We start from the raw sequence: 229,827 nt of genomic DNA, 5'->3' as shown, positions 1-229,827 counted from the left end.
CCCCCGGCTCATACCTGGCGGTGACGGGAACTTCGCGGGCCGTTTGTCCGCTGCCTAGAGTGGCAGGTCTCAGCACAAAACAACGAGTACGCGACCGGAAGGACAGCTTGCCCATGGGTCACACGGCCACGCCGGAGGCAGAATCCGGCGGCCTCACCGCGACCGAGCACCGCCTGGCCAACGGCCTGCGCGTCGTGCTCTCCGAGGACCACCTCACCCCGGTCGCCGCGGTCTGCCTCTGGTACGACGTCGGTTCCCGCCACGAGGTGAAGGGCCGTACCGGACTCGCCCACCTCTTCGAGCACTTGATGTTCCAGGGCTCCGCGAACGTCACGGGCAACGGCCACTTCGAACTGGTCCAGTCCGCCGGCGGCTCCCTCAACGGCACCACCAGCTTCGAGCGCACCAACTACTTCGAGACCATGCCGGCCCACCAGTTGGAGCTCGCGCTCTGGCTGGAGGCCGACCGCATGGGCAGTCTGCTGTCCGCACTGGACCTGCAGAGCCTGGACAACCAGCGCGACGTGGTCAAGAACGAGCGCCGCCAGCGGTACGACAACGTTCCCTACGGCACCGCCTTCGAGCGCCTGACGGCGATGGCGTACCCGGACGGCCACCCATACCACCACACCCCCATCGGCTCGATGGCGGACCTGGACGCCGCCTCCCTGGAGGACGCCCGGGCCTTCTTCCGGACGTACTACGCGCCGAACAACGCCGTCCTCGCGGTCGTCGGCGACATCGACCCGGAACAGACCCTGGCCTGGATCGAGAAGTACTTCGGCACCATCCCGGCCCACGACGGCAAGCCGGCGCCCCGTGACGGTTCACTCCCCGGGGTGATGGGCGGGCAGCTCCGCGAGGTCGTCGAGGAGGACGTCCCCTCACGCGCGCTGATGGCCGCCTACCGGCTGCCGCACGACGGCACCCGCGAGGCCGACGCCGCGGACCTGGCGCTGACCGTGCTCGGCGGCGGGGAGTCCTCGCGGCTGCACAACCGCCTGGTGCGCCGGGACCGCAGCGCCGTCGCGGCCGGTTTCGGCCTGCTGCGGCTGGCCGGGGCGCCGTCGCTCGGCTGGCTCGACGTGAAGACGTCCAGCGGCGTCGAGGTGCCCGCCGTCGAGGCGGCCGTCGACGAGGAACTGGCCCGCTTCGCCGAGGAGGGCCCGACCCCGGAGGAGATGGAGCGGGCCCAGGCCCAGCTCGAGCGCGAGTGGCTGGACCGGCTCGCCACCGTCGGCGGCCGCGCCGACGAACTGTGCCGGTACGCCGTGCTGTTCGGCGACCCGCAGCTGGCCCTGACCGCCGTCAAGCGCATCTTGGACATCACCGCCGACGAGGTGCGGGCCGTCGCGGCGGCCACCCTGCGGCCGGACAACCGCGCCGCGCTGGTCTACGAGCCCACCGGCTCCGCGGCCGGCGAGGACTCCGACGAGGACGAGGAGGGCGCGGACCAGTGACCGACGTCCACACCACCATGACGTTCCACCCGCAGCCCCGGCCGGGTCAGCCCAGGCCCTGGGCCTTCCCGGCCCCCGAGCGCTCCACGCTGCCCAACGGACTGACGGTGCTGAGCAGCCGGCGGCCCGGGCAGAAGGTCGTCGCCGTCGAGGTGCTGCTCGCGGCGCCGCTCGACGCCGAGCCCGAGGGCCTGGACGGCGTCGCCACGATCATGGCGCGGGCCCTGTCCGAGGGCACCGACAAGCACAGCGCCGAGGAGTTCGCCGCCGAGCTGGAGCGCTGCGGGGCCACCCTCGACGCCCACGCCGACCACCCCGGGGTCCGGGTCTCCCTGGAGGTCCCCGTCTCCCGGCTCGACAAGGGCCTCGGTCTGCTCGCCGACGCGCTGCGCGCCCCGGCGTTCCCGGACGGCGAGGTCGAGCGGCTGGTGCGCAACCGCCTCGACGAGATCCCGCACGAGCTGGCCAACCCCGCGCGACGTGCCGCCATGGTGCTGTCCAAGGAGCTCTTCGCCGCCGACCTGCGCTGCTCCCGGCCGCGCCAGGGCACCGAGGAGACGGTGGCGCGCATCGACGCGGCAGCGGTCCGCGCCTTCTACGACACGTACGTACGGCCGTTCACCTCGACGGTCGTCGTGGTCGGGGACCTCGCGGGGATCGACCTGGAGGCGCTGCTGGAGAGCACGCTGGGGGAGTGGAGCGGCAAGCCCGCCGAGCGCCGCCCGCTGCCCGCGATCACCGCGGACGACACCGGACGCGTCGTGATCGTCGACCGGCCCGGGTCCGTCCAGACCCAGGTGCTCATCGGCCGTGCCGGCGCCGACCGCCACGACCCCGTCTGGGCCGCCCAGGTGCTCGGCACGTACTGCCTCGGCGGCACGCTGACCTCGCGCCTGGACCGCGTTTTGCGTGAGGAGAAGGGCTACACCTACGGCGTGCGGGCCTTCGGGCAGGTGCTGCTCTCCACTCCGGAGGGCACCGGCGTCTCCCTGCTCGGCATCAGCGGTTCCGTGGCGACCGACGTCACCGCGCCCGCGCTGGCCGACACCTGGCAGGTGCTGCGCACCCTGGCGGCGGAGGGGCTCACCGACGACGAGCGCGACGCCGCCGTGCAGAACCTCGTGGGCGTCGCCCCGCTGCGCTACGAGACGGCCTCGGCGGTGGCAGGGACCTTCGCCGACCAGGTCGAGCAGTCCCTGCCGGATGACTTCCAGGCCCGGCTCTACGAGCGGCTGGCCGTCACCGGCACGGTCGAGGCGACGGCCGCCGCCGTCAACGCCTTCCCCCTGGACCGGCTCGTGGTCGTCCTCGTCGGCGACGCCTCCGTCATCGCGGACCCGATCCGCGAGCTGGGCATCGGCCCGGTCGAGGTCGTCAGCGGCTGACCGGTACCGCCCACCGCGGCCCCGGGCGCCCTCGCGGCGCCCGGGGCCGCGGTGCGTCCGCGCCCGTTCGGCCGCCGGGGCGGGGCCGTGCCAGGGGGCTCCGCAGGCCGTACGGAAGCCGTCCGCGGGCCGCGCCGGGGCCCTTCCGCGGGGGCACGCACCGCCGGTGAGCTGCGGTGTCGCGCTCTTGCACACGGTTGGGACCGGTTGGCGGCGGGTGTGGCATCCCGCACATATCGCCGGATTTTTTTGGAGCCGGGAGCAACGCGCGGTTAGCGTCCTCGGGTTGCCCGGCGGAATCAGCCGCCACCCGCGGCACCGGAGCAACGATCGCCGAGTCCCCGTCGGGCGTGAGCCTGGGGAGCCGGGGACCCACCTGAGATGTCCCTGGGGTGAATCGGGCGGCGTGCCGCCGCCCGTAGGAGACCTTCCTGCTCCGAACCCGTCAGCTAACCCGGTAGGCGAGAAGGAAGGAAAGGATTTCCGCCTGCCCATGGCGTCGTTCTCGATACGCTCCACCCTGGCCGGGGCCGCCGCGCTGACCACCGTCACCACCGGCGCGTTCGTCGTGCCCGCCGCGGCCGCCGACGCCCGGACCGAGGGTTCCGCCTTCGCCCGCTGCGCCGCCGTCGCCGTGGACCTGGCCACCCACCTCGCCGACCAGGCGTCCGCGCAGCACCGGGCCGCCGTCATCGCCCGCAAGCACCACGCCGCCCGCGTCGCCCGGGCCGAGCGCGCCGCCCGTGAGCGCGCCGCCGAGGTGGCCGCGGCCAAGGCCGCCAAGGCCAAGGCGGCCCGGGAGAGCGGTACCGCGCACGCGTCGCGCAGCGCCGCGGCCGGCCGCGGCGCGATCGGCGGCTGGGTGCTGCCCGTCGCCGGCTCCATCGGCACGCCGTACCACGCGACCAGCAGCCTGTGGTCCTCCGGCTACCACACTGGTGTGGACTTCGTGGCCTCCGTGGGCACCCCGGTGCACGCCGCGGGCGCCGGCACCGTCGTCGAGGCGGGCTGGGGCGGCTCGTACGGCAACAACATCGTGATCCGCCACGCGGACGGCATGTACACCCAGTACGGCCACCTGTCGTCGCTGGGCGTGTCCGTCGGTCAGACCGTCTCCGCGGGCCGGCAGATCGGCCTGTCGGGCGCCACCGGCAACGTGACCGGCCCGCACCTGCACTTCGAGGCCCGTACGGCCCCGTCCTACGGCAGCGACGTGGACCCGCTGGGGTACCTGCGCTCCAAGGGCGTCCGCATCTGAGCCGCATCCGAGCCATTTCCCTCCCCCCACACGAAGGCCCCGGTTCCCCCGCCGGGGCCTTCGGCATGCCGCGCATACCGGCCGTCGGTGTGTCCAAAAACGCTCCATGAATTCAGGGCGGCCGTCGGAATCGGCGCCGTACTGGAATAGAGTCGCGCCAGAAACGCCGACTCTCCGTTACGCGGGGATGAAAGGGCGGACGTCGGCGCGCACCGAAAGGAATCTGCGATATGGGGTCGGACGTGAACGGGGCCGGCGGCGTCGGCCGGCGGATTTCGGCCCGGGCGGTGTGCGCGGCGATCCGCGACGACATCGTCAGCGGGTTCTTCGCGCCGGGGAGCCGGCTGACCGAGGAGCAACTCGCCAAGCGCTACGGGGTGTCGAGGGTTCCGGTGCGCGAGGCGCTGCGCACCCTGGAGTCCGAGGGGTTCGTGCAGACCCGCCGGCACGCCGGGGCGTCCGTCGCCGAGCCCACCGAGCAGGAGGCCGCCGACCTGCTGGACATCCGGGCCCTGCTGGAGCCGCTGGGCGCCGCGCGGGCGGCGCAGCGGCGCACCGAGGCGCACGTGAAGGTGCTGCGCGGGCTTGTCCGGCTGGGCCAGGAGCGTTCCCTGCGGCGCCAGTTGTCGGACCTGCCCGCGCTGGACGGCTGGTTCCACGAGACGCTGGCCCAGGCCTCGGGCAGCCCGACCCTGGTGGCGCAGCTGACCCAGCTGCGGCACAAGATCGCCTGGGTGTACGCGGTGGACACCCCGGGGCGCGCGGTGGAGTCCTGGGAGGAGCACGGCGCGGTCGTCGACGCCGTGGCGCGCGGAGACGCGGAGCGGGCCCGGCAGTTGATGGCGGCCCATGTGGAGCGGGCGACGGCGGTGCACCGGCTGCGCCGTCCGGAGAGCACGGGGCGCCGCGCCGCGGCGCGGTGAGGAAACGGAAACACGCCGTACATAATTCGGGCGGCCGGGCGCAACAAAAGGGCCGTATACAAAGTGGGTAATCGTGCGCGGAGATATTTCCGTGCCGCATCGCGCTGCGCGCTGCCCGAAAATCGTGCGGAAATGGGGAAAGGGGCGGTCCCCCGCGAAATCCGGCCGGATTTCGTTCCGGGGCCCGCCCCTTTTGCCGTACGGCGGCCGCGCGCGGCGTCAGACGGTCTCGGGGAGCTCGTCCAGCCCCTCGGAGACGAGCTTGGCCAGGCTGTCCAGAGCGGCGTCCGCACCGTCGGCGTCCGAAGCGAGCACGACCTCCTCACCGCCGGCCACGCCCAGGCTCAGCACGGCGAGCATCGAGGCGGCGTTGACGGGGGCACCGTCCGCCTTGGCGATGGTGACGGGGACGCCCAAGGCGGTGGCGGCGCGGACGAAGATCGAAGCGGGACGTGCGTGCAGGCCCTCGGCCCAGCCGATGGTGACGCGGCGCTCAGCCATGGTGTTGCCCTTCGGGTCGTTCCTAAAGAGGTCTAGACCAGTCTGCCATGCCTCGGACACCGGTCCGTCCCCACATCGTCGCACCGGTTCCACGGCGGCCGGGTGCCCGTACGCTTGGGCCATGACGACGCCGTCCGACGCAGAGCGCGACTACCCGGTCCACTGGGAGGCGGACGTGGTCCTGCGCGACGGGGGCATCGCGCACGTCCGGCCGATCGCGCCGGACGACGCGGGACGGCTGGTGAGCTTCTACGAGAAGGTCTCCGACGAGTCCAAGTACTACCGCTTCTTCGCGCCCTACCCCCGGCTCTCCGACCGGGACGTGCACCGCTTCACCCACCACGACTACCGCGACCGCGTCGGCCTGGCGGCCCTGGTCGGCGGCGAGTTCATCGCGACCGTGCGCTACGACCGCACCGACGACGGCGAGGCCGAGGTCGCCTTCCTCGTCCAGGACGCGCACCAGGGCCGCGGCGTGGCCTCCGCCCTGATGGAACACATCGCCGCCGTGGCACAGGAGCGGGGCATCCGCCGCTTCATCGCCGAGGTGCTGCCCGCCAACCGCAAGATGATCAAGGTCTTCACCGACGCCGGCTACACCCAGCAGCGCAGCTTCACCGACGGCGTCGTCCGGCTCGAGTTCGACCTGGAGCCCACCGAGCGGTCCCTCGCCGTCATGCGCGCCCGCGAACAGCGCGCCGAGGCCCGCTCCGTGCAGCGGCTGCTCGCGCCCGCCTCGGTGGCCGTCATCGGCGCCGGCCGCCGGCCGGGCGGCGTCGGCCGCGGGGTGCTCCGGAACATCGTCGCGGGCGGCTACACCGGCCGCGTCCACGCCGTGAACCGCTCCTTCCCCGCCGACCTGCACACCCTCGAACCCGAAGGCGTCCCCGCCCACCGCTCCGTCGCCGAGATCCCCGACAGCGTCGACCTCGCCGTGATCGCCGTGCCTGCCGACGACGTCGCCGAGGCCGTCGACGCATGCGGCCGGCACGGCGTCCTCGGCCTGCTGGTGATCTCCTCAGGCTACGCCGAGTCCGGCGCCGAGGGCCGCCGCAGGCAGCGCGCCCTGGTCCGGCAGGCCCTCACGTACGGCATGCGCGTCATCGGCCCCAACGCGTTCGGCATCCTCAACTCCGCGGACGACGTCCGGCTCAACGCCTCCCTGTCGCCCGAGACCCCGGACGCCGGACGGCTCGGGCTGTTCACCCAGTCCGGAGCCATCGGCATCGCCCTGCTGTCGGGACTGCGGCGGCGCGGCGCCGGGCTGTCGTCCTTCGTCTCCGCGGGCAACCGGGCGGACGTCTCGGGCAACGACATCCTGCAGTTCTGGTACGACGACCCGGCCACCGACGTCGCCCTGCTCTATCTCGAAACCCTCGGCAACCCGCGGAAGTTCTACCGCCTGGCCCGGCGCACCGCCGCCGTCAAACCGGTCGTCGCGGTCAAGGGCGCCCGGCACTCGGCGGCCGCCCCGCCCGGACACGCCGTACCCCCCGCCCGCATCCCCGACAGCACCGTCTCCGCCCTGCTGCAGCAGGCCGGCGTCATCCGCACCGACACCGTCACCGAGCTCCTCGACACCGGACTGCTGCTGTCGTGCCGCCCGCTGCCCGCGGGACCGCGCGTCGCGATCCTCGGCAACTCAGAGTCCCTCGGGCTGATCACCTACGACGCCTGCCTGACCGCGGGGCTGGAACCCGGCCTCCCGCTCGACCTCACCACCGCCGCCGGCCCGGCGGACTTCGGGGCGGCCCTCAGCGCGGCCCTCGCCGACCCGGCCCACGACGCCGTCGTCGTCACGGCCATCCCGCGCGTCGGCACGGAACTCGCCGAGGCCCCCGCGAGCAGCGACGACCCCGCGCTGGCCGAGGCGCTCCACGCCGCCGCGGACGAGGGCGGATCCGGCAAGCCCGTCGTGGTCGTCCACACCGCCCTGGAGGCCATGGCCACCCGCCTCGCGGCCGTCCGCATCCCCGCCTACGGCGCCGCCGACCGCGCCGTGAAGGCACTGGCCCGCGCCGCCGCCTACGCCCGGTGGCGAAGGGACGCCCAGGTGCCGGGCAAGGTGCCGGAATTCGAGGATGTCGACGAGGCGGGTGCCTGCCAGGACGTCACCCGGCTGCTCGACGAGGCGGGCGAGCCCGCCGTCGTCACCCACGGCGTCACCCTCGACGACCCGGCGGCCGCCCACCTGCTGGCCCGCTACGGCATCACGGTGCGGCCCGCGCTGCCCGCCCCCGGGATCGACGCGGCCCTGGAGGCCGCCCGGCGGCTCGGCTACCCGGTCGCCCTCAAGACCACCGCACCGCACCTGCGCCACCGCGCCGACCTCGGCGGCGTACGCCTGGACATCGCCGACCCCGACGACCTCAGCCGCGCCTTCGCTGAGCTGACCGCCAGACTGGGCAAGCCCGAGGAGCTGCACCTGGTCGTGCAGGCCATGGCGCCGCGCGGGGTCGACACGGTCGTACGCGCCACCGTCGACCCGGCCGCGGGCGCCGTGCTCTCCTTCGGCATCGCCGGCGCCCCCTCCGAACTGCTCGACGACATGGCTCACCGGCTGGTCCCGGCCACCGACCGGGACGTCGCCCAGCTGGTGCGCTCCATCAAGGCGGCCCCGCTGCTGTTCGGCTGGCGCGGCGCGGAGCCGGTGGACACCGGCGCCCTGGAGGAGCTGCTGCTGCGGGTGTCGCTGCTGGTCGACGCCCTGCCCGAGGTGGTCTGCGTCGACCTCGAACCGGTGGTGGTGGCCCCCGCCGGCCTCACCGTGCTCGGCGCCTCCGTACGCCTCGCGCGCCCCCCGGCCCGCACGGACCTCGGGCCTCGGGCACTGTCGTCCTTCTGAACACATGCTCCGCACTAGGATGGTCGCCATGGCGAAGACCGGTACGACGACCCAGGGGCTGCGCGCGGCGATCGAGCGCAGCGGCTACTACCCCGCCCTCGTGGCCGAGGCCGTGGAGGCCTCCGTCGGTGGGGAGCCGGTCGCGTCGTACCTGGTCCACCAGGAGACCACCTTCGACGCCAACGAGGTCCGCCGGCACGTCACCGTCCTGGTCCTGACCAGCACCCGCTTCATCGTCAGCCACACCGACGAGCAGAGCGCCGACGACACCTCCCCGAGCCCCTACGCCACCACCTCGACCGAGTCCGTCAAGCTCGAGCGGATCTCTTCGGTCGTGATGAGCCGGGTCGTCGCCAACCCCGAGTCGTACACCCCGGGCACCCTGCCCCGCGAGGTCGTGCTGACCATCGGCTGGGGCGCGGTCAGCCGCATCGACCTGGAGCCCGCCGCGTGCGGCGACCCCAACTGCGACGCCGACCACGGCTACACCGGCTCCTCCAGCGCCGACGACCTCAGCCTGCGGGTCAGCGAGGCCGGCGACGGCCCCGAGACCGTCCGCCAGGCCCTCGCCTTCGCGCAGGCGCTCTCCGAGGCGACCGCGGGCGCGGCCTCCTGATGGTCCATCCCGCCCCGTCCTACGAACCGCTCGACCCGTACGCCGCGCCCGCCCCCCGCTACGGCACCGGCGCGCTGAGCGACCTGCTGCCCGCGGTCGCCGCGGGGCTCGGCATCCCCGGCGTCGCACGGACCGCGCTCGACCTCGCGCCGGCCGACCGGGTGTGCGTGTTCCTCGTCGACGGCATGGGCTGGGAGCTGATCCGCCGGCACCCCGACGAGGCGCCGTTCCTCACCTCCCTGATGGCCGGCTCGGCCACCGGCAGCGGCCGTCCGATCACCGCGGGCTTCCCCTCCACCACCGCGACCTCGCTCGCCTCGGTGGGCACCGGGCTGCCGCCCGGCGCGCACGGCCTGGCCGGCTACACCGTGCTGAACCCGGACACCGGCGAGCTGATGAACCAGCTGCGCTGGCAGCCGTGGACCTCCCCGACCGAGTGGCAGCCGTATCCCACCGTCTTCCGGCTCGCCCAGGAGGCCGGGATCGAGACCTGCCAGGTCACCTCGCCCACCTTCCAGCACACCCCGCTGACCAAGATCGCCCTCAGCGGCGGCACCTTCCTCGGACGGCTCACCGGCGAGGAGCGCATGGACCTCACCGCCGAGCGGCTCGCCGCGTCCGACCGCGCGCTGGTCTACACGTACTACAGCGAGCTGGACTCCATGGGCCACCGGCACGGCGTCGACTCCGACGCCTGGCGCGGCCAGCTGATGATGGCCGACCGGCTCGCCCAGCGGCTGGCCGAACAGCTGCCGCCGCGCAGCGCGCTCTACGTCACCGCCGACCACGGCATGATCGACATCCCCTTCGACCCGGAGTCCCGGATCGACTTCGACGAGGACTGGGAGCTGCGCGCCGGCGTCGCCGTCCTCGGCGGCGAGGCCCGGGCCCGCCACGTCTACGCCGTGCCGGGCGCCGCAGCCGACGTCCACGCGGTGTGGAGCGAGGTGCTCGGTGAGCAGATGTGGGTGGCCTCCCGCGAAGAGGCGATCGCCGCGGGCTGGTTCGGCCCGGTCGTGGAGGACCGGGTGCGCGGCCGCATCGGCGACGTCGTCGCCGTCGCCCGGGACGACATCGCGATCGTCGCCACGCGCACCGAGCCGGGGGAGTCCACCATGGTCGGCCTGCACGGCTCGATGACCCCCGTGGAGCAGCTGGTGCCGCTGCTCGACGTACGCACCTGACGCACCGCGCCCACCGCACCGCCCTCCGCCCCGCCCCCCGAAAGGCCGCCGCCTCCTCATGCCTGAGCTCGTGTTCTTCTCCGGAACGATGGACTGCGGGAAGAGCACCCTCGCCCTGCAGATCGAGCACAACCGCTCGGCACGCGGCCTGGAGGGCCTGATCTTCACCCGCAACGACCGGGCCGGCGAGGGCGTCCTGTCGTCCCGGCTCGGCTTGGAGACCAAGGCCGTCGAGGCCGCCGACGACTTCGACTTCTACGGCTACCTCGTCACACACCTGTCGGGCGGCGCCCGCGCCGACTACGTCATCGTCGACGAGGCGCAGTTCTTCACGCCCGACCAGATCGACCAGCTCGCGCGCATCGTCGACGACCTGCGGCTGGACGTCTTCGCCTTCGGGATCACCACCGACTTCCGCACCAGGCTCTTCCCCGGCTCCCGGCGTCTGGTGGAGATGGCCGACCGGATAGAGGTGCTCCAGGTCGAGGCCCTGTGCTGGTGCGGTGCCCGGGCCACCCACAACGCCCGTACGGTGGACGGGAAGATGGTCGTCGAGGGCGAGCAGGTCGTCGTCGGCGACGTCAACCGCCCCGGCACGGCGATCGGCTACGAGGTGCTCTGCCGCCGCCACCACATCCGGCGGATGACCGCGGCCGCGGCCCGTGCGGCGGCGATCTCGCCGGACGTCCTGCCGGTCGACTAGCCGGCGCTACTGCGTGCCGCCGACCGGCTGCGGCCGGGAGTGGATCACGGTGAAGACGGCGCCCTCGGGGTCCGCCACGGTCGCCAGCCGGCCGTACTCGGACTCGCGCGGTGTGCGGATGACGCTGCCGCCCAGCTCCAGCACCTGGCGGGCGGCGGCGTCGGTGTCGGAGACCTCGAAGTACGTCATCCAGTGCGCCCCGCGGTCGCGCGGCAGGGCCCGGCCGACGCCGTGGACGCCGCCGACCGGGCGGCCGGCGAGGTTGAGCGTGACGTAGTCGATGTCGGTGGAGACGACCGCGTCGGCCTCCAGCCCGAAGACCACCGAGTAGAAGGTGCCGACCAGCGAGGTGTCGCGGGTGATCAGCTCGTTCCACACCGGCGTGCCCGGTTCGCCGCGGACCTCGGTCCCGCGGTGGTGCCGTGCCTGCCACACCCCGAACACCGCGCCCATCGGGTCCGAGGCGACGGCCAGCCGTCCCGCGTCGTCCGCGTCCAGCGGGCCGACGCCCACCGTGCCGCCGCAGATCCGGATCAGCTCGGCGGTCTTGTCGGCGTCGTCGGCGGCGAAGTAGGTCGTCCAGGCGATCGGCAGGCGCCGGTCCCCGGGCAGCTCGCCGATGCCCGCCACGCTCTTCCCGCCCAGCGTGGCGCGTACGTACGGGCCCAGCGAATGCGGACCGGGGCGGAACTCCCAGCCGAACAGCCGGCTGTAGAACTCCTGCGTGGCCTCGACGCTGTGGGCCAGCAGGCTGACCCAGCACGGGCTGCCGTGCCGGTGGCGGTTCCCTACCTCGGTCATCGATTCTCTCCTGGGGAGCAGCGCTCGGGCTTGCAGGGGAAGTGCCACAGCGATGCTCGCACCACCTGGTGTGCCGTGGACCGGGGGCCGCGCCGCAGGTTTTCCGTGCCGGTGACCACAATGGGCTTATGCATCCTGTCATTACCGTAACCGAATTGGCCGCATTGCCGAAGGGCGTCCCCGCAGGCGCCGCACTTCTGGACGTGCGGTGGCAACTGGGCGGTCCGCCCGGCCGTCCCGCGTACGAGGCCGGCCACCTGCCCGGCGCACACTACGTCGACCTGGACACCGAACTCGCCGGGCCGCCCGGTGCGCAGGGGCGTCATCCCCTCCCGGATCTCGCGGTGTTCACGGCCGCCATGCGCCGCGCGGGCGTCGGTCCGGACCGCGAGGTCGTGGTCTACGACGGCGGCCTCGGCTGGGGCGCGGCGCGCGCGTGGTGGCTGCTGCGGTGGGCCGGGCACGAGCGGGTGCGCGTCCTGGACGGTGGGCTGGCCGCGTGGACGGCGGCGGGGCTGCCCCTCGTCACGGACGTCCCCGCCGACGAGGAGGGCGAGTTCACCGCCGCTCCGGGCGCGCTCGGCGTGCTCACCGCCGACGAGGCGGCGGCGCTGGCCCGCCGCGGTGTCCTCCTGGACGCCCGGGCCGCGGAGCGCTACCGGGGCGACACCGAGCCCATCGACCCGGTCGCCGGTCACATCCCCGGCGCGGTCAACGCCCCGACCACGGAGAACGTCGTCCCGGGGACCGGGGTCCTCCTCGCCGCCGACGAACTGGCGGAGCGCTTCGCCAAGGCGGGGGCCACGCCCGGGAGCGAAGTCGGCGTCTACTGCGGCTCCGGCGTCTCAGGCGCCCACGAGGTGCTGGCGCTGGCGGTCGCCGGCATCCCCGCGGCGCTCTACGTCGGCTCCTGGAGTGAGTGGTCCGCGGCGGGCCGCGACGTGGCGACCGGGCCGCAGCCGGGCTGACGCGGCGCCGGCTCCCGGAGCCCGGCCCACGCGGAGGAGGACACCGGGGCACCCCCGAGGGGCCGTGCCCCGGTCAGTCCTGCTTCTTGCGCCGGCTCCCGAAGACGATCTCGTCCCAGCTCGGCACCGTCGCCCGCCGCCCCGGGCGGACCCCGTCGGCCTCGGCCTGGCGGTCGGTGGACCCGACCAGCCGGTCGCGGTGGGCGCCGACCGAACGCGGCATCAGGACGTCGGCGTACGCGGATCCCGCGCCGGCGCTCGCGGCGGGGGCGGGCGGTGCCTCCTCCTCGGCCACGGGCACTTCGGGGCCGTCCTCGGTGACCGCCGCCGCGGCAGGCGTGTCGGACGTGGTGGAGGGCGGCCCCGCCTGGGCCGGCACCACCATGTCGCCGCGGAAGCTGGGGACCGCCTCCAGGAGGCTGGTCAGGGAGTCGCGCTCCTCCTCCGCCCGCTCCTCGGCCGTGCGTTCCGCCCGCTCGGCGCGGTCGGGCCGCTCCAGCGCGCGGTCGCGCGGGAGCCGGGCGATCCGGGGCACGAAGGGGTAGCTCGGCTCCTGCGCCGCCTCCTGGGTCGTCTCCCCGATGAGCGCGCGCGCCTCGTCGTCCACGGCCTGGACCAGGCGGCGCGGCGGGTCGTACGTCCAGCTCGCCGAATGCGGCTCGCCGGCCACGCGGTAGACGAGCAGGACCTCCCAGGTGCCGTCGTCGCGGCGCCAGGAGTCCCACAGGACGCTGTCCTTCTCGGCGCCGCGCAGCAGCAGGCGCTCGGCGACCGCCTCACCGAGCTGCGGACCGGTGCTCTCGCCCTGGCGCCGCACCGCGGTCTTGCGGGCCCTCTCGGCCATGAAGGCGCGCTCGGCCAGCACGGGGCCCTCGAAACGCCGGACGCGCTCCACCGGGATCCCGGCGAGCTGGGCGACCTCCTCCGCCGTGGCACCGGCTCGTATCCGCGCCTGGATGTCGCGCGGGCGCAGATGGCTCTCGACCTCGATCTCGATCTGGCCCAGCCGCGCGCGGTCGTTGCGGATGGCGGCGCGAAGGCGCTCGTCGATCGGAAGCGTGTACTCGGTGCTGTCGGCAGCCTTGAGAACCAGTCGTGTGCCGTCGTTGCTGACAGCCACGACACGCAGTTCGGGCACGGTTACCTCCCGGGTGGTGCCTGCCGACGTCACGTGCGTCGCTGCTCCCGATGGACGAGTGTGACCTGCCCGGGTGCAGCCTGCCACAACCTTGCTGAGTTTCCCGGCGTGTCGGGCATGTGCCGTGACACGCCGTTATGGCACGGTTACCTATTCGCAACGCTGAGTGACCAAACGCGCCACTCGACGTCAAGTGTCTCCGGTTCGATCGACGGCACCCCGGGACGAGTGCGCCGCCTCCCCCCGGAGCCAGGATTTGTCACAGTACTCCATTTGGGCCACGTCGGTGGGGCGCCGCGCCGTCGAACTTCGCACGCGCCAAGGGAGTTGGGGCAGGATCTTCACAAAAACCCCACAAGTGGAACTATTCCCCGAGCACCCGCCGCAGGTAGTCGTTCCGGAACAGCCGGTCCGGGTCGAGCCGGTCGCGCAGGGCGGTGAACTCCGCGAAGCGGGGGTAGACCTTGGCGAGGTGGTCCGCATCCCGGGTGTGGATCTTGCCCCAGTGGGGGCGGCCCTGATGGGCGGTCATGATCTGCTCCACCGCGGTGAAGTACTCCTGGTACCGGCTGCCCCGGTACATGTGCACCGCGACGTAGGCGGTGTCCCGGCCCGAGGCCGTCGACAGGGCGATGTCGTCCGCCGGGGCGGTCCGCACCTCCACGGGGAAACTGATCCTGAACTCCGACGACTCGACCATGGACTTCAGTTCGCGCAGCACCTCCACCGCTGCCTCGCGCGGCACCGCGTACTCCATCTCCACGAAACGCACACGGCGCGGGTGGGTGAACACCCGGTACGGGATGTCGGTGTAGGTGCGGGCCGACAGCGCCCGGCTGGAGACCTGGGCGATGCCCGGGATGAGGGAGGGCGCCGCCCGGCCCACCGAGCAGGCCGCCTGGAAGACCCCGTTGGACAGGAACTCGTCGTCGATCCATCCGCGCACCCCCGGGACCGGGGCGGCGGGACCCTGGCTGCGGTTGTTCCGCTTGGTGTTGCAGCCGTCGGTGTGCGGGAACCAGTAGAACTCGAAGTGCTCGTTCTCCTCGACCAGTTGGTCGAACTCCGCGACCACCCGGTCGAAGCGCATGGGCTCTTCGCGCGCGGTGAGCAGGAAGAGCGGCTCCACCGCGAAGGTGATCGAGCCGACCACGCCGAGCGCGCCGAGCCCGATCCTGGCGGCGGCGAAGACCTCGGCGTTCTCCTGCGCCGAGCAGGTGAGCACCGACCCGTCGGCGAGCACCAGTTCCAGCGCCTTGATCTGGGCGGCTATGGAGCCCGAGTCCCGGCCCGTGCCGTGGGTGCCGGTGCTGGTCGCACCCGCCACCGTCTGCTCCATGATGTCGCCCATGTTCGTGAGCGACAGGCCCTCGGCGGCGAGCAGCGCGTTGAGGTGCTTGAGCTGGACGCCCGCCTCCACCGTGACCGTGCCGGCCTCGCGGTCGATGCCCCGCACCGCGGTCATCCGCTCGGGCCGGATCAGGACGCCCGAGGTGGCCGCCGCCGAGGTGAAGGAGTGCCCGGTGCCCACGGCCTTGGCCGGCAGGCCGTCCTTCGCGGCCTTGCGGATCACGGCCGCCAGTTCGTCCGTCGAGGCGGGCGACTCCGTCCGCGCGGGCAGGGCCCGTACGTTGCCCGCCCAGTTACGCCATGTGGCCTTCCCGGCGGTCCTGCTCGTCGTAGCCATGCGCTCGCGTCCCCTCCAAGTCCGGCGCCGGCTCCAGCCGGCGGTACCCCAGGAACGCCGCCACCACGGCGAGCGCCGCGGCGGAGGCGGGCACCGCGAACGCGGCCCGGGCCCCCGCCGCGTCGATGACCCACCCGGCCAGAGAGGCGCCGAGCGCCACGCCGACCGCGAGACCCGTGCTCGTCCACGTCATGCCCTCGGTCAGCTTCGCGCGCGGTACCAACTGCTCGACGAGCGCCATGGTGGTGACCATCGTCGGTGCGATGGACAGGCCCGCGACGAACAGCGCCACGGCCAGGAACGGCAAGTTCCCGACCAGTAGTGGCGGGATCATACTCACGCCCATGGCCGCCACGCCCAGCAGGAAGCGGCGGGAGGCCGTACCCCTCGGCCTCATCAGGCCGAAAAGCACCCCCGCGAGGCAGGATCCCGCCGCGTACACCGCCAGCACCACGCTCGCCGCGGCCTTGTGGCCCTGCTCCTCGGCGAAGGCCACGGTGGTCACGTCCACGGCTCCGAAGATCGCCCCGGTCGCGACGAAGGTCAGCACCAGCACCTGCAGCCCGCGGGAGCGCAGCGCGGAACCCGGGGTGTGCTGCTCGCGCGGGTGCGGTGGCGGCTCGGTGGCGCGCTGCGCGGTCAGCAGCACCACCCCGGCCGCCAGGAAGAGCACCGCCAGCAGCGGCCCCGCCTCCGGGAACCAGATCGTGCAGAGCCCGATCGACAGGATCGGGCCCACGATGAAGCAGACCTCGTCGACGACGGACTCGAAGGAGTAGGCGGTGTGCAGCAGCGCGGGCGACCCCCGGTGGATCATGGTCCAGCGCGCCCGCACCATGGCGCCCAGGCTCGGGGTCGTCCCCGCCAGCGCGACGCACGCGAAGAGCGTCCAGTCCGGGGCCCCGGTCCGCACGCAGACCAGCAGGCCCGCGACCGCCAGCACCGTGATCCCGGCGGCCGGGCGCAGCACCCTGCGCTGTCCGTACCGGTCGACCAGGCGCGACACCTGCGGGCCGAGGACCGCCGCGGCCAGCGCCAGGGTGGCCGCGAGCCCGCCGGCGATCCCGTAGCGGCCGGTGACCTGGGACATCATCGTCACGATGCCGATGCCGAGCATGGACAGCGGCATCCGGCCGATGAAACCCGCCGCCGAGAAACCCCTGGTCCCCGGAGTGGAGAAGATCGCGCGATAGGGACTGGACACGGGCGCTCCACGGCTTCGTCGCCGACGTCTCAAGGGGCTGAAGTAAGGAATGTGACTGCGTCACACAGCTTACAAAGGGAGCGCAAGCGATTTTCGCCGGTTGCTCGGCCGTCACCGCCGGGTGGCAGGATCGGAACATGTCCGATCACACCGAGGCCGGCACCGCCGCTCCGTACGACGCACTGCTCCTGCTGTCCTTCGGGGGGCCCGAGGGGCCCGACGACGTCGTCCCCTTCCTGGAGAACGTCACGCGCGGCCGCGGCATCCCCCGTGAGCGCCTGAAGGAGGTGGGGCAGCACTACTTCCTGTTCGGCGGGGTCAGCCCCATCAACGCGCAGAACCGCGAACTGCTGGAGGCGCTGCGCAAGGACTTCGCCGGGCACGGCCTCGACCTGCCCGTCTACTGGGGCAACCGCAACTGGGCGCCCTACCTGACGGACACCCTGCGCGAGCTGACCGAGGACGGCCACCGCCGCGTGCTGGTCCTGGCCACCAGCGCGTACGCCTCCTACTCCGGCTGCCGGCAGTACCGGGAGAACCTCGCCGACTCCCTGGCCGCCCTGGAGGCCGAGGGCCGCACCGTCCCCCGCGTGGACAAGCTGCGGCACTACTTCAACCACCCCGGCTTCGTCCGGCCCATGGTCGACGCGGTGCTCACCGCCCTCGCCACGCTGCCCGAGGACGTCCGCGACGGGGCGCACCTGGCGTTCACCACCCACTCGATCCCCACGGCGGCCGCCGACACCTCCGGCAGGCCCGAGGACCACACCGAGGACGGAGCCGGCGGGGCCTACGTCGCCGAGCACCTGGACACCGCCCGGCTGATCGCCGACGCGGTGCGCGAGGCCACCGGCACCGACCGCCCGTGGAAGCTCGTCTACCAGTCCCGCAGCGGCGCCCCCCACATCCCGTGGCTGGAGCCCGACATCTGCGACCACCTGGAGGAGCTGCACGACTCCGGGGTTCCCGCCGCCGTCATGGTGCCGATCGGCTTCGTCTCCGACCACATGGAGGTCAAGTACGACCTCGACACCGAGGCGACCGCCAAGGCCGCCGAACTCGGCCTGCCCGTCGCCCGCGCCGCCACCGTGGGCGCGGACCCGCGCTTCGCCGCCGCCGTCCGCGAGCTGGTGCTGGAGCGCGCCGCCACCGAGCGGGGCCTGGCCCCCGAGCGGTGCGCGCTGGGCGCGCTCGGGCCCAGCCACGACGTGTGCCCCGTGGGCTGCTGCCCGGCACGCAGCCCCCGCCCGGCCGCCGCGGGCGCCCAGTGACCGAGACACCGAAACGCACGAGGAGTGCCATGACCGACCACCTCAAGGACGAACTCCTGGCCGTGGCCCTCGAGGCCGCCCGCAGGGCGGGCGAGCTGCTGCGAAACGGCCGCCCGGCCGACCTCGGAGTGGCCGCCACCAAGAGCAGCCCGATCGACGTCGTCACCGAGATGGACATCGCCGCCGAGAAGCTGATCGCCTCCTTCATCACCGAGCACCGCCCCGACGACGGGCTCCTGGGCGAGGAGGGCGCCAGCATCCCGGGCAGCAGCGGGGTCCGGTGGGTGATCGACCCGCTGGACGGCACCGTGAACTATCTCTACGGCCTGCCGTCGTGGGCCGTGAGCATCGCGGCCGAGCTGGACGGCGAGACGCTCGTCGGGGTCGTCGAGGCCCCGATGCGCGGCGAGAGCTACCGCGCGGTGCTGGGCCGGGGTGCCTGGGTCAACGAGCGCGAGGCGGCCGTGCGCCCTGCGCCGCCGCTGGACCAGGCGCTGATCGGCACCGGCTTCGGCTACCTGAAGGAGCGCCGCGAGGGGCAGGCGAGGGTGCTGCGCGAGCTGGTGCCGCAGGTGCGGGACATACGCCGCGGGGGATCCGCCGCCATCGACCTGTGCGACGTGGGCTGCGGCCGCCTGAACGCCTACTACGAGCGCGGCCTCAACCCGTGGGACTACACGGCGGGCGCCCTGTTCGCCCGGGAGGCCGGCGCCCTGACCGGGGGCCGGCCGGGAGAGCCGGAGTCCACGGGGCTCACCGTCGCGGCACCGCAGGGGCTGTTCGAGCCCCTGCAGCGGCTGCTCGACGAGCTCGGCGCCTGGCACGACTGAGGCCGCCGGCGCCACCGCCGCCGCCCGACGCGAAGGCCCGCCGCCCGGTGCGGAACCGGCGGCGGGCACGCGAACGCCCCGGCACCTATCCAGGTGTCCGGGGCGCGGCGTTCGGCTGTGCCGCCCTGGGCGATCTCAGGCGATCTTGGGCAGCACCTGGACGCCGTGCTCTGCGGCGAGGCGGCGAAGATCGGCCAGTTCGGCCTCCTCGACCTCGGCCAGGAACTCGTCCCCGTCCTCGCGGGCGCGCAGAAGGTCGGATTCGGTGCTGTGTATGCGCTGCAGGATTCCAGTGGTGAATGCGTCCATCAGGTGGCGCCCCCTCGTCGTCGTGGGTTGACACAGGGATATTCGTCTTCGTGCGATGTGCGGGGTCGATCACAGGTCTTGTCGGGGGACCCCTCGGACCGCACAGCGGCTACTGCCACGGGAGTTGCGGACGCCCTGCGGGCGTGATCGGGGGTGTGCAGTCGTCCTCCCCAGGCCCACCGGAGGGGAAACCTCCGGGACGCGAGGAATTCGGCGCCGAGTCCTCTTACCCCTGTTTTACGGCCGCCCGGTGCAGGATGGAGGAGCGTTCGGCCTGCACAGGCGGGCTGGGCGCGGCTCTTTGAGAAGTGCCTAGGGAAGGAACAGCGCCTTGCGCGTACTGGTCGTCGAGGACGAGCAACTGCTCGCCGATGCGGTAGCCACCGGACTGCGCCGTGAGGCCATGGCGGTCGACGTCGTCTACGACGGCGGCGCCGCCCTGGAGCGGATCGGGGTGAACGACTACGACGTCGTCGTCCTCGACCGCGACCTGCCGGTCGTCCACGGGGACGACGTGTGCCGCAAACTGGTGGAACTGGGCCTGCCGACCCGCGTGCTGATGCTGACCGCAGCCGGCGACGTCAGCGACCGCGTCGAGGGCCTGGAGCTGGGCGCCGACGACTACCTCCCCAAGCCCTTCGCCTTCACCGAACTCACCGCGCGCGTACGGGCCCTCGGCCGCCGTACGACCGCGCCGCTGCCGCCCGTGCTGGAGCGTGCCGGGATCAAGCTCGACCCCAACCGCCGCGAGGTGACCAGGGAGGGCCGGCAGGTCCAGCTGGCCCCCAAGGAGTTCGCGGTGCTGGAGGTGCTGCTGCGCAGCGAGGGCGCTGTGGTGTCCGCGGAGCAGCTGCTGGAGAAGGCCTGGGACGAGAACACCGATCCCTTCACCAACGTCGTGCGGGTCACCGTCATGACCCTGCGCCGCAAGCTCGGGGAGCCCGCGGTGATCGTCACCGTCCCCGGCTCCGGATACCGGATCTGATCCGCCGTGCCCGCGCCCTCGTCCTCGCCGACGACTCCGCCCGCGTCGCAGGCCATCCCGCCCAAGCCCACCTGGGACCCCAAGCCCGCCGCGCGGCCGATGCCGCTGCTGCGCCCCACGATCCGGATAAGGCTCACCCTGCTCTACGGTGGCATGTTCCTGATCGCCGGGGTGATACTGCTGTGGATCATCTACATGCTGGCGGCCCAGGCCATCCGCCAGGGCACCGAGGCGCAGTTCCACGTCGAGGCGGGCCGGCTCTCGCTCACCGGGCTGTGCCCCGAGCTGCCCACCGGCCCGACCAACCCGGACGCCTTCAACAAGGCCTACGTCCACTGCCTGGCCGTGCAGCGCGAGACCGCCCTCAACGTCCTGCTCAAGCGCTCGCTCTTCGCGCTCGTCGGCCTCGCCGTGCTCGCCTTCGCCTTCGGCTACCTGCTGGCCGGCCGTGTGCTGGCGCCGCTCGGCCGGATCACCCGCACCGCGCGCGGCGTGGCGAGCTCCGACCTCACCCAGCGGATCCACCTGACCGGCCCGGACGACGAGCTCAAGGAGCTGGCCGACACCTTCGACGACATGCTGGAGCGCCTGGAGCGGTCCTTCGACGCCCAGCGCCGCTTCGTCTCCAACGCATCCCACGAGCTGAGAACGCCGCTGGCGATCACCCGCACGCTGCTGGAGGTCCAGCTCGCCGATCCGAACGCCTCCCCGGACATGCAGCAGCTGGGCAAGAACCTGCTCGTCACCAACACGCGCAGCGAGCAGCTGGTGGAGGGCCTGCTGCTGCTCGCCCGCAGCGACAACGAGATCGTCGACCGCAAGCCGGTGGACCTCGCGGAGGCGGCCACGCAGGCGCTGGAGCAGACCCGCAACGAGGCCGACGCCAAGGGCGTGGAGCTGCGTGCCGCGCTCGGCGAGGCCGTCGTGCAGGGCAACGGGGTGCTGCTGGAGCGCATCGCGCTGAACCTGGTGCAGAACGCCGTCCGGTACAACGTCGCGGAGGCGGGCTGGGTCGAGGTCACCACGGCCCTGGAGCCGGGGTCCGCGGTCCTGACGGTCACCAACACGGGGCCCGTCGTCCCCGCGTACGAGATCGACAACCTGTTCGAACCCTTCCGCCGGCTGGGCACCGAGCGCACGGGCAGCGACAAGGGAGCGGGTCTCGGCCTCTCCATCGCCAAGTCCGTCGCCCGGGCCCACGGCGGCACGATCTCCGCGGTCCCCCGAGAGGGAGGTGGCCTGGTCATGCGGGTTGTCATCCCCGTGTGACCCGTCCCACGACACCCCCGGGGGCGTGTTCGCTTTGCGCTGAATTTTGCGGTCTGCGCGCCTCACGGGCATGCTGTGAGCGATCACACACGCGATCCCGGCACCGGGTACTCTCCGTGATTGCGGCCTCCGGGAAAAGAGCGGAAAAATCCATGTTTCCGCAGGTCATGATCACGGGAAGTACACGTGGAGGCGCGAGCAAGGTGCGACAAGTGGTCCGTTTCCGGTCATCACCGGCAGCGGGTGCGATCACCTCTTCGGGGGTGCGGTTGGGTGTCGATTGAGTAACGGCACTTGATGTAAGGCAAAATCTCCGCTTCGGGCCGGGCACAAGACCGGCCTCCCATGCGTTACGTGCGCTGGAGACACCGCAGACACCCAGAGGGGGAGAGCGATACATGGCTACTGATTACGACACCCCACGCAAGACAGACGATGACGTCAACGAGGACAGCATCGAAGAACTGAAGGCCAGGCGGAACGACAAGTCGACTTCTACGGTCGACGTGGACGAGTTCGACCAGGCCGAGTCCCTCGAGCTGCCCGGAGCCGACCTCTCCAACGAGGAGCTGTCGGTCCGGGTCCTGCCCCGGCAGGCGGACGAGTTCACCTGCATGAGCTGCTTCCTCGTGCACCACCGCAGCCAGCTGGCGACGGAGAAGAACGGCAACCCGATCTGCCGCGACTGCGCGGCCTGACGGACAGCCGGACCGTGGCGAGCGACGACGAGCGAGGCCACGAGGCCTCGCTCGCGGGCGCGACGGAGGGGCCGGCGGGCGAGCTCGTCCCGTCCCGTCCCCCCGGCCGTGCCTCACGGGCACGGGCACGCGCCAAGGCGGCGCTGAACACCTTCGTCGACGGGCTCGTCGAGACGGCCCCGAGGGTCCCCGTCAGGGACCTGGAGACGCTTCGCCGCCAGTTCCCCGGGCTCGGGCCCGAGGAGCTGGCCGACAAGCTGGTGAGCGCCGCCACGATGGGCACCGCGACGGTCGGCGCCGGCATCGGCGCCGCCGCCATGCTGCCCACCCCGCCGGCCATGCCGGCGGAGCTGGCCTCGGAGACCCTCGGGGTCGCCCTGGTCGAGTACAAGCTGATCGCCGAGCTGCACGAGGTCTACGGGCTGCGCGCCCCGGGCACGCTGCGGCAGCGGTCCGCGATGTACCTCGCCGAGTGGACGGAGCGGCGCGGCATCGACTTCTCCAAGCCGTCCACGCTGAACATCGCCCTCGGCGGCAGGATGAAGCGCGAGCTGCGCCAGCAGCTGATGAAGCGCACCATGCGCAACCTGCCGACGCTGACCCCGTTCATGGTCGGCGCGGCCGTCGGCGCCGTGATGAACCGGCGGGACACCAAGAAGCTCGCGGAGCAGATCCGCAAGGACCTGCGCGCCCGCCAGGTGCCCTGGGGGCTGCTGTCCGCCGAGGAGGAGCCCCCGCCCGCACTCGGGCCCGGCAGGTGACCGGCCAGGCCCCCGGGCGCCCCGTGGCGGGGCGCCGGCCCGCTCAGACGCGTACGTCCCGCAGGGCCGCGGCGAGGCGCTCGGGCGAGCGCGTCGACAGGTACAGGTACGGTGTCGGGTCCTCCGGGTCGGTGACCTCGATCTTGAGCGCGGTCGGCACATAGGCCCGCAGCAGCATGAAGGCGCGCGGATCGGCCTTGTACGACCGCCAGGCCAGGGCCTCGTCCCGGTCCAGCACCGTGGCCTCGCCGAGCGCCGCGACCGGGATCTTCGCGTCCCCGGCCACCAGCGAGCCGGCGACCACCCGCAGCCGCGGCGAACCGTACGCACTGACCACGGCCGCACCGGCGGCCGTGCCGCCCACCAGCCCCGCGAGCAGGGCCAGGGGCCCGAGGGGCAGCAGGATCAGCGCCAGTGAGACGCCCGCGCCGACGGCGAGGCCCCACCAGGAACGCGGCGCGGTCAGCCGCTCCTCATAGCTCATGACGGTCATGACACCAAGCTTGTCATGCGGCACCGTCAGCGCCCGCCCCGGGACCGCAGCCTGCTCAGCGCGTGAGCGGCCCGAGGGGGGCGCCGCAGCCCCGTGGCGACCTGCTTGGCCCAGTCGGTCGCGGCGGTCGGCAGGGCGGCGTCCAGGACCGCGGAGGAGCGCGCGTCGGTGCCCACCAGGTAGCGGGGGAGCGGCCGTGGCGCCGTGAGCGCCTTCAGGACGGTGCGCGCCACCGGCCGCGGCGAGGGCAGCTCCCGCTTGATCATCTCCTCCGCGGCCTCGTACTGGTGCCGGTAGGCCGAGTTGCGGCGCTGCGGCAGCCTGCTCGCGCCGCGCTGCCAGATGTCCGTGCCGTACGAGCCGGGCTCCACCAGCACGACCTTGACCCCGAACGGGGCCGCCTCCATCCGCAGCGCGTCCGTCACCGCCTCCAGGCCCTGCTTGCTGGCGCAGTACCAGCCGAGCAGCGGCATCGACACCCGCCCCGAGATCGACGAGATGTTGACGATCCGCCCCGCCCGCCGGGTGCGCATCGTCGGCAGCACCAGGCGGGCGATGCGCGCCGGGGCCACCAGGTTGGTCTCCAGCTGCTGCCGCACCTGCTCGTCGTCGACGTCCTCGATCGCGCCCGGCTGGGCGATCCCCGCGTTGTTCACCACCGCCCAGGGGCCGCCGTCCGTCATCGTGGCGATCTCGGTGAACGCCCGGACGGAGGAGGTGGCGTCCGTGACGTCCAGGAGCACGGTGCGCACCGACGCGCCCGTGCGGTCCACCGCCTCCCGCAGCGCCTGCGCCTTCTCCTCGCTCCGTACCGTCCCGATGACGTCGAAGCCGGCGTGGGCCAGTTCGAGGGTGGTGGCGAGGCCGATCCCGCACCCGGCTCCTGTGACGACGACGGACCTGGGGGTCATGTGGTGCTCCAAGGGAAGGTGCTTCGGTCATGGGCGGGCCGCGGGGCCGGAAGGACAACGGCCGGGCGGCGGGAATCGATCCCGCAGGAGGGTAGGGTCTCCCGCGTGAGTGGAGCTACGACCGACGCCGGCCCGGACCGCCCGGGCCTGACACCGCCGCGCGACGCCGTCGCGCCGGAGCGGCACCCCGACGCCCCCGCACCCGGTGAACCGCTGGGCGCGCACTACGACCACTGCTTCGGCTGTGGCGGGGCGCAGCCGCACGGGCTGCACCTGGAGGCCACCGCGGGTGAGGGCGTCAGCGTGACCGCCGAGTTCACGGTCCAGCCCGCTCACCAGGGCGCCCCGGGCCTGGCGCACGGCGGTGTGCTGGCCACGGCGCTCGACGAGACGCTCGGCTCCCTCGCCTGGCTGCTGCGCACCATCGCCGTGACCGGCCGCCTGGAGACCGACTTCGTGCAGCCCGTACCGGTCGGCGCCACCCTCCACCTGGAGGCCCGCTGCACCGCCGTGGCCGGGCGCAAGATCTACTCCACCGCGGTGGGCCGGATCGGCGGCCCGGACGGCCCGGTCGCGGTCCGCGCGGACGCGCTGTTCATCGAGGTCAAGCTGGAGCACTTCACCGACAACGGCCGCCCCGAGGAGATCCGCGCCGCGATGTCCGACCCCGACCAGGTCAAGGTCGCGCGCGCCTTCGAGGTGAACCCGTGACCGGCGGTGCTCGCCCCCCGGTCGACGTCCTCATCCACCGTATGCACGAGGACGTCCCGATTCCTTCGTACGGGCACCCGGGCGACGCCGGAGCCGACCTCGTCACCACCGAGACGGCCGAACTGGCCCCCGGTGAGCGCGCCGTACTGCCCACGGGGGTGTCGATCGCGCTGCCGGAGGGCTACGCGGCCTTCGTGCACCCGCGCTCGGGCCTCGCCGCGAGGTGCGGAGTGGCCCTCGTGAATGCCCCGGGAACGGTTGATGCCGGGTACCGTGGGGAGATCAAGGTGATCGTGGTCAACCTGGACCCGCGCGAGAGCGTACGGTTCGCAGCAGGTGACCGGATCGCCCAACTGGTCGTCCAGCAGGTCGAGCGGGTCCGCTTCCACGAGGTGGCGGAACTGCCCGGTTCGGTACGGGCGGCAGGGGGCTTCGGCTCCACGGGGGGTCATGCCGCGGTGGATGGCTCGCCGGTCGGTCCGTCCGGCAATGGATACGCATCGGTCATCGCTGACCGGGAAGGACAGTGACGTGTTCCGTCGTCGTCGCAAGGAGCGCGGAGACGCCCTCGACGAGCTCGCGGCCCAAGGCCCTGACGAGCTGGCCGAAGACGCCGAGGAGTCGGACGACTCCATGGAGTCCCGTCGGTACAACCTTCCGCCCGCCCCGAGGCCGGACGGCCCGTGGGACGTGAGTGAGGTCAGGGACCCGGCCGAGGGCAGGGTCGACCTGGGCGGCATCTTCGTACCCGGTGTACAGGGCATGGAACTGCGTGTCGAGGTGGCCGGGGAGTCCATCGTCGCCGCGACCGTGGTGCTCCGGGAGAGCGCCGTCCAGCTGCAGGGCTTCGCCGCCCCCAAGTCGGAGGGCATCTGGGGCGAGGTCCGCGACGAGATCGCCTCCGGCATCACCAAGCAGGGCGGCATCGTCGACGAGGTCGAGGGTCCGCTGGGCTGGGAGCTGCGCGCCCAGGTGCCGGTGCAGCTGCCCAACGGCGCCAACGGCGTCCAGGTCGTGCGCTTCGTCGGCTGCGACGGCCCGCGCTGGTTCCTGCGGGGCGTCATCTCCGGGCAGGGCGCCGTCCAGCCCGAGACCGCCGGCCTGCTGGAGCAGATCTTCCGCGACACCGTCGTCGTCCGCGGCGAGTCGCCGATGGCGCCGCGCGACCCGATCGTGCTGAAGCTGCCCAACGACGCCCAGATGGTGCCCGAGGGCATCGCCCAGGACGAGAGCGGCCGCTTCTCCGACGGCATCGACCCGATGCGCCGCGGACCGGAGATCACCGAGGTCCACTGAAGCCGGGGCCCAGCGCCCCGGCCACGCCCGACGCCCGTGGGCCGACCTGTGAGAACAGGTCGGCCCACGGGCGTTTTCGCAGCTCACGCCGGTGAACGTCAAAGGACCGTCAAGGCGCAGCCGGGGCCCGTACGGAAACCGTCAACGGGGTCCGCACACGGCCGGAACGGAGTTTCCCTGGCCTGGTCGACGTGTCGTCCAGAGCTGGGAGCACACGATGACCGACCTCGTCTTCGTCGTCACCACGATCGCGGTCTTCGCACTGGTCGCCCTGATCGCCAAGGCGGTGGCCAGGCTGTGAGCGCCGAGAACATCGCCGGCCTCGTCGTCGCCGCGGCCCTGCTGGTCTACCTGATCGTGGCGCTCGTCCGGCCCGAGCGGTTCTGAGGTCCGGACATGGGCCCCGTCACCGCTGACGTGCTCCAGGTCACCGCGCTCGTCGTGGCGCTGGCCCTGGTGTACCGCCCCTTCGGCGACTACATGGCCGCCGTCTACAGCTCCGACCGGCACCTGCGGGTCGAGCGGTGGGTCTACCGCTGCCTCGGGGCCGACCCGGACGCCCGGATGCGCTGGCCGGCCTACCTCAGGGCGGTGCTGGCCTTCTCCCTCGTGGGCGTGCTGTTCCTGTACCTGTTCCTGCGGGTCCAGAACCACCTCCCGCTCTCCCTGGGCTTCGCCGCGATCCCGCCCGGCCAGGCGTTCAACACGGCGGCCTCGTTCGTGACCAACACGAACTGGCAGTCCTACATGGGCGAGAACGCCATGGGCCACGCCGCCCAGACCGCCGGCCTCGCCGTGCAGAACTTCGTCTCGGCGGCGGTCGGCATGGCCGTGGCCATCGCGCTCGTCCGCGGCTTCGTCCGCTCCCGCACCGGCGAGCTCGGCAACTTCTGGGCCGACATGGTCCGCGGCACCATTCGCATCCTGCTGCCCGTGGCCTTCGTCGCCGCGATCGTCCTGGTGGGCTTCGGGGCGATCCAGAACTTCGCCGGGTGGCACGAGATCACCACCCTCGCGGGCGGCCACCAGACGCTGACCGGCGGCGCCGTGGCGTCCCAGGAGGCCATCAAGGAGCTCGGCACCAACGGAGGCGGTTTCTACAACGCCAACTCCGCCCATCCCTTCGAGAACCCGGACGCGTTCACCAACCTCTTCGAGGTCTTCCTGCTCCTGGTCGTCCCGTTCTCGCTCACCCGCACCTTCGGGAGGATGGCCGGCAACCTCAAGCAGGGCTACGCGATCCTCTCCGCGATGGGCCTGATCTGGATCGGCTTCGTGACGCTGATGACCTGGGTCGAGACCGCGCACCCCGGATCGGCGAACCAGATCGCGGGCGCCGCCCTGGAGGGGAAGGAGCAGCGTTTCGGCGTCGGCGCGTCGTCGTTGTTCGCGGTGAGCACCACCCTGACGTCGACCGGCGCGGTGGACTCCTTCCACTCCTCCTTCACCGGCCTCGGCGGAGGCATCGCCCTGCTGGGCATGATGCTGGGCGAGATCGCCCCCGGCGGCGTCGGCTCCGGTCTCTACGGCATCCTGATCATGGCGGTCATCGCGGTGTTCATCGCCGGCCTGATGGTCGGGCGCACACCGGAGTACCTGGGCAAGAAGATCGGCACCCGCGAGATCAAGCTCGCCGCCCTGTACATCCTGGTCACCCCGGCCGTCGTGCTGGTCTTCACCGCCCTGGCCATGGCGCTGCCGACCCCGCCGCACTCCATGCTCAACAGCGGGCCGCACGGCTTCTCCGAGGTCCTGTACGCCTACACCTCGGCGGGCAACAACAACGGCTCCGCCTTCGCCGGCCTGAACGCGGACACGCAGTGGTACAACACCACGCTCGGCCTCGCGATGCTCCTCGGCCGCTTCGTCCCGATGGTCTTCGTCCTGGCCCTGGCCGGCTCGCTCGCCCGGCAGACGCCGGTGCCCGCCACCACGGGCACTCTGCGCACCGAGAAACCCCTCTTCGCCGGTCTGCTCGTCGGCGCGATCCTGATCATCACCGCCCTGACCTACTTCCCGGCGCTCGCCCTCGGCCCGCTCGCGGAGGGCCTGTCATGAGCCGCACGACCACCCCCACCCCCGCGGAGGGAACCATGTCCACCGACACGCCGGTGCGCGCCAGCGAGGGAGGACCGGCACCGCACACCCCCGACGCGGGCCACGGCGCCCGCATCTCGGGCGGGCTCGTCGACCCGGGCCAGCTGCTGCGGTCCCTCCCGGACGCGCTGCGCAAGCTCGACCCCCGGGTGATGGTCAGGACGCCCGTCATGTTCGTCGTCCTGATCGGCTCGGTGCTCACGACCGCGCTGGCGGTGCTCTCCCCGGCCGACTGGTTCGGCTGGGCGATCACCGCGTGGCTCTGGCTCACCGTGGTCTTCGCCAACCTGGCGGAGGCCGTCGCCGAGGGCCGCGGCAAGGCGCAGGCCGAGACCCTGCGCCGGGCCAAGACGGACACCGTCGCCCGCCGGCTCGTGGACGGCGCCGAGGAGCGCGTTCCCGGCACCGGACTGCGCGTCGGCGACCTCGTGGTCTGCGAGGCGGGCGATGTCATCCCGGGTGACGGCGATGTCGTGGAGGGCGTCGCGTCGGTCGACGAGTCGGCGATCACGGGGGAGTCGGCTCCGGTCATCCGGGAGTCCGGTGGCGACCGTTCGGCGGTGACGGGCGGCACGAAGGTGCTGTCGGACCGGATCGTCGTGCGCATCACGACCAGGCCGGGTGAGACGTTCATCGACCGCATGATCGCGCTGGTGGAGGGCGCGGCCCGGCAGAAGACGCCCAACGAGATCGCGCTGAACATCCTGCTGGCGTCGCTGACCATCGTCTTCCTGCTGGCGGTCGTCACCCTGCAGCCGTTCGCGATCTACGCGGGCGCCGAGCAGTCGATGATCGTCCTGGTGGCGCTGCTGGTCTGCCTCATCCCGACGACGATCGGTGCCCTGCTGTCGGCGATCGGCATCGCCGGCATGGACCGCCTGGTGCAGCGCAATGTGCTCGCCATGTCCGGCCGGGCCGTCGAGGCCGCCGGCGACGTCAACACCTTGCTGCTCGACAAGACCGGCACCATCACCCTCGGCAACCGCCAGGCGTCGGAGTTCCTGCCGGTCAAGGGAACGACCGCCGCCGAGCTGGCCAATGCCGCGCAGTTGTCGTCGCTTGCCGACGAGACGCCCGAGGGGCGTTCCGTGGTCGTCCTGGCGAAGGAGAGGTACGGGCTGCGCGAGCGGCACGAGGGCGAGCTCGGCCACGCCGAGTTCGTGCCCTTCACCGCGCAGACCCGGATGTCCGGCGTCGACGTCGACGGCCGCCAGGTCCGCAAGGGCGCCGCGTCCGCGGTGACCGCGTGGGTCGCCGGCAACGGCGGCACCGTCACCCCCGACGCACAGCGCACCGTCGACGCCGTCTCCGCCTCCGGCGGGACCCCGCTGCTCGTCGCGGTCAAGGACGCGGAGGGCGCCCGGGTGCTGGGCGTGATCCACCTCAAGGACGTCGTCAAGCACGGCATGCGGGAGCGGTTCGACGAGCTGCGGCGGATGGGCATCCGCACGGTCATGATCACCGGTGACAACCCGCTGACGGCCAAGGCGATCGCCGACGAGGCGGGCGTGGACGACTTCCTCGCGGAGGCCACGCCCGAGGACAAGATGGCGCTGATCAAGCGCGAGCAGGCGGGCGGCAAGCTCGTCGCCATGACCGGCGACGGCACCAACGACGCCCCGGCGCTGGCCCAGGCCGACGTGGGCGTGGCCATGAACACCGGCACCTCGGCCGCCAAGGAGGCCGGGAACATGGTGGACCTGGACTCCGACCCCACCAAGCTCATCGAGATCGTCGAGATCGGCAAGCAGCTGCTCATCACCCGCGGCGCGCTGACCACCTTCTCCATCGCCAACGACGTCGCGAAGTACTTCGCGATCATCCCCGCGATGTTCGCGGTCGCCTACCCGGGCCTGGCCAGGCTCAACATCATGCAGCTGTCCTCGCCGCAGTCCGCGATCCTCTCGGCGGTCGTCTTCAACGCGCTGATCATCATCGCCCTGGTGCCGCTCGCCCTGCGCGGCGTGCGCTACCGGCCGACCGGCGCCGACCGGATGCTCCGCCGCAACCTCGGGATCTACGGTCTCGGCGGCCTGGTCGCCCCGTTCGCCGGCATCAAGGTGATCGACATGCTCATCTCCCTGATCCCCGGAATCCACTGACGGGAGGCGTGCACCCGGTCATGAACACTTCCGTACGCAACTCCGCCCGGCTGGTCTGGAGCGCCCTGCGCGCTCTGCTGGTGCTGACCGTCGTGCTCGGCGTCGTCTATCCGCTCGCCGTGTGGGGGGTGGCCCAGACGGCCTTCCGCGACCAGGCGAACGGCTCCGAGGTGAGGGCCGGCGGCAGGGTCGTCGGCTCCGCGCTGATCGGCCAGAACTTCACCACCGGCAAGGACTTCGCCCCGGACCCCAAATGGTTCCAGCCTCGCCCCTCGGCGGCCGACGCCGGCGCCGGAGCGGGGCCGTACGACCCCACCCACACCGGCGCCTCCAACCTGGCGGTGACCGGCAAGCCCCTCACCGACCTGGTCAAGGAGCGCAAGAAGGAGGTCGCGGCCTTCAACCACGTCCCGGAGTCCGAGGTCCCCGCCGACGCGGTCCAGGCGTCCGGCTCCGGCCTGGACCCGGACATCTCCCCGGCGTACGCGGACATCCAGACCGCACGCGTCGCCAAGGCCAACGGGCTGAGCACCGCTCAGGTCGCCCGGCTGGTCGTGGAGCACACGGACGGGCGGCAGTTCGGCATCCTCGGCGAGCCGACCGTCAACGTCCTGGAACTCAACATCGCGCTGAGGCAACTGGCCGGCTGACCCCCCGGGACGAGCCCCGGGGACAGGCCACGTCAGAAAGGCGTCAAGCACGGGGGGCCCGCCGTCAGGAGACCGCCAAAGGAGGGCTCGGGACGCGGCCGGCGGGGTGAGAGTGGAGGTGCGGAGGGAGGCCTGCGCAGGCCGCTCGGCGGTGCGGAGGGGGCGGCGGAATGGCGCACACCGTCACCGCCGGGCAGCGGCGGCAGGTGCCACCCCGGTCCGGATCCGGACGGCGGTGGGGATTCCGGGTCAGGGAGACGGCACCGCGTTTCCGCGAGGGCCTCCCTTCCGCGGGGGGATCGCCGGGCCGGCCGCGCGTCGCACGTTGGCGGCGTCGCTGCGCGGCCGCCCGGCGCCTCGCGCCCGTCGACCCGTCGCTCCGCGTCCGGCCCGAGGCGTCCCTCGGCTGCCGCCCGTGAAGTCGCGGGCCTCACGGGCCCGGGCGGACGACGCGACGACCGGACCCCGGGACGCCCTCGCAGAGCCCCCGCCGGGCCCTCGACGCCTGCCGCGCCGTTCCCGAGGCCCCGCGCCCCACCGGCTTCCCCGACGCGGGGCAGGAGGCGGCCGCCCTCGCCGGCGCGGCCGGCGAGGGGGCGTCAAGGACGCGTCAACGTGTTCCCCCAAGGAACATCACGCCCGTTTTGTCCACTGCTGGGACCATAGGATTCTTGGTGTCGGACGCGCCCGGAAGGGGCACGCCACGAGGCGGAACGTGGAGCCATGGCACGCGGGACTTTGCGGATGTACCTGGGGGCGGCCCCGGGAGTGGGCAAGACCTACGCGATGCTCTCCGAAGCCCACCGGCGCATGGAGCGCGGGACCGACGTCGTCGTCGCCTTCGTCGAGCACCACGACCGCGCCCGCACCGAGGTCATGCTGCACGGCCTGGAGGCCGTGCGGCGCAAGGAGATCGAGTACCGGGACACCGTCTTCACCGAGATGGACGTCGACGCGGTGCTCGCGCGCCGGCCCGAGGTCGCCCTCGTCGACGAGCTGGCCCACACCAACATCCCCGGAAGCCGCAACGAGAAGCGCTGGCAGGACATCGAGGAACTGCTCCAGGCCGGCATCAACGTCATATCGACGGTGAACATCCAGCACCTGGAGTCGCTCGGCGACGTCGTCGAGTCGATCACCGGCGTGCGCCAGCGCGAGACCGTGCCCGACGAGGTGGTCCGGCGGGCCGACCAGATCGAACTGGTCGACATGTCGCCGCAGGCGCTGCGCCGCCGCATGGCGCACGGCAACATCTACGCCTCCGACAAGGTCGACGCGGCCCTGTCCAACTACTTCCGGCCCGGCAACCTCACCGCGCTGCGCGAACTCGCCCTGCTGTGGGTGGCCGACCGGGCCGACGAATACCTGCGGCAGTACCGCGCCGACCACCGGATCTCCGCCACCTGGCAGGCCCGTGAGCGCATCGTGGTCGGCCTCACCGGCGGCCCCGAGGGGCGGACGCTGATACGGCGCGCCGCGCGGATGGCCGCCAAGGGCGCGGGCGGGGAGATCCTCGCCGTCCACATCGCGCGCAGCGACGGCCTGACGGCCGGCTCGCCGAAGGAACTCGCCGTCCAGCGGACCCTCGTCGAGGACCTCGGTGGCTCCTTCCACCACGTCGTCGGCGACGACGTCCCCGGCGCCCTGCTGGACTTCGCCCGCGGCGTCAACGCCACCCAGGTCGTGCTCGGCACCAGCCGCCGGCCCGCCTGGCAGTACGTCTTCGGGCCGGGCGTCGGCGCGACCGTGGCCCGCGAGTCCGGGCCCGACCTCGACGTGCACATCGTCACCCACGAACACGCCGCCAAGGGCCGCGGACTGCCCGTGGCGCGCGGCGCCCGGCTCGGCCGCTCACGGGTGATCGCGGGCTGGCTGACCGGGGTGCTCGGCCCCGCGCTGCTCTGCCTGGTCCTCACCCAGCTGCACCCCGCCCTGGGCATCGCCACCGACATGCTGCTGTTCATGACCCTGACGGTCGCGGCGGCCCTCGCGGGCGGCCTCTACCCGGCACTGGTCTCGGCGGTCGGCGGCTCGCTGTTGCTGAACTACTTCTTCGCCCCGCCCCTGCACACCTTCACCATCGCCAAGCCCGAGAACCTGATCGCCATCGTGATCTTCGTGGTGGTCGGCGTCGCGGTGGCCTCCGTGGTGGACCTGGCGGCGCGGCGCACCCACCAGGCCGCCAGACTCCAGTCCGAGGCCGAGATCCTGTCGTACCTGGCCGGCAGCGTGCTGCGCGGAGAGCACTCCCTGGGCGCCCTGCTGGAGCGGGTCCGGGAGACCTTCGGCATGGAGGCCGTGTCACTGCTGGAGCGGGCCGGCGAGTACGACGCGTGGACCTGCGCCGCCGGCGTCGGGAGCCGGCAGTGCCTGCGCCCCGAGGACGCGGACGTGGAGGTGCCGGTCAGCGACAACCTCTCCCTGGCCCTCGTCGGCCGGGTGCTGCCCGCCTCCGACCGCCGGGTGCTCTCCGCCTTCGCGGCCCAGGCCGCCGGCGTGCTGGACCGGCAGCGGCTGGAGGACGAGGCGGCCAGGGCCCACAAGCTCGCCGAGGGCAACCGCATCCGCACCGCCCTGCTCGCCGCCGTCTCGCACGACCTGCGCACCCCCCTCGCCGCCATCAAGGCGGCGGTCAGTTCGCTGCGCTCCGACGACGTCGCCTGGTCCGAGGACGACGAGGCCGAGCTGCTGGAGGGCATCGAGGAGGGCGCGGACCGGCTCGACAACCTGGTCGGCAACCTCCTCGACATGTCGCGCCTGCAGACCGGAACCGTCACCCCGCTGATCCGCGAGGTGGACCTCGACGAGGTCGTCCCCAAGGCCCTGCGCGGCGTCCCCGACGGCAGCGTCGCCCTGGACGTCCCCGAGACCCTCCCCATGGTCTCCGTCGACCCCGGCCTCCTGGAGCGCAGCGTCGCCAACATCGTCGAGAACGCCGTCAAGTACAGCCCGGCAGGCGCCCAGGTGCTGGTCGCCGCCAGCGCCCTGGGCGGCCACGTCGACCTGCGCGTCGTCGACCGCGGGCCCGGCGTCCCCGACGCGGCCAAGGAACGGATCTTCGAGCCGTTCCAGCGGTACGGCGACGCCCCCCGCGGCAACGGCGTGGGCCTCGGCCTCGCGGTGGCCCGCGGCTTCGCCGACGCCATGGGTGCCACCCTGCAGCCCGAGGACACCCCCGGAGGCGGCCTGACGATGGTGCTCACCCTCCCCGCCGCGCCCGGCAGCATCCCCGTCGCGCCGGACCTCCCGGCCGAGGCGACGACCTGACCGTGCCCGCACCGCACCCCCGCTCCACCCCCCTCACCGTGAAGGAAAGGCAGGCTCCATGAACCGGGTGCTCGTGGTCGACGACGAGCCGCAGATCGTGCGCGCTCTCGTGATCAACCTGCGGGCCCGCAAGTACGAGGTCGACGCCGCCCACGACGGCGCGACCGCGCTGCAGCTCGCCGCCGCCCGCCACCCCGACGTCATCGTGCTCGACCTCGGCCTGCCCGACATGGACGGCGTCGAGGTGATCCGGGGACTGCGCGGCTGGACCCGCGTGCCGATCATCGTGCTCTCCGCCCGCCAGGCCTCCGACGAGAAGGTCGAGGCCCTCGACGCGGGCGCCGACGACTACGTCACCAAGCCCTTCGGCATGGACGAGCTGCTGGCGCGGCTGCGCGCCGCCGTGCGGCGCGCCACGCCCGGCGGACCCGAGGACGGCGCCGCGACCGTGGAGACGGAGTCCTTCACCGTCGACCTGGCGGCCAAGAAGGTCGACCGCGACGGCGCCGACGTCCGGCTCACCCCCACGGAGTGGCACCTGCTGGAGGTCCTGGTCCGCAACACCGGGCGCCTGGTCAGCCAGAAGCAGCTGCTCCAGGAGGTCTGGGGCCCGTCCTACGGCACCGAGAGCAACTACCTGCGGGTCTACATGGCCCAGTTGCGGCGCAAGCTCGAGACGGACCCCGCGCACCCGCGGCACTTCATCACCGAGCCGGGTATGGGCTACCGCTTCGAGACGTGATCAGTGAACCGTTCACGCGGGCCCGGTACCCTTCGAAGTATGAGTGGTACCACCCGTTCGGACCGGCCGGCCGGCCGCTTCCGCAGGATGCTCGACCGACTGTCCAGTTCCCAGGAGGAACTGCACTCCGACGAGCTGCGGCAGGACACCGCGGACGTCGGGTGCACCCGGATCTGCGACTGCGCCGACCGTGACATAGTGACCGTGACCGGTACACTACGCGCTGTCACTCTGCGGCCGCGGGCCGGCGTGCCCGCCCTGGAGGCCGAGCTGTTCGACGGTTCCGCACCGCTGGACGTGGTGTGGCTGGGCCGGCGCAGCATCGTCGGCATCGAGCCGGGCCGCAGGATCATCGCGTCGGGGCGGATCTCCATGAACCGCGGCCGTCCGGTGCTGTTCAATCCCAAGTACGAGTTGCGTCCGGTCGGACAGGAGTAGTTGGTGGCGTCGATCGACAAGCGGACCGGGGCACAGCCCACGACCGGGCCCGAGCAGGGTCCGGAGCACGACGCGGCCGCCTCGAAGGCGGCCGCCGACCACGCCCTCCTGGAGGCCTTCGGCGGCGTCTGGGGCATGATCGACACGACGGTGCCCGGGCTCGTGTTCGTCCTGATCTACACGATCAACCGGGACATCCACATCGCGGCCATCGCCGCGCTCGGTCTCTCGCTGGTGCTGGCGCTGGCCCGCCTGGTGCGCAGGCAGACGCTCAAGCACGCCTTCAGCGGTGTCTTCGGCGTGGCCTTCGGCGCGGTGTTCGCGATGATGTCCGGCGACGCGAAGAACTTCTACCTGCCGGGCATGCTCTACACCCTCGGGCTCGCGGTCGCCTACGTGATCTCCGCGCTGGCGAAGTACCCGCTGATCGGGCTGCTGCTCGGCCCGATCCTCAAGGAGAACCTGTCCTGGCGGACGCGGAACCCGGGCCGGCTCGTCGCGTACACCAAGGCCACCTGGGCCTGGGGCATCATCCTGCTCGTCAAGTCGGCGATCCTCTTCCCGCTCTACTTCTGGGGCAACGCCACCCAGCTCGGCTGGGTCAAGGTCGCCCTCGGCATCCCGCCGTTCCTGCTCTGCGTCTACCTGACCTGGATCTTCCTGGCGAAGGCGCCGCCGCCGATCGACGTGATCGCGGAGATGGAGGAGGCCGAGCGCGCGGAGAAGGCCGAGCGCGCCGCCAGGGAGGCCGCCAACAACTGACCCGGCGCCCCGCGCCGGCGGCGAACGCACGAGGGGCGGCCGGAACCCGTGGGTTCCGGCCGCCCCTCGTCGTACGTCCCGCGGAGTGCTACGCCCCGGCCTCGCCGCTGCGTACCGAGAGCAGGTCCTCCAACTGCTCCTCGCGGTGCGGGGCCGCGACGAACAGCAGCTCGTCGCCCGCCTCGAGCGCGTCGTCCTTGGACGGGGTCAGCACACGGTGGCCGCGGATGATCGTGACCAGCGAGGTGTCCTCGGGCCAGGTGACCTCGCCGACCCGGGTGCCCACCAGCGCGGCCTCCTCCGGGAGGGTCAGCTCGACCAGGTTCGCGTCGCCCTGGCTGAAGCGCATCAGCCGGACGAGGTCGCCCACGCTCACCGCCTCCTCGACCAGGGCCGACATCAGGCGCGGGGTGGAGACGGCCACGTCCACGCCCCACGCCTCGTTGAACAGCCACTCGTTCTTGGGGTTGTTCACCCGGGCGACGACCCGCGGAACGCCGTACTCCGTCTTGGCGAGCAGCGAGACGACCAGATTGACCTTGTCGTCACCCGTGGCCGCGATCACCACGTTGCAGCGCTGCAGCGCCGCCTCGTCGAGGGACGTGATCTCGCAGGCGTCGGCCAGCAGCCACTCCGCCTGGGGGACCCGCTCCACCGAGATCGAGGTCGGGTTCTTGTCGATCAGCAGGACCTCGTGGCCGTTCTCCAGCAGCTCGCCCGCGATGGAGCGGCCGACCGCCCCGGCCCCGGCAATGGCGACCCTCATCGGTGCGCCTCCTCAGGGCCCTTTGCGAACGCGGCCTCGACCTGTTCGACCTCGCCCGTGCGCATCATCACGTGCACCAGGTCGCCTTCCTGCAGGACCGTCTCCGAGGTGGGGAGCATGGCCTCGCCCAGCCGGGTGAGGAACGCCACGCGCACCCCTGTCTCCTCCTGGAGCCTGCTGATCTTGTGCCCCACCCAGGCGGTGTCCGTGTGCACCTCGGCGAGCTGCACACCCCCGCTCGGGTCGCGCCACAGCGGCTCCGCGCCGGACGGCAGCAGACGGCGCAGCATCTGGTCGGCCGTCCAGCGGACGGTCGCGACGGTGGGGATGCCCAGACGCTGGTACACCTCCGCACGCCGGGGGTCGTAGATCCGGGCGGCGACGTTCTCGATCCCGAACATCTCCCGGGCGACCCGGGCCGCGATGATGTTGGAATTGTCACCACTGCTGACGGCCGCGAACGCGCCCGCCTCCTCGATGCCGGCCTCGCGCAGCGTGTCCTGGTCGAACCCGACCCCGGTCACGCGGCGTCCGCTGAACCCGGAGCCCAGGCGGCGGAACGCCGTCGGGTCCTGGTCGATCACGGCCACTGTATGACCTTGCTGCTCAAGGGAGTGCGCGAGAGTGGAACCCACTCGCCCACACCCCATAATCACGACGTGCACGACCGTCCTTCCGGCTGCCAACAATTCCGGCCGATCCCTCTCAGGGTCTCAGACCGCGCCCAAAGCTACACACGCACGTAACCCCTCGACAGGTGGGCGGGGGATCGGAAATCTTGACGATCCTCTAACATCGCGGGGTGTCCAAACTGACCGACCTTCCGAAACGGATCCTGATCGGGCGGGCGCTCCGCAGCGACAGGCTCGGAGAGACGCTCCTCCCCAAGAGGCTGGCGCTCCCCGTCTTCGCCTCCGACCCGCTGTCCTCCGTGGCGTACGCGCCCGGAGAGGTGCTTCTCGTCCTGTCGATTGCGGGAGTCTCGGCCTACCACTTCAGCCCCTGGATCGCGGTCGCGGTCGTCGTGCTGATGTTCACCGTCGTCGCCTCGTACCGGCAGAACGTGCACGCCTACCCCTCCGGCGGAGGCGACTACGAGGTCGCGACGACCAACCTCGGCCCGCGCGCCGGGCTCACCGTGGCCAGCGCCCTGCTGGTCGACTACGTCCTCACCGTGGCCGTGTCGGTCGCCTCCGGCGTGGAGAACCTGGGCTCGGCCGTGCCGTTCTTCGTCGAGCACAAGGTGCTGGGCGCCATCGGCATGATCGTCCTGCTGATGCTGATGAACCTGCGCGGCGTGCGCGAGTCGGGCACGATCTTCGCCATCCCCACCTATGCCTTCGTCTTCGGCGTCTTCTGCATGCTGGCCTGGGGGATCTTCCGGATCGCGATGGGCGACGAGATGCACGCGCCGACCGCGGGCTACACCATCAAGGCCGAGCACACCGGACTCGCGAGCTTCGCGCTCGTCTTCCTGCTGCTGCGGGCCTTCTCCTCCGGCTGTGCCGCGCTCACCGGCGTCGAGGCGATCAGCAACGGTGTGCCCGCCTTCCGCAAGCCGAAGTCCAAGAACGCGGCGACGACCCTGGCGCTGATGGGCGTCCTGGCCGTGACCATGTTCTGCGGCATCATCGCGCTCGCCCTCAACACCAATGTGCGCATGGCCGAGAACCCGGCCGCCGACCTGCTGGTGAACGGCAAGCCGGTCGGCGCCGGCTACACCCAGGACCCGGTGATCGCCCAGGTCGCCTCCGCCGTCTTCGGCGACGGGTCGATCCCCTTCATCTTCCTGGCCGGTGCGACCGCGCTCGTGCTGTTCCTGGCCGCCAACACCGCGTACAACGGCTTCCCGGTGCTCGGCTCGATCCTCGCCCAGGACCGCTACCTGCCGCGCCAGCTGCACACCCGGGGCGACCGGCTCGCCTTCAGCAACGGCATCGTGTTGCTCGCCGCCTTCGCCTGCGTGCTGGTCTACATCTACGGCGCCGACTCGACCCGGCTGATCCAGCTGTACATCGTCGGCGTCTTCGTCTCCTTCACCCTCAGCCAGATCGGCATGGTCCGGCACTGGAACCGGCACCTGGCCACCGAGACCGACCCCGCCGCGCGCCGCCGCATGAACCGCGCCCGGGCGATCAACACCTTCGGCGCCTTCTTCACCGGGCTGGTGCTCGTCGTCGTCCTGCTCACCAAGTTCACGCACGGCGCCTGGGTCGCCGTCCTGGGCATGGTTGTTTTCTACGGCGTGATGACGGCGATCCGGCGCCACTACGACCGCGTCTCCAGCGAGCTCGCGGCCGCCGAGGAGCACAGCGAGGAGGAGGTCAAGCCCTCCCGCGTGCACTCCATCGTCCTGGTCTCCAAGGTGCACAAGCCCACGCTGCGGGCCCTGTCGTACGCCAAGCTCTTCCGGTCGGACACGCTGGAGGCGCTCAGCATCAACGTGGACCCGGCCGACACCAAGGCCCTGCAGGCCGAGTGGCACCGGCGCGGCATCGACGTGCCGCTGAAGGTGCTGGACTCGCCGTACCGCGAGATCACCCGGCCGATCATCGACTACGTCAAGAGCCTGCGCCGCAGCAGCCCGCGCGACGTCGTCTCGATCTTCATCCCGGAGTACGTGGTCGGGCACTGGTACGAGCACCTGCTGCACAACCAGAGCGCGCTGCGGCTCAAGGGCCGACTGCTGTTCACCCCCGGCGTCATGGTCACCTCCGTGCCCTGGCAGCTGGAGTCCTCGGAGCGTGCCAAGCTGCGGGCCCGCAAGGGCGCCGAGTGGAACGCGCCGGGCTCCGTGCGGCGCGGCGAGGTGGCGGCCAGGCGGCGCCGGGAGCCCAGCGGACGGGTGTGAACCGGGTACGGCGCCGGGCCGTAGACTTGTCAGCTGCTCGTTCTTCGCCGTCCCCGTTCCCCACGTGAACCAGGAGCCCGTCCCGCCATGCAGCACCGTTCGAAGGCCCCCGAGGCCGACGCCCTCGTCGGCGAGCGCTACGAGGTCGAGGTCGGCCCGGTCGCGCACGGCGGCCACTGCATCGCGCGGACGGTCCTGCCGGGCCACGACCGCCCTCAGGTGATCTTCGTCCGGCACGCACTGCCCGGCGAGCGGGTCGTCGCCCAGATCACCGAGGGCGGCCCGGACTCGCGCTTCCTGCGCGCCGACGCCGTGGAGGTCCTGGAGGCCTCCCCGGACCGCGTCGAGGCACCCTGCCCGTTCTCCGGCCCCGGCAGGTGCGGCGGCTGCGACTGGCAGCACGCCGCCCCCGGCGCGCAGCGGCGGCTCAAGGTGCAGGTGATCACCGAGCAGCTGGAGCGCCTCGCCCACCTCACCCCCGAGGAGGCCGGCTGGGACGGCACCGTCGAGCCCGCCCCCGGCGACAAGGTCGCCAAGGGCGAGGTCCCGGCCTGGCGCACCCGCGTCCAGTACGCCGTCGACGCCGAGGGCCACGCGGGCCTGCGCCGCCACCGTTCGCACGAGGTCGAGCGCGTCGACCGCTGCCTGATCGCCGCCCCGGGCGTCTCCGAGCTGGGCGTCGAGTCCCGTGACTGGTCCGGCATCGCCTCGGTCGAGGCCATCGCCGCCACCGGCTCCTCCGACCGCCAGGTGATCCTCACCCCCCGCCCCGGTGCCCGGCTGCCCATCGTCGAGCTCGACCGGCCCGTCTCCGTGCTGCGCGTGGACGAGCAGGGCGGCATCCACCGCGTGCACGGCCGCGGCTTTGTGCGCGAGCGGGCGATCGACCGCACCTGGCGCGTCGGTTCCGGTGGCTTCTGGCAGGTCCACCCCATGGCCGCCGGGCTCCTCGTCGAGGCCGTCATGCAGGGCCTCATGCCGCGCAAGGGCGAGACCGCACTCGACCTCTACTGCGGCGTCGGCCTGTTCGCCGGCGCCTTGGCCGAGCGGGTCGGCGAGACGGGCGCCGTCCTCGGCATCGAGTCCGGCAAGCGCGCCGTGGAGGACGCCCGGCACAACCTGGGCGACTTCGACCGCGTCCGCATCGAGCAGGGCAAGGTCGAGTCCGCACTGCCCCGCACCGGGATCACCGAGGCCGACCTCGTCGTCCTCGACCCGCCCCGCACCGGCGCCGGCCGCGCCACCGTGGAGCACGTCGCCTCCCTCGGTCCCCGCCGCATCGCCTACGTCGCCTGCGACCCCGCCGCCCTCGCCCGCGACCTCGGCTACTTCGCCGAGGCCGGGTACGCCCCGCGGCGGTTGCGCGCCTTCGACCTCTTCCCGATGACGCACCATGTGGAGTGCGTGGCGATCCTGGAGCCGGCGACGAAGGACGCGTGACCGAGGTCAAGTGCCTTGCGCGGCGCTGGAGATACGCCGTGACCACCACGACCGAGACGAGCGCGCCGGCGGCGGAGCGGCCGAGCCACACCGGCCACGTCCCGTCGCCACCCGTGCAGAACCACAGTGAGTGGATCACTTCAGAGCGTAATCACCGCCTGTGACAGTGGCCTTGGGGGTCCTGGGGGTCACATCAGGTGGGACGTACGCACGCCGGCGGCGCGGTAGGATCCCGCATGGCGTGATGGAAGTCAGCGCCTGTGCAGCACCGTGCGAACCGGGTCTGCGTGCCCTCGCCGCCGGTTCGGCCGCGCGTGCGAGCACTGCCCCGCCGGGTGCGCCCGCTCTCGGGATCTCCAGAGTGCGTTCTTCCGGCAGTGCGCCTCCGGCCGGCGTCGACCCGCACTGCCCGCACGAGCCCCGCCGGTCCGTCGCTGACCGGTACGCAGGCTCCTCTTCTGGAGACGACGTGAAGATCCTCCCCGAGATTTCCCGCACGCTCAGCGAGTACCTCCTCATCCCGGGCCTGACCACGGAAGACTGCACTCCGGACAACGTGGACCTCGGGGCGCCCCTGGTACGTCACCGGGTCGGCGAGGAGCCGGGGATCCGGATCGCCACCCCCATGGTGAGCGCCATCATGCAGGCGGTGTCGTCACCGGGGCTGGCGGTGGCGCTGGCACAGGTCGGCGGACTGTCGTTCATCCACCAGAACCAGCAGATCGAGGACCAGGCCGCGGACGTGCTGGCCGTGAAGCGGCACAAGGCCGGCTTCCGGACCGGCGACGTCACGGTCGCGCCGCAGACGCCCCTCGGAGAGGTCGCCCGGCTGCTGGCGGACACCGAGCAGGGCGTCGCCGTGGTGACGGAGAACGGGGAGGCGGACGGCGAGTTCGCGGGGATCATCGGCCTCGACGACTTCCACCTGGAGCGTCACGGAGCCTTCGAGCCCGCGGGCAACCGGATGCGGGGCCGGAACGGACTGGTGACCGCGCCTGCCTCGGTCTCGCTGTCCGAGGCGAACGAGCTGATCTGGCAGCACCACCTGGACGTCCTGCCGGTGGTCGACGGCGGCCGGGTCGTCTCCCTGGTCCTCAAGAGCGACTACCAGGCCCACAAGACCTACCACCGCGCGAGCGTGGACGCCGAAAAGCGTCTGCGGGTGGGCGCCGGCATCAACTCCCGTGATTTCAAGGACCGCATTCCCGCCCTGGTGGAAGCCGGTGCGGACGTGCTGTGCCTGGACTCCTCCGACGGCTATTCCGTGTACCAGGCGAAGACCCTGGAATTCGCCCGGGAGGCGTACGGCGAGGAGGTCTCCGTCGGTGCGGGGAACGTCGTCGACGGCCGCGCCTTCCGCTACCTGGCCGACGCGGGCGCGGCGTTCGTGAAGGTCGGGATCGGCGGCGGGGCCATCTGCACCACCCGGGAGCAGAAGGGCATCGGCCGCGGGCAGGCCTCGGCGCTGCTCGACGTCGTCCAGGCACGCGACGCCTACGCCCTGGAGACCGGGGTGTACGTGCCGCTGTGCTGCGACGGAGGCCTGCTGAGCGACTCGCACATGGCGATGGCGCTGGCGATGGGCGCCGACTTCATCATGCTCGGCCGCTACTTCGCCCGGCTCGACGAGAGCCCCTCGCGGAAGCTCCAGATCGGCGGCCAGTGGTACAAGGAGTACTGGGGCGAGGGCTCCCGACGCGCGCAGAACGAGGCCCGGTACGGCCAGCGCGGCCGGATGGTCTTCGAAGAGGGCGTCGACGGCTATGTGCCCTACGCCGGCAGCCTGTACGACAACGTGGAGCGCACCCGGGCCAAGATCACGTCGACGATGATCAGCTGCGGCTCGACGAACCTCCGGGACTTCCACCGCGACGCGGTGCTCGTTCCGGTGTCCGCCGAGTCCTTCAAGCAGACCGGCGCCGAGGTGCAGCTTCGCCGCCCCGCCGTCGACTCCGGGGAGTGATCCGGCCGGAGCGGGCCGCGGCCCGCTCCGGCACCGCCCGCCGGTGGTCCGGGAGTCTGTCCCGGCGGCGTTCGCGGCACTGGCATGAAGGTCTGAACGGTGCTTCACTTGTTGCCGTGGCCTACCGGAAGACGCCCGCGGTGCAGGACCGCCTCGCCGCCGCCAGGGAGCAACTGGTGGCGGCCGCCACGGCCGTCGTCGCCGAGGTGGGCTGGGCGAACGCGTCCGTCACCGCGGTGGCGGCCGCGGCCGGCATGTCCGTGGGCACGGTGTACCAGCACTTCCCCTCCAAGGGCGCGCTCGCGGTCGAGGTGTTTCGGCGGGCCTCGGGACGGGAGGTCGAGGTGCTCGGCGAGGTGCTGCGTGCCGGCAGCGGCGACCCGGTGCGGCGGCTGACCCAGGGGGTCACCGTCTTCGCCCGCCGCGCCATGGAGAACCGGGGGCTGGCCCACGCCCTGCTCGCGGCGCCCGCGGAACCGGCCGTGGGCGCGGAGCGGCTGGAATTCCGGCGCCGCTACCGCGCCGTGTTCGCCGAGGTGGTCCGCGAGGGGATCGCTGCCGGGCTGCTGCCCGCCCAGGACCCCGAGGTCACCGCGGCGGCGCTGACCGGGGCCATCGGCGAGGTCCTGGTGGACCCGCTGTCCGTCCCCGCCGGGGGCACGGCCGCCGAGCACCTCGTCTCCGAACTGGTGGCGATGTCCCTGCGCTGCGCGGGAGCCGCGCCAGCCGTCTGACTCCCCACGACCACGAAGGGCCCGACTGCCATGACCGCGATCGCAGATGCCGCGCCGCGCAGCAACCCCGCCGCGCGCACGCACGAGGTGACCAACCAGGCCCCGCCGCTGGTCGGCCACGACGTCGCCGACGACGTCGTGCTGCTGGAGGGCGTGCGCCGCGAGGGGGCCGGGTGGTACGCCGACGACCTGCACCGCCTCGGCCGGCTCGCCGGATCGGAACAGGTGCAGCGCTGGGCCGAGGAGGCCAACCGGTACGAGCCGGTGCTGCGCACCCACGACCGGTACGGCAACCGCGTGGACGAGGTGGACTTCCACCCCTCCTACCACGCGCTCATGGATGTCGCCCTCGCCGAGGGCCTCGCCGGAGCGCCCTGGGCCGACGAGCGGCCCGGTGCGCACGTGGCGCGAGCGGCCGGCTTCATGGTCTGGAGCACCGCCGAGGCCGGCCACGGCTGCCCGGTGTCCATGACCTATGCCGTCGTGCCGGCGCTGCGCGCCGCACCCGACCTGGCGGCGGTGTACGAGCCGCTGCTCACCAGCCGCGTCTACGACCCCGGACTGCGCGCCCCCGCAGGCAAGCGCGGTCTCCTGGCCGGCATGGGGATGACCGAGAAGCAGGGCGGCACCGATGTACGGGCCAACACCACCACCGCCACCGGGCAGCCGGACGGCACCTGGCGGCTGCGCGGGCACAAGTGGTTCACCAGCGCGCCCATGAACGACCTGTTCCTCGTGCTGGCACAGGCGCCCGCGGGGCTGTCCTGCTTCCTGGTGCCCCGGGTGCTGCCGGACGGCAGCCGCAACACCTTCCGCATCCAGCGGCTGAAGGACAAGCTCGGCAATCGCAGCAACGCCAGCAGCGAGCCGGAGTTCGACGACACCGTGGCCTGGCTGGTCGGTCCCGAGGGCCAGGGCGTACGGACCATCATCGAGATGGTCACCATGACCCGGCTGGACTGCATCCTCGGCTCCGCCTCCGGCACCCGTGCCGCGCTCGCCCAGGCCGCCCACCACGTACGGCACCGCTCGGTGTTCGGGGCGCGGCTGATCGACCAGCCCCTGATGCGCAACGTCATCGCCGACCTCGGCCTGGAGTCCGAGGCCGCCACCACCCTCGCGCTGCGCGTCGCCGGGGCCGTCGACCGGGCCCGGCGCGGGGACGCGCAGGAGCAGGCGTTCCTGCGGCTGGCCACCGCGGTCGGCAAGTACTGGGTGTGCAAGCGGCAGCCCGCGGCGGTCGCGGAGGCGCTGGAGTGCCTGGGCGGCAACGGCTACGACGAGGCGTCCGGCATGCCCCGGCTCTACCGCGAGGCGCCGCTGAACGGCATCTGGGAGGGCTCCGGCAACGTCAACGCCCTGGACGTGCTGCGTGCCCTCACCCGTGAGCCGGACTCCCTGGAGGCCTTCCGTGCCGAGGTCGAGGCCGCCGCGGGCGGCGACGCCCGCCTCGACGGGGCCTGGCGCCGGGTGCGCCGCGAACTGGTGCTCACCGAGGACGCCCCGCTGCGGGCGCGCCGACTGGTCGAGCGCCTGGCGCTGGTGCTGCAGGGCTCGCTGCTCGTGCGCCACGCGCCGGCGCCGGTCGCGGACGCCTTCTGCGCCTCCCGTCTGGCCGGCGACCGGGGCCTGGCCTTCGGCACCCTGCCCGCCGGGACGGACCTGGCCGCGGTCATCGGGCGCGTGCCCGGCGCCACGGGCTGAACGGGCCGGGGTCCGCGGCCGCCCACGGCAGCCGCGGACCCCCTCGGGTCACGCCGTGCCGCTGACGCTCTCGGCCTCGATCACGAACAGCACACGCACCTGGTCGCGGCCGCCGTACCAGGGGTACGGCCCGCCGGTGTACTTGTGCGAGAGCTTCTCGATGTGGTCCTCCGCGCCCTCCGTCGTCACCTCGCGGACGCGCCCGCGCACCTGGAAGTAGCGGGACGGGTCGTCCGGATCGGAGACGGCGACGGCCACCCGCGGATCCCGCGCGATGTTCCGGGTCTTCACATGGCCGCGCACGCTGTTGACGAGCACGTGCTCGCCGTCGGTGTCGACCCACGTCTGGGTCAGCTGCGGCGAGCCGTCCGGCATGGTGGTCGCCAGGAAGCACAAGCTCGGGCGGTGCAGGAGGTCGAGCAGGTCGGCGGGCAGTCTCATGATCGTCCCTCGGTCGGCTGGGCGCAGCCTACGCCCCATGCCGGGCGGCCCGGCGACCGGTGCTCGGCGCGAGAAAAGACGGCACCGGGGTCACGATGGGTGGGAAGGGCGCTACGCGCCGCAATCCCACACACAGCGGACGGGCAATGAACTCCATGCGGGTGGCCCAGGTCACCGAACCGGGCGGACCATTCGAAATCGTCGAGCGCGAGCTCCCGGAGCCCGGGCCCGGCCACGTCCGGATCGCGGTCGAGGCGTCGGGCGTCTGCCACAGCGACGCCGGCTTCGTGCACAACGCCTTCCCCCACCTCACCTTCCCCCTGGTCGCCGGTCACGAGGTCGCCGGGCGCATCGACGCGCTGGGTGAGGGCGTGCGGTACTGGACGGTGGGCGACCGCGTGGAGGTCGGCTGGTTCGGCGGTCACTGCGGGCACTGCACGCCCTGCCGAGAGGGCCACTTCATCGACTGCCGGAACCTGCGGGTGCCCGGCTGGGCGTACGAGGGCGGCTACGCCACCCACATGGTCGCCCCGGTCAACGCGCTGGCGCGGATCCCCGACACGCTCGACGCGGTCGACGCCGCGCCGCTCGGCTGCGCCGGCGTGACCACGTACAACGCCTTCAAGAAGAGCTCCGCACGGCCCGGGGACCTCGTCGCCGTGATCGGCGTCGGCGGTCTCGGGCACCTGGCCGTGCAGTACGCCGCCAAGTTCGGCTTCGAGACGGTCGCCGTCGCGCGCGGCGAGGACAAGCGGGCCCTGGCCATGGAACTGGGCGCGCACCACTACATCGACAGCTCCGCCGGTGACCCCGCCAAGGAACTGCAGGCCCTCGGCGGGGCCACCGCCGTGCTCGCCACCGCCGCCAACTCGAAGGCCATGGCGGCCGGTGTCGACGGTCTGCGGCCCGGCGGGGAGCTGATCGTCATCGGCATCGACCCGGAGCCGCTGCCGATCACCCCGGCGCAGCTCATCCTGTCCTCGCGGTCGGTCGTCGGCCATCCGTCCGGCACCTCGCGCGACATCGAGCACACGATGGAGTTCAGCGCGCTCGCGGGGATCCGCCCGATGACCGAGACGGTGGCGCTGGAGGAGGTCAACGAGGCGTTCGCCCGCATGATGTCCGGCGCCGCGCGCTTCCGCATGGTCCTCGTCCCCTGAACCGCGAGGGTGCCTCCGGCCGGGGACGATCCGGTCGCCCCCGGCCGGCCGGAGCACGCGTCAGGCCCCGCCGGGAGGGCCGCGGCGAGCCGCCGGCGCTGCCCGGGGTACCGGTGCGCCCGAGCGGTCCGGGGCACCACGCGCGGCGTCCGCGTTGTGGTGCCCCGGGCCATGTCGCGGGCGTCGTACCGCTCCTACCGTCCGGCGCATGACCTTACTCAGAGCCGCACTGCACAGGGGCCGCCCGCGCGCCGCCCTGCTCGCCGTCCTCGTCGCCCTCCTCGCCGCGCTCGTCCCCGTCCGGCCCGCCCACGCCGCCGGGGCGATCGAGGAGGTGACCGGCTTCGGCAGCAACCCTGGCGCGCTGCGGATGTACCGCTACGTCCCCACCGGGCTGCCCCAGGGCCGGCCGGTCGTCGTCGCCCTCCACGGTTGCACCCAGAACGCCCAGGGATACGGCGCCCAGAGCGGCTGGACCGCGCTGGCGGACCGCTGGGGCTTCTCCGTGGTGCTGCCCGGGCAGACCTCGGCCAACAACCTCAGCCAGTGCTTCAACTGGTTCCAGACCGGCGACATCGCGCGGGGCCAGGGCGAAGCCGCCTCCATCCGGCAGATGACCGCCCGCCAGATCGCCGACAGCGGTGCCGATCCCTCACGGGTGTACGTCACCGGGCTCTCCGCGGGCGGCGCCATGACGGCGGTGATGATGGCGGCCTACCCCGACGTGTACGCCGCCGGCGGCGTGGTCGCCGGGCTGCCGTACGGCTGCGCGCAGGCGGCGGGTTCACCGTACGTGTGCATGTACGTCGGCGCGACGCAGACGCCCGCGCAGTGGGGCGACCGGGTCCGCGCCGCCTTCCCCGGGCACACGGGCCCGTGGCCCCGGCTGACGGTCTTCCAGGGCACCGCCGACTACACGGTCAAGCCCGTCAACATGGACGACCTCGTACGGCAGTGGACGGCCGTCCACGGCACCGACCAGACCGCCGACGCCTCCGACACGGTCGCGGGTTTCCCGCACCGGACGTACAAGGACGCCTCCGGCGGCGCGGTCGTCGAGACCTACAGCCTCACGGGCATGGGCCACGGCCAGCCCGTCGACCCGGGCAGCGGGGCGGCCCAGTGCGGCACGGCCGCCGCGTACATGCTCGACGTCAACCTCTGCGCGGCGTACCGGCTCGGGACGGGCTGGGGCCTGGGCTGAGCGGGAGGGGGCGACGCCGGGCGGCACGGGGGGCGCCCGGGGCAGGGGTGACGGGGCGCGCGCCGGCCCCGCCCCGTCACTCCGCGGCCATCGCCGCCAGGCGGCTCACGGTGTTCCAGTTGCGGGCCGTGGCCGTCAGTCCCAGGCGCTTCTCCCACAGCGCGTGGGAGAGCCGGGTCTTCTGCACCCCGTTCGGGCAGTGCACGTAGATCTCGCGCTCGCCGGGGCGGAACTCGTCGGGCGCGAAGCCGGCCGGGTCCAGCCCGGCGAGCCGGTCCGGTTCGACGGGCCCCGACAGGAAGGTGACCAGGAAGCGCGCGGGGTCGACGCCCGTCATGTCGAACGGGTTGCGTTCGACGACCCCGGCCAGCCCGGCGGCCTCGCGGACGACGCACGGCACCCTCCGCCCGTCGAACGCGGCGGCGACGGCCGCCTCCAGCGCGTCCGCCAGCTCTGCAGGGTCGGCCCGCTCGTGCTCGAACAGGGCGTTGCCGCTCTGCAGATGGGTGCGCACGGACGTGCCGCCGATCTCCTCCAGCAGTCGTCGCAGGTCCTGCATCGGAAGCCTGGTCGTCGGCCCGACGTTGATCCCGCGCAAGAGGGCCACGTATCCGGTCACCCCGCCACATTAACCGCCGCCTCGCCGGGGTTACCCACTTTCGGAGGACCGGCGGCCCGGCGGAACGGTTCGCCACCGGGTGCCGCCGCTACGTTCGCGTCCATGAGCACGAAGCGTGACCGTCCGGTCGTCACCGAACTGCGGCTCTCCGCCTTCAAGTCGCATCGCGGCGCGAGTTTCCCGCTCGGGCCGCTCACCGTGCTGGCGGGGGCGAGCGGCACCGGCAAGTCCAGTGTCCTGGAGGGGCTCGGCCTGCTCGGGCGGCTCGCCGCCGGCGAGGAGTTGGCCATGGCGTTCGACGGCGTGCGCGGGGGAGTGGCGGCCTGTGTGCCCCACGCGGCCAAGCCGGACGCCGAGGGCCGGCGCGGCTTCCGCATCGGGTGCACGGTGGACGGCGCGGTCGGCCCCGTCGCACTCGACGTCGCCGTGCAGACCGAACCCGAACTGCGCATCGTCGGCGAGCGGTTGACCGGGGCGGGTGAGACCCTGCTCGCCACCGCGCTGCGCGATCCGGGGCGGCGTACGGTCCAGGCGGCCTGGCACACCGCGGGGCTGGTCCCGGTGACCCGGGCCCCGCTGCCCGACGACCGGCTGGCCACCTCCCTGCTGCCGCTGCGCGTCGCGGGCACGACCGAGGGGCAGCGGCTGGTGCTCGCCGCCGCGGAGCAGACGGTGCTCGCGCTGCGCGGGGTGTTCCCCGTCGACCCCCGGCCGCACATGATGCGCGAGCCCGCGCGGGTGGCCGACGGCCTGCTCCGCGGCGGCTGCGACAACCTCTCGGCGGTGCTGCGCCGCACCCAGGGCGAGTGCCGTACGCGGCACGCCGCGCTGGTCGGCGCGCTGCGGGCGGTGTGCAGCCCGCCCGTCGAGGGGCTGACGGTGGTCCCCGCCGGGGAACCGGGCACGGGGGCGTACGCGGAGTCGGTGGTGGCGGCGGTCGACCGGGGACCCCTGGGGCTCGTGCCGGTGGACCGGCTCGGTGACGGGGAGTTGCGCTTCCTCGCGCTGGCGCTGGTGCTGCTGACCGGGCCGGGCGTGCTGGAGGTGGACACCAGCGGCGAGGTGCCGGACGCCGTGCAGGTCCTCACCGTGCTGGCGGACGGCCTGGACGCCGGTCTGGACCGGGCGCAGTCGCGGCAGTTGCTGGCGCTGGCCGCGCAGGTCGCCGAACGCGGTCACATCAGGCTGCTCGGCACGGTGCACGCCCCCTCCGTGGCCGAGGGGGCGGAGGGGACGACCCTGCTGCGCCTCGGGGGCGCGCCGGCGGACCGGGAGCGGGTGCCGGTGCAGGGGGCGGCCCCGGAGGCGCCGGCCGGGCAGGCCACGCCGCAGCACGCCGCGGCGGCGATGGGGTAGACCTGCGGGTGTGACCGAGGATCTGCACGCGCTGCAGCGCAGGCTGGCCGCATTCGCGGCCGCCCGGCGCTGGGAGCCGTACCACACGCCGAAGAACCTGGCCGTGGCCCTGAGCGTCGAGGCCTCCGAGCTTCTGGAGATCTTCCAGTGGCTCACGCCCGAGCAGGCGGCGGGGGTCATGGAGGACCCCGACAGCGCGCACCGGGTACGGGACGAGGTGGCGGACGTGCTCGCGTATCTGCTGCAGTTCTGCGAGGTGCTCGGAGTGGACGTGCTGGAGGCGCTGTCCGCCAAGATCGACCGCAACGAGCTGCGCTTCCCGCTGCCGGGGGCCGGGGACTGAGGCCCGGCGGGGCGGCGGCGCGCCGGCCGGTGGGCCGCGCTCCGCGGGCCGGTCGCGCCGGGGTTCGCGCGTGCCGCTCACTCGGGCGGGGGAGCGGGTTGTCCACAGGCGGGAACCGGCCACTTCCCCATCGCGTCATGATCCGTCACTCTGAGTGAGGAACGGGATCGACGGGGCGGAGACGGGGGAGGTGCGTCGTGATGGACGCGGTACGGCTGATCAGGGCCACGCGGGAGGCGCTGAGGAGCGGGGGGACCGAGCGTGAGCTGATGGCGGAGGCCTGGCAGGTCCAGGCGCTGACGGAGGCCATCGGCAGCCACCTCGCGCTCCACGGGGCCCCCGAGCTGCGCACTCCCGGATTCTCCGTCTGTGAGGCGGGCGGCCGGGCGTGCGGTGCCACGGGGCCGCCCGGGGTGGCGGCCCTCGCGTTGCGCGCGTCCCTGCTCACCGATGTGCGCGAACCCGCCGGGACCTTGCGCGAGCTGCGAGAACTGCTGTCGGAGCTGGGTATGGCCCTGGTCGCGGTGGCCTGCACCGCCGAGAGCGAGACGGAGTACTGGCAGTGCATCGAGGCGGTCGACGCCGCCGACGAGTCCAAGGACCGGGTGGGTGTGCTCCTGCGCGCGGTCGAGGCACGGCAGCGGGAGGGCGCATGAGCATCAAGTCGGCATATCAGAAGCCAAGTTGGCGGACTGCAGTCTTCTCCGGTCCGGGTGGGTGCCACACACGACAGGTCGCCGATCGATTCCGGGCGAAGAGGTGCAGGATGGAGTCATGGATCTTCGAATCTTCACCGAGCCCCAGCAAGGGGCCTCGTACGACACCCTGCTCTCCGTCGCCAAGGCGACCGAGGAGCTCGGGTTCGACGCCTTCTTCCGCTCCGACCACTACCTCAGGATGGGCGACGCGGACGGTCTGCCGGGGCCGAGCGACGCGTGGATCACCCTGGCCGGCCTCGCCCGTGAGACCAAGCGGATCCGGCTCGGCACCCTGATGACCGCCGCCACCTTCCGGCTCCCCGGTGTGCTCGCCATCCAGGTCGCGCAGGTGGACCAGATGTCGGGCGGCCGCGTCGAGCTGGGCCTGGGCGCGGGATGGTACGCGGACGAGCACGCCGCGTACGGCATCCCGTTCCCGAAGGAGAAGTTCGCCAGGCTGGAGGAGCAGCTCGCCATCGTCACCGGCCTCTGGGAGACCCCGCTCGGCGAGACCTTCGACTTCAAGGGCACGCACTACACGGTGGAGAACTCCCCCGCTCTGCCCAAGCCCGCCCAGGCGAAGGTCCCCGTCCTCATCGGCGGACACGGTGCCCGGCGCACCCCGCGGCTCGCCGCCCGCTACGCGGACGAGTTCAACCTGCCGTTCGGCTCGCTGGAGGACACCGCCTCGCAGTTCGCCCGCGTGCGGGAGGCCGCCGAGGAGCACGGCCGGGGCAAGGACGAGATCGTCTACTCCAACGCCCTCGTCGTGTGCGTCGGAAAGGACGACGCCGAGGTCGCCCGCAGGGCCGCAGCCATCGGCCGTGAGGTCGACGAGCTCAAGGCCAACGGCCTCGCCGGTTCCCCCGCCGAGGTCGTCGACACGATCGGCCGCTACGCCGAGCTCGGCGCCACCCGCTTCTACCTGCAGATCCTGGACCTGAGCGACCTCGGGCACCTGGAACTGATCGCCTCCGGGGTCCAGTCGCAGCTCGGCTGAGCCCCGCGCACCACGTGAGGAGCACCCGCGATGTCCGCACCGACCCGGCCCCTGGCGCAGGCCCTCGCCGAGGGCGCCGTCGTCCTCGACGGCGGGCTGTCCAACCAGCTCGCCGACCAGGGCTGCGACCTGGACGGCGCGCTGTGGTCCGCCCGCCTGCTCGCCGACGCGCCGGAGCAGATCGAGGCGGCGCACACGGCCTATGTGCGGGCGGGCGCGCGGGTGCTCATCACCTCGGGTTACCAGGCCACCTACGAGGGCTTCGCCGCACGCGGCATCGGGCGGGAGGAGGCGGGTGCCCTGCTGCGGCGCAGCGTCGCCCTCGCCCGCGCCGCCGCCCGCGACCGCGACGACGTGTGGGTGGCGGCCTCCGTGGGACCGTACGGCGCGATGCTCGCGGACGGCAGCGAGTACCGGGGCCGCTACGGGCTGAGCGTCGCGGAACTGGAGCGTTTCCACCGGCCCAGGATGGAGACGCTGGCCGAAGCCGGCCCGGACGTCCTGGCGCTGGAGACCGTGCCGGACACCGACGAGGCGGAGGCGCTGCTGAGGATCGCCGAGGGCCTCGGCCTGCCGGTCTGGCTCAGCTACACCGTCGCGGGCGGGGCGACCCGGGCCGGGCAGCCCCTGGAGGAGGCCTTCCGGATCGCAGCGGACACGGACGCGGTGATCGCCGTCGGCGTCAACTGCTGCGACCCCGCGGACGCCACCCGCGCTGTGGAGACGGCGGCGGCGACCGTGGACCGGCCCGTGGTCGTCTACCCCAACAGCGGTGAGAACTGGGACGGACGGGCCCGCGACTGGAGCGGGGCCCGGGCCTTCGACCCGGCCCTTGCCGCCGCCTGGCAGCGGGCCGGTGCCCGGCTCATCGGCGGATGCTGCCGGGTCGGGCCCGCACAGATATCCGCCCTCGCCCGCGCGCTCGCCGTCCAGCCGGGGAAAACCGCTGTTGAGGATGGGGGTGGACAGGCGATACTCAGGCGGTGTTCCTGACGATAACGACCACCGGCAGCGGCGGCATGCCCGCCACGGACCTCGGCTTCCTGCTGCACAAGCATCCGGAGAAGGCCCAGGTCTTCTCGACCTCCTACGGCGACGCCCACGTCTTCTACCCCGTGGCGTCCGAGCAACGGTGCACCGCCGCGCTGCTGCTGGAGGTCGATCCGGTGGCGCTGGTCCGGCGCGGCAAGGGCAAGGGCCGGGGCGGGGCCCCGGACTCCGCGCTCGGCCAGTACGTCAACGACCGGCCCTACGCCGCCTCGTCGCTGCTCGCGGTCGCCCTCCGCACGGTGTTCGCCAGCGCCCTGAGGGGCGTCTGCGACGCCCGCCCCGAGCGGGCCGCGCAGCCCCTGCCGCTGCGGATCGAGATCCCCGCCGTGCCCGCGCGCGGCGGCGCCGTCCTGGTGCGCCGGCTCTTCGAGCCGCTGGGCTGGACCGTCGAGGCCGAACCGGTCGCGCTGGACGAGATGTTCCCCGCGTGGGGCGAGTCGCGCTACGTGCGGCTGGTACTGGAGGGCGAGATGCGGCTGTCCACGGCCCTCAGGCACCTGTATGTGCTGCTCCCGGTCCTGGACGACGCCAAGCACTACTGGGTGTCGCCCGACGAGGTCGACAAACTGCTGCGCATGGGCAACGGATGGCTCGCCGCCCACCCGGAGCAGCGGCTGATCACCAGCCGTTACCTTTCCCGCCGCTGGTCCCTGACCCGGCAGGCCATGGAGCGGCTGGAACTGGCCCGGCTCGCCGAGGCGGACGACAGCGAGGCCGAGGAGCTGGACAACGCCGTCGACGAGGAGGTGGACACCGAGGACAAGCCGCTGCCGCTGGCGGTGCAGCGCCGCGAGGCGATCCTGGCGGAGCTGCGCGACGCCGGAGCGAACCGCGTACTCGACCTCGGCTGCGGCCAGGGCCAGCTGGTCGGCGCGCTGCTGAAGGACGTCCGCTTCACCGAGGTCCTCGGCGTCGACGTGTCGTCCCGGGCCCTGGGCGAGGCCGCGCGGCGGCTGCGGCTCGACCGCATGGGCGAGCGGCAGTCCTCCCGGGTCCGGCTGGTGCAGGGCTCCCTGACGTACACCGACGCCCGGCTCAAGGGCTACGACGCCGCGGTGCTCAGCGAGGTCGTCGAGCACCTCGACCTGCCCCGGCTGCCCGCCCTGGAGTACGCCGTCTTCGGTTCGGCACGCCCCGCGACGGTGCTCGTGACCACGCCGAACGTCGAGTACAACGTGCGCTGGGAGACGCTGCCCGCCGGGCACGTCCGGCACGCGGACCACCGCTTCGAGTGGACCCGCGAGGAGTTCCGCTCGTGGGCGGAGCAGGTCGCCGGCCGGCACGGCTACGGCGTGCGCTTCGTCCCCGTCGGCCCCGACGACCTCGAGGTCGGCCCGCCCACCCAGATGGCCGTCTTCACCCTGACCCCCACGACCAGCACGACCAGCACGACCACCACGACCGCGAAGGAGGTCACCCCCGTATGACCGGCAAGCGCACCCTCCCGGTGACCGATCTGTCCCTCGTGGTCCTGATCGGCACCACCGGCTCCGGCAAGTCGACGTTCGCCCGGCGCCACTTCAAGCCCACCGAGGTGATCTCCTCGGACTTCTGCCGCGGCCTGGTCAGCGACGACGAGAACGACCAGGGCGCCAGCGGCGACGCCTTCGACGTGCTGCACTACATCGCGGCCAAGCGGCTGGCCGCCGGCCGGCTCACCGTCATCGACGCCACCAGCGTCCAGCAGGAGAGCCGCCGCCAACTCGTCCGGCTCGCCCGCGAGCACGACGTGCTGCCCATCGCGATCGTCCTCGACGTTCCCGAGCAGGTCTGCGTCGAGCGGAACGCCTCCCGTCCCGACCGCGCCCACCTGCCCCGGCACGTCGTGCAGCGCCAGCAGCGCGAGCTGCGCCGCTCCCTGCGGCAGCTGGAGCGCGAGGGCTTCCGCAAGGTGCACATCCTGCGCGGCACCGAGGAGGTCGAGGCGGCCGAGGTCGTGCTGGAGCGCCGCTACAACGACAAGCGCGAGCTCACCGGACCGTTCGACATCATCGGCGACATCCACGGCTGCAGCTCCGAGCTGGAGACCCTGCTCGGCAAGCTGGGCTACGTCGACGGCGTCCACCCGGAGGGCCGCACGGCGGTCTTCGTCGGAGACCTCGTCGACCGCGGCCCCGACAGCCCCGGCGTGCTGCGCCGCGTCATGGGCATGGTCGCCGCGGGCGACGCCCTGTGCGTTCCCGGCAACCACGAGAACAAGCTGGGCCGCTGGCTGAGGGGCAAGCAGGTCCAGCACACCCACGGCCTCGCCGAGACCATCGAGCAGCTGGAGAAGGAGGACCAGCGGGACCCCGCCTTCCGGGAGCAGGTGCGCGAGTTCATCGACGGACTCGTCAGCCACTACGTACTCGACGGCGGCAAGCTGGTCGTCTGCCACGCCGGCCTGCCCGAGAAGTACCACGGCCGCACGTCCGGCCGGGTCCGCTCGCACGCCCTGTACGGCGACACCACGGGCGAGACCGACGAGTTCGGCCTGCCCGTGCGCTACCCGTGGGCCGAGGACTACCGCGGCCGCGCCGCCGTCGTCTACGGCCACACACCCGTGCCGAGCACGTCGTGGATCAACAACACGATCTGCCTGGACACCGGCGCAGTCTTCGGCGGGCGGATGACGGCCCTGCGCTGGCCCGAGCGCGAGATCGTCGACGTCCCCGCCGAGCGGGTCTGGTACGAGCCGGCGAAGCCCCTGGCGAGCGAGGCGCCCGGCGGGCAGGACGGGCGGCCGCTGGACCTCGCCGACGTCACCGGCCGCCGTGTCGTGGAGACAGCGCACCACGGCCGGGTGGCCGTCCGCGAGGAGAACGCGGCCGCCGCGCTGGAGGTCATGAGCCGCTTCGCGGTCGACCCGCGGCTGCTGATGTACCTGCCGCCGACGATGTCGCCGTGCGCGACGTCGCAGCTGGAGGGCTATTTGGAGCACCCGCACGAGGCGTTCGCCGCCTACCGGGCGGACGGCGTCGGCCAGGTGCTCTGCGAGGAGAAGCACATGGGTTCCCGTGCCGTGGCGCTGGTGTGCCGCGACGCGGAGACGGCCGGCGAGCGCTTCGGTGTGACCGGCGGCGTGACGGGCGCCCTGCACACCCGCACGGGCCGTCCGTTCTTCGACGACCCGGCCGTCACCGAGCAGGTCCTGGACCGGCTGCGGGCCTCCGTCAGCGCCGCCGGGCTCTGGGACGAGCTCGGCACGGACTGGCTGCTGCTCGACGCCGAGCTGATGCCCTGGTCCCTGAAGGCCTCCGGTCTGCTGCGCAAGCAGTACGCCGCCGTGGGCGCCGCCTCCGGCGCGGTCTTCCCGGGCGCGCTCGCCGCCCTGGAGTCCGCCGCCGCGCGGGGCACCGACGTGGCGGGCCTGCTGGAGCGGCAGCGCGGCCGGTCCGCCGACGCGGCCGCCTTCACCGAGGCGTACCGGCGCTACTGCTGGACGACCGAGGGCCTGGACGGGGTGCGGCTGGCGCCCTTCCAGATCCTGGCCGTCCAGGGCCGCAGTCTCGCCGCGCTCCCGCACGACGGCCAGCTGGCGCTCATCGACCGCCTGGTCGCGAACGACCCGACGGGGCTCCTGCAGGAGACCCGCAGGCTGCTGGTCGACACCGGCGACGAGGAGTCGGTGGCCGCCGGTACGCGGTGGTGGCTGGAGCTGACCGAGGCCGGCGGCGAGGGCATGGTCGTCAAGCCGCTCCAGGCCCTGGTGCGCACCGAGGACGGCAACCGCCTGGTCCAGCCCGGCGTCAAGTGCCGCGGCCGGGAGTACCTGCGGATCATCTACGGTCCGGAGTACACCCGGCCCGACCAGCTGGTCAGGCTCCGCTCCCGGGCCCTGGGCCACAAGCGCTCCCTCGCGCTGCGCGAGTACGCGCTGGGCCTGGAGGCGCTGGACCGGCAGGCCGCGGGCGAGCCCCTGTGGCGTGTGCACGAGGCGGTCTTCGCCCTCCTGGCCCTGGAGTCCGAGCCGGTGGACCCCCGGCTGTGACGGACGGGGGGCGGGCACCCGGGTGCCCGCCCCTCCCTGGCGGTAAACCCTTGCCAAGTGGGAATGTCTAGCTCCATGGCATTCCATGTGGACTCCGAGGCAGGGCGGCTGCACCGTGTCATCCTCCACCGCCCCGACCTGGAGCTGAAAAGGCTCACGCCGTCGAACAAGGACGCCCTGCTCTTCGACGACGTCCTGTGGGTGCGCCGGGCCCGCGCCGAGCACGACGGCTTCGCCGACGTGCTGCGCGACCGGGGCGTGGCCGTGCACCTCTTCGGTGACCTGCTGCGGGAGACGCTGAACCTGCCCCAGGCCCGGAGCATGGTGCTGGACCGGGTCTTCGACGAGAAGGAGTACGGCCCGGTGGTCACCGACCACCTGCGCGCCGCCTTCGACGAGCTGTCCGCGGCCGAGCTGACCGAGGCCCTGGTCGGCGGTATGACCAAGCGGGAGTTCCTGGCCCGCTTCGCCGAGCCGACCTCGGTCCGCTTCCATGTGATGGACCTGGACGACTTCCTGCTCGACCCGCTGCCCAACCACATCTTCACCCGGGACACCTCGGCCTGGGTCTACGACGGGGTCAGCATCAACGCGATGCGCTGGCCGGCCCGCTGGCACGAGACGATCCACTACGAGGCGATCTACCGCCACCACCCGCTCTTCGCGGGCGGCTCCTTCCACGTGTGGTCGGAGGGCCAGGCGGCCTACCCGTCCACGATCGAGGGCGGCGACGTCCTGGTGATCGGCAACGGCGCGGTCCTCATCGGCATGAGCGAGCGCACCACCTCGCAGGCCGTGGAGATGCTGGCCCAGCGGCTGTTCAACGCGGGGTCGGCCACCACGATCGTGGCCCTGGACATGCCCAAGCGCCGCGCCTTCATGCACCTGGACACCGTGATGACCATGGTCGACGGCGACACCTTCACCAAGTACGCGGGCCTGGGCATGCTGCGCTCGTACACCATCGAGCCCGGCGCCGGGGAGCGCGACCTCAAGGTCACCGACCACCCGCCGGAGCACATGCACCGGGCGATCGCGGCGGCCCTGGGCCTGGACGACATCCGGGTGCTCACCGCGACCCAGGACGTCCACTCCGCCGAGCGCGAGCAGTGGGACGACGGGTGCAACGTGCTCGCACTGGAGCCGGGCGTCGTCCTGGCGTACGAGCGCAACGTCACCACCAACACCTTCCTGCGCAAGCGCGGCATCGAGGTCATAGAGATCCCCGGGAGCGAACTCGGTCGCGGCCGCGGCGGTCCGCGCTGCATGAGCTGCCCCATCGAGCGGGACCCGGTCTGACGGGGGCGATCCGTGGCCGGGGCCGCTGGGGCTGTATAAGGATGCGAGTATTCGTATAGACTTCCACGGTCCCGGCGCACTCATGTTCGGCACCCGGCCGACCCCGACCTAGGAGCCCCCATGGCCATCGACCTCACGGGCCGCCACTTCCTCAAGGAACTGGACTTCGCCCCCGAGGAGTTCCGCGGGCTGGTCGAGCTGGCCGCCGAGCTGAAGAAGGCCAAGAAGGCGGGCGCCGAGGTCCGGCGGCTCACGGGCCGGAACATCGCCCTGATCTTCGCCAAGACCTCCACCCGCACCCGCTGCGCCTTCGAGGTCGCCGCGGCCGACCAGGGCGCCTCCACGACCTACCTGGACCCGGCCGGCTCCCAGCTCGGCCACAAGGAGTCGGTGAAGGACACCGCCCGGGTGCTCGGCCGGATGTTCGACGGCATCGAGTACCGCGGCACGGGCCAGGAGGTCATCGAGGAACTGGCCGCCCACGCCGGGGTGCCGGTGTGGAACGGCCTCACCGACCAGTGGCACCCGACCCAGATGCTCGCCGACGTGCTCACCATGGCGGAGCACTCCCGTTCCCCGCTGGCGGAGACCGCCTACGCCTACCTCGGCGACGCCCGCTCCAACATGGGCAACTCGCTGCTGGTCACCGGCGCCCTCCTCGGCATGGACGTACGCATCGTCGCCCCGGAGCGGCTGTGGCCGGACGAGTCGGTCGTCGCCGAGGCCCGGCGCCTCGCGGAGGCCACGGGCGCCCGGGTCACCCTGACCGCCGACGTCGCCGAGGGCGTCGCCGGCGCGGAGTTCGTCCACACCGACGTCTGGGTGTCGATGGGCGAGCCCGCCGAGGTCTGGGACGAGCGCATCGCGCTGCTGAAGCCGTACGCCGTGACCATGGACGTGCTGCGGGCCACCGGCCGTCCCGACGCGAAGTTCATGCACTGTCTGCCCGCGTTCCACGACCTCGGCACCGCCCTGGCCCGGGAGATCCACGCGAGGCACGGGCTGACCTCTCTGGAGGTCACCGACGAGGTCTTCGAGTCGGCGCACTCCATCGTCTTCGACCAGGCCGAGAACCGGATGCACACCATCAAGGCCGTCCTCGTCGCCACGCTGGGAGGCGCGTGAGGCGCCGCATCTATCGCGCACTCGTGACGGCGGTCACGAAGGGGTGATAACTTCGCGGTGGTGGCAAGCCTGCCTCCCCCGTGAAGGAGGACGTCCCCATGAGCCCCTACCGAGGCTCCGCAGGCCGTACCGAGGAGTGGCGGCACCTGCGGGTCGAGCGCGCCGACGGTGTCGTCACCGTCACCCTCGACCGCCCCGACAAGCTCAACGCGCTCACCTTCGGCGCCTACGCCGACCTGCGCGACCTGCTCACCGAACTGCCGCACCACGGCGACACCCGTGTGCTGGTCCTCGCCGGGGCCGGCCGGGGCTTCTGCTCCGGCGGGGACGTCGACGAGATCATCGGCGCCACCCTCGCCATGGGCGCCGGACAACTGCTCGACTTCACCCGCATGACCGGACAGGTCGTCCGCGCCATCCGCGAGGCCCCCTTCCCCGTCGTCGCGGCCGTCCACGGCGTCGCGGCCGGAGCCGGCTCGGTCATCGCCCTCGCCAGCGACTTCCGGATCGTCGAGCGCTCCGCCCGCTTCGCCTTCCTCTTCACCAAGGTCGGCCTCGCGGGCGCCGACATGGGCGCCGCCTACCTGCTGCCGCGCATCGTCGGACTCGGCCACGCCACCCGGCTGCTGATGCTCGGCGACACCCTGCCCGCCGCGGAGGCCGACCGCATCGGCCTCGTCAGCGAACTCGTCGACGACGGCCAGGCGGACGCCAGCGCCGCCGCCCTCGCCAAACGCCTGGCCACAGGCCCGGCGCTGGCGTACGCGCAGACCAAGGCGCTGCTCACCGCGGAACTCGACATGCCGCTCGCCGCCGCGGTGGAGATGGACGCCGCGACCCAGGCGCTCCTGATGACCAGCGAGGACTACGCCGAGTTCCACGCCGCGTTCACCGGCAGGCGCACCCCCAACTGGAAGGGCCGGTAACCGTGCGGGTGGCCATCATCGGCGGCGGCCCCGGCGGACTCTACGCGGCCGCACTGCTCAAACGCCTCGACCCCGAACGCGACATCACCGTCTGGGAGCGCGGCGCGCCCGAGGACACCTTCGGCTTCGGCGTCGTGCTCTCCGACGAGACGCTCGGCGGCATCGAGCACGCCGACCCGGTCGTCTTCCGCGCCCTGCAAAGGGAGTTCACCCGCTGGGACGACATCGACGTGCACCACCGCGGGCGCGCCGTCACCTCCGGCGGCCACGGCTTCGCGGCGGTGGACCGGCGCACGCTGCTGGCGATCCTCCACGACCGCTGCCGCGACCTCGGCGTGACCGTCCGCACCCGCGAAGCCGCCCCGGCCGCCGAGCGGCTGGCCCGCGACCACGACCTCGTCGTCGCCGCCGACGGCGCGGGCAGCGCCACCCGCGCCGCCCACGCCGCCGTCTTCCGGCCCACCCTCACCGGACACCGCTGCCGCTACATCTGGCTCGCCACCGACCTCGCCCTGGACGCCTTCCGCTTCGAGATCGCCGAGACCGAGCACGGCGTGATGCAGGCCCACGGCTACCCGTACCGGCCCGGCGTCAGCACCTTCATCGTGGAGATGCACGAGGACGTCTGGCGGCGCGCCGGACTGGACCGGCTGGACGAGGCCGAGTCGATCGCCCGCTGCGAGAAGATCTTCGCCGACGCCCTGCACGGCCACAGCCTGCGCGGCAACCGCTCCCGCTGGATCGCCTTCACCACCGTCGTCAACGAACGCTGGCGGCACAAGAACATCGTGCTGCTCGGCGACGCCGCCCACACCGCGCACTTCTCCATCGGCTCGGGCACCAAGCTCGCCATGGAGGACGCCCTCGCCCTCGCCGCCTGCCTGCACGAGCAGCCCGGCGTCCCCGAGGCGCTCGCCGCCTACGAGGCCGAGCGCAAGCCGGTGGTCGCCAGCACGCAGCGCGCCGCGCGGGCCAGCCTGGAGTGGTTCGAGCACCTGGAGCAGTACGCCGCCCAGCCGCCCCGGCAGTTCGCCTTCAACCTGCTCACCCGCAGCCGCCGGGTCACCCACGACAACCTGCGGCTGCGCGACGCGGACTTCACCGCCTCGGTGGAGCGGGAGTTCGGCACCGGGCCGGACACCCCGCCGATGTTCACCCCCTTCACCTTGCGAGGGCTGACCCTGCGCAACCGGGTCGTCGTCTCGCCGATGGACATGTACTCCGCCACCGACGGCACCCCCGGCGACTTCCACCTCGTCCACCTCGGCGCCCGCGCCCTCGGCGGCGCGGGCCTGGTCATGACCGAGATGGTCTGCGTCAGCCCCGAGGGCCGGATCACACCCGGCTGCGCGGGCCTGTGGAACGACGGGCAGGAGGCCGCCTGGCGCCGCGTCACCGACTTCGTGCACGCCCGGCCCGGCTCCGCGATCGGCCTCCAGCTCGGCCACAGCGGTCGCAAGGGCTCCACCCGGCTGATGTGGGAGGGCATCGACCAGCCGCTCCCCGAGGGCAACTGGCCGCTCGCGGCCCCCTCCCCGCTGCCGTACCACCCGCACGTCAGCCAGGTCCCGCACGCTCTGGACGACGCCGGACTGGCCGCGATCCGCGAGCAGTTCGCCGCCTCCGCCGTACGCGGCGCCCGCGCCGGGTTCGACCTGCTGGAGCTGCACTGCGCCCACGGCTACCTGCTGTCGTCCTTCCTCTCGCCGCTCACCAACCGGCGCACCGACGCCTACGGCCGCGACCTGGCCGGACGGCTGCGCTTCCCGCTGGAGGTCTTCGACGCCGTCCGCGAGGTGTGGCCCGACGACCGCCCGATGACCGTCCGCATCTCCGCCACCGACTGGGCCGAGGGCGGTACGACCGCCGACGACGCGCTGGAGATCGCCCGGGCCTTCGCCGCGCACGGCGCCGACGCCATCGACGTCTCCACCGGCCAGGTCGTCCCCGACGAGGCCCCCGACTACGGCCGCTCCTACCAGACCCCCTACGCCGACCGGATCCGCAACGAACTCGGCCTGCCCGTCATCGCGGTCGGCGCCATCTCCTCCTGGGACGACGTCAACTCCCTGATCCTCGCCGGCCGCGCCGACCTGTGCGCGCTCGCCCGACCCCACCTCTACGACCCCAACTGGACGCTCCACGCCGCCGCCGAACAGGGCTACTCCGGCCCCGGCGCCCCCTGGCCCCTCCCGTACCAGGCCGGCAGCCGCCGTCCGCCCACGGGGCGCACGGACGCCCCCCGCCCCCGGCTCACGCTGGACGTGTGAGGGGCGGCCGCCTCAGCGGAAGGCGGAGGTGTCGAGGGCGAACGAGAACGGCTCGGGGAGGTCGAGCTCCTTGCCGAACAGCACCCGGACGTCCTGCCGGTAGTCCTCGGCGTCCGGCTCGCCGTACAGAGTGACGGTGCCTTCGGTGCGGTCCACCAGCAGGTAGAAGGGGATGCCGGCGGCCGCGTAGCCGCGTCGCTTCGGGCCGCGGTCCTTGTCAGGGCGGCTCGACGTCACCTCGACAGTCATGACCACCCCGTCCGGGACGAACCACGAGTCCTTGCCCGCGAACACGCCTTCCGGGCCCACCGTCAGGTCCGGGATGAAGCGGCCGGCCGGAGTGATGAGCCCCTTGGCGCCGGACGTGTAGAACTCGGCGGGGGACTTGCGGATCATCTGGCGGACGAAGCGGCCGAGAATGTCCTCGTGGTCTCCGTCGGGCGGCGGGGTCACGACGATCTCCCCCTCGATCAGCTCGGCGCGGTACCCCTCGGGCACCGTGAGGTCGAGGAAGGCGGCGAGCACGGCGTCGCCGCCGGGGCCCGAGCGTTCGGTCGCGGGCAGTGCCATCTCGCGTACCTCCTCGATCGTCATGGTTCCGCTCCGATGTGGTCAGGTTATGCCCCGCCGGGTGGCGCGGGCGTACATCCTGCCGACGATCACCGGAGCAGGGCGGTCACGCCGTGGGGCCGGCGGACCGCGCGAACTCCGCCCCCGCGTCGTGCAGGCGCGCGTGCAGGCCCTCGAAGACGGCGGCGGCGCGGCCGCCGGGCCAGTCGGGCGGGAGGAGGGCGGGCGTCAGGCCCGGGTCGGCGTAGGGGAGGCGGCGCCAGGAGTCGAGGGCGCGCAGGTAGTCCGCGAAGGCCTCCTGCGGCGGGGTCGCCTCCCGGGCGGCCCAGGCGCGCAGCACGGGTTCGTGGGCGTCGAGGAAGGCGTGGTGGCGCTTGGCGACGGCGTCGAGGTCCCACCAGCGGCGCACGGCCGCGGCCGTCGGCTCGAAGCCGAGGTGGGTGCCGGTGAAGAGGTCGACGTAGGTGTCCAGGCCGAGCCGGCGCAGGGTGTGCAGGGCCTCCTCGTGGAGGCGGGCGGGCGCGATCCACACGCCCGGGGCGGCGGTGCCGAAGCCCAGCCGGGCCAGGCGGGAGCGGAGCAGGTGCCGCTTGTGCCGCTCGCTCTCCGGCACGGAGAAGACCGCGAGCACCCACTCCTGGTCGCCGGCTCCGCCGGCCGGGTGACCGTAGATGCGGCGGTCGCCGTCGGCGAGCAGCTGCCGGGCGTCCTCGGACAGGGCGTAGCCCGCGGCGCCGGCGACGCGGTCCGGCTCCAGCAGGCCGCGGCGCTTGAGCCGGGAGACCGCCGAGCGTACCGACTGCGGGTCCACGTCCACGGCGCCCATCAGCCGGATCAGCCCGGCGACGGGTATCCGCCCGTCCCAGGCCTCGGCCCGGCCGTAGGCGCCGAAGAAGGTCACGATCAGCGAACTGGGGGTGTGCTCGGTCACGCGATCACTGTAGGTGGCGCAGCCGGAAGCGCTGCAGTTTCCCGGTGGGCGTGCGGGGCAGGGCGTCGATGAAGACGATCTCGCGCGGGCACTTGTAGCTCGCGATCTCCTCACGGGTGAAGGAGCGCAGCGCCTCGACCGTGTGCTCGTCGCGCGGCGGCCCGTCCCGCAGCACGACGAAGGCCCGGACGATCTGGCCGCGCTGGTCGTCCGGTACGCCGATGACCGCGACCTCCCGCACGTCGGGGTGGCGCAGCAGCGCCTCCTCGACCTCGGGGCCCGCGATGTTGTAGCCCGAGGAGATGATCATGTCGTCGGCGCGGGCCACGTAGCGGTAGTAGCCGTCCGCCTCACGCACATAGGTGTCGCCGGTGATGTTCCAGCCGCCCCGCACGTACTCACGCTGCCGTTCGTCCGCCAGGTAGCGGCAGCCCGTGGGGCCGCGCACCGCCAGCAGCCCCGGCTCGCCGTCCGGCAGGGGGGACAGCGTCACGGGATCGACGACCCGGGCCTGGAAGCCCGGCACCGGCAGGCCCGTGGTGCCCGGGCGGATCACGTCGTCGGCGGCGGAGATGAAGATGTGCAGCAGCTCCGTGGCCCCTATGCCGTTGATGATCCGCAGGCCCGTCGACTCGTACCAGGCGTGCCAGGTCGCCTCGGGCAGGTTCTCGCCCGCGGACACGCAGCGACGCAGCGAGGACAGGTCCCGGGAGCCGTGCGAGGCGAGTATGGCCCGGTAGGCGGTGGGCGCGGTGAACAGCACGGTCACCCCGTGCTCGGCGACGGCGCGGGCGAGCTGCTCGGGGCCGGCCTGCTCCAGCAGCAGTGCCGACGCCCCCACGCGCAGCGGGAAGACGACCAGGCCGCCCAGCCCGAAGGTGAAGCCCAGCGGCGGGCTGCCGGCGAACACGTCCGCGGAGGTGGGTCGCAGTATGTGCGCCGAGAAGGTGTCGGCGATCGCCAGCACGTCCCGGTGGAAGTGCATGCAGCCCTTGGGCCTTCCGGTCGTGCCGGAGGTGAAGGCGATCAGCGCGACGTCGTCGGACGAGGTCTCCACCGCGGCGAAGGAGTCCGGCCGGCCGGCGGCGAGCCGCAGCAGGTCGTCCGGTGCCTCGCCGCCGTACGTGGCGATGCGCAGCCCGGGCGCCTCGCACTTGGCGAGGTCGTCGACCGCGCGGATGTCGCACAGCGCGTGCCGGACGGAGGCGATCTCGCAGATCGTCGCCAGCTCGTGCGGGCGGTGCGCCGCGAGCACGGTCACCGCGACCGCGCCCGCCTTCATGACGGCGAACCAGCACGCCACCAGCCACGGCGTGGTGGGGCCGCGCAGCAGCACGCGGTTGCCGGGCACCACCCCGAGGTCGTCGGTCAGCACGTGCGCGATGCGGTCGGAGGCGGCGCGCAGATCCGCGTACGACCAGACCTCCCCGTCCGGCATCCGCAGGCAGGGCGCCTCGGGCAGTCCGGCCGCGAGGAGTTCGGTACCGCAGTTGAGCCGGCCCGGATAGGCCAGCTCGGGGAGGTCTTGGGTCAGGACGGGCCACTGGTCACGCGGCGGGAGGTGATCCCGCGGGAAAGTGTCCACGTGAGCTGATGGCAGCAGGTCCATGGCGGGTTCGCCCCTCGTTGGCCCCTGGTTGCGGACGGATTCAGCGTAACGTGTTTGTGACGGCAGTCAACGGTACGCGATACGGGAGGTGCCGCGTGGCATCGTTCGCGCTCGACCCGGAACAGCTCAAGTGGTGTGCACAGGTCCGTGATTGGGCCGCCGAACGGCTGCGGCCGCTGGCGGAGGCCGGTGAACCCGGGCGGGTCAACCGCCCGCTGCTCGCCGCCCTCGGCGAACTCGGCCTGCTCGCGCGCCTCTTCCCCGGCACCGCCCTGGAGCTGTGCCTGCTCCGGGAGTCCCTGGCCCGCGAGTGCACCGAGGCCGAGACGGCGCTCGCCCTGCAGGGCCTGGGCGCCCACCCCCTGCTGGAGTCCCCGGAGCTGGCCGCCCGCTGGATCCCGCGTGTCGTCTCCGGCGAGGCCGTCGCGGCCTTCGCGCTCACCGAGCCGGGCGCCGGTTCCGACGCGGCCGCCCTCGAACTGGCCGCGGAGCCCGCGCCCGGCGGCTGGCGGCTCACCGGCGAGAAGTGCTGGATCTCCAACGCCCCCGAGGCCGACGTCTACACGGTCTTCGCCCGGACCACACCCGGCGCCGGGGCCCGTGGGGTCACCGCGTTCGCCGTCCCCGCCGACCGCCCCGGCCTCGGCGGCGAACGCCTCGACATGCTCTCCCCGCACCCCATCGGGCGGCTGCGCTTCGACGCGGTACCGGTCGGGGAGCAGGACGTGATCGGGGAGGTCGACCGGGGCTTCAGGGTCGCCATGACCACCCTCAACCGCTTCCGCCCCAGCGTCGGCGCCTTCGCGGTCGGCATGGCGCAGGCCGCCCTGGACGCGGCCGCCGCCCACGCCGCCTCCCGCACCGCCTTCGGCGCGCCCCTGAAGGAGCTTCAGGCCGTCTCACACACCCTGGCCGAGATGGCCACCCGCACCGAGGCCGCCCGCCTGCTGGTCTACGCCGCCGCCGAGGCCTACGACTCCGGCGCCGCCTGGACCGCCCGCAGCTCCGCCATGGCCAAGCTCTTCGCCACCGAGACGGCCCAGTACGCCGTCGACGCCGCGGTCCAGATCCACGGGGCCCGCGCCCTGGAGCGCGGCCACCTTCTGGAGCACCTCTACCGCGAGGTCCGCGCACCGCGTATCTACGAAGGCGCCACCGAAGTCCAGCGGTCGATCATCGCCAAGGAGCTCTTCGCATGACCCTCAACCGGATCAACCCGCCCGAGCTGTCCCCGCCCACCGGTTTCAGCCACGCCGTCACCGCCACCGGGAGCACCCTCGTCCTCCTCGCGGGCCAGACCGCGCTGGACTCCGGGGGCAAGATCGTCGGGGAGACGCTCCCCGCCCAGTTCGAGCACGCGCTGATCAACCTGCTCACCGCGCTCCAGGCCGCCGGCGGCACCCCCGCCGACCTCGCCCGGCTCACCGTCCACACCACCGACGTCGCCGCCTACCGCGACCACGCGCCCGAACTCGGCCGCATCTGGCGCGCCCTGGCCGGCCGCGACTACCCGGCGATGGCGGTCATCGGCATCACCCGCCTGTGGGACGAGGAGGCCATGGTCGAACTCGACGGCCTCGCCGTGCTGTCCTGACCGGTCCGGTCCGGTGGACCGGGCGCCAGGGGCGTCAACGGCCCCTGGCGCCCTGCCCGGTGCGACCACGCAGGGCCCGGACGCCGCATGCCCCCGCACCGCGCAGGTCAGCCCCGGCCGCGCGAGGACACCTCGTCGCCGACCCGGGAGAGGATCGCGGCCGCCTGGTCGAGCCCCGCCTCCCGGCAGCGGGTGATCGCGGCGCGGAGCCGTGCCAGGGCGGCGTCCGGCCGGCCGAGGCCGTTCGCCTCGACCAGCGCGGCGACCCGGACGGCCTCGGCGCGCGGCGCCTCGCCCTGCGCCCCGCCCTCCTCGTGGGCGGCGATCGCCCGCTCCAGCTCGGCGAGCGCCTCGGGGAAGCGCTCGGCGCCGGCGTAGGCCCGGCCGCGCTGGTAGTGCGTGGCGCCGGTCTGGTACCAGCGGGCGACGTCCTCGTCGTCCCCGGACAGTGCCGCCAGGACCTCGTCCGCCCTGCGCAGGTGCCCCAGGGCGTCCTCCAGGCCGTCGGCGCCCTTGGCCGACACGGCGTACGCGGCGAAGTCCCGCATCATCTCCGCGACCGCGTGCGGGTTCGGCCCCTTGGCGTGCGAGGCGACGGCGCGGTCGTACGCGGAGCGCGCCGCGTCCTCACGGCCGGCCGCGAGCAGGGCGACGGCGGCCTCCGAGGCGACGAGCGTGTGCGTGAACTGCTCCTCCCACGGCTCGACGGCGTCGGCCAGCAGCAGGAACTGCTCGGCGCTCGCGCGGTGCTCCTCCAGCTCCCGCAGTCCCCGCGCCAGCAGGAGCCGGGCCTGGGCCAGGGCACGTTCGTCCATGCCGGCCGCGGCCTCGTCCGCGACCAGCGACTCCAGCACGGCGACGGCGTCCGCCTGGCGGTCGGCGCGGGCGAGCACGTCCGCCAGCTCCACCCGCAACTCGGCGGCGCCCGCCGCGTCGCCCTCGCGGTCCAGCCGTGACGCGCCGTCGGACAGGTGGCGCACGGCCGCGCCCTGGTCGCCCGCGTGGTCGGCGGCGTGGCCGAGCAGCGCGTGGGTGCGCGCCACCGGGAACGCTGTGTCGCCGTGCGCGGCGGCCGAGGCGAGCGCGCCGTGGAACTGCTCCATGGCCTCCTCGGGGCGGTGCTGCTGCAGCAGCACCTGGCCGAGCAGCCCTCGCGGGCGCGTGCCGCGCCAGGGTGTCCCGGCCGCCTCCACGACCCGCAGCACGCTCCGCAGTTCCCGCTCGGCCCGCTCCGGATCACCGGAGCGCGCCGCGAGATCCGCCGCGTACACCCGGGTGTTGACCGTGCGCTCCGGGGCGCCGAGCCGTTCCGACTCGGCCACGGCCTCGGCCACGGCGGCCTCGAAGCGCTCGCGCAGCTCCGCCGGGACGTCGGGAAGCGCGGCCATCGCCTCGGTGTGCGCGAGGAACGCGCGGCACTGCAGCACGACGAAGTAGGCGCGCCGGACCGCGGTGGCCGTGTCCTCGTCCGCCAGCGCGCGGGCCTCGGCCAGGACGGTGTCCAGCTCCGCCCGGCCCGCGTCGGCCTCCGGGCCGGGCTCCACGCCCACCGAGGCCAGCCGCGCTCGGGCGGTCAGCACGCGCTCGGGCATGCCGGCCAGGGCGAACAGCTCGCGTGCCTCGGCGAGGGCGGCCTTGACCGCCGCCTTGTCCTCGTCCTCCATCGCCGCGAAGGCGCGGTGCTCGGCCAGTTCGCCCCGCAGCCGTTCCTCCGGCCCCAGCCGGGGATCGTGGACATGGCCGTCGGCTCCGACGCGCTCGGCGATCCGGCGCCACAGCTCCTCGTCGCCGGGACGGCCCGCGTCGGCCAACTCACGTGCCTTCTGGACCAGTTCCACGAAGTCCTCGGGCACCTCCCGTGCGGAGGCGGCCACCGGCGGGGCCGTCGCCGCCGGCTCGCCCTCCGGCGACGGCACGGCCGCGGTGCGCAGCCCGAGCGCCAGCGGCTCGGCGAGCGGCGGCCGCCGGGCGAGCCGCGCCCGGCGGCGCTCGCCGACGGCGCCGGTGCCGTTGCGCCGGTCGAACGCCGCGGCCAGGGCGTCGCCCTGCTCGCTCACGTGGTCCAGCAGTTCCCGCGCCGTCCAGGTGCGTCCCACCGGCCCGGCGACGGGAGTCGTGTCGTACCCCTCGTCGACCAGGCGCCGGGTGAGGACCTGGACACCGGTGAGGAAGCCGAGCAGCGAGAGCGGGGCTCCGGTGGTGTCGAACAGGGCGCGGTTCTCGGCGAGGATCTCCAGCGCCCGGCCCTCGTTGCCGGACAGCGCGCAGAACTCCACGTGCAGACCGGTCTCCTCGGCCATGCCGACGCGGCCCCGGGCGTGCCGGTAGCCGGTCAGGTGGTACGAGCGGGCCTCGTCGGTGCGGCCGAGGCGCAGCAGCGGCAGCAGGGCGTGGGCCTGGGTGACCCAGGGCTCCTCCTCGCAGCTCTGGACGCCGCCGAGGACCGGTTCCCAGGTGCGCAGGGCCTGTTCGTCGTCGCCCGCGTGGAGGTGGTGCAGCCCCTGGTGCCGGGTCTCGCAGGCCAGGCAGTCGCTGAGCCGCTCCCGGGGCCGCGTGACCCACAGGTCCCAGGCCGTCTCGCGGTCCGCGCCGGTGTGGGCGGCGATCCGGTGCCGCATCGCCGCCACCGGCTGCAGGCCCTCACCGGCGGCGCGGTAGCGGTCACGCATCCGGCCGACCCACCCGTCGACCGTGGCCAGCGGGACGTCCGGCACCTGGAGCAGCGAGGTCGTCACCCACTTGTGGCGCCACAGCACCTGGCGGGCCTCCCACTCGCTGAAGGAGCCGGGCACCTCCTCCCACAGCGTGAGGATCCGGGCGAAGACGACCGGGGACTTGCGGTGCTCGGCGGCGTACTCGTACGCCGACATGAGTTCGAGAAGCGCCGTCACCAGGACGTCCTTCTCCTCGAACTGCTCGGCCGCCTCGACCAGTTCCTCGGCGGTCACGGTGCGGGGCGTTCCGTAGGGGCGCTCGTTGTTCTCGCGGAGCGCCTCGAACACGGCCTCGGGGGTGTCCAGCATCAGTGCTCCTTGGCGTCCGGCCCGGACGCGGGGGCGTCCTGGTCGTGCATGGCGTGGGTGAGCAGGCCGATGAACGCCCGGTTGAGCAGCGCGCTCTCGGAGGACTTCAGCGGCCGCCGGGTGAGCAGCAGCGCCTGCCCGTACAGGGCCTCGGCGGTGGTGAGGGCCAGCCCCCGCTCGGTGACGGTGGCGGCCCTGCGCACCAGCGGGTTGAGGTGGTTGAGGACCAGCTGGGCCCGCGGGGCCTCCGTGCGCAGCGAGCCGAGGATGTCCGCCCACAGGCCGTCGCTGCTCTGCGCGAGACCGGCCCGGGTGCGCTCGTGGCGTGCCTCGCGGTCGTCCAGGAGCAGCGCGGGCGCCGTGACCGGCTGGAAGGCCCGCAGGACGACGTCGCAGTCGTACTGGCCGACGACCTCGCGGGCGACCGCGAGGAATGCGGCGGCGGCGAGTTCGGCGGCCGAGTCGACGGGGTCGAGGTGCGCGGTCACGGTGGCCGGGTCCAGGTCGGTGACCGTGGTGCCCGGACGGATCTCGGGCAGCCGGTGCACCAGGTCCCGGTCGTAGGTGTAGCCGCCGTTGACGACGCCGAGGCCCGCGGCCGCCGCGATCGGCGCGACCTGCCGGAACTCGTCGACGCTGCGGGTGACCAGCACCGTGGGGTGGGCGCGGGCGAACTCCTCCAGCGTGACGTTGCCGTCCGTCGTCTCGAAGGGCAGCCACGGCAGCAGCATCCGCAGCAGCGCGTCGTCGTAGCGGGCCAGCGCCTTGACGGCGAGGTGGTGGCTGTCGATGAAGCGCCGCAGCAGTACCGGGTCGCTGGCGGCGAGCCCGGTCAGCCAGTCCCGGATGCGGGCGCCGAGGGCGTCGCGGACGGCGGCCAGCGTCTCGTCCTCGTACAGCGCCTCGCGTGAGGCGGTCGGGCGCAGGCTGGTGACATCCACGACGCAGCGGACGAAGAAGGCCCATTCCGGCAGGAGTTCGGCGGCCCGGTCCGAGAGCAGCATGCCCTTGAGGTGCACCCGGTGCCCGGCCCGCTCCGACGGGTTGACGGCGGTCGGCAGCACATAGGCCACGCCCCGCAGCCCGGCGACGGGCAGATCGAGGTCGATGGTGTCGAGCGGTGTGAAGCCGAACGTCGCGCGGCAGTGCTCGGCGAGCGCCTCGGCGCGGGCCAGCGGGGAGCCGTGGCGGCGCTCCCACGGCGGCGTCTCGTTGACCGCGGTGCTCTCGCCGCGCGGGTCGACGACGGTGACCTCGTGCCGCAGCAGGCTGCCGTAGTGCCGGGCCAGCGAGGCCACCCGCTCGGGCTCCGTCCACTCGCGGGCGTCGGCGCGCGGGGTCAGCGTCACGCGGGTGCCCGGCTCGGGCAGCGCGTCGGCGGGGAGGGTGCGGATCGTGTAGCTGCCGTCGGAGCGTCCGCGCCATTCCACGGCCGGGGCGCCGGGCGCGGTCGCCGGACGGCTGACGACCGTGATCTCGTCGGCGACCACGAAGCAGGCCAGCAGACCGATGCCGAACTGGCCGATGAAGTCGCCGCGGGCGGCCTCGATCTCCCCGTCGGCGGCGCGCTTGGAGCTGCGCCCGATCGTCGCGAGGAAGGTGTGGACGTCGGCCTCGCTCAGCCCGACTCCGGTGTCGGTGACGCTGAGCGTGTCACCGGTCCGCACGGTGATCCTGGCCGGTGCGCCCGGCTGGACCGCCTGCCGGGCGGTGATCGCGTCGACGGCGTTCTGCAGCAGCTCCCGCAGGTAGACGCGGGGGCTGGAGTAGAGGTGGTGGGAGAGCAGGTCGACCAGGCCGCGCAGGTCGACCTGGAACGTGTGCGCTGACGGGGACTGGGACACCGAAGGGCCTTCCGGGCGGTGCGCGGACGGGGAACGGGGCGTGTGACGGTCAGGGACGTCCGGCGCGGAACCGCATGGTGCGGTAGGGCGACACCGGGACGCTGCCGTCGAGGTACTGCCACGGGAACTCCGTGACGAGCCCGCCGGTGGCGGTGAAGGCGGCCGCGGCCGCCTTCTTCTCGCCGGCCAGGACGAAGGCCAGGGCGAAGGTGTTGAGGGTGCCGAGCCGGCTGACCGGCTCTCCGTACGCGGCGTGGCGGTACGAGCGGTCGGCGGCCTCGTGGAGCTCCGCGACGACGTGGGCCGTCCGCATGTAGGGGCTGTCGGTGGCGCCGCGATCGAGGTCGAGCCAGTGCTCCAGGTGCGCGACCGCGACCAGCACGCCGAGCGCGCTGCCCTCGGGGGCGTTCAGCACGGACGCGCGCGCGAACGCGTGCATCTCGTCGTGGGAGCCGCCCCACTTCGCGCAGACCTGCTGCAGTTGCTGCTGGTGCGCGCCCAGGTGCTCCGGGACCCGCCGGGCGGCGGCCTCGAAGCGCAGGCGGGAGATGTCCTGGCCCATCTGCAGCCCCCGGGCGGACATCTGCAGGAAGTACCAGGGGGACGCCCAGCCGGGCTCGAGCTCGGCGGCCCGGTAGAGCAGGTCCTCGGCGACCTCGAGGCGCTCGTGGAAGATCTGGAACTGCTCACGCGAGACGTGCTTCGCCCGCAGTCCGGTCCTCGCCTCCCAGGCCCAGGCGACCTGGCGGGCACCGGCCACGAGCAGCGCCAGACCCGACTCGGGTTCGTCCGCGACGGCATTGGGCATCCACTGCTCGTAGCCCGCGACCTCGGTGGCGTTGGCGATCAGCCAGCCGCGCTCCCCGTCGTCGGAGACCGCCGACAGCTCGTCGCGCATCGCCGGCCAGTCGGCCGCCTCGGCCGCCGCCAGCAGTCGTGCGAGGCGCGGGTTCCCCATCGCGGGGCTCATCCGTGCCACGGGACGCGGTGCCCACCGCCTCAGCGAGAGCCCCGATCCGCCTCTCGTACCGCCGTCCGCCGTCCCGCCCGCGGGACCACGTCGGACCGCCACCATGAAGACCCCCTCCTGGCCTGGCCGTTTCCCCCCATGGGCCATGATCCGCGGCCCGGAGCATGATTATCACGGCCACCTTGCGGGGGAGTAGCCGGTTTCCCGGCCAGGAGGGGCGGGACGGGTCAGATGTCGCGGAACGTCTCGATCTGGGCCCCGATGGAGTTCAGCCGCTCGGCCAGCTCCTCGTAACCGCGGTTGATGACGTACACGTTCCGCAGTACCGAGGTGCCCTCGGCGGCGAGCATCGCCAGCAGCGTCACGACGGCGGGCCGCAGGGCCGGCGGGCACATCATCTCGGCGGTGCGCCAGCGGGTCGGGCCCTCGACCAGCACCCGGTGAGGGTCCAGCAGCTTGACGTTGGCGCCGAGCCGGGTCAGCTCGGTGAGGTAGATGGCGCGGTTGTCGTAGACCCAGTCGTGGATGAGGGTCGAGCCCTGTGCCGTGGCGGCGATCGCCGCGAAGAAGGGCACATTGTCGATGTTGAGGCCCGGGAAGGGCATGGGGTGGATCTTGTCGATGGGGGAGCGCAGCTTGGAGGGGCGCACGGTGAGGTCGATCAGCCGGGTGCGGCCGTTGTCGGCGGGGTACTCGGCCGAGCGCTCGTGGTCCAGGCCCATCTCCTCCAGGACCGCCAGTTCGATCTCCAGGAACTCCACCGGCACCCGGCGGATGGTCAGCTCGGACTCGGTGACCACGGCCGCGGCCAGCAGGCTCATGGCCTCCACCGGGTCCTCCGAGGGCGCGTAGTCCACGTCCCGGTCGATCTCGGCGACGCCGTGCACGGTCAGCGTGGTGGTGCCGATGCCGTCCACCCGAACCCCCAGCTCCTCCAGGAAGAAGCACAGGTCCTGGACCATGTAGTTGGAGCTGGCGTTGCGGATGACGGTCACCCCTTCGTGCCGGGCGGCCGCCAGGAGGGCGTTCTCGGTCACGGTGTCGCCGCGCTCGGTCAGCACGATGGGCCGCCGCGGGGCCACGGAGGGGGCGACCCGGGCGTGGTACATCCCGCTGGTGGCGGTCACGTCCAGCCCGAAGTGCCGCAGCGCGGTCATGTGCGGCTGGACGGTACGGGTGCCGAGGTCGCAGCCGCCCGCGTACGGGATGCGGAAGCGGTCGGTGCGGTGCATCAGCGGGCCGAGGAACATGATCACGCTGCGGGTGCGCCGGGCGGCGTCGGTGTCCATGGCGTCCAGCTCCAGCCGCGCGGGCGGGACGATCTCCAGGTCGTTGCCGTCGTTGATCCAGCGGGTGCGCACGCCGATGCTGTTCAGCACCTCCAGGATGCGGTAGACCTCCTCGATCCGCGCGACGCGGCGCAGGGTGGTCCGCCCGGAGTTCAGCAGCGTGGCGCACAGCAGCGCCACGCACGCGTTCTTGCTGGTCTTGACGTCGATGGCGCCGGACAGCCGGCGCCCGCCGACGACGCGCAGGTGCATGGGGCCCGCGTAGCCGAGGGAGACGATCTCGCTGTCGAGCGCTTCACCGATTCGGGCGATCATCTCAAGGCTGATGTTCTGGTTCCCGCGTTCAATACGGTTCACCGCGCTTTGGCTGGTCCCAAGCGCCTCCGCAAGTTGCGACTGGGTCCAGCCCCGGTGCTGTCGGGCGTCACGGATGAGCTTGCCGATGCGTGCGAGGTAGTCGTCTCCCATGGGGAGAGACTATCTCACATATGAGATGTCAACCCGAGCTCCAGGTCCAGGAGGAACCGCTTGCGCTCCAGACCGCCTCCGTATCCGGTGAGACCGCCGGAGGCGCCGACCACCCGGTGGCAGGGCACGATGATGCCGACCGGGTTCCGTCCGTTGGCGAGCCCGACGGCGCGCGACGCGCCGGGGCTGCCGAGCTTGTCCGCCAGCTGACCGTACGTCATCACCGTGCCGTACGGGATGGCCCGCAGACCCGCCCAGACGCGCTGCTGGAAGGGGGTGCCGCGCAGGTCCAGCGGCAGGTCGAAGGCGGTCAACCCGCCCTCGAAGTACGCCCCCAGCTGTTCGGCGGCGGGCGCGAACGGGGACTCGTCCGGGGCGCGGCGCGCGCCGAAGGACTCCTCCGGCGGCCGGTGGCGCTGCGCGGTCATGTAGAGACCGGACAGGACACCGCCGGTCGCGACCAGGGTCAGCGGCCCGACCGGGCTGTCGATGAGGGCGTGTGTGCGAAGGGACATGAACATTCCTCAGGCTCGGTCGGAGGGCAGGACGTTGACGGGGTGCTCGCCGGTGGCCCACAGGTGCTGGACGGCGTACGCGCGCCACGGCCGCCAGGCCGCGGCCCGCCGGACGAGGGCCGCGGGGGTCGTCGGGAGGCCCAGTTTTTCCGCGGCCGCCCGTACGCCCAAATCGGTGGCGGGGAAGGCGTCCGGGTCGCCGAGCGCCCGCATCGCGACCACCTCGACCGACCAGGGGCCGAAGCCCGGCAGCGCGGCGAGCTGCCGCCGGGCCTTCTCCCAGTCGCTGCCGACGTCCAGGTCCAGGCCCCCCTCGGTGAGCGCGGCGACCAGGGAGGTCAGCGTGGCCCGCCGGGTGCCCGGCATGGCCAGGGACCCCGGGTCCAGGGCCGTCAGCGCCCACGGCGAGGGGAACAGGTGGGTCAGCCCGCCCCCGGGGTCGGCGACGGGCTCGCCGTGCGCCCTCACCAGCCGGCCGGCCAGCGTGCGCGCCGCCGCGGTCGACACCTGCTGCCCGAGCACCACGCGGACCGCGAACTCGGGCCCGTCCACCGTGCGCGGCACCCGGCGCCCGGGGTTCGCGTCCACGTACGGGGCGAGCAGCGGGTCCTGCCGGAGCAGCCCGTCGACGGCGACCGGGTCGGCGTCCAGGTCGAGCAGCCACCGGCAGCGGCTGATGGCGTGCGACAGGTCCCGCCAGTCGGTGAGGGAGAGCCGGCAGGCGACGTGGTCGGGCTCGGGCCGCAGGGCCACGATCCCGTGGCCGTGGGGCAGCCGCAGTGTGCGGCGGTACGCACCCTCCCGCCACTCCTCCACACCCGGCACGCCGGTCGCGGCCAGGTGCCCGAAGAGGTTGCCGGGGCACAGCGGCGCCCGGAAGGGCAGCCGCAGCGTCAGCGAGCCCGACACGTCGGCGGCGGGGACGGAGTGCCGCGACCGGGCCGCCCGTGTCCGCAGCTCGCTCGGGGTGAGCGCGAAGACCTCGCGCACGGTGTCGTTGAAGGTGCGGATGCTGCTGAACCCTGCGGCGAAGGCGACGTCGGCCATCGGCAGCGCCGAGGTCTCGATCAGCAGCCGGGCCGTCTGCGCCCGCTGCGCCCGGGCGAGGGCGAGCGGCCCGGCCCCGAGCTCGGCCCGCAGCTGCCGCTCGACCTGCCGGGTGCTGTAGCCGAGACGCGCCGCGAGCCCGGGCACGCCGTCCCGGTCGACGACCCCGTCGGCGATCAGGCGCATGGCTCGGGCCACCAGGTCCGCCCGCTCGTTCCACCGGGGGGAACCGGGGGCGGCGTCGGGGCGGCAGCGCTTGCAGGCGCGGAAGCCGGCCTGCTGGGCGGCGGCCGCGCTCGGATGGAAACTCATGTTCTCCGGCTTGGGCGGCACCGCGGGGCAGCCGGGCCGGCAGTAGATGCGGGTGGTCAGCACCGCGGTGAAGAACCACCCGTCGAAACGGGAGTCCTTCGACTGCACGGCGCGCACACAGCGCTCGAAGTCCTCATGCACATCCCCCAGCATCCGTGGCCCGCGCGGGCCGGGGCTAGCGAGAATCCGACGTGGACGTACGGGGAGGCGGCGCGGGACGTACGTGTCGGAAATCCGCCGGACCCGGGCGCCGGCCGGTGATGGACTGCGGTCCGTGATCAGCGAACTCAAGGCCAAGGCCGAACTCTTCCGCTCCCTCCACGTCCCGGGGCGCCCGTTGCTCCTGGCCAACGCCTGGGACGCGGCGAGCGCCCGCGTTGCCGAGCGCGCCGGGGCAGCCGCCGTCGCCACCACCAGTTCCGGGGTCTCCTGGACCCTGGGCACCGCGGACGGCGACCACGTCGACCGCGGCCTCGCGCTGGAACTGACCGCGCGGGTCGCCGCGGCCGTCTCCGTCCCGGTCAGCGCCGACGTCGAGGGCGGCTACGCGGCCGACCCCGAGGGCGTCGCGGAGACGGTGCGGGCGGTGCTGGCCGCTGGCGCGGTCGGCATCAACATCGAGGACTCCCACGACGGCGGCCCGGCCGCCCTGCGCGCCGTGGACGACCAGGCCGCCCGCATCGCGGCCGCCCGCCGCGCCGCCGACGAGGCCGGGGTGCCGTTGTTCGTCCACGCCCGCACCGACACCTTCCTGCGGGGCGCGGGCGACCTGGGGGAGACCCTGGAGCGTGCCGCCGGCTACCTCGCGGCGGGCGCCGACGGCATCTTCGTGCCCGGCGTGAGCGACCCGGCCGTCGTCGCCGCCCTGGCCGAGGGCATCGACGCCCCCGTCGGCATCCTCGCCGGGCCCGGCGCGCCACCGGTGTCCGTGCTGGCCTCCGCGGGCGCGGCGCGCGTCAGCCTCGGCAGCGCGGTCGCCGAGGCCGCCTACACGCTGGTCGACCGGGCCACGCGCGAACTGCTCGCCACCGGCACCTATGCGGCCGTCGCGGGCGGCATCCCCTGGGGCGAGCTCAACGCCCTGATGCTCCCGGAGGGGTGACGGCAAAGCCTCACCCGAGGTGGGTGCCGTCCGGCCTTCGTGGACGGCGCCCTCGGCGCGGGGCGGGGGAGGAGCGGGAGGGGCACCCCCGGGCGCCCGGGCACAGCGGAAGGAGCGTGACGCCGCACACAGACGGCCCGGCGCATGACCCGGCAGCGGTGATGTATTAGAGTTATCTCGACATCGAGATATCTGCCAAGGCGCACCGCTGCCGCCAGGGGTAAGGCTCCCCTTAGTTAGCCTTACCTTAGCGGATCGGCCAGGGGTCGAAGCGGCAGCATTGCGGTGGTACGCGCAAAGTTACGAAGGAGACTGTCGTGTCGGCGAACAGCTTCGACGCCCGCAGCACCCTGCAGGTGGGCGACGAGTCGTACGAGATCTTCCGGCTGGACAAGGTCGAGGGCTCCGCGCGCCTCCCTTACAGCCTGAAGGTGCTGCTGGAGAACCTGCTCCGCACCGAGGACGGCGCCAACATCACGGCCGACCACATCCGTGCGCTCGGCGGCTGGGACTCCCAGGCCCAGCCGAGCCAGGAGATCCAGTTCACGCCGGCCCGCGTGATCATGCAGGACTTCACCGGCGTGCCCTGCGTGGTGGACCTCGCCACCATGCGCGAGGCCGTCAAGGAGCTGGGCGGCGACCCGTCCCGCATCAACCCGCTGGCCCCGGCCGAGCTGGTCATCGACCACTCGGTCATCGCCGACAAGTTCGGCACCCCGGACTCCTTCGCGCAGAACGTGGAGCTGGAGTACGGCCGCAACAAGGAGCGCTACCAGTTCCTGCGCTGGGGCCAGACCGCGTTCGACGAGTTCAAGGTCGTCCCGCCGGGCACCGGCATCGTCCACCAGGTGAACATCGAGCACCTGGCCCGCACCGTCATGGTCCGGAACGGCCAGGCCTACCCCGACACCCTCGTCGGCACCGACTCGCACACCACCATGGTCAACGGCCTCGGCGTGCTGGGCTGGGGCGTCGGCGGCATCGAGGCCGAGGCCGCCATGCTCGGCCAGCCGGTCTCCATGCTGATCCCGCGCGTCGTCGGCTTCAAGCTGACCGGCGAGCTCCCCACCGGCACCACCGCGACCGACCTCGTGCTGACCATCACCGAGATGCTGCGCAAGCACGGTGTCGTCGGCAAGTTCGTCGAGTTCTACGGCGAGGGCGTCTCCGCCACCTCGCTCGCCAACCGCGCCACCATCGGCAACATGTCGCCGGAGTTCGGCTCCACCGCGGCGATCTTCCCGATCGATGCGGAGACCATTAACTACCTGAAGCTGACCGGCCGTTCTGAGCAGCAGCTCGCGCTCGTCGAGGCGTACGCCAAGGAGCAGGGCCTGTGGCTGGACCCGGCCGCCGAGCCGGACTTCTCCGAGAAGCTGGAGCTGGACCTCTCCACGGTCGTACCCTCCATCGCCGGCCCCAAGCGCCCGCAGGACCGCATCGTCCTCGCAAACGCCGCCGAGCAGTTCAAGAGCGACGTGCGCAACTACGTCGACACCGCGGACGAGTCCGGGAAGGAGTCCTTCCCGGCCTCCGACTCCCCGGCCGCCACCAACGGCGTCCCGACCCGCCCGACCCTGGTGACGGCTCCCGACGGGTCCACGTACGAGATCGACCACGGCGCCGTCACCGTCGCCGCGATCACCTCCTGCACCAACACCTCGAACCCGTACGTCATGGTCGCCGCCGCCCTGGTGGCCAAGAAGGCGGTCGAGAAGGGCCTGACCCGCAAGCCGTGGGTGAAGACCACGCTCGCCCCGGGCTCCAAGGTCGTCATGGACTACTACGACCGGGCCGGACTCACCCCGTACCTGGACAAGATGGGCTTCAACCTGGTCGGCTACGGCTGCACCACCTGCATCGGCAACTCCGGCCCGCTGCCGGACGAGGTCTCCAAGGCCGTCAACGAGCACGACCTGGCCGTGACCTCGGTGCTGTCGGGCAACCGCAACTTCGAGGGCCGGATCAACCCGGACGTGAAGATGAACTACCTGGCGTCCCCGCCGCTGGTCGTGGCGTACGCCATCGCCGGCTCCATGAAGGTGGACGTCACCAAGGACGCCATCGGCACGGACACCGAGGGCAAGCCGGTCTTCCTGCAGGACATCTGGCCCTCCGAGCAGGAGGTCAACGAGGTCGTCGCCTCCGCGATCGGCCAGGACATGTTCAGCACCTCCTACCAGGACGTCTTCGCCGGCGACGCCCAGTGGCAGTCGCTGCCGATCCCGACCGGCAACACCTTCGAGTGGGACCCGCAGTCGACCTACGTCCGCAAGCCCCCGTACTTCGAGGGCATGGCCATGGAGCCGGCCCCGGTCACCGACATCGCCGGTGCCCGTGTGCTGGCGAAGCTGGGCGACTCGGTCACCACCGACCACATCTCCCCGGCCGGTGCGATCAAGGCCGACACCCCGGCCGGCACGTACCTCACCGAGCACGGTGTGGAGCGCCGCGACTTCAACTCCTACGGCTCCCGCCGCGGCAACCACGAGGTCATGATCCGCGGCACGTTCGCCAACATCCGCCTGCGCAACCAGATCGCGCCGGGCACCGAGGGCGGCTACACCCGCGACTTCACGCAGGAGGGCGGCCCGGTCGCCTTCATCTACGACGCGTCGCAGAACTACCAGGCCGCCGGCACCCCGCTGGTCGTCCTGGCGGGCAAGGAGTACGGCTCCGGCTCCTCCCGCGACTGGGCCGCCAAGGGCACCGCGCTGCTGGGCGTCAAGGCCGTCATCGCCGAGTCGTACGAGCGCATCCACCGCTCCAACCTGATCGGCATGGGCGTGCTGCCCCTGCAGTTCCCCGAGGGCGCCACGGCGGCCTCGCTGGGCCTGACCGGTGAGGAGACCTTCGCGTTCTCCGGCATCACCGAACTCAACGACGGCACCACCCCGCGCACCGTCAAGGTGACGACCGACACCGGCGTCGAGTTCGACGCCGTGGTCCGCATCGACACCCCCGGTGAGGCGGACTACTACCGCAACGGCGGCATCATGCAGTACGTCCTGCGCTCCCTGATCCGCAAGTAAGGATCACCGCGTCCGGACCCGTCGAACGGGCCCGCATCCCCGCCGGGGGTGCGGGCCCGTCCGCGTTACCGGCAGGTCTCAACTAGGGAAAGCTGTCTGTCAAAAGCGCGCATGACCTTGCCCACCTCGCGGGAAGTGGACTATACCTGTCGGCGTCCAGGAGGCCCGCTGAACGCGGGCTTGCGCGGGGGGAACAACGGGTGCGTGGCCCGTGCACAGATTCAACTCCGCACCGCATGGGTCCTGGAGAAGGTGAGGACTTGAGCATGAGATCCGACGTCAACCGGCGTGATCTGATCAAGCGGGCCGCAGCGGTGGGCCTGTTGGCCGCTCCCGCCGCGGGTCTGCTGAGTGCCTGTGCGTCCAGCGGCAGTGGCAACGACAAGGGCACCGAGAAGGGCGAGAAGTCCAAGGAGAACCCCTTCGGCGTGGCCAACGACGCCCCTCTGGACGTCGTGATCTTCAAGGGCGGCTACGGGGACGCGTACGCCGTCGAGTTCGAGAAGATCTACAAGAAGAAGTTCGCCGGGTCGAAGGTCAGCCACCTGGGCACCCAGGAGATCACCGGCAAGCTCCAGCCCCGCTTCAACGCCGGCAACCCGCCGGACGTCGTCGACGACTCCGGCGCCCAGCAGATCAAGCTGGACGTGCTCTACAAGAGCGGCCAGCTCACCGACCTCACGCCGCTGCTCGACGCGCCCTACATCGACGACCCGAGCAAGAAGATCAGGGACGTCCTGCAGCCCGGCACCATCGAGACGGGCAGCTTCGACGACGGCAAGATGTACCAGCTCTCCTACATCTACACCGTCTGGGGCCTGTGGTACTCCGGCAAGCTCTTCAAGGAGAAGGGCTGGACCGCGCCGAAGACCTGGGCCGACTTCATGTCGCTGTGCGAGGAGATCAAGAAGTCCGGCATCGCGCCCTTCTGCCACCAGGGCAAGTACCCGTACTACATCAACATCGTGGTCATGGACCTCATCGCCAAGCACGGCGGTCCCGACCTGGTGAAGCGCATCGACGACATGGACGCGACCGTCTGGGACGAGCCCGCCGCCAAGGCGGCCGTCGAGGCCGTCTACCAGATCGCCGACAAGGGCTACCTGCTCCCCGGCACCAACGGCATGACCCACATCGAGTCCCAGACCGCCTGGAACGAGGGCAAGGCCGCCTTCATCCCCTGCGGTTCGTGGCTGGAGAACGAGCAGCTGAAGGCCACCCCCTCGGACTTCGAGATGACCTTCCTGCCGATCCCCTCGCTGGACGGCGACAAGCTGCCCTTCGAGGCGATCCGGGCCGGCGCCGGTGAGCCCTTCATCGTCCCGAAGAAGGCCAAGAACCAGGCGGGCGGCCTGGAGTTCCTGCGGATCATGCTCACCAAGGAAGCCTCGAGCAAGTTCGCCCAGACGGCCAACTCGCTGACCGTGCTCAAGGACGGCGTCGGTTCCGACGTCCAGCTGCGCCCGGGCACCGCGTCCACCGTCACCGCGCTCACCGCGGCCGGGAGCAACGTCTTCAACTACAACTACATCAACACGCAGAGTGCCTTCGACACCGACGTGCAGAACGCCAGCGCCGAGCTGATGGCCAAGCGCATCAAGCCCGCCGACTGGCTCAAGCGGGTCAAGGCGGCGGCCGAGAAGGCCAAGAAGGGCTCTTAGTTCGCCCGGCCCTTGCGCACCGGGGCCCCGGTGCCCCCTGATGGTCCGGGGGGCGTTCGGGGCCCCGGTGCGACGGTCTACCCGATGGCAGGAGCAGCGCCATGCGTTACCGCAAGTACCCGTTCATCGCGGGATTCCTCGTCATTCCGGTCGTGCTCTACGTCGTCTTCGTGATCTGGCCGTACCTCCAGACGTTCGGGTATTCCCTGACGGACTGGTCCGGGCAGTCCCAGGAGATGCACTTCGTCGGCCTGGAGAATTACACCAAGCTCTTCGGGGACCACGTCTTCCTGCAGGCGCTCCAGCACAATGTGCTGCTGCTGGTCTTCCTGCCGGTGATCACGATCCTGCTGGCGCTCTTCTTCGCCTTCATGCTCAACGTGGGTGGCCGCGGCGGTACCACGGGCGTGCGCGGAGTGCGCGGATCCGCCCTCTACAAGGTGGTCTTCTTCTTTCCCCAGGTGCTTTCCGTCGCCATTCTCGTCGTGCTGTTCCAGGCGGTCTACCGCAGTGACGGAAGCGGCCTCCTGAACGGCATCCTCATCAAACTGCACCTGCAGGACCCGAGTGCCCCGGTCGAATGGCTGAACAGCCCCGACCTGGTGATGTGGTGCCTGCTCGGCGTGCAGATCTGGGCCGGTGTCGGTTTCTACCTGGTGCTGTTCTCGGCGGCCATGCAGTCCGTTCCCAAGGACATCTACGAGGCCGCGCTGCTGGACGGCGCCGGCCGCCTGCAGACCTTCTTCAAGGTGACGCTCCCGCTGCTCTGGGACAGCGTGCAGACGGCCTGGGTGTACCTCGCCATCGCCGCGATGGACTTCTTCGTGCTGGCCTCGGTCCTCACTCCGGGATCGAGTTTCGGCGGCGGCCCGGACTACCACGGTGAGGTCATGGCGACCTACCTGATGCGCAACTTCCTCACCTTCGGAAAGAGCGGCTACGCCTGTGCCATGGGCGTCGTCATCCTCTTCCTCACCCTGATCCTTTCCGCCATCGCGCTGCGGGTCTCCCGCCGCGATCGCATCGAGTACTGAGCGGGGAGCGCATCCCATGGCCACTCCCATCAAGCAGCCCACTCCGGTACCGGTCTTCAAGGGGCAGCCCACCACGATCGGCAGCAAGAAGACCGACCGGGAACGTTTCGCCGACGGCGGCACGACGCTCAACGTCTTCTCGCACGGCTTCCTGGTCCTGTGGGGCGTGATGATCCTTCTGCCGCTGGCATGGATCGTCCTCGGCTCCTTCAAGAACAACACGGAGATCGGCGCGAGCGCCTGGTCCTGGCCCTCGCACTGGTCCTTCGACGCATTCTCCCGGGCCTGGGAGAAGGGCATCGGCGAGTTCTTCGTGAACACGGTGATCGTGCTGGTGTTCTCGGTCCCGCTGACCATGCTGCTGGGGTCGATGACCGCGTACGTGCTGGCGCGCTACGAATTCCCCGGCAACCGGATCATCTTCTACCTGTTTGTCGGCGGCGCGATGTTCCCGGTGTACCTCGCCCTCGTGCCGTTGTTCTTCATGGTCAGCAACCTGGGCATGCTCAACACCTACCAGGGCCTGATCCTGGTCTACGTCGCCTACTCGCTGCCCTTCACCGTCTTCTTCATGCACTCCTTCTTCAGGACCCTGCCCACGGCGGTCCACGAAGCGGCGATGATCGACGGCTGTTCGCACACCCGCGCCTTCTTCCAGGTAATGCTGCCGATGGCGAAGCCGGGCCTGATCAGCGTGGGAATCTTCAACGTGCTGGGCCAGTGGAACCAGTACATCCTGCCGATGACCCTCATGCAGCAGCAGTCCAGCAGCGACCCGGACCGCTCGATGCTGGCCCAGGGCCTGGTGAACCTGGCGCAGCAGCAGGGGTACTCCGGTGACTACCCGGCGCTCTTCGCGGGCATGACCATCGCGATGCTCCCGGTGCTCGTGGTCTACCTCTCCTTCCAGCGGCAGGTGCAGGCGGGTCTGACGGCCGGCACCCTGAAGTAACCGGAAGGTCACTCCACGTGGCCGTCGCCCGGTCGTCCGGGCGGCGGAGCGGAAGCGGTCCCGCCGTATGCGGGGCCGCTTCTGGATTTTTCGGGCATTAGGTCGGCGGTCTGGTTCTGCCCCTTGACGGGAAGCGAGCCTAAAGGCTTGCTTAGAGTTCACATGTTGTAGACGACGGGGTCTCATCGGCGTGGCTCCCGTCCGGTTCGGCAGGAGTGGAATGGTCGTGGAGACTCCGGGATCCCAGTCGTCGCTGCATCGGGCCAACCTCGAGCGGGTGGTCCGGGCCGTACGCCTGGCGGGTTCGCTGACGCAGGCGGAGATCGCCCGTACGACGGGGTTGTCCGCCGCGACGGTCTCCAACATCGTCCGCGAACTGCGGGACAACGGGACCGTGCAGGTCACCCCCACCTCCTCGGGCGGGCGCCGGGCCCGCGCCGTGGCGCTGTCCGGTGACGCGGGCGTCGTCGTCGGCGTCGACTTCGGGCACTCCCACCTGCGGGTGGCGGTCGGCAACCTGGCCCACCAGGTGCTCGCCGAGCAGTCCGAGCCGATCGACGTGGACGCCTCGGCCTCCGAGGGCTTCGACCGGGCCGAGCACCTGGTCGCGCGGCTGATCGAGTCCAGCGGCATCGACGCCCGCAAGGTGATCGGCGTGGGGCTCGGCGTGCCGGGCCCGATCGACGTGGAGACCGGCGCGCTGGGGTCCACCGCCATCCTCCCGGGGTGGGGCGGCATCAACCCGCGCCAGGAACTCGCCGAGCGGCTGCGCATGCCCGTCCAGGTGGACAACGACGCCAACCTCGGCGCCCTCGGCGAACTGGTCTGGGGCGGCGGCCGGGGGGTGAAGGACCTGGCGTACATCAAGGTGGCCAGCGGCGTGGGCGCCGGGCTGGTGATCGACGGCCGCATCTACCGCGGGCCCGGCGGCACCGCGGGCGAGATCGGTCACATCACGCTGGACGAGTCCGGCCCGGTGTGCCGCTGCGGCAACCGCGGCTGCCTGGAGACCTTCACCGCCGCCCGCTACGTACTGGACCTGCTGCGCGGCAGCCACGGCCCCGGTCTCACCCTGGCGCGCATGGTGCAGCTGGGCCGCGAGGGCGACCCGGGCTGCCGCCGGGTCATCGCGGACGTCGGCCGGCACATCGGCATGGGCGTCGCCAGCCTCGCCAACCTCTTGAACCCGAGCCGGGTGGTGCTCGGCGGCGATCTCGCCGAGGCCGGGGAACTGGTCCTCGCGCCCCTCAGGGAGTCCGTGGCGCGGTACGCGATCCCCAGTGCGGCGCGGCGCCTGTCCGTTGTCTCCGGGGGCCTGGGGGCTCGCGCGGAGGTGCTGGGCGCCCTGGCGCTGGCCCTCAGCGAGGTGGGGGATTCGACCCTTTTGGATGCGGATGTCCCTGCAGCGGTCGCTGTGTCGTAGAGATCACTCTGCGTTCATCTAGATAACGAAACGCACCGTTGCCATCTCGTTAAGTATTTACTTCTTGACGTCAAGGCTGTTGCCGAGTTGACTCACGCTCACCTCGGCCGCAGTCTTTTGCGGCCCTGTCAGGGAGGCAACCCCACATGAACGCAATGATGCGTCGCGTCGTGATCGGCACCGCGGCCGTCTCCATGGCCCTTTCCGTTGCGGCGTGCGGCAAGGCCGGCGACGACAAGGCGGACGGCGGCAGCAGCAGCACCGGCAGCAAGAGCAAGACCATCGGTCTGCTGCTTCCCGACAGCGTCACCGCGCGGTACGACAAGTTCGACAAGCCGCTGTTCGAGGCCAAGGTCAAGGAGCTGTGCGCCGACTGCGACGTACAGTACGCGAACGCCGCGGGCGACTCGGGCAAGCAGGCCCAGCAGGTCTCGACCATGATCACCAAGGGTGTCAAGGTGATCGTGATCAGCGCCCAGGACGCCGCTGCCATCAAGACCTCCGTCCAGGCCGCCGTCGACAAGGGCATCAAGGTCATCGCCTACGACCGCCTCGCCCAGGGCCCGGTCTCCGCGTACGTCTCCTTCGACAACGAGAAGGTCGGCGAGCTGCAGGGCCAGGCGCTGCTCGACGCGCTCGGCGACAAGGCGAAGCCGTCGGCGAACGTCGTCATGATCAACGGTGACGACGCCGACCCGAACGCCGCGATGTTCAAGGCGGGTGCCCACAAGGTGCTCGACGGCAAGGTCAAGATCGCCTACGAGCAGAGCGGTCTGTGGAAGGACACCGTCGCCAACCAGAAGATGACGGCGGCCATCACCCAGCTCAAGGCCAAGAACATCGCGGGCGTCTACGCCGCCAATGACGGCATGGCCGGCGGCATCGCCACCGCCCTCAAGGGCGCCGGCATCAGCGGCATCCCGCTGACCGGTCAGGACGCCGAACTCGCGGGCATCCAGCGGATCATCGCGGGCAGCCAGTCGAGCACCGTCTACAAGGCGTTCAAGCCCGAGGCCGACGCCGCCGCCCAGCTCGCGGTCAACCTGATCGAGGGCAAGGACATCGCCTCCCTGGCCACCACCTCGCTGACCAGCGGCTCCGGTGACAAGGTTCCGTCCCAGCTGCTGACCCCGGTCTCGGTGACCAAGGCCAACGTCAAGGACACGGTCATCGCGGACAAGCTGTACTCCGTCGCGGAGATCTGCACGGCCGAGTTCGCCAAGGCCTGCAAGGCCGCCGGCATCCAGTAACACGGCAGGTCCTCCCTCCGGAGGCCGCCACGCGAACCTGTCCGGTGCCCGCCCCGTCCAACAGACCCCGCTGACGGGGCGGGCGCCGGACAGACAGTTCGCTTCCGTTCATGTAAAGCTGTGCAGTTTGCACAAAACTCCGCGCCCCTGCAAGCGCGGCATCCCCGCCGGTCAGGCGGCGAAGGAGATGGTTCACGTGTCCGCTACGCCCGTGCTGGCGTTGCGCGGAGTCTCCAAGCGATTCGGTGCGGTCCAGGCACTCACCGATGTCGATCTGGAGGTCCACGCCGGTGAGGTCGTCGCGCTCGTCGGCGACAACGGCGCAGGTAAGTCGACCCTGGTCAAGACGATCGCGGGTGTCCACCCCATCGATGAAGGCGTCATCGAGTGGGAGGGCAAGCCGGTCAGCATCAACAAGCCGCACGACGCCCAGGGCTTCGGAATCGCGACGGTCTACCAGGACCTCGCGCTCTGCGACAACCTCGACGTCGTCGCCAACCTCTACCTCGGCCGCGAGATCAAGCGCGCCAGCGTGATCGACGAGGTCACCATGGAGGCGCGGTCCAGGGAGCTGCTGAGCACCCTGTCGATCCGCATCCCCAGCGTCCGCATCCCGATCGCGAGCCTGTCGGGTGGTCAGCGTCAGGTCGTCGCGATCGCGCGCGCCCTGATCGGCGACCCCAAGCTGGTCATCCTCGACGAGCCGACCGCCGCCCTCGGTGTGGAGCAGACGGCCCAGGTGCTCGACCTGGTGGAGCGGCTGCGCCAGCGCGGCCTCGCCGTCATCCTCATCAGCCACAACATGGTGGACGTCAAGGCCGTCGCCGACAAGGTGGCGGTACTGCGGCTCGGTCGCAACAACGGTGTGTTCGACGTCAAGAGCACGTCCCAGGAAGAAATCATCTCCGCGATCACGGGCGCCACGGACAACGCCGTGACCCGCCGTCAGGCGCGGCGCACGGAGGATGCAAAGTGAGCGACACGTCGAAGACCGTAAAGCAGGACGCGGTGGCAGCGGTCGAGGACGCGTCCTCGGCTGCGGTGCCCGTGGTCGACCCGCGTCTGCTCGTCCGTGAAGAGGGCTTCAAGGGCTACATCACGGAGTTCAAGCGCAAGGTGCGCGGCGGTGAGCTCGGCTCGCTGCCGGTCATCATCGGCCTGATCATCATCTGGACCGTCTTCCAGACCCAGTCCAGCAACTTCCTGACCGCCGGCAACCTGGCCAACATCGGCTTCTTCCTGGCGGCCACCGGCATGCTCGCCATCGGCCTGGTCTTCGTGCTGCTGCTCGGCGAGATCGACCTGTCGGTGGGCTCGGTCAGCGGTCTGGCGTCCTCGCTCTTCGCGATCCTGGCGACCACCCACGGGATGAACCCGTGGCTCGCCCTGATCCTGACGATCCTGACCGGCATCCTCATCGGTGTCCTGCACGGCTGGTTCTTCGCCAAGATCGGCGTCCCCGCGTTCGTCGTCACCCTCGCCGGCTTCCTCGGCTGGAACGGCTTGATGCTGCAGCTGCTCGGCGACAGCGGAAGCCTCTCCATCCAGGACACCGGCCCGCTGCACATCCTGGGTCAGCAGTCCTTCTTCCTCGACCAGGACATCGCCGGCGCCTACCTGCTGGCGGGCCTCGGCACGGTGGCCATGCTCGCCGGTTCGCTCATCGAGCAGCGCCGCCGTCGTGCCGCCGGCGTCCCCTTCCGGCCCACCAGCGAGATCGCGCTCCGTGTCGGCGCCCTCGCGGTGGTCTCCTTCGTCGTCGCCTACGTGCTGAACCAGGCGAGCGGTGTCCCCAACGCGCTGGTGATCTTCCTGGCGGCCCTGGTCATCACCGACTTCGTGCTCCGCCGCACCTCCTACGGCCGCAAGATCTTCGCGGTCGGTGGCGGCATCGAAGCGGCCCGCCGGGCCGGCATCAACGTCGCCATGATCCGTATCTCCGTGTTCGCCATCTCCGGTGCGTTCGCGGCGATCGGCGGTCTGTTCTTCGCCGCCCAGACCTACACCGCCTCGCTCGGCGCGGGCGGCGGCAACTACCTGATGCTGGCCATCGCGGCCGCGGTCATCGGCGGCACCAGCCTCTTCGGCGGCCGCGGCACCGTCTGGTCCGCCCTGCTCGGCATGCTGGTCATCCAGTCCATCCAGACCGGCCTGGACCTGCTCAACATGAACACCGCGCTGCAGTACATGATCACCGCCGCGGTGCTCCTCGCCGCCGTGGTCATCGACTCGGTGTCCCGCAAGAGCCAGAAGGCCGCCGGCCGCGGCTGACGGTTCTCACCGCACCAGTGGCGTGACGTGCCCGGCGCAGGGAAGATCATCCCAGCGCCGGGCACAGGTGTGTGCGGAGCTGAAAACGCGAACACATACACTCGGGTGACCGGCAAGCGACAACAAGGAGGCACGGGTGGCGCTGCTGACCCGTATCAAGGGACCGCGCGACCTCGACCGGCTCAGCCCGGAGCAGCTGGTCGAGCTGGCAGGCGAGATCCGTACCTTCCTGGTCGACGAGGTCTCCAAGACGGGCGGGCACCTGGGGCCGAACCTCGGTGTCGTCGAACTCACCATCGCCCTGCACCGGGTCTTCGACTCGCCGAAGGACAAGGTGCTGTGGGACACCGGGCACCAGTCCTACGTCCACAAGCTGCTCACCGGCCGTCAGGACTTCTCCAAGCTCAAGGGCAAGGGGGGCCTGTCCGGTTACCCCTCGCGCGCCGAGTCCGAGCACGACGTCATCGAGAACAGCCACGCCTCCACGGTGCTCGGCTGGGCCGACGGCCTGGCCAAGGCCAACGAGCAGCTCGGCAAGCGCGACCACACCGTCGCCGTCATCGGTGACGGCGCGCTGACCGGTGGCATGGCCTGGGAGGCGCTGAACAACATCGCCGCCGCCAAGGACCGCCCGCTGGTCATCGTCGTCAACGACAACGAGCGCTCCTACGCGCCCACCATCGGCGGCCTCGCCAACCACCTCGCCACGCTGCGCACCACGGACGGCTACGAGCGCTTCCTCACCCGCACCAAGGAGCTGCTGGAGCGCACCCCCGTCATCGGCCAGCCGCTGTACGAGACGCTGCACGGCGCCAAGAAGGGCTTCAAGGACTTCATCGCCCCGCAGGGCATGTTCGAGGACCTGGGCCTGAAGTACGTCGGCCCGATCGACGGCCACGACCTCGCCGCCCTGGAGTCCGCGCTGCAGCGCGCCAAGCGCTTCGGCGGCCCGGTCATCGTCCACTGCCTGACGGAGAAGGGCCGCGGCTACACGCCGGCCCTGCAGGACGAGGCCGACCGCTTCCACGCCGTCGGCAAGATCCACCCCGACACCGGGCTGCCCATCGCCGCCTCGGGTGCGGACTGGACCTCGGTCTTCGCCGAGGAGATGGTCAAGCTCGGCAAGGAGCGCAAGGACATCGTCGCCATCACCGCGGCGATGCTGCAGCCCGTCGGCCTGGACAAGTTCGCCAAGGCCTTCCCCGAGCGCGTCTACGACGTCGGCATCGCCGAGCAGCACGCCGCGGTGTCCGCGGCGGGTCTGGCGACCGGCGGCCTGCACCCGGTGGTCGCGGTCTACGCGACCTTCCTCAACCGCGCCTTCGACCAGGTGCTGATGGACGTCGCGCTCCACAAGTGCGGTGTGACCTTCGTCCTGGACCGCGCCGGCATCACCGGCACCGACGGCGCCTCGCACAACGGCATGTGGGACATGTCGATCCTGCAGGTCGTCCCCGGCCTGCGGATCGCCGCCCCGCGCGACGCCGACCAGGTGCGCGCCCAGCTCCGCGAGGCCGTGGCGGTCGAGGACGCCCCGACCGTGGTCCGCTACTCCAAGGGCGCGGTCGGCCCGGCGGTCAAGGCCGTCGGCAAGGTCGGCGGCATGGACGTGCTGCGCGCGGCCGAGCCCCAGGGCGACGGCGCCAAGCCGGACGTCCTGCTGGTCTCCGTCGGCGCGCTCGCCCCGATGTGCCTGGAGATCGCCGGCCTGCTCGACGCCCAGGGCATCACCACCACCGTCGTCGACCCGCGCTGGGTCAAGCCCGTCGACGCGGCCCTGCCCGGTCTCGCGGCCGGCCACCGGGTCGTCGTCACGGTCGAGGACAACGGGCGCGTCGGGGGTGTCGGCTCCGCCGTCGCCCAGGCGCTGCGCGACGCGAACGTGGACGTGCCGCTGCGCGACTTCGGCATCCCGCAGGAGTTCCTCGACCACGCCGGCCGCAAGGAGGTCATGGCCGAGATCGGCCTGACAGCCCCGGACATCGCGCGCCAGGTGACCGGTCTCGTCAGCCGGCTCGGGGACCGCTACGCCGACGAGCCCGCACCGCAGGTCGCGGGCGACTGACGCCCGCTTCCCGCCCTCGGCACCACCGGGCCGGGCGACACCCTTACGGGTGATCGCCCGGCCCTTCTGCCGATGTGTAGGCGCGCCAGATCCGGTCACAAGCCTCTGCGGGTGCTGTGATGCAGGAACAACTGTGGAGGTGCGCCGGTGGACGTGGGCGGTAACACGGCGAAGGGTCGGAGCGGTTTCTTCCGTACCAAATCGGTCGAGGAGTCCCTGCGGGACACACAGGAGCCGGAGCACGCGCTCAAGAAGTCACTGTCCGCCCTCGACCTCACGGTCTTCGGCGTCGGAGTGATCATCGGCACCGGCATCTTCGTCCTCACGGGCAAGGTGGCGAAGGAGAACGCGGGCCCCGCCGTCGCCCTGTCCTTCGTCGCCGCCGGCGTCGTCTGCGCGCTCGCCGCCCTGTGCTACGCGGAGTTCGCCTCCACCGTGCCGGTGGCCGGGTCCGCCTACACCTTCTCCTTCGCGACCCTCGGCGAACTGCCCGCCTGGATCATCGGCTGGGACCTCGTCCTCGAACTGGCCCTGGGCTCCGCCGTGGTCGCGGTCGGATGGTCGGGGTACGTGCGCTCGATCATGGACAACTGGGGCTGGCACCTGCCCTCGGTGCTGTCCGGCGGCCAGCAGAGCGGCTTCCACTTCGACCTGCTGGCCTTCCTGCTGGTGGCGGTGCTGACCGCCATCCTGGTCGCCGGGATGAAGCTCTCGGCCCGGGTCACCTCCGTGGTGGTCGCCATCAAGCTGACCGTGGTGCTCATCGTGATCGTCGTGGGCGCGTTCTTCATCAAAGGCCAGAACTACACGCCGTTCGTCCCGCCGGCCGTGCGGTCCGAGGGCGCGGAGGCCGGCATCAAGGCCCCGCTGATCCAGCTGATCTCGGGCTTCGAACCGTCCCAGTTCGGCGTCATGGGCATCTTCACCGCGGCGGCCGTGGTCTTCTTCGCCTACATCGGGTTCGACATCGTCGCCACCGCCGCCGAGGAGACCAGGAACCCGCAGCGCGACGTGCCGCGCGGCATCCTCGGCTCGCTGATCATCTGCACCGTGCTGTACGTCGCCGTGTCCGTCGTCGTCACCGGCATGCAGCACTACAGCCAACTGACGGTTGACGCGCCGCTGGCCGACGCCTTCAAGGCCGTGGGCCACCCCTTCTGGGCCGGGCTGATCGCCTTCGGCGCCGTGGTGGGCCTGACGACGGTCTGCATGATCCTGCTGCTCGGGCAGAGCCGGGTCTTCTTCGCGATGAGCCGCGACGGACTGCTGCCGCGCTTCTTCTCCCAGGTGCACCCCACGCGGGGCACGCCCTACCGCTCGACGATCCTGCTCGGCGGCATCGTGGCGATCGTCGCGGGCTTCACCACCATCGAGGAACTGGCCGAGCTGGTGAACATCGGCACCCTGTTCGCCTTCGTCGTCGTCGCCGTCGGCGTCGTGGTGCTGCGCCGCACCCGTCCCGACCTGCCTCGCGCCTTCCGCACCCCGTTCGTGCCGTGGCTGCCCGCGGTGTCGGTGCTCGCCACCCTGTGGCTGATGCTCAACCTGCCGGCCGAGACCTGGCTGCGGTTCGCCGTCTGGATGGTCATCGGCTGCGTCGTCTACTTCCTCTACGGCTACCGGCACAGCCGGGTGCGCAAGTCGGCCCGCCAGGGGTGAGCTGACGCGGCGGGAGGGCGCCCGGTACGTTGGGCGCGTGCCGACCCGTCCCGAGACCGCCCGCGCCGCCGCGCCCGCGCCTCCGGAACGAGGGACGGGCGCGGCCCCGTACCGGGCGCCCTCGGCGTTCACCCGGCTCTCGTGGCCCGTGCTGCTCCCGCTGCTGACGTTCGTGGCGGCGCTGGTCCACCTGCCCTCCTTCGTACGCCCGGTCTGGAACCCCGACGAGGGGTTCCTCGCGACCCAGGCGCGTGTGCTCGCCTCCGGCGGTGTCCTCTACGACACCGTGGTGGACCGCAAACCCCCGTTCCTGCCGTGGCTCTACCAGGGCGCGTTCGCGCTCTTCGGGGACGGCTCGCTGTGGCCCCTGCGGGTGGCTGCGGTCCTCGCCCACGTGGCGACCGCGGCGCTGCTCGTCGTCCTCGCCCGGCGCCGCTGGGGCGACCGGTGGGGCGCGGCCGCCGGGTTCGGCTACCTGCTGCTGTCCGTGGGCCTGGCGCCCGAGGACACACAGGCGGCCACCTTCGAGGTCTTCACCCTCCCGTGGACGGCGGCCGCCGTGCTCTGCGCCGACCGCCGGCGCTGGGGCGCGGCGGGGATGGCGGTGGCGGGGGCGGCGCTGACCAAGCAGACCGGCGCGGTGGTGCTCCTCCCGGTGGTCTGGATGCTGTGGCGGGCAGGACGGGAGAGCGGGGCCGCGCCCGCGGGCGCCTGGGTCCGGCTGACGGCGGGGTGCGCGCTGCCCGTCGCGGCAGTGGCCCTGGTGACCGGTGCGGGGCGCTTCGTCTTCTGGACCGTCACCGGGTCCGGCACCTACATGTCTCCCGAGGGCGCCTGGCTGCTCGCCGCCGGGCGGGGGCTCGGCAACGCCGCGATCCTCGCGGCCGCCGGGGCGGGGCTCCTACTGCCGGCCGTCCGGCTCGCCGCGCGCCGGCGGGCGGGGGCCGGGGCCGAGCTGTGGATCTGGCTCGGCGCGTCCGCCGTCGCCGTCGTGGTGGGCTTCCAGTTCTACGGCCACTACTACCTGCAACTGCTGCCCCCGCTCACGCTCGTCGGGGTGGCCGCGCTGCGCCGGCTGCCCGCCCGCGGGCCCGCCCTGAGGGCCGCCGCCGTCTGGACGATGCTGGCGGCGACCGTCTTCACCGGCTGGGGCTTCGCGGCCCCGCGCGCCGAACTCGACCACGCCCGGGCCGTCGCCGCCGCGATCCGCGCCCGCACCGACGCGGACGGCACCGTCCTGGTCTGGGGCATGCACCCGGAGCAGTACTGGCTGTCCGGACGCGCACCGGCCGGCCGCTTCCTCACCGCGGGATTCCTCACCAACTTCAGCGGCGGCCGCGGCGGGGCCCGGGTCGGGGAGCGGTACGCCGTGCCGGGTGCCTGGGCGGACTTCCGCAGGGAGTTCGCCGCCGCGCCCCCCGACGTCGTCGTCGACGACTCGCGGGGAGCCCCCTACGACGCGGCGCACGTCCCCGGCCTGCGCCGCCTGCTCGACCGGGGCGGCTACGAGCGCGCCGGCACCGCCGACGGCGCGGTGCTGTACGTCCGGCCGCCGCGCGGCTAGTCAGCCGCGCACCGCCCGCGGGCCGGCGACCTCCGCGCCATGGGCGGTCACCCGCCGGCGCAGCTCTCGGTCGGCCGTCACGACCAGGCACGGCCGCTCCGGCGCCCGCGCCGCGACGAGTTCGGTGACGAGGTCGTCCCCGCTGCCCGACGCCGCCTCGACCCGTACCCCCGGCACGGGCGCCACGCCCCGGGCCGCGCCCTCCACGACGAGCACGATGTCGAGCGGCGCCCGGCGGGCCCACTGGGGCACGTCCGCCCGCTCGGGCAGGCCGGTCCGCGCCAGCCCGGCGAGGGCGTCCCGTACCCGCTCCGTCGCCCCGTGCCGGTCCCGCCACCATCCGTCGGGCACGGACCCCACGGTGTTGGCGGCGTCGACCACGACCAGAGGCGCTGTCCCATCGTTCACCGGCCCACCCTCCCACGACCGGCCCGGAGCCCTCCCGCCCCCCGCGACCGTGGGCGTGAGGCCCCACCCCCCAGGGGGCGTGGTCGTACGCGGTGGTAGAAAGTCCCGGTGAAGCAGACGAAGTCCAAGCGCTGGCGGTCCTATGCCGGGACGGTGATCGTCCTGGGTGTGGTGTTCGGGGGTTCTGCCGTCCTCGGGGCGCATGTGCGCAGTGAGAAGCAGCACGAGGTCAAGGTGCCGGCCGGTGCCTCGGGCGAGGAGCAGTTGGCGGTGCCGGTCCGGCCGGCGAAGCTGCCGGTGACGCTGACCGTGTACGAGGACCTGCGCAGCCCGGAGTCGAGGGCCTTCGCCGCCGAGTACGCGGACACCCTCGCGAATCTGGTCGCCACCGGTCAGGTGGGGATCGACTACCGCCTGGTGACGCCGACCGACGCCGCGGACGGCGGCAGCGGCTCCCTGGCGGCGGCCAACGCGGCCGCGTGCGCGCAGGACGTGGGCCGGTTCCAGGAGTTCGTCGCGCAGGTCTGGGACGCCCAGCCCGCCGACGCCCAGGACGATCCGTTCACCAGCGACGTGTTCCTCAAGGGCCTGGCGAAGAAGGCCGGTGACGTGGACGAGACGCACTTCGTCCCGTGCGTCCAGGGCGGGGACCACGACGGCTGGGTGCGACGCTCCCAGGAGGAGTTCGCCGCGGCCGGGTTCACCTCCGTGCCGGTGGTGCAGGTGAACGGCGAGACCGTCACCGACTCCGCGGGCGGCGCGTCCGGGCTGACCCCCGCCAAGCTGACGCAACTGGTCGAGAAGGCCGTCGCCGAGGTCGTGGACGGCACCACCGCGAACGGCTGACCACACCGGCCACGCTGTCATTCCATCAGATTTGTGTGGAAATCGGGTAATAAGGGCATGTGGCACTCGATCGCGAGGAGTGGTGGTGCACATGTCCACACCGGTGTTCGACGAGGTCGGGCCGCTGCCGGGCTGCGTCTGTGAGGACTGCGCACGGCGGCGGCTGATCCGGGCGGCGACCCGCGTCACCCCGCCGTGCGCGCCACCGGCGGCCGCCTCCACGGCTCTGGTCGTGCTGGCCACGACCGGCGCGGCCGTCGTGGCACCCGCCGCCGTGGCGGCTCCCGCGGAGGACGCCGGCCAGGCGATGTCCGCCGGCCGGACCGAGCAGGCGCAGCCGGACCTGATCGGCTCCGCGGTCCCGCTCCGCCTGAGCCGCGATCAGATCCTGGAGCGGGCCAGGCGCTGGATCGACGCCAAGGTCCCGTACGACATGCGCCGCCGCTGGAGGGACGGCTACCGGCAGGACTGCTCGGGATTCGTCTCCATGGCCTGGGGCCTGGGCACCAGCCAGTGGACGGGCACACTGCCCCGCTTCGCCGAGCGGATCGGCCGCGACGAACTCGAACCGGGCGACATCCTGCTCTTCCACAACCCCCGCGACCCGGTCGACGGCTCCCACGTCACGATCTTCGGGGGCTGGGCGAACGCCGCGCACACCCGCTACACGGCCTACGAGGAGACCCGGCCGCGCGCCCGGGTCCGCACGACGCCGTACGCCTACTGGGACCACTCCAAACGCTACGTCCCCTACCGCTACAAGTACCTGCGGGGCGAGGGCCTCGACGACCTCTACGACGACCTCTACGAGGACCTCGACGGGGATCTGGACCTCGGCGACCTTGCCTCCCTCGCCTATCCGGGGAGCCGGTCCTTCGGCCCCGGCGCCGCCAACGGCTACATCACGCGGCTCGGCACGATGCTGCGCCGGCGCGGTGCGGGCGAGTACTACCACGACGGGCCGGGGCCCCACTGGAGCGACGCCGACCGCCTCGCCACCCGCGCGTTCCAGCGCGCGCAGGGCTGGAAGGGTGATCAGGCGGACGGTTTCCCCGGCCCCCTGACGTGGCGTTACCTGACCCAGGGCGCGGGGGCCGACGTCCGTGCCGCCGGGCGCCCGGCGGCACCGGCACCGGCATCGGCGCCGGCACCGCCTGCCTACCCGGGCATCGGTGGCTTCCGGCCGGGCCAGTCGGGCCCGCACGTGCTCGCGCTGGGACGGAGGCTGGCCGCCAAGGGCTTCGGCCGGTTCTACGCGAAGGGACCGGGGCCGCGCTGGGGCGAGGCCGACCGGCGCGCGGTGGAGGCCTTCCAGCGGGCCCAGGGCTGGACCGGCAGCCGGGCGGACGGCTACCCGGGCCCCGAGACGTGGAAGCGGCTCTTCTCATGACGGTCACCGTGCAGGGGAGCCCGGCCGAACTCCCCGTCCCCGTCCGGGCGGCCGCGTACGGCGCCGACGGACCGGCCGACGCGGAGCCGCCGTCCGAGATCGCCGAGCGTCCGGGACGCTGTCTGCCCGGCGGCGCGGCCGTGCTCGCGGCCCTGGCGGCCGCGGGCGGCACGGCCGCGCTCCTGCTCGGTCCGGCCGGGTCCTCGCCCGCCGTCCGCGGCAGCGCCGTGGCCGTCCTCGCGGCGCTCACGGCCCTGACCGCGCTCGGCCTGGCCCGGGGCCGCCCCGGCTCCGTCTGGATGCTCTCCCGGCACGGCGCCTACCGCGGCACCGTCCGCCGCACCGGACTGCTGTGGATCAGCCCGCTGCTCGTCCGCCGCCGTGTCGACACCAGCCTGCGCCACTGGCGCAGCAGCCCCATCGAGGCCACCGACGCCTGCGGCACCCCGCTGCAGGCGACGGTGCTGGTGGTGTGGCGGGTCCGGGACACCGCGCGGGCCGCCTTCACCGTCCACGACCACGTCCGCTATCTGCGCGAACAGGTCGAGGCGGCGGTCACCCGCTGTGTGTCCCGGCTGCCCGCCGACGACTTCCGCGGCCCCGGTCCCACGCTCCGCGACACCGACCGCCTCGCGGACGACCTCACCCGGATCCTCGTCGAGGACCTGCGGCCAATCGGCGTCGAGGTGTTCTCCGCCCAGCCCGTCCGCGTCGACTACGCGCCCGCCGTGGCCGCCGCCATGCGCCGCGCCCAGGTGGCGGCGCTCGACGCCCGCCACCGCCGGGCCGCCCTGGACGAGGCCCTTACCGCCGTCGGCGAGACCGTGCGCGGCCTGCTCGACCGCGGACTGGTCGACCTCGACGACTACGAACGCAAGGCCCTGGTGCGGGACCTGACGGTCGCCTACTGCACCGCCCGTCCCGCGGAGGGCGCCGCGCCCCCCGTCTGAGGCTCAGTTGGAGGTCGTGGACTCCAGTACCGACCGGGGGATCGCGGTGTCCTCCCGGATCGCCTTCCACAGGCGGGAGGCCTGCGGCTCGGCGGCCACCACGCGGTTGGGGTCGGCCTTGTCGTAGACGACGGGCAGCATGACGGTGCGCAGGTGGCCCGGGTCGAGGCCCTTCAGACTGCGCCCGAAGTCGCCCAGTTTCACCAGGGAGCCGAGCCCGGAGTCGGTCGTCAGGGAGCGGGTGGCCGAGTCCGCGATCCGGTAGGCCTTGGCGGGGCTGCCGAGGAGGTCCTGCCGCTTGATCTCGTCGAGGGTCGCCAGCAGGAACTGCTGCTGCAGCCCGATGCGGCCGAGGTCGCTGCCGTCACCGATGCCGTGCCGGGTGCGGACGAAGGCGAGCGACTCGGTGCCGTCGAGCCGGTGCGTGCCGGCCTCGAGGTCCAGGCCGCTGGACGTGTCGTGGATGGTCTTGTCGATGGTCACCGTGACCCCGCCGAGGGAGTCCACGAGGTCCTGGAAACCGGCGAAGTCCACCTCGACGTAGTGGTCGATCCGCACGTCCGAGATGTGCTCGACGGTCTTCACCACACAGGCCGGACCCGCCGTCGTGTAGACGGAGTTGAACATCACGCGCTTCGCGGACGGCAGGGTGCTCCCGTCGCGGGCCTTGCACTCGGGGCGGGTGACCAGCGTGTCCCGCGGGATGCTCACCGCGACCGCGCTCCTGCGGCCCTCGGGGATGTGGATGACCATGGCGGTGTCCGAGCGCGCGGTGCCGCCGGTGTTGCCGCCGGCCAGGCTCTTGTTCGCGCCCGAGCGGGAGTCGGAGCCGAGCACCAGGATGTCCTTGGCGCCGGTGGCGAGCTTCTCGGGCCGGTCCGGGCCGAGTTCCCGGTCCAGGTCGATGCTGGTGAGGTTGGAGTTCAGGTGGGCGTAGGCCCACCACGCCGTGCCACCGGCGAGCAGTACCAGGGCCAGCAGGGTCCAGGGCACGACCCTGCGGATCCTCTGCCCCCGGGTGCGGGGGCCGCGTGCCTTCGGCGGTGCGGTGACCGTGGCGGCCTCGTGGTCGGTTTCGACGGCGTGCGGCATCGCGTGCGTTGTCCTCCGTGGTGCGCGGTCCGGGAACCGGTCGCGACGCACCGCGTCGCAGCCCCTCCCCCTCGTGATCGAGATCCGCGGAAGTGTAGCCCGCATGCATATCATGTGAAGAATTGGGGTTCCGGATCCGTGGCGGGCCCACAGGGGTGAAGGGGTGGGCGCACGTCATGAGGGGTGGAGCGGCGCGCGCGGCGCAGCGGCGGGAGGCCGGCGGGCGCCCGGACGCACCGGACGCCGGGAGGGCCGCGACCGGCACGGCCGCCGGCACATGGCTGGTGCGCGGCGCCGACGGCAGGCTCACCGCGTACGCCCCGTGCCAGGGCGGCCTGCTGCGCTGGACGGAGACCGCGGCGGGCGGCGACGCGTGGACCGGGCCGGACGTCCTCCCCGCGGACGGGCTGACGCACCTGGCGGTGACCCAGGGTGCCGACGCCTTCGTGCACTTCCTGGGCCGCCGTGAACGACCGTGCGCCGACGGCGGGGTGGCGGTGGACGTGGTGTACGCCCTGCAGTACCAGACGGGACGCCCCCCGACCGAGTGGGTGTCGGTGGGCAATCCGCACAAGCAGCCCGGACGGGCGGCACGGCTGGGCGCCCCGGCCGCCGCAGTCGACGCCTCGGGCGCGGTGCACGTCTTCGTGCGCAACGCCGGTGGCGGTGTCATGCTCCGGCGCGAGGGCAAGGGCGGTGCCTGGGAGCCCTGGCGCGACCTCCGCGGCACCGACGTCCAGGAGGGACTCGCCCCGGCGGCCGCGTCCTCGGGCCGTGTCGAGGTGCTGGCGGCGGGCGCGGAGTCGGCCCTGCGCTGGGTGCGGGCGACACCCGGCGGCGCGATGGAACGGGCGTCGGACATCCTGCCCGCGCCGGTGGCGGGGTCCGTCACGGCGCTCGAGACCGCTCCGGACCGGCTCACCTGGTTCTGGACCGACGCGGGGGGCTCCGGGATCGTCGCGCACAGGCCGGGCGGCTGGATCTACCCGCTGGGCGGGGATCCGGGGGACGGCGCCCACGCGGCGCTGCGCGGCACGCTCGACGGATACGACTGCACCGTGCTGGCCCACCGGGGACGCAACGGCAACGCGATGATCGGCGCGTACCTGACCGAGTCGGAGGGCGACGGTGTGGCGTGGACGGACACCGGTGTCCCGTGCCTGGGCGGGCCGGCCCTGGCGCACGACGCGTTCGGACGGGTGGTGCTCGCCGTGATCGGACGCGACGGCCGGCCCCGCCTCGCCCGGCAGGAGCGCGACAGCGGGCTGACGCTCTCCGAGTGGGTCCGGATATAAGCCGTTTAGTGCACCGGATTTCGATTGCGTGACAGACTTTGCGTTTTCAATAACTCGATCTGGACAGAGTGCGTGGGCCATGTAAACATTCCGTGAGGTCGGCGTCTGTGCGCGAGGGGGCTCGAGGGCACGGACGGCCGTCGCGGGCTGCGTCCCGTGACGGCGTGCCGGCGGCGGTAGTGAGCGGAGACGGTGCGCCCCTCGGGGGCGGGGGGTGTGATGACGTCAGCAGTGGTGCGGGCGGCGGGTTCCCGCGTCGGGCGGCGTGGCATTCGGATGGCGCCCGCGATGTCCTGGGTGGTGCGGTAGTTCGGTGGTGAGCCTCAACAATCCTGAGGCCAGCGCACTTGTGTCGACTTATCGATCGCTGGTGCCTGCCCGTGCGCGCCGCCGGATCGTCCGGGGCGTCCCCCAGCCGCTGCGCAACGCGGTCAAGCGTTCGCTGACCATCGCCGACGACACGCGGTCCGCCGTGGTCGTGCGGGCGCTGGGCGGCAGGCGCGGCGCCGGCGGGCACAGCCTCGCGGGTCAGGCCCGCGTCGTCCGCGTGGACGGGCGGCACATGCGTGCCGTCGTCGTCCCCGAAGTGACCGCCTGGGCCGCCCGCGCGCGGAACCTGCACCTGCTGGTCGCGGCGTTCGAGGAAGCCGGCATCGACTACTTCTGTGTCCGCGGGACCTCCTCGGCCACGCCCTGCGTGGCGGTGCCGGTCCGGCTGCGCGCCGAGGCCGAGGAGGTGCTCCAGCGGGCGTTCGAGCGCGAGCCCGGATACGTCGGGCCGGTCACCGGCGGCCACATGCGCACCGGCGGCTCGGCCGGCGTCTGGCGCAGCTTGCGCGGCAACCGCGTCCTGCGCGTCGTGTGGAACGTCTGCGACCCCTCCGGGCACCTGGTCTTCGGCAGTGGGTCGGGCTGCGACCTGGAGTTCTGGGCCGAGGAGAACGGCGAGCTGGTCGCGCCGCGGCCCAACCGCGTGATGACCCAGACCCCGGTGGCCGCCGAGCGCTGCTGGGCCCCGCAGCGGCTGTTCAGCCCGCTGCCGGACGCCTACTCCTCGGGCCACGCCCGCACCTTCCCGGAGTTCACGGCCGCGCTGCCCGAGGACCACCACTTCCCGATCGACGTCGTCTACACCTGGGTCGACGATTCCGACCCGGTCTGGCGCGCGTCCAAGGACCGGGCGCGCCGGGCCCTGGTCTCCCGTTCCCAGCACGGTCTGCACGAGCAGGCGGCCAACGACGCCCGGTACATCAGCCGGGACGAACTCCGCTACTCACTGCGGTCGCTGCACCAGTACGCGCCCTGGGTGCGCAACATCTACCTGGTCACGGCCGGCCAGCGACCCGCCTGGCTCGACACCACCTTCCCCGGGCTGAGGGTCGTGGACCACCGGGAGATCTTCTCCGACCCCGGCGCGCTGCCGACCTTCAACTCGCACGCGATCGAGAGCCAGCTGCACCACATCGACGGCCTCTCCGAGCACTTCCTCTATCTGAACGACGACGTCTTCCTCGGCCGCCCCGTGCAGCCCGGGCACTTCTTCCACCCCAACGGGCTGAGCAAGTTCTTCACGTCCAAGGCCCTCATCCCGCCGGGCACGGTCACCTCGCAGGACCTCCCGGTCAACGCCGCGGGCAAGAACAGCCGAGGCCTCATCGCCCAGCAGTTCGGCACGGTCATCTCCCAGAAGATGAAGCACACGCCGCACGCGCTGCGGCGCAGCGTCCTGGCCGAGATCGAGCAGGTCTACGCCCAGGCGCACCGCAGCACCCAGAACTCGCGCTTCCGCTCGCCCCACGACGTCCCCATCACCTCGTCGCTGCACCACTACCACGCGTACCACTCGGCCCGCGCGACCGCGGGCGAGCTGCGCTACCTCTACGTGGACCTGGCCGACGAGCTGGCCGGCCGGCGTCTGAACGGCCTGCTGGCCAGGCGGAACTTCGACACGTTCTGCGTCAACGACACCGTGGTGCCCGAGGACCGCGACGCCCAGGCGCGGATGCTCGACACCTTCCTCACCAGCTACTTTCCCGTACCCAGCCCCTACGAGAACCCCGGCTCCGAAGGGCTGCCCGCACCGCGGCGCACCGCAGAATTGGGAACCACCCGCGAATGACCGTCCGACCCCTCCGCCTCGGCCTGCGCCGCAGGGCGGCCACCGTACGCAAGAAGCTGTACCGCCGTGCCACGGTCCTGCGCACGGCGCTCATGCTGCGGTTCTTCCTCCCCCTGAGGGCGAGGCGGACCGCGCGCCTGCGGTACGCGGCCGTCCTCGACGGGCAGACCGTGAACCTCCACGCCGAGCTCCCCGGCTCCGTCACCCGCGTCGGCGACGCCGAGATCGAGCTGAGGCGCGGCCGGGAGAGCCACCGCACCCCGGCCCGGGTGTACGAGGGGGCCGGGGGGCGGCTGCTGATGGACGCCGCGGTCCTGCTCGGTGACGAGGTGGGTGGCGTGCCCGTGACCCCCGGCCGGTGGAAACTCCGACTGCACGTGCGGTCCGGCGGCAGTACCCGGCGGGTCCCCCTGCTGCTCCTGGAACCGCCGACCCCGTACGACGGCCCGACCAGGCCCATGGAGGTCTCCCCGATCACCGGCCACCGCTACCGCGTTGGCCGCACCGCGACGGGGACGGTACGAGTGGTCTGCGGCGCGGCACGAGCCGCCGTCGAAGTCGTCAATGTGCACATCGAGCACGCCGGCATCCGCGTGGACTTCCGCGTGCTCGGCATGCGGCCCGACGCTCCCTGGGCGGAGTTCGTCGCGTCCGGGCGCCGGGTCCCTCGCCCGCTCGCCGTCGTTGAACCGGGCGTATGGCGGGTCGCGGTGCCCCTCGCCGACATGAAGCCCCTGGGGCGGCGCGCCGAGCACTGGGACGTCCTGATGTGCTCCGCGGAGCACCGGCCCGTGCGTGTGGCCCGCCGGCTGCACGACGTGCGCAACCCGGGACGCGTGTTCGCCATGCGCAAGATCGTTGTCGCGCCGGCACCTGGGCACCTGATGACGATCGAGCCTCGCTATACGCCCGCCGGGAACCTCCGGTTCACCTGCAGCTCCATGGCCGCGGCGGAGTGACGAGGAACCATGAGGATCACTTTCCTGCTGACGGCCGCGGACACCATGGGCGATGCCGAACGCGCCGTCCTCCAGCATGCCTCGGACCTCGCCGAGCGGCACGAGGTCGACGTCATCAGCGTATTCAAGGGCCGCCGCCGGCGGTTCGACGCGCCTGACGGCCGGGTGCCCGTCCGGTTCCTGATCGAGGCCCACGGTGCGGTCCACCGACCGGTCCGCGGCTCCGGTCTCAACGCGGCCGACTGTGCCGCACTTGCCTCCACCGCCAGCGACGTCGTCGAGCGCCGGTGGGACGACAGGTTCCACCGGCTGGCGGACATCGAGCTCGAGTACGCCCTCCAGGACATCCACACGGACGTGCTGGTGACCACGTCGTCCGCGCTGATGGCCTGCGTCTCGCGTTTTGCGGCGCCCTCGGTGCTGACGGTCCACCACGAGCAGGAGGTCCCGGAGTCCGGTAGCTCCAGCACGGAGCCGCTCATCAGGTACGCGCCGCGGTACGACGCGGTCGTCCTGCAGAGCCACGGCTCCTACGAGTGGTTCGTGGAGACGTTCGGCGCGGGCGCACCGGGGCTCACGGTCATACCGGCGTTGCCAAAGGAGGGATTCAGGCCCAAGTCGACGCTGGAGACGCGCATCGTGGCCCTCGCGGCCCGTCTGGAGGAACGCGCGGGCATCGACCAGGCGCTGACCGCGTGGGCACTGGTCTCGGGCGACCACCCCACCTGGACCCTGCGTGTCCTCGGAGACGGACCGCATCGCGGCGCGCTGCAACGCCGCCGTGACCAACTCGGACTTCACGGCACTGTCCAGTTCCCGGGCGAGACTCCGCATCCGGCGGAGGAGTGGTCCAAGGCGAGCATCGCCCTGGGGACTGCGACGACCGACGCGGTCGGTCTGTCCCTGCGGGAGGCGCAGGCCGCGGGCGTCCCGGTGGTGGCGTACGACAGCCCGGACGTGGTGCGGGAGGCGGTCCGCGACGGTTACACCGGGGCGCTCGTCACGCCGGGCGACACCGAGGCGCTCGCCGCTGTGCTGGGCCGGTTGATCGACGATGCCGGACTCCGGCACGCCCTGGGGGCGGCCGCCGCGGAGTGGACGTCGGAGCGCTTCGGGGAGCCGCCGGTCGCCGAGCGCTGGGAGAATCTCTTGCGGGCCCTGCGGGATGCGCGGGACTCGGGGCAGCGCGCCGTGGCCAAGGCCGCCCGTGTGGCGGCGCACTCCCTCCACGAGCACTCCGACGGCAGGGCGAGAGCAGCCTCGCCGATCCCGTCCAGCACGGTGCGGACAGAGGCGCTGGTGGCGGCGGAGACGCGCATCCTGAGGCGTGAGCCGTCGCTGGTGCGGGACGGCGGTCAGGTGTGCCGGGTCACCGACGCGGAGTCCCCCTATGACATCGTCCAGGCGAACCTGGCCCTGGTGGCCGACGCCCTGGAGGAGGCCGGCATCCCGTACTTCGTCATGCGGGACACCAAGGTGCGTCACTGCGTCGCCGTCCACGAGGAGAACCGGGAAGCCGTCTTCAAGGCGATCGCCGCCAGGTACCGGCGACGTCCGGTCTACACGGCGCTGCTCAACGACGCCGATGTCGCGACCGCGACCACCCTGGCCGGCTTCGCCACCGACTACATGCGCGTGAAGTGCGCGGGAATACGCGTGTACCAGAGCGTGGTCACCGCCGCCCGTACCTTGCGGCTCGGTGCCACCTACGGTTGTACCATCTCATTCCTCGGCGACGACCCGGACGTGCCGGGGGAGTTGGCCTCCCCGCACCGCACGCTGATCGGCAGCCGTGTGCCCAAGCGGTCCATGCGCCGCTGCGAGGTGACGCTGGGCGGGCGGCGCTACCAGTCCATCGAGCCCTTCGCGCGGACCCTGCACCAGGACGTCCCGTTCCCCATCGACGCGGTCTACACATGGGTCGACGGCGCGGACATCTCGTGGCTCGAACGCAAGAACAGGCTGCTGTCATCGATGGGCATCGTCACGGAGGACGCGGCGACCAGTGCCGCACGTTTCCGCAATCGTGACGAACTGCGTTACTCGCTCCGCTCGATCGACATGTATGCGCCATGGATCCGCACCATCTATCTCGTGACAGACCGCCAGGTACCCGTGTGGCTCGACACCGCACATCCCCGGGTGCGGGTCGTCGACCACACGGAGATCTTCGGCTCGGAAGGCGCGCTGCCGACGTACAACTCCCACGCCATCGAGAGCAGGCTGCACCACATCGACGGCCTGGCCGAGCACTTCCTGTACTTCAACGACGACGTTTTCGTCGGGCGGCCACTCCAGCCGGACAAGTTCTTCTTGAGCAACGGGCAGTCGAAGCACTTCACCTCGTCCAACGCCATCCCTATGAGCCCGGTCTCGGAGGAGGACGAGTTCAGCCGGAGTGCGGCGAAGAACAACCGCGAGCTGATCGCCGAGAGGTTCGGGCACACGCTCGTCAACTCGTTCATCCACGCGCCGCACCCACTGCGGCGAAGCGTGATGCACGACCTCGAGGAGCAATTCCCCGAAGCCCTCCGGCGCACCGCCGGCAACCAGCTGCGCAGTCGTACCGACGTGTCGGTCGCCTCTTCGCTCCACCACTACTTCGGCTACTACACCCACCGGAGCGTGCCGGGCGGCATTTCGTGCGGATTCGTCAACGTCGGGCTCAGCGAACAGTTGAAGCGCCTCAACCAGCTGCTCACCACGCGTTCCAACGACGTGTTCTGCCTGAACGACTACCACGACGGCGATGTGTCGCAGGACGACCAGGACGCCACCCTCGCCGCCTTCCTCCCGAGCTATTTCCCGGTGGGCAGCCAGTTCGAGACCGGATCGCCGAGGAACGCCCGCTTTCACGCCGGTCAATTGCCGGAATGGCCGCTTTGATCGCCACCGTGACCGAAGTCTCGGCTCGAAGCGGGACCGCTGAAAGGACGTCATGATGAAGCTGTGCATCCTCGGCAACTCCGTTGCCACATCGCGGAGACCGCAGGACGCGCCACTGGCCGGATGGGGGCAGTACGTCGAGGAGTATCTGACGCCCGCGTATTCCGTGCGGAACTACGCGCGTGACGCGATGACCCTCCGCGACTACTACCCCACCCGGTTCGTCGACCTCCTGAACATGCTGGAGCCGGGGGATCTGGTCGCCATCGAGTTCGGCGCCGTCGACCAGCGGATCAACGTCCCGAAGCGGTACCACAGCCCCCGCGAGTTCAAGGAGTTCCTGTACCTGTACGTGGACGGCATCCGCGGCGAGGGCGCGGTGCCGCTGCTGGTGACGCCGTCCGCGCGCTGCGTCTTCGACCCCCACGGGGCCGTCCTGGACACGCACGACGGCTACCCGCAGCTCGTGCGCGAGGTGGCCGCGGAGACCGGTGCCCCGCTCGTCGACCTGAACGCCATCACGACGTCGATGCTGCAGGAACTGGGCTGGAACAGGGCCCGGCAGTACTACAACTGGCTGGACGCGGGGGACCACCCCAACTACCCCGACGGCAACGTCGACTCCTCCCACTTCAACGAGACCGGCGCCCGTGAGGTCGCCAGGCGCTTCGCCGGAGCACTCGAGGACACCCCGGGAGTCCCCCCGGGGCTGGTGGACCCGCGCACGCTGACCCCGTCGATGTTCCCGCCCGTCGTGCCGGAGTTCACGGTGGAGAACCCGGAGTCGGCGCTCCACTCGCCCGTTGCGTCCGCGGCGCCGCCGGTCCATGCGTCGCCCTCCCCGTCGGCGCTCGTCAGCCCCCAGGTGAAGTTCACGGGCAAGGCCGACGCGGGCACGTCCTACATCCTGTTCTTCGAGAACGGGACCTACCTCGGCGGCACCCGGGTGGGGCAGAACGGGGTCTGGCAGTGGCGGCGCCTGGTCGGCTGGGCCGCCGGCGACCACGTCCTGCAGGCCGTGGCGATCACCGCACAGGGTCCCTCGCACGCGACGGGCCTGCCCTTCACCGTGCTGGACCGGGTCGAACCCCCGGTGGTGGCCGGACCCGCCGACGGCGCGTGGAGCGGCCCGCGTCCCCGGTTCTCCGGCACCGCCGCCGCGGGGGTCTCGAAGGTGATGCTGCTCGAGGGCGAGCGGCTGATCGCCGAGGCCGCGGTGAAGGACGACGGGACCTGGAGCGTCACCCACCCGCACGACTGGCGGCCGGGCACCTACACGGTGGAGTTCGTGGCGGTCTTCAGCGCGCTCTCCTCGCCGCCCACCCGGCACACGCTGAGAGTCCACGGAATCCCCGACGGGAACTGGATCAAGGAGTCGGTGCACGCCCGGGTGAGCTGCGGGGACACATGCGACCACCACCCCTTCGCGGGCCGGTGGTGACGTCCCCCGACACGGGTCCGCCCCGGCGCCGGTGACGGCGCCGGGGCGGACCCATGGGCAGGGGAGGTGCCGCTACGCGGGCACGCTCGCCACGCCCGGGGCCAGGAACGGCTTGCCGTGCACCCGCTCCGAGACGCCCTCACGGTCCAGGTACGGTGTGATGCCGCCCAGGTGGAAGGGCCAGCCGGCACCGGTGATCAGGCAGAGGTCGATGTCCTGCGCCTCGGCGACGACACCCTCCTCCAGCATGATGCCGATCTCCTGCGCCACCGCGTCCAGGACGCGGTCGCGCACCTGCTGCTCCGTCAGGACGCTGTCGCCCTGGACCAGGAGCGCGGCGACCTCGGGGTCCAGCTCCGGCTTCCCGGAGTCGTAGACGTAGAAGCCGCGCTTGCCCGCCTTGACGACCGCCGCGAGGTTCGGGGAGACCGTGAAGCGGTCCGGGAAGGAGCGGTTGAGCGTCTCGGAGACGTGCAGACCGATCGCCGGGCCGACCAGCTCCAGCAGCACCAGCGGGGACATCGGCAGACCGAGCGGCTCGATGGCCTTCTCCGCGGTCGCGACCGGGGTGCCCTCGTCGATGACGTTCTGGATCTCGCCCATGAAGCGGGTGAGGATGCGGTTGACGACGAACGCCGGGGCGTCCTTGGTCAGCACGGCGGTCTTCTTCAGCTTCTTCGCCACGGCGAACGCGGTGGCCAGCGACGCGTCGTCGGTCTTCTCGCCGCGCACGATCTCCAGCAGCGGCAGCACCGCGACCGGGTTGAAGAAGTGGAAGCCGACGACCCGCTCCGGGTGCTCCAGCTTCGAGGCCATCTCGGAGACCGACAGGGACGAGGTGTTGGTGGCCAGGATCGTCTCCGGCTTCACCACCGCCTCGACCTCGGCGAAGACCTGCTGCTTGACGCCGATCTCCTCGAAGACCGCCTCGATGACGAAGTCCGCGTCGCCGAAGGCGGCGGCCTTGTCGAGGGAGCCGGAGACCAGGGCCTTGAGGCGGTTCGCCTTGTCCTGGTTGACGCGGCCCTTGAGCAGCAGCTTGTCGATCTCGCCGTGGACGTAGCCGACGCCCTTGTCCACGCGCTCCTGGTCGATGTCGGTGAGGACCACCGGCACCTCCAGGCGGCGCGCGAAGAGCAGCGCCAGCTGGGAGGCCATCAGACCGGCGCCGACGACGCCGACCTTGGTGACCGGGCGGGCGAGGTTCTTGTCCGGGGCGCCGGCCGGGCGCTTGCCGCGCTTCTGCACCAGGTTGAAGGCGTAGATGCCGGAGCGCAGCTCGCCGCCCATGATCAGGTCCGCCAGGGCCTCGTCCTCGGCGTCGAAACCGGCGGACAGGTCACCGTCCTTGGCGGCGGCGATGATGTCCAGCGCCCGGTAGGCGGCCGGGGCGGCGCCGTGCACCTTGGAGTCGGCGAAGGCACGGCCCTTGGCGACGGCCTCGTCCCACGCCGCGCCGCGGTCCACCTCGGGGCGGACGATCTGGATCTCGCCCTTGAGGACGGCGGCGGTCCAGGAGAGCGACTGCTCCAGGAAGTCCGCGCCGTCGAACAGCGCGTCGGCGATGCCCAGGTCGTAGACCTGACCGCCCTTCAGCTGCTTGTTCTGGTTGAGCGAGTTCTCGATGATGACGCTCACCGCGCGCTCGGCGCCGATCAGGTTCGGCAGCAGCGCGCAGCCGCCCCAGCCCGGGACCAGGCCCAGGAAGACCTCGGGGAGGGAGAACGCCGGGATGGCCGAGGAGACGGTGCGGTAGCCGCAGTGCAGGCCGACCTCGACGCCGCCGCCCATGGCCGCGCCGTTGTAGTACGCGAACGTCGGCACCGCCAGGGACTGCAGACGGCGGAAGACGTCGTGGCCGCCCTTGCCGATGGCCAGCGCGTCCTCACGGCGCCCCAGCAGCTCGACGCCCTTGAGGTCGGCGCCCACCGCGAAGATGAACGGCTTGCCGGTGAGGCCGACGCCGACGATCTCGCCGTCCGCGGCCTCCTTCTCGACCTGGTCGAGAGCGGCGCTGAGGTTCGCCAGCGACTGCGGGCCGAAAGTGGTCGGCTTGGTGTGGTCCAAGCCGTTGTCCAGGGTGATGAGCGCGAAGCGCCCGGCGCCCAGGGGGAGGTCGAGGTGGCGCACGTGCGCCTGCGTCACGACCTCGTCCGGGAACAGCTCGGCCGCTCCCTTGAGAAGCTCGGCGGTCGTGGTCACTTGCTGCCTCCGTCGAAGTGCGGGTTCTCCCAGATCACGGTGCCGCCCATGCCGAAGCCGACGCACATCGTGGTCAGGCCGTAGCGGACGTGCGGCTGCTCCTCGAACTGGCGGGCCAGCTGCGTCATCAGACGGACGCCGGAGGAAGCGAGCGGGTGGCCGAACGCGATGGCGCCGCCGTACTGGTTGACGCGCGGGTCGTCGTCGGCGATGCCGTAGTGGTCCAGGAAGGCCAGCACCTGGACGGCGAACGCCTCGTTGACCTCGAAGAGGCCGATGTCGGAGATGGACAGGCCCGCCTTGGCGAGCGCCTTCTCGGTCGCCGGGACCGGGCCGATGCCCATCACCTCGGGCTCGACGCCCACGAAGGAGTACGAGACCAGGCGCATCCTCACCGGGAGGCCCAGCTCCCGGGCGACGTCCTCGGCGGCGACCAGGGAGGCGGTGGCACCGTCGTTGAGCCCCGCCGCGTTGCCCGCGGTCACCCGGCCGTGGGCGCGGAACGGGGTCTTGAGGCCCGCCAGGTTCTCCAGCGTGGTGCCCGGGCGCATCGGCTCGTCGGCGGTGGCCAGGCCCCAGCCGGTCTCGCCGGCGTCGGGAGAGGTACGGCGCACCGAGATCGGCACCAGGTCCTGCTGGATCCTGCCGTTCGCGTACGCCTTCGCCGCCTTCTCCTGGCTGCGGACCGCGTACTCGTCGGCGCGCTGCCTGGTCAGGTGCGGGAAGCGGTCGTGCAGGTTCTCCGCCGTCATACCCATGAACAGGGCGGACTCGTCGACCAGCTTCTCCGACACGAAGCGCGGGTTCGGGTCCACGCCCTCGCCCATCGGGTGCCGGCCCATGTGCTCCACGCCGCCCGCGAGCGCCACGTCGTACGCGCCGAAGGCGATGCCGCCGGCGACGCTGGTCACCGCGGTCATCGCGCCCGCGCACATGCGGTCGATGGAGAAACCGGGCACCGACTTGGGCAGCCCCGCCAGGATCGCGGCCGTACGGCCCAGGGTCAGGCCCTGGTCGCCGATCTGGGTGGTCGCGGCGATGGCGACCTCGTCGATGCGCTCCGGGGAGAGCGCGGGGTTGCGCCGCAGCAGCTCCCGGATGGACTTGATGACCAGGTCGTCGGCACGGGTCTCGTGGTAGATGCCCTTCGGGCCCGCCTTGCCGAACGGGGTGCGGACGCCGTCGACGAAGACGACGTCCCTAGCGGTACGAGGCACGTTGGCTCTCCTCAAGGTGCGGGTTCGCTTGCCGCGGGCAGAAGCGGCGGCTCCGCCGTACATGCTACTCGTGGGTAACCGATGTGCACAGTGCGGGTGGGCGGCGTCACACGTTCGGTCGCTCCCCGGGGTCGTTGTGTGCGGGTGCGTCGTCGTTTCCGGGGGTTTTTCCCCGCCCGCCCTCCCGATTGCCCGGGATGGTTGGTGCGGGCCTCGCGCGGTTCGTGGTGGGCACTGACCGCGCCGGATGGGGGTCCCCCCGGCCGAAGGCTGGGGGAGGGCGGGAGGGCGGGGGACAGCCCGCCGCAGGCGCAAACAATCCGCACCCAACAACGGACCGCAACAACCGACCCCGTACACCCCCGCACCGCGGGGGACTCAGGGGGTTGCGGACAGGGACGCCGTGAGGATGGGCGTGGTGAGCTCGACCTGCCAGGGGCGCGCCCCCGCGTCCTGGAGGAAGCCCGCCACGGACTCGGCGCCGCGGTCCCGCGGAGGCGCCCAGCACAGGCGGCGGACGGTGTCCGGGGTGATGAGGTTCTCCTGGGGGAGGTTCAGCTGCTCCGCCAGTGCCGACACCGCCGCACGCGCCGCGGAGAGCCGGGCCGCGGCGGCCGGGTCCTTGTCGGCCCAGGCGCGCGGCGGCGGGGGACCGGTGTAGGCGGGGCCGGGCTGCGGCAGCTCCCGCTCGGGGATGCTGCGGGCGTGGTCGATCGCGGCCTGCCACTGCTCCAGCTGGCGCCGGCCCATGCGGTGCCCGAATCCGGGGAGCGCGGCCAGCGCGTGCGCGTTGGGGGTGGCCTCCAGCGACGCGGTGACGATCGCGGCGTCGGTCAGGACGCGGCCGGGGGAGACGTCACGCTCGCGGGCGATCCGGTCCCGCAGGTTCCACAGCTCGCGTACGACGGCCATCTGGCGGCGCCGGCGCACCTTGTGCATGCCGGACGTGCGGCGCCAGGGGTCGACGCGGGGCGGGGGCGGCGGGGCCGCGGCGATGGCCGCGAACTCCTGGAGCGCCCATTCCAGCTTGCCCTGGGCGCGCAGCTCCTCCTCCAGCGCGTCGCGCAGGTCGACCAGGAGCTCGACGTCGAGCGCGGCGTACCGCAGCCACGGCTCGGGCAGCGGCCGCGTCGACCAGTCGACGGCGGAGTGGCCCTTCTCCAGGGCGTACCCGAGGACGTTCTCCACCATCGCGCCGAGCCCGACCCGGGCGAAGCCGGCGAGGCGGCCGGCCAGCTCGGTGTCGAACAGCCGGTCCGGGCGCATGCCGGTCTCGTCGAGGCACGGCAGGTCCTGCGTGGCGGCGTGCAGCACCCATTCCGCGCCGTCGAGCGCGGCGCTGAGCGCCGACAGGTCCGGACATGCGACGGGGTCGATCAGCGCGGTCCCTGCCCCGGTGCGGCGCAGCTGGACCAGATAGGCCCGCTGCCCGTAGCGGTAGCCGGATGCGCGCTCGGCGTCGACGGCGACAGGTCCGGAGCCCGCGGCGAAAGCCGCGACGACGTCGGCGAAGGCCTCCGGGCTGGCGGTCACCGGCGGGATGCCCTCGCGCGGGTCCAGCAGCGGGACCGGCGCCGGGGGTGCTTCTGTTGCGGTCTCTCGGGCGTCGGTCACCAGTCAAGAGTATCTGTGTACAGCAGGGGCCCGCCGACGGAACGTTCCGTCGGCGGGCGCACCCGGGATATGACTTCGATCAGTGGATGATGCCGGTACGCAGCGCTACCGCGACCATGCCCGCGCGGTCACCGGTGCCCAGCTTGCGGGCGATCCGGGCCAGATGGCTCTTCACGGTCAGCGCCGACAGCCCCATCGAGACCCCGATCGCCTTGTTCGACTGGCCCTCCGCGACCAGCCGGAGCACCTCGACCTCGCGGCCCGACAGCTCGCGGTAGCCGCCGCCGTGGCCGGGGGCGCCCGGTGGGCGGCGCTGCAGCCGCTGGCCGGCCGGGCCGAGGGGGACGGCGCCGGGGCGGCCGGGGATGCCGAGGTTGGTGCGGGTGCCGGTGACGACATAGCCCTTCACGCCGCCCGCGAGGGCGTTGCGAACGGCGCCGATGTCGTCGGCGGCGGACAGGGCCAGGCCGTTGGGCCAGCCCGCCGCCCGGGTCTCGGCGAGCAGGGTCAGCCCGGAACCGTCGGGGAGGTGTACGTCGGCGACACAGATGTCTCGGGGGGTGCCCACCCGGGGCCTGGCCTCGGCGATGGAGGACGCCTCGATCACGTCGCGTACCCCGAGCGCCCACAAGTGGCGCGTGACGGTGGAACGTACGCGGGGATCGGCGACCACCACCATCGCCGTCGGCTTGTTGGGGCGGTAGGCGACCAGGCTTGTGGGGTGCTCGAGAAGAACCGACACCGGGCCTCCTGGGACATTGGCTGGAAGGGTCACAGGTTCCTTCGGCAGCAACTTCGCCCGGCTTTAGAGAATGATCACGACTTGTTTAGTAACAATTCCGGCAATTCGGACGCGCTGTCGACCAGGGTCGATCGAAGGTGTGAAGATCGCGGTCACCGGGTGTCAGAGCTGGTTGACGGCGGTAAAGCGAATGGTCAGCGCGGGCGCGGCGGCCTTCAGCGGGTCTGCTGCGGACCGCGCCGCTTCGGGAGCGGCACGACCGAGGGACCGCCGCCGCCGGGCGGGGGGCACGAGGGCTCGGTGGGCGCGGGGGGCAGTCCCGCGCAGGTGCACAGCAGGTCGCACCAGGCCGCCAGGTGGGCGGCCATGTCCGGTACGCCGCCGCTCACCGGGAGAGGCGTCCACGAGGCGCGGATCTCGATACGGGTGGAGTCCTCGCGCCCGGCCAGGGCGCCGAAGTGGTGCGAGGAACTGCGCGAGACCGTACCGCCCACCTCGGTGAAGGCCGCGCCGCGCCCCTCCAGGGCGCCGGTCAGCCACGACCAGCTCACCTCGGGCAGCAGCGGGTCCGCAGCGATCTCCGGCTCCAGCTCCGCCCGGACCAGGGTGACCAGCCGGAACGTGCCGTGCCAGCCCTCCTGCCCGTCGGGGTCGTAGAGCAGCACCAGGCGGCCGTCCCCGAGTTCCTCGTCGTCGTCGACGACGACCGCCGCCTCCAGGGCGTACGCGTGCGGCGCCAGGCGCTTGGGCGGGGGCACCGGATCGAGTTCCACCTCGTGCCGTACCCGGGCGCGCAGCAGTGCGTCGACCGCGTGCTGGAACGGGAGGGGGGCGTCGTTCCCGTCAGAGAGGTGCCCATGAGCCGCTGCCATGCCCGGAAGCGTAGGCCGAAGGGGGCCCGCAGTGAGGGAGGACACCCGGTCGGGCGGGTCGCCCACTTGGCGCATGCGAAGATTCGGGGGTGAGTGCGCACCAGCAGACCGCTGCTTCCCCCTTCATCCTGGCGTGCCGGCGCCGGCCCGTGCCGCACACCCCCGTGTGGTTCATGCGTCAGGCCGGGCGCTCCCTCCCCGAGTACCTCAAGGTGCGCGAGGGGATCCCCATGCTCGAGTCGTGCATGCGGCCCGACCTCGTCACCGAGATCACGCTGCAGCCGGTGCGGCGGCACAAGGTCGACGCCGCGATCTACTTCAGCGACATCGTGGTGCCGCTCAAGGCCATCGGGCTCGACCTCGACATCAAGCCGGGCGTCGGCCCCGTCGTCGAGCAGCCGATCCGCAGCCGCGAGGACCTGCAGCGCCTGCGGCCGCTCGACCCGGACGACGTCAAGTACGTCACCGAGGCGATCGGCATGCTCACGGGTGAACTCGGCGAGACGCCGCTGATCGGCTTCGCGGGCGCGCCCTTCACCCTGGCGAGCTACCTCGTCGAGGGCGGTCCCTCGCGCAACCACGAGCGCACCAAGGCCCTCATGTACGGCGAGCCCGAGCTGTGGGCGGAGCTCCTGGACCGCCTCGCGGACATCACCTCGGCCTTCCTGAAGGTGCAGATCGAGGCCGGTGCCAGCGCGGTGCAGCTCTTCGACTCCTGGGTCGGCGCGCTCGCCCCCGAGGACTACCGGCGCCACGTCATGCCCGCCTCCGTCAAGGTCTTCCGGTCCGTCGCGGACTACGGGGTGCCCCGCATCCACTTCGGCGTCGGCACCGGAGAGCTGCTCGGGCTCATGGGCGAGGCCGGCGCGGACGTCGTCGGCGTCGACTGGCGGGTCCCGCTGGACGAGGCCGCCCGCAGGGTCGGCCCCGGCAAGGCGCTCCAGGGCAACCTGGACCCCGCGGTGCTCTTCGCCCCGCGCGAGGCGGTCGAGAAGAAGACCCGCGAGGTCCTGTACTCGGCCGGAGCCGCCCCCGGTCACATCTTCAACCTGGGCCACGGCGTCCTGCCCACCACGGACCCCGACGCCCTGACCCGCCTCGTGGACTTCGTCCACACCGAGACGGCCCGCTGACACCGGTGACCCCGCGCCGTCCGGCGCGGGGTCACCGCGTCCGGGCTACTCCCGCGGCTGCGCCTCGCCGGTGCCCGCCCCGGCCGGCGCGGGCACCGGCAGCGGCTCCGGGGGCGCGGTGACGCCGCGCCGGGCGGGCAGCGCACGACGCAGCAGCCGCAAGCCCAGGTAGCCGGCAAGCGCCAGCACCGCGAACGGGGCCACCACGGCCAGGACGACGAGGATGCCCCGCAGGGTCAGGTAGAAGGCGTGCCAGCCGCTGCCGAGGGCGTCGCCCACGGTGGCCCAGAATCCGTCGTCCTTCTTCTTCGGCGACTCCTTGAGGGGCGGTTCCTGCACCTCCAGCGTGATCGTCGCCATGCCGGTCCGTGCCTTCAGTGAGGCCTGCTGGGCCTCGAGCGCCTCCAGGTCGGCCTGGCGGGAGCTGAGTTCGCTCTCCAGGGCGACGATGTCGCTGAGCCTGGTCGCCCGGTCCATCAGCTCCCGCACCCGGGCCACACTCGCCCGCTGCGTCTTGAGCCGGCTCTCCACGTCCACGACCTGGCCGGTGACGTCCTGGGCGTCTACCTTGCGGTTGCGCAGCGTGCCCAGCTCGGAGAGGTCCTTCAGGACGCGGTCGTAGCCGTCCGGCGGCACGCGGAGCGTGATGGTGGAGTACTCGAGACCGTCCTCGTCCAGGCTGGTGCTCTCGTTGCCGACGTAGCCGCCCGAGCCCTCCACCAGCGTGCGAGCCTTGGCCACGGCTCTGGAGACGTTCCTGGCCTCGACCGTCAGCGTCGCCGTGCGCACGATGTACGACTGTGCGAGGGTCGGGGTCTTTCCCGCCCCGGTGCCTTGTCCGCTGCCGGAGCCCTTGTCGGTGGCGTTCGGCGCGTCCGCCTCGGCGGGCTCCCGCGCGCCCGGCTGCTCGGCGAGGCCGGGGGCGGCCCCGGCCTTGCCGTCGGACGCTGCCGAGTCGGCGCTGCTCTCGCTACCGCCGGCGCCGCAGCCGGTGAGCGTGAGGGCGGCGGCCAGCGCCAGGGCGCCGAAGGCGGCGGCAAGTGGTCTGCGCGTGACGGTGGTTGACGTGCTCACAGGGCATCCCCCCGGGTCCGTTGCATGTGTTGCCGATTCGACGTGGGGGGCGCGGGGCGGGTTTCGGGTCCGTGATCCCGAAGAGGTCACGGTTAGGGCTCGTTCCGGCGTCTGAGACAGTGGAGGCATGAGCGATACGCAGCCCCTGGCCGGGCACGTGGTGGTCGTGGGCGGCGGGGTCTCCGGACTCGCCGCGGCGCATTTCCTGCTGGAGGGCGGAGCGGTACGGGTGACCGTGCTGGAGTCCTCCGGACGCCTGGGCGGGAAGCTGTACGCGGACGAGATCGCGGGCGTCCCCGTCGACCTGGGCGCCGAGTCGATCCTGGCGCGCCGCCCCGAGGCGGTCGACCTGGCCCGCGCGGTCGGACTCGGCGACGACCTGGAGGCACCCGCCACGACGAACGCGGGCCTGTGGACGCGCGGGCGGCTACGCCCCATGCCCAAGGGCGGCGTCATGGGCGTTCCCGGCGACCTCGGATCGCTCGCCGCCTCCGGGGTGCTGTCCGCGGCCGGCCTCGCGCGGCTGCCGCTCGACCACGTCCTGCCCCGCACCAAGGTCGGCGAGGACGTGGCGGTGGGCGCCTTCGTCGCCGCCCGGCTGGGTCACGAGGTCGTCGACCGCCTCGTCGATCCGCTGCTCGGCGGGGTGTACGCGGGCAACGCCTACGAGATCTCGCTGCGCGCCGCGATCCCGCAGCTGTACGAGGGCGCGCGCGGCGGCCGCTCCCTGATCGAGACCGTCCGCGAGAGCCAGCGCAAGGCAGCCGCCGCGCGGAAGGACGGCCCGGTCTTCGCCGGCATCCGCGGCGGCGTCGGGCGGCTCCCGGTCGCCGTCGCCGAGGCCTGCCGCGCCGCCGGAGCCCGCATCGAGACCGACGCCCCGGTCCGGACGCTGCGCCGCACGCCCGACGGCTGGGAGGTCGCCTTCGACCACGACGGCACCCGCGAGACGCTCGCCGCGGACGCGGTCGTGCTGGCCGTGCCCGCCCCGGCCGCGGCCAGGCTGCTGGCCGCCGAGTCGCCGGGCGCCGCCACGGAGCTGTCGGCGGTGGAGTACGCGAGCGTCGCCCTGGTCACCATGGCCTTCCGGCGCCGCGAGATCGCCCACGCGCTGCCCGGCAGCGGCTTCCTCGTCCCCCCGGTGGACGGGCGCACCATCAAGGCGTCCACGTTCTCCAGCCAGAAGTGGCACTGGAGCGGCGCCGCCGACTCCGACGTCTACGTGCTGCGCACCTCGGTCGGGCGGCACGGCCAGGAGGCCGACCTCGCCTGGGACGACACCGATCTCGTCCGCCTCTCCCGCGAGGACCTCGGCGAGGCCGTCGGACTCGCCGCGGCCCCCGTCGCGGCCCGTGTCACCCGCTGGGACGGCGGCCTGCCGCAGTACCCGGTCGGCCACCTGGCCCGGGTCACGCGGCTGCGCGAGCACGTCGCGAAGCTGCCCGGCCTCGAGGTCTGCGGCGCCCTCTACGAGGGCGTGGGCATCCCGGCCTGCGTCGCGAGCGCGCGCGGCGCGGCCGCGCAGGTACTGGGCACCCTGCGGCGGGCCGCGGAACCCGGCGCGGGACAATAGCCCCATGACCGACTCCACTGCTTCCGCCGCCCCCGCCAAGGCCCCCAACGCCGGCAAGAAGGCCAAGGACCTCAACGAGGTCATCCGCTACACCCTCTGGTCGGTGTTCCGGCTGCGCGACGTCCTTCCCGACGACCGCATCCGCTACGCGGAGGAGGTGGAGGAGCTCTTCGCGCAGCTCGCCGAGAAGGACGTCACGGTCCGCGGCACCTACGACCTGTCCGGGCTGCGCGCCGACGCGGACGTCATGATCTGGTGGCACTCCGAGACCGCGGACGCCCTGCAGGACGCCTACAACCGCTTCCGCCGCACCCTGCTGGGCCGCCGGCTGGAGCCCGTGTGGTCGAACATGGCACTGCACCGCCCGGCGGAGTTCAACAAGAGCCACATCCCCGCCTTCCTCGCCGACGAGACCGCCCGCGACTACGTCTCCGTCTACCCCTTCGTCCGCTCCTACGACTGGTACCTCCTCCCCGACGAGGACCGCCGCCGCATGCTGGCCGACCACGGCAAGATGGCGCGCGGCTACCCGGACGTGCGGGCGAACACGGTGGCGTCGTTCTCGCTGGGCGACTACGAGTGGATCCTGGCCTTCGAGTCGGACGAACTGCACCGCATCGTGGACCTGATGCGTCACCTGCGGGCTTCGGAGGCGCGTATGCACGTGCGCGAGGAGGTGCCGTTCTACACCGGCCGCCGCAAGTCGGTGGCGGATCTGGTGGCGGGTCTGGCCTGAGGCCCGGCTCCGCGCGGCGCGTCAGCTCAGGGCCGCGCGGAGTGCGGGATCGGGGAGGGCGGAGGGGCCCCGGACGGCGAGGGCGGTGAGCATGTGCCGGTCGTCGTCGGGGGCCGGGCCGTGGGGGACGTCGACGGCGCGCAGCAGGTCCTGGCCCGCGGGCGCGGCCCAGCGGGTGCAGGGGTCGATCTCGAAGCGCGCGATGGCCAGGCAGCCGAGGGTGATCAGCAGGGGGAGCGCGAACCACGGCAGCAGGGACCGGCCGGCGGGGCTGAGGGTCGTCGCCGCCGTCAGCATGACCAGGATGAGGGCGGAGGCCGCGCGGACCTCGCGGATGCCGGTGGAGAGCGACTCCCGGGCCGCCGAGGGCACCGCGAGCCCCGCGTCGGTGAGCCGCTGCGCCAGTGCGCGGACCCCGTCGGAGGTGGCGTGCGCCGCTCGTATCGAGGGGACGGGGGCCTGACCCTCGGGACCGGTGGCGGCGATCAGGGAGCGCTCTATGGCGTCCCGGCCGTCGGGGTCCACGACCGTCGCCCAGCCGGTCCCGGCGAGCAGCAGACGGCGTTCGCGCCCCATCGTGACCATCGTCAGCTCGGTGACCCGGCGCGGCCCGCCGGACAGGAAGGCCATCTCGTAGAGCCCGAGCGTGTGCTCGGCGGCCGGTGCGACGGCCCTGTCAGGCAGATCGGCCGCGGCGACCGCCGCCCTGCACAGGCGTGTGCAGGAGGCGATCGCCGCGGCCCAGGCCACGAGGAGGAAGAGCATCCACATGAGGGAGTTCTAGCCGACCCCCGCGGGGTCCGTGCAGGGGGGGTCCCGGATCGGGGCGGGCGGACCGGTGGCGGCGGGGCCGTGCGGGCTACCGCGTCAGCCGCAGTTGCGGTTTCCGTTGATGCAGCTGACGACCTGGTTCATCAGGCGCGTCGGCATGAAGTTGGCGAAGTCCGCGTGGTCCGTGACCGGCTTGTGCAGCTGCTCGGGGAAGCTGTCGAGCGCGAAGTTCGGACCCTGCGGGACCTTGTAGGTCAGCCGCATCTTCAGCTGGGGCACGGCCTTGAAGCCGGCCTGGCACCGTCCCGCGCCGTCGGCGAAGACGATGTGGGTGCGGTGGTTGGCGCTGTCGGCGTTGGTCCCGTCCCAGCAGCTGGGGAAGTTCAGGGTGCGGACCACGCGGCTGCCCTGCGGGCACAGCGGGTACTTATCGGTGAGCTGGCGGTTCTCGAAGCCCGTACAGCTCCACGACGCCTTGGCGTTGGCGACGCCGTTGGTGAAGGACTTGGCGTCGCCCATGATGACCCGCAGGGTGGACGGCATCGCCGTCACCTTGGACGTCGGGCTGCCGCCGAAGACCAGCTGCACCGAGGTCGCCTGCAGGATGGTGCCGGTGTTGCCGTCGGCGTCCGGCGCGTCGTTCGCGGAGCGGGTGCGAAGGACCGGCCAGAAGTACGTCGACTTGTCCCCGCGGGCGCAGGTGGTGCCGGCCGCGGCCAGGGACTCGTTGGTCGAGAAGCCGTCGGTGCTCAGGTTGCCGACGTAGTCGTGGACGTGGTGCGCGCCGTTGGCGACGCCGGGGGCCACGATGAAGTTGTCGGGATTGTGGTGCTTGTTCTCGTTGCGGCCGCAGCGGGCCGTGAACGTGCCGCGCGAGGCGCCCCGCTGGTTCGCCGCACGCTGGACGTTGGGCTTGACCGAGCGGATGTCGGCGAAGTCCTCGGGGGAGGGGCCGTTGGTCTGCGAGCCGCCGCCGGCGGGCGCGGACGCCGAGGCCGATGCGGACGCGGAGGGGGCCGCGGAGGGGGCCGCGGAGCCGTTCTGGCCGCCGTTGTTCTGCCCGCCGTTGTTCTGGCCCCCGTTGTCCGCCTTGGTGCTGTTCCCCGGGCTCGGGCTCTGCCAGCCGCCCGAGTGGCCGGAGTTGGACCGCCAGTGGGCCGAGGCCGATCCGGTGACCAGGGCGAAGGTGCCGCCGGAGCCGAGCAGTGCCAGCACGGCTATCAGCACGAGTTGCTTGGTGCTCAACCTGCGCCGGTGGTTCATGTGTTGTCGTGTGGGCATGGGATCGCTCATTTCTACTGCGACGGCTGGGGGGATGAAGCCGCTGGGGGAAGTGAGTACGTCGGGGACGGCGTGACGATGAAGGTCGGCTCACCGGGGGCAGGCGAGACCGGCACCGCCGCGGCGGGGTTGGTGGGGCTGGCGGTCGTGTCCACGGCGACCTGGTCGAAGTTGACCATCCCGGTCTTCTCCAGAACGGTGATGTGGTCGAGCACCGTCGCGTTCGCCTGGTCGGCCAGTTCCCGCACCAGCGAATTGCGGGTGGTGGCACGCACCTGGGCCACGACCGAGAACACCTGGCCGTGGGCGAGCCTCAGGATATTCGCGAACTTCTGGTCGAAATCCTGTCCGGTCGCCGATGACATGGTGGCCAGAAAGCCCATTTGCTGCTGTGTGGGCTGGTTGGGCAGGGTGATGCCCAATTGGGGGGCGATCGTGCGGCATGTGGCGTCGAGGTTCGTGTGCCCGTCGATGAGGTGCTGCCCCGCGCGCTTGACCGCGGGTGTCGTCCCCTTCTGCAGGCCCATCTGCCCGGCGGGGAACTCCCACAGGCCGGCCAGTCGGACCTTGGTGACGAAGGTACGGTCCAGCTGCGTGAGCGGACCGTACTGCGTGGACACGGTCTGGGCGCCGGCCGCGGTCACGGCGGGGCTGTTCAGCCCGGACATGACGGGGTAGGCCAGTGCGGCGAGGGTGACCACGAGAGCCCCGACCACGAGGCTGAGTCCGGTGGCGTAACGGGTGGATCGCATGGGACCGCACGTTAGTGCGTTTGAACCGTCCCAGGCGAGGAACTGTCACGTATTCGCGAATTCCAGGAATCCGGGGCGCGGGCCTTGATATGTTGTTGCCTTTTCGTGCCCGATGGACTCCGCCGCCATTCCCGCCGCAGGTCGGAGGCCTCTTGAAAAAGATTATGGCAGCTTTGAACGGAGCGTGTCCCGCATACGTATGAATACGTGTGAGGGCTGTCGCGGTCCCGGGAAAACCCTTCCGCGCAGCCGCGGCCCGCGCGCCGGGAGCGGTGCCGGGCCCGACCGCTCCCGCCACCACGCGGCCAACTGCCGCGTGAGCGCGGGGTCGTGCGTGCCGCTCCGGCCGTCGAGGACGTACGCGGCGAAGTCCAGGGCGTCGCGGCGGTAGCCGCCCGAGAACGGCCGCACGGCGGCGTAGCGCAGGAACGACGGGCGGTACGCGGCCCCCAGGATCTCCGGCAGCTCGGGCGCCACCTTGGCGACGACGCCCGCGCGCTTGGCGGCCAGCGCGCGGCTCTGCACGCCGATCCGGGACCGGTCGAAGCCCTCCGGCACCGGTGTCCCGGCCACGAGCGCGGACAGCAGCGCGGTCTGGCGCAGCGCGAGGCGCTGGCGGGCCGCCCCGGGTGCCGCGGCGACCCCGGCGGGCACGTCCGGCGCCGCGTCCGCGCGCCCGCCCGTTCCGGCGTCCACCACGCGGCGTATCGCGGCCAGTTCGCCGGCCAGCTCGCCGTCCGGGGGGAAGTCGTCGTCGCGCTCCAGCAGCACACCGGGCGGGCAGCCGCGCTCGTACAGCGCCGCCAGCACGTCCAGGACGGCCTCGGGGACGGGGTGCGCGTGGCTGTCGTGCCACACGCCGTCCTTCTCGACACCGCCCGCCACATGGACGTAGGCGATCGCGTGCACCGGCAGCGCGTCGAGCGCCGCGAGGGGGTCCTCACCCCGGTTGACGTGGTTCGTGTGCAGATTGGCGACGTCGATCAGCAGGCGCACCCCGGTCCGCTCGACGAGCTCGGCGAGGAAGGCCCCCTCGCTCATCTCCTCGTCGGGCCAGGCCACCAGCGCCGCGATGTTCTCCAGCGCGAGCGGCACCGGCAGCGCGTCCTGCGCGATGCGCACGTTCTCGCACAGCACGTCCAGCGCGTCCCGGGTCCGCGGCACGGGCAGCAGATGCCCCGCCTCCAGAGGCGCCGAGCCGGTCAGCTCCCCGCCGCCGCGGACGAAGGCGATGTGCTCGGTGACGAGCGGCGCGCCCAGCGCCTGCGCGCGCTGCGCGAGCGCGGCCAGCCGCTCCGCCCCGGGCCGCTCGGCGCCCCCGAGGCCGAGCGAGACTCCGTGCGGGACGACCGTGACACCGCGCTCGCGCAGTCGCAGCAGGGAGCCGGGCAGACGGCCGGGGCAGACGTTCTCGGCGACCGCCTCGACCCAGTCGACACGGCCGGCCTCCGCGAGCGCCTCGACGGCCGCCGCGATCTCAGGCCGCCAGCCGATGCCCGTGCCCAGATACGAGTGCTCCATGCGCCCCCCTTCCTCCTGCGGGGGTTCTGGCCCGGCGCGGGGCCGGTGAACCCCGCGGGGGCGGGTTTCAGAGCTTGATTTGAGCTTGCCGCCTCAGCGGCGCAGCGCGGGATGGTCCGCCACGACGGTGCACGAGCCCGGGGCGATCTCGGTGAACCCGGCGTCGCGCACCACGGGCAGCCCGGAGGCGGTCAGCGCCTCCCAGCCGGCCTGCGGCGCCGTGCGCACCGCCAGCGGGAAACCGGTGTCGCGCCAGTGCGCGCGCTCGGCGGCGGACAGCGCGAGCCAGGCGAGCTGGGCGCCGTGCCCGGCCTGCGCCATGGCCTTGCCGGCCGACATCTGCACCCCCGGGTTGAGCCAGAGCACCGGCGTCCCGCCCTCCGGCGCCACGGGCGGCTCCGGGTCCTCCAGCTCCGTCCCGGACACCTGCAGCCGGGCCAGGTCCTTGGGCCAGCCGTCCAGCGGCACCGGCGGGAAGACGCGGACCTCGGCGGACTTGCCGGTGACCGTGATGCCGGGAAGCGTCTCGGCCCGCCGCCACTCGGCGCCGCGCGCCCGCCGCACGACCTTGCGGATGCGGGCGTCCTCCCAGCCCCGTACCGCCTCGGCCCACTCCCCGTCCGCGGCGGTCGCGCGCTCGTCGGAGCGCAGCAGGAGCACGGCGCGGGCGGCCGTCTCCAGCGCGTCGGTGCGCGCCGGCGGGGCGGCCCGCTCGATGCGGACGACCAGGGGCAGGACGAACTGGGGTGCGGCGTCGCGAGGATCGGTTGTCACCTCGACAGTCTGCCACCCGCCCCGCAAGAGCTTGTCGGAGCCGATCCCTCCGGGCCAGGATGCCGGGGTGCACAGCGACCTCTTCGCGACCGAGAACACGGCGCAGCCGGCCACCGAGCCCGGCATGACCCTCCAGAACGCCAAGTCGATCAAGTACGCGGTGAACGGCGAGTGCCTGGCCCGCCAGGGTTCGATGATCGCCTTCCGCGGCAACCTGCAGTTCGAGGTGAAGGGCCAGGGCGTCGGCAAGTTCCTCAAGCGCGCCTTCACGGGTGAGGGCCTGCCGCTGATGTCGGTCCGCGGCCAGGGCGAGGCCTGGTTCGCGCACGAGGCCGCCAACTGCTTCGTCGTCGACCTCGACCCGGGCGACAGCCTCACCGTCAACGGCCGCAACGTGCTGGTCTTCGACTCGACCCTCTCCTACGAGATCAAGGTCGTGAAGGGCGCCGGGATGGCCGGCGGCGGCCTGTTCAACAGCGTCTTCACCGGGCACGGCCGCCTCGGCGTCATGTGCGAGGGCAACCCGATCGTCATCCCGGTCACCCCGCAGGCCCCGGTGTACGTCGACACCGACGCGGTCGTCGGCTGGAGCGCCCAGCTGCAGACCTCCCTGCACCGCTCGCAGAGCTTCGGCTCGATGCTGCGCGGCGGCTCGGGCGAGGCCGTGCAGCTGATGCTGCAGGGGGAGGGCTTCGTGATCGTCCGGCCCAGCGAGTCCACGCCCCACCAGCCCTCCAACTGACGTGCGGCTGGAGGCGGTCGGCCGCCGGTACGGGGCGGGCGGGCCCTGGGTGCTGCGAGGGGTCGATCTCGACGTGCCCCGGGGACAGGTGCTGCGCGTCGAGGGGACGAACGGCAGCGGCAAGTCCACGGTCCTGCGGATCCTCGCCGGCATCGACCGCCCCACCACGGGCCGGGTCAGCGGGCGCCCGCGCACCGCGTACGTCCCGGAGCGCTTCCCGCCCGCGCTGCCCTTCGACGCGCACGGCTACCTCGTGCACCTCGGGCGCGTGCACGGGCTCGGCGGCCGCGCCGCCGCCCGGCGGGCCGAGCAGTGGCTGGAGTGCTTCGGCATCGCCGGGTACGCCCGGACCCCGCTCGCCGAACTGTCCAAGGGCACCTGCCAGAAGGTGGCGGTCGCCCAGGCGCTGGTGGCCGAGCCCGAACTCCTCGTCCTGGACGAGGCGTGGACCGGGCTCGACGAGGACGCGCGCGCCGTCCTGGACGACGCCGTGCGCGCCCGCAGCGCCGCCGGCGGCACCGTCGTCTTCGTCGACCACGACCCGCGCCGGCTGGCCGCCGACACCACGGCCGCCCACCTCGTCCAGGACGCCCGGCTGGTGCCGGTGCCCCCGCACACCACCGGGCCGCGGGTCGTCATCGAGGCCAGCGGCGGCGGGGAGCCGCCGGCCGGCCTCTCCCACGAGCCCGCCGCGCCCGGCACGCTGCGGGTGACCGTCCCGGCCGCCGAGTCCGACGCCGTCCTGCGGCGGCTGCTCGCCGCGGCCTCGCCCTGGCACATCCGCTCGGTACGTCCCGCGCAGCCGCCCACGGAGCCCGCATGACCGCGACCCTGCACTACCGGACCGCACTGCTCCTGCGGTCCTTCCGCTGGCTGCCGCCGCTGCTGCTGCACCTGGCCGTCATGGGGATCGGGCTCGCCGGGGGACCGCAGCCGCTGCTGGACTCCCTCGGCTGGAGCGCCGCCGCGCTGCTCCCGGCCGCGGCCTGGCTGGTGCGGGTCAGCGTGACGGCCGAGCCGCCGGCCGCCCGTGCCTGCGTGGCGGCCGCCACCGGGCCGGGGCGGGCCCACACGGCGGGCGTCCTGGCGGCGCTGCTGTGCTCGGTGGTGCTGGGCGCGGTGAGCACCGCCGTGGTCGTCGCCATCGCCGACCCGCACACCACGGACCACCTCAAGGCCGTCCCGGTGGTCCCGGCGGCCGCGGCCGGCCTCCTCGCCGCCCTGGTGACCGCGCTGCTCGGCACCGCCGTCGGCGCCCTCACCAACCCGCCGGTGCTGCTCCGCCCCGGATGGGCGGTGCCCGTCACGGCCCTCACCGCGGTCCTGGTCCTCGTGGCCGCCGGATCGCCCGCCAACGCGGCGGTCACCGGGCTCGTCACCGGTTCCCGTACCGGCGCCGTCCCGTTTCCGCTGGTGCCGCTCCTGGCGGCGGCGCTCGCCGCCTGCGGCGCCACCTGGCTCGCGGCGACGCTCAGCGCCCGCCGCGGCTGAGGGGCCGGGGCGCCGACGGGGACGCTCAGCCCTCCAGTGCCATCCGGACGCCCAGCGCCACCAGCACGCCGCCGGACACCGCCTCCAGACGGCGCCGCACCGCGGCGCGGCCGAACACCGGCCTCAGGCGGTCGACGAACCAGACGTACACCCCGTAGTAGCCGACCTCGTAGACCGCCCACAGCGCCGCGAGCCCGGCCATCGCGGGGAGCTGGGGCGCGCCCGAGGGCACGAACTGCGGCAGGAACGACATCGCGAAGACGGCCGCCTTGGGATTGGCCAGGTTCATCCCGAGCCCCGCGCGGTAGGCCGCCCACGGGGTCACCGCCGCGTCCTCACCCGCCGCGGCCCGCTCGGGGTCCGGGCCGCGCCGGGCGGCACGCAGCGCCTGCACCCCGAACCAGACCAGGACGGCGGCGCCGACGATCCGTACGACGTCGTAGGCGAGCTGCGAGGCCGCGAGGAGCGCGGTCAGCCCGAAGGCGGCGCACAGGCCCCAGACGAGCACACCGGTCTCGTTGCCGAGGACGGTCGCGAACCCGGCACGGCGGCTGCGCAGGGAGTGCCTGATGATCAGCACCGTGCTCGGCCCGGGGGCCGCGGCGACGAGGGTGCAGGCACCGAGGAAGGGCGGCAGGACGCTCAGCATCCCGTCATGGTGCTGCAGGGGGCCCCTCGCGCACCAGACGGTTTCCCTGCGCCGCGACGTCCTGCCGGCCCTTTCCCGCGCCGTCCGCGCCGTCCCCGGGACCACCGCCGCCGGACAGCCGCATCGCCACACACGCCCCGGCGTACAGCACGGCCACCAGGATCAGCAGCGCCCGGTAGCCCGTGAGCAGCGCCAGGTACTCCAGGGCGCCGCCGGTCAGGGCGCCCAGGAGGTTGGCACCGAAGGCGGAGGTCGGGTCCGGTGACCTGGCGAGGCGGTCGGAGAAGATCAGGTTGGCGCAGAAGATCGGCGCGAAGGCGAGTGCGACGGCGGCCGCGAGGCGTGCCGCGAAGGGCAGCGACAGCACGGCCTGCACCGGGACGAGCCAGCCGACGGCGAGCGTGACGAAGAGCAGGATCTGCAGTGCCGTCTGGTTGAGCCGGCGCATGCGGCGCCGCACCTCGACGGCGGCCAGCACCGCCAGCAGCACCCCGATGAAGACCAGCGCGTTCACCAGCCACGTGGTGCCGAAGTACAGCGCGAAGCCGATGACGTTCTTCGTCTCCAGCAGCAGGAAGGCCGCGCCCATCAGGAACATGTCGGCGTAGCGCAGCGTCCCGCGCAGCCGCACCCCGGCCAGCCGCACCGAGATCACGGTGACCAGCAGGATCAGTCCCAGCGCGCCGAGGTAGAGGCCCGGCACGGTGCGGTTCAGCAGGTACGGGAAGGGGTGGTCGTCGTCGGCGGGCGGCGGCACCGCCCCGGAGGCCCGCCAGACCGTCCCGCAGCTCTGGTCCGCCGGCGTCAGCCCGGCCACCAGGACCGCGGCGCGCTTGCTGTACTCCGTCATGCACGGCGCGTGCCCGAAGACCTGGTCCAGGCTCCCGGCGAAGCGGTCGATCAGCCATTGCTGCCGGTAGTAGTTGTACATGGCGAACGCGCCGCCGGGCGCGAGGTGGTCACGTGCCGACTCGAAGGCCTGCTTGGTGAAGAGGTAGCTCTCCAGCCGCAGGTTGCTCGCCCCCGACACCAGCGTGAGCGAGTCCGGCAGGGCCAGCACGATCAGGTCGTACGTGGTGTTCGTCCGCTCCAGGAAGGCCCGGCCGTCGTTGATGTGGACGTGCACCCGCGGGTTCTCGTACGGCCGCGCGGGGTGCAGCTGCGCCCCGATCTCCTGCAGCCGCGGGTCGATCTCGACGGCGTCCACGTACTGCGCGCCGTTGGCCAGCGCGACGGCCACGTCGTTGCCGTTGCCCGCGCCGATCACCAGCACCTTGCGGTGAGGATTGTCCGGGGTCTCCCGGTAGGCCTGCTCGTACGGCGAGTCGGACTGCTGCAGCACCTGCAGCGGCGCGATGCTCTGGTGCGGAACGCCGTTGGCGGCGATCTTGTATGTCCGCGAGCTGGTGCCCGGCTCGGGGCGGGTCAGCTCGATCTTGTAGTAGGGCGACCACGACACCCCCGGCGCCAGCGACTCGAAGAGCAGCGTCAGCACCATCGCGGCCAGCGGCAGCGCGTACCGCAGCGTGTTCCGCCGGCCGCCGAGCACGAACAGCGCCGCCGCGGCGATCAGCCCCCACACCAGCGAGGGCGCGCGCAGCCAGGACAGCCCCGCGAAGGCCACCGAGCCGGTCAGCGAGCCGAGCAGGTCCCAGCGGTACGCCTCCAGCGACGGAAGCTGCCGGAACAGATCGGCGGTGATCTTGCCGATCGCCATCATGGCGACCGCCACCAGCAGGAAGAGCACCGGCAGCGTCACCCACTGCGGCAGCCCGGTGGTCTTCACCGCCGTGAAGTAGATGATGTCGCCGCTGCTCTGCCGCACCTGGACCGGGAACTCCCGCACCAGCACCACCAGCACCGCCAGCGGCAGCGGCGCCCACCGCTTGAGCCACTGGCCGCGTTCCGCCCCGATGAGGAAGCCCAGCCCGATGCCCAGGAACGAACCGAGCAGGATGAAGTTGGAGAAGTAGCTCAGATGGACGACGTTCGCGCCCGCCCACCGGATCAGCGCCAGTTCGACGAAGAGCATGGTGGCGCTGGCCAGCAGCAACCTGGCCCGTACGTGGTGTTCCATGCCGCGCCACGTTGCCACCCGGTGGGCGGGGAATCGACGGACGCGCCCCGCGTGGCGCGCGAGCCCCACGCGGGGGGCCTAGCCGTCGGATTTCGTGATCAGTCCCCCACGGGGGCCAGTCGCAGCGAGATCGAGTTGATGCAGTAGCGCTGGTCCGTCGGGGTGTCGTAGCCCTCGCCCTCGAAGACGTGGCCCAGGTGCGAGCCGCAGCGGGTGCAGCGGACCTCGGTACGGGTCATGCCCATCGAGCGGTCCTCGATCAGCTCGACGGCCTTGCTGTCCTTCGGGTCGTAGAAGGACGGCCAGCCGCAGTGCGACTCGAACTTCGTGTCCGAGGTGAACAGTTCGGCGCCGCAGGCGCGGCACGAGTAGACGCCCCGGGTCTTGGTGTCGGTGTACTCACCCGTGAAGGGACGCTCCGTGCCGGCCTGGCGCAGGACCGCGTACTCCTGCGGCGTCAGCTCCTGACGCCACTGCTCCTCGGACTTGTCGACTTCGTACGCCATGGTCCTCCCTCTCCTCAGTTCTCCAGGCGCGCGAGGATGCGCGGACCGAGATCGGTCACGTCTCCCGCGCCCATGGTGAGAACAAGGTCACCGGGCCTGGCCATTCCGGCGACGACCTCGGGTACCGCTTCCTTGTCGTGCTCGGCGGTGACCTCGGCGCCGGCGGCGGCGGCGGCGTCGATGATCAGGCCGCTCGTGATGCCGGGGATCGGGTCCTCGCGGGCCGGGTAGATGTCCAGCACCACGGAGGCGTCGGCGAGCGCGAGGGCCTGGCCCATCTCGCGGCCCAGCTCCTGGGTGCGGCTGAACAGGTGCGGCTGGAAGACCACGACGATGCGCCGGTCCTCCGCCGCCTCGCGCAGGGCCTGCAGGTCCGCGGTCATCTCGGTCGGGTGGTGCGCGTAGGAGTCGATGACCTGGACGCCCGCCGCGGTGCCCTTCAGCTGCAGCCGGCGCTTCACCCCGGTGTAGGTGCCCAGCGCCTTGGCCAGGCCGTCCGCCGGGACGCCCAGCGCGACGCCCGCGGCGAGGGCGGCGACTGCGTTGTGGGCGTAGTGCCGGCCGGGCACGGAGACGGTGAAGGTGTGCTCCTCGCCGTCCAGGCGGACGGTGACCTCGCCGGCCATCCCGTGCGGGGTGACCCGCAGGATGCGCACGTCGGCCTCCTCGTCCTCGCCGACGCGCACGATGTTCAGCCCCTCGCGGCCCGCCACCCGGGCGGCCAGCTCCCGCGCGCCGGAGTGCTCGCCGACGACCAGGGTGCCACCGGGGACGATCTTGCCGACGAAGATCTCGAACGACTCGTGGATCTCGTCCATCGACGCGTAGTTCGCGTGGTGGTCGAGCTCCACGTTGAGCACGATCGCGACCTCGGGCTCGTACTTCTGGAAGCTGCGGTCGCTCTCGTCCGCCTCCGCCACGAAGATCTCGCCGGTGCCGTGGTGGGCGTTGGAGCCCGGGGCGTCCAGGTCGCCGCCGATGGCGTAGGACGGGTCCAGGCCCAGCGCGGACAGGCTCACCGCCAGCATGGAGGTGGTGGTCGTCTTGCCGTGCGTGCCGGCCACCGCGATCGGGCGCGAGCCCCCCATCAGCGCCGCCAGCGCGTCGGAGCGGTGCACCACAGGGATGCCGCGCTCGCGGGCCGCCTTCAGCTCCGGGTTGTCCTCACGGATGGCGCTGGAGACGACCACACAGCTCGCGTCCTGCGCGAGGTGCGCGGCCGAGTGGCCGATGTGGACGGTCGTGCCCAGCTCGCGCAGCGCGTCCGTCGTGCCGGAGTCCTTCGCGTCGCTGCCCGCGACGGCGGCGCCGCGCTGGGTCAGGATCTTCGCGATGCCCGACATCCCGGCCCCGCCGATCCCGATGAAATGAGGTCGGTCCATGCCGGGGGGAAGGGTGGGGCTCATGCGCGGTGCTCCCTGGAACTCACTGGGTCGGTCGTCGGCCGTGCCCGATTCTTCCACCAGTCGCGGGCACGGTGTCCGCTCAGTCCTCCGCGTTGTGCGCGAACAGCTTCAGCACCGGCACGCCGACCTTGTGCCGGGCCCGGGACGTCCAGTCGCGGTGGAAGAACTCCTCCACCAGGTGCGGGGCGGTCAGCACGATCACCTCGTCGGCGTGGGTCTGCTCGACCACCGACCTCATCAGCTCGATCGGGTGGCGCTCGACCACCTCGCCCACCGCCTCGCAGCCCGCGTCGCGCAGTGCCGTCAGGCTGTGGCTCAGCGCGCGCTCGGCCGGCAGGAGCGCCCGGTCGCCCTCCGGGCGGTCGCGCTCGTGGACGGCCTTGTCCAGTTCACCCAGGGCGACGTCGTCGATGGCCCGCAGCAGCCGGTCCTGGTCGCCGCGGGGCTGCATGAGGACGACGAAGGAGACGGGCTCGTCACCGTGGAGCGTGGTGACCAGTTCCACGTCGGCGGGGACGAGCGGCTGCTCGATCATGAGTACGGTCGTGAACACGGACGCGTCCTTCTCTCTCGCGGGCCGTCGGGCCTGCCACGGAAACCATCCTGCCCCGTCGGGGCGCGGGGCACGCGGGGTCATCTTTTCCCCCGCCGCGGCACGCGGACGTGCGCGGGCGGGCAATCGGCGCCATCCGGGTGAGGCCGGGGGCGCCGGGCGGCCGCTCCCGGTCGCGCCGGGGGCGGTCAGCCACGTACGTAGCGGGTGAACAGGAAGCCGTCCTCCTCCAGGATCGACAGCAGGGTGTAACGGACGGGGTCGGTGATGCCGGGGCCGTTCATGATGCGCATGGCGTCCCCGGCGGTCAGCAGCGGCGCGATCGTCAGGCACAGCTCGTCGACCACCCCGGCCGCGGCGAACTGGGCGAGCAGCCGCGGGCCGCCCTCGGTCAGCATCCGGCGCAGCCCGAGCGCGGCGAGCTCGCGCACCACGCGCGCCGGCTCCACGCCCGAGCCCGAGCCGGCCCTGACGACCCGCGCCCCCGCCTTCTCGGCCGCCGCGACCCGGTCGGCCGGGGCGTCCTCGCCGGTCAGCAGGAGCGTCGGCACCAGCGGCTCGGTGAACAGGGGCAGCGAGAAGTCCAGGTCGAGCCGGGCGCTCACCACGGCGATCGCGGCGGCCGGGCCCTGCCCCGCCGCGGCCCTGCGGCCGGCGAAGGCCTCCCGGGCGCGGGCCGGGCGGTAACCCTCCTGGCGTACCGTCTCCGCGCCGACGACCACGACGTCGGCCAGGGCCCGCAGCACCCCGAAGACCCGCATGTCGGCGTCCGAGGACAGCGGCTGGGAGCGCCCGTCGTGCCGTGCCGCGCCGTCCAGCGACGAGACCATGTTCGCCCGCAGCCAGGGCCCGCCGCCGGCCGGGTACGCGTACGCGTCGGCCAGCGCCTCCGCGGTGTCCAGGGCCTCCGGGGTGTCCAGGGCCTGGGGGCTGTCCGGGGTCTCGGCGGGTGCGGGGGCGGGGAAGAGGCGGCGCATGGCTGCAGTCTTCCACGGCCCTCCGGGAGTGGGGCCGGCCACACGGCGGCGAGGGGACCGCCGGCGAGGCACTAGGCTGGAGTGCTGTGTCCTCGTCCTTCGCCGCCGCGCAAGAATCCAGCCCGATACCCGGCGGGACGCCGCCCGTGTCGCTGAGCGGACGCGAGCCGCACGTCCCCGCGGACCGGCTGGTGGCGGAGATGGTGCCGCCGCCGCGCTTCGACTCCGTACGGTTCGACAACTACCTCCCGGACCCCGGGCAGCCGAGCCAGTCCGAGGCCGTCGGCGCGCTGCGGGCCTTCGCGCAGGGGCTGGGCGCCCCCGAGGACGCCGGACGCAGGCGCTGGTTCCGGCGCCAGGCCGCACCGGCGGCCCCGGCCGGACCCGGCGGGGTCTACCTCGACGGCGGCTACGGCGTGGGCAAGACCCATCTGCTCGCCTCGCTCTGGCACGCCACGCCCGCGCCGCCCGAGCAGAAGGCCTTCGGCACCTTCGTGGAGCTCACCAACCTCGTCGGCGCCCTCGGCTTCCAGCAGGCCGTGCAGGCGCTCAGCGGGCACCGGCTGGTCTGCATCGACGAGTTCGAACTCGACGACCCCGGCGACACCGTGCTCGTCTCGACCCTGCTCGGCAGACTGGCCGGCGCCGGCGTGAGACTGGCCGCGACCTCCAACACCCTGCCCGGCAGGCTCGGCGAGGGCCGGTTCGCGGCCGCCGACTTCATGCGCGAGATCCAGGGCCTGTCCGCCCGCTTCCGGTCGCTGCGCATCGACGGCGAGGACTACCGCCACCGCGGCCTGCCCGAGGCCCCGGCGCCGTACGCCGACGAGGAGGTCACCGCCGCGGCGGGCCGCACCCCCGGCGCCTCCCTGGACGACTTCGGCGACCTCCTCGCCCACCTCGCCCGGGTCCACCCCAGCCGCTACGGCGCGTTGTGCGACGGCGTCGAGGCGGTCTTCCTGCGCGGCGTCCGCCCGGTGGAGGACCAGGCCACCGCACTGCGCCTGGTCGTCCTGGCCGACCGGCTCTACGACCGCGAGGTCCCCGTCATGACCTCCGGCGAGCCCTTCGACCGCATCTTCAGCGACGAGATGCTCGCCGGCGGCTACCGCAAGAAGTACTTCCGGGCCATCTCCCGCCTCACCGCCCTCGCCCGCGACGCCGGGCGGCTCGCCGCCCGGGACGGCTCCTGAACCGCGGCCCCGGCCGCGCCCCGGGGGGCCGCGGAGCGCCCTGACCGGGCGGGCGGCGGCGGGACGCCGTGTTCCCCCGCGTCCGGAGCCGTGCTAGACACACTCGGGTCAATCGCCTGTCCGCCAGCAGGGAGAGAGACCCATGTCCGTGACCAGACGTCAGATCATCGCGAGGACCGGCGCGTTGGGCGCCGGAATCGCCTTCTCCGGAAGCGTCTCGGAGGTGTTCGCCGGTACGGCGTTCGCCGCGGGAGCGGGCGGGTACGGCCCCCTCGTACCGGATCCCGACGGCCTCCTCGACCTTCCCCGCGGATTCCGCTACCGCGTGCTGTCCCGCCAGGGCGACGCACTGAGTTCCGGCGAGGGAGCGGTGCCCGGGAACTTCGACGGCATGGCCGCGTTCCCCGCCCGCCGCGGCGACGGGGTGCGCCTCGTCCGCAACCACGAGAACCGCGCCACCGCCACCGCGCCCGTCCCCCTGGTCGACGGGCTGGTCTACGACCCCGCGGCCAAGGGCGGCTGCACCGTCCTCGCGCTCGACCGGGGCGGCGCGGTCACCTCGGAACGGGTGGCCATCGCCGGCACCGCCGTGAACTGCTCGGGCGGACCGACCCCGTGGCGTACGTGGCTGACCTGCGAGGAGAACGAGGACAAGGCCGGTACCGGCGGCTACGCCAAGGACCACGGCTTCATCTTCGAGGTGGACCCCCACGACCCCCGGAGCACGGGGGCCGAGCCGCTGACGGCCATGGGCCGCTTCCAGCACGAGGCCATCGCCGTCGACCCCCGCGACGGCACCGTGTACGAGACCGAGGACGCCTTCCAGGCGCCCTTCGGCATGTTCTACCGCTTCCACCCGCGCAAGCCCCTGGGCGGCCGCGGCTCCCTGCGGGCCGGCGGCACCCTGGAGGCCATGCGCGTGCCGGGGGTGCCCGACCTGTCGGCGGTGCAGGAGACCGGTGCGTGCTTCGACGGGATCGAATGGGCGCGCGTGCCCGATCCCCTGGCGAAGCAGACCCCGCTGCGGCAGCAGGACTTCGGTCCCCGCGGGATCACGCACGCCCAGAAGCTGGAGGGCTGCTACTGGGGCGGCACCAGCGTCTACTTCGTCTCCAGCTTCGCGCGTGCCGCCGAGGGCTCGGCGGCCACCCACTTCGGCCAGGTCTGGCGCTACGACCCGGCCAGGCGGCGGCTGACCCTCGTCGTGGTCTTCGGGCCCGCGACCGACGTCCAGCTGCCGGGCGAGTCCCCGGACAACATCGCCCTCGCCCCGCAGGGCGGCCTGATGGTCTGCGAGGACGGCGAGGGCGCCCAGCACGTCTACGGCGTCTCCCGGCGCGGCGAGGTGTACGCGATGGCGCGCGGCCGCCAGAACATCGGCACCGCCGACGCCCCCGAATGGGGCGAGTTCGCCGGCGTCACCTTCGCGCCGGACGGCCGGACCATGTACGTGAACTGCTACAACCCCGGGACCACCTTCGCCGTCACGGGCCCCTGGGGCCGCGCTGGCGGCCACGGCTGATCCGTCGCACCATCGGACCAACCACCCAGGCGCCCGCGCGGGCCGTCGTCCCGGAGGGAGGCGCGGTGACGAGGAACAGCCCGAAGTCCGGATCCGGCAGCACGGCAGGGCTGCGCGCGAAGCTGCGCGTCCCGTCGGGCGGCGGCCCCGTGCGGCTGCGGTCGCACGACCCGCGCGGCACGCCGGGCGGCCCGGCGGGCAAGACCGAGGCGCTGGAGAGCGTTCCGTACGCCAGGGACCGGATCACGGCGCTGCAGGAGCGGCTCTTCGCGCAGAGTACGGCCGGCGATCCGCGTTCCGTGCTCGTCGTCCTCCAGGGCATGGACACCTCGGGCAAGGGCGGCTCGGTGCGGCACCTGGCCAGCCTGCTCGACCCCGCGGGATGCCGCATCACCGCCTTCAAGGCCCCCACGGCGGAGGAGAAGGCGCACCACTTCCTCTGGCGGGTCGAGCGGGCCATGCCCGGTCCCGGGCGGATAGGCGTCTTCGACCGCTCGCACTACGAGGACGTGCTCGTCCCCCGGGTCCGGGGCCGTGCCCCGCTCTCGGTGTGGGAGGAGCGCTGCGAGACCATCAACTCCTTCGAGGCCTCGCTCGCCGACGACGGCGTCAGCGTCGTCAAGGTCTTCCTGCACATCAGCCGCGACGAGCAGCGCACCCGCCTGCTGGCCCGGCTGGACAATCCCTGCAAGCACTGGAAGTTCGGCCCCGCCGATCTTGAGGACCGGGCGAGGTGGGCCGCCTACCAGCAGGCCTACGAGGACGTCCTCGGTCGCTGCTCCACGGAGGCCGCGCCCTGGTACGTCGTCCCCGCGGACCGCAAGTGGTACCGGAACTGGGCCGTCGGGCGGCTGCTGATGGAGCACCTCGACCTGATCGACCCGGTGTGCCCGCCGGCCTCCTTCGACGTCGAGGCCGCCCGCAAGCGGCTGCTGGAGGACTGACCGCAGCGGGGCGGCTCAGCCGCTGCAGGCCGTGCGCTGGGCCTCGTGCCAGGCGCAGACCGGGCAGAGGGTCGCACCCGGCTGGGAGTCGGGGTGCTCGGTCGGGTCGCCGCAGTGGACGCAGATCGCGCGGGGCTCGTCGTCGGTGGTCACCCGTTCAGGGTAATCAGCGCTCGCGGAGCACCGCGACCGAGTGGCCGGGCAGGTGGAGGCAGCCGGTGTCGGTGGGCGGCGGGCAGGGGCGCCAGGCGGCGACCGGCACGTAGCCCGCCGGGTCGGCGCGGCCCGGGTGGTGCAGGGGCACCAGCGCCTCCTCGGGCGAGAAGTTGACCGCGATCCGGAAGCGTCCGCGGTCCAGCCGCAGGGTGTGCCCGCCCACGCTGACGTGGACGGCGTCCAGGGCCGGGTCGGTCAGCTCGGGCTCGGCGTGGCGCAGCGCGATCAGCCGCCGGTACCAGGCGAGCAGCTCGGCGTGCGGCTCGCGGGCCCGCTCGGACCAGTCCAGGCAGGAGCGCAGCCGGGTCGCCGGGTCCTGCGGGTCGGGGATGTCCTCGGCCTTCCAGCCGTGCTCGGCGAACTCGCGGCGGCGGCCCCGGGTGATGGCGGCGGCGAGCTCGGGGTCGTCGTGGTCGGTGAAGAACTGCCAGGGCGTGCGGGCACCCCACTCCTCGCCCATGAAGAGCATCGGCGTGTACGGGGAGGTGAGCACGAGCGCGGCGGCGGCGGCGAGCAGCCCCGGGGGGACGCTCGCGCCCAGGCGGTCGCCCGTGGCGCGGTTGCCGATCTGGTCGTGGGTCTGGGTGTAGGCGAGGAAGCGGTGGCCCGGGGTGGTCGTCAGGTCGACGGGACGGCCGTGGGCTCGGCCGCGGAAATTCGAAAGGGTGCCGTCGTGGAAGAAGACCCGGCGCAGCGCCTTGGCCGCGGCGGCCACCGGGGAGACGGCGAAGTCCGCGTAGTAGGCCTGGGCCTCCCCGGTGACGGCGGCGTGCAGGGCGTGGTGGAAGTCGTCGTTCCACTGGGCGTGCACACCCATGCCGCCGGCCTCGCGCGGGTCGGTGGTGCGCGGGTCGTTGCGGTCGGACTCGGCGATCAGGAAGAGCGGGCGGCCGACCGCGGCTGCCAGCGCGTCGACCGCGCCGGACAGCTCTTCGAGCAGGTGCACCGCGCGGGTGTCGACGAGGGCGTGGACGGCGTCCAGCCGCAGCCCGTCGAGGCGGTAGTCGCGCAGCCACGCCAGCGCGCTGCCGACCAGGAAGTCGCGTACCTCGTCGGAGCCGGGGGCGTCGAGGTTCACGGCGTCGCCCCACGGGGTGTGGTGGCGGTCGGTGAAGTACGGGCCGAAGGCCGGCAGGTGGTTGCCCGAGGGCCCGAGGTGGTTGTGGACGACGTCCAGCACCACCCCGAGCCCGTGGCCGTGCGCGGCGTCCACGAAGCGCTTCAGCCCGTCGGGGCCGCCGTAGGGCTCGTGCACCGCCCACAGCGACACCCCCTCGTACCCCCAGCCGTGCGTCCCGGGGAACGGGCAGAGCGGCATCAGCTCGATGTGCGTGATCCCCAATTCGGCCAGGTACGGCAGGTGTTCGATCGCCGCGTCGAAGGTGCCGGCGGTGGTGAAGGTGCCGACGTGCAGCTCGTACAGGACCGCGCCCGGCAGCGGGCGGCCCGCCCACTCGTGGGTCCAGGCGAACCGCTCGTGGTCGACGACCGCGCTCGGGCCCTCCGGCCCGTCCGGCTGCCGGCGGGAGCGGGGGTCGGGCCGCGGCGGGCCCTCGTCCAGCGCGAAGGCGTAGCGCGAACCGTGGCCGGCGGCCACGTCCGCGCGCCACCAGCCGCGCCGTTCGGGGTCGCGCTCCATGTCGTGAGCCCGGCCGTCGACCCGTACCTCCACCTCACCGGCGTCCGGTGCCCACACGTCGAAGCGCATGGGCACCATGCTGCCCGCCGTTTGGGGGTCACACCAGGTTGACGCGCTCCTGGGAGACCGGATAATCCGCCTTGGCGAAGTGCGCCGCCATGGGCGCGTTGGTCTGGTCGGTGGCGGCGGCGATCTTCTCCGCCCCGTGACCGACCAGGTCGTGCGTGCACTCGACCAGCAGGTCGTAGGCGTAGCCGTGGCCGCGCTGCCCGGGCAGCACGCCGATGAAGCCCACGCAGAATCCGCCCGGATTCCGCCCCGGCACATGGATGCCGGCGAGCTCGCCCTCGGGGGTGTACGCCAGGCGCCACCACTCGCGGGGCGACTGGAGCCAGTTGAGGAACTCCAGTTCCTCGCGGGCGGCCGCGTCCGGGCCGTGCAGCCGCACCATGCGGCGGGTGTGGGCGTCGAGGCTGCCGACCCCGATGCGCTTGAGCACGTCCAGGACCACGGCGTCGTCCGGCTCCGGCCGGTACTCCAGTCGTCCGGTGCGCTCCGGCAGCCCGCACTCGGGGGTCCAGGTGTAGCGGTAGCGCTCGACGACCAGCTCCATGCCGGAGACGATCGCCGCGTCGATGCGGGTCTGGGCGGCCTCGCGCACCTCGCGCCGGTCCCGCCAGCCGGGCGGCAGCAGCAGTTCGTACTCGGCCTTGAGCGGTGCCGTGCGCAGCAGCCGTACGGCCGCGTCGGCGTCGGTGAAGTCGAACCAGTCCAGCGCGATCGGCTTGTCGTCGGTGGGAGCGGCCCACCACGCGGCGCGGGCGACGACGGTGCCGTCGCGCAGGGCCACCCACGTCCAGTCGGGGCGGTACTCGCCGCCCTCGTCGGTCATGGCGTAGGGGTGGCCCATCAGGGAGCGGCCGACCAGGCCGTCGTCCTCGGGGACCAGGGAGTTGAACAGGTGGGACTCGCCCGCGGCGAGCGGGCGGAAGACCAGATCGGTCATGAAGGTGAAGTCCTCACGGGAGAGCGGTGCGCTCCCGGTCAGACGGGGTACGCCCTGCGGACGACGGGGCGGGAGCGCGGAACGTTGAACAGGTGCATGGCTTCCGCCTCCTTCCTCGGTCAAGGGCGTGCGCCCACCGTAGCCAAGCGGGCCACGAGGCGTCCAGGCAATTTACGGTGCCGCCGCACGGGCCGCACCTTCTGGACACCCCGCCCTCCGCGGCCCGACAATCACGCAGGTGAGCTATGAGTTCCCGACGCACCCGCCGCGTCCCACCGACGCCGAACGCGAGCGCGCCATCGAGGTACTTCGCGAGGGTGCCGTCGACGGACGGCTGTCCCACGACACCTTCGTGCGCCGTATGGGACTCGCGCTCGAGGCCCGGCACTCCGCCGATCTGGCCGCACTCATCGCCGACCTGCCGCCACCGCAGGGCCGTTGGGCGAGGCTGACCGGCTCGATCGTCCGCGCCGTCACCAAGACCTCGGCCTTCCGCGCCCGCATGAGGCTCGCCTGGGCCGTCCAGCAGCTGCCGCCCCTGCTGCTGCCCGCCCCCGGCCCCTTCCCGGTGCGGATCGGCCGGGACCTGTCGTGCACCTTCCGGCTGAGCCACTCCTCGACCTCGCGCTTCCACGCCGAGCTGAGCCACGAGGGCGGCCTGTGGGTGCTGCGCGACCTCGGCTCGATGAACGGCACCTGGGTCAACGGCCACCGGGTCATGGGCGCGGCCGCCGTCCGCCCCGGCGACCAGGTTACCTTCGGGGCGATGAGCTTCCGTCTCACCACCGCCTGAGCCCCGGGCCACGGCGCGGCTCACGGCCCGAACATCGGCTCGTAGGTGTCGTAGGGTCCGTCGCCCTCGCCCGTGTACGGCAGGAAATCCGGCGCCGTGCGGGCCGCCGTCGTCCGCAGCCGGGCGACGACCTCCTCGACCGGAGGGGGCGTCAGCCCGAGGGCCGCGACCAGCTCGGCGCGTTCGCGGTCCAGGTCCGGTTGGTCCTCGCGCGCCTCGGCGTCCAGCTTCTCCGGGGAGAGCCCCGAGTCCACGTCACGCCACCACACCGGGCAGGAGACGATCAGCTCCACCGCCTCGGGCAGGTCCGCGCCGATCAGCGCCGCCTGCCCCTCGGAGTCCGCGTACACCACGGGCCGCTCTGCGTCGCCGGGTTCGCCGCACAGGTAGAACGTGCCGCCGGCGGCGTCGCCCGCCATGGGGCGCATCGCGAGGCCCGAGGGCAGGCGCAGCTCGTCGATCGGGTCGCGCCTGGTGATGTCGAAGTCAGCGGTGCGGGTGAGGCCCGAGGCCGCGACCGGGTCGTTCTCGATGCGGGTGAGCAGGGCTTCCGAGGCGTCCATGGCAGGACGTTAACAGCGGGGTCCGACAGTCCGGTCCGCGTCGCTCAGGCCGTGCGGGACCGCGGTGCCGCCTCCCGGCCGCCCGCGAGGCGCAGCACCTGCCCGCGGAACGGCGGCGGCCCCTCGTCGGCGGTGGCGAAGCGCAACTCGTGGCCGTCCGGGTCGCGCAGTCGCGGGAGGAGCCAGCCGCGGGTGGTGCGGACGACGGCGCCGTGCGGTTCGCCGAGCGCGTCCAGCCGGGCCGCCAGCGCCTCCAGCGCCGGGAGGTCCGGGACGCCGAGGGAGAACCACGCGAAGCCCGCGGAGGCGGCCGCGAGGGCGGGGTCGTGGCGCAGGCACAGCACGGGCCCGCCGCCGGGGTGGGCCATGGCGACGCCGGCGAAGGCGCCGCCCTCCGTGAACTCCGCGATCCTGTGGTGGCCGAGGACCCGCTCGTACCACGCCTGCGACCGGGCCGGATCGCCGACGGGCAGCGTGAGGTGGTGCACCCCGGCCAGACGCGGGATGAAGGGAATATCGGTATACATGCGGCATACCGTACAGCGCGTCCGGTCGTGGGACGCGGGGCGGAAGCGGCGTGCCGAGGGGCGGCCGACGGGCGCGGTTGACGCGCCGTCAAAAACCCGTCGCCCCGCGCCCCGTCGGGTGACCCCGCGCACCGGACCGTCTTCCGCCCCGAGGCGTCACTCGTCCACGTCGCGCACCAGCAGGCCCACCGGCAGCCGCTCCAGCAGCTCCGCCAGCGGCACCACGGCATGGAACGGACGGCCCGTCAGCACCTCCGTCCACACCCCCTCCGGCAGCACCAGTTCCGAGCCGCGCCAGCCACCCGCGTCCGCGAGCCGTCGCGACAGCCGGGTGACGACCGTGAGCGCCCGGCCCCCGCGGACGAAGGCCACGCAGTGCTCCCTGGCCGGGCCGCGCGCGTACAGCGGCTCGTACGAGGCCTGCGGGCCGGTGAACCACTGCGGGCGCGCCCGGCGCAGGCGCAGGGCGAACTGCGTCACCCGCCGCTTCTCGCTCACCTCGCCCTCGCCCTCGCCCTCGGCCGTGCCCGGGTCGTACGGATGGCGGTTGGCGGGGTCGACGAGCAGCAGCTGCCGCTCCTCGTCGCCCTGGTAGACGTCGGGCACGCCCGGCATGGTCAGGTGCGCCAGGTGAGCGCCGAGGACGTTGACGCGTTCGGGCCCGCGCAGGGCGCGGTCGATGCGCTCGGTGGCGAAGGCGGCCGGTCCGCCGACCAGTTCCCGGACGAAGCCGGTCATGTCCCGCTCGTACTCGGGCTGCTGCTCGGTCCACGAGGTCCGCAGGCCCGCCTCGCGCTCCGACTTGAGCATGGTCGCCGCCACCAGGTCGGCCGCGCCGGGGTCGCAGAAGACGGCCGCGTACTGCCAGGCCTGGTACTCCACATGGCGCTCCGGGCACGGGATTCCGCGGTGCTCCAGGTACTCCCGCAGATCCGCCGAGACCTCGCCCAGCCAGTCGGCCCACTCGCCGGGCAGCTCGCTCAGCGCGGCGAGCCGGGCGCGGACGTCGGCGCTGCGCTTGGTGTCGTGGGTGGAGCGCACCGTCCCGGTGAGCGGCCAGTCGCGCAGCAACCGCTCGCAGAAGGCGTGGAACTCCTCGGGCGAGGTGGCGGGGCGGTCCGGCTCCCGGCCGACCTCGTTGAGGCTGAGCAGGGGGTGGTAGCGGTAGAAGGCGGTGTCCTCGGCGGACTTGGCGCGCAGCGCCGAGGAGACCTGGGCGAAGCGCACCGTGAAGTCCGCCGCGGCCTGGCCGCCGCCCCGGTGGCGGCCCAGGGCCAGGTCGCACACCGTCCCGGCCGCCGGGAGCCCGGTGGCGCCGGCGGCGGCCTCCAGCAGCGCGGTGTCCTGAGCGTCCGCGGGCTGGCCGGGGACGACGTACGGGCGGTAGCGCGGCAGTCGCACGAGCGTCGCCTCGAGGGCCTCGCGCAGCGCGGTGGGCTCCAGCCCGGTGGCGCGGGCGGCGGAGCGGGTGAGCCGGTCCACCTCGGCCGCCAGGTCGTGCGTGACGATGTGCTCGGCGGCGGCCCGTACGGTCGGCGGCCACTCGCCGCCCGCGTCGGCGGGGGCGGCGGTGAACCCGCGGTAGCAGCGGGTGATCTCCTCGACGCCCGCCGGGTCGGTGAACAGCCCGTCGAGCCGGTCCAGGGCGTCGTAGCCGGTCGTACCGGAGCAGGCCCAGCCGGCCGGCAGCCGCTCGTCGCCGGTGAGGATCTTCTCCACCACCGTCCAGCGGCCGTTCGAGGCGTCGGCGAGCCGCCGCAGGTAGCCGGCGGGGTCGGCGAGGCCGTCCGGGTGGTCGATGCGCAGGCCGTCGGCGACGCCCTCGTCCAGCAGGCGCAGCAGGGTGGCGTGGGTGGCGGCGAAGACCTCGTCGTCCTCGACGCGGACCGCGATGAGTTCGGAGATGGTGAAGAAGCGCCGGTAGTTCAGCTCGGTGCGGGCCTGCCGCCACCAGGCGAGCCGGTACCACTGGGCGTCGACCAGCGCGCGCAGCGGCAGCTCCTCGGTGCCGGGGCGCAGGGGGAAGGCGTGGTCGTGGTAGCGCAGCACCCGCTCGCCGGCGGCGCGGTCGCGTTCGACGCGCAGGTCGGGCAGTACCTCCTCCAGCGGGCCGCCCAGCACCGGCAGCAGCAGCCGGTCGCCCTGCGCCGCCCAGTCGACGTCGAACCAGCGCGCGTACGGGGATCGCGGGCCGTCCCGCAGCACCTCCCACAGTGGCCGGGCCAGGTGCTCGGGCGCGGGTACGGCCATGTGATTGGGCACCACGTCCAGCACGAGCCCGAGGCCGTGCGCGCGGGCGGTGCGGGCCAGCGCCCGCAGTCCCTTCTCGCCGCCGAGTTCCTCGCGCACCCGGGTGTGGTCGACGACGTCGTAGCCGTGCGTGGAGCCCGGAACGGACTGCAGCACCGGGGAGAGGTGCAGATGGGAGACGCCGAGCGCCGCCAGACGGGGGACGACGGCCTCGGCCGCGGCGAAGGGGAAGTCGGGCTGGAGCTGGAGCCGGTAGGTGGCGCTCGGAACGGAGGGGACGACAGCGGTCGGCGGGGTCGCGGCGCTTTCTGTCATGGAGGACTGACTACCCCGCCGACCGGTACGCCCATCACATCGGGCGGCCGGTTACGCCGGGCGCTGCAGGACCACCATGCTCCGGTCGGCCAGCCGCAGCCGGTCGCCCTGGGTCACCTTGCGCCCCGAGCCGGGGGCCACGCCCTCCGGGCGCTGGGTGTCCACGACCACCTGCCACTCCTTGCCGTGGTTGACCGGGACCACGAAGTCCAGCGGTTCGTGCCAGGCGTTGAACATCAGCAGGAAGGAGTCGTCGCCGATGCGTTCCCCGCGGTCGCCGGGCTCGGAGATCGCGCTGCCGTTGAGGAAGACCACCAGCGCGTTGGCCTGGGCCTCCTGCCAGTCGTCCTGGGCCATCTCCTCACCCTCAGGGGTGAACCAGGCGATGTCCGAGAGCTCGTCGTGCGTCCCCTCGACCGGCCGGCCGTGGAAGAAGCGGCGGCGCCGGAAGACGGGGTGGTCGCGGCGGAGCCACACCATCTGGCGGGTGAAGTCGTGCAGCCGCTCGGTGTCCGCGTCGCCCTCCTTGGGCCACGAAACCCAGGCCAGTTCGTTGTCCTGGCAGTAGGCGTTGTTGTTGCCCTGCTGGGTGCGGCCGAACTCGTCGCCGTGGGCGAGCATCGGCACGCCCTGGGAGAGCATCAGGGTGGCGATGAAGTTGCGCATCTGGCGCTCGCGCAGGGCGAGCACGTCCTCGTCCTCGGACTCGCCCTCGGCGCCGCAGTTCCACGAGCGGTTGTGGCTCTCGCCGTCCCGGTTGTTCTCGCCGTTGGCCTCGTTGTGCTTGTCGTTGTACGACACCAGGTCGCGTAGCGTGAAGCCGTCGTGGCAGGTCACGAAGTTGATGGAGGCGAGCGGCCGGCGGCCGTCGTCCTGGTAGAGGTCGGAGGAGCCCGTCAGCCGGGAGCCGAACTCGGCCAGCGTGGCCGGTTCGCCGCGCCACAGGTCGCGCACGGTGTCGCGGAACTTTCCGTTCCACTCCGTCCACAGTGGCGGGAAGTTGCCCACCTGGTAGCCGCCCTCGCCGACGTCCCAGGGCTCCGCGATCAGCTTCACCTGGCTGACCACCGGGTCCTGCTGCACGAGGTCGAAGAACGAGGAGAGCCGGTCCACTTCGTGGAACTGCCGGGCCAGGGTCGCCGCGAGGTCGAAGCGGAAGCCGTCGACGTGCATCTCGGTGACCCAGTAGCGCAGCGAATCCATGATCATCTGCAGGACGTGGGGGCTGCGCATCAGCAGCGAGTTCCCCGTGCCGGTGGTGTCCGTGTAGTAGCGCGGATCCTCGGCCAGCCGGTAGTACGAGGCGTTGTCGATGCCCCGGAAGCACAGCGTCGGCCCCAGGTGGCTGCCCTCGGCCGTGTGGTTGTACACCACGTCGAGGATCACCTCGATGCCCGCCCGGTGCAGCTCGCGCACCGCCGTCTTGAACTCCAGCACCTGCTGGCCGCGGTCGCCCATCGAGGCGTAGGCGTTGTGCGGGGCGAAGAAGCCGATGGTGTTGTAGCCCCAGTAGTTGCGCATCCCGGCGTCCACCAGGCGGTGGTCGTGGACGAACTGGTGGACCGGCATCAGCTCCAGCGTCGTGACGCCCAGCTCCGTCAGGTGGGAGATCACCGCGGGGTGGGCGAGCGCCGCATAGGTGCCGCGGATCTCCTCCGGCAGCTCCGGGTGGAGCATGGTCAGGCCCTTGACGTGGGCCTCGTAGATGACGGTGCGGTGGTAGTCGATGCGGGGACTGCGGTCCTCCGCCCAGTCGAAGTAGGGGTTCACCACCACGGAGGTCATGGTGTGCGGCGCCGAGTCCAGGTCGTTGCGGGACTCGGGCTCACCGAAGCGGTAGCCGTACACCGCCTCGTCCCAGTCGATCGTCCCGCTTATCGCCTTCGCGTACGGGTCCAGCAGCAGCTTCGCGGAGTTGCAGCGGTGGCCCCGGGTCGGTTCGTGGGGGCCGTGGACGCGGAATCCGTAGCGCTGACCGGGCATGACGCCCGGGAGGTACGCATGGCGGACGAAGGCGTCCGCCTCGCGCAGCTCGACGGCGGTCTCCGAGCCGTCGTCGTGCAGCAGACACAGCTCGATCCGTTCCGCGGTCTCGGAGAAGACCGCGAAGTTGGTGCCGGCGCCGTCGTACGTGGCGCCGAGGGGATATGCCTGACCCGGCCAGACCTGCATGTCGTCGACTCTTCCACTTCTTCGCCGGGCGCCGGTAGGCCGCACCCCGGCCACATCGGTGCCGAAAGGGCATCGTCACGCAATCGGGCCCCTCCCGGTATGGAATCGCCAAGATCTTCCCCGTTACGGGTGTCCCGCTTCCCCTGCCTGCCGCAAGAATCCACCGTCCCGGGGCAACCTGTGCCGTCGAGGTGCCGTCGATACGAGTGACGGTACGACACAGGGGAGACCTACGTGACGGATCAGGGGGAAAGCCGTTCCTCACCGCGAAAGGGAGGGCTCGGGCGCGGAATCAGGCGCGCCCTGTGGGGCGCCGGCGCTGCCGTCGCCGCCACGGCGGTGATGATCGGGCTCACCCTGCCGCGTGACGCCTCCGGCGACGACCACTCCACGACGGGCGGCCCCGCCGCCGCGCCGGGAGCGCCGGGACGGCAGGACGCGGGCAGCGGTGATGCGACGGAGAACGAGGCGCCCGAGGGCGTACACCAGAGCGGTCTCGGGCCTCTGACCAAGGCCGAGGTCGACCGGGCGAAGTCCATAGCCCTGCACCACCGCGACGCGCTGCGCAGCGCGCGGGACGTGGACGGCGGGCGCGGCCCGGAGTACCTCGACACGGACCTCGCCGAACCGGCCGACGCCACGGGGGCGCGGACCGACCGGGCCAGACGGGTCGAGGTGCTCTTCTACGACTACGGGCACGACCGGCTCGTGAAGAGGACCGTCGACCTGACCTCCGGCACCGTCGAGCGCACCGACACCGCCACCGGCCTGCAGCCGCCGCCCTCGAACGACGAGACCAGGCAGGCCGCGGCCCTGCTCATAGGGGACGCCCTCGGCGCGGGGCTCCGCGCCGACTTCACGGCCGCCACCAAGGGCCGGGACCTCACCTCGCCCGGCCAGTTGCGGCTGCGCGGCATCGCCTTCAACACCGCGGAGCAGTCCGCCCCCGCCGGTCTGGCCAAGTGCGGTCGGCACCGGTGCGTACGGCTGTTCACGCAGGTGAAGGACGGGCCGTGGATCGACACGACCAATCTCGTCGTCGACCTCAGCGACCGCACCGTCGGCCGGATCCACTAGGAGCGGAGACCCAGAAACGATGCGCACCACCCATGTGCGCCGGGCCCTCGGAACGGCCTCGGCGCTCCTCCTCCTGCCCGCGCTCGTCGCGGGTTCCACGACCGGCCGGGCCGTCGCGGCCCCGCGGGCCGGCACGGCCGCCGCAGTGGACTGCGGCACCGCCACCGCCCTCTCCAGGACCCTGCCCAACGGCACCGGCTGGAGCATGTGCTGGCGCATGAGCGGCACCAAGGGCCTGGTCCTGGAGAAGATCGCGTACCGGCCGAGGAAGGAGCCGCAGCCCCTCAAGGTGCTCAACTCCGCCGCCCTTGCGCAGGTCAACGTCCCGTACGACTCCGGGCTGACCGAGTACAACGACCTGTCCGACATCGGCTTCGGCAACACCGCGGTCGACATCGGCCCCGAGGAGTGCCCCGGCGGCACCCTCAGCGCGGCCTACGTCCCGCAGCAGGAACGCGCCGTCAAGGCGCTGTGCGCCACCACCGCGCCGCGCGGCCACGCCTACCGCAGCGACGTGTACGACGAGGACGGCACCGCGAAGAAGTACACCGCTCAGGGAAGCGACCTGGTCGTCTTCTCCGTGTCCCAGCTCGGCTGGTACGAGTACGTCACCCAGTGGAACTTCTCCGACGACGGCACCATCACCGCGGGGGTGGGCGCCACCGGCGACCTCTCGCCCGGCGACTACAGCGGCGAGGGGACCGGCTGGCCCATCGGCAAGGGCCGTCACGACCACTCCACCAGCCACTACCACTCGGTCTTCTGGCGGCTGGACTTCGGCCTGGACGGCGCCGACCGGGCCGGGGTCGAGCAGTACGACACCAAGAAGGCCGGCCGGGGCGCCGGCTCCGCCGTCCTGAAGACCACCAGAACCCCGGTCACCAAGGAGCTCGCCGCCGACTCCGCGCTGCGCCGCTGGTGGCGGGTGGTCTCCACGGCCGGGAAGAACGCCGACCGGCATCCGCGCTCCTGGGAGCTGGTCCAGCAGCACTCCGACCGGTACGACGCCCACGCCTACACCTCGAAGGACCTGTACGTCACCCAGTACCGGGCCTGCGAGCGACTGGCCAGCGGCAACAGCGACCCGGCCTGCCGCGGCCGGGGCACCTCGGTGGACAAGTGGGCGAACGGCGAGGCCCTCACGCACCCGGTGATGTGGGTCAACGTCGGCTTCCACCACATCCCGCGCGACGAGGACCAGACGCCCATGCCGATCCACTGGCAGGGCTTCCGGCTCGCGCCGCGCGACGTGACGGCCATGAGCCCGCTCACACCGGACGAACTCTCGGGCCGCAACGGACGGGGACAGTGACCGTCCGGCCCCGTCGGACCCGGTAAGCATGTGGTGAAGTAGCGTCGTTACGGCTGCACCGCCTCCCGCCCCGCAGTACCCTTCCTTGATCGTGGACGGGGGCGGGAAGGCGGGTGCAGTCGTGATGTCGGGAGGTCTGGTGCTCCCCGGTGGTGGTGATCAGGGGGACCCGGGCGGCGGCATCGGCGAGGCAAGCACCGGTACGGCCGCCCTCGCACTGCCGTTGGAGATCGGAGCGGAACTGGACTGGGGCGCCGACGAGTGGGCAGAGGTGCGTACCCGCGCACGGCGCGCCGGACGGGCGTACGTATGGCTCAATCTCGTCGAACAGCGCCTGCGCGCCGTCGTCAACGCCGTGCTGCGCCCCATCTACGAACCCGTGCACGGCGACGAGTGGGTGGTGGCGGCCGCGGGCCCGGCCGGTCACGAGTGGGTGCAGCGGGCGGCCGCCGTGCGCGAGGTCAGCCGGCGCAAGGGCTTCCTGCTCGACCCGGCCGACGACAACATCCTCAGCTTCCTGACCCTGCCGCAGCTGCGCGAGCTCGCCGTCCAGCACTGGCCGTGCTTCGAGCCCTACCTCGACGACCGCCGTGAGCTCGAACTCGCCCTGGACGAGCTGGAGGTGGCCCGGCACGTCGTCTCCCGCAACCGGGCCCTGTCCCGCACCGTCCTGGACCAGGCCGAGCGGGCCGCCGCCCGGCTGCTGGACGTGCTCGGCTCCGGGCCCGGCTACCCCTCCGCCGAGCGGCTGCCCGTGGACGCCGTCGAGGAGCTCGTCGCCGACCGCTACGCCGACGTCGTCGGCGTTTATCCCGACCGCGTGCGGCTGCAGCGGCAACTGCCCGCCGAGGACCTGTTCGGGAGCGCGCGGCGGCTCGACGCGGTGGGCATCGGGCTCAACCTGCTCGTGCAGAACTACTCCGGCAAGCGGCTGGTGCGGCTGGCGGAGTCCGGCTGCCGGGTGCGGCTGCTCTTCCTCAACCCGGCCAGCAGCGCCGTCCGCCGGCGTGAGCGCGAACTCGGGCTCGGCCGCGGCGAACTCAGCCGCTCCGTCGAGATGAACATCATGCACATGCGGCGGGTGCGGGCCCGGCTGCGGGACACCGCCGCGTTCGAGATCCGGGTCTTCGACGAGACCCCGCGCTTCACCGCCTACCTCGTGGACGGCGACACCTCGGACGGCATCGCGGTCGTCCAGCCCTATCTGCGCAAGGCCCGGGGCATGGAGGCGCCGGTGCTCATCCTGCGCGGCGGGCCGCGGGAACTCGTGCAGACCAGGGCCGGCGAGACCCCGGAGGCCGAGCACGGGCTGTTCGAGATCTACCGCGAGGAGTTCGAGGGCGTCTGGGCCGACTCCCGTCCGGTCTCCTGACGGCCCGGTGGCCGGCCCCGGCGGACGGCCCCGGGCGGGCCTCTCCCGCAGCCCGGCCGCAGCAGTGTCAGTGGCGCGCGGGATGATGGAGCGACACACGGGGGAACAGCGGGAAGGACGTACGCCAATGGGCATGGGACGACGCCGGGCAAGGCCGGCCGGCACCGGACGGAGGAGGACCGCGGGCATCCGCCCGCGCGGCGCGGGGGACGCCGCGGGCACGGGGGCCGCGCGATGAGCTGGATCAGCGACGCGCTGGTCGCGTTCGACCTGGAGACCACCGGCACCGACGTCGAGACCGACCACATCGTCACCGCCGCCGTCGTCCGGCTGGAGGCCGACGGGGCCGTCTCGCACGAGCGCACCTGGCTGCTCGACCCGGGCGTCGCCATACCCGAGCAGGCGTCGGCGATCCACGGCATCTCGACCGCCCACGCCCGCGCGCACGGTGCCCCGGCGGGCACGGCGGTCGGCGAGATCGCCCACGCCGTCGCCGAGGTGCTGCGCTCGGGCACGCCGCTGGTGGTGATGAACGCCCGCTACGACCTGTCGCTGCTCGACCGCGAATGCCGGCGGCACGGCGTCGCGTCGGTCGGCGAACGGCTGGGCGGTGTGCCCGCGCCCGTCATCGACCCGCTGGTCATCGACAAGCACGTCGACAAGTACCGCAAGGGCAGGCGGGCCCTGCAGGCGCTGTGCGCCCACTACGGGGTGGAGTTGGAGGGCGCGCACGACGCGCGGGCCGACGCGGTGGCCGCGGCCCGCGTGGTGCGCCGCATGGGGGAGCGGCACGAGCCCGTCGGCCTGATGGCGCTGGCGGACCTGCACGCCCTTCAGGTCCGGGCGGCGGCCGAGCAGTCGGCCTCCCTCCAGGCGTACCTGCGGCGCACCGCCGACCCGGCGGCCGTCGTCGAGCAGGCCTGGCCGGTCATTCCCCGGCCGAGGTGACCGAAGGTCCCCGCGGAGAGGCCGGGGGCGCCGTGTCGCAGTCGAGGATCCGCCCGTCCACGGTGCCGACCAGCAGCCTGCCGGCACCGGCCGCCGCGAGCGACAGGGGCACGACCACGTGCCCGTCGACGCGCAGCCGGTGCCGTCCGCGCTGACCGCCGGTCCGCGCGTCGAGCAGCACGACCTCCCCGGACCGGTGCGCGGCGTAGACGGTGTCCTCGTCCGCGTCCAGGGCCGTGACCGGCTCGTCGGCGGCGAACACCCACTCCGGTGCGCCGTCCGGAAGCCGGCGCCGCACCACGAAGGCGTTCCGCGCGAGCGTCTCCTCGTCGTCGCGGACCACGGCGGCCTGCGCCAGCGCGCTGCCGTCGAGCTGGACGGCCGGGCCGGGGAACAGGTGCGAGCCGCGCCCGGTCTCCCAGTCGAGGGCGAAGAGCCCGCGCAGCGCGGGCTCCGCGCCCGGCTGCCCGTCGGCGAGCGCGCAGACCCACGCCCGGCCCCGCGGCACACCGTGGAGATCCCGCACGAACAGCGGCTGCGTGCCGCGCCGCAGGCGGAAGTCGCTCGCGGTCAGCGTGAAGCGCGCCAGCTCCGTGCCGTCGGACGCGAGGAGGCGGCTTCGGCCGCCCCGCTGGTCGTGCGAGCCCTCCCGGATGACGAGCCGGCCGTCGCGGCTCGCGGTGAACGTCACGGCGTGACCCGGGTCGAAGGCCTCCAGGGAGCGTCCGTCCGCCAGTGACAGCCGCTCGACCAGCGTGCCGTGGCCCTGCCACCCCGACCCGGCCGGGCGCACGGTGTGCAGTACGTTGACCCAGGCCGACGCCTGGTCGGCGCCGACGTGGATCTGCCGTGCGCCGTCCAGGTCCGGGACGGCCCACTGGAGATCCCCCGACGGCAGCCGGCACTCCAGCCGCGTGCCTTCGGCCGTGGCCAGCACCCGGCCGTCGCCGAGCACCTCGACCGCCCGCACCTGGCGGCGCGGTTCCCACGCCCTCCCCACGGCGTTGCCGTGCTCCGTCAGCAGGGCCCGGGCGCGGCTCCGGTCCAGCGGCCCCTCGTACCGGACGCGCGGGCCCGTCACCTCGCGGTACCCGACGGACCGAGGGGGCACCGCCCGCCAGTCGTCACGTTCCAGTACGGACTCGAAGCCGTGGCTGAAGGCGTGCTCGTAGTCCTTGTCCTCGGGCGAGACCACCAGGCGCAGCTGCCGCTCGTCCAGCCACCGCACGCAGGTCACCTGCCGGCCGCCGTCGAGGAGCGGCTCGACCCGGCCCGACTCCACGTCCATGAGCAGCAGTTGCCCCTCGAAGTCCCAACTGCCGTCGTAGCGGCCCACACCCACGGCCACCAGCGGGAGCGTCGGGTGGAAGGCCGCCGACATCACCGGCCACGGGCAGTCGTGCACATGCAGGCAGCGCAGGTCCCGCGCGTCGTAGACGCCGACGCGGTACCGCGGCCAGCGGTCGATCGGAGCCCGTCCCGAGGCCGGCCAGTGGATCCATCCCAGGTCGCCGCCCACGACGAGGCGTCCCAGCCGCTCGTCGGCGACGGCGACGTCCGGTACGCCGATCTCGGCGAAGGGCCGGTCACCGAGGACACGGCGGACGATCGACGAATCCGGCATGGACACCGCCCTGACTGGAGGAGTGCCCATCCTCGCAGCCCGGGCGGCGCCAAGGGGTCAGAAGGGGTACCAGCGCACCGACGGATCGCCGTCCCGCAACGAGGCCACCCGCCGGCGGAACTCCGCGAGCGCCGCCGGGTTGCCCGGCGCGTGCTGCGCCACCCAGGCGCAACTCGCCGTCTCCCGCGCGCCGCGCAGCACCGCGCAGCCGGCCCACTCGCGCACGTCCCAGCCGTAGGCGGCCGTGAAGGCGTCGTAGGCGTCGGGGGCGAGGCCGTAGCGGTCCCTGCTGAGCGCCATGACGACGAGGTCGTGCTCGCGCAGATCGGCGGAGAAGGTCTCCAGGTCCACCAGGACCGGACCGCCCGGTCCGACGTGCACATTGCGCGGCAGCGCGTCGCCGTGGACGGGCCCCGGGGTGAGGTGCGGGACCAGCGCGGCCGCGGCGGCGGCGAAACCGTCCCTGCGTTCCCGCAGATACGCGGCGTCCGCGGGGTCGACCGCCGTTCCGGCCAGCCGCAGCCAGCGCTCCACGCCGTCCAGCAGGTCGCGTGGCGGCAGGGCGAAGTCCGGCTCGGGCAGGGCGTGCACGAGCCGCAGCAGCGCGGCGAGGTCGGCTGGCTCCGCGGGCCGTACGGCGTCCGGCAGCCGCTCCCAGTACGTGACCGGGTGCCCCTCCACCAGCCGGGCCTCCGGCGCCGCCGCCCCGACGGCCGGAACGCCGTGCGCGGCCAGCCAGGACGCCGTGCGCACCTCGCGGGCGGCCCGGTCCAGCAGTTCGGGACCGCGGCCGACCTTCGCGACGGTCACGCCGTCCGCGAGCTCGAACACCGCGTTCTCGCCGAGCGCGATCAGCCTCGCGCCGTCCTGCCCGTCCGCCGCGAGCACGGCCCGGGCGAGCTCTTCGGTGAACGCCATACGGCAATGATCGCAGATCAGTAGGCTGGCCCGGTGACCGAGGAAGACGTCATGGCCTTCTGCGAGATGCTGCCGCGGCTGCGCCGCGCGGCGCGTGCCGCGAGCGCCGACCCGCACGACGCGGACGAACTCGAGGCCGTCACCGAGACCGTGCGGCGGGGCGCCGGCGACATGCAGGCGGTCACCGACCTCGGGCACCGGCTCGGCGTCCGGGTCGTCGACGGCCGCACCTACGCCGGCGGCTACTCCCAGGTGCCCGGTACGACCGGCGGGGGCGGCGGCATCCTGCGCCACCGCTGCCCGCGCGGCCTCTGCGCCCGCAGCGAGGACCCGACGGCGTCCGTCACCACCCCGCGCTGCGAGATCTGGGACGCCGAACTGCGGCCCGTCTGGTACTAGACCCGCCGTGCGGGTCCCCGCGGGGGAAGAGGAGGGGTGTCCGGTGTGCGCAGCAGTAGAGCGCGGAAGCCGGCCGGTGCCGGCGGCCGGCGCGCCAGGGCCTCGGGGCGGACGCGCGCGCCGGGCGGCGCGAGGCCGCAGGGATCCGGAAGGCGGGTCGTAGCGCGGTGGCGGGTCTGCTGGACGAGATCGGCGGGAAGCTCGCCGAGCGCTGGGTCTCCCTGCTCGCGCTGCCCGGGCTGCTCTTCCTCGGCACCGCCTGGGCCGCCCATGTGCTGGGCGGCGGGCGGCCGTTCGATGTGGGCCGCCTGCTGCGCGAGGTCGAGCGCTACGCGGACTGGACCGACGCCCACGGCGGGGCGGGGCTCTTCCTGGCCCTGGCCGCCGTGCTGCTGCTCGCCGTCGTACCGGGCCTGGCGGTGCAGGCCCTGGCCCGCGCGGTCCAGGTGCTCTGGCTCGGGCCCTGGCCCGGCGGGGCGGGAGAACGGCTCGTGCGCCGCCGCCGCGCCCGCCGTGAACGCGCCGACGCGGAGGTCGTCGCCCATCTGCGGAACCACGAACGCGACGGCGACGAGGCCGAACTGGCCGCCGCCCGCGCCGCCGAGGCGCGCCGGGACCGGATCGCGCCCCTGCCCCCGGCCCGTCCCACCCGCATGGGCGACCGGATGCACGCCCTGGAGCACCGCGTCGGCGCGTACTACGCGGTGCCCTTCACGGCGGTCTGGCCGCGTCTGTGGCTGGCGGCGACGGAGGCCGACCGCAGGGAGATCCGTACGGCGGCCGGTGCCTTCGAGGCGTCCACCCGGCTGTGCGGATGGGGCCTGCTGTACGCGGCGCTGGCCTGCGCCACCGGGTGGTGGCCCGCCCTCGTCGCGGGCGCCGTGGTCGTCCTCGCCGCCTGGTGGCTCGGCCGCGAACGGCTCTTGGCCCTGGCGGACCTCGCCGACGCCGTCGTGGACCTGCGCCTGCGCTCCGTCGCCCGCGCGGTGGGGATCCCGGTCCCGCCGGGGCCCGTCGCCCCGGCGACCTGGCGGGAGCTCGACCTGGTGCTGCGCCGCCGCCGGTGAGCGCGCCCCGGGGAACGTCGGCACGATGCGCCGGGCCGCCCGGCCCGCCAGGAGATCGGACGAGGATGCTGCACCTGCTGTTCCTGACGTACACCGGACGGGAAGAGGACGCCGGCCCGTTCGTCGCCGCCCATGTCGCGTTCCTGGAACGCCACCACCGCGCCGGCACCTTTCTGCTCTCGGGTCAGACGGTGCCCTCGTGCGAGGGCGGCGTGATCCTCGCCCGCGGGGCGGACCGCCAGGCCGTCGAGCGGATCGCCGCGGAGGACCCCCTGGTGACCGCGGGGGTCGCGGTGTACACGGTCACCACCGTCGACCCGGCCCGTGTTCATCCGGTCCTGGCCGGGCTGCTCGGCGGAGCCTGACGTCCCGTCGCGCTCAGCGGCCGATGTGGACGAAGGGGGCCCAGGCCGCGGGGGAGCGGGCGTAGCGGGTGCGCAGGGCGCGGACGACGTGGTTGAGGACGCGGCCGGTGTCCGCGGGGGCGACGGCGCCGGGCGCCGGGGCGCGGAGCGCGGCGTACAGGCGGGCGGCCAGGAGCGCGGAGACCGCGTCGTCGGCCTCCCACAGGGCGCCGACGACCTGGGGGTAGCCCGCGGTCTGGAAGGCGGAGGCGAGGTGGACCGCCTCGTCGGGCAGGTGCCCGGTGCGGGCGGTGTGGCAGGCGAGGAGCACCGCCAGTTCGGCGTAGAGGAGTTCCTGCCGGGAGACGTCCCCGGCGCTCAGCGGCCCGCCGTGCAGGAGCAGGCGGCTGGCGGACGGGTCCTGCGGGTCGCTGACGCCGTGGCAGGCGAAGTGCACCCAGCGCGCGGTGCGCAGGGCCGCCAGGACGCGTTCGGGTGTGGCCGCCTCGCCCTCGAGGGCGCGTACGCCGCCCAGCGCGTCCTCGATCGCGGCGATCTCACGGGCCGAGGTGCCCGCCGAGCCCGCCGTGCCGGTGGGCCGGCCCACCGCGAGCAGCCGTCCCCCGGTGCGGCCGGAGGAGATCCGCCGGGCGTGCCGCAGGGCGCGCAGGGTGGGGGTGTAGGAGGAGGCCACCCGGTCCAGGACGGTCCGCCCGTCGGGCAGCTGGTGCTTGCGCTGGAGCCCGGCGGCATGCAGCGGCAGGTATGCCAGGGGCCCCGAGGCCGACCACCACAGCCGGGGCGCGGCCGACGCGGGGGCGTCCCCCGGGAGCGGGCGGGTGAGGCCCAGGGCGGTGAGCACCGGTTCGGCCACCGTGCGCCAGAGCCAGGCGAGGGTGTCCAGCACCAGTTCGCGGGCGCGGTCGTGCTCTTCTTCGGGCGCGCTCCGCGGGAGGTTCACGGCCTCCAGGAACTCCCTGGCCCGCAGGGCGAGCTGTCCCTCCGTCAGTTCCCGCAGCGGCACGGAGAAGATCCGCTCCCGGGTGACGACGACCGCGTCGCAGCGCAGCCGGTCCACGTTGACCGCGACGACCGGCCCCTGTGCGGCCACCTCCCGCATCTCCCGCTCCGTGGGCGGCATCAGGAACCCCTCGAAGCCGGCGGTGCCGCGGACGCGCATCAGCAGCGCCTCCCACTCGGCGGCCGCGACGTGCCGTTCCATGACGTCCTCGCCCGCGTCGGCCCGCCGCAGCCGTCCCCCGAGCGCGGAGAACTCCCGGGCCAGCAGGGGATGCGCCGCGGACAGCGCGGTCAGGTCGGCGCGGGCCTCCAGGTCCTGGCCCATCAGCACCGCCCGGCTCTGCTCCAGCAGCGCCAGCGCCTGCGCGGGCCGCCCCGCGGCGAGCGCCGCGGCGCAGCCGGTCCGGCCCAGGCTGGTGCCCGTCAGCGGGTCCGGCCGGCCCGCCCCCTCCGGGTCGCCGCCGTCCGTCCGCGGGTGCGCCATGGCGTAGCGGCGGCCGAGCAGCGCGCCGCCGACGTAGGCCCGGCGGTCCTGCCGGGTCAGGGCGCGCGAGGCCACCGACGGCAGGGTCTCCAGGGCCCGCGCCGCCGCGTCGGCGGCGGCCGCCCAGTCGTGGTGCTCCAGCGCGTCGGCCATCGCGATGCGCGCCACCTCGAACCGCAGCGCCGGCATCTCGCCGCCGGGCTCCGCCGCGAGCGCGACCTCGGCCGCCCGTGCCGCCCGCCGGTCCCCGCGGACCGTGGCGTCGGTGTAGTCCGCCCAGTGGCCGTAGGAGGCCACCATCCCGCCCAGCAGGTCCGTCAGGCCCGGGGTCCGCTCCACGCGCCGCGAGGCGTCGACGATCCTGCGGCGCGCCTCGGCGGACAGGGCGGGGTCCTGGGTGAGCCCTGCGAGGTTGGTGAGCGCGTTGGCGTACTCGGCCTCGCCCGCGGCGCGTTCCGGCGCGTCGTCGGGCAGCCGGTCGAGCGCCGCGCGCAGTTCCGCGCAGCAGGCGCGGAGGGCCGCGGAGTCCATGGCGAGCACCGCCCGCATGTGCTGCCAGGGCGCCGAGGCGAGGAGCAGACGGGCGTGCTCCGGGGAGCCGTGGGTGAGTTCGGCCAGGACGCGGTCGCCCAGCGCGGCCGCCTCCTCGATCACGGCCGGGTCCTGGTCGGCCGTGTAGCGCATCGCGATGAGCGCCATCAGCAGGCTCGCCGTCTGGGCCCGTTCGGGGCTTCCGGCCTCCGTCCGCTCCAGTGCCTCGCGCAACCGCCGCTCTGCGTCGGCGAGGAAGGCGGGATCGATGCCCTGGGGTGTGCCGGGACCCTTGGCCATGGCCCGCAGCAGGGGCTGCAGTTCGGGAGGGACGGGGAAGGCCGAGGTGAAGCGCGTCAGGAGGTCCTCGCCCGCGTCGTCACGCGCGTCGTCACCCGGTTGCGGCCCGGGCACCGGCACCGGCGCCGGCTCCGGTTCGGGAGCGGGGCCGGCCCGGACGTCGTCCCGCGGCAGGGGCGTTCGCAGGTGCACCGGCGGCAGCGCGGGCGCGAACCGCACCATCATCGGCAGGAAGCGGGTCGCCACCGGGCCCAGTGCCCGCGGCAGGAGCCGCATCCTGCTGCGGAGTTCGCCCACCGCTGCCGCCTTCTGCGCGATGTGCGGAAGCAGCGGATGGCCCGGCGGCAGCCGTTCCCGGAGCGCGCGCAGCATCCGCTCCGCCTCGGCGGCGTCCGCGACCTCCCAGGCGACGACCGCGCGGGCGGCCAGCAGCGAGGCCGCGTTCACCTCGTAGGCCCCGTCCTGGTCCGGCAGTCCCTCGGCCCGGTACGCCTCCAGGTGGGCCATCGCCTCGTCGATCGTCGCCCGGGCCGGTGCCCAGGGCAGCGTGCACATCAGCGCCACCGCCAGCGCGAAGTGGACGCCGCGCACCTCGTGCCGGTCCCGGAGCCCGCCCATGGTGCGCCCGCTCGCGGCTGCCAACGCCAGTCGCCCGGCCTGTACGGCGATGTCCACCGCCTCCCGGTCCCTCGGGTGAGCCCGGACCTGCGCGACTCCGGCGAGCACCGCCACCCGGCCCGCGTCCGGGGCGTCGACGTGGCCGGGGGTGACCGCTTCGAAGGCCTCCCGGGCGCGCGCCCACAGCACCGGCAACTCGTGCGTGGCCCCGCACTCGTAGCGGACGAGGGCGCAGTGCGCGAGCCGGGCGAGCAGCCCGGGGCGGCTCAGATCGTCCGGGGGCAGCGTCGCCAGCAGCTCCGCCACCCTGTGCTCCAGGGGGCCCGCGGGCCGGAACGGCTGCTGCGCGGGACCCGACGGGTAGACGGCCGCCACCGCCACGAGGTCGTCGGGCGAGCGGTGCTGGGTCTGCGCCGCCAGGTGATGGCGGACCTCGGGGGCGGTACGGAAGTCGCCGTACACATGCGCAAGGGTGCGGTCGGCCAGCTGCAGATGCAGGACGAGCCGGGCGCGCGACGGATCCTCGCGGGCCGCCGTGTCCAGGCCCAGCACCGTCAGCGCGAGCGCGGCGGCGGCCGGGGCCCGACCGTCCCCGCCCCGCCACGATTCCCGCAGCAGGCCCTCCGCCGCCTCGAGCAGGCTTGCGGGCGTCGTGCCGGCACCGTCGACCAGGCGCGCGGTGGCCGGCGGCTCCGCCAGCCCGAAGCGCGTCAGCATGCGGTCCACGGCCCCCCGCGCGTCCCCCACCAGCCGCCCCCGATCCCCTCGCCGACGTCGCGGCAGGATAGCGCGCCACCCGTGACCGGCCGCTCACTCGGCGCAGCGGTGCCCCCGGGCCACGGCGGCCCTTCCGGCCCGGCGTCCGTGCCGACCGCGTGGCGGCGGCGCCCGCGAGGGGGACGGCCGGTCCGGCACCGCCGACACCACGGCCACCCGTCAGCAGCGGCGGTCACAGCCCTGCCGGCCCGGTCCCTGGGCGCGCTCGCGACCCCGCGGTGCCGGGAGACGCCCACCGCGCCCGTGAGCCGGGGCTCGTCGAGGGGGATCCGGGGAGGACTCTCGCAGCCGTCCGCCGTGCCGCAGTTCACAAGGTGAGGGCGCACGACCGCGGAGTCCCCGCACGCACCGCCCGCGGATCCGCCTCGACGCGAGGGCCGCGCGGCGGCTCCGTCACGCCGCCGTACGGCGCACCGCGTCGCGCAGGACCGCGGTGCCGCCGCCGCGGGCGTACACCTCGCGCTGCCGGCGTGCGCCGGAGCCGACCGAGGTCAGACGGTCGATGCCGGCGCGCACGATGTACAGGTCTCCCGCGTCCTTCAGGGCGTCCTCGACGTGGCGGACCAGGGTCTCGACGACGTTGTGCGCGCCCGCCGGGCGGAAAGTGCGCGGATCGAGCAGGGCGCCGTCCAGCCCGGAGCGGCTGGCGCGCCAGGAGGCGAGCCGGAGCAGGGCCAGGTCGTCGCCGGGCGCCGGGCGGCCGTCGGCCCACTCGCGGGCGGCGGTCTCGACCAGGCCGCGGACCAGCGCGGCGAGCACCACCGCGTCCTGGTACTCAGAGCACACGTCGCAGACGCGCACCTCCACCGTGGGGAACTTCGCCGAGAGCCGGGCGTCGAAGTAGAGCATGCCCTGATCGATCAGGATCCCCGTGGCCAGCAGCCGCGACACCGCGGCGCGGTACCCCTCGGCGGAGCCGAAACCACGCGTCGGGCCCGCCGTGGGCCAGCGGCCGAAGACCTGGTAGCGATAGCTCGCGTACCCCGTGTCGGCACCCTGCCAGAGCGGCGAATTGGAGCTGAGCGCCAGCAGCGGCGGCAGCCAGGGGCGGATGCGGTCGACGACGGCGACGCCCTCCTCGTCCGACTCCACCCCCACGTGGACGTGGCAGCCGCAGGTCAGCGTCTCCTGCGCGGTGAGGCCGAAGGCCTGGGCCATCCTGCGGTAGCGGCCCCTCGGGGTGAGCCGGGGCGGAACCGCCACGGGCGAGGTACCCAGCGCCGCCACCGCGACGCCTTCCGAGCGGGCGAGGCCGGCCGCCCTCCGGCGCCAGGCGCGCAGCTCCTCCCCGAGCTGGTCGAGGGTGACGCAGGGGGAGCTGTTCAGTTCGAGCTGCTGCTGCTGCAGCTCGGCCACCAGTTCCCGGGACCAGGGGCCGCCGTCCAGCACCGCGTCCGCCACCGCGCGCGGTTCCCCGGACCGTGCGTCCACCAGGAGAAGCTCTTCTTCCACTCCCACGGTGCGTGCCACCCCCTTCCGATACCCGCTGAGCCCGCCGCTACCCGTCCGCGGGCGTCACCCGGCGGACAGCAGGTGGTCCATGGCCCGCCGGCACAGGGCTTGCGCCTCCTCGCCCGCCGTGGACGTCACGCTGAGGAACAGCCGCCCGCCCAGCCCCACCACGATCACCAGCGGCGCCCCGGACAGGCTGGTGTGCGCGGCGCCGTGGACGGCGGTCAGCCGCAGCGGTCCGTACGCCTCGGGGAGGTCCAGGCGCGTGTTGCTCACGGACACGTCGAACCGGGGGCCGCGCGACTCGCCGCGCCGCAGCAGGGCGCCGACGGCGCGGTGCGGGAGGAACGAGGTCAGCCGGAAGACGCGTACGAGCGGCCGCAGCTCCTGCGGGGTGAGCCGGGCGTGGATTCCGGTCCTGGCCTCGCGCGCGGCCGCCCACAGGTCGTCCGCCGCGCCGTCCACGGGGACGACGAAGCTCGCCGCGTACAGGCCCATGGCCTCCCCGGGCGGCGGTTCGAGCACCCGGCGCAGGTCCGCGGCGACCGCGATCCGGGCGGGGCGGCCGGGCGCGGCGGCCCGTGCGAAGGCCGCGCACAGGGCGGCCTGCAGCGTCGCGCCCTGCGCCCGGCACCGCTTGAGCAGCAGCTCCGTCTCCTCGCGCTCCAGCGACCACGCGCGGTAGGCGAGCCGTCCGTCCGGGGGGTACGGCGGCCGTACGGGCCCGCCCAGGGCGCGGGCGGTCTTCAGCAGGTCCCCAGGGCGGACGCGCGGGCCGGGGATCAGCTCGTCCGCGGGCGCCGCCAGCACCGGCCCCGGGCCGGCACCGGACCCGTCCGCCCCGGCCCGATGGTGCGCGCCGGCCGTCAGCGCGGGGCCGGGCGGGGGAGCGCCCGCCGGGTCCGGGCAGCCGAGACGCGTCAGCAGGTCGCGCATGACGACGCCCGCGGAGACGGCGTCGGCGACCAGGTGGTGGTAGACGGTGACGAGGTCGAAGGCCTCGCCCGCGTCGACGAGCACGAAGCGGGCGAGGGGACCGGTGCGGGTGTCGAAGGGCCGCGGGAGCTCCTCCTCCACCACGCGGGACCAGGCGCCCGCGTCGCCGTCCCGGACCACCCGCACCGCCGGGTCCGGCACCCCGGCCGTGGTCAGCCGTCCCTGCCACCACCCGGGGTCGGCGACCCGGACGCCCAGCAGGGGGTGGCGGCGCCGGACGGCGGCCACGGCCGCGCGGACCCGCTCGGGCGTGGTGCGGCCCTCGACGCGTGCCACGGCGGCGATGTTGACGGGGAGCCGCTCACCGGCGGCCCAGATGACGCGTTCGTACGGGGACAGTCGGCGGCGCACGGGATGCTCCCTTCCTCGCGGGGCGGTCAGCGGTTCAGGGCGCCGCGCAGCCCCTCGGGGAGCGTGACGGCGGGGCGGTACGGGAGCCGGCCGCCGGGGGCGCAGGTCCACGCGGGATGCAGCGCCTCGGCGACCTTGTCGGGGTTGAGCGCCGACGCGCGGCCGAACAGCCGGGCCGCCGCCATCGCCAGTGGCCCGGGGATGTGCACCACCCGGGGCGCGCGGCGGCCGAGCGCGGCCGCTACGGCGGCGCCGATGTCCTCCCAGCGGTGCTCGGTGCCGTCGCACACGTGGTACGTGCCCACCTCCGTGGTGGCGGGGTCGGCGGCCGTGATCAGCGCCCGGCACAGGTCGTCGACGTGGATCAGCGAGTAGTGCCGCGGCCCGGGCCTGCCGACCGCGGGCAGCAGCCCCGTGCGCACCGCCGCCACCAGACGCGGCAGGAACTCCGGGTCGCCGGGGCCGTAGACGATCGGCGGCCGCACCACGACCGCCGGCAGCCGGTCCGCCGCGTCCCGCACCGCCCACTCGCCGCCGAGCTTGCTGCGCCCGTACGCGGAGACCGGCTCCGGCGGCGCGTCCTCGTGGCGGCGCCGCCCGGGGCCGGAGGCGGCCAGCGACGAGCAGTACACCAGGCGGGGCGGTACGGCGAGCGCCGCGGCGGCCTCGCACAGCCGGCGCGTCCCGGCGGCGTTGACGGCCGCGTAGGCCCGCGGGTCGCCGGCCTTGGTGACCCCCGCCAGGTGGACGATCCGGTCCACGCCCCGCAGCGCGACGGCCAGCCCGGCGCCGGTGACGAGGTCGCCGGGGACGCTGCGGGCGCCGGGCACGTCGCGGCCGCCGCGCACCAGCGCGGTCACCTCGTGGCCGCGGGCGGTGAGATGGCGTACGAGGTGGCCGCCGACGAAGCCGGTGGCGCCGGTCACGAGGTACCTCACCGCAGGCCCCCGCCGTCGCGCTCGTACAGCCGGTGCGTCCTGAAGTGCACCCCGCCCATGGCCTGCGCGTGCCGGTTGGAGCCGCGGTTGTCCTCCAGGATCCAGGACAGGTCGGTCTCGGTGTAGCCGAGCCGGAACGCCGCGCGCTGCGCGTCGGCGAGCAGCACCGCGACCAGCCCGCGGCTGCGGTGCTCCTTCCGCACGCCCGACGTGCCGCCCCTGACGCGGGTGATGCGCCCCATCGCCCGGCTGATCCGCAGCATGCCGATCGGCAGCCCCCAGGTGGTGAGCCTGCCCCGCGCGGCGCGCAGCGCCTGGTTCACGTCGGGCACCCACAGGGTGAAGGCGGCGGGTTCCCCGTCCACCTCGGCGATCCGCACCAGCTCCGGGTGGACGGCCGACTTCAGCTGCGCGGCCATGTGCTGGAACTCGGCGTCGGTCAGCGGGACGGAGGCGTAGTTCTCGGCCCAGGCGTCGTTGTAGATGTCCCTGATGACGGCCATGTCGTCCTCGTAGCGGTCCCGGTCGAGCGGCCGCACCCGCACGGCGGGGTCGGCCAGGGTGCGCGCGGCGACCCGGGCGATCGCGGCGGGCGGCTCGCCGTCCGGGGGCATCGGCACCAGCCAGGACAGCAGGTCCTTGGCCTTGCCGAAGCCGCAGCCGGTCAGCAGGTCCGCGTAGTACGGCGGGTTGTACGGGATGCCCACGCTCGGCGGCCCGTCGAAACCGTCCACGAGCACCCCGCACTCGTCGTTGACGGAGAAGCTGAGCGGGCCGAGCATCCGGGTCAGCCCGCGCCCGGCGAGCCACGCCGCCGCCGCGTCGAAGAGGGTGCCGGCGGCCTCGAGGTCGTCGGCGCACTCGAACAGCCCGAAGTGACCGCACGTGAAGTCGTGCCGCTCCTGGAAGCGCGGGTCGGCGACGGCGGCGATCCGGCCGACGGTCCGGCGCCCCCGGCGGGCGAGGAAGAGCCGCGCCTCGGCCGTGTCGAAGAAGGGGTTGCGGCGCGGGTCGAGGAAGGCGCGCATCTCCCGCTCCAGCGGCGCGACCCAGTACGGGTCGTCGCGGTGGAGCGCGTACGGCAGCCGGACGAAGGCCGTCGTGGCGGCGCGGTCCCCGACGGGGGTGACGGTGACCGCGTTCACCGGGCCACCGCCTGGGCGGGCAGGTCCGGGACCCGGCCGACCCGGCGCCCGGCGGCGGCGAAGGCGTCCAGGATCCGCTCCAGGTGGACGTCGGAGTGGGTGGCCTGCACCGTCACCCGGATCACGCACCGCCCCTCGGGGACGGCGGGGGCCCCGACGGCGTTGGTGAACACGCCCTCGTCGAGCAGCGCCTGCCACATGAGCGCGCAGGTGGTGGCGTCCCCGATGAGGACGGGCACGACCGGGGTGACCGAGTCCCCCGTGTCGTAGCCCAGCGCGCGCAGTCCCGCGCGCAGTGCCTCCGCCAGGGCGAGCACGCGCCGGCGCCGCCAGGGCTCGGCCGCTGCGATGCCGAGCGCGGCGATCCCGGCGGCGAGCGCGGCCGGCGGCATCGACGCGGAGAAGAGGATGGAACGGGCGCTGTAGCGCAGGTAGTCGATGACGTGCGCGGGCCCGGCGAGGAACCCGCCGGTGGAGCCGAAGCACTTGGACAGGGTGCCGGTGAACAGGTCGACCCGGTCCATCAGCCCGAAGTGCTCCGCGACCCCGCGCCCGCCCGGGCCGAGCAGCCCGATGTCGTGGGCGCCGTCCACGACGAGCCGGGCGCCGTGCCGGGCGGCGAGTTCCGTCAGCGCGGGGAGCCGGCACAGGTCGCCGTCCATGGAGAACATCCCGTCGGTGACGAGGACCTTGCCGGCGGTCGGTTCGGCGGCCGCGGCCTGCTCCAGGAGGGTGTCCAGCCGCGCGGTGTCCGAGTGCGGGTACAGCACGCGGCGCCCGGCGCCGAGCCGGATGCCGTCGACCAGCGAGGCGTGGTTGGACATGTCGCTGAAGACGATGTCGCCGCGGCCGATCAGGGCGGCCACCGCCAGGTTCGCCTGGAAGCCGGTGGTGACCACGGCGGCCGCCTCGGTGCCCAGGAAGTCCGCGATCCGCGCCTCCAGTTCGCCGTGGAGGGGGAGGGTGCCGTTGAGGGTGCGCGCACCGGAGCAGGACGCGCCGTAGCGGGTCAGCGCCTCGGCCGCGGCCGCCGTCACGCGGGGGTCCGTGGACAGGCCCAGGTAGTCGTTGCAGCCCGCCATGACGACGTTCCGGCCCTCGACGACGGCCTCCCCGTCGCCCGTCATGTGCATGGTGCGGTAGAAGGGCCGGACGCCCGTCTCCACCATGGCCCGCACGAAGGTCGACGACGACAGGTCCTTGCGGAACGCGTCCGTGGCGTCCTGGATTTCGGTCACTGGCCTTCGGTCTCCCTTAGGTGAGGGGCGCGTGGATGGTCAGCCGGGCGATGTCGACCATGCTCGGCCCGGCGTGCCGCACCGGCGGGGCGGCGGCCCGGGCGCCGGGCAGCTCGCGGGCGAAGGCCCGGGCGAAGGCGAGCGCCTGCGCGCGGGCCAGATGGGACCCGAGGCAGTAGTGCAGGCCGCCGCCGAAGGCGAGCAGCCGCTGCGCCGGCCGGTCCGGGTCGAAGACGTGCGGGGCGGCGAAGCGCTGCGGGTCGCGGTGCGCCGCGCCGATGAGCGCGTGGACGACCCGCCCGGCGGGCACCGGGCGGCCGCCCAGTTCGGTGTCCGCGTCCGGCACACGGGTCACCGCCCGTCCCGGCGGGTCCCAGCGCAGCAGCTCGTCCGTGAGCGGCCCCGCGAACCCCGGGTCCTGGCGGATCCTTTCGGCAAGCGCGGGGTCGGCGGTCAGTGCCAGCGCCGTCCCGGCCAGCAGCGCCGCCGTGGTGGGCACCCCCGCGGAGAACAGCGTCAGCAGCAGGTAGCGGGCCCCCGCCGGGTCCTCCGCGGCCCACCGCGAGAGCAGGTCCTGCGCGGGGTGCCGCAGCCGCTCGGCCAGCGCGCGGTCGTACGCGTCGAGCAGGGCCAGCGCGGCGGCGTCCGCCCGCCGTACGACGCTGGGCGGCGCGGCGAGTTCCTCCACCCGCACCATGGCGGCGCTCTCGGCGGCGAGCCACCCCCGGTCGATCCACTCCGGGAGCCCGGCCATCTCCGCCAGGACCGCGGTGGGCAGCGGCCGGCAGACCCGGGCGACGACGTCCGCGGCGCCGTCGCGGCGCACGGCCGCGGCGAACTCCCCGACGTGGCGCTCGGTGAGCGGCTCCACGAGCCGCTCCGCCGCCTCCCGCACGACCCGGGGGGCCAGCACCGCGTTGAGCGGGCGGCGGCGCGCGGTGTGCTCCGGCGGATCCTGCTGCAGCGGCGTCTCGCACAGCCCGACCGTGCTCGCGCTCGCCCGCCACCCCGGGCGGTGGGCGTCGCGCCACCGGGCCCCCAGGGTGAGCCATTCGCGTCCCGTCAGCACCTGCCGGCACTCCTCGTACCCGGTGACCAGGAGCGCGCCCCACGGCGTCGGCACCAGCGGCCCCGCCGCGGCCAGCGCGTCGTACGCCGCGGCCAGCGCCTCGGGCTCCACGGCCCTGCGCCACTGCCGGACGAGGCCCGCCGCGGAACGCGCGTCGAGGGCGGTGGGCTTCGGGGGCAGCATCACGTGGCTCATGTGTCAGGAACGGACTTCGGCTCGGAGGCGGGCGGGAAAGCGCCGCGGGGCACGACGCGCGGGGCGGTGTAGGGGCGGTGTACGCCGGGCTGGCGGCGCCCCCGAGAGTGCTCTGCCGGAGGTGTTCCGATCCAGTCACACAGGCGCTTTTCACCCACCCGTGGACGTAATTCGCCTTTCTCTCACGCGGTCCGCTACGGTCGACCGTCCGTGTCCGGACCGCCCCGGGTCCCCCGCAGGTGGTTCGTGAGCGGCCCACGCCCTCGGCGCGGCGCACCGGGCAGGGTGTCGCGGCACCGCCTCACCCGGCCCGTCACAACCTCACCGACACCTCGACCTGGGTGGGTGACGACCGCGCGTCGCGCGGGAGGCTTCCGACGTGTATCCCCGCGACTCCCCGCGACTCCTCTCGGCGGCCCGGGGCGCGGCGGCCCCCGGCGGCGGAGCCCGTGCCCCCGTCCTCTGCCGCCCCGGATCCCGGTGCCGCTCTCGCTGCGCACGACCCCGCGGGCCAGGCGTTCCGCCGGGGGCCCGCAGTCGGAGTCCGCGCCTGCTCCCGCGATGGAGGCCCCGGAAGCGGCCCCCGGAAGGCGCCGCGCCCCGGGGGCCCGGTGCGGGGGCCCGGTGCGGGGTGGGGCGGAATAGCCCGATGGGGCATCCGGTTGAAAAGGGTGGTTGAATAATCAACAAACATCGGAGACGACGGAGGAGAGTGAAGCCGGTGCAGTTCGGGATCTTCACCGTGGGTGACGTGACCATGGACCCCACGACCGGCAGGACGCCGACCGAGCACGAGCGGATCAAGGCCATGACGGCGATCGCGCTCAAGGCCGAGGAGGTGGGTCTGGACGTCTTCGCGACCGGCGAGCACCACAACCCGCCGTTCGTGCCCTCGTCCCCGACGACCATGCTCGGCTGGATAGCCGCCCGCACGGAGAGGCTGGTCCTCTCCACCTCGACCACGCTGATCACCACGAACGACCCGGTGAAGATCGCCGAGGACTTCGCGATGCTGCAGCACCTGGCCGAGGGCCGCGTCGACGTGATGATGGGCCGCGGCAACACCGGACCGGTCTACCCCTGGTTCGGGCAGGACATCCGGCAGGGCATCCCGCTGGCGATCGAGAACTACGCGCTGCTGCACCGGCTGTGGCGCGAGGACGTCGTCGACTGGTCCGGCCGCTTCCGCAGCCCGCTGCAGGGCTTCACCTCGACTCCCCGGCCGCTGGACGACGTGGCGCCCTTCGTGTGGCACGGCTCCATCCGCTCGCCGGAGATCGCCGAGCAGGCCGCGTACTACGGTGACGGCTTCTTCCACAACAACATCTTCTGGCCGTCCGACCACACCAAGCGGATGGTCGAGCTGTACCGCACGCGTTACGCGCACTACGGCCACGGCACCCCGGAGCAGGCCATCGTCGGCCTGGGCGGCCAGGTGTTCATGCGCAAGAACTCGCAGGACGCCGTCCGGGAGTTCCGTCCGTACTTCGACAACGCGCCGGTGTACGGGCACGGCCCGTCGATGGAGGACTTCACCGAGCAGACCCCGCTGACCGTCGGCTCGCCGCAGCAGGTCATCGAGAAGACGCTGGGCTTCCGCGAGTACGCGGGCGACTACCAGCGCCAGCTGTTCCTGATGGACCACGCGGGACTGCCGCTGAAGACCGTGCTGGAGCAGCTCGACCTGCTCGGCGAGGAGGTCGTGCCGGTGCTGCGCGAGGAGTTCGCCAAGGGCCGTCCCGCGGACGTGCCGGAGGCCCCGACGCACGCCTCGCTGGTGGCGCGCCGCGACGCGCGGGCCCTGGAGACGAAGGAGGCTGTGAAGTGACCCTCGCACCCCTGAAGCTGGTGGTCGTCTCGGCGGGCCTGAGCACGCCGTCCTCCACGCGGCTGCTCGGCGACCGGCTCGCCGAGGCCGTACGGCGGGCCGTCGCGGACGGCGGCCGTGCGGTCGACGTCCGCGTGGTCGAACTGCGCGACCTGGCCGTGGACATCGCCAACAACATGGTCACCGGCTTCCCCGGCCGCGCCCTGGCGGAGGCCGTCGCGGTCGTGACGCAGGCGGACGGCCTGATCGCCGTCACACCGGTCTTCTCGGCCTCGTACAGCGGGCTGTTCAAGTCCTTCTTCGACGTCATCGACAACGACGCGCTGTCCGGCAAGCCCGTGCTGATCGCCGCCACCGGCGGTACGGCCCGGCACTCGCTGGCGCTGGAGCACGCCCTGCGGCCGCTCTTCGCCTTCCTGCGGGCCGTGGTCGTCCCGACCGCCGTGTACGCGGCGTCGGAGGACTGGGGCGGCAGCGGCGACGCGCTGACCGACACCCTGCCGACCCGTATCGCGCGCGCCGCGGGCGAGCTGGCGGCGCTCCTGGCGGTACGGCCGTCGGCCCCCGTGGCCGCGGTGGATACGGTCGTTCCGTTCGAGCAGCAATTGGCCGCCCTGCGGCCCGAGTAGGAGAGACGATGGCACTGCGCGTCGCCGACAACCCCGGCAAGTCCCGTTTCGAGATCTTCGACGCGGCGGAGGAGGGCGGTGCCGAGGAGGTGGCCGGCTTCGCCGAGTACCACCTGTACCGGGACCAGATCGCGTTCATCCACACTGAGGTGGACCCCCGCTTCGGCGGCCGCGGCCTCGGCGGCGCCCTCGCCCGCGCCGCGCTGGACGCGGCCCGCGAGCGGGGCCTCGCGGTGCTGCCCTTCTGCCCGTTCATCCGCGGGTGGATCGGCAAGCACCCCGAGTACGTGGACCTGGTGCCGGAGGGCGAGCGCCCGCGCTTCGGCTTCTGAGGCCGACGGCGGCAGCGGGGGAGCGCGGCGGGCGGCCGGCGTCGGCGGCGGGCCGGGCGGGCGGAATGGATCCGGTTGGTTGAATGTTAAATCGACCGTGCGGGTCCGGACCGGGCCCGCCGGGACCGCCGAGGAGGGCGTCATGCCTGCCGTGACCGTGGAGAACACCCTGCTGCTGCCCCGGGTCGCCGAACCCGACCCGGTGACCGCGCAGCAGCGCCCCGTCCGCCGGGTGACCTCCGCACCGCAGGGCTTCGAGGGCGAGGGCTTCCCCGTGTACCGCGCCTTCGCGGGCGTGCCGGCGCGGGAGCTCGACCCGTTCGTCCACATGGACCAGATGGGCGAGGTCGAGTACGCGCCCGGCGAGCCGAAGGGCACCGCGTGGCACCCGCACCGCGGCTTCGAGACCGTCACGTACATGATCGACGGTCGCATGGAGCACCAGGACTCGCACGGCGGCGGAGGCACCATCACCGACGGCGCGACGCAGTGGATGACGGCCGGCAGCGGCATCCTCCACATCGAGGCGCCGCCGGAGGACCTGGTCGTCTCCGGCGGGCTCTTCCACGGCGTCCAGCTGTGGGTGAACCTGCCGCGGGCGAACAAGTGGAACGCGCCCCGCTACCAGAGCATCGAGGGCCCGGAGTCCGCGCTGCTGTCCTCGCCCGACGGCGGGGCGCTGGTCCGCGTCATCGCCGGAGAGGTCGCGGGCCACGCGGGACCGGGGAGCACCTTCACCCCGATCACGCTGGTCCACGCCACCGTCAGCCCCGGCGCGCGGCTGGTCCTGCCCTGGCGGGCGGACTTCAACGCCCTCGCCTACGCGCTGTCCGGGCGCGGCACAGCGGGCGCCGAACGCCGCCCGCTGGACGCGCACCAGATGGCCGTGTTCGGCGGCGGCGACACCCTGACCCTGGAGGCCACCGACCACCCCGACAGCCGCACCCCCGCCCTGGACGTCCTGATCCTGGGCGGCCGCCCGATCCGCGAACCGGTCGCGCACTTCGGCCCGTTCGTCATGAACACCAAGGCCGAGGTCATCCAGGCCGTCGAGGACTTCGAGCGGGGCCGGTTCGGACTGGAGCCGGCCGGCCGCATGCCGCACACCGCACCCGGAGAGGAGCTCGCGTGAACACCGTCACCACCCAGGGGTCCTACGCCTCCCACGAGGAGACCACGGCGGAGCGCTGGGCGCGCGCCGGCCTCTACTTCGAGGCCAAGGAATACACCGAGGCGGCCCGGCTGCTCACGGCCGTCGTCGACGAGGTGCCCGAGCAGGTCGCCCCGCGCCTCCTGCTCGCCCGCGCTTACTACCACTCCGCCCAGCTCGGCCGCGCCGAGGAGCAGTTGCGCGTGGTCGTCGAGCGCGACCCGGTCGAGCACTACGCCCACCTGATGCTGGGCCGCACCCTCCAACGGCAGGGCCGCGAGGCCGAGGCCGCCCCCTGGCTGCGGCTCGCCGCCGCCTTCGCGGGGGAGCCGCTCCCGCAGGACTGAGCCGGTGCCGGGCCCCGGTGAGGGGCCCGGCGGCATCACATGGCGCCGCCGTTCTAAAGGCTGGGCAAAGCGCCCGGCAGGGCGGCGGCGCCGCGCATATGTTCCCCTGCGGCTTCGGCAACTACTACGGGGGGAAAGCCGTGTCCGAACGGTCAGGCACGTCGTCCGCGCTCGGCTGGGCGCTCACCATCACGTTCAACATCGTCCTGCCCGTCCTCACCTACGGCCGGCTCACCGACGCCGGATGGAGCGAGTTCTCCGCCCTGCTCGTCTCCGGCGTGTGGCCGGTGCTCGACACCGCCATCACGCTCGCCTGGCGGCGCAAGGCGGACGAGTTCGCCGTCATCACCCTCCTCTTCCTGGTGATCAGCGCGGTCGTCACCGTCGTGGGACCGCACTCCACGCGCCTGCTGCTGGTCAAGGACTCCGCCGTCACCGGCCTGTTCGGGGTGGTCTGCCTGGCCAGCCTGCTCGCACCGCGGCCGCTGATGTTCTACTTCGGGCGGAAGTTCGGCACCGACGGCACCAAGGAGGACGCCGAACGGTTCGACGGCCTGTGGCAGTACGAGGGCTTCCGCCATGTCATCCGCATCATGACGGTCGTGTGGGGCGTCGGCTACGTCCTGGAGGCCCTCACCAGGATCGGCCTTTCGTACCGGCTGTCGACCGCCACCATGGTGACGGTCAACTCGGTGCTGTCGTACGCCGTCACCGGTGTCCTCATCGCCTGGACGGTCCTCTACGGACGGCGCGCCGCGGCCCGCGGCAAGGAGCGGGAGCGGCAGGCCGCCGAGGCGGAGGCGGCGGCAGCCGCCCAGGGAGGGGCCGGAGAGGCCGCCGCGGCACCCGGCGCACCGGGGGCGTGACGGCGGCGGCAGCGCAGGGCGCGCGTTCGGCAGTCCGGGCGCTTCGGTCACCCTTGCCGCCGCGTCGGCCGGGCGGGTCGTGGCCACCGAACGGCCGTTGCCGGTAGACCGGCTGCCATGGAGAGCGAGAGCGGGACCGAAGGGCAGCGGCGGCCGGTGGTCGCCACGGAGCGGGGCTCCGTGCGGGGGGTGACCGAGGAGCGGGGTGTGGCGGCCTTCCGCGGTATCCCCTACGCGGCCTCGCCGGTCGGCGCGCTGCGGTTCGCCCCGCCCGCACCGCCGCCCGGCCGGCCCGGCGTCCGCGACGCGGCCCACGCGGGCCCCGACGTGCCGCAGGCGCCGTCCCGGCTGGCCGTCGTCACGGGCCCGCACGAGACGCACGGGGACGAGGAGGGCTGCCTCACCCTCAACGTGTGGAGTCCCGAGGGGGCGCTCGAGCCCGGCGCCGCCCCGCGGGCCGTGCTGGTGTGGTTCCACGGGGGCGGCTTCACCACGGGTTCCGGCGGCTGGGACTGGTACGACGGCGCGCGGCTCGCCGCCCTCGGCGGCATCGTCGTCGTCACGGCCAACTACCGCCTCGGAGCGCTGGGCTGGCTGTACCTGCCGGAGATCGGCGCGGACAACCTGGGCAGCCGGGACCAGGCCGCGGTGCTGTACTGGGTGCGCGACAACATCGCGTCCTTCGGCGGCGACCCGGCGCTGATCACGGTGGGAGGGCAGTCGGCCGGGGCGTACTGCGCGCTCTGCCTCGCCGTGGACCCCGGGACGCGGCCCCTCGTCCGGCGGGTGATCGCCGAGAGCGGGCCGTGGGGGCTCGCACCGCAGGAGCCCGCCGAGGCGGCCGAGGTCGCCGCGGCCTATCTGCGCGTCCGGGGCGTCAGGCATCTGCCGGAACTGCGGGAGATGACGGCCGAACGGATGGTGTCGGCGTACGGGCGGCTGTCGGCCGAGCGCGCCAGGCCCGGCGCGGTCGGGCCGCCGATGTACCCGGTGCTCGGCGGGGCCGGCCTGCCCGTCGCCCCGTTGGCGGCGGTTGCCGCGGGCGGTCTGGACGGCACGGACGTCCTGCTGGGCAGCACGCAGGACGAGATGACGGCCTTCCGCGCCGCCTCTCCGGCCGGCTTCCCCATGGAGGGCGCGACAGAGCGGGTCTTCGGGGCCGGGGTGACCGACATCGCGTCCCGCTGCGCCGAGCGCGGGCGGCCCGCGTACGCCTACCTCTTCACGCGGCGGCCGCCCGGGGACGACGGCAGGCTCGGCGCCACGCACTGCTCCGAACTTCCTTTCCTCTTCGGCAACTTCGAGGCGTTCGCGGAGGCGCCGATGCTCGGCGCGGTGGACGGGTCCGACCGCGCGCTCGCCCGGGCCTTCGGCGGGGCGCTCGCCTCGTTCGTGGCGACCGGCCGCCCGGACGGCGGCGCGGGAGGCGGGGCGGGCGAGGGGCGCGGTCTGTGGCGACCGTACGAGCCGGGGGCGGGCGCGGAGGTGCGGAGGTTCGGGCCGCCGGTTCATTGACCCTTTCGGGGGATCGCACAGATATTCGAACACGGGATACGCTGCGGGCATGTCGAATTCAGGCGATGAGCGAGACCTCTTCTCGGATCCCGACCGCACCGCGCCGTTCGCGGTGCGCGGTCCGGCACCCGTCCTCGACCCGTTCCGGACCGCCGGCCCCGCGAGTGCGGCCACGGCCCCGGCCGCACGCGCGGCGGACGGCCCGGGGAGCGGGGCCATAGCCCCACTCCCCGGCGCCGAGGGCTGACAGCGCCGTCGCGGCGATGTACGGCGCGGGCCGGCCCTGAGCGGGAGCCGGTACGCCGCGGCCCGGCCCCCGTGGCGTCGGGGGCCGGGCCGGAGCGTCCTCACCGGGTCCGCCGGGTCAGCGGCCCACGCCCGAGGGCTCGACCGGTGCGGGGGCGGTGGCCTGCCGTACCGGGGCGGGCGCGACAGCCGCCTCGTCGTGGGTCATGTCCGGCAGCCAGCCGAGCCACTTGGGCAGATACCAGTTGCGCTCGCCCAAGAGGGACATCACCGCGGGCAGCAGCACACCGCGGATGACGGTGGCGTCGATGAGCACCGCCGCGGCCAGGCCCACGCCCATCTGCTTCATGCTCTGCATGGACAGCGTGCCGAAGATCGCGAAGACCGCCACCATGATGACCGCCGCGCTGGTGACCACACCGGCGGTCGTCGTGATGCCGTGCCGGATCGCGCCCTGCGTGGTCAGCCCGCGCATCCGCGCCTCGCGGATCCGGGAGACCACGAACACGTGGTAGTCCATGCTGAGCCCGAAGAGGATCACGAACAGGAAGAGCGGCAGCCAGGCCACGATCGCGCCCACGCCCTCGGCGCCCACCAGGCCGGCGCCCCAGCCGTGCTGGAAGACGATGGTGAGGATGCCGTAGGAGGCGCCCACCGACAGCAGGTTGAGCACGATCGAGGTGACCGCGATGGTCAGCGAACGGAAGGAGAGCAGCATCAGCAGGAAGGCGAAGGCCACGACGAAGGCGAACACCGGGGGTACCGCGTCGCCGATCTTGTCGGTGAAGTCCATCGACGCCGCGGTCGAGCCGCCGATCGGCGCCGTGAGACCGGCCACCCCGCCCAGGGTGCCCGGGCGCACCTCGTCACGCAGGACCTTCAGCGAGGCCTCGGCCTTCTCCTCGTCGGTGCCGCCCGTCAGCGGCACCTTCAGGACGGCGACGCCCTCCTTCTCGTGGAGCTCGGTCTCCACCGGGCCGGGGGAGGCGCCCTCGGCCACGGCCGCCCGGGAGAAGGCGTCGATGGCCTGACGTACCTCGGGCGAGGTGATGTCCGAGGCCTTGACGACCACCTGGGCCGGGTCCGGACCGCCGGGGAACGCCGTGTTGATGTCCTCGTACGCCCGGACGACCGGCAGGCCGTCACCCAGTTCCTGGCTCAGGGTCAGGTTCGCGGTGTTCAGGCCGACCGCCGGGACGGCGAGCGCGACCAGCGCCCCGCCGGCCACGGCCGCCGCCACCACCGGGCGGCGCAGCACGGCCCCGAGGATCGCCCGCCAGACGCGGGACTCCCCGCCCGTCCCCTTGCCGCGGCGGCGCAGGAAGGGGATCCGGCCCTTCTCGACCCGCTCGCCCAGCAGGGACAGCAGCGCGGGCAGCACCGTGACCGAGCCGAACATCGCCACGGCCACCACCATCATCGTGGCCAGGCCCATCGCCTTGAAGTCGCCGATGCCGGTGAAGAGCATGCCCGCCATCGCGACGATCACGGTCACGCCGGAGACCAGCACCGCCCGGCCGCTGGTGGCCGCAGCGATCCGCAGCGCGGTCTGCGCGTCGTGGCCGGCCTCCCGCTCCTCACGTTCACGACGCAGGTAGAAGAGGCAGTAGTCGACACCGACCGCCAGGCCGACCAGCAGCATCACGGAGTTGGCGGTGTCGCTCATGTGGACGGCGTGGCTCACCACGGCCACCAGGCCGGTCGTGGCGAGGAAGGCCGTCATCGCCAGCAGCACCGGCAGCAGCGCGGCCACCAGCGCGCCGAAGGCGATCAGCAGGATGCCGAGCGCGACCGGCAGCGCCGAGTACTCGGCGCGCTGGAAGTCGCTGCCGAACGCGTCGTTGAAGACCTTCTCCGAGCTGGCCGCGCCGAACTGCTCGACCTTCAGGTCCTTGTGCTTGTCCTGGACACCGCTGACGGCCTCGACGACCGGTTCGACCCGGTCGGGTGCTGTCTGCGGGTCGCCCCGCATGTCGAACCTCACCAGTACGGACCGGCCGTCCTCGGAGATCGCGCCGACGTCGTACGGCGACTGGACGGAGGCGACCTGGCCGGTGCCCTCGACCGCGGCGACGACCTCCCCGACCACGGCGCGGAAGGCCGGGTCGGTGGCCTGCAGGGAACCCCCGGCCGCCTGGACCAGCACCATTTCGCCGGCCGGTTCGTCGTTCAGCCCCGCGTCGTCCAGGATGGCCACCGCCTGCCCGAACTCCCCGGGCACCTCCTCCCGGTCCGTCAGGTCGACCCGCCCGGCCATCGAGCCGATGGCCAGCGCGAGTACGACGAAGAGCAGCCAGCTCCCGACCGCCGTCCAGCGGTGCCGGGCGCTCCAGCCGCCCATGGCGGCGGCGATGCCCTGCCCGCGCACCGTCTCCGCGGTACGTGCCCTGCCGTGTGCGCTTGCCACGGTTGCGAACCCCCTCGAAGCCGGACGGTGGAACCTCACCACCGCCTCGCCCTCGACGCTATGGGCCCGCGGGACAGCGCCCCATCCGGCTGACAGGTGAACCGGCGGCGGGTTTCTCCTCCCCAGGGAGTGGGGAAAACCCCCGCCCACGGGAGTGGTGCCCCCTACAACGACCGTCGTCCCGGTGTCCGGCCGCATGAAAACGGAAGGCGGCAGCCCCATGTCCCGCCGTCAGGGTGAGCGGCACGCGGGGGCGGCTCCGTGGTGTGCTTCCTTCTCCCGCTCCTCTGCACAAGGAATCCCAGCGCGCCGGCTTCCCGCCCCCGCATCCATCCCTTCCGGGAACCCGGCGCCTGACCCGGACTACTGCCGGTAGCCGGCCAGGAAGCGCCCGATGCGGCTGATGGCGGCGTCCAGGTCGTCGGCGCGGGGGAGGGTCAGGATGCGGAAGTGGTCCGGGCGCGGCCAGCTGAAGCCGGTGCCCTGGACGACCTGGATCTTCTCGCGGAGCAGCAGGTCGAGCACGAACTTCTCGTCGTCGTGGATCCGGTGCACCTTCGGGTCCAGCCGGGGGAAGGCGTAGAGCGCGCCCTTGGGCTTGACGCAGCTGACGCCGGGGATCTCGTTCAGCTTCTCCCAGGCCTTGTCGCGCTGTTCGTGCAGCCGTCCCCCGGGCAGGATCAGGTCCTTGATGCTCTGCCGGCCGCCGAGGGCGGCCTGGATCGCCTGCTGGGCCGGGACGTTGGGGCACAGCCGCATCGAGGCCAGCATCGTCAGGCCCTCGAGGTAGCTCTTGGCGTGCTGCCGGGGACCGGTGACGACCAGCCAGCCGGAGCGGAAGCCCGCCACCCGGTACGCCTTGGACAGCCCGCTGAAGGTCAGGCAGAGCACGTCGGGTGCGAGCTGTGCCGCCGAGTGGTGCACGGAGTCGTCGTAGAGGATCTTGTCGTACACCTCGTCGGCGAAGACCACCAGGTGGTGGCGGCGCGCCAGGTCGAGCATCCCCTCGAGCAGTTCGCGGGGGTAGACCGCGCCCGTCGGGTTGTTGGGGTTGATGATGACGAGCGCCCGCGTACGGCTGGTGATCTTGGAGGCGATGTCGTCGAGGTCGGGGAACCAGTCCGCCTGCTCGTCGCAGAGGTAGTGCACCGCCTTGCCGCCGGCCAGGTTCGTCACGGCCGTCCACAGCGGGAAGTCAGGGGCCGGGATCAGCACCTCGTCACCGTCGTCGACGAGGGCCTGGACGGCCATCTGCACCAGCTCCGACACCCCGTTGCCGAGGAAGACGTCGTCCACGCCGACATCGGCGAGCCCGCGCTCCTGGTAGTGCTGGGCGACCGCCCGGCGGGCCGACAGGATGCCGCGTGAGTCGCTGTAGCCGTGCGACGCGGGGAGCGTGCGGATGATGTCCTGCAGGATCTCCTCGGGCGCCTCGAACCCGAACAGCGCCGGATTGCCCGTGTTGAGCCGCAGCACGCTGTGCCCCGCCTCCTCCAGCGCGTTGGCGTGCTCGATCACCGGCCCCCGGATCTCGTAACAGACGTCGGCCAGCTTGCCCGACTGCTTGTACTCCATGCGACGGCCTCCCGATCCGGTCCCGCGGTCCTGCCCGGTACGCTGCTCTCCTTGGTTTTACCAAGTGCGCGCTTGGAAAGTCCAACTCCTTGTCTACACTGGGGATCATGCCGCGCCGAAGTTACGACCAGTACTGCTCCGTCGCCCGGGCCCTGGACACCGTCGGGGAGCGCTGGACGCTCCTGATCGTCCGGGAGCTGCTGGCGGGCCCCCGCCGGTACACCGACCTCCACGCCGACCTGCCCGGCGTCAGCACCGACGTCCTCGCCTCCCGGCTCAAGGAGATGGAGCGCGACGGCCTGGTCACCCGCCGCCGCCTCGCGCCGCCCGGCGCCGCGTACGTCTACGAACTCACCCCGCGCGGCCGGGAACTGCTCGGCGTCCTCGGCGCCCTCGCCGAATGGGGCGCGCCGGAGCTGCGGGAGCCCCGGCCCACCGACGCCGTCCGCGCGCACTGGGCCGCCGTGCCCCTCATGCGGCACCTCGCCGCGCTGCCCGGGGTCCCCGCGGGGGTCGTCGAGGTCCGCCTCGACGAGGGCGCCTTCCACATCGAACTCGGCGGCGGGACCCCCTCGTACGCGGACGGCCCCGCCAAGCGCCCGGACGCGGTCGTGGCACTGCCCCCGGGAGCCGTCCGGGGCATCGCCGGCGCCCTGAGGGACGGGGATGCCGAGGTCACCGGCGACGGCCCTCTCGCGGACGCCCTTCGCGGGGCGTGAACCGCGGTACGGTGCCCGGGTGGAGCGTCGCCGCGTGGAACTCGGCCGGGTCCAGGAGACCCTGCTCATACCGCTGCGGGCGCGCGCGGCCGAGACGCGCCGCCGGCGTCCGCTGACCCGCGACCCCCGGTCGGTGGAGGTGGCCGACGCCCTCGACCGCGACCTCACGCGCGTCGGCGGCAAGCTGAGGCTGCTCGGCCCGGTGTTCCGCGGCGTCGTGCTCGACGAATGGGTACGGGAGTTCCTGGAGGAGCACCCGTCGGGCACCGTCGTCGAGATCGGCGTCGGCCTCAACACCCGTTACGAGCGGCTCGACAACGGCGCCGCCACCTGGGTCGAGATCGACCTGCCGGACGTCATCGCGCTGCGCCGCGAGCTCTTCGCGGAACACGACCGCCGCCGCATGGTCGCGGGCTCCGCGACCGAACCGGACTGGGCGGCGGCCGTCGCGGCCGTCCCCGGCCCGTACCTCTTCGTCTCCGAGGCCGTGCTCATCTACGTCTCCGAGGACGGCGCCCGCTCCGCCGTCGACGTCATCCGCGACCGGTTCCCCGGCTCCGTCCTCCTGATGGACACCGTCGGTTCCGCGGAGGCCCGCCGCCCGCGCGCCGTCAACGTCGGCTGGACCTGCGACGATCCGGGCGAACTGGCCGCCTGGGGGCTGCGGCTGCGCGACTCCCGCACCCTGTGGGACCTCCCGCCGCAGGCCCGCGCACGGCTCACCCCGGGGCGCCGCCTGCTGACCGCGCTGCTCGACCGCGCCTCGCGCGGCGGAGGCACGCGGCTGAGCCGCTTCGACGTCGACGGGTTGTAGGAGTACCGGGGCCGGCGGAGGGTGTTCGTTCGGCTGTCCCGCCGCTGTGCGCCCGCAGGGCGCGAGACGGCGCGGACAGCCGAGCCCCCCACCGTCACCACCCCCGGTCATGGCACCTACGGCACCGGCGGTACGGGGCTCCAGACCGGCGGCGCGACCGGGCCGCGCCCGCTGCGGCGGGCGGCCCGCGCCGCGATGCCCAGCACCAGTCCGGTGACGGCCGACGCGAAGCCGAACAGCGCCCCCAGGGCCAGCAGCAGGGGGCCGGTACGGTCCTCCAGCACGCGGGCCCGGACACCGGCGGCGGGGAGGGTGCCCGACTGGTCCCGGACGAAGTAGCGGGAGTCCATGGAGTCCGCGCGGTGGTCGCCCAGCAGGAACAGGCGTCCCTCGGGCACCGTGACGTCGAACGCGGGCGCCCCGCCCGACGGATCCCCGTCCTTCACGTACGGCTCGGACAGCTCCTCGCCGTTCACCGTCACCGGTCCGCCGCGCCGCTCCGCGACCCGGTCGCCGCCCTCGCCGATCACGCGCTCCAGTACCGGCCCGCCCTGGTAACGGCCCTGCCCGTCGATCAGCACCACGTCGCCGCGCCGCACCTCGTCCGCCTCGATCCGCTCGAACAGGAGCCGCTCACCGGGGGAGTAGCCGGGCTCCATGGCCGCGCTGGAGACCGTACCCGTCGTGTAGCCCGTCCGGGACGTCACCACCGCACCGACCAAGAGCACCAGCCCCACCGGTCCGAGCACCCACGCCGCGATGCGCCGCCGTCTTCCTGCGTCTGTCATGGCCCCTCCCTGGAGTCCGTGTACGGCGACGGTAGGACACCGTCCTCCCGCCGGAACCATGGCCCCCCGGGCACCGCCCCGGTACCGTCGACCGGGAGCACCGGGAGCACCGGGGGGTGGGGGATGTCCGCTGCGCACGTCCGCGCGCAAGTGGCGCCCTTCGCCGCCGTGCCGGTGCTCGGGGTCGCGGCCGCGGTCGCCGCCGTGCTGACGGCGCTGTCCGGCCGCTACGGCTTCCACCGCGACGAGTTGTACTTCCTCGTCGCCGGCGACCACCCCGCCTGGGGCTACGTCGACCAGCCCCCGCTCACCCCGCTCGCGGCCCGCCTGTCCACCGCGGTCTTCGGTGACACGCCCGCCGGGCTGCGGGTGGTGGCCACCCTCGCCTGCGCCGTGACCGTCGTGACCGTCGCCGCCGTCGCCCGTGAACTGGGCGGCGGGCGGGCCGCGCAGGTGCTCGCGGCGGCGTGCACGGCGGTCTCCGGATTCGTCCTCGCCGTCGGCCACCTGGTCTCCACCGCCACCTTCGACATGCTCGCCTGGGTGGTCGTCTGCTGGCTCCTGCTCAGGCTGCTGCGCACCGGCGACCGCCGCCTGTGGCTCGCGCTGGGCGCGGCCCTCGGCGTCGGGATGCAGAACAAGTACCTGATCGCCCTGCTGGCCCTCTCTCTGCTCGTGGCGCTGCTCGCCACCGGACCCCGGCAGGTGCTGCGCGGCTGGTGGCCGCTCGCCGGAGCCGCCGTCGCGCTCGCTGTGGCCCTGCCCAGCCTGTGGTGGCAGGCGGCGCACGGCTGGCCCCAGCTGACCGTCGCGGGCGGCATCAGCGCGGACGACGGCACCGAGAACCGCATTCTGTTCGTGCCCCAGCAGATCGTCTTCCTCTCACCGGTGTTCGTCCCAGTGTGGATCGCGGGCGGGCTGCGGCTGTGGCGCGATCCCGCGCTGCGGTGGGCGCGCGCGTTCGTCCCGGCCTACCTCCTGCTCGCCGTCGTGGTGGTCGTCTCGGGCGGCAAGCCGTACTACTGCCTGCCGTTGCTGCTGGTGCTGCTCGCGGCGGGCTGCGTCACCTCCGTCTCCCGGCCGCGCGCCATGTGGCCGGCCGTGGCGCTGACGGCGGTCATCAGCGCCCTGATCTCGCTGCCCGTGCTCCCGCCGGGTGTGGTGGGCGCGGTGAACGGCGTCAACAAGGAGCAGGGCGAGCAGATCGGCTGGCCGCAACTCGCCGACGCCGTCGCCGAGGCCTGGTCCGACGTGCCCGCCGCCGACCGGCCCCGCGCGGTCGTGTTCGCCCAGAACTACGGCGAGGCCGGAGCCCTGGCGCACTACGGTCCCGCCCGCGGCCTGCCCGCCCCCTACTCCGCCCACATGAGCTTCGCCGACTGGGGCCCGCCTCCCGACTCCGCCACCGGCCCGGTGCTGCTGGTACGTCAGGAGGACTCCGACGGCGTCGAACGCCGTTTCACCGGCTGCCGGCGGGTCGGCCGCGTCGACAACGGCCAGGATGTCGACAACGAGGAACAGCACGCCGGCATCGTCCTGTGCACGGGCCCGAACGAACCGTGGTCACAGCTGTGGCCCGCGCTACGCCACTACTACTAGGCCGGTACGACACGGGAAAATGAGGGGGCCGGGCCGGGGGAGCCGGGTTACGGTGGCAGCACTCGATGATCACGCTCCCTGAAGGACGCCGCAGAACGGGAGCGGCCCGCACGGTCGGTGCGCGGTCACGGAGGGGCGGCACCACATGTCCCTGCCCTTCCGGAGGAGTTCCCTATGAAGATCGGACTCGGCCTTCCCGTCGACGACCCCGCCGCGCTGACGACCTGGGCCCGCCGCGCCGACGACGGCCCCTTCAGCAGCCTCGGCCTGCTCGACCGCCTCGTGTACGACAACCCCGAACCGCTGGTCACCCTCGCGGTGCTCGCCGGGGCGACCCGCAGGATCCGGCTGCAGACCGAGGTCCTCATCTCACCGTTCCGCGACGCCGCCGTCCTGGCCAAGCAGGCGGCGACCCTGGACCGCCTCTGCGGCGGCCGCTTCACCCTCGGCATCGGAGTGGGCGCGCGCGAGGACGACTTCCGCGCCGCGGGCGCCGACTTCCACCGCCGCGGCCACCTGCTCGACGAGCAGATGGCGGTGCTTCGCCGCCTGTGGGCGGGCGACCCGTACGGCGAGGGGACCGGACCGATCGGCCCCGCCCCGGTGACCCCGGGCGGCCCCGAGGTGCTGTTCGGCGGCTTCGTCCCGGCCGCACTCGACAGGGTCGGCCGCCATGGCGACGGCTTCCTGGGCGCCGGAATGCCGCCCAAGGCGATGGACCGGCTCTTCCGCGAGGCGGAACGGAGCTGGGAGCGGCACGCGCGGCCCGGGCGGCCCCGGCTCGTCGCCCAGGCCAACGTCGCGCTCGGCCCGGACGAGGTGGTCGCCGCGGCCCGCGCCAACATCCGCGCCTACTACGCCTTCAGCGGGTTCGCCGACCGAGTCGCGGAGGGACTGCTGACGACCCCGGAGCAGATCCGGGACGCGGTCGCCGGGTACGGGGGCACCGGAGCCGACGAAGTGGTGCTGTACTGCTGGGCGTCGGACCCCGGCCAGGTGGAGCGCCTGGCGGACGTCGTGTCCTGACGGCCCCTGCCCCCGCCACGCCTCAGGCCAGGGCCAGTGACCGACGCGGCAGCAGCGCCTCGTCGAAGCGCCGCAGCAGCAGCCGTGCGACCTCCGGGGCGTCGCCGAGGACGTCGGCGAGGACGTCCGCGCCGGAGGCCAGGGCGCCGCGGGCGATGCGGTCGGGCAGGAAGCCCGGCGCGATGACGTACGGCGCGACGGCGACGTGCCGTACGCCCTCGGCGCGCAGCGCGCGCACCGCCTCGTCCGTGGTGGGAAGGGACGCGGAGGCGAACGCAGGCCGCACGGCGCACCAACCGGTACGCCGCCACTCCCGCGCGATTTCTGCGATCACTGCGATCGCCTCCGGGTCGGAGGAGCCCGCCGAGGCCAGGACGATCCCGGTCGAGGGGCGGTCGCCGGGGCGGAGCCCGGCTTCGCGCAGCCGCCGCTCCAGGGCGGTCTGCAGCAGCGGTGAGGGGCCGAGCACGTCCGCCCGGCGCACGCGCATCCGGGCGTGGCGCGCCGCGGACTCGCGCAGCACCGCGGGGATGTCCGCCTTGGCGTGGAAGGCGCGGGTCAGCAGCAGCGGCAGCGCCACCGCGTCGCGCACGCCCTCCGCGGCCAGCCGGTCCACGACCTGCGGCACGTTCGGCGCGCAGTGGTCGAGGAAGGCCGTCTCCACCCGCAGCCCGGGGCGGGCCGCCCGGACCCGCTCGGTCAGGGCGTGGACGGTCGAGGCGTGCCGCGGGTCGCGGCTGCCGTGGGCGATGACGAGGAGGACGTGCCGGGCGCTCACGGTCAGCCCCGTGCCAGCAGGCCGCGGCTGCGCAGCACCGTACGCTCCAGCGGCGCGAACACCAGCAGCTCGATGCCGATGCCGACGACCAGGATCAGCAGGATCGCCGCCAGCACGCTCGGCATGTCGGACAGTTCACGGCCCTGCTCCAGCAACTGGCCCAGGCCCACGCCGAGGTCGGGGGAGGTGGCGATCAGCTCGGCGGCCATCAGGGAGCGCCAGGAGAAGGCCCAACCCTGCTTGAGGCCCGCGAGGTACCCCGGCAGGGCGGCCGGCAGCAGTACGTGCCGCACCGCGTGGACACCGGTGGCGCCGATCGTACGGCCGGCCCGCAGGAACAGCGGCGGGATCTGGTCGACGCCCGCGACCAGGCCGTTGGCGATCGAGGGCACCGCGCCCAGCAGCACCACGCAGTAGATCGTGGCGTCCGACAGCCCGAACCAGATGATCGACGCGGGCACCCACGCCACCGACGGCAGCGACTGCAGACCCGACAGGATCGGCCCGATCGCGGCCCGGACCACCCGGACCCGCGCCACGAGCAGCCCGAGCGGCGTGCCGATCGCGACGGAGGCCACGAAGCCCAGCGCGCCGCGCGACAGGCTGGTCCAGACGTAGCCGAGCAGCGTGCCGTCGAGCCACTTGTCCTGCAGAGCGCGCCCGACCTCCGCCGGACTGGGCAGCTGGTAGTGCGGTTTGACCTCGAAGTGGTACGCGAGCTGCCACACCACCAGCACCAGCGCGATGGCGACGAGCGGGGGAACGGCCTTCTGCAGCAGTACGCGGGCCAACGGCACGCGGGTGGCGGACCGGGTCTCCAGGGCGTCGAGCCCGGCCTCCAGCCCCGCGAGGTCGCCGGTGTGCGCGGTGTGCGCCTTCGTCTCAGTGCTGGCCATGTCGGCGGATCTCCCCCCGGAGGTGTTCGGTGATCTCCACGGAGAGCTCGGCGACCGCCGAGTCCTCGATGCGGCGCGGCTGCGGGATGTCGACCGTCCATTCCCGGGCGATCCGTCCCGGCCGCGAGGAGAGCAGCACGACCCGCTGCGCGAGCCGCACCGCCTCGCGGACGTTGTGGGTCACGAAGAGCACCGACAGGCGGGTCTCGGCCCAGATGCGGGTGAGCTCCTCGTGCAGGACGTCGCGCGTGATGGCGTCGAGGGCGGCGAACGGCTCGTCCATCAGCAGCAGCTGGCTGTCTTGCGCCAGCGCCCGGGCCAGCGCGACGCGCTGCCGCATGCCGCCGGACAGCTCGTGCACCCGCTTGCCGTACGCGCCCTTCAGCCGGACGAGCTCCAGCAGCCGCTCGGCCTCCGGGCGCCGCTCGGCGCGCTGCACGCCGCGCATGCGCAGGGCCAGTTCGATGTTCCTGCCCGCGGTGAGCCACGGGAACAGGGCGTGCTCCTGGAACATCAGGGCCGGGCGGCCGCCGGGGGTCTCGATGCCCCCGGCGGTCGTCCCGTCCAGCCCCGCGACCAGGTTGAGCAGTGTGGACTTGCCGCAGCCCGAGGCCCCCAGCAGGCAGACGAACTCGCCCGGGGCGACGTCGATGCTGATGTCGTCCAGCACGTGCGTCTCCGCGCCGGGACGGCCGAAGGACTTCGAGACGTGCTCGAGCCGTGCGGCGTACGGGGCCGCGTCGACCGTCACGGCGGGCTGCTTGGTGAGTGCGGTGGCCATGGCGTCACCTCCTGAGGGCTGGGGCTGCGGGCTTCATCTGTTCTGCCGGACGTCAGCCGCCGAGACCGGCGTCGTCGATCCCGGTCTTGCCCTCGCCCTTGAGGATCTTGTTGAGGAGCGACAGGTCGTAGATGCCCTTGAGGGCGGGCTTCTCCAGCAGGCCGGCGGTGACGGCGTGGTCGGCCTCGGTCTGCAGGGTGGACGCCAGCGGGTCGTCGATCACCTGGATGCTCTTCCACGCCGGGTCGATGACGTCGGCGGGCAGGGGCTTGCCGGAGAGCTTCTCCAGTTGGGCGTTGGCGTCGGCCTTCGCCTTGTCCGGGTTGGCGTTGATCCAGGCGTTGGTCTTCACCGAACCCCGCAGCACGGCCTCGACGACGTCCGGGTGCTCCTTGAGGAACGTCTGGGAGACGATCACGTTGGTGATGACGAACTTCTTGTCCGGCCACAGGTCGCTCTCGTCCAGCAGCACCTTCGCGCCCTCGGCGACCAGCTTGGAGGCGGTGGGCTCGGGCACCCACGCGCCGTCGATCGACCCGGTCTTGTAGGCGTCGGGTGTCACCTTGTTGTCCGTGCGGACCACGGAGACGTCGCCCTTGCCGCTGGTGGCGTCGACCTTCCAGCCCTGCTCGGAGATCCAGTTGAGGAAGGCCACGTCCTGGGTGTTGCCGAGCTGGGGGGTGGCGATCTTCTTGCCCTTGACGTCCTTCAGCGACGTGATCTTCTCCGGGTTGACGACCAGTTTGACGCCGCCGGAGGCCGAACCGGAGATGATCTTCAGACTCTTGCCGCCGGACTTCGTCCAGCCGTTGACCGCCGGGGAGGGGCCGATCCAGCCGATGTCGATCGAACCGGCGTTGAGGGCCTCGATCTCGGCGGGCCCGGCGTTGAAGACCGACTCCTTGATCGTGGTGCCCGAGCCCAGCTCGTCGGCGAAGAAGCCCTCCTTCAGGCCCACCAGCGGGGTGGCGTGGGTGAGGTTCGCGAAGTAGCCGATCTTCACCGTCGAGGCGGACAACTTCTTGCTGGTGCCGCTGCTCGCGGCCGCGTTGGTGGTGTCGTCCTTCTTCTCGGATCCGTAGCCGCAGGCGGCCAGGGCCAGCAGGGGCAGAAGGGCGGCGCCCGCTATGAGGCGGCGACGGGCGGACGTTCTCGGGGCGGTGGTGCGATCGGCAGTCACGGGAGGCGATCCTCTCGATGGCCCCGGCTCGCGCCCTCTAGGGCGCGCCGGGGTGGTGGCTGTCTGGTGGTCGTCGGTGCGGTGCCGCCTGCGCGGCGTGAGTGCGGTGCTCGGCCGGGGTCAGCGCGCACATCGCGTGACACCGCCCGTGCCGCTGCCCAGACAGCCGCTGCCGACGCGACCGCCCTCCTTGGCGAATCCCGCGAAGGCGTCGTCGAACGCCATCAGAAGTCCCACCCCTCGTCCTCGCCGGCCGCGTCCGCGGCGGCCGTGGCGGTGCGGGCGGCGAAGGCCTCGCCGGCCATGCCGGCGGTCAGCGTGGTGCCGTCCGCCGGGTCGATCAGCAGGAAGGAGCCGGTGAGCCGCGAGTCGGCGTACGCGTCCAGCGGCAGCGGCTCCGAGGTGCGCAGCACCACCGTGCCGATGTCGTTGACGCCGAACTCGCCCGGATCGTCCTGGTGCTCCAGCCCCCGGGTCAGGTCGATCCGGTACGGGAGCCGCTGCACGATCGCCTTGACCGTGCGCGTGCCGTGCTTCAGCAGCACGCGCACGCCGACCGCCAGCGGCCGCTCGTGCAGATGGCACACGGTCGCCTCGACCTCCCGGGTGGTCGCCGGGGCGGTGCCGGAGGGCGCGATCAGATCGCCGCGCGAGATGTCGAGATCGTCGCTGAGCAGCAGCGTCACCGACTGCGGGGCCCATGCCACGTCGACCGGGGCGCCGAGCAGGTCGATGCCGCTGATCGTGCTCGTCAGCCCGGACGGCAGCACCGTCACCGGGTCGCCGACCCGCAGCACGCCCGAGGCGATCCGCCCCGCGTAGCCGCGGTAGTCCGGGTGCTCGGCGGTCTGCGGGCGGATGACGTACTGCACGGGGAAGCGCGCTGGCTGCGCGCCGGGGTCGCTGCCGACGGGGACGGTCTCCAGGTGCTCCAGGATCGTCGGGCCGCCGTACCAGTCCATGTTCGCCGACGGGGTCACGACGTTGTCGCCGGCCAGCGCCGAGATGGGGATCGTGGTGACCTCCGGGACGCCGATGGAGGCCGCGTACGCGGTGAACTCCTCGGCGATGGCCGCGAAGACCGGCTCCGACCAGTCGACCAGGTCCATCTTGTTGACGGCGAGCACCACGTGCGGCACCCGCAGCAGCGCGGCCACCGCCGCGTGCCGGCGGGTCTGCTCCACGACGCCGTTGCGGGCGTCGACCAGGACCACGGTCAGCTCGGCGGTCGAGGCGCCGGTCACCATGTTCCGCGTGTACTGCACGTGCCCCGGGGTGTCCGCCAGGATGAACCGCCGCCGCGGGGTGGCGAAGTAGCGGTAGGCCACGTCGATGGTGATGCCCTGTTCGCGCTCGGCGCGCAGGCCGTCGGTGAGCAGCGCCAGGTCCGGCGCGTCCTGCCCGCGGCGCGCGGAGGCCAGCTCGACGGCCTCCAACTGGTCGGCGAGCACCGACTTGGAGTCGTGCAGCAGCCGCCCCACCAGCGTGGACTTGCCGTCGTCGACGGAGCCCGCGGTGGCGAAGCGCAGCAGGGAGGTGGCCGAGAGCTGCTCGGCGGCGGTGGTACCGGTGGTCATGGCTAGAAGTACCCCTCGCGCTTGCGGTCTTCCATCGCGGCCTCGGAGAGCTTGTCGTCGGCCCGGGTGGCGCCCCGCTCGGTGAGCCGCGACGCGGCGATCTCGGCGATGACGGCGTCGATGCCGGCGGCGTCGGAGTCCACCGCGCCGGTGCAGGACATGTCGCCCACCGTGCGGTAGCGGACCAGACGGGTCTCCACCGTCTCGCCGTCCTTCGGACCGCCCCAGTCGCCCGCGGTCAGCCACATGCCGCCGCGCCGGAACACCTCGCGCTCGTGGGCGTAGTAGATCTCCGGAAGCTCGATCCCCTCACGGGCGATGTACTGCCACACGTCCAGCTCGGTCCAGTTGGACAGCGGGAAGACGCGCACGTGCTCGCCGGGGGCGTGCCGGCCGTTGTAGAGCTGCCACAGCTCGGGGCGCTGGCGGCGCGGGTCCCACTGGGAGAACTCGTCACGCAGCGAGAACACCCGCTCCTTGGCGCGGGCCTTCTCCTCGTCACGGCGGCCGCCGCCGAAGACGGCGTCGAAGCGGTGCTCCTGGATGGCCTCGGTCAGCGGCACCGTCTGCAGCGGGTTGCGGGTGCCGTCGGGGCGCTCGCGCAGCCGGCCGTCGTCGATGTAGTCCTGCACCGAGGCGACGTGCAGCCGCAGCGCGTGCTCGGCCACGGTGCGGTCCCGGTACTCCAGCACCTCGGGGAAGTTGTGGCCCGTGTCGACGTGCAGCAGCGAGAAGGGGACCGCCGCCGGGGCGAAGGCCTTCAGCGCCAGATGGAGCATGACGATGGAGTCCTTGCCGCCGGAGAAGAGGATCACCGGCCGCTCGAACTCGCCCGCCACCTCTCGGAAGATGTGCACCGCCTCCGACTCCAGCGCGTCCAGGTGCGACAGCGCGAAGGGATTGCCGGTGCTCTCGTCGACCGCGACTACCGTGGTCACGCTGTGTCCCCTTCGATCTCCCCCAGAGCTCGCGCCTGGGTGGTGCCCCCATCTCCGCCCGCGCGGCGAACGTGCCTCTGGCCGGTCGGGTGCGGCCCGGTAGCCGCACGTACTCCCCCGGCTGTCGCCGGGAGGTGCCCCCAGCTCACAGGAGTCCCCTTTCCACCAGCAGCGCCGTCAGCAGCGCCGCCGAGTCCTCGACGGTGTGGTCCTGGGTCTCGATCCGCAGATCGGGGATCTCCGGTGCCTCGTACGGGTCGTCGACACCGGTCAGCCCGGATATCTCGCCCGCGGCCTGCTTGGCGTACAGGCCCTTCACGTCGCGTACGGAGCAGACCTCCACCGGCGTGGCCACGTGCACCTCCAGGTACGCCGTGCCCCGCGCCTCGTGGCGCTTGCGGACGGCCTCCCGGCTGTCGGCGTACGGCGCGATGACCGGGACCAGCACCTTTACCCCGTTGGAGGCGAGGAGTTCGGCGACGAAACCGATCCGCTGCACATTGGTGTGCCGGTCCTCGCGGCCGAAACCGAGGCCCGCGGAGAGGAACTCGCGGATCTCGTCGCCGTCCAGGACCTCCACGCGGTGCCCTTCGCCGCGCAGCCCGGCGGCCAGCGACCGGGCGATCGTGGTCTTGCCCGCGCTCGGCAGACCGGTGAGCCACACCGTGGCGCCCGCGTCCGTCACACTCATCCGCCCCTCCCGGGAGATCCGTTCCGTCGTCATCAGCCGTGCAGCCCGCACTCGGTCTTGCCCCGGCCCGCCCAGCGGCCGGCCCGGGCGTCCTCGCCCTCCAGCACCCGGCGGGTGCAGGGGGCGCAGCCGACCGAGGCGTAACCGTCCATGAGCAGCGGATTGGTGAGCACCCCGTGCTCGGCGACATAGGAGTCCACGTCGTCCTGCGTCCAGCGGGCGATGGGGGAGACCTTCACCTTGCCGCGCCGGGCGTCCCAGCCGACGACCGGGGTGCCGGCCCGGGTGGGGGACTCGTCGCGGCGCAGGCCGGTCGCCCAGGCGTCATAGCCGGTCAGTCCCTCCTCCAGCGGCTTGACCTTGCGCAGCGCGCAGCACAGGTCGGGGTCGCGGTCGTGGAGCTTCGGCCCGTACTCGGCGTCCTGCTCGTCAACGGTCTGACGGGGGGTCAGCGTGATGACCCGCACGTCCATGACGGCGGCGACCGCGTCACGGGTGCCGATGGTCTCCGGGAAGTGGTAGCCGGTGTCGAGGAAGACGACGTCGACGCCCGGGGCGACGCGCGAGGCCAGATGGGCGACGACCGCGTCCTCCATCGAGGACGTGACGCAGAACCGCGAGCCGAAGATGCCCGTGGCCCAGCGCAGGATCTCGGGCGCCGGGGCGTCCTCCAGGTCACGGCCGGCCTGCTCCGCCAGCGTCCGCAGTTCGTCCGCGGTGTCCCGCTGCGCGGTGGTCACGAAGGGCCTCCCTCGCCGGTCCCGGTCCGCAGCCCCCGGGCCAGCAGGCCCAGGAACTTCAGCTGGAACGCGCGGTTGCACGACCGGCACTCCCAGGCGCCGTGCCCCTGCTCCGCGGGGTGAAGGTCCTCGTCCCCGCAGTAGGGGCAGTGGAACGGTGCGGCACGCTCGCTCACGACAGCGCCTCCTCGCTCGCCCGCGTCACCCACTGCGCGAAGCGCTCGCCGTCCGTGCGCTCGGCCTGGAAGCGCTTCAGGACACGCTCGACGTAGTCGGGCAGCTCGTCCGCGGTGACCTTCAGGCCGCGGACCTTGCGGCCGAACCCGGCCTCCAGGCCCAGCGCGCCGCCCAGGTGCACCTGGTAGCCCTCCACCTGGCGGCCGTCGTCGTCCAGCACCAACTGGCCCTTGAGTCCGATGTCGGCGACCTGGATGCGGGCGCAGGCGTTGGGGCAGCCGTTGACGTTGATCGTGATCGGCTCGTCGAACTCGGGGAGCCTGCGTTCGAGTTCGTCGATCAGCGAGGAGCCGCGCGCCTTGGTCTCGACGATGGCCAGCTTGCAGAACTCGATGCCGGTGCAGGCCATCGTGCCGCGCCGGAAGGGGGAGGGCCGCACCTGCAGGTCCAGCGACTCCAGCCCCGCGACGAGCGAGTCGACGCGGTCGAGCTCCACGTCCAGCACGATCATCTTCTGCTCGACGGTGGTCCGCAGCCGGCCGGAGCCGTGCGCCTCGGCCAGCTCCGCGATCTTGCTGAGAGTGGCACCGTCCACCCGGCCGACGCGCGGCGCGAAGCCGACGTAGTAACGGCCGTCCTTCTGGCGGTGCACGCCCACGTGGTCCCGCCACTGCTGGACCGGCTGGTCGGGGGCGGGGCCGTCGGTCAGCGCGCGCCCCAGGTACTCGTCCTCCAGCACCCGGCGGAACTTCTCCACGCCCCAGTCGGCGACCAGGAACTTCAGCCGGGCGCGGTTGCGCAGCCGCCGGTAGCCGTAGTCGCGGAAGATCGAGATGACGCCCTCGAAGACGTCGGGGACCTCTTCCAGCGGCACCCACGCGCCCAGCCGGACACCGATCTTGGGGTTGGTGGACAGGCCGCCGCCGACCCACACGTCGAAGCCCGGGCCGTGCTCGGGGTGGCGGACGCCGACGAAGGCGACGTCGTTGATCTCGTGGGCCACGTCCAGCAGCGGCGAACCGGAGATCGCCGACTTGAACTTGCGGGGGAGGTTGGAGAACTCCTTGTTGCCGACGATGCGGCGGTGGGCCTCGTCGACGGCCCAGGTGCCGTCGACGATCTCGTCCTCGGCGATCCCGGCGACGGGCGAGCCGAGGATGACACGAGGGGTGTCGCCGCACGCCTCGGTGGTGGACAGGCCCACGGCCTCCAGCCGGCGCCAGATCTCGGCGACGTCCTCGATGCGGATCCAGTGCAGCTGGATGTTCTGCCGGTCGGTGATGTCGGCGGTGCCCCGGGCGAACTCCTGGGAGACCTCGCCGATGACGCGCAGCTGCTCGGTGGTGAGCCGGCCGCCGTCGACGCGGATGCGGAGCATGAAGAACTTGTCGTCCAGCTCCTCCGGCTCCAGGATCGCGGTCTTGCCGCCGTCGATCCCGGGCTTGCGCTGGGTGTACAGGCCCCACCAGCGCATGCGGCCGCGCAGGTCGGCGCCGTCGATCGCGTCGAAGCCGCGGTCCCGGTAGATCGTCTCAATGCGTGTCCGCACGTTGAGACCGTCGTCGTCCCGCTTGAACTGCTCGTTGGCGTTGAGCGGCGTCATGTGGCCGACCGCCCACTGGCCCTCGCCGCGGTGGCGGCCGACCTTGCGGCGCGGCGCGGCGGCGTTCGGCTGGTCAGGCGTGGAAGCCATGGAGATGCAGTCCTTCTGGCAGGCTGGAAAGAGTCGGTCGTAGCGCAAAGAGTCCCCATGGCCTGCGGATACGCCGGAACACTGCGAGCAGCGCATGGCGTGGGCGCGTCATTGCGCCCGCGAGACAGGGGACGGCCGGATCAGTCCTGGACGGGACGGCGGCGAGTGCTCAGCGCGCCTGACAGATGGCGCTGGACATGCGTCCGAGGTCGACGTGCAGCCGACCTACCAAGGCGATTCCAGTGCGAGACATGTCGAAAGCGTGTCACGCGAATCTCGGGCCAGTCCACCGTTATCCACATGGTGGACATCTGTATCCCGCATAGCGAGACGTCTGTTGTGTCCGTCACCTGGCAGGGCTCGCCGGCCGCAGGAAATCGGCCGCGATGGCCCGGAATCCACCGTGCCCACGGGTCCCCACGTGCCGCAGCTTGTGGCCCGCCAGCGCCGAACCCAGCCGTACCCCCGCGCCGAGCAGCGCGCGGTCCGCGACCAGCGCCGCCAGCAGACCCGCCGCGAAGACGTCGCCCGCCCCGGTGGCGTCCTCGACCTCCCCGTCGGGCAGCGGACGGTGGGCGTAGCGCTCCACGGTGCCGGGGCGGTGCACCTCGACCCGGTCCGGGTACTTCACCACGGACACGCCCTCCCGCCCCTTCCGCACATGGCCGAGTCGCTCGAACTCCCGCCCGTTGACCAGCAGGTAGTCGCTCATCGCCGCCATGGCCAGCACATCGGCGGTCGGCTCCGCCGACCAGGCGTGCCCGGGGTCGAAGCTGATCAGCGTCCGCGGCGAACGCCGCCGCACCTCCGCCAGCAGCCGGTGCAGCGCCGCCCCGCCGTCCGGATCCAGGAACGAGGTGACGTGGACCGCCCGGGCCGCCGCCAGGTAGTCGGCGATCTCATGGAAGCGCTCCCGCACATGGGTGGCGATCCGCGTGTTCGCACCGGTGTGGGTCAGCAGCGTGCGTTCCCCTCCGTCGTGCACGGACAGGCAGATCCCGCACAGCCGGACCGGGTCCGTGGCCACCAGCCGCCGGTCGATGCCGAGCCCGTCGAGGACGGCGAGCGGGCCGGCCGCGCCCAACGGGTCCCGGCCGGCGACGCCCACGTAGCCGAGCCGCAGCCCCCGGCCCAGGCGCCCCAGCGCGTGGAGGGTGTTGAAGGCCGAGCCGCCCGGCTCCGGCGTCAGCGGCACCCCCTCGTCGCGCAGCCACTCCAGGCCGGCGCGGACGGACGGTTCGTCGACCATGCGCTCGCCGCCGCTCTCCGGCGGCCGCCGCAGCCGCATGTGCGCGCCCAGCCGGGCCAGCACGGGGCTGCCGTTCAGGGCGGACGCCCCTGTGATGAGGTCCAGGTTGAGCGCCCCGACCCCGACCACGTCCATACCCGCCCCTTCCCTCCGGCCGGTCCCTACCGGGCTCCCGGCCAGGGCCCGGTCACGGGCCTCTTCTCCTCTTCCCCCGTCTCGGTGCGGAAGATGCGGAAGCCGCGCTTCTCGTAATTGGCCAGTGCGTGCGGCCCGTCCAGGCTGCAGGTGTGCACCCACACCCGCTTCGTCGGGGCGCGGTCCGGCAGGCGCTCCGCCAGGTCCCAGGCGCGGGCGATGCCCACGGAGAGCAGGTGCCCGCCGATCCGCCGGCCCCGGAAGGCGGGCAGCAGCCCGAAGTACGCGATCTCGACCTGGCCGTCGTCCTGCGGGTCCAGTTCGATGTAGCCGGCCGGGGTGTCCCGGTCGTACGCCACCCAGGTCTCCACGCCCGGGCGCTCCAGGAAGGCCCGCCACTGCTCGTACGACCACGGCAGGCGGTCCGTCCAGGCGCAGTCCGCGCCCACCGACGTGTAGAGGAATCGGCTGAACTCCGGGGACGGTACCTCGGCCCGCACGATGCGGACCCCCGACGTCGCGGGGTCCGGCTCCAGGGAGGGCCGCAGATCGGCGTGGGAGGTCTGCTCCAGGGACCACGTGGTCACCGTGACGCTAGTGCTCATGCGCCACATTCTGCGGCCTCGCGGGCCCGGCGGGTCCCCGGCTCGCTGCCGCGGCCCGTGGGGTCCGTCCCCTCACTTCCCGAACCGCGCCGCGCGCACCGCCGGCGCCGTCGAGTGCGGCAGCAGGTCCGCGGGGTGGTCGGGGCGCACCACCGCGACCTCGACGCCGTCGGCGAAGCGGTAGGGGCGGTGGTCGAGCACCCCGGCCAGGGTGCGGCGCAGGCGGGACATCTCGGCGCGCACCGTCACCGTGCGGGAGGGGTCGCCGAACAGGTCGCCGGCCAGTTCCGCGGCGCTGCGGCCGTCCCGGTGCAGGGCCAGCACGAAGAGCAGTTCGGCATGGCGCGGGCTGAGCTCCTGCGACCAGCCGCCGGCCGCACCGGAGACGCTCACCGTCCACGTACGGGGCCGGCCGAGGTCCAGCACGACGTGCCCGGCCCCGGGCGCCACCTCCTCCGGCGGGACGACCCGCACCAGCCAGCCCCCCGGCAGCGGTTCCAGGGTGCAGGTGCCCAGCGCGGGCACCCAGGTGCGGCCGGCGCTCGGCGCGGCAGGCAGCGTGATCCGTTCCACCGGCGGCATCCCGGTCACGGCGGCCGTCCAGCCGTTGGGATCGACGACCGCAGCCCGTCCCGGCATCCGGGCGAGCAGCGGGGCGGAGACCGAGCGCAGCCGGTCCACGGCCGCCCAGTGCAGGCTGCGCAGTTCGGCCTCGGCGACCTTGGTCACCGCGGTCACCAGCGACAGCACCGCGGGGTGCATGCCGGCCGCGGGCCCGCTGACGTCCACCGCGCCGAGCAGCCGTCCGTCGCGCGGGTCTATCAGCGGTGCCGCGGCGCAGGTCCACTGGTGGTGCACCCGTACGAAGTGCTCGGAGGAGTGCACCTGCACCGGCCGCCCGGTGACCAGGGCGGTGCCGATCGCGTTGGTGCCGACGGCCTCCTCCGACCACGAGGCGCCCTCCGAGAAGCCGAGCCGGTCCGCGCTCCTGCGGACGGCCAGGCTGCCGTCCCGCCACAGCACCCGCCCCTCGGCGTCGGTGACCACCATGATGTGCCGGGCCTCGTCGGCGACCGAGACCAGCCCGTCGCGCAGCGCGGGCATGACGTCGCCCAGCGGGGTACGGCGCCTGCGCACCTCGATCTCGTCGGCGGTCAGCATGCCGGCGTGACTGCCGTTGTCGGGGTCGACACCGAGGTCCAGGGCGCGCCGCCAGGAGTCCTGGATGACCGGTCTGGCCTCGGCGCCGCCCGATCCGCCGCCCAGCGCGGCGTCCCGCATGCCGGCCAGCAGCCGTGCGGAACGACGCGGTTCCTGGACGGACTGGACCGACAACGACCGTGCGTCGATCGGAACCTGGCTCATGGTGCTCCCCGCGTCCGTGTGCGCAGCGCTTTGCGCGCCCCGGCAGTGGCCGCGCCGGTTCTCCGCTGCCACACCATGTGCATATGGTGCCGTCGGGGCGGTCCCTCCGGTGGGATATCCGGCCAATACCTTGCAACTGTCTGCAACGGTTGCGAATATGCGCGCACTCGACGGACAGTGACGGCGCATCACGCTACTCGTACGGAACCCTGAATCCGTGCGACGGTGAGGCGAGACCGGGGGTGGTGCCGAGTCGGCGCGGCACCACCCTCCGTGCGGCGCGGCGGCGGAACGTTTCCCCGAGGGTCCCGGTCCTTCCGCCGGGACCGCGGGCGGACCGCCGCCGCACCCGCCCCTCACCCCCGCGGCTGTGCCCGCTCCACGATCGCCGCCAGGTCCAGGCCGCGCGGCAGCGTGCCGAAGGTCGCACCCCAGTCCCCGCCCAGCCGCGAGGCGCAGAAGGCGTCCGAGACCTCCACCGGGGCGAACCGCACCAGCAACGAACCCTGCAGCACCAGCGCCATCCGCTCCACCACCCGGCGCGCCCGCGCCTCGACGCCCTCCAGATCGGCCAGCTCCGTCAGCAGCGACGTGATCGCCCCGTCCAGCCGGTGGTCCGCTCCGCGCGCCCGGCCGATCTCACCCAGGAAGGCGTTCAGCGCCCGCGGCTCCCGCTGCAGCACCCTCAGCACGTCCAGGGCCTGCACGTTGCCCGAGCCCTCCCACACCGAGTTCAGCGGCGACTCCCGGAACAGCCGCGGCAGCCCCGACTCCTCCACGTAGCCGTTGCCGCCCAGGCACTCCAGCGCCTCGGCCACCAGCGGCGCGCAGCGCTTGGTGACCCAGTACTTGGAGACCGCCACCGCCAGCCGACGGAAGTGCCGCTCGTGCTCGTCGTCCGCGTCGTACGCCGCCGCCAGCCGCAGCACGGTCGTGGTCGCCGCCTCCGACTCCAGCGCCAGGTCCGCCAGGACGTTCCGCATCAGCGGCTTGTCCACCAGCGGCCCGCCGAACGCGCCGCGGTGCCCCGCGTGGTGCACCGCCTGCGCCACCGCCTGCCGCATCAGCGCCGCCGAACCGGTCGCGCAGTCCAGCCGGGTGGCCGACACCATCTCGATGATGGTCGCGATCCCGCGCCCCTCCTCGCCGACCCGGCGCGCCCACGTCCCGTCGAACTCCACCTCCGCCGAGGCGTTGGAGCGGTTGCCCAGCTTGTCCTTGAGGCGCTGGATCAGGAAGACGTTGCGCGAGCCGTCCGGCAGCACCCGCGGCAGCAGGAAGCAGGTCAGCCCGCCGGGCGCCTGCGCCAGCACGAGGAAGGCGTCCGACATCGGCGCCGAGCAGAACCACTTGTGGCCGGTGAGCAGGTACGTGCCCTCCTCCGCCAGCGGCTCCGCGCGCGTAATGGTGGCCCGCACGTCCGACCCGCCCTGCTTCTCGGTCATCCCCATCCCGAACAGCGCCCCGGGCTTCTCCCCCGGAGCCACCAGCCGGGGGTCGTACACCCGCGACCCCAGCCGGGGCTCCCACTCCTCGGCCAGCGCCGGGTCCGCCCGCAGCGCCGGCACCGCCGCGTGCGTCATCGACACCGGGCAGCCGTGCCCGGCCTCCGCCTGCGACCACACCAGGAAACCCGCGGCGCGCCGCAGGTGGCCGCCGGGGCGCGACCACGCGTCGGTCAGACCGGACGAGACCGCCCGCCCCAGCAGCCGGTGCCAGGCCGGGTGGAACTCCACCTCGTCGATCCGGTGCCCGTACCGGTCGTGGGTGCGCAGCACCGGCGGATTTGTGTCGGCGGCCTCCGCCCACCCCCGCGCCTGCGCCGAACCGGCGACCCGGCCGAGCTCGCCGAGCTCCCGGTCGACCTCCTCCCGGAGTTCGGGCGCGACGTGCCGCGCCACCCCCTCCACCAGGGCGGTGTCGGCGGCGTACACGTCATACCCGACCAGGGGCGGAGGCTGGTTGGTCACGGTGTGTGTGGGGGGACTCATGACGGTTACGGTAGGCGCGTGCAGGCAGCAGACGAAACACCCGAGCGGCCCAGGCGAGGCCGTCTCCACCGGGCGCGGGCCCTCTACCGGAACGTGTCCAAACGCAAGGTGGGCTGGCTGCTGCTCAAGGACACGGTCGACTCCTGCATGGAGTACCGCGTCACCGGACTCGCCGCCGAGGCCGCCTTCTTCGTGCTGCTGTCGCTTCCGCCGCTGCTGCTGAGCCTCGTCGGCGCCATCGGCTACGTCGACGGGATCATCGGCACCGACACGATCGACAACATCCGCCGCAACATCCTCGACGCCGCGGCGACCGTACTGTCCGACAAGGGCGTCGACCAGCTGATGCGGCCCCTGGTCGACGACGTCTTCGGCGGCGGCCGGCCCGACGTGATCTCCATCGGCTTCGTCATCGCCCTGTGGTCCGGATCGCGCGCCCTCAACGTCTTCGTCGACACGATCACGATCATGTACGGGCTGGAGGGCAGGCGCGGCATCGTCAAGACGCGGCTGCTGGCCCTGCTCCTCTACATCGTCGCCCTGGTCATCGGCGCGGTCGTCATGCCGCTGATGGTCGTCGGACCGGACGCGGTGGTGTCGCTCCTGCCATGGAGCGAGGCCGTGATCCGGATACTGTACTGGCCGGTCGTCCTCGTGCTGTCGATCGCGTTCCTCACCACGCTCTACCACGTCTCCGTGCCGGTGAGATCGCCCTGGTACGAGGACATGCCGGGGGCGGCCGTCGCCCTGCTGATGTGGGTCCTGGGCAGCTTCGTGCTGCGCATCTACCTCACCCAGACCGTCGAGGGCCCGACCATCTACGGCTCGCTGGCCGCGCCCGTGGCCGTGCTGCTGTGGATCTTCGTGTCGGCCTTCGCGGTGCTCGTCGGAGCGGCCGTGAACGCGGCCATCGACCGGGTGTGGCCGTCGATCGAGACCGCGGCCGCCCGCGAGGAGAACGCCCGGGCCAGGGAACGCGCCGCCGCCGACCTCGTCGCCGAGGCCGCCGCCCGCCGCGCCGCGTTCGAGTCGGGCCCGGACGACGAGGTCGGCCCGGAGGACCCGCCCGCCGAATTCCCCGAGCGCTGGGCGGGCTTCCTTCCGCCGGAGGACGTACGGTCCCGGCTGCGCGGCCGCCGCCCCCCGGGCAAGGACGGCGGCAGGCAGCCGCGCGGCTGACACGGACCCGGCGCGGTGCCGGTGGCCGGTGTCATGCTGGGGCGGTGTACCGGGAACGGACCTCGACGGTGCCGGGTGCCGTGCTGTGGACGAAGACAGCGGGTGCCGGGGCGGCCCGCGTGCTGCCCGACGGCTGCACCGACCTGATCTGGGGCGAGGACACCGGGCTCTTCGCGGCGGGGCCCGACACCACCGCCCACCTCTCCGGCAGCCCGCCCGGCACGCGCTACGCGGGGCTGCGCTTCGCCCCCGGCGTCGGGCCGGCCTTGTTCGGACTGCCGGCGCACGAACTGCGCGACCGCCGCGTGCCGCTGGACGCACTGTGGTCCGGCGCCGAGGCACGCCGGCTCACCGAGCGTGTGGCCGCGGCCGCCGACCCCGCCGCCGCCCTGGAGTCCCTGGTGCTCGCGCGCGACGTCCGGCACGCGGCGCCCCCGTGGGGCCCGGGGATCGCCGCGAGCCTGGCGGCCGGCGCCCGCGTCGGCACGGTCGCGGAGGACACCGGGCTCAGCGAACGCCAGCTCCACCGCCGCTGCCTGGACGCCTTCGGCTACGGTCCCAAGACCCTGGCCCGCATCCTGCGCCTCCAGCGCGCCCTGGAGCTGGCACGGAACGGCCACGCCTTCGCGGAGGTCGCCGTCCGCGCGGGCTACGCGGACCAGGCCCATCTGGCCCGCGACGTCCGCGCCCTCGCCGGCGTCCCGCTCGGCGAACTGCTCTAGGTGTACTCGGCCGACACGTTGGTGACAGTGCTGGCCGGTGCTTGATCATGGCAGGACCTCCGGGCGTAGTGGAGATTGCCGTCTTCACTCACCTCGGAGGTCCTGGTGGCCCACGCTAATGCCCGGCTGACCTTTCACGGCAGATGCCTGCTCGTGCGTCGTGTCGTCCTCGACGGGCGGCCGGTCGCGCACGTGGCGAAGGAGATGGGGGTCTCTCGGCAGTGTGCTCATCGCTGGGTCAACCGCTACCGGGCCGAGGGCTGGGCCGGGCTCCACGACCGCAGCAGCCGCCCTCACCAGTGCCCGCGTCGCACACCCGCCGACGTCGAACAGCGGGTGCTCTGCGCCCGTCGCGAACTGCGATGCGGACCCCAGCGTCTGGCCGACCACACCGGGGTGCCGGCCCGCACCGTCAGCCGCATCTTGCACCGCCACCACGTGCCGCCGCTGTCGGCCTGCGACCCGCTGACCGGACAGGCCATCCGTGCCTCGCGCGCCAGCACCGAGCGCTACGAGCACGCCCGTCCCGGCGACATGATCCATCTCGACGTCAAGAAGCTCGGGAAGATCCCCGACGGCGGCGGACACCGCGCCCACGGCCGTGGCACCAAACCGGCCGCAGTGCGCGGTCTGGGCTACGACTATGTCCACGCCGCCATCGACGACCACTCACGGCTGGCTTATGCCGAGATCCTGCCCGACGAGAAGGGTGCAGTTGGCCGCTTCCCCGCCTACTGCCGGTGGTGGGCGCGCCCGCCGTGACCCGCGTCTGCGGGTGCGTGCTTCTGGGTGCCGCCGGGCGGTCGGCAGGAGATCGGGCTCACTTTCGACGGTATGGACGTCGGAACAGGGCCCGTTGCACCCCGAACGGTGGGCGTGGCAACCAGCCGTCTGCACCCGCGGACGGCAACGAGACCGGCACCACTGGAAAGGTGAACCGCTCCGGGGCCTGAACCGCCGCTACGAACCCACCCGCACCGCGCCGAGGAGGGCCGCCCCACCCTCCCCGTCCCCAGCCCGCCGCTGTGCGCCCGAAGGACGCGAGACGAACCCGCACCCACCCACTCGCAGGTATCCGCTAGGAGAACCTCGCGAAGAGGTCGACCGGGTTCCCGTCCGGGTCCAGGACCACGGCGTACCGCATTCCCCAGGGCGCGTCGAAGGGCTTCAGATGCCCCACGTACCCGGCCCCGGTCAGCTCGGCGAACGTCTCGTCCACCTCCTCCGGCGCGTCACAGGCGAAGGCCAGCGCCATCCGGTGACCGCCCTGCGGCGGCTCCCACGAGGGGTCGAAGGAGCGGACGATCTCCACCGTGTCCCACGCCATCCGCAGTCCCCCGGGCAGCGCCGCCTCCACGTGCGGCTCCGCCTCCGCCCCGGCGGGGATCTCCAGCCCCAGCCTGCGGTAGAAGGCCAGTGAGGCGGCCATGTCGGCCACGACGATCTCGACGACATCGAAACGAAGAGTCATGCCGCAACCGTAGGCGCGCCCCGCCCGGCCCGTCTTGAACGAATCGGACACGCACTGTGCCGGTCAGCGCCGCTCAGCGCCGCTCAGCGCCGCTCAGCGCCGGTCAGCGTCGGGAGACGGCCGGGGCGTCCTCCCCGGGGTCGCCGAGCGGGGTGGCCGAGACGGACCGGGACTGGCGGGCGGTGGAGGCGGCGCGTCCCGGGTCGGTGGAGCCGGTGCGGCGCGGGTCGGGGGAGCCGGTGCGGCGGTCCGGGCCGTGGCTCTCGGACGGCTCCGGGACAGGGGACGTCGTCGGGGGCGGCGAAGGCGGCGGGTCGGCCGCCGGGGGGACGGACACCGCGGGCACGTTCGGTCCGACCGCGGGACCCTGCCCTGGGGAGGACAGCAGGTGCAGGGGTACGGCGACCACCGCCGCCACCGCCAGGGACACCCCCGCTCCCGCGGCCGTCCGCAGCAGCCTGCGCCGCGCCGCCGCGCGGCGGACCTCGCGGAAGCGGCCGGGCGGCGGCCCGAGGAGCACCGTGCCGGGCCCGAGCAGGGCGCTCAGCTCGGGGTCGCGTTCCTCGTCCGGACCGTCAATGGGTGTGATCAAGGCTTCTCCTGAGTCCGGCTCGCAGCATTTCCCTGGCCGCGTGGAGGTCGGCCTTCACGGTTCCTTCCTTCCGTCCCGTCGCGGCCGCCACCTCCCGGACCGGCATGTCGGCGTAGTAGTAGAGCAGGATGGGAACCCGCAGCCGCTCGGGCAGCGACTGGACGAGCATCCGCACCGAGGGGTCGGTCTGCCCGTCGCGCCCCCCGCCCTGCCCGTCGACGAGGACCTCCGCGGTGGCACGACGCATGGCCCGGCGTTCGCGCTCCACCTTCCGCCAGTGGTCGCGCACGATGTTGGCGGCGGTGACGTAGAGGAAGCCGCGCGGTTCGTCCACGCTCGTCCAGCGGGCCCACAACCGGGTGAAGGCCTCCGAGGCGATCTCGTGGGCCGTCTCGTCGTCGTCGACCAGCCGCCGGCACCAGCCGGCCAGGCGCGGGTACAGGGCGGCGAACAGTTCGGACGCCGCTTCGTCCCGGGAAGACCGTTTCAACACTCTCCACATTCCGTCGTTCATCTTGCCGCAGGCGTGCCGACGGGCGGCCGGACGGGGGCGTGCAGCCCACCGGCCCGGCCGCCCGGCGGCTAGTCGCGGCCCGCCGGGGCCAGGGAGGCGTACACCACGACGTTGTCGCGGTATCCGCTCCCGTCGGCGGTGCGGGGGCCGCCACAGGTGATCAGGCGCAGCTCGGGGCGGTCCACGTCGCCGTAGACCTCCTCGGTCGGGAACCGCGCCTTGGCCACCGTCTGCACCCGGTCCACGGTGAACCGCGCGGACGCGCCGTCCCGCAGCCCGGCCACGACCCGGTCGCCCGGGCGCAGCCGTGCCAGGTCCCGGAAGACCCCGTCGCCGAACCGGCCGACGGTGACGTGGGCCAGCAGCACCGACGGGCCGAGCTGCCCGGGCGTGGGGGAGTGGCGGTACCAGCCGGCGGGCGAGTGGCGCGCCACCGGCGGGACCTCCACCGTGCCGTCCGGGGCCAGTCCCAGCTCCATGACCGGGGTGTCGACCCCGATCGCCGGGATCCGCAACCGCACCGGGACCGAGCGGGCGAGCGGAGGCGGCGGGGACGGATGCGTCCGGGCGGCCGCGGGCGGCGCGGAGACGACGGGCGGCGCGGCGACGGGACCGTCACCGGACCCGCGCGCGCATCCGCCGGCCCAGGGCAGGACCGCCAGGACCGCGACGGCCGCGGCCCACCTCGCGCCCGGGGTCATCCGGCGGTCGTGCGCCTGCGCCGCGTCACCACGAACGTGCCGCCGGCCAGGAGCAGCAGGCCGCCCGCGGCCGCCGTCACCACCGAGCCGTCGGGACCCTGCGCGGCGGCCGGGGACTGCACGCCGGTGTCGGGCGCGCCCGCAGGCACCGTGCCGACCTGGCGGGGGGACGGTGCTGCGGACGGCTCCGCCGACGGCGCCTTGGCGGGCGCGCTGCTGCGGGCCGGCGCGGGCCGGGTGCTCGGCCCGTCGGCGAACGCGGGCGCCGTCCCCGCCAGCACCGCGGTGCACGCCAGGGCAGCGGCGGTGAGAACACTCCTGCGCATGTATCGATCTCCTTCGTCTCCCGCCCGTGCCCCGGGGCGGGGCACGGGCGGGCTCTGGCAACTGATCGGGCGGAGAGACGAGGCGGCCCCGCGGCCGGTTGTAAAGAACGGGCAAAGTCGCTCTCGCGGGGCCCTCGGTGAACGGCGGGCGAAGCCGCGGCGACCGCCCGGAGCCGCCGTCCGGCCGGGCGTCACGGCGCACGCCAGGCGAGGAGCGGCAGTTCGTCGACGGGCGGCGGGCCGGCACCTGGACGCTCGGCGCGATCGGCTGCTGCTGTCTGACGGGGCGGTCGTACCGGCGCTGGCGCAGGCCGCTGAGGCTGCGCGTCGGACCCGCCGGGATCGGGATGCGCGAGGTGACCCGCGAGGAGTCGTTCCTCTCCTGGCAGGACATCGCCGCCGTCACGGTGGGCCGCCCGCCGACCACCGGCGACATCCGCCCGTGGCTGGTGGTGTGGCCGCTGCCCGGCAGCCGTCCGCACGACGACCCCTCCTACCTGGTCGACGGCCACAAGGCCTTCGCCCTGGTGCGCCTCGACCGGCTGCCCGGCGGGGCGGAGGCCGTCGTCCCGGTGGTGCGGGAGTACGCGGGGGAGCGCTACGCCGAGACGGCGTGAGCCGCCGGCGGAAAACCGGTTGCGGGGTCTCCCGGGGCACCGGCTAGGGTGTCCCCGTCAGACCGCGAGTGAACCGGGAGGTGTTGGAGAGATGACTGTCGCCGTGATGGGCGCTGCCCGCATCCAGAAGATCATCAACCTCACCTCAGCGGTCGCCGGCTGACCCGGCCCGTCGCGAAGCACCCGACGGCGCAACCCCGCGCGACCGCCCTCCCGAAGGGCTCTCCTCCGTTGACCAACGGATCCGTCCCGCAGCCGTCCACCGCGCTCACCGCCTACGGCTGGGACTCCGCATTCGACTCCGACTTCGCCGTCCACGCGGAGCGGGGACTCACACCCGGCCGCATCGTCCGCGTCGACCGCGGGCTGTGCGACGTCGTCCTCCCCGACGGCACGGGCGGTCTGAGGACCGTACGCGCCGACACCGAGGACGTCTTCACCCGCGACCCCATGAAGGTCGCCTGCACCGGCGACTGGGCCGCCGTCGACGAGACGCCGGACGCCGGCCCCGCGGTACGCGCCCTGCTGCCGCGCCGCACCACCTTCGTCCGCTCCACCTCCTCCAAGCGCTCCGAGGGACAGGTCCTCGCGGCCAACGTCGACCTGGCGGTCATCGCCGTCTCGATCGCCGCGGAACTCGACCTCGGGCGGCTGGAACGCTTCGTGTCGCTGGCGTGGACCAGCGGCGCGCAGCCGCTGGTCGTCCTCACCAAGGCCGACCTCGTCGACGAGCCCGCGCACCTGCTGGACGACGCCCGAAGCGCCGCGCCCGGCGTGGAGGTCCTGGTCGTCAGCGCGGCCACCGGCCACGGCGTGCCGGAGGTGGCGACGGCGCTGGCCGGGACCACGTCGGTGCTGCTCGGGCAGTCGGGCGCGGGCAAGTCCACGCTGACCAACGCCCTGCTGGGCCGTGAGGTCCAGGAGGTGCAGGCCATCCGCGACAGCGACGGCAAGGGCCGGCACACCACGACCACCCGCGACCTGCTGCCGCTGCCGGGCGGCGGGGTGATCATCGACACCCCGGGGCTGCGCGGGGTCGGACTGTACGACGCCGACGCCGGTCTCACCCAGACGTTCTCCGACATCGAGGCACTGGCCGGCGCGTGCCGCTTCCAGGACTGCTCCCACGACTCCGAGCCCGGCTGCGCGGTGCTCGCCGCCCTGGACGACGGCACCCTGACCCATCGCCGGCTCGACAGCTACCGCAAGCTGCTCCGTGAGAACGCGTGGATCGCCTCCCGCACCGACGCCCGGCTCCGCGCCGAGATGCGGCGCGAGTGGAAACTGCGCTCCGCCGCGGGGCGCGAGATGTACGAGCGCAAGCGCGGCGGCGGCCACCGCAAGGTGTACTGACCGGACCCGGCCCGGCTCCCCGGCAGGGAGCCGGGCCGGCGGTCATCCGGCTCCGTTGTGGCGCTCGCCCCCGCCGCGGCGCAGGGTCAGCGGGCTGCCCTCGTGCCAGAAGGTGTAGACGATGCTGCCGAGGCCGAGCGCGACGATGACGACGCCGAGGACGATCGAGTAGACCATGGCTCCTCCAGCCCGTTCGGGGTGCGCTTTACCGCACCTTCACCTTCGATGTCCGAACGTGACCTTCCCGTGGCCGTACCGTCTCACACGCGCGGCGGCCCAACTCGCAGTCGCACGGCCCGGGTTGTCCGCATCTGCGGCTCATATCGGCGGCAGGCGGCCCGCGGCGACGACCCCGGTGTACCAGCGGGCGCTGTCCTTGGGCGTGCGGCGCCGGCTGGCGAAGTCCACGTGCACCAGGCCGAACCGCTTGCTGTAGCCGTAGGCCCACTCGAAGTTGTCCAGCAGCGACCACAGGAAGTACCCCTGGACGTCGGCCCCGTCCGCGATCGCCCGGTGCACCGCTGCCAGATGAGCGTGCAGGTACGCGATCCGCTCGGGGTCGTGGACCTCGCCCTCGGGGTCGGCGTAGTCGTCGTACGCCGCGCCGTTCTCGGTGATGAGCAGCGGGGTGTCCGGCAGTTCGTCCCGCAGCCGGAGCAGGAGTCCGTGCAGACCGCCCGCGTCCACCGGCCAGTCCATCGCGGTCCGCGGCCCCGGCGCCGGTAGGAACCGCACGTGCCCCTCGGCCCCCGGCCACGGCGACGGCCCCGCATGGCCGCCCGCGGCCACCACCGTCGGGCGGTACTTGTTGTGCCGTCTGTGCCGCACACAAATATCCCGCAGCGTCCAGAACATCCACCCTCCCCCAGCCTTCGGCCGGGGGTGCCCCCACCTCCCCCGCCCCCTCCGTATCGTCAGGCGGCTGACGGCCGGAGGGTGGTGAAGAGGCGGTCGGGGGCTGCCGCACGCGCGTCCTAGCAAACGCCCAAACCATCCCGCTCCTTGCCGGCGAAGGTGAGCAGGCGCCGGTTCCGCCGCTCGCCGAAGGACAAAGGTGCGCCCCCACCCCTCGTGCTCGCCGTGACGCAGGCAACCCCTGCGGGGGAGGTGCCCCTTGCCACCGGTGCGCGCACCCTTGCTCGGCCTGGGGCCGGGGGGACCTCCCCCGCAGGGGGCAGCTTCCGGCGGTGTGGGGAGGGGTGGACCCCATCACTCCCCACCGGGCGTTGGTCGCCGAACGAAACGGAGGGGGCGGGGGAGTTGGGGGCACCCCCGGCCGAAGACTGGGGGAGGGTGGGCGTTCTGGACGCTGACGTGTATGTGTTGTGCGGCACGGACGGCACCGAGCGCAGGTGCCCGCCATGCACATAAATATGCGGTACAGAATGCCCAGCCCCGGAGGCCCCGCCCCCGGCCCACCACGAACCGCGCGAGGCCCGCACCAACCGCGCCGGATGGGGGTCCCCCCGGCCGAAGGCTGGGGGAGGGCGGGAGGGCGGGAGAACCGCCCGCCGCAGGCGCAAAACAACCCACACACAACAACCGGCCGCAACCACGACCACCGGCCCCTACCCCTTCACCGCCCCCTGCATGATCCCGCCCACGATCTGCCGCCCCAGCAACCCGAACACCACCAGCACCGGCACCGTCCCCAGCAGCGTGCCCGCCATGATGACCGACTGGTCGTGCACATACCCCCCGCCCAACTGCCGCAAGGCGACCTGCACCGTGGGCTCCTGCGACGTGAGCGCGATGATCGGCCAGAAGAAGTCGTTCCAGGACGCCATGAACGTGAGCATCGCCAGTACCGCCATCCCCGGCCTGGCGACGGGCACGACGATGCTCCAGAAGATCCGCGCCGTCGAGGCGCCGTCGACGCGGCCCGCCTCGATCAGCTCGTCGGGCAGCGACTGCGCGAGGTACTGCCGCATGAAGAAGACCCCGAACGCCGAGACCAGCCCCGGGAGGATGACGGACTGGAGCTGGTTCACCCAGTGCAGCTCGGCGATGAGCATGAAGAGCGGGATGACGCCGAGCTGGGGCGGGATCATCATCGTGCCGATCGTGAGCGCGAGCAGCGCGTTGCGGCCCCGGAAGCGGAGTTTCGCGAAGGCGAACCCTGCGAGGGTGGAGCACAGGACGGTGCCGACCGTCACCGAGCCGGAGACCACGAGGGAGTTGAGCAGCGCCTTTCCGATGTCGGCCTGTTCGAGCACCTGGCGGAAGTTGTGCGCCAGGTTGCCGCCGGGCAGCAGCGCCGGCGGGCTCGCGGCGAGCTCCGCGTTGGAACGGGTCGCGGCGACGATCGTCCAGTAGAAGGGGAAGGCGGAGATCACCGCCGCGAGGATCAGGACGGCGTAGGCGAGGCGGCCGCCCTGGTGCTGCCGGCCCGCCCGGGCCGGGCGGAGGCGGGGGAGGGGACGTGCGGTCCCGGCGGCGCGGCCGGACCGGGGTCGTGTGAGGAGCGCGCTCACCGGCGGGTCCCCTTCCGTGAACGGCGCCGTGCCAGCGCGGTGTTGAGCAGCACGAGCAGGACGATGAGGACGAACGTCACCCAGGCGATGGCGGCGGCGCGGCCGAGGTGGAAGTAGCCCCAGCCCTGCTCGTACATGTAGAGGCCGAGGGTCTGGTACTGGTGGGAGATGCCGCCCGAGATGCTCCCCTCGAACAGCAGCGGTTCGCCGAAGAGCTGGGTGGCCCCGATCGTTGAGACCACGATCGTGAACAGGACGGTGGGCCGCAGGCCGGGCAGCGTGACATGGAGGAGCTGCCGCCACCGCGAGGCGCCGTCGAGTTCGGCGGCCTCGTACAGCTCCCCGGGGATGGACTGCATCCCGGCGAGGTAGATCAGCGCGTTGTAGCCGGTCCACCGCCAGGTGACGATCGTGGACACCGCGATCTGCGAGGCGACGGTCCCGGACTGCCAGTCGACGGGCCCGATTCCGGCCAGGGCGAGCACCCAGTTGACCAGGCCGAAGTCGCGGCCGAAGAGCTGGGCGAAGACGAGGGTCGCGGCGGCCACGGACGTGGCGTACGGCAGGAGCATCGTGACGCGGAAGAAGGTGCGTCCGCGCAGCTTGTAGTTGAGCAGGTGGGCGAGGCCGAGCGCCATGAGCAGCTGCGGCACGGTGGAGACGACCCCGATGGTGAAGGTGTTGCGCAGCGCGGTCCAGAAGAAGTCGTCGTGCAGGAGCGCGGTGTAGTTGTCCAGGCCCCGCCATGCCATCTCGCCGGGGGTCTGGAGCTCGACGCGGTAGAGGGAGACGTACGCGGTGTAGAGCAGCGGGAACAGCCCGAACGCGGCGAACAGCGCGAAGAACGGGGCGATGTAGGCGTAGGGCGACAGCCGGGCGAGCAGTCGTCGCGGGGGCGCCTGGGCGGCCGGGGGCCGGGCGGGGGGCACCGGCGCTGTGGCGGTCAGGGTCATGGGGCGGGACCTTCGGCTCGGGGGAGTACCGGGGCGGTGCGGCCGGGCGCGGAGGACCGGGGGAGCGGTCCCGCGCGCCCGGCGCCGGCGGGTCGGGGGGCCGTCAGCCGACGGCGTTCTCGACGCCCTTCCTGACGTGGCTCCACGCCGTCGCGGAGTCCGTGCCCTTGCGCTCGACCTCACCGAGCGCGTTGGTGATCTGCTGGTTGACGTCACCGTCGTGCACGCCGAGCACCTGCACCGGCGAGGCCTCGGCGGCGGCGCCGAAGATCCGCCCGATGGGCGCGTCGCTGAAGTACGGGTCGGTGACGTCCCTGACGGACTCGATCGCCCCGATGTTGGAGGGGAAGCTGCCCTGCTTCTTGAAGAGCTTGGCCTGCTGCTCCGCCGCCGTCAGCCACTTGACCAGCGCGAAGGCCTCCTTGGCGTGCGCGGAGCCCTTGGGGACGGCCAGGTAGGACCCGCCCCAGTTGCCCGCGGCGCCGCCCGGGAGCGGGGCGATGTCCCACGTGCCCCTGCCCGCGTCGCCGGCCTGGCCCTTGATGTAGCCCAGCATCCAGGCGGGGCAGCCGATGGTGGCGAAGGAGCCGCTGCTGAAGGCCTGGTTCCAGGCGGGGGTCCACTGGGCGAGCTTGGCGCTCAGCCCGTCCCGGGCGGCCTTCACGGACAGGTCCCAGGCAGTCCTGACCGCGGCGTTGCCGTCGTAGATCAGCTTGCCGGAGGCGTCGTAGTAACGTTCCTTCTCCTGGCCGACGATGACGGAGTAGAGGCTGCCGACGCTGTCGAGCCAGGCGCTCTTGGCACCGGCCTTCGCCTTGTACTGCCTGCCGAGCTCCAGATAGCCGTCCCACGTGGCCCACTTCTGCGCCAGCTCGGTCCGGTCGGTGGGCAGACCGGCCTGCTCGAACAGGTCGGTGCGGTAGCAGATGGCCTCGGGGCCGACGTCGGTGCCCAGTCCCAGGGTGCGGCCGTCGGCGGTGGTGGCGGCGGCCCACTTGGCGGGGGAGAAGTCGTCCTTGAGGTCCGCGGCGCCCAGGGCGCCCAGGTCCTCGAACTTGTCGGCCTGCTGCTGGGTGACCGACGCGATCCGGCCCACCTCGATGCCCTGGACGTCGGCGAGGCCGCCACCGCCGGCCAGCCTGGTCTGCAGGGCCTTCCAGTAGTCGGCCTCGTTCTCGGTGCTGCTCTGCTTGATGGTGACGCCGGGGTGGAGCTTCTCGTACTCGTCGTACAGGCCGGCTTCCTTGTAGCCGAAGGTGCCGAACAGATCGACGGTGATCGTGACCTTGCCGTCCTTGTCCGCGGACGTGCCGGTCGAGCCGGATCCGCAGGCGGCGAGGAGTGCCCCGGCGAGTGCGACCACCCCGAGTCGGAAGGTGGCGCGTCTGGCGGCTCGGGCAGTGGGCATGGAAGCCTCCCATGGCTTCGGGACGGGTGAGAGCACCCCCGGTCGCGGCTCTTGAGAGCGCTCTCAAGCGATGTCCAGGAGAGTGCCGCCGCAGCCGGTGATTCGTCAAGAGTCGAATGGATGACGGCCGGTGGGGCGGCTCCGGGTCCCGTGCGTCTCCACGTCCTGACGGCATCGCCGGCCGGTGCCGTGACCCTCCGCGAAGCTCTCCGCATGCCTGCGGTCGTCGTCGCGGAAACGGTCGTGAAAGGGCACGGAATTGACATCTGCAGGACTCGAATATTCGTCCTCGGCCATGTCGTGCGATGGCCGGAGAGGCATGTCGGAGGGCTGCTAGAAATTACCCGCCGGCGTGAATGTTCGTGCATGAGTACGGCTTTTCCGCGCCTCCCGTCCCTATGTCCGCGAGCCCGCCCGCCCGTATGCCCGAACAGACGCAGCAAGGGGAGCGATGACCTCGGCACCATCCGGTTCCGTGCCCGCCCGGAATGCCGCTCACGGTCTGCTCGGCCGCGCGCTGTCCAGGTGCCGCGACGAACGGGCCACCGGGGTGCTGCACGTGCAGGGCAGCCCCGGCGGGGCCTTCCATCTGCTCGACGGTGCGGTCGTGGCCGTGGAGAGCCCCGGGGCGCCGGGGGTCGGCACCCTGCTCGTCCGCTCCGGGCGCATCGACGCCGACGAGTGGAACGCCGCCCACGACGCCGCCGCTACAGGGCTGTTGCCGGGCGCGGCGATCGCCGCCGGGGGGCGGCTCGGCACGGCCGAGTTCCAGGTGCTGCACATGATGGCCGTTCAGGACGCGGTCTTCGCCGTGCTGGCCGGACGGCTGGACAACTGCGCCTTCGACCCCGACGCGCCGGGTGCCCGACCGGCCGCCCTGCCGCAGGGCCTGGCCCCGGGGGTGGAACCGGAGGAACTGCTGGTCGAGGCCGGTCGCCGGCTTGCCGCGCTGGCGTCGCTGCCGCGCCGGGTCTCCCCCGACCGCGACCGGGTCACCGCCGTGGGGCCGCCCGCGTGGGCCGACGAGCCGCTGGCCCCGGTGCGCCGCGAGATCCTCGGCTGCGCCAACGGACGGCGCAGCCCCCGGGACATCGCGTTCCTCATCGGGCGCGGGGTCTACACGATCACTGTCGAGGTCGCCCGGATGTGCGCCGAGGGCCTCGTCGAGACCGTCCCGGCCCCGCCGGCGCCCGCGCAGCCGCCACCGGTCGCGGACCCGGCGGCCCCCGTCGCGGACCCGGCGCCGCCGCCCCCCGAGCCGTTCGCCCCGGCCCCCGCGGAGCCGGCGGGACCCGCCGCGCCGCGCCCTCCCCTCGCTCCCCGGGAGGACCTCGCGGACCCGGGCCCGTACCCGCACCCGCCGGAATGGGAGCCGGGGGAGGCCCCCGGCGCGGCCCCGGCCGCCGAGGGCCTGCCCCGCCGCGAACCGGGCGCCAGCGGTATTCGCGAGGCACTCGACGCCGGCCGCCCGCAACCGGGCTGGAAAGGATTTCTCCGGCCGCGAGGACGGAGCCGGACCGATTCCCCGTGACCGAAATCCCCGGGGACCGACGCAACACCGACCGAAGGGAATTCAAGGAGGTGCACGTGCATGAATCATGACGCCCTGGTCGCCGAGATGCGCACTTTGCGGGACCGGGTGGTCGGCGTCACCGACACGGTCGTGGCGGCCGTCGACGGCCTGCTGATCGCCGCCGACACCGAGGACGCCATCGACCCCAACGGCCTCGCCGCGCTGGCCGCGGCCAGCCTCGGGCTCGCCCGGCGGATCGCCGCGGCGGCCCTGCGCGGCCCGCTGCGCAGGACCGTGACCTGCAGCAGTGGCGGCTACACCGCCGTCTACGCGGTCGGCGAGACCGCGATCCTCGTCGTCGTGGGCGACGAGGGCATGAACGTCCCCCAGCTCCACGTCGAGGCCCGGTCCGCCGTCGAGCGCATCGGCGCGATCCTGCTGGCCCCCGAACCCGGACCGGGCGCCGTACCCGCGCCGGACTCCGCGTACGACCCGGAGGGAGTCCTCGGATGACGCCCCCGCCCCCAGCGAAGACCACCGAAGGAGTGCTGTGAGCACCACCGGAAAACGCCCGCACGGCAACCTGTCCGACCAGGTCATGGGCCTGGTGAAGAACCTGCGCCAGGAGGTCCCCGACTGCCTCGCCGCCGGTGTGGTCGACATGTCGACGGGAATGCTGCTCTCCGTCGACACCGTCGACAGCCATCCGCCGGAGGTGCTGGACCTGCTTGCCGCGGCGACCCTCGACCTCTTCCAGGGGCGCACGGTGGTGATGATCGAGGACGTCTTCAAGGAGCGCCGCGGAGTCACCAGCGACGCGCACTACTTCCAGGAGATCCTCGTCAACAGCGACAACCTGACCCACCTGTTCATGCGCAACAACCTGAACGAGGAAGTCGTCGCCGTCGTCGTCTGCCGCCGTTCGGTCAACGTGGGGATGCTCTTCGCCCAGGCCCGCCGCGTGGTCAAGGAGCACAGCACGCTCTGAGCCTCGGCCGGTCAGGCGCTGGCGCGCCGCACCAGCCGGGTCGGTGTGACGAGCGAGGACAGCGGGCGGCCGCCGCTGTCCTCCTCCGACCGCCGTTCCAGGCCCCGCACGAGCAGCCGGACCATCAACCGGCCCATCTCCTCGATCTCCTGGCGGACCGTCGTCAGCGGGGGGTCGGCCAGCTCCGCGACCGAGGCCATGTCGTCGAAACCGACGATCGCGACGTCCTCCGGCACCCGGCGGCCCCGCTCGCGCAGCACCCGCAGCGCACCGCAGGCCATCAGGTCGGAGGCGACGAAGACGGCGTCGACGTCCGGCGCCCGGTCCAGCAGCTCGGCCATGGCGCGGGCCCCGCCCGCCTCGGAGAAGTCGCCCTCGACGACCAGTCGCGGGTCGGCGTCCATCAGGATGTCGTGGTAGCCGTCGAGCCGGTCCACCGACGCGGTCTGGTCCAGCGGGCCGGTGACGGTCGCGATGCGCTCCCGCCCCAGGGAGAGCAGGTGGCGTACCGCCTCGCGGGCCCCGCCGCGGTTGTCCGAGTCCACGTACAGCACGCTGCGGTCCCCGTCGGCCGCCGGCCAGCCAGGGCGCCCGCCGAAGACGGTCGGCAGCCCGATGCGGCGGATGATGCCGGGCAGCGGGTCCTCGGCGTGCAGCGAGAAGACCAGCGCGCCGTCCACGTGCCCGCCGGACAGATAACGGCCCACGCGCTCGTAGTCGGCCGTGCCCTCCACCAGCAGCAGCACCAGCTGCGAGTCGTGCACCGCCAGCTCACGGCTGATGCCGAGCAGCTGCTGCGCGAAGAAGGGGTCCGCGAAGACCCGGCTCTCCGGCTCCGCGACGACGACGGCGACCGCCCCGGTGCGCCGCGTGACCAGCGAGCGGGCCGCCTGGTTGGGTACGTAGCCCAGCTCCTCGACGGCCTTGCGGACCTTCTCCACCAGCGCCTCGCGCACTCCCGTCCCGCCGTTCACGACCCGCGAGGCGGTGGCCCGGGAGACGCCGGCCCGTTCGGCGACGGCCTCGAGCGTCGGGCGCGCTCCGGAGATCTGGTCGGACAAGGGGTGCTCCTCTCGGGACGGGAACAGCGTAGTCCCTCCCGGGAGCAGGGAGAGAGCGCTCTCGCCGCAGCTCGGAGGCGGTTTCTGAGAGCGCTCTCTGCCCCCTTTGTGCGAGCGGCCGGCCGGTCGGGTTGACCGCCGGGGCGGTCAGCGCACCGGGAAGCCGAGGGTGTAGCCCTGCTGCTTCAGCCAGGGAAGGACCTGCCGCAGCGCCTCGACGGTCTGGCCGCGGTCCCCGCCCGCGTCGTGGAAGAGCACGGTCGGCCCGTTGGAGATCTCGTTCCTGACGGTGGAGACCAGCGCGGCGGTGCCCGGCTGCTTGAAGTCCTCGGAGTCGACGTTCCAGCCCAGCGGGCGCATGCCGCGGGACGCCGCCAGCTGGCGGCTGTACGGGGTGAAGGCGCCGCCCGGAGCGCGGTAGTAGAGCGGCCTGACGCCCCCCGAGGCGCGGGTGATCATGCGTTCGGCGTTCAGGATCTCCTTCGCCTGGTACTGGCGCGACTTGCCGTTCATCGTCGTGTCGTGCGTCACGGAGTGGTCGCACAGCCGGTGCCCGGCGGCCACCACCGCCTTCACCAGGCCGGGGTGGGCCCGGGCCTGCGTGCCGACCATGCAGAAGGTCGCCTTCACGCCGTTGTCCTCCAGCACCTGGAGGATCTGCGGCGTCCACCGCGGGTCGGGCCCGTCGTCGATGGTGATGTTGACGCCCCGCGGGCCCTTGTCGGAGGCGTGGGCGATGTCCATGTTCACCACGGGGGCCGGCAGCGCGGCGTCCGGCACGGAGGTCTGCCCGGGTATCGGCCGCGGCTCGGCGGAGGCCGTCGGCTTCGCCGGACGCTGCGCCGCCTGCCGCCCGTCGGCGGTGCCGGCCTGGGCGGTCCACACCGACGCCAGCGCGGCCACCCCCGCCACGCCCAACGCCGCTGCCAGTATTCGGCCGTTCGTCCCCCGCATCCCGCTCCACCCCATGTCCGCACCGCTCCCCGAGTCCTGTTGTTCCGCGTTCCGTACGTGCACACGGGAGGACGGGGGCTGGGCGCCGGTGGATCCGGCTGTTACGGAGCCCTGACCGTCCCGTCGGCGGACGGCGACGGTACGGGCCGCGCGCCTATGAGGTGAGGACGGCCACCAGCCACGCCCCGGCGACGAGCAGGCACGCGAACAGCTCGGCCAGCAGCGCCGTTCCGGCGGCCCGCATCGCCGTACGGGTGGAGGACCAGGCCGCGCCGTGGCTGCCCAGCCGCATCCGCTCGCCGCCGTAGAGGGCGAGGGTGAAACCGGCCGGCGCGCCCACGACCGGCAGCAGGAAGAAGCCGGCGACGGCCCACAGCCCGGCGACGACGAATGCCTGCCGTGGCACCCCGGCCTCCCGTACCGACCGGGCGGGCAGCAGGAGCTGGACGGCCTGGTTGAGCAGCAGCACACCGGTGGCCGCCGCCAGGACGCCCCAGGACGACGAGGTGTGCAGATGCGTCGCCCACCACAGGACGGCGGCCCAGCACATCAGCGGGCCCGGCGCCCCCGGTACGAGCACGCCCAGCAGTCCGGACAGCATGACGGCACCGATCAGGCACAGCTGTCCGGTCCCCATGCGCCCAGCGTGCCGGAAGCCGGGCCCCGGCGCCCCCTGGTTTTCCGGCCTTGTCAGGCGCCGGCCAAGTGCGCCCCGTTCAGGCGGGGTTGCGCTCCACCCAGCCGCGCTCGTACGCGTGCCAGCCCAGCTGCAGCCGGGTCGTCACGTCGGCCAGCTCCATCAGCCGCTTCACGCGTCGCTGCACCGTGCGCAACCCCACCTCCAGCTGCTTGGCGACGCTGGCGTCGGTGAGCCCGGCCAGCAGCAGCGACAGGATCTGCAGGTCGACGGCGTCGGGCGCGTCCGGCGACTCCTCGTACGGGGCGCCCCCGGTGTCCAGCCGGATCGGCAGGGCCTCGCGCCAGACACTCTCGAAGAGCGCCATCAGCGAGTCCAGCAGCCCGCTGCCGTGGACGACCAGCGCGGCCGGGCCGCCCGCGTCCCGGGCCATGGGCACCATCGCCAGCGAACGGTCGGCCACCACCAGCTTGGTCGGGACCCGGTCCACGACCCGCACCCGCTCCTCGCGGCGGAGTGCGGCGGTCAGTTCGGCGATGCCGTTCGGCCCGCTGACGACCTCGCGCTCGACGACCACGCGGAAGCCCACCCCGCGTTCGACGGCGCGCTCCTCGGCGGTGTTCTCCATCCCCGACACCACCATCGGCGTGCCCGTCACCAGGGCGCAGACCTCCTTCTCCGCGCCCAGTTGGAGCTGGTTGAAGCGGTGCGCCACCGCGCTCGCCCCGGTCACCACCTCCACCAGGTCGTGCGCCGAGGGCTCCGCGGCCTCGCCCCGGTACTCCTGCGCCAGCACGGCGGCCGCCAGTTCGGCCTGCTCCAGCTGGTGCCTGTGCTGGGTGAGCAGGGCGCCGAGCGCCACCGTGGGCGGGGCGGCCACCCAGCGGCCGGGCCGGGCGGAGGACTGCGCGACGAGACCCTGCCGCTCCAGCAGCCGCAGGACGCGGGCCGCCTCGTCCTCGGGCATGCCGAGCCTGCGCGAGAGGTCGACGACCTCGGCGGCACCCAGCCCCACCAGGGCGCGGTACGCCGCCTCCTGGGCATCGTCGAGCCCTACGGCACCGAGCACGGGCACCCCTTCCGGATCCGGCGAACGCAACACGCGGCTATGGCGGAAATGAGCCATGGCGTAATCCCGCCGCCCGTCATCATCCCTGCTCGAACCCCTGTCCTGGCAAGGTGTCCCCACTGGATCGTCCGACGTGCGGCCCGAGGAGGGGGCCGGCCGCCCGTCGGGCCATTCGCGTTCCCGAACCCTGTTTCGCCGCGCGCCCTCCGGTGGACAATAGGGGCATGAGTCAGCAGGGGGAGACGGACCGCCGCCAAGAGGACGAGTGGTGGCGGCAGTTGTACGGGCAGCCCGACCCCGGGGGCCGCGAGCCCGGTGACACGCTCGACGACCGCTACAGCTCGGCCCTCACCGCCCTCGGCGAGGAGGCGGACGGCGGCGGTACGGTGCCGGCGCAGGCCGCCCCGCAGGACACGGCTCCGCCGGCCGCGCCCGGTGACGGCCGGTACACCGGCGCCCATCCGGCGCGGGTCCCGGGCGGCCGGTCCGGGGCGGGCCCCGACGAGGACGACGCCGGCCCGCCCGACACCCTGCGGCTGCGCCGCCCGGCACCGCCCCCGGCGACCGCCCCGCGCCCCTGGCAGTACCAGGGCCCGCCCCACCCCCAGGCGGCGTCCCGACCGGCCTCGGAGCCGCCAGGACTGCCCCCGGGCTGGGCCCCGGCCGAACCCGCCCCCGAGTCCCCGCCGTCCGAGGCGCCCCCGGGGCCCCCGGCCCCCGCCGCCCCGGCCGTCGGGTCCGCACCGACCGTCCTGCCGCAGCCCACCCTCACCGAGATGGCGTACGTCGGCGACGGCCCGCCCACGTACGACCCCGAGCCCACCGCGTGGCCGGCGGCCGACCCGGACGGCCTCGACGACCTCGTCCCGGACACCGAACTCGACGGCGCCCGCTACGGCCTGCTGACGGTCCGTACGGCCTCGGTGCGCGGCGACTCCGCCCGCTACCGCGGCGAGCCGCGCCGCGACGCCGTCCTGACCGCCCGCTTCGGCGGCGGCGACGACGCGCTGCTGCTGATCGCCGTCGCCACCGGCCCCCGCACCTCGGACACCGCCCACCGCGCCGCCCGCGACGCCTGCACCTGGATGGCGACGGCGGTGGGCCGCAGCCAGGCACGGCTGACCGAGGACATCCGCGCCTCGCGCCGGGGCTCCCTCAAGTCCGGGCTGCACCGCCTGACCGACCGCTGCTACGGACGGCTGCGCGCCCGCGGCGAGGACCTGGGCCTGGACCCGGCCGACTACAGCGCCACCCTCCGCTGCCTGCTGCTGCCCGCCGACCCCGACTGCCGTATCCGGCTCTTCTTCGGCGTCGGCGACGGCGGGCTCTACCGCATCCGCGGCGGCGAGTGGCAGGACCTCGACCCCTGGCGGCCCGACGAGCACGCCGAGACCGAGGACAGCCCGGCCGTACGCTTCCGCTTTCGCGCCTCCGTGGCCCGTTCCGGCGACACCCTTCTGTTGTGCAGCGGCGGCCTGGCCGGGCCGCTGCGCGGCGAACCCGCCCTCGCCGCCCGCCTGACACAGCGGTGGGGTGCCGCCGGGCCCCCGGGCCTGCCGGCCTTCCTCGGCGACACCCAGACCCGGGTCAAGGGCTACGCCGACGACCGTACGGCGGTCGCCGTCTGGGACGCCTGACGCGGTGCGGGGGTGAGCCGCAGCGTCAGGATCTGGAACGGGCGCAGCGCGAGGGCGACGGTGTCGCCTTCGCGCCCGGCGTCCTCCAGCGGCCGTTCCAGCAGGTCGGTGACCCGGGCGCCGGCGAGCGGGAAGCCCGTGGTCAGGGTGCCCGAGGCCCGGTCGCCCCGCGACTCGTACAGGCGCACCACCACGTCGCCGGAGCGGTCGTCGGAGAGCTTGACCGACTCCACCGTGATCCCGGGGTGACCGACCCGCAGCAGCGGCCGCAGCGGCGGCAGTGAACCCGCCCGCCGCAACGGCAGGTTGAGCGCCAGCCCCTCGGCGACCGCGTCGCCCACCGTCGCGCCGGGGCGCAGCGCGTAGCGGAAGCGGTGCGTGCCCTGGTCGGTGTGCGGATCGGGGCTGTGCGGGGCGCGCAGCAGGGTGAGCCGCACGGTGGTGTCCGTGCCGGAACGCCCCGCGTCGTGGCCGTACGTCGAGTCGTTGAGCAGCGCGACCCCGTAGCCCGGCTCGCCGACGAGCAGCCAGCGGTGGGCGCAGATCTCGAACCGGGCCGCGTCCCAGCCGGTGTTGGCGTGGGTGGGGCGGTGCACGTGCCCGAACTGGATCTCGGCGGTGGAGCGTTCCGCGAGCACGTCCAGCGGGAAGGAGGCCTTCAGCACCTTCTCCGACTCGTGCCAGTCGACCTCCGTGAGCACGTCCAGCCTCCGGCTGCCGGCGGTCAGCCGGAGCTCCTGGACGACCCGGCTGCCGCCGAAGGCCCGTACGACCCGGACGACGGCCCGCAGCGGCCCCTCCTCGACGAGCTCGACGGACTCCGCCGACGTCAGATCGGTGTGCTTGCGCCGGTAGTGCCGGTCGATGTCCCAGGCGTCCCACTTGGAGGGATGGTCGGGGTGCAGTTGCAGCAGGTTGCCGCGCGCCCCCGGTGCCAGCACCTCCCGGCCGGCGGTCAGGTCGCGGACGGAGGCCAGCAGCCCGTCCGCGTCGACGGCGATCCGCAGCAGGCCGTTGCCGAGCACGACCAGCCCGTCCTCCCGCACCGCGCGCACCGGCTCCGCGGCGGCGACCGCCCGTCCCCCGGCGGCCGCCGCGCCCAGCGCCGGGACGCCGACGGGCACCACCGCCCCGCCGTCCGCCAGGGGCTGCGCGCCGCTGCCCTCCGGCAGCGCGGCCGCCGTCGCGGCGTCCAGCTCGACGACCTCCTCCCGCGCGTACGGAGAGGCGTTGAGCAGGACGGGGGAGCCCTGGGAACCGCCGCCGCCCAGCGCCCGCACCGCCGCCGCGACGAGGGCCTCCAGCTCCGCCCGCACCTCCGTGTAGGTGTCGCGCGCCTCGCGGTGCACCCAGGCGATCGAACTGCCCGGCAGGATGTCGTGGAACTGGTGCAGCAGCACCGTCTTCCAGATCCGGTCCAGTTCCTCGTACGGATAGGCGTAGGAGGCCGGAGCCTCCAGCGCGGCCGCCGCGCACCACAGCTCGGCCTCGCGCAGCAGGTGCTCGCTGCGCCGGTTGCCCTGCTTGGTCCTGGCCTGCGTGGTGTACGTCGCGCGGTGCAGTTCCAGGTAGAGCTCCCCGGACCACACCGGGGCCCGGTCGCCGTACTCGGCCTCGGCCGCCGTGAAGAAGGCGGCCGGCTTCTCGATCTCCACCCGGGGCGCCGCCTCCAGGGAGCGCAGCCGGCGGGCCTTCTCCATCATCTCCCGGGTGGGACCGCCGCCGCCGTCACCCCAGCCGAACGGCACCAGGGACCGGGTGGCGCGGCCCTTCTCGGCGAAGTTGCGCACGGCGTGGGCCAGTTCACGGCCCGAGAGCTGCGAGTTGTAGGTGTCCACGGGCGGGAAGTGGGTGAAGACGCGCGTGCCGTCGATGCCCTCCCACCAGAAGGTGTGGTGCGGCATCTTGTTGGACTGGTTCCAGGACAGCTTCTGGGTGAGGAACCAGCGGACCCCCGCGAGCTTCGCCAGCTGCGGGAAGGCGGCGGTGTAGCCGAAGGTGTCCGGCAGCCAGATCTCCTAGGTCTCCACGCCCAGTTCGTCCAGGAAGAACCGCTTGCCGTGGACGAGCTGCCGGGCCAGCGCCTCGCCGCCGGGCATGTTGGCGTCGGACTCGACCCACATGGAGCCGACGGGAGCCCAGTTGCCGTTCCTGACGGCCTGCCGGATGCGCTGCCACACCACCGGCTGGTGCTCCTTCACCCAGGCGTACTGCTGGGCCTGTGAGCAGGAGAAGACCAGCTCCGGGTAGTCGCGGGCGAGCGCGGTGACGTTGGCGAAGGTGCGGGACGCCTTGCGTACGGTCTCCCGCAGCGGCCACAGCCACGCCGAGTCGATGTGGGCGTGGCCGGTCGCCGAGACGCGGTGCGCGCTGGCGTGCGCGGGCCGGGACAGCGCTCCGGCCAGTTCGCGGCGGGCGTCCGCGGCCGTGCCGTGCACGTCGTGCAGGTCGAGCGCGTCCAGGGCGTCCTCCAGCGCGCGCAGGATCTCGTGGCGGCGCGGATCGCCGAAGTCCAGTTCGTGCATCAGGCCCTCGAGCACCTCGACGTCCAGCACGAGGTGCCAGACCTCCTCGTCCAGGACGGCCAGTTCGGCGGTGTCGAAGCGGTAGAGCGGATCGGACCCGGCGGTCAGCACGTCGCCCAGCGGGGTGGGCCGCCAGTCGCGCAGCACGGCGGGATTGGCCGCGGCCTCCAGCAGCAGGCTCACCCGCTCGCCCCCGGCGGCGGGAGAGGCCACCGGGACGTGGCGGTTGAGCGGGTGGACGCCCTTGACCGGCACCCCCTCGGCGTCGTACACCATCCCCTCGGCAACGAAGCCCGGGCCGTCGTTGCCGAACCCCGGGTCGATCACGGCCTCGACCCGGCGGCCCCTCCAGGCAGCCGGCACCGTGCCCTCAAGCCGGAACCAGCTGGTCGACCACGGCGGCCCCCAGGGCGTGCCCACGGAGAACGGTTCGAACGTTCCGTCCGACCACGCCTTCAGGGCCTCACCCACCGGCAGCGGCTCACCCCGCCGGTCCTCCACGTGCCACACCGACATGCCCAGCGGCACCCGTGCGGCGTAGCGGGCGGGCCGGACGAACTGGTTCATGGCCCTGGTCAGGCGGCCTTCGACCAGCAGACGGTCGTCGTGCATCTCAGCTCCTCGGGTCGGCTCACCGGATGGATTCCCCGTCAATGCGGTGGTGTCCCGTAACGCCCGGAAGGCGGACGGGGTTTTCGGGGCATGAGAAAAATCGCGCGTCCCCGCGGACTCTCCCGGCGCGGATTGCTCGGCGCCGCCGCCCGGCTCACCCCCCTCGCCGCCGTCCCCTCCGTGTCCCTGCCCGGGTCGGCGGCGGCCGCCACCGACCCGTACGCGGCGCTCGCCCGCGCGTCCGTCACCGAGTTCCGCAGCGCCTGGGACGCCTACCGCAGACTCGCCTGGGGCCGCGACGAGTTGCGGCCGCTCACCGGTGCCGGCTCGGACTTCTTCATCCCCGGCAGCACCCTCGGCCTGACGATCATCGAGGCGCTGGACACCCTCTACCTGATGGAGCTGGACGAGGAACTGGACGCGGGCGTCCAGTGGGTGCGCGACGACCTCGTACTCGGCCAGGACGCCCCCGTCCAGGTCTTCGAGACGATCATCCGCCTGGTCGGCGGGCTGCTCTCCGGGCACCTGGCCACCAAGGACACGGTCCTGCTCGACCGCGCCCGCGAGCTGGCGGACCGGCTGCTGCCCGCCTTCACCCGGTCGCCCACCGGGGCCCCCTACCGCTATGTGAACCTGGCCACCGGCGCCGTCTCGGGCAAGGAGAACTACCTCGCCGAGATCGGCACCTGCATCACCGAGTTCGGCGAGCTGTCCCGGCTCACCGGGGACCGGAAGTACTACGACGCCGCGAAGAAGGCCCTGCGCGCCGTCTACGAGCGCCGCTCGCGGCTGAACCTGCTCGGCACCGGCATGAACGTCGAGACCGGCGCGTGGACCGGCACCACCGCCACCCTCGACCCGCCCGTCGACTCCTTCTACGAGTACCTGTGGGACGGCTGGGAGCTCTACCGCGACGAGGAGCTGCGCACCTGGTACTCCACGCTCACCGCGGCCGTGCTGAGGCACCTGACCGAGCGCCGTTCGGGACGGCTGTGGTTCCGCCAGGCCGACATGCGCACGGGCGCAGCCACCGGGCACGCGCAGTCCGAGCTGACCGCCTTCTACGCCGGACTGCTCGCCCAGAGCGGTCGCGTCGCCGAGGGCGAGGCCTACCACGACAGCTGGGCGGCCGCCCTGCGCTCCTTCCGCCTGCCGCCCGAAAGCCTCGACTACCACGGCATGCGCGCCCTGGACGCCTCCTACCCGCTGCGCCCGGAGTACGTGGACTCCTGCCTCTTCCTGTGGCTCGCCACGGGCAAGGAGCTCTACCGGCGACGGGCCGCCGAGATGTTCCGGCGGCAGAGGCAGTACTGCAAGGTGGCCAACGGATACACCGTGGTGCGTGACGTGACCGCCCGTCCCATGAAGCTGGGCGACCTGACCCCGGCCTACTGGTTCAGCGAGAACGCCAAGTACTACTACCTGCTGTTCGCGCGGGCGCGCCGGTTCGACTACCGCTCCAACTACCTCACCACGGAGGGCAACGTCCTGCGCGGACTGCGCTGATCCGCGCCCCGAAGGCCGCTCAGCCGCCCGCCGCGACGGTGACCTGCGCCTCGTGCGCCACGGGGAAGGCGACCGAGCCGGCGATGAAGCACAACCGGTGGGCTTCGGCGTGCAGCTCGACGGCGGCGTCCACCATGGCGGCGGAGGCCACCTCCACCCGGGGCCGCAGCAGGGCCCGCGTGAAGTGGCCGCCGCCGTCGCCGGTCTCCTCCATCGTGCCCTCCGCACGGTCGGTGTAGGAGGTGACCACCACTCCGGCGACGGTGCACACGTGCAGATACGAGAGCATGTGGCACTGCGACAGCGCGGCGAGCAGCAGCTGTTCGGGGTTCCAGCGGGCGGGGTCGCCGCGGAAGGCCGGGTCCGAGCTGCCGGGTATCGGCGGCACGGGCAGACCGGGCGCGGCGACCTCGTGCTCCCGCCCGTAACCGCGGTACGTGCTGGTGCCCGTGCCCCGGTTGCCGGTCCAGACGACCTCGGTGGTGTAGGTGTGGCGCTTGCTGATGTCGGGCACGGCTAACGCTCCTCCTCCGTCCCGCCCCGCTCGTGGGCGGCGCAGGTGTCCATGACGTGCTCACGGGCGGCCGCGTGGGCCTCTTCGGCACGGCCGGCGGCGATCGCGGCGAGCAGCCGCAGGTGCTGCGCGGCGACCCGGTCGGGGCGCTCCGGCGCGGCCGGCGACCGGCGTGTGGAGACCTGGATCTGGTCCCACAGCCGCTCCAGCGACGCGGCGGCCACCGGGTTCGCCGACAGAGCGGCGATCCGGCCGTGGAAGCGCCGGTTGTGCCGGACGGCCTCGACCAGCCTGCCGGCGGCCGTGGCCTCCTGGGCGTCCGTGGCGATCCGCTCCAGCGCGGTCAGCTCCGCGGGCGCTATCTCCCCGCGCCGCTGCCGCTCCGCGGCCAGCTCCGCCGTCAGACCCTCCAGTACGCCCCGTACCTGGTAGGCGTGCCGCAGCGCCTCCGGCCCCAGCTCGACCACGCTCACCCCGCGCCCCGCGGAACGCACCAGCCCGTCGGCGACCAGCGCCCGGAACGCCTCCCGCACCGGTGTACGACTCATGGCCAGCACCGCCGCGGCCTCGAGCTCGGTGAGGCGCTGGCCGGGGGCGTACACCCCGTCCAGGATCAGTTCCCGCAGCCGCGTGCGCGCGGCGTCCGTCTGCTGCACCCCTCCACTGTATCCATTGTATGCACTGTATGCAATGGATACAGTGCATACAGTGCGTGGAGGAGCGCTCCGTACGCGGCCCATGACTGGAGGTGGTCGCGGTGGGGCATGCATTGCGCGTAGATGTTCGAACCCGAATGGGCGTCAGCGGCCGGAGCGGAGCCGATGGAACGTCAGCCTGTCCAGCAGGGCGGCAGGGAGGCCGGGGGGCCCGTCGAGGCGTGCCGGCTGCACCGGCCCCTCCAGCACGCCGACCTGCCGGCCGTCGCCGACGTCCGCAGGCTGCTGCGCGAGGCGTTACGGAACTGGGGCGTGCCCGCCCTCGCCGACACCGCGGAACTCCTCACCACCGAACTCGTCACCAACGCCCTGCGGCACACCGACCGCGGCGCCGTCCTCACGGTGACGCTGCAGCCCGGCCCGGCCCACTGCCTGCGCGTGGAGGTAAGGGACTTCACGACCCGTCACCCGCGACTGCGCGCCCCCTCCGACCGCCGCACCTCCGGCCGCGGACTGCTGCTCGTCCAGTCGCTCGCCGACGCCTGGGGGGTCCGCCCGGACGGCGACGGCACAGGGAAGATCGTCTGGTTCGAACTCGACGCGGAGGCCGGCTGATCCGCCCCTGACCCGGTGCCCCCTGACCCGGTGCCCCCTGACCCGGTGCCCCCTGACTCATCGCCCCCCCCCGACGCGCCGCCGCCCCGGCCGGGGTACCGGGCCGGGGCAGCGCACCGACGGGACGTCGCGGGCGCGCGATCAGCCGTACTGGCGCTCCAGGTCGGCGAGTTTGCGCTCCAGCGAGTCCAGCTTGGGGAGCGCCATGGTGTCGTCCTCGGAGGTGAGGTCGATCGTCGTACGGGCGGTCTCCTCACGCACGGGCGAAAGGGCGGGCCGGGAGCGCGCGGGCAGTTCGGCCTTCTCCGGTTCTATGGCAGGCTCCGCGCCGGACTGGGCACCCGCCGCGGCCGAGGAGGGCAGCTCGTACTTGCTGCCGCCGCGGTTCCAGATGCGGTGCTGCCGGTTGATCGCCTTGATGCGAGCCCGTTCCAGGCGCTCGTGCCCGCGGCGGCGCATGGCCTCCTGCTCCTGGCGGGCACGCTCCTCGCGGACCTCCTCGACGGCCTCGTCGAGGGTGCGGACGCCCTCGAGCAGCATCAGCGACCAGGCGCCGTACGTCTCGCGGGGCGCGCGCAGCCAGCGGACCATGCGGATCTGCGGCAGCGGCCGCGGGATCAGCCCCTGCTCGCGCAGGGCGGCCCGGCGGGTCTGCTTGAGGGCGCGGTCGAAGAGCACGGCCGCGGAGAGCGACATGCCCGCGAAGAACTCCGGGGCGCCGGCGTGGCCGCCCCCGCGCGGCGCGTGGACCCAGTTGAACCATGCCGCCGCGCCCGCGAACAGCCACACCAGCATGCGAGAGCCCAGCGCCGCGTCACCGTGGCTCGCCTCGCGGACGGCGAGCACCGAGCAGAACATGGCCGCGCCGTCGAGCCCGAAGGGCACCAGGTACTCCCAGCCGCCGGACAGGCCGAGGTTCTGCCGGCCGAAGCCGACCAGGCCGTGGAAGGACAGGGCCGCGGCGACCGAGGCGCACCCGAACAGCAGGACGTAGGAGGCCGTTCCGTACAGGGCCTCCTTCTTGCGGCGCCGCTCCTCCGCGCGCTCCCAGGAATCGCCCTGGCCCGCGTCCTCCTTGCGGGCCTTGCGGTTGCGCAGGAACACCGCCGCGGCGGCGAGGACCGCCAGACCCACGGCGCACGGGAGCGCCCAGTCCAGCGTTGTGTCCGTAAGTCTCATCGTGCGATTCCTTGCGTCGCAGTACCGTCGCGCTCGGGCCGCGAGACGGCGTCCGCGCGCCATCCTGGCGAACAGCTCGGACGTGTGATGCGGTTTCAGGGCAAGAGAACGCCAACGGAGGGGCGGCGTGGGGCGGGATCGACAGAATGCTCGAACTGAATAGCGGCACCGGTTCAGTTGAGCGAGTGGAAACCTGTGGCCTGACGGGTGACCGGATGACATCGGTGAAAGATCCACACGAGGTGTGCCACCCCTCGGACGATCTTGGCCGGGGAGAGCGGGCCCACAGGGGGCTCGAAGCCGGTCGCCGAGCGTGTTGCAATAGACGGCGGCGCACATTCCCCACGAAAGTGCGCCAGCGCACACGACTGCCCGAAGGAGCCCCTGTGGAGTACGCCCCCCGCGCCCAGCGGCGCCCCGCGGCGCCCGCCGCCGCGGCCCCCGGGCTGCCCCCCGGTCACGACGAGCGGGTCCGGGGTGCCCATCCGCACGCCGAGCCCGGCACGCAGGCCGCCCCGGAGCGGGCCGAAGGACTTCCCCGGCCGCGCCGGCTGCCCGAGCGGTCCACCGTGCGGGACCAGGTCCTCCGCGCCCTGCGCGGCGCCCTGCTCACCGGAGAGCTGCGCCCCGGGGCGGTGTACTCCGCGCCCGCGCTCGCCGAGCGCTTCGGGGTCTCCGCGACCCCGGTGCGCGAGGCGATGCAGCTGCTGGCCCGTGAGGGCGCGGTGGAGGCCATGCCGAACAAGGGCTTCCGGGTCGCCGAGCGCAGCAGCCGGGACCTCGCCGAGCTCGCCGAGGTGCGCGCGCTCCTGGAGGTCCCCGTCGTACTGCGCATGGCCCGCACCCTGCCCGCGTCCCGCTGGGAGCAGCTGCGCCCGCTCGCCGAGGCCACGGTGGCCGCCGCGGCACTGGGCGACCGCGCCGCCTACGCCGAGGCCGACCGCGCCTTCCACCGCGCGCTGCTGGAGCTCTCCGGCAACCGGCAGCTCGTCGCCGTCGCCGACGAGCTGCACCGCAGGTCGCAGTGGCCGGTCACCGAGGACCACGGTCACGCCCGCCCCGGCGCCGCACCCGTGCGCGGCATCAGCGCCCGCCTGGTCGCCGACGCCACGCAGCACGCGGCGCTGCTGGAGGCACTGGTCTCCGGTGACCTCACCGCCGCCGAGTCACTGGTGCGCCGGCACTTCTCCGGGGCGTGACGCTCAGCCGGCGTCCGGCGCCGGCTCCCCGGGCAGCTCCTCCGCCAGCCACACGGGCACCCCGCCCAGGGTCCGGAACAACCGCGCCGCCTCCGCGCGCAGCCGTCCCGCCTCGGGATCCGGCGTCACCCCGGCCAGCGCGGTCAGGGCCGGCGCTACCCCGACGGCGTAGCCGAGCTCCACACGGATCCGCAGCGACTCCGTGAAGCCGTGGCGCGCCTCGGCGACGTCCCCGTCGCGAGCCGCCAGCCCGGCCAGGTGCCGCCAGGTGTACGAGGTCAGCAGCACGTCGTCGTGGGCCACCGCCCCCGCGTGCGCCCGGCGGTACGCGGCGCGCGCCGCGGCCGGGTCGTCGCCCAGGTTCTCCGCGACCAGCCCGCGGCGGAAGTCCAGCAGCGGACGCCCCGCCGCACCGGGCGCCAGCAGCGCCGCGCTGCGCATCAGGGCCGCCCGTGCCTCGTCGGCCCGGTCGCGGAGCCCGAAGAGCGTCGCCAGGTACGCCAGGTTGCCGCGTTCGCAGGCGGCCTCGCCGCGCTCGTCGTCGGTACGGGCCAGGGCCTCCGCCGTGCGCAGCGCGTCCTCGGCCTCCGCCCAGCCGTCCAGGGTGAACATGCAGCACTCGATCAGCAGCGCCGCCCGCCGTGTGGCCGCCGCCGGCGACCGCTCCGCGTAGGGTGCGAGCAGCAGCGCGGCCTCCATCCAGCACCCGCGGCCCCGCAGCCGCGTCACGTCGGGCGGCGTGTCGCCACCCGGCGCGTTCGGTCCCACCTCTGCGTCCGACATGGCGGTGTCCGCCACTTGCCCTCCCCGAAGCGCGTCATCGAGCCGGTTGGGCCGAAGTCCAGCACGACACCGGGTGCCACGCCAAGAGGGCGGACGGCGCGTGATCGATTTCCTGCCCGTCCCCGGCCCCCTTCACTCCGCAACCGCGGCGCAACTTCCCCGCATCCGCGCGCATCCGCCGGGGCGCACGGTGTTCACCGGTTCCGAAGGTGTGCATGTCCCAGGAGGTACAAGGCCCACCCGCACCGCCCGGCCCGCGAGGGGGCGCCACCCCACCCGTCGCCGGACGACGGCAGGGGCATCCGGCTGGATTCCCCCGTCCGGCCCCCGGTGCGGATCGGGAAAGTGCCACGGTGTGCCGCCGCGCACGGCGCTCACGGCCCTGCGGACCGCGGGGACCCCGGGCGGCCGCCCGGGGCGCAGGAGACCGCATCCTCCAGGCCCAGTGCGCCGCCCGCGCCGAACGCCGCCTCGCAGGCGGCGTCGCCGGAGGCGAGGCGGCGTGCGCCCGGGTGTCGACGCGCATGGCCATCGCCGGGGTGCCGCCGAGCAGCCGCCGCACCGTCAGGGAGGCCCGCACGTGGCCCGACGGCCGCTGGCACGACGGCCGCGGCGGCACCGGGCGGATGTCCGAGGCGACCCGGGGACGGCCGCCGCCGACCGCCCGCGTCGGCGCGGCGTGGCGCCGTCAGCTCATCCGCAGGGCCAGGAAGAAGTCGAGCTTGTCCTCCAGGCGCGACAGGTCGCGGCCCGTCAGTTGCTCGATCCTGCCGATGCGGTAGCGCAGAGTGTTGACGTGCAGATGCAGCCGGTTCGCGCAGCGCGTCCAGGAGCCGTCGCACTCGAGGAAGGCCTCGAGGGTGGGGATGAGCTCCGCGCGGTGCCGCCGGTCGTAGGCCCGCAGCGGGTCGAGGAGCCGGGCGGTGAAGGCGCGGCGGACGTCGTCGGGGACGAACGGCAGCAGCAGGACGTGGGAGGCCAGTTCCTCGTGGCCCGCGACGCAGACCCGGCCCGGGCGGGCGGCGGCGACGCGCCGGGCGTGGCGGGCCTCCTCCAGGGCGCCGCGCAGGCCGTCGGCGGAGTGGACGGCGGCGCTGACGCCGATGGTGAGCCGTCCGTCACCGTCCAGGCCCCGGGTGAGGGGGGCCCGCAGGAAGGAGAGCAGGCCCTGCGCGGACAGCTCGGGGGCCGTGCCCTCGGACTCCGGCGAGGACAACGGGACGAGGGCCATCGCCTCCTCGCCCGCGTGGGCGACGGCGATGCGGTCGGCCTGGTCGGGGCCCACCGCGCCCGGGTCGACCAGGGCCTCCTCCAGCAGTGCCTGGGCGACCGGGCCGGCCGCGGGCCCGCCGCCGGCCCAGTCGACGCGGGCGACGACGACCTGCCACTGCGGCGCGGTGCCGAGCCCCGGCATCAGCACGGGCGCGGCCACCCGCAGCCGTGCCGCGATCTCGCCCGGCGGCGCACCGGTCTGCACGAGGTCCATCACCTCGGCGGCGAGCCGGCGGCGCACGGTGCGCTCGGCGTCCCGCCGGTCGCGCTCGACGGCGATGAGCTGGGTGACGCCGTCCAGCAGGTCCAGGCGCTCGGCAGGCCAGTCGCCCGTGTCGGCGTCGACCGCCAGGAACCAGTCGGAGAGCACGGTGCCGCGGATGTCGTCGGCGGGGTCGCCGCTGCGGATGGGGAAGAGCGCGTAGTGGCGGCCCGCGGTGTAGGCGCGGTGCGGCCAGGGGCGGCCCGTCCGGGCGGCGGCCAGGTGCTCGCCGGCGAGCTCGGCCGGTACGCCGGCGGGCATCGGATGGTCGGAGCCGGCGATCCTGCGCCCCGTCGACGACAGCACCCAGGCGCGCAGGTCGAGGTCGCTGCCGAGCAGGTCCAGGACGGCGTCGGGACCGCCGCCCTCGGGTCCGGAGGTCATCAGGCGGCGGTGCCTCTCCACTACGGCTGCCAGGTCCCCGGCACGCTCGGTGGACACCTGGCGCACGACGTGCTCGGTGATGGAGGCGAAGGCGACGTCCTCGTCGACCGCGAACAGCGGCAGCCGGTGCCGGGCGCAGGCCAGCACCAGATCGTCCGGGACGGAGCCCAGCTCCGCCTCGCCGGCCGCGAGACCCGCGACACCGGCCGCGGCGAGGATCCGCACGAAGCGCTCGGAGTCGTCCGGCCCGCGGCGCCAGGCCAGCCCGGTCAGCACCAGTTCGCCACCGGAGAGGTAGCGGCTGGGGTCCTTCAGGTCGGTGGTCATCACGCCACGGACCGTGCGGTCCAGCTCCTCCCCGCCGCCGAGCAGCCGCAGGCCGAGGGCATCGGTGTCCAGCAGTGCGCGCAGCCGCATCGTCGTCGCCTTGTCTCGAACGCTTCCGTCTCTGAGGCGGTACCAGGGTGGCGCCCGCTCGATTGCATCGGTGTTGCCGCGTCGATGCCGACAGGTTTCAGGTCAGCGTCTTTCGGAGGAATCTACGAGACCAGCTTACCGACCAGCGAAGTGCTTCATGTGTTCGGTGACTGCACCCGGCACGGTGCCCGGACGTGTACTGGGTCACACAGCGTGAACAGGACATGAAAAGCCATCCCGTCCCCCCGACGAAGAAGAGAGCACTCATGGACTTCCTGCGTCCCGCGACCTGGGAGGAGGCCCTCGCCGCCAAGGCGGAGCACCCCACGGCCGTACCCATCGCGGGTGGCACCGACGTGATGGT

The 229,827-nt window shown here is 73.2% G+C and carries 199 protein-coding genes, 3 pseudogenes and 1 riboswitch (1 of these 203 only partly in view); of the genes and pseudogenes, 108 read left to right on the top strand and 94 right to left on the bottom strand.

The genetic code is table 11. The features are described from left to right. Positions 1-113 precede the first annotated feature (113 nt). The 4 genes from PV342_RS03700 to PV342_RS03685 all read left to right on the top strand — a co-directional run bounded on the left by PV342_RS03700 (position 114) and on the right by PV342_RS03685 (position 5,026). Entirely contained in the window at positions 114-1,460 is a 1,347-nt protein-coding gene (locus PV342_RS03700) for a M16 family metallopeptidase (RefSeq protein ID WP_386987347.1), read from the top strand. A 17-nt stretch (positions 1,461-1,477) separates the two neighbouring features. Then, positions 1,478-2,845, top strand: coding sequence for a M16 family metallopeptidase (locus PV342_RS03695; RefSeq protein WP_400796488.1), 1,368 nt, complete (start codon positions 1,478-1,480; stop codon positions 2,843-2,845). A gap of 321 nt (positions 2,846-3,166) precedes the next feature. Continuing rightward, positions 3,167-3,323: riboswitch (cyclic di-AMP (ydaO/yuaA leader) on the top strand. Between the two features lie 15 nt (positions 3,324-3,338). Beyond that, positions 3,339-4,103, top strand: coding sequence for a M23 family metallopeptidase (locus PV342_RS03690; RefSeq protein ID WP_400795564.1), 765 nt, complete (start codon positions 3,339-3,341; stop codon positions 4,101-4,103). Positions 4,104-4,333: 230 nt separating this feature from the next. Further along, complete coding sequence (locus tag PV342_RS03685) at positions 4,334-5,026, top strand: GntR family transcriptional regulator (RefSeq protein ID WP_386987341.1); 693 nt, start codon at positions 4,334-4,336, stop codon at positions 5,024-5,026. Positions 5,027-5,245: 219 nt separating this feature from the next. Here the strand turns inward: PV342_RS03685 and PV342_RS03680 are convergent, their stop codons facing one another. Continuing rightward, positions 5,246-5,527: an HPr family phosphocarrier protein gene (locus PV342_RS03680; RefSeq protein WP_018561863.1), complete on the bottom strand. Its 282-nt coding sequence runs from the start codon at positions 5,525-5,527 to the stop codon at positions 5,246-5,248. Between the two features lie 121 nt (positions 5,528-5,648). Between PV342_RS03680 and PV342_RS03675 the strand changes: the two genes are divergently transcribed. Genes PV342_RS03675 through PV342_RS03660 form a run of 4 tightly spaced genes read left to right on the top strand, consistent with a single transcriptional unit; the run spans position 5,649 to position 10,875 of the window. Next, positions 5,649-8,372 (top strand): bifunctional acetate--CoA ligase family protein/GNAT family N-acetyltransferase, encoded by a 2,724-nt coding sequence (locus PV342_RS03675; protein ID WP_400795568.1) that lies wholly within the window; start codon positions 5,649-5,651, stop codon positions 8,370-8,372. A gap of 28 nt (positions 8,373-8,400) precedes the next feature. After that, positions 8,401-8,988: a DUF5998 family protein gene (locus PV342_RS03670; protein ID WP_018561861.1), complete on the top strand. Its 588-nt coding sequence runs from the start codon at positions 8,401-8,403 to the stop codon at positions 8,986-8,988. Next, positions 8,988-10,172, top strand: coding sequence for an alkaline phosphatase family protein (locus PV342_RS03665; RefSeq protein WP_400795572.1), 1,185 nt, complete (start codon positions 8,988-8,990; stop codon positions 10,170-10,172). Before PV342_RS03670 ends, PV342_RS03665 begins: the two co-directional genes overlap by 1 nt. A gap of 58 nt (positions 10,173-10,230) precedes the next feature. Beyond that, complete coding sequence (locus tag PV342_RS03660; protein ID WP_018561859.1) at positions 10,231-10,875, top strand: thymidine kinase; 645 nt, start codon at positions 10,231-10,233, stop codon at positions 10,873-10,875. Between the two features lie 6 nt (positions 10,876-10,881). Here the strand turns inward: PV342_RS03660 and PV342_RS03655 are convergent, their stop codons facing one another. Continuing rightward, complete coding sequence (locus PV342_RS03655) at positions 10,882-11,676, bottom strand: VOC family protein (RefSeq protein ID WP_500315784.1); 795 nt, start codon at positions 11,674-11,676, stop codon at positions 10,882-10,884. 128 nt (positions 11,677-11,804) lie between these two features. Between PV342_RS03655 and PV342_RS03650 the strand changes: the two genes are divergently transcribed. After that, positions 11,805-12,644 (top strand): sulfurtransferase, encoded by an 840-nt coding sequence (locus PV342_RS03650; protein ID WP_026251507.1) that lies wholly within the window; start codon positions 11,805-11,807, stop codon positions 12,642-12,644. A gap of 73 nt (positions 12,645-12,717) precedes the next feature. Here the strand turns inward: PV342_RS03650 and sepH are convergent, their stop codons facing one another. The 3 genes from sepH to PV342_RS03635 all read right to left on the bottom strand — a co-directional run bounded on the left by sepH (position 12,718) and on the right by PV342_RS03635 (position 16,673). Continuing rightward, a complete protein-coding gene (gene sepH / locus PV342_RS03645) occupies positions 12,718-13,815 on the bottom strand; it encodes a septation protein SepH (RefSeq protein WP_386987331.1) in 1,098 nt (365 codons plus the stop codon). Positions 13,816-14,146: 331 nt separating this feature from the next. Then, positions 14,147-15,469, bottom strand: coding sequence for a D-arabinono-1,4-lactone oxidase (locus PV342_RS03640; protein ID WP_386987328.1), 1,323 nt, complete (start codon positions 15,467-15,469; stop codon positions 14,147-14,149). Further along, on the bottom strand, positions 15,426-16,673 hold the full coding sequence (locus tag PV342_RS03635; protein ID WP_500315783.1) for an MFS transporter: 1,248 nt from the start codon (positions 16,671-16,673) through the stop codon (positions 15,426-15,428). Before PV342_RS03635 ends, PV342_RS03640 begins: the two co-directional genes overlap by 44 nt. Before the next feature lie 137 nt (positions 16,674-16,810). Between PV342_RS03635 and PV342_RS03630 the strand changes: the two genes are divergently transcribed. Continuing rightward, positions 16,811-17,944, top strand: coding sequence for a ferrochelatase (locus PV342_RS03630; protein ID WP_500315782.1), 1,134 nt, complete (start codon positions 16,811-16,813; stop codon positions 17,942-17,944). A 29-nt stretch (positions 17,945-17,973) separates the two neighbouring features. Further along, entirely contained in the window at positions 17,974-18,774 is an 801-nt protein-coding gene (locus PV342_RS03625; protein ID WP_500315781.1) for an inositol monophosphatase family protein, read from the top strand. A 135-nt stretch (positions 18,775-18,909) separates the two neighbouring features. Here the strand turns inward: PV342_RS03625 and PV342_RS03620 are convergent, their stop codons facing one another. Next, on the bottom strand, positions 18,910-19,083 hold the full coding sequence (locus PV342_RS03620; protein WP_018561851.1) for a hypothetical protein: 174 nt from the start codon (positions 19,081-19,083) through the stop codon (positions 18,910-18,912). Between the two features lie 331 nt (positions 19,084-19,414). Between PV342_RS03620 and PV342_RS03615 the strand changes: the two genes are divergently transcribed. The 4 genes from PV342_RS03615 to PV342_RS03600 all read left to right on the top strand — a co-directional run bounded on the left by PV342_RS03615 (position 19,415) and on the right by PV342_RS03600 (position 22,796). Continuing rightward, positions 19,415-20,068 carry a response regulator transcription factor gene (locus PV342_RS03615; RefSeq protein WP_018561850.1) on the top strand — a complete coding sequence of 218 codons (654 nt, stop codon included), beginning with the start codon at positions 19,415-19,417 and terminating at the stop codon, positions 20,066-20,068. Between the two features lie 6 nt (positions 20,069-20,074). Further along, positions 20,075-21,337 carry a sensor histidine kinase gene (locus PV342_RS03610; RefSeq protein WP_386987317.1) on the top strand — a complete coding sequence of 421 codons (1,263 nt, stop codon included), beginning with the start codon at positions 20,075-20,077 and terminating at the stop codon, positions 21,335-21,337. 398 nt (positions 21,338-21,735) lie between these two features. After that, complete coding sequence (locus PV342_RS03605) at positions 21,736-22,035, top strand: DUF4193 domain-containing protein (protein ID WP_018561848.1); 300 nt, start codon at positions 21,736-21,738, stop codon at positions 22,033-22,035. Then, positions 21,948-22,796 (top strand): hypothetical protein, encoded by an 849-nt coding sequence (locus tag PV342_RS03600; RefSeq protein ID WP_500315801.1) that lies wholly within the window; start codon positions 21,948-21,950, stop codon positions 22,794-22,796. The genes PV342_RS03605 and PV342_RS03600 overlap by 88 nt, the downstream gene beginning before the upstream one ends. A 43-nt stretch (positions 22,797-22,839) precedes the next feature. On the opposite strand, the gene PV342_RS03595 is transcribed toward PV342_RS03600, so the two are convergent. Both PV342_RS03595 and PV342_RS03590 read right to left on the bottom strand, forming a co-directional pair. Next, a complete protein-coding gene (locus PV342_RS03595) occupies positions 22,840-23,289 on the bottom strand; it encodes a DUF3093 domain-containing protein (RefSeq protein ID WP_386987313.1) in 450 nt (149 codons plus the stop codon). A gap of 26 nt (positions 23,290-23,315) precedes the next feature. Then, positions 23,316-24,200, bottom strand: a complete 885-nt coding sequence (locus PV342_RS03590; RefSeq protein ID WP_018561845.1) for an SDR family oxidoreductase — start codon at positions 24,198-24,200, stop codon at positions 23,316-23,318. 105 nt (positions 24,201-24,305) lie between these two features. Between PV342_RS03590 and PV342_RS03585 the strand changes: the two genes are divergently transcribed. From PV342_RS03585 to PV342_RS03530, 12 genes are all read left to right on the top strand, one after another. Beyond that, complete coding sequence (locus tag PV342_RS03585; protein WP_018561844.1) at positions 24,306-24,911, top strand: PaaI family thioesterase; 606 nt, start codon at positions 24,306-24,308, stop codon at positions 24,909-24,911. After that, a complete protein-coding gene (gene dut / locus PV342_RS03580) occupies positions 24,908-25,441 on the top strand; it encodes a dUTP diphosphatase (protein ID WP_500315780.1) in 534 nt (177 codons plus the stop codon). Before PV342_RS03585 ends, dut begins: the two co-directional genes overlap by 4 nt. A 1-nt stretch (position 25,442) precedes the next feature. Next, a complete protein-coding gene (locus PV342_RS03575) occupies positions 25,443-26,207 on the top strand; it encodes a DUF3710 domain-containing protein (protein WP_400795590.1) in 765 nt (254 codons plus the stop codon). Between the two features lie 91 nt (positions 26,208-26,298). Next, entirely contained in the window at positions 26,299-26,508 is a 210-nt protein-coding gene (locus PV342_RS03570) for a hypothetical protein (protein ID WP_400795593.1), read from the top strand. Then, entirely contained in the window at positions 26,505-26,594 is a 90-nt protein-coding gene (gene kdpF, locus PV342_RS03565) for a K(+)-transporting ATPase subunit F (RefSeq protein ID WP_329185252.1), read from the top strand. The genes PV342_RS03570 and kdpF overlap by 4 nt, the downstream gene beginning before the upstream one ends. Positions 26,595-26,603: 9 nt before the next feature. Continuing rightward, positions 26,604-28,265 carry a potassium-transporting ATPase subunit KdpA gene (gene kdpA / locus PV342_RS03560; protein ID WP_400795596.1) on the top strand — a complete coding sequence of 554 codons (1,662 nt, stop codon included), beginning with the start codon at positions 26,604-26,606 and terminating at the stop codon, positions 28,263-28,265. 35 nt (positions 28,266-28,300) lie between these two features. Beyond that, positions 28,301-30,406, top strand: coding sequence for a potassium-transporting ATPase subunit KdpB (gene kdpB, locus PV342_RS03555; RefSeq protein WP_500315800.1), 2,106 nt, complete (start codon positions 28,301-28,303; stop codon positions 30,404-30,406). 20 nt (positions 30,407-30,426) lie between these two features. Next, complete coding sequence (gene kdpC, locus PV342_RS03550; protein ID WP_026251765.1) at positions 30,427-31,056, top strand: potassium-transporting ATPase subunit KdpC; 630 nt, start codon at positions 30,427-30,429, stop codon at positions 31,054-31,056. Between the two features lie 723 nt (positions 31,057-31,779). Next, positions 31,780-34,323 (top strand): DUF4118 domain-containing protein, encoded by a 2,544-nt coding sequence (locus tag PV342_RS03545; RefSeq protein ID WP_500315779.1) that lies wholly within the window; start codon positions 31,780-31,782, stop codon positions 34,321-34,323. A 58-nt stretch (positions 34,324-34,381) separates the two neighbouring features. Further along, positions 34,382-35,065, top strand: a complete 684-nt coding sequence (locus PV342_RS03540) for a response regulator (RefSeq protein ID WP_018563272.1) — start codon at positions 34,382-34,384, stop codon at positions 35,063-35,065. A 39-nt stretch (positions 35,066-35,104) separates the two neighbouring features. After that, a complete protein-coding gene (locus PV342_RS03535; RefSeq protein ID WP_089223040.1) occupies positions 35,105-35,503 on the top strand; it encodes an OB-fold nucleic acid binding domain-containing protein in 399 nt (132 codons plus the stop codon). Positions 35,504-35,506: 3 nt separating this feature from the next. After that, on the top strand, positions 35,507-36,265 hold the full coding sequence (locus PV342_RS03530; protein ID WP_018563270.1) for a DUF3159 domain-containing protein: 759 nt from the start codon (positions 35,507-35,509) through the stop codon (positions 36,263-36,265). 88 nt (positions 36,266-36,353) lie between these two features. Here the strand turns inward: PV342_RS03530 and PV342_RS03525 are convergent, their stop codons facing one another. Together PV342_RS03525 and PV342_RS03520 are read right to left on the bottom strand one after the other, a co-directional pair. After that, on the bottom strand, positions 36,354-37,031 hold the full coding sequence (locus PV342_RS03525; RefSeq protein ID WP_018563269.1) for a potassium channel family protein: 678 nt from the start codon (positions 37,029-37,031) through the stop codon (positions 36,354-36,356). Then, on the bottom strand, positions 37,028-37,696 hold the full coding sequence (locus tag PV342_RS03520) for a potassium channel family protein (protein ID WP_026251763.1): 669 nt from the start codon (positions 37,694-37,696) through the stop codon (positions 37,028-37,030). Before PV342_RS03520 ends, PV342_RS03525 begins: the two co-directional genes overlap by 4 nt. A 137-nt stretch (positions 37,697-37,833) precedes the next feature. Here PV342_RS03520 and PV342_RS03515 point away from each other — a divergent pair, with 137 nt between their 5' ends. From PV342_RS03515 to PV342_RS03495, 5 genes are all read left to right on the top strand, one after another. Then, positions 37,834-39,882 carry an APC family permease gene (locus PV342_RS03515; protein ID WP_386987289.1) on the top strand — a complete coding sequence of 683 codons (2,049 nt, stop codon included), beginning with the start codon at positions 37,834-37,836 and terminating at the stop codon, positions 39,880-39,882. Positions 39,883-39,969: 87 nt separating this feature from the next. Continuing rightward, positions 39,970-41,322: a class I SAM-dependent RNA methyltransferase gene (locus tag PV342_RS03510; RefSeq protein WP_400795610.1), complete on the top strand. Its 1,353-nt coding sequence runs from the start codon at positions 39,970-39,972 to the stop codon at positions 41,320-41,322. Positions 41,323-41,791: 469 nt separating this feature from the next. Further along, positions 41,792-43,285 (top strand): IMP dehydrogenase, encoded by a 1,494-nt coding sequence (locus tag PV342_RS03505; RefSeq protein ID WP_500315778.1) that lies wholly within the window; start codon positions 41,792-41,794, stop codon positions 43,283-43,285. A gap of 116 nt (positions 43,286-43,401) precedes the next feature. Next, positions 43,402-44,019: a TetR/AcrR family transcriptional regulator gene (locus PV342_RS03500; protein ID WP_500315777.1), complete on the top strand. Its 618-nt coding sequence runs from the start codon at positions 43,402-43,404 to the stop codon at positions 44,017-44,019. Between the two features lie 30 nt (positions 44,020-44,049). Then, positions 44,050-45,723: an acyl-CoA dehydrogenase family protein gene (locus PV342_RS03495; protein ID WP_500315776.1), complete on the top strand. Its 1,674-nt coding sequence runs from the start codon at positions 44,050-44,052 to the stop codon at positions 45,721-45,723. Positions 45,724-45,771: 48 nt separating this feature from the next. On the opposite strand, the gene PV342_RS03490 is transcribed toward PV342_RS03495, so the two are convergent. Next, positions 45,772-46,164, bottom strand: coding sequence for a PPOX class F420-dependent oxidoreductase (locus PV342_RS03490; protein ID WP_361003698.1), 393 nt, complete (start codon positions 46,162-46,164; stop codon positions 45,772-45,774). A 146-nt stretch (positions 46,165-46,310) separates the two neighbouring features. Here PV342_RS03490 and PV342_RS03485 point away from each other — a divergent pair, with 146 nt between their 5' ends. Further along, positions 46,311-47,324: an alcohol dehydrogenase gene (locus PV342_RS03485; RefSeq protein ID WP_400795627.1), complete on the top strand. Its 1,014-nt coding sequence runs from the start codon at positions 46,311-46,313 to the stop codon at positions 47,322-47,324. Between the two features lie 208 nt (positions 47,325-47,532). After that, a complete protein-coding gene (locus tag PV342_RS03480) occupies positions 47,533-48,528 on the top strand; it encodes an extracellular catalytic domain type 1 short-chain-length polyhydroxyalkanoate depolymerase (RefSeq protein WP_400795630.1) in 996 nt (331 codons plus the stop codon). A 76-nt stretch (positions 48,529-48,604) separates the two neighbouring features. Here PV342_RS03480 and PV342_RS03475 read toward each other — a convergent pair whose 3' ends face one another. Then, on the bottom strand, positions 48,605-49,147 hold the full coding sequence (locus PV342_RS03475; RefSeq protein ID WP_500315775.1) for a DUF1697 domain-containing protein: 543 nt from the start codon (positions 49,145-49,147) through the stop codon (positions 48,605-48,607). 102 nt (positions 49,148-49,249) lie between these two features. On the opposite strand from PV342_RS03475, the gene PV342_RS03470 reads away from it, so the two are divergent. The 11 genes from PV342_RS03470 to PV342_RS03420 all read left to right on the top strand — a co-directional run bounded on the left by PV342_RS03470 (position 49,250) and on the right by PV342_RS03420 (position 63,184). After that, positions 49,250-50,503, top strand: a complete 1,254-nt coding sequence (locus PV342_RS03470; RefSeq protein ID WP_500315774.1) for an AAA family ATPase — start codon at positions 49,250-49,252, stop codon at positions 50,501-50,503. 10 nt (positions 50,504-50,513) lie between these two features. Beyond that, positions 50,514-50,846 (top strand): nucleotide pyrophosphohydrolase, encoded by a 333-nt coding sequence (locus PV342_RS03465; RefSeq protein WP_018563257.1) that lies wholly within the window; start codon positions 50,514-50,516, stop codon positions 50,844-50,846. 200 nt (positions 50,847-51,046) lie between these two features. Next, the gene (locus tag PV342_RS03460) at positions 51,047-51,502 is read left to right on the top strand and encodes a DUF6099 family protein (protein WP_018563256.1); all 456 of its coding nucleotides are present in this window, start codon (positions 51,047-51,049) and stop codon (positions 51,500-51,502) included. Between the two features lie 118 nt (positions 51,503-51,620). Then, positions 51,621-52,544, top strand: a complete 924-nt coding sequence (locus tag PV342_RS03455; protein ID WP_386987262.1) for an LLM class F420-dependent oxidoreductase — start codon at positions 51,621-51,623, stop codon at positions 52,542-52,544. Positions 52,545-52,574: 30 nt separating this feature from the next. Continuing rightward, positions 52,575-53,537, top strand: a complete 963-nt coding sequence (mmuM, locus tag PV342_RS03450) for a homocysteine S-methyltransferase (RefSeq protein ID WP_400795641.1) — start codon at positions 52,575-52,577, stop codon at positions 53,535-53,537. Next, entirely contained in the window at positions 53,528-55,021 is a 1,494-nt protein-coding gene (locus PV342_RS03445) for a 3' terminal RNA ribose 2'-O-methyltransferase Hen1 (RefSeq protein ID WP_500315773.1), read from the top strand. The genes mmuM and PV342_RS03445 overlap by 10 nt, the downstream gene beginning before the upstream one ends. Further along, the gene (locus PV342_RS03440) at positions 55,018-57,564 is read left to right on the top strand and encodes a polynucleotide kinase-phosphatase (protein WP_500315772.1); all 2,547 of its coding nucleotides are present in this window, start codon (positions 55,018-55,020) and stop codon (positions 57,562-57,564) included. The genes PV342_RS03445 and PV342_RS03440 overlap by 4 nt, the downstream gene beginning before the upstream one ends. A gap of 75 nt (positions 57,565-57,639) precedes the next feature. Next, the gene (locus PV342_RS03435) at positions 57,640-58,863 is read left to right on the top strand and encodes an arginine deiminase (protein ID WP_329185225.1); all 1,224 of its coding nucleotides are present in this window, start codon (positions 57,640-57,642) and stop codon (positions 58,861-58,863) included. Between the two features lie 120 nt (positions 58,864-58,983). Further along, the gene (gene argF, locus PV342_RS03430; RefSeq protein ID WP_400795651.1) at positions 58,984-59,988 is read left to right on the top strand and encodes an ornithine carbamoyltransferase; all 1,005 of its coding nucleotides are present in this window, start codon (positions 58,984-58,986) and stop codon (positions 59,986-59,988) included. A 98-nt stretch (positions 59,989-60,086) separates the two neighbouring features. Beyond that, positions 60,087-60,914: an enoyl-CoA hydratase family protein gene (locus tag PV342_RS03425; protein WP_018563249.1), complete on the top strand. Its 828-nt coding sequence runs from the start codon at positions 60,087-60,089 to the stop codon at positions 60,912-60,914. A 2-nt stretch (positions 60,915-60,916) separates the two neighbouring features. Next, positions 60,917-63,184 (top strand): bifunctional salicylyl-CoA 5-hydroxylase/oxidoreductase, encoded by a 2,268-nt coding sequence (locus PV342_RS03420; protein WP_400795655.1) that lies wholly within the window; start codon positions 60,917-60,919, stop codon positions 63,182-63,184. 12 nt (positions 63,185-63,196) lie between these two features. On the opposite strand, the gene PV342_RS03415 is transcribed toward PV342_RS03420, so the two are convergent. The 3 genes from PV342_RS03415 to PV342_RS03405 form a co-directional block, all read right to left on the bottom strand. Next, a complete protein-coding gene (locus PV342_RS03415) occupies positions 63,197-63,778 on the bottom strand; it encodes a Uma2 family endonuclease (RefSeq protein ID WP_386987242.1) in 582 nt (193 codons plus the stop codon). A gap of 82 nt (positions 63,779-63,860) precedes the next feature. Continuing rightward, positions 63,861-64,685 (bottom strand): PaaX family transcriptional regulator, encoded by an 825-nt coding sequence (locus PV342_RS03410; RefSeq protein ID WP_400795659.1) that lies wholly within the window; start codon positions 64,683-64,685, stop codon positions 63,861-63,863. Between the two features lie 4 nt (positions 64,686-64,689). After that, complete coding sequence (locus PV342_RS03405) at positions 64,690-66,294, bottom strand: AMP-binding protein (RefSeq protein WP_400795662.1); 1,605 nt, start codon at positions 66,292-66,294, stop codon at positions 64,690-64,692. A 95-nt stretch (positions 66,295-66,389) separates the two neighbouring features. Here PV342_RS03405 and PV342_RS03400 point away from each other — a divergent pair, with 95 nt between their 5' ends. Together PV342_RS03400 and PV342_RS03395 are read left to right on the top strand one after the other, a co-directional pair. Beyond that, complete coding sequence (locus tag PV342_RS03400; protein ID WP_386987233.1) at positions 66,390-67,493, top strand: acyl-CoA dehydrogenase family protein; 1,104 nt, start codon at positions 66,390-66,392, stop codon at positions 67,491-67,493. Next, positions 67,490-67,888, top strand: a complete 399-nt coding sequence (locus tag PV342_RS03395) for a RidA family protein (protein WP_329185213.1) — start codon at positions 67,490-67,492, stop codon at positions 67,886-67,888. Before PV342_RS03400 ends, PV342_RS03395 begins: the two co-directional genes overlap by 4 nt. A 107-nt stretch (positions 67,889-67,995) precedes the next feature. Here PV342_RS03395 and PV342_RS03390 read toward each other — a convergent pair whose 3' ends face one another. The 6 genes from PV342_RS03390 to PV342_RS03365 all read right to left on the bottom strand — a co-directional run bounded on the left by PV342_RS03390 (position 67,996) and on the right by PV342_RS03365 (position 77,497). Continuing rightward, positions 67,996-70,911 carry a hypothetical protein gene (locus PV342_RS03390; protein WP_500315771.1) on the bottom strand — a complete coding sequence of 972 codons (2,916 nt, stop codon included), beginning with the start codon at positions 70,909-70,911 and terminating at the stop codon, positions 67,996-67,998. Next, positions 70,911-72,755 carry an HSP90 family protein gene (locus PV342_RS03385; protein WP_018563241.1) on the bottom strand — a complete coding sequence of 615 codons (1,845 nt, stop codon included), beginning with the start codon at positions 72,753-72,755 and terminating at the stop codon, positions 70,911-70,913. The genes PV342_RS03390 and PV342_RS03385 overlap by 1 nt, the downstream gene beginning before the upstream one ends. Before the next feature lie 49 nt (positions 72,756-72,804). Beyond that, entirely contained in the window at positions 72,805-73,713 is a 909-nt protein-coding gene (locus tag PV342_RS03380; RefSeq protein WP_400795673.1) for a hypothetical protein, read from the bottom strand. 239 nt (positions 73,714-73,952) lie between these two features. Next, positions 73,953-75,482 (bottom strand): helix-turn-helix domain-containing protein, encoded by a 1,530-nt coding sequence (locus tag PV342_RS03375; RefSeq protein ID WP_018563239.1) that lies wholly within the window; start codon positions 75,480-75,482, stop codon positions 73,953-73,955. Positions 75,483-75,496: 14 nt separating this feature from the next. Beyond that, positions 75,497-76,003, bottom strand: a complete 507-nt coding sequence (locus PV342_RS03370) for a methylated-DNA--[protein]-cysteine S-methyltransferase (RefSeq protein ID WP_329185201.1) — start codon at positions 76,001-76,003, stop codon at positions 75,497-75,499. A gap of 3 nt (positions 76,004-76,006) precedes the next feature. Then, positions 76,007-77,497 carry an AlkA N-terminal domain-containing protein gene (locus PV342_RS03365; protein ID WP_400795681.1) on the bottom strand — a complete coding sequence of 497 codons (1,491 nt, stop codon included), beginning with the start codon at positions 77,495-77,497 and terminating at the stop codon, positions 76,007-76,009. 133 nt (positions 77,498-77,630) lie between these two features. Between PV342_RS03365 and PV342_RS03360 the strand changes: the two genes are divergently transcribed. From PV342_RS03360 to PV342_RS03305, 12 genes are all read left to right on the top strand, one after another. Then, on the top strand, positions 77,631-78,458 hold the full coding sequence (locus PV342_RS03360) for an isocitrate lyase/PEP mutase family protein (RefSeq protein ID WP_500315770.1): 828 nt from the start codon (positions 77,631-77,633) through the stop codon (positions 78,456-78,458). A 317-nt stretch (positions 78,459-78,775) separates the two neighbouring features. Beyond that, positions 78,776-81,490: an aconitate hydratase AcnA gene (gene acnA, locus PV342_RS03355; protein WP_400795687.1), complete on the top strand. Its 2,715-nt coding sequence runs from the start codon at positions 78,776-78,778 to the stop codon at positions 81,488-81,490. Between the two features lie 266 nt (positions 81,491-81,756). Next, positions 81,757-83,151: an N-acetylglucosamine/diacetylchitobiose ABC transporter substrate-binding protein gene (ngcE, locus tag PV342_RS03350; protein WP_400796494.1), complete on the top strand. Its 1,395-nt coding sequence runs from the start codon at positions 81,757-81,759 to the stop codon at positions 83,149-83,151. A 101-nt stretch (positions 83,152-83,252) separates the two neighbouring features. Beyond that, positions 83,253-84,185 carry a carbohydrate ABC transporter permease gene (locus PV342_RS03345; protein WP_361003624.1) on the top strand — a complete coding sequence of 311 codons (933 nt, stop codon included), beginning with the start codon at positions 83,253-83,255 and terminating at the stop codon, positions 84,183-84,185. A gap of 16 nt (positions 84,186-84,201) precedes the next feature. Continuing rightward, the gene (locus PV342_RS03340; RefSeq protein ID WP_018563232.1) at positions 84,202-85,137 is read left to right on the top strand and encodes a carbohydrate ABC transporter permease; all 936 of its coding nucleotides are present in this window, start codon (positions 84,202-84,204) and stop codon (positions 85,135-85,137) included. A gap of 226 nt (positions 85,138-85,363) precedes the next feature. Beyond that, positions 85,364-86,560, top strand: a complete 1,197-nt coding sequence (locus PV342_RS03335) for an ROK family transcriptional regulator (RefSeq protein WP_500315769.1) — start codon at positions 85,364-85,366, stop codon at positions 86,558-86,560. Positions 86,561-86,706: 146 nt separating this feature from the next. Then, positions 86,707-87,810: a sugar ABC transporter substrate-binding protein gene (locus PV342_RS03330; RefSeq protein WP_386987208.1), complete on the top strand. Its 1,104-nt coding sequence runs from the start codon at positions 86,707-86,709 to the stop codon at positions 87,808-87,810. Positions 87,811-87,997: 187 nt separating this feature from the next. After that, positions 87,998-88,786 (top strand): ATP-binding cassette domain-containing protein, encoded by a 789-nt coding sequence (locus PV342_RS03325; protein ID WP_037733039.1) that lies wholly within the window; start codon positions 87,998-88,000, stop codon positions 88,784-88,786. Next, positions 88,783-90,081: a sugar ABC transporter permease gene (locus PV342_RS03320; protein WP_386987205.1), complete on the top strand. Its 1,299-nt coding sequence runs from the start codon at positions 88,783-88,785 to the stop codon at positions 90,079-90,081. Before PV342_RS03325 ends, PV342_RS03320 begins: the two co-directional genes overlap by 4 nt. Positions 90,082-90,217: 136 nt before the next feature. Further along, on the top strand, positions 90,218-92,146 hold the full coding sequence (dxs, locus tag PV342_RS03315) for a 1-deoxy-D-xylulose-5-phosphate synthase (RefSeq protein WP_329185191.1): 1,929 nt from the start codon (positions 90,218-90,220) through the stop codon (positions 92,144-92,146). 147 nt (positions 92,147-92,293) lie between these two features. After that, positions 92,294-93,805, top strand: coding sequence for an amino acid permease (locus tag PV342_RS03310; protein WP_400795703.1), 1,512 nt, complete (start codon positions 92,294-92,296; stop codon positions 93,803-93,805). A gap of 37 nt (positions 93,806-93,842) precedes the next feature. Continuing rightward, a complete protein-coding gene (locus PV342_RS03305; RefSeq protein ID WP_500315768.1) occupies positions 93,843-95,369 on the top strand; it encodes an ArnT family glycosyltransferase in 1,527 nt (508 codons plus the stop codon). Here PV342_RS03305 and PV342_RS03300 read toward each other — a convergent pair whose 3' ends face one another. Further along, positions 95,370-95,777 (bottom strand): NTP pyrophosphohydrolase, encoded by a 408-nt coding sequence (locus PV342_RS03300; RefSeq protein WP_400795709.1) that lies wholly within the window; start codon positions 95,775-95,777, stop codon positions 95,370-95,372. It abuts the gene before it with no gap. Between the two features lie 108 nt (positions 95,778-95,885). On the opposite strand from PV342_RS03300, the gene PV342_RS03295 reads away from it, so the two are divergent. The 3 genes from PV342_RS03295 (at position 95,886) to PV342_RS03285 (ending at position 98,963) form a co-directional block, all read left to right on the top strand. Further along, positions 95,886-96,623: a DsbA family protein gene (locus PV342_RS03295; RefSeq protein ID WP_500315767.1), complete on the top strand. Its 738-nt coding sequence runs from the start codon at positions 95,886-95,888 to the stop codon at positions 96,621-96,623. Positions 96,624-96,714: 91 nt separating this feature from the next. Continuing rightward, entirely contained in the window at positions 96,715-98,013 is a 1,299-nt protein-coding gene (locus PV342_RS03290) for a peptidoglycan-binding protein (RefSeq protein ID WP_500315766.1), read from the top strand. Next, entirely contained in the window at positions 98,010-98,963 is a 954-nt protein-coding gene (locus PV342_RS03285; protein WP_400795716.1) for an SPFH domain-containing protein, read from the top strand. Before PV342_RS03290 ends, PV342_RS03285 begins: the two co-directional genes overlap by 4 nt. A 3-nt stretch (positions 98,964-98,966) precedes the next feature. Here the strand turns inward: PV342_RS03285 and PV342_RS03280 are convergent, their stop codons facing one another. After that, entirely contained in the window at positions 98,967-100,055 is a 1,089-nt protein-coding gene (locus tag PV342_RS03280) for an LCP family protein (RefSeq protein ID WP_500315765.1), read from the bottom strand. Positions 100,056-100,231: 176 nt separating this feature from the next. Here PV342_RS03280 and PV342_RS03275 point away from each other — a divergent pair, with 176 nt between their 5' ends. The 5 genes from PV342_RS03275 (at position 100,232) to PV342_RS03255 (ending at position 108,755) form a co-directional block, all read left to right on the top strand. Continuing rightward, complete coding sequence (locus tag PV342_RS03275; protein ID WP_386987187.1) at positions 100,232-101,350, top strand: PLL family lectin; 1,119 nt, start codon at positions 100,232-100,234, stop codon at positions 101,348-101,350. A gap of 313 nt (positions 101,351-101,663) precedes the next feature. Further along, a complete protein-coding gene (locus PV342_RS03270) occupies positions 101,664-103,469 on the top strand; it encodes a stealth family protein (protein ID WP_026251752.1) in 1,806 nt (601 codons plus the stop codon). After that, positions 103,466-104,428, top strand: a complete 963-nt coding sequence (locus tag PV342_RS03265; RefSeq protein WP_392606809.1) for a hypothetical protein — start codon at positions 103,466-103,468, stop codon at positions 104,426-104,428. Before PV342_RS03270 ends, PV342_RS03265 begins: the two co-directional genes overlap by 4 nt. Positions 104,429-104,437: 9 nt before the next feature. Next, the gene (locus tag PV342_RS03260; protein ID WP_400795724.1) at positions 104,438-107,314 is read left to right on the top strand and encodes a stealth family protein; all 2,877 of its coding nucleotides are present in this window, start codon (positions 104,438-104,440) and stop codon (positions 107,312-107,314) included. A 52-nt stretch (positions 107,315-107,366) separates the two neighbouring features. Next, positions 107,367-108,755 (top strand): hypothetical protein, encoded by a 1,389-nt coding sequence (locus tag PV342_RS03255; RefSeq protein WP_500315764.1) that lies wholly within the window; start codon positions 107,367-107,369, stop codon positions 108,753-108,755. Between the two features lie 72 nt (positions 108,756-108,827). On the opposite strand, the gene PV342_RS03250 is transcribed toward PV342_RS03255, so the two are convergent. The 5 genes from PV342_RS03250 to PV342_RS03230 all read right to left on the bottom strand — a co-directional run bounded on the left by PV342_RS03250 (position 108,828) and on the right by PV342_RS03230 (position 115,402). Further along, positions 108,828-110,957, bottom strand: a complete 2,130-nt coding sequence (locus PV342_RS03250; RefSeq protein ID WP_391575391.1) for a 3-hydroxyacyl-CoA dehydrogenase NAD-binding domain-containing protein — start codon at positions 110,955-110,957, stop codon at positions 108,828-108,830. Further along, positions 110,954-112,174, bottom strand: a complete 1,221-nt coding sequence (locus PV342_RS03245) for a thiolase family protein (RefSeq protein WP_018563213.1) — start codon at positions 112,172-112,174, stop codon at positions 110,954-110,956. Before PV342_RS03245 ends, PV342_RS03250 begins: the two co-directional genes overlap by 4 nt. Positions 112,175-112,552: 378 nt before the next feature. Further along, complete coding sequence (locus PV342_RS03240) at positions 112,553-113,788, bottom strand: HRDC domain-containing protein (RefSeq protein ID WP_500315763.1); 1,236 nt, start codon at positions 113,786-113,788, stop codon at positions 112,553-112,555. 79 nt (positions 113,789-113,867) lie between these two features. Next, complete coding sequence (locus tag PV342_RS03235; protein WP_018563211.1) at positions 113,868-114,530, bottom strand: response regulator transcription factor; 663 nt, start codon at positions 114,528-114,530, stop codon at positions 113,868-113,870. Between the two features lie 215 nt (positions 114,531-114,745). After that, positions 114,746-115,402, bottom strand: a complete 657-nt coding sequence (locus tag PV342_RS03230; protein ID WP_018563210.1) for a DUF3000 domain-containing protein — start codon at positions 115,400-115,402, stop codon at positions 114,746-114,748. Between the two features lie 89 nt (positions 115,403-115,491). Between PV342_RS03230 and hemE the strand changes: the two genes are divergently transcribed. Then, the gene (hemE, locus tag PV342_RS03225) at positions 115,492-116,535 is read left to right on the top strand and encodes a uroporphyrinogen decarboxylase (RefSeq protein ID WP_391575394.1); all 1,044 of its coding nucleotides are present in this window, start codon (positions 115,492-115,494) and stop codon (positions 116,533-116,535) included. A 45-nt stretch (positions 116,536-116,580) separates the two neighbouring features. Here the strand turns inward: hemE and PV342_RS03220 are convergent, their stop codons facing one another. Further along, positions 116,581-117,609 (bottom strand): DUF4349 domain-containing protein, encoded by a 1,029-nt coding sequence (locus PV342_RS03220; protein ID WP_500315762.1) that lies wholly within the window; start codon positions 117,607-117,609, stop codon positions 116,581-116,583. 127 nt (positions 117,610-117,736) lie between these two features. Here PV342_RS03220 and hemG point away from each other — a divergent pair, with 127 nt between their 5' ends. Together hemG and hemQ are read left to right on the top strand one after the other, a co-directional pair. Beyond that, positions 117,737-119,182: a protoporphyrinogen oxidase gene (hemG, locus tag PV342_RS03215; protein ID WP_500315761.1), complete on the top strand. Its 1,446-nt coding sequence runs from the start codon at positions 117,737-117,739 to the stop codon at positions 119,180-119,182. Between the two features lie 4 nt (positions 119,183-119,186). Then, complete coding sequence (hemQ, locus tag PV342_RS03210; protein ID WP_018563206.1) at positions 119,187-119,918, top strand: hydrogen peroxide-dependent heme synthase; 732 nt, start codon at positions 119,187-119,189, stop codon at positions 119,916-119,918. A gap of 21 nt (positions 119,919-119,939) precedes the next feature. Here hemQ and PV342_RS03205 read toward each other — a convergent pair whose 3' ends face one another. From PV342_RS03205 to PV342_RS03185, 5 genes are all read right to left on the bottom strand, one after another. After that, entirely contained in the window at positions 119,940-120,689 is a 750-nt protein-coding gene (locus PV342_RS03205) for a TIGR04222 domain-containing membrane protein (protein WP_392606829.1), read from the bottom strand. Positions 120,690-120,785: 96 nt separating this feature from the next. Continuing rightward, positions 120,786-121,970, bottom strand: a complete 1,185-nt coding sequence (locus PV342_RS03200) for a DUF1996 domain-containing protein (RefSeq protein WP_386987159.1) — start codon at positions 121,968-121,970, stop codon at positions 120,786-120,788. A gap of 14 nt (positions 121,971-121,984) precedes the next feature. Further along, positions 121,985-122,722: a DUF4142 domain-containing protein gene (locus tag PV342_RS03195; protein WP_400795743.1), complete on the bottom strand. Its 738-nt coding sequence runs from the start codon at positions 122,720-122,722 to the stop codon at positions 121,985-121,987. A 162-nt stretch (positions 122,723-122,884) separates the two neighbouring features. Continuing rightward, positions 122,885-124,243: an MbnB/TglH/ChrH family RiPP precursor modification enzyme gene (locus PV342_RS03190; RefSeq protein WP_500315760.1), complete on the bottom strand. Its 1,359-nt coding sequence runs from the start codon at positions 124,241-124,243 to the stop codon at positions 122,885-122,887. A 93-nt stretch (positions 124,244-124,336) separates the two neighbouring features. Beyond that, positions 124,337-125,143 (bottom strand): aminoacyl-tRNA hydrolase, encoded by an 807-nt coding sequence (locus PV342_RS03185; RefSeq protein WP_018563201.1) that lies wholly within the window; start codon positions 125,141-125,143, stop codon positions 124,337-124,339. Here PV342_RS03185 and PV342_RS03180 point away from each other — a divergent pair. From PV342_RS03180 to PV342_RS03170, 3 genes are read left to right on the top strand one after another with little or no spacing between them, the layout of a single operon-like run. Then, positions 125,085-125,759 (top strand): AIM24 family protein, encoded by a 675-nt coding sequence (locus tag PV342_RS03180; protein ID WP_089222974.1) that lies wholly within the window; start codon positions 125,085-125,087, stop codon positions 125,757-125,759. The two genes, PV342_RS03185 and PV342_RS03180, sit on opposite strands and share 59 nt — an antisense overlap. 1 nt (position 125,760) lies before the next feature. Further along, positions 125,761-126,582, top strand: coding sequence for an ABC transporter ATP-binding protein (locus tag PV342_RS03175; RefSeq protein ID WP_500315759.1), 822 nt, complete (start codon positions 125,761-125,763; stop codon positions 126,580-126,582). Further along, positions 126,579-127,250, top strand: a complete 672-nt coding sequence (locus PV342_RS03170) for an ABC transporter (RefSeq protein WP_386987149.1) — start codon at positions 126,579-126,581, stop codon at positions 127,248-127,250. The genes PV342_RS03175 and PV342_RS03170 overlap by 4 nt, the downstream gene beginning before the upstream one ends. Positions 127,251-127,275: 25 nt before the next feature. Here PV342_RS03170 and PV342_RS03165 read toward each other — a convergent pair whose 3' ends face one another. The 6 genes from PV342_RS03165 to PV342_RS03140 all read right to left on the bottom strand — a co-directional run bounded on the left by PV342_RS03165 (position 127,276) and on the right by PV342_RS03140 (position 133,418). Further along, a complete protein-coding gene (locus tag PV342_RS03165; RefSeq protein WP_400795758.1) occupies positions 127,276-127,899 on the bottom strand; it encodes a LysE family translocator in 624 nt (207 codons plus the stop codon). A 4-nt stretch (positions 127,900-127,903) separates the two neighbouring features. Then, entirely contained in the window at positions 127,904-129,976 is a 2,073-nt protein-coding gene (locus tag PV342_RS03160) for a spermine/spermidine synthase domain-containing protein (protein ID WP_500315758.1), read from the bottom strand. Between the two features lie 98 nt (positions 129,977-130,074). After that, positions 130,075-130,482: a peptide-methionine (R)-S-oxide reductase MsrB gene (msrB, locus tag PV342_RS03155; RefSeq protein ID WP_018563195.1), complete on the bottom strand. Its 408-nt coding sequence runs from the start codon at positions 130,480-130,482 to the stop codon at positions 130,075-130,077. A gap of 14 nt (positions 130,483-130,496) precedes the next feature. Then, on the bottom strand, positions 130,497-131,888 hold the full coding sequence (gene murC / locus PV342_RS03150; RefSeq protein WP_500315757.1) for a UDP-N-acetylmuramate--L-alanine ligase: 1,392 nt from the start codon (positions 131,886-131,888) through the stop codon (positions 130,497-130,499). 79 nt (positions 131,889-131,967) lie between these two features. Further along, positions 131,968-132,441, bottom strand: a complete 474-nt coding sequence (locus PV342_RS03145; RefSeq protein WP_400795766.1) for an indole-3-glycerol phosphate synthase — start codon at positions 132,439-132,441, stop codon at positions 131,968-131,970. Between the two features lie 188 nt (positions 132,442-132,629). Further along, positions 132,630-133,418 carry a pyrimidine reductase family protein gene (locus PV342_RS03140; protein ID WP_500315756.1) on the bottom strand — a complete coding sequence of 263 codons (789 nt, stop codon included), beginning with the start codon at positions 133,416-133,418 and terminating at the stop codon, positions 132,630-132,632. Between the two features lie 86 nt (positions 133,419-133,504). Between PV342_RS03140 and zapE the strand changes: the two genes are divergently transcribed. The 3 genes from zapE to PV342_RS03125 all read left to right on the top strand — a co-directional run bounded on the left by zapE (position 133,505) and on the right by PV342_RS03125 (position 137,077). Then, a complete protein-coding gene (zapE, locus tag PV342_RS03135; protein WP_400795772.1) occupies positions 133,505-134,611 on the top strand; it encodes a cell division protein ZapE in 1,107 nt (368 codons plus the stop codon). Positions 134,612-134,753: 142 nt separating this feature from the next. Beyond that, positions 134,754-136,133 carry an alkaline phosphatase PhoX gene (locus PV342_RS03130; protein ID WP_386987131.1) on the top strand — a complete coding sequence of 460 codons (1,380 nt, stop codon included), beginning with the start codon at positions 134,754-134,756 and terminating at the stop codon, positions 136,131-136,133. Positions 136,134-136,198: 65 nt separating this feature from the next. Then, positions 136,199-137,077, top strand: a complete 879-nt coding sequence (locus PV342_RS03125) for a PPK2 family polyphosphate kinase (RefSeq protein ID WP_400795776.1) — start codon at positions 136,199-136,201, stop codon at positions 137,075-137,077. A 15-nt stretch (positions 137,078-137,092) separates the two neighbouring features. Here the strand turns inward: PV342_RS03125 and PV342_RS03120 are convergent, their stop codons facing one another. Genes PV342_RS03120 through PV342_RS03110 form a run of 3 tightly spaced genes read right to left on the bottom strand, consistent with a single transcriptional unit; the run spans position 137,093 to position 139,938 of the window. Further along, on the bottom strand, positions 137,093-137,230 hold the full coding sequence (locus PV342_RS03120) for a hypothetical protein (RefSeq protein ID WP_179279697.1): 138 nt from the start codon (positions 137,228-137,230) through the stop codon (positions 137,093-137,095). Between the two features lie 13 nt (positions 137,231-137,243). Then, a complete protein-coding gene (gene treZ, locus PV342_RS03115) occupies positions 137,244-139,001 on the bottom strand; it encodes a malto-oligosyltrehalose trehalohydrolase (protein WP_500315755.1) in 1,758 nt (585 codons plus the stop codon). A 28-nt stretch (positions 139,002-139,029) separates the two neighbouring features. Then, a complete protein-coding gene (locus PV342_RS03110) occupies positions 139,030-139,938 on the bottom strand; it encodes a GNAT family protein (RefSeq protein ID WP_500315754.1) in 909 nt (302 codons plus the stop codon). Between the two features lie 238 nt (positions 139,939-140,176). Between PV342_RS03110 and PV342_RS03105 the strand changes: the two genes are divergently transcribed. Further along, a complete protein-coding gene (locus tag PV342_RS03105; RefSeq protein ID WP_326571930.1) occupies positions 140,177-140,731 on the top strand; it encodes an FHA domain-containing protein in 555 nt (184 codons plus the stop codon). Between the two features lie 20 nt (positions 140,732-140,751). Here PV342_RS03105 and PV342_RS03100 read toward each other — a convergent pair whose 3' ends face one another. The 4 genes from PV342_RS03100 to glgX form a co-directional block, all read right to left on the bottom strand. Further along, a complete protein-coding gene (locus PV342_RS03100; protein ID WP_386987117.1) occupies positions 140,752-141,294 on the bottom strand; it encodes a hypothetical protein in 543 nt (180 codons plus the stop codon). Between the two features lie 44 nt (positions 141,295-141,338). After that, a complete protein-coding gene (locus PV342_RS03095; RefSeq protein WP_400795789.1) occupies positions 141,339-141,821 on the bottom strand; it encodes a VOC family protein in 483 nt (160 codons plus the stop codon). Between the two features lie 156 nt (positions 141,822-141,977). After that, entirely contained in the window at positions 141,978-144,386 is a 2,409-nt protein-coding gene (gene treY, locus PV342_RS03090; protein WP_400795792.1) for a malto-oligosyltrehalose synthase, read from the bottom strand. 51 nt (positions 144,387-144,437) lie between these two features. Next, entirely contained in the window at positions 144,438-146,558 is a 2,121-nt protein-coding gene (gene glgX / locus PV342_RS03085; protein ID WP_386987109.1) for a glycogen debranching protein GlgX, read from the bottom strand. 234 nt (positions 146,559-146,792) lie between these two features. Between glgX and PV342_RS03080 the strand changes: the two genes are divergently transcribed. The 4 genes from PV342_RS03080 to PV342_RS03065 all read left to right on the top strand — a co-directional run bounded on the left by PV342_RS03080 (position 146,793) and on the right by PV342_RS03065 (position 151,267). Next, positions 146,793-147,635, top strand: coding sequence for a Tat pathway signal sequence domain protein (locus tag PV342_RS03080; protein WP_500315753.1), 843 nt, complete (start codon positions 146,793-146,795; stop codon positions 147,633-147,635). Positions 147,636-147,654: 19 nt separating this feature from the next. Beyond that, entirely contained in the window at positions 147,655-148,947 is a 1,293-nt protein-coding gene (locus PV342_RS03075) for a copper amine oxidase (protein ID WP_500315752.1), read from the top strand. Between the two features lie 124 nt (positions 148,948-149,071). Further along, on the top strand, positions 149,072-150,319 hold the full coding sequence (locus PV342_RS03070) for a DUF5919 domain-containing protein (protein WP_018563178.1): 1,248 nt from the start codon (positions 149,072-149,074) through the stop codon (positions 150,317-150,319). Positions 150,320-150,553: 234 nt separating this feature from the next. After that, on the top strand, positions 150,554-151,267 hold the full coding sequence (locus tag PV342_RS03065; protein WP_018563177.1) for a 3'-5' exonuclease: 714 nt from the start codon (positions 150,554-150,556) through the stop codon (positions 151,265-151,267). Here the strand turns inward: PV342_RS03065 and PV342_RS03060 are convergent. Both PV342_RS03060 and PV342_RS03055 read right to left on the bottom strand, forming a co-directional pair. Continuing rightward, positions 151,248-152,891: a PQQ-binding-like beta-propeller repeat protein gene (locus tag PV342_RS03060; RefSeq protein ID WP_500315751.1), complete on the bottom strand. Its 1,644-nt coding sequence runs from the start codon at positions 152,889-152,891 to the stop codon at positions 151,248-151,250. The genes PV342_RS03065 and PV342_RS03060 overlap by 20 nt on opposite strands. A 57-nt stretch (positions 152,892-152,948) precedes the next feature. Further along, entirely contained in the window at positions 152,949-153,809 is an 861-nt protein-coding gene (locus tag PV342_RS03055) for a phosphotransferase enzyme family protein (RefSeq protein ID WP_386987096.1), read from the bottom strand. A 33-nt stretch (positions 153,810-153,842) separates the two neighbouring features. On the opposite strand from PV342_RS03055, the gene PV342_RS03050 reads away from it, so the two are divergent. The 3 genes from PV342_RS03050 to PV342_RS03040 all read left to right on the top strand — a co-directional run bounded on the left by PV342_RS03050 (position 153,843) and on the right by PV342_RS03040 (position 155,640). Next, positions 153,843-154,208: a hypothetical protein gene (locus PV342_RS03050; RefSeq protein WP_386987093.1), complete on the top strand. Its 366-nt coding sequence runs from the start codon at positions 153,843-153,845 to the stop codon at positions 154,206-154,208. 167 nt (positions 154,209-154,375) lie between these two features. Next, on the top strand, positions 154,376-155,275 hold the full coding sequence (locus PV342_RS03045; RefSeq protein WP_500315750.1) for a hypothetical protein: 900 nt from the start codon (positions 154,376-154,378) through the stop codon (positions 155,273-155,275). Positions 155,276-155,340: 65 nt separating this feature from the next. Then, positions 155,341-155,640 carry a YciI family protein gene (locus tag PV342_RS03040; protein ID WP_400795817.1) on the top strand — a complete coding sequence of 100 codons (300 nt, stop codon included), beginning with the start codon at positions 155,341-155,343 and terminating at the stop codon, positions 155,638-155,640. 13 nt (positions 155,641-155,653) lie between these two features. On the opposite strand, the gene PV342_RS03035 is transcribed toward PV342_RS03040, so the two are convergent. The 7 genes from PV342_RS03035 to PV342_RS03005 form a co-directional block, all read right to left on the bottom strand. Then, positions 155,654-159,289: a CHAT domain-containing protein gene (locus tag PV342_RS03035; protein WP_500315749.1), complete on the bottom strand. Its 3,636-nt coding sequence runs from the start codon at positions 159,287-159,289 to the stop codon at positions 155,654-155,656. 453 nt (positions 159,290-159,742) lie between these two features. Continuing rightward, entirely contained in the window at positions 159,743-160,819 is a 1,077-nt protein-coding gene (locus tag PV342_RS03030) for a carboxylate-amine ligase (RefSeq protein WP_400795823.1), read from the bottom strand. Positions 160,820-160,864: 45 nt separating this feature from the next. Then, positions 160,865-162,148: a condensation domain-containing protein gene (locus tag PV342_RS03025; RefSeq protein ID WP_500315748.1), complete on the bottom strand. Its 1,284-nt coding sequence runs from the start codon at positions 162,146-162,148 to the stop codon at positions 160,865-160,867. Between the two features lie 26 nt (positions 162,149-162,174). Next, positions 162,175-163,086 carry an NAD-dependent epimerase/dehydratase family protein gene (locus PV342_RS03020; protein WP_329185126.1) on the bottom strand — a complete coding sequence of 304 codons (912 nt, stop codon included), beginning with the start codon at positions 163,084-163,086 and terminating at the stop codon, positions 162,175-162,177. Continuing rightward, positions 163,083-164,231, bottom strand: coding sequence for a GNAT family N-acetyltransferase (locus PV342_RS03015; protein WP_500315747.1), 1,149 nt, complete (start codon positions 164,229-164,231; stop codon positions 163,083-163,085). The genes PV342_RS03020 and PV342_RS03015 overlap by 4 nt, the downstream gene beginning before the upstream one ends. After that, positions 164,228-165,469, bottom strand: coding sequence for an aminotransferase class I/II-fold pyridoxal phosphate-dependent enzyme (locus PV342_RS03010; protein WP_386987071.1), 1,242 nt, complete (start codon positions 165,467-165,469; stop codon positions 164,228-164,230). The genes PV342_RS03015 and PV342_RS03010 overlap by 4 nt, the downstream gene beginning before the upstream one ends. Positions 165,470-165,485: 16 nt before the next feature. Next, positions 165,486-166,733, bottom strand: coding sequence for a cytochrome P450 (locus PV342_RS03005; protein WP_500315746.1), 1,248 nt, complete (start codon positions 166,731-166,733; stop codon positions 165,486-165,488). Between the two features lie 721 nt (positions 166,734-167,454). On the opposite strand from PV342_RS03005, the gene PV342_RS03000 reads away from it, so the two are divergent. The 7 genes from PV342_RS03000 to PV342_RS02970 all read left to right on the top strand — a co-directional run bounded on the left by PV342_RS03000 (position 167,455) and on the right by PV342_RS02970 (position 173,400). Beyond that, the gene (locus tag PV342_RS03000) at positions 167,455-168,561 is read left to right on the top strand and encodes an LLM class flavin-dependent oxidoreductase (RefSeq protein WP_400795841.1); all 1,107 of its coding nucleotides are present in this window, start codon (positions 167,455-167,457) and stop codon (positions 168,559-168,561) included. Further along, positions 168,558-169,190 carry an FMN reductase gene (locus PV342_RS02995; protein WP_400795844.1) on the top strand — a complete coding sequence of 211 codons (633 nt, stop codon included), beginning with the start codon at positions 168,558-168,560 and terminating at the stop codon, positions 169,188-169,190. The genes PV342_RS03000 and PV342_RS02995 overlap by 4 nt, the downstream gene beginning before the upstream one ends. 8 nt (positions 169,191-169,198) lie before the next feature. Continuing rightward, positions 169,199-169,522 carry a GNAT family N-acetyltransferase gene (locus PV342_RS02990; RefSeq protein WP_018563160.1) on the top strand — a complete coding sequence of 108 codons (324 nt, stop codon included), beginning with the start codon at positions 169,199-169,201 and terminating at the stop codon, positions 169,520-169,522. Between the two features lie 142 nt (positions 169,523-169,664). Then, positions 169,665-170,654: a pirin family protein gene (locus PV342_RS02985; protein ID WP_329185114.1), complete on the top strand. Its 990-nt coding sequence runs from the start codon at positions 169,665-169,667 to the stop codon at positions 170,652-170,654. Beyond that, positions 170,651-171,019: a tetratricopeptide repeat protein gene (locus tag PV342_RS02980; protein ID WP_361008297.1), complete on the top strand. Its 369-nt coding sequence runs from the start codon at positions 170,651-170,653 to the stop codon at positions 171,017-171,019. Before PV342_RS02985 ends, PV342_RS02980 begins: the two co-directional genes overlap by 4 nt. A 140-nt stretch (positions 171,020-171,159) precedes the next feature. Next, positions 171,160-171,885: a VC0807 family protein gene (locus PV342_RS02975; RefSeq protein WP_400795849.1), complete on the top strand. Its 726-nt coding sequence runs from the start codon at positions 171,160-171,162 to the stop codon at positions 171,883-171,885. 117 nt (positions 171,886-172,002) lie between these two features. Then, positions 172,003-173,400 (top strand): carboxylesterase family protein, encoded by a 1,398-nt coding sequence (locus PV342_RS02970; RefSeq protein ID WP_400795852.1) that lies wholly within the window; start codon positions 172,003-172,005, stop codon positions 173,398-173,400. 364 nt (positions 173,401-173,764) lie between these two features. Here the strand turns inward: PV342_RS02970 and PV342_RS02965 are convergent, their stop codons facing one another. Further along, positions 173,765-175,987, bottom strand: a complete 2,223-nt coding sequence (locus PV342_RS02965) for an MMPL family transporter (RefSeq protein WP_500315799.1) — start codon at positions 175,985-175,987, stop codon at positions 173,765-173,767. Positions 175,988-176,416: 429 nt separating this feature from the next. Continuing rightward, on the bottom strand, positions 176,417-177,628 hold the full coding sequence (locus tag PV342_RS02960) for a pyridoxal phosphate-dependent aminotransferase (protein WP_386987052.1): 1,212 nt from the start codon (positions 177,626-177,628) through the stop codon (positions 176,417-176,419). 107 nt (positions 177,629-177,735) lie between these two features. On the opposite strand from PV342_RS02960, the gene PV342_RS02955 reads away from it, so the two are divergent. Both PV342_RS02955 and PV342_RS02950 read left to right on the top strand, forming a co-directional pair. Then, complete coding sequence (locus PV342_RS02955) at positions 177,736-178,347, top strand: winged helix-turn-helix transcriptional regulator (protein ID WP_396346330.1); 612 nt, start codon at positions 177,736-177,738, stop codon at positions 178,345-178,347. A 19-nt stretch (positions 178,348-178,366) separates the two neighbouring features. Beyond that, a complete protein-coding gene (locus PV342_RS02950; RefSeq protein WP_500315745.1) occupies positions 178,367-179,161 on the top strand; it encodes a class I SAM-dependent methyltransferase in 795 nt (264 codons plus the stop codon). Positions 179,162-179,277: 116 nt separating this feature from the next. On the opposite strand, the gene lepB is transcribed toward PV342_RS02950, so the two are convergent. Next, entirely contained in the window at positions 179,278-179,949 is a 672-nt protein-coding gene (lepB, locus tag PV342_RS02945) for a signal peptidase I (protein ID WP_400795863.1), read from the bottom strand. A gap of 123 nt (positions 179,950-180,072) precedes the next feature. On the opposite strand from lepB, the gene PV342_RS02940 reads away from it, so the two are divergent. Then, a complete protein-coding gene (locus tag PV342_RS02940; RefSeq protein WP_400795866.1) occupies positions 180,073-181,548 on the top strand; it encodes a glycosyltransferase family 39 protein in 1,476 nt (491 codons plus the stop codon). A gap of 174 nt (positions 181,549-181,722) precedes the next feature. After that, on the top strand, positions 181,723-182,574 hold the full coding sequence (locus PV342_RS02935) for an LLM class flavin-dependent oxidoreductase (protein ID WP_391575436.1): 852 nt from the start codon (positions 181,723-181,725) through the stop codon (positions 182,572-182,574). A 22-nt stretch (positions 182,575-182,596) separates the two neighbouring features. Here PV342_RS02935 and PV342_RS02930 read toward each other — a convergent pair whose 3' ends face one another. The 15 genes from PV342_RS02930 to PV342_RS02860 all read right to left on the bottom strand — a co-directional run bounded on the left by PV342_RS02930 (position 182,597) and on the right by PV342_RS02860 (position 197,370). Further along, positions 182,597-183,352, bottom strand: a complete 756-nt coding sequence (locus PV342_RS02930) for a sirohydrochlorin chelatase (RefSeq protein WP_500315744.1) — start codon at positions 183,350-183,352, stop codon at positions 182,597-182,599. A gap of 2 nt (positions 183,353-183,354) precedes the next feature. Then, positions 183,355-184,248, bottom strand: a complete 894-nt coding sequence (locus PV342_RS02925) for an ABC transporter permease (protein WP_386987030.1) — start codon at positions 184,246-184,248, stop codon at positions 183,355-183,357. After that, positions 184,235-185,029, bottom strand: coding sequence for an ABC transporter ATP-binding protein (locus PV342_RS02920; RefSeq protein WP_500315743.1), 795 nt, complete (start codon positions 185,027-185,029; stop codon positions 184,235-184,237). Before PV342_RS02920 ends, PV342_RS02925 begins: the two co-directional genes overlap by 14 nt. A 52-nt stretch (positions 185,030-185,081) precedes the next feature. Next, a complete protein-coding gene (locus PV342_RS02915) occupies positions 185,082-186,209 on the bottom strand; it encodes an ABC transporter substrate-binding protein (RefSeq protein WP_386987025.1) in 1,128 nt (375 codons plus the stop codon). A gap of 224 nt (positions 186,210-186,433) precedes the next feature. Continuing rightward, positions 186,434-187,786, bottom strand: coding sequence for a sulfate adenylyltransferase subunit 1 (locus PV342_RS02910; RefSeq protein WP_400795882.1), 1,353 nt, complete (start codon positions 187,784-187,786; stop codon positions 186,434-186,436). 2 nt (positions 187,787-187,788) lie between these two features. Next, positions 187,789-188,724 carry a sulfate adenylyltransferase subunit CysD gene (gene cysD, locus PV342_RS02905; RefSeq protein ID WP_386987020.1) on the bottom strand — a complete coding sequence of 312 codons (936 nt, stop codon included), beginning with the start codon at positions 188,722-188,724 and terminating at the stop codon, positions 187,789-187,791. 145 nt (positions 188,725-188,869) lie between these two features. Then, positions 188,870-189,415 (bottom strand): adenylyl-sulfate kinase, encoded by a 546-nt coding sequence (cysC, locus tag PV342_RS02900; protein ID WP_500315742.1) that lies wholly within the window; start codon positions 189,413-189,415, stop codon positions 188,870-188,872. Between the two features lie 32 nt (positions 189,416-189,447). Further along, complete coding sequence (locus PV342_RS02895; RefSeq protein WP_500315741.1) at positions 189,448-190,155, bottom strand: phosphoadenylyl-sulfate reductase; 708 nt, start codon at positions 190,153-190,155, stop codon at positions 189,448-189,450. Then, on the bottom strand, positions 190,152-190,331 hold the full coding sequence (locus PV342_RS02890; RefSeq protein WP_018563139.1) for a hypothetical protein: 180 nt from the start codon (positions 190,329-190,331) through the stop codon (positions 190,152-190,154). Before PV342_RS02890 ends, PV342_RS02895 begins: the two co-directional genes overlap by 4 nt. Then, positions 190,328-192,025: a nitrite/sulfite reductase gene (locus tag PV342_RS02885; RefSeq protein WP_018563138.1), complete on the bottom strand. Its 1,698-nt coding sequence runs from the start codon at positions 192,023-192,025 to the stop codon at positions 190,328-190,330. Before PV342_RS02885 ends, PV342_RS02890 begins: the two co-directional genes overlap by 4 nt. A gap of 169 nt (positions 192,026-192,194) precedes the next feature. Continuing rightward, positions 192,195-192,278, bottom strand: a complete 84-nt coding sequence (locus tag PV342_RS02880) for a putative leader peptide (protein WP_324603893.1) — start codon at positions 192,276-192,278, stop codon at positions 192,195-192,197. A 93-nt stretch (positions 192,279-192,371) separates the two neighbouring features. Continuing rightward, positions 192,372-193,409, bottom strand: a complete 1,038-nt coding sequence (locus tag PV342_RS02875) for a carbohydrate kinase family protein (RefSeq protein ID WP_500315740.1) — start codon at positions 193,407-193,409, stop codon at positions 192,372-192,374. 26 nt (positions 193,410-193,435) lie between these two features. Further along, positions 193,436-194,014 (bottom strand): GNAT family N-acetyltransferase, encoded by a 579-nt coding sequence (locus tag PV342_RS02870; protein ID WP_026251735.1) that lies wholly within the window; start codon positions 194,012-194,014, stop codon positions 193,436-193,438. A 72-nt stretch (positions 194,015-194,086) separates the two neighbouring features. Next, on the bottom strand, positions 194,087-195,379 hold the full coding sequence (locus PV342_RS02865) for a helix-turn-helix domain-containing protein (protein WP_400795895.1): 1,293 nt from the start codon (positions 195,377-195,379) through the stop codon (positions 194,087-194,089). Positions 195,380-195,735: 356 nt separating this feature from the next. Continuing rightward, positions 195,736-197,370 carry an acyl-CoA dehydrogenase family protein gene (locus PV342_RS02860; protein WP_500315739.1) on the bottom strand — a complete coding sequence of 545 codons (1,635 nt, stop codon included), beginning with the start codon at positions 197,368-197,370 and terminating at the stop codon, positions 195,736-195,738. A gap of 18 nt (positions 197,371-197,388) precedes the next feature. Between PV342_RS02860 and PV342_RS02855 the strand changes: the two genes are divergently transcribed. The 3 genes and pseudogenes from PV342_RS02855 to PV342_RS02845 form a co-directional block, all read left to right on the top strand. Then, positions 197,389-198,549 carry a YihY/virulence factor BrkB family protein gene (locus tag PV342_RS02855; protein ID WP_329185089.1) on the top strand — a complete coding sequence of 387 codons (1,161 nt, stop codon included), beginning with the start codon at positions 197,389-197,391 and terminating at the stop codon, positions 198,547-198,549. Between the two features lie 44 nt (positions 198,550-198,593). Beyond that, on the top strand, positions 198,594-199,271 hold the full coding sequence (locus PV342_RS02850; protein ID WP_500315738.1) for a helix-turn-helix transcriptional regulator: 678 nt from the start codon (positions 198,594-198,596) through the stop codon (positions 199,269-199,271). Between the two features lie 105 nt (positions 199,272-199,376). Then, positions 199,377-199,982 (top strand): annotated as a pseudogene (locus tag PV342_RS02845) (leucine zipper domain-containing protein); the annotation flags it as partial. A 367-nt stretch (positions 199,983-200,349) separates the two neighbouring features. Here the strand turns inward: PV342_RS02845 and PV342_RS02840 are convergent. The 5 genes from PV342_RS02840 to PV342_RS02820 all read right to left on the bottom strand — a co-directional run bounded on the left by PV342_RS02840 (position 200,350) and on the right by PV342_RS02820 (position 202,875). Beyond that, positions 200,350-200,742 carry a VOC family protein gene (locus PV342_RS02840; RefSeq protein WP_018563131.1) on the bottom strand — a complete coding sequence of 131 codons (393 nt, stop codon included), beginning with the start codon at positions 200,740-200,742 and terminating at the stop codon, positions 200,350-200,352. Positions 200,743-200,845: 103 nt separating this feature from the next. Continuing rightward, a complete protein-coding gene (locus PV342_RS02835; protein ID WP_386986995.1) occupies positions 200,846-201,334 on the bottom strand; it encodes a hypothetical protein in 489 nt (162 codons plus the stop codon). Continuing rightward, complete coding sequence (locus PV342_RS02830) at positions 201,318-201,836, bottom strand: RNA polymerase sigma factor (protein WP_386986993.1); 519 nt, start codon at positions 201,834-201,836, stop codon at positions 201,318-201,320. Before PV342_RS02830 ends, PV342_RS02835 begins: the two co-directional genes overlap by 17 nt. An 80-nt stretch (positions 201,837-201,916) precedes the next feature. After that, positions 201,917-202,549 carry a class F sortase gene (locus tag PV342_RS02825; protein WP_400795907.1) on the bottom strand — a complete coding sequence of 211 codons (633 nt, stop codon included), beginning with the start codon at positions 202,547-202,549 and terminating at the stop codon, positions 201,917-201,919. Then, the gene (locus tag PV342_RS02820) at positions 202,546-202,875 is read right to left on the bottom strand and encodes an LPXTG cell wall anchor domain-containing protein (RefSeq protein WP_500315737.1); all 330 of its coding nucleotides are present in this window, start codon (positions 202,873-202,875) and stop codon (positions 202,546-202,548) included. The genes PV342_RS02825 and PV342_RS02820 overlap by 4 nt, the downstream gene beginning before the upstream one ends. Positions 202,876-203,012: 137 nt before the next feature. On the opposite strand from PV342_RS02820, the gene PV342_RS02815 reads away from it, so the two are divergent. Both PV342_RS02815 and rsgA read left to right on the top strand, forming a co-directional pair. Next, entirely contained in the window at positions 203,013-203,492 is a 480-nt protein-coding gene (locus PV342_RS02815) for a hypothetical protein (RefSeq protein WP_500315736.1), read from the top strand. A gap of 231 nt (positions 203,493-203,723) precedes the next feature. After that, positions 203,724-204,845 carry a ribosome small subunit-dependent GTPase A gene (gene rsgA, locus PV342_RS02810; RefSeq protein WP_386986981.1) on the top strand — a complete coding sequence of 374 codons (1,122 nt, stop codon included), beginning with the start codon at positions 203,724-203,726 and terminating at the stop codon, positions 204,843-204,845. 42 nt (positions 204,846-204,887) lie between these two features. Here the strand turns inward: rsgA and PV342_RS02805 are convergent, their stop codons facing one another. From PV342_RS02805 to PV342_RS02785, 5 genes and pseudogenes are all read right to left on the bottom strand, one after another. Beyond that, complete coding sequence (locus tag PV342_RS02805; protein WP_018563125.1) at positions 204,888-205,022, bottom strand: hypothetical protein; 135 nt, start codon at positions 205,020-205,022, stop codon at positions 204,888-204,890. A 141-nt stretch (positions 205,023-205,163) separates the two neighbouring features. Continuing rightward, a pseudogene (locus PV342_RS02800) lies at positions 205,164-205,655 on the bottom strand (family 1 glycosylhydrolase); the annotation flags it as partial. 758 nt (positions 205,656-206,413) lie between these two features. Further along, positions 206,414-207,319 carry a carbohydrate ABC transporter permease gene (locus PV342_RS02795; protein ID WP_500315735.1) on the bottom strand — a complete coding sequence of 302 codons (906 nt, stop codon included), beginning with the start codon at positions 207,317-207,319 and terminating at the stop codon, positions 206,414-206,416. Then, positions 207,316-208,272: a carbohydrate ABC transporter permease gene (locus tag PV342_RS02790; RefSeq protein ID WP_500315734.1), complete on the bottom strand. Its 957-nt coding sequence runs from the start codon at positions 208,270-208,272 to the stop codon at positions 207,316-207,318. Before PV342_RS02790 ends, PV342_RS02795 begins: the two co-directional genes overlap by 4 nt. A 103-nt stretch (positions 208,273-208,375) precedes the next feature. After that, positions 208,376-209,680, bottom strand: a complete 1,305-nt coding sequence (locus tag PV342_RS02785) for an ABC transporter substrate-binding protein (RefSeq protein ID WP_500315733.1) — start codon at positions 209,678-209,680, stop codon at positions 208,376-208,378. A gap of 475 nt (positions 209,681-210,155) precedes the next feature. On the opposite strand from PV342_RS02785, the gene PV342_RS02780 reads away from it, so the two are divergent. From PV342_RS02780 to PV342_RS02770, 3 genes are all read left to right on the top strand, one after another. Beyond that, positions 210,156-211,211 (top strand): MarR family transcriptional regulator, encoded by a 1,056-nt coding sequence (locus PV342_RS02780; protein WP_400795925.1) that lies wholly within the window; start codon positions 210,156-210,158, stop codon positions 211,209-211,211. A 60-nt stretch (positions 211,212-211,271) separates the two neighbouring features. Continuing rightward, a complete protein-coding gene (locus tag PV342_RS02775) occupies positions 211,272-211,706 on the top strand; it encodes a roadblock/LC7 domain-containing protein (RefSeq protein ID WP_018563120.1) in 435 nt (144 codons plus the stop codon). 85 nt (positions 211,707-211,791) lie between these two features. Further along, the gene (locus PV342_RS02770; RefSeq protein WP_051102238.1) at positions 211,792-212,181 is read left to right on the top strand and encodes a hypothetical protein; all 390 of its coding nucleotides are present in this window, start codon (positions 211,792-211,794) and stop codon (positions 212,179-212,181) included. Between the two features lie 11 nt (positions 212,182-212,192). On the opposite strand, the gene PV342_RS02765 is transcribed toward PV342_RS02770, so the two are convergent. The 4 genes from PV342_RS02765 to PV342_RS02750 form a co-directional block, all read right to left on the bottom strand. Further along, positions 212,193-213,242 (bottom strand): LacI family DNA-binding transcriptional regulator, encoded by a 1,050-nt coding sequence (locus PV342_RS02765; protein WP_500315732.1) that lies wholly within the window; start codon positions 213,240-213,242, stop codon positions 212,193-212,195. 147 nt (positions 213,243-213,389) lie between these two features. Further along, positions 213,390-214,196, bottom strand: a complete 807-nt coding sequence (locus tag PV342_RS02760) for a polysaccharide deacetylase family protein (protein WP_400795932.1) — start codon at positions 214,194-214,196, stop codon at positions 213,390-213,392. A 154-nt stretch (positions 214,197-214,350) separates the two neighbouring features. Beyond that, positions 214,351-214,833: a DUF456 domain-containing protein gene (locus PV342_RS02755; RefSeq protein ID WP_361009675.1), complete on the bottom strand. Its 483-nt coding sequence runs from the start codon at positions 214,831-214,833 to the stop codon at positions 214,351-214,353. A 79-nt stretch (positions 214,834-214,912) separates the two neighbouring features. Further along, positions 214,913-215,902 carry a helix-turn-helix domain-containing protein gene (locus tag PV342_RS02750; protein ID WP_400795936.1) on the bottom strand — a complete coding sequence of 330 codons (990 nt, stop codon included), beginning with the start codon at positions 215,900-215,902 and terminating at the stop codon, positions 214,913-214,915. Positions 215,903-216,126: 224 nt separating this feature from the next. Between PV342_RS02750 and PV342_RS02745 the strand changes: the two genes are divergently transcribed. Continuing rightward, on the top strand, positions 216,127-217,539 hold the full coding sequence (locus PV342_RS02745; RefSeq protein WP_500315731.1) for a protein phosphatase 2C domain-containing protein: 1,413 nt from the start codon (positions 216,127-216,129) through the stop codon (positions 217,537-217,539). Here the strand turns inward: PV342_RS02745 and PV342_RS02740 are convergent. Further along, positions 217,497-220,676, bottom strand: a pseudogene (locus tag PV342_RS02740) (alpha-mannosidase). The gene PV342_RS02745 and the pseudogene PV342_RS02740 overlap by 43 nt on opposite strands. A 90-nt stretch (positions 220,677-220,766) precedes the next feature. On the opposite strand from PV342_RS02740, the gene PV342_RS02735 reads away from it, so the two are divergent. After that, positions 220,767-222,182, top strand: a complete 1,416-nt coding sequence (locus tag PV342_RS02735) for a glycoside hydrolase family 47 protein (protein ID WP_500315730.1) — start codon at positions 220,767-220,769, stop codon at positions 222,180-222,182. Positions 222,183-222,201: 19 nt separating this feature from the next. On the opposite strand, the gene PV342_RS02730 is transcribed toward PV342_RS02735, so the two are convergent. Further along, positions 222,202-222,696 carry an OsmC family protein gene (locus PV342_RS02730; RefSeq protein ID WP_329185054.1) on the bottom strand — a complete coding sequence of 165 codons (495 nt, stop codon included), beginning with the start codon at positions 222,694-222,696 and terminating at the stop codon, positions 222,202-222,204. 2 nt (positions 222,697-222,698) lie between these two features. Further along, complete coding sequence (locus PV342_RS02725; RefSeq protein ID WP_400795948.1) at positions 222,699-223,352, bottom strand: GntR family transcriptional regulator; 654 nt, start codon at positions 223,350-223,352, stop codon at positions 222,699-222,701. A 165-nt stretch (positions 223,353-223,517) separates the two neighbouring features. Between PV342_RS02725 and PV342_RS02720 the strand changes: the two genes are divergently transcribed. Further along, positions 223,518-223,967 carry an ATP-binding protein gene (locus tag PV342_RS02720; protein WP_018563109.1) on the top strand — a complete coding sequence of 150 codons (450 nt, stop codon included), beginning with the start codon at positions 223,518-223,520 and terminating at the stop codon, positions 223,965-223,967. Between the two features lie 141 nt (positions 223,968-224,108). Here the strand turns inward: PV342_RS02720 and PV342_RS02715 are convergent, their stop codons facing one another. After that, a complete protein-coding gene (locus tag PV342_RS02715; RefSeq protein WP_026251727.1) occupies positions 224,109-225,146 on the bottom strand; it encodes a DUF2637 domain-containing protein in 1,038 nt (345 codons plus the stop codon). A 386-nt stretch (positions 225,147-225,532) separates the two neighbouring features. Between PV342_RS02715 and PV342_RS02710 the strand changes: the two genes are divergently transcribed. Further along, complete coding sequence (locus PV342_RS02710; RefSeq protein ID WP_018563107.1) at positions 225,533-226,345, top strand: GntR family transcriptional regulator; 813 nt, start codon at positions 225,533-225,535, stop codon at positions 226,343-226,345. A gap of 3 nt (positions 226,346-226,348) precedes the next feature. On the opposite strand, the gene PV342_RS02705 is transcribed toward PV342_RS02710, so the two are convergent. Both PV342_RS02705 and PV342_RS02700 read right to left on the bottom strand, forming a co-directional pair. Then, a complete protein-coding gene (locus PV342_RS02705) occupies positions 226,349-227,128 on the bottom strand; it encodes a hypothetical protein (RefSeq protein WP_400795953.1) in 780 nt (259 codons plus the stop codon). Between the two features lie 688 nt (positions 227,129-227,816). After that, the gene (locus PV342_RS02700) at positions 227,817-229,463 is read right to left on the bottom strand and encodes a PucR family transcriptional regulator (RefSeq protein ID WP_400795956.1); all 1,647 of its coding nucleotides are present in this window, start codon (positions 229,461-229,463) and stop codon (positions 227,817-227,819) included. 266 nt (positions 229,464-229,729) lie between these two features. Here PV342_RS02700 and PV342_RS02695 point away from each other — a divergent pair, with 266 nt between their 5' ends. Then, a protein-coding gene (locus PV342_RS02695) for an FAD binding domain-containing protein (RefSeq protein ID WP_361009649.1) crosses the window boundary here: on the top strand, positions 229,730-229,827 show its beginning. The gene runs 790 nt beyond the window's last position; 98 of the gene's 888 nt are visible here — the first part of the coding sequence; it begins with the start codon at positions 229,730-229,732; its stop codon lies beyond the right edge, outside the window.

The organism is Streptomyces sp. PA03-3a, assembly GCF_033792735.1.
Classification (GTDB): Bacteria; Actinomycetota; Actinomycetes; order Streptomycetales; family Streptomycetaceae; genus Actinacidiphila.
Note: the sequence above shows the minus strand (reverse complement) of the source record. Positions and strands in the feature narration are given on the sequence as shown.

Bases quoted from the DNA above. Each gene is read 5' to 3' on its own strand.
- PV342_RS03185 (WP_018563201.1), bottom strand. From the start codon at position 125,143: ATGCCGGGCTCGGTGGCCGGCTGCGCCGTGTTCTCGGTCGCGAAGAGG.
- PV342_RS03170 (WP_386987149.1), top strand. From the start codon at position 126,579: ATGACCGCGACCCTGCACTACCGGACCGCACTGCTCCTGCGGTCCTTC.
- hemQ (WP_018563206.1), top strand. From the start codon at position 119,187: ATGACCGACTCCACTGCTTCCGCCGCCCCCGCCAAGGCCCCCAACGCC.
- PV342_RS03195 (WP_400795743.1), bottom strand. From the start codon at position 122,722: ATGCGATCCACCCGTTACGCCACCGGACTCAGCCTCGTGGTCGGGGCT.
- PV342_RS02705 (WP_400795953.1), bottom strand. From the start codon at position 227,128: ATGTCGGACGCAGAGGTGGGACCGAACGCGCCGGGTGGCGACACGCCG.
- PV342_RS03685 (WP_386987341.1), top strand. From the start codon at position 4,334: ATGGGGTCGGACGTGAACGGGGCCGGCGGCGTCGGCCGGCGGATTTCG.
- PV342_RS03230 (WP_018563210.1), bottom strand. From the start codon at position 115,402: ATGGCAGCGGCTCATGGGCACCTCTCTGACGGGAACGACGCCCCCCTC.
- PV342_RS03205 (WP_392606829.1), bottom strand. From the start codon at position 120,689: ATGTGGATGCTCTTCCTCCTCGTGGCCTGGGCCGCGGCGATCGCCTCC.
- PV342_RS03605 (WP_018561848.1), top strand. From the start codon at position 21,736: ATGGCTACTGATTACGACACCCCACGCAAGACAGACGATGACGTCAAC.
- hemG (WP_500315761.1), top strand. From the start codon at position 117,737: ATGAGCGATACGCAGCCCCTGGCCGGGCACGTGGTGGTCGTGGGCGGC.
- PV342_RS03395 (WP_329185213.1), top strand. From the start codon at position 67,490: ATGACCCTCAACCGGATCAACCCGCCCGAGCTGTCCCCGCCCACCGGT.
- PV342_RS03455 (WP_386987262.1), top strand. From the start codon at position 51,621: ATGGATCTTCGAATCTTCACCGAGCCCCAGCAAGGGGCCTCGTACGAC.
- PV342_RS03165 (WP_400795758.1), bottom strand. From the start codon at position 127,899: ATGCTGAGCGTCCTGCCGCCCTTCCTCGGTGCCTGCACCCTCGTCGCC.
- PV342_RS03285 (WP_400795716.1), top strand. From the start codon at position 98,010: ATGACGGTCACCGTGCAGGGGAGCCCGGCCGAACTCCCCGTCCCCGTC.
- PV342_RS02860 (WP_500315739.1), bottom strand. From the start codon at position 197,370: ATGAGTCCCCCCACACACACCGTGACCAACCAGCCTCCGCCCCTGGTC.
- PV342_RS02965 (WP_500315799.1), bottom strand. From the start codon at position 175,987: ATGGGCGGCTGGAGCGCCCGGCACCGCTGGACGGCGGTCGGGAGCTGG.
- PV342_RS03690 (WP_400795564.1), top strand. From the start codon at position 3,339: ATGGCGTCGTTCTCGATACGCTCCACCCTGGCCGGGGCCGCCGCGCTG.
- lepB (WP_400795863.1), bottom strand. From the start codon at position 179,949: ATGACAGACGCAGGAAGACGGCGGCGCATCGCGGCGTGGGTGCTCGGA.
- PV342_RS02925 (WP_386987030.1), bottom strand. From the start codon at position 184,248: ATGGCCAGCACTGAGACGAAGGCGCACACCGCGCACACCGGCGACCTC.
- PV342_RS02985 (WP_329185114.1), top strand. From the start codon at position 169,665: ATGCCTGCCGTGACCGTGGAGAACACCCTGCTGCTGCCCCGGGTCGCC.
- PV342_RS03330 (WP_386987208.1), top strand. From the start codon at position 86,707: ATGAACGCAATGATGCGTCGCGTCGTGATCGGCACCGCGGCCGTCTCC.
- kdpC (WP_026251765.1), top strand. From the start codon at position 30,427: ATGAACACTTCCGTACGCAACTCCGCCCGGCTGGTCTGGAGCGCCCTG.
- PV342_RS02805 (WP_018563125.1), bottom strand. From the start codon at position 205,022: ATGGTCTACTCGATCGTCCTCGGCGTCGTCATCGTCGCGCTCGGCCTC.
- PV342_RS02955 (WP_396346330.1), top strand. From the start codon at position 177,736: ATGCCGCGCCGAAGTTACGACCAGTACTGCTCCGTCGCCCGGGCCCTG.
- PV342_RS02830 (WP_386986993.1), bottom strand. From the start codon at position 201,836: ATGTGGAGAGTGTTGAAACGGTCTTCCCGGGACGAAGCGGCGTCCGAA.
- PV342_RS03425 (WP_018563249.1), top strand. From the start codon at position 60,087: ATGAGCCCCTACCGAGGCTCCGCAGGCCGTACCGAGGAGTGGCGGCAC.
- PV342_RS03525 (WP_018563269.1), bottom strand. From the start codon at position 37,031: ATGAGGGTCGCCATTGCCGGGGCCGGGGCGGTCGGCCGCTCCATCGCG.
- PV342_RS03200 (WP_386987159.1), bottom strand. From the start codon at position 121,970: ATGCCCACACGACAACACATGAACCACCGGCGCAGGTTGAGCACCAAG.
- PV342_RS02880 (WP_324603893.1), bottom strand. From the start codon at position 192,278: ATGTCTCGCACTGGAATCGCCTTGGTAGGTCGGCTGCACGTCGACCTC.
- PV342_RS03640 (WP_386987328.1), bottom strand. From the start codon at position 15,469: ATGGCTACGACGAGCAGGACCGCCGGGAAGGCCACATGGCGTAACTGG.
- PV342_RS02990 (WP_018563160.1), top strand. From the start codon at position 169,199: ATGGCACTGCGCGTCGCCGACAACCCCGGCAAGTCCCGTTTCGAGATC.
- PV342_RS02785 (WP_500315733.1), bottom strand. From the start codon at position 209,680: ATGCCCACTGCCCGAGCCGCCAGACGCGCCACCTTCCGACTCGGGGTG.
- PV342_RS02760 (WP_400795932.1), bottom strand. From the start codon at position 214,196: ATGCGGGGGACGAACGGCCGAATACTGGCAGCGGCGTTGGGCGTGGCG.
- PV342_RS02745 (WP_500315731.1), top strand. From the start codon at position 216,127: ATGAGTCAGCAGGGGGAGACGGACCGCCGCCAAGAGGACGAGTGGTGG.
- PV342_RS03190 (WP_500315760.1), bottom strand. From the start codon at position 124,243: ATGGAGCACTCGTATCTGGGCACGGGCATCGGCTGGCGGCCTGAGATC.
- PV342_RS03040 (WP_400795817.1), top strand. From the start codon at position 155,341: ATGCTGCACCTGCTGTTCCTGACGTACACCGGACGGGAAGAGGACGCC.
- PV342_RS03325 (WP_037733039.1), top strand. From the start codon at position 87,998: ATGGTTCACGTGTCCGCTACGCCCGTGCTGGCGTTGCGCGGAGTCTCC.
- msrB (WP_018563195.1), bottom strand. From the start codon at position 130,482: ATGGCGTACGAAGTCGACAAGTCCGAGGAGCAGTGGCGTCAGGAGCTG.
- PV342_RS03275 (WP_386987187.1), top strand. From the start codon at position 100,232: ATGAGGGGTGGAGCGGCGCGCGCGGCGCAGCGGCGGGAGGCCGGCGGG.
- PV342_RS03005 (WP_500315746.1), bottom strand. From the start codon at position 166,733: ATGAGCCACGTGATGCTGCCCCCGAAGCCCACCGCCCTCGACGCGCGT.
- PV342_RS03390 (WP_500315771.1), bottom strand. From the start codon at position 70,911: ATGCTGGACACCCCCGAGGCCGTGTTCGAGGCGCTCCGCGAGAACAAC.
- PV342_RS03485 (WP_400795627.1), top strand. From the start codon at position 46,311: ATGAACTCCATGCGGGTGGCCCAGGTCACCGAACCGGGCGGACCATTC.
- PV342_RS03490 (WP_361003698.1), bottom strand. From the start codon at position 46,164: ATGAGACTGCCCGCCGACCTGCTCGACCTCCTGCACCGCCCGAGCTTG.
- PV342_RS03060 (WP_500315751.1), bottom strand. From the start codon at position 152,891: ATGCCGGATTCGTCGATCGTCCGCCGTGTCCTCGGTGACCGGCCCTTC.
- PV342_RS03510 (WP_400795610.1), top strand. From the start codon at position 39,970: ATGCAGCACCGTTCGAAGGCCCCCGAGGCCGACGCCCTCGTCGGCGAG.
- PV342_RS03110 (WP_500315754.1), bottom strand. From the start codon at position 139,938: ATGACCGATCTGGTCTTCCGCCCGCTCGCCGCGGGCGAGTCCCACCTG.
- PV342_RS02755 (WP_361009675.1), bottom strand. From the start codon at position 214,833: ATGGGGACCGGACAGCTGTGCCTGATCGGTGCCGTCATGCTGTCCGGA.
- PV342_RS02885 (WP_018563138.1), bottom strand. From the start codon at position 192,025: ATGGCTTCCACGCCTGACCAGCCGAACGCCGCCGCGCCGCGCCGCAAG.
- PV342_RS02700 (WP_400795956.1), bottom strand. From the start codon at position 229,463: ATGCGGCTGCGCGCACTGCTGGACACCGATGCCCTCGGCCTGCGGCTG.
- PV342_RS03535 (WP_089223040.1), top strand. From the start codon at position 35,105: ATGAGTGGTACCACCCGTTCGGACCGGCCGGCCGGCCGCTTCCGCAGG.
- PV342_RS03375 (WP_018563239.1), bottom strand. From the start codon at position 75,482: ATGGGAGACGACTACCTCGCACGCATCGGCAAGCTCATCCGTGACGCC.
- PV342_RS03670 (WP_018561861.1), top strand. From the start codon at position 8,401: ATGGCGAAGACCGGTACGACGACCCAGGGGCTGCGCGCGGCGATCGAG.
- PV342_RS03495 (WP_500315776.1), top strand. From the start codon at position 44,050: ATGACCGCGATCGCAGATGCCGCGCCGCGCAGCAACCCCGCCGCGCGC.
- PV342_RS03130 (WP_386987131.1), top strand. From the start codon at position 134,754: ATGTCCGTGACCAGACGTCAGATCATCGCGAGGACCGGCGCGTTGGGC.
- argF (WP_400795651.1), top strand. From the start codon at position 58,984: ATGGCCATCGACCTCACGGGCCGCCACTTCCTCAAGGAACTGGACTTC.
- PV342_RS03260 (WP_400795724.1), top strand. From the start codon at position 104,438: ATGAGGATCACTTTCCTGCTGACGGCCGCGGACACCATGGGCGATGCC.
- PV342_RS02910 (WP_400795882.1), bottom strand. From the start codon at position 187,786: ATGACCACCGGTACCACCGCCGCCGAGCAGCTCTCGGCCACCTCCCTG.
- ngcE (WP_400796494.1), top strand. From the start codon at position 81,757: ATGAGATCCGACGTCAACCGGCGTGATCTGATCAAGCGGGCCGCAGCG.
- PV342_RS03665 (WP_400795572.1), top strand. From the start codon at position 8,988: ATGGTCCATCCCGCCCCGTCCTACGAACCGCTCGACCCGTACGCCGCG.
- mmuM (WP_400795641.1), top strand. From the start codon at position 52,575: ATGTCCGCACCGACCCGGCCCCTGGCGCAGGCCCTCGCCGAGGGCGCC.
- PV342_RS02720 (WP_018563109.1), top strand. From the start codon at position 223,518: ATGGAACGTCAGCCTGTCCAGCAGGGCGGCAGGGAGGCCGGGGGGCCC.
- cysC (WP_500315742.1), bottom strand. From the start codon at position 189,415: ATGAGTGTGACGGACGCGGGCGCCACGGTGTGGCTCACCGGTCTGCCG.
- PV342_RS03075 (WP_500315752.1), top strand. From the start codon at position 147,655: ATGCGCACCACCCATGTGCGCCGGGCCCTCGGAACGGCCTCGGCGCTC.
- PV342_RS03095 (WP_400795789.1), bottom strand. From the start codon at position 141,821: ATGTATACCGATATTCCCTTCATCCCGCGTCTGGCCGGGGTGCACCAC.
- PV342_RS02775 (WP_018563120.1), top strand. From the start codon at position 211,272: ATGAATCATGACGCCCTGGTCGCCGAGATGCGCACTTTGCGGGACCGG.
- PV342_RS03675 (WP_400795568.1), top strand. From the start codon at position 5,649: ATGACGACGCCGTCCGACGCAGAGCGCGACTACCCGGTCCACTGGGAG.
- PV342_RS03405 (WP_400795662.1), bottom strand. From the start codon at position 66,294: ATGGACCTGCTGCCATCAGCTCACGTGGACACTTTCCCGCGGGATCAC.
- PV342_RS03620 (WP_018561851.1), bottom strand. From the start codon at position 19,083: ATGGACGCATTCACCACTGGAATCCTGCAGCGCATACACAGCACCGAA.
- PV342_RS03265 (WP_392606809.1), top strand. From the start codon at position 103,466: ATGACCGTCCGACCCCTCCGCCTCGGCCTGCGCCGCAGGGCGGCCACC.
- PV342_RS03630 (WP_500315782.1), top strand. From the start codon at position 16,811: ATGTCCGATCACACCGAGGCCGGCACCGCCGCTCCGTACGACGCACTG.
- PV342_RS02770 (WP_051102238.1), top strand. From the start codon at position 211,792: ATGGGCCTGGTGAAGAACCTGCGCCAGGAGGTCCCCGACTGCCTCGCC.
- PV342_RS03660 (WP_018561859.1), top strand. From the start codon at position 10,231: ATGCCTGAGCTCGTGTTCTTCTCCGGAACGATGGACTGCGGGAAGAGC.
- PV342_RS02970 (WP_400795852.1), top strand. From the start codon at position 172,003: ATGGAGAGCGAGAGCGGGACCGAAGGGCAGCGGCGGCCGGTGGTCGCC.
- murC (WP_500315757.1), bottom strand. From the start codon at position 131,888: ATGAGCCCCACCCTTCCCCCCGGCATGGACCGACCTCATTTCATCGGG.
- PV342_RS03435 (WP_329185225.1), top strand. From the start codon at position 57,640: ATGGCATTCCATGTGGACTCCGAGGCAGGGCGGCTGCACCGTGTCATC.
- PV342_RS03470 (WP_500315774.1), top strand. From the start codon at position 49,250: ATGAGCACGAAGCGTGACCGTCCGGTCGTCACCGAACTGCGGCTCTCC.
- PV342_RS02715 (WP_026251727.1), bottom strand. From the start codon at position 225,146: ATGAGACTTACGGACACAACGCTGGACTGGGCGCTCCCGTGCGCCGTG.
- PV342_RS03595 (WP_386987313.1), bottom strand. From the start codon at position 23,289: ATGACCGTCATGAGCTATGAGGAGCGGCTGACCGCGCCGCGTTCCTGG.
- PV342_RS03650 (WP_026251507.1), top strand. From the start codon at position 11,805: ATGCATCCTGTCATTACCGTAACCGAATTGGCCGCATTGCCGAAGGGC.
- PV342_RS02960 (WP_386987052.1), bottom strand. From the start codon at position 177,628: ATGGAGTACAAGCAGTCGGGCAAGCTGGCCGACGTCTGTTACGAGATC.
- PV342_RS03255 (WP_500315764.1), top strand. From the start codon at position 107,367: ATGATGAAGCTGTGCATCCTCGGCAACTCCGTTGCCACATCGCGGAGA.
- PV342_RS03625 (WP_500315781.1), top strand. From the start codon at position 17,974: ATGACCGACCACCTCAAGGACGAACTCCTGGCCGTGGCCCTCGAGGCC.
- PV342_RS03460 (WP_018563256.1), top strand. From the start codon at position 51,047: ATGGACGCGGTACGGCTGATCAGGGCCACGCGGGAGGCGCTGAGGAGC.
- kdpB (WP_500315800.1), top strand. From the start codon at position 28,301: ATGTCCACCGACACGCCGGTGCGCGCCAGCGAGGGAGGACCGGCACCG.
- PV342_RS03380 (WP_400795673.1), bottom strand. From the start codon at position 73,713: ATGGGGAACCCGCGCCTCGCACGACTGCTGGCGGCGGCCGAGGCGGCC.
- PV342_RS02875 (WP_500315740.1), bottom strand. From the start codon at position 193,409: ATGGACGTGGTCGGGGTCGGGGCGCTCAACCTGGACCTCATCACAGGG.
- treZ (WP_500315755.1), bottom strand. From the start codon at position 139,001: ATGCGCTTCGACGTGTGGGCACCGGACGCCGGTGAGGTGGAGGTACGG.
- PV342_RS03700 (WP_386987347.1), top strand. From the start codon at position 114: ATGGGTCACACGGCCACGCCGGAGGCAGAATCCGGCGGCCTCACCGCG.
- PV342_RS03055 (WP_386987096.1), bottom strand. From the start codon at position 153,809: ATGGCGTTCACCGAAGAGCTCGCCCGGGCCGTGCTCGCGGCGGACGGG.
- kdpA (WP_400795596.1), top strand. From the start codon at position 26,604: ATGGGCCCCGTCACCGCTGACGTGCTCCAGGTCACCGCGCTCGTCGTG.
- PV342_RS03440 (WP_500315772.1), top strand. From the start codon at position 55,018: ATGACCGGCAAGCGCACCCTCCCGGTGACCGATCTGTCCCTCGTGGTC.
- PV342_RS02940 (WP_400795866.1), top strand. From the start codon at position 180,073: ATGTCCGCTGCGCACGTCCGCGCGCAAGTGGCGCCCTTCGCCGCCGTG.
- glgX (WP_386987109.1), bottom strand. From the start codon at position 146,558: ATGCAGGTCTGGCCGGGTCAGGCATATCCCCTCGGCGCCACGTACGAC.
- PV342_RS02790 (WP_500315734.1), bottom strand. From the start codon at position 208,272: ATGACCCTGACCGCCACAGCGCCGGTGCCCCCCGCCCGGCCCCCGGCC.
- PV342_RS03545 (WP_500315779.1), top strand. From the start codon at position 31,780: ATGGCACGCGGGACTTTGCGGATGTACCTGGGGGCGGCCCCGGGAGTG.
- PV342_RS02840 (WP_018563131.1), bottom strand. From the start codon at position 200,742: ATGACTCTTCGTTTCGATGTCGTCGAGATCGTCGTGGCCGACATGGCC.
- PV342_RS02935 (WP_391575436.1), top strand. From the start codon at position 181,723: ATGAAGATCGGACTCGGCCTTCCCGTCGACGACCCCGCCGCGCTGACG.
- PV342_RS03100 (WP_386987117.1), bottom strand. From the start codon at position 141,294: ATGGACGCCTCGGAAGCCCTGCTCACCCGCATCGAGAACGACCCGGTC.
- PV342_RS03480 (WP_400795630.1), top strand. From the start codon at position 47,533: ATGACCTTACTCAGAGCCGCACTGCACAGGGGCCGCCCGCGCGCCGCC.
- PV342_RS02820 (WP_500315737.1), bottom strand. From the start codon at position 202,875: ATGCGCAGGAGTGTTCTCACCGCCGCTGCCCTGGCGTGCACCGCGGTG.
- PV342_RS03695 (WP_400796488.1), top strand. From the start codon at position 1,478: ATGACGTTCCACCCGCAGCCCCGGCCGGGTCAGCCCAGGCCCTGGGCC.
- PV342_RS03280 (WP_500315765.1), bottom strand. From the start codon at position 100,055: ATGCCGCACGCCGTCGAAACCGACCACGAGGCCGCCACGGTCACCGCA.
- PV342_RS03160 (WP_500315758.1), bottom strand. From the start codon at position 129,976: ATGGAACACCACGTACGGGCCAGGTTGCTGCTGGCCAGCGCCACCATG.
- PV342_RS03340 (WP_018563232.1), top strand. From the start codon at position 84,202: ATGGCCACTCCCATCAAGCAGCCCACTCCGGTACCGGTCTTCAAGGGG.
- PV342_RS03370 (WP_329185201.1), bottom strand. From the start codon at position 76,003: ATGTTCATGTCCCTTCGCACACACGCCCTCATCGACAGCCCGGTCGGG.
- treY (WP_400795792.1), bottom strand. From the start codon at position 144,386: ATGACAGAAAGCGCCGCGACCCCGCCGACCGCTGTCGTCCCCTCCGTT.
- PV342_RS03070 (WP_018563178.1), top strand. From the start codon at position 149,072: ATGTCGGGAGGTCTGGTGCTCCCCGGTGGTGGTGATCAGGGGGACCCG.
- PV342_RS03035 (WP_500315749.1), bottom strand. From the start codon at position 159,289: ATGCTGACGCGCTTCGGGCTGGCGGAGCCGCCGGCCACCGCGCGCCTG.
- PV342_RS02865 (WP_400795895.1), bottom strand. From the start codon at position 195,379: ATGAGCCAGGTTCCGATCGACGCACGGTCGTTGTCGGTCCAGTCCGTC.
- PV342_RS03345 (WP_361003624.1), top strand. From the start codon at position 83,253: ATGCGTTACCGCAAGTACCCGTTCATCGCGGGATTCCTCGTCATTCCG.
- PV342_RS02870 (WP_026251735.1), bottom strand. From the start codon at position 194,014: ATGAGCACTAGCGTCACGGTGACCACGTGGTCCCTGGAGCAGACCTCC.
- PV342_RS03540 (WP_018563272.1), top strand. From the start codon at position 34,382: ATGAACCGGGTGCTCGTGGTCGACGACGAGCCGCAGATCGTGCGCGCT.
- PV342_RS02920 (WP_500315743.1), bottom strand. From the start codon at position 185,029: ATGGCCACCGCACTCACCAAGCAGCCCGCCGTGACGGTCGACGCGGCC.
- PV342_RS02735 (WP_500315730.1), top strand. From the start codon at position 220,767: ATGAGAAAAATCGCGCGTCCCCGCGGACTCTCCCGGCGCGGATTGCTC.
- PV342_RS02825 (WP_400795907.1), bottom strand. From the start codon at position 202,549: ATGACCCCGGGCGCGAGGTGGGCCGCGGCCGTCGCGGTCCTGGCGGTC.
- PV342_RS03415 (WP_386987242.1), bottom strand. From the start codon at position 63,778: ATGACGATCGAGGAGGTACGCGAGATGGCACTGCCCGCGACCGAACGC.
- PV342_RS03140 (WP_500315756.1), bottom strand. From the start codon at position 133,418: ATGCGCCGCCTCTTCCCCGCCCCCGCACCCGCCGAGACCCCGGACAGC.
- PV342_RS03290 (WP_500315766.1), top strand. From the start codon at position 96,715: ATGTCCACACCGGTGTTCGACGAGGTCGGGCCGCTGCCGGGCTGCGTC.
- PV342_RS03680 (WP_018561863.1), bottom strand. From the start codon at position 5,527: ATGGCTGAGCGCCGCGTCACCATCGGCTGGGCCGAGGGCCTGCACGCA.
- PV342_RS03590 (WP_018561845.1), bottom strand. From the start codon at position 24,200: ATGACCCCCAGGTCCGTCGTCGTCACAGGAGCCGGGTGCGGGATCGGC.
- PV342_RS03065 (WP_018563177.1), top strand. From the start codon at position 150,554: ATGAGCTGGATCAGCGACGCGCTGGTCGCGTTCGACCTGGAGACCACC.
- PV342_RS03655 (WP_500315784.1), bottom strand. From the start codon at position 11,676: ATGACCGAGGTAGGGAACCGCCACCGGCACGGCAGCCCGTGCTGGGTC.